This is a genomic window from Kribbella amoyensis, from assembly GCF_007828865.1.
Taxonomy (GTDB): domain Bacteria; phylum Actinomycetota; class Actinomycetes; order Propionibacteriales; family Kribbellaceae; genus Kribbella; species Kribbella amoyensis.
The window spans coordinates 230687-458080 of the sequence record NZ_VIVK01000002.1 but is presented as its reverse complement, the minus strand read 5'-3'; the positions used below and the strand labels follow the sequence as shown (position 1 = coordinate 458080).

Below are 227394 nucleotides of genomic sequence, written 5' to 3'. Positions count from 1 at the left end.
ACCACAGGGTTGCTCCGCCGGCTGGAGCCCGACGAGTTGGAAGGCGTCCTGGCCCACGAGTTGTCGCACGTGGCGCACCGGGACGTGGCCGTGATGACGATCGCCTCGTTCCTCGGGGTGCTGGCCGGCCTGATGACCCGGATCGGCCTGTACGGCGGACTGGGCCGCAACCGCGACCAGAACGCGGCCGTGGTCACGCTGATCGTGGTGCTCGCGTCCGTCGTCGTCTACGCCGTCTCGTTCCTGCTCACCAGACTGCTGTCGCGGTACCGGGAGCTGGCCGCGGACCGGGCGTCCGCGGTGCTCACCGGGCGGCCGTCGTCGCTGGCGTCCGCGCTGACCAAGGTGAGCGGCGACATCGCCCAGATCCCGACCCGCGACCTGCGCCAGGCGCAGGCGTTCAACGCGTTCTTCTTCGCGCCCGCGCTGAAGCCGGGAGCGAGCTTCGGCAAGCTCTTCGCCACCCACCCGCCGCTCGAACAACGACTGGACCAGCTGGCCGGCATCGCCCGCGAGCTCGGCCGGCCCGGGTGATGCGGATGCGCTTCCTGGACGCACTCCTCGGCCGTACCAAACCAGTCCCCCCGAATCTCGACCAGCTGTTCGCCCTCCCGGCCGCCGCGCTCAACCTGCAGGCGGCCACCGGGTACGCCCCGACCGGCGTCGGCGCGGTCTGCTTCAAGGCGGCCGAGGGCGGTGGCTTCTCCGCGCTGCAGGGCGAGGTCGACCAACTACTTGCCCTGGACAACGGCAAGTACAGCAGCCAGGTCGACTCGTACGGCTTCACCTGGCTGGTCCGGCAGACGACCGCGGAGGACACGGCCGGGCTGGTCACGGATCTCCACTCGGTCAACAGCGCGCTGGTCGACGACGGTTTCGGCTCGGCCCTGCTCTGCACCCTGGTCGCCTTCAGCAACGGCACCAAGTCCCTCGGCCTCGTCTACCTGTACAAGCAAGGCACCTGGTACCCGTTCGCCCCGACCGGCCCGGATCGCCGCGACAACACCGTCGAACTGCAGATCCGCTCCGTGGTCACGGACGACCTCCGCATCGAGCCCGACCTGGCCCGCTGGTTCCCCGTCTACGGCGCTCCCGGCCTCTGACCGACGCCTCCGGTGAAGCGGGCCGCCTCGGTACCGGTGAGGCGGCCGGCGGGGAGGGTTCGTCCGCAGACGGCGAGCAGAAGGTCCTGCGCGCGGCCGGTGACGGGTTCGCCGGTGCCGTAGGTCCAGTCGAGGTCGGTGGCTCGCAGCTGGATGCCGGCCAGGTCGACGCCGAAGTACTTGACGCTCCGGCGGTCGGTGCCGTCGAGGACGAGGCGGAGCCGGTCGAGCGGTACGACGCGGTCGAGGCCCAGGCCGACGGTGATGTCGAGGCCGTGGACGACGTCATGGGACAGCGCTGCTTCGGGTCCGCTTCCAGGTGGTTTCCACGGGTGGTTCACGTTGTCACGCAGTGAGGTGACCAGGTCCCCTGCGGACAACGTGGCCGCGTCCTTGCGGGCGGCGCGGTCGGCGAAGCGGTTGAAGTTGCCCCGGGCCCGTAAGACGCCTCGGAGCACGGCGGCCCCGGAGTACCGGTAGGGCATGGTGAGGTGGGCCACCACCTCACGGACGCGCCATCCCGCGCACAGGGTGGGGCGGTCCCAGTCGTCGGCGGGCAGGGTGGCGAGCAGGCCGGCGAGGTCGGTGCGTTCGCCGGCGATGGCCGCTCTGATGTCTGTCATCGCAGTCTCCTCTCACCCCACCGACGAACGGCGACCGCGGCGACGGACAGGTTCAGGTCACCTCGGCCAGCCGCCGGCGCAGGTACCGGCGTTCCGCGTCGGTGCCGGCCAGGTCGATCGCCGCCCGGTACGCGTCCGCGGCCTCGGTCGTCCGGCCGAGGCGGCGGAGGAAGTCGGCCCGGGTCGCGGGCAGCAGGTGGTACCCGGCGAGCGGGCCGGCGGCGAGGTCGTCCAGCAGGCGCAGGCCGATCGCGGGCCCGTCGGCCAGGCCGATCGCGACCGCGCGGTTCAGCGCGACCACCGGCGTCTGGTCCAGCTGGGCGTACAGCGCGGCGATCTGCGGCCAGTCGGTGTCGGCCGCCGTCCGCGCGGTGGCGTGACAGGCGGCGATCGCGGCCTGCACCTGGTACGGCCCGGGCCGGCCTCGCCGGAGTGTTGCCGTGAGCAAGGATTCGGCGGCGGCGATCTCGTCCAGGTGCCAGCGGGTGCGGTCCTGCTCGTCGAGCGGGACGAGTTCGCCGTCGGGCGTGGTCCGGGTGTCGCGGCGGGCCGTGTGCAGGAGCATCAGGGCGAGCAGACCGGCGGCTTCGGGCTCGTCAGGCATGAGGTCGGTGAGCAACCTGGTCAGGCGAATCGCCTCGTCGGCCAGGCTCCGCCGGACCAGGTCGGCCCCGGCACTCGCGGAGTACCCCTCGTTGAACAACAGATACAGCACAGCCAGTACTGCGGGGGTCCGCTCGGGCAGCAGGTGATCGGGCGGCACCCGGTACGGGATACCGGCGTGCTGGATCTTCCGCTTGGCTCGGGTGAGCCGTTTCGACATCGCCTCCTCCCCCACCAGGAAGGCGCGCGCGATCTCCGCCGTGCTGAGACCGGCCAGGGTCCGCAACGTCAGCGCGACGCGGGCCTCCATCGCCAGCGCCGGGTGGCAACAGGTGAACATCAGCCGCAGCCGGTCGTCCCGGACAGCACTGTCGTCGGTCGGGGCGCGCAGGGTACCGCCGTCGGCCGCGGCGAGTTCGTCGTCCGGGTCGGTCATCGCAGCTACCTCCCGTAGCTTCGCCGCGCCGACCGCCTCCCGGCGCAGTACGTCCATCGCCTTGTTCCGCGCCGTCGTGGTCAGCCAGGCACCGGGGCGGTCCGGGATCCCGTCCTCCGGCCAGCGGCGCAACGCGGTGGCGAACGCCTCCTGCGCGCACTCCTCGGCCAGCTCCCAGTCCCCCGTCAGCCCGATCAGCGTGGCGACCACCTGGCCCCACTCGTCCCGGAACACGTGGTCGAGCCGGTCACCGACCGACGGCCCACTCACGGGTGTCCTCGCACGTCCGCTCCGCCGCCTCGCTCAGACCGGCGGCCCGGCGAGCAGCGGGCGGATCTCGATCGTCCCGTACCCCGCGGCCGGGTGCTTCGCCGCGATCTCGATCGCCTCGTCCAGGTCGGCGCAGTCGATCAGTACGAAGCCGCCGATCTGCTCCTTCGTCTCCGCGAACGGCCCGTCCGTCAGCAGCAACTCGCCGGAGCGCACCCGGACCGTGGTCGCCTCCGACGGCGGCCGCAGCCCGGCGCCACCCTCGACGACACCACGGCTCTCCATCTCCTCCGACCAGTCACCGCAGCCGTCCTGGGCGTGTGCCTCGGCCGACTCGTCCCCGCAGATCAACAGCAGGTACTTCACGCGATCTCCTCTCCTCACCCCACCGACGAACAACCGGACACCGATCGGACACCTTCCACAGTAGAAGTTTCCGGGTTGTCCACAGCCCCGAGTTGCCGCCGGGTTCCCGGTTGGCCGGCGGCGTACAGTTTCGGGTGAGCGGCCGCCGCGGGCGCGGATCGTCGGAGGAAGGATCGTCGGATGCCGGACAGTACCCAGACCATCGCGTACCCGGCGCCGGGATCGCGGCCTGCCCGGCGTGACCCGGACCCGCTCGCCCCGCACGTGATCGTGTTGTTCGGCGCCACCGGTGACCTGGCCAAGCGGAAACTGCTGCCGGGCCTGGCGTACCTGCAGCAGTCCCGGTTCGCGCCCGACGTGCGGATCATCGGGACGGCGACCGAGCCGCTCAGCACCGAGGAGTTCCGGGCCCGCGCCCGGGTCGCGGTGGAGACCTACGGGATGCACAAGCTGACCGAGGAGCAGTTCGCCCAGTTCGCCGAGCGGCTCGAGTACGTCTGCCGCGACGAAGGGCCGGACGCGCTGGCGATGGCGGTGAAGAAGGCGGAGGCGCTGCTCGGCCCGGACACCTGCCGGCTGCACTACCTGTCCGTCCCGCCGAAGGCCGCGCGCTCGGTGATCGAGATGCTCCGCGACGCCGACCTGGTGGACCGGGCCCGGGTGGTGATGGAGAAGCCGTTCGGCGACGACCTGGCCACCGCGGTCGAGCTGAACTCGTTCGTGCACGAGACGTTCGCCGAGGAGCAGATCTTCCGGATCGACCACTTCCTCGGCAAGGAGGCGGCGCAGAACATCCTCGCCTTCCGGTTCGCCAACGGCCTGTTCGAGCCGATCTGGAACCGCAACTTCATCGACCACGTGCAGATCGACATCCCCGAGTCGCTCGGTCTGGACCAGCGGGCCACCTTCTACGAGCCGACCGGCGCGTTCAAGGACATGGTGGTCACGCATGTCCTGCAGGTGCTCGCTTTCGTCGCGATGGAGCCGCCGACCGCGCTGGAGCCGCGGGCGATCTCGGAGGAGAAGAACAAGGTCTTCAGGTCGATGCTGCCGATCCACCCGGCCGACGTGGTCCGCGGCCAGTACGCCGGGTACCGGACCGAGGAGGGGGTCGCGCCGGACTCGGACACCGAGACGTTCATCGCGATGAAGGTCGGCATCGACAACTGGCGCTGGGCCGGCGTGCCGTTCTACCTGCGCACCGGCAAGCGGCTGGCCGAGGGGATGCGGATCATCTCGATCGCGTTCAAGGAGGCGCCGAAGACGATGTTCCCGGCCGGCTCCGGGGTCGGCTCGCAGGGCCCGGACCACCTGACCTTCGACCTGGCCGACTCGTCCCGCGTCTCGCTGTCGTTCTACGGCAAGCGGCCCGGCCCGGGGATGCGGCTGGAGAAGCTGTCGATGCAGTTCTCCACCCAGGAGACCGAGTCGGCGGCCGACGTGCTGGAGGCGTACGAGCGGCTGATCCTGGACGCGATGCGCGGCGACCACACCCTCTTCACCACGGCCGAGGGCATCGAGTCGCTGTGGGAGCGGTCCACCCCGCTGCTGGAGGACCCGCCGCCGGTCAAGCCGTACCCGCAGGGCACCTGGGGACCGAACGCGATCCACCAGCTGATCGCCCCGCACGCCTGGCGCCTCCCGTTCGAACGTGAATGGCGCGAGGGCAAACGCTGACGCCGGGGTCTCAGGAAGACGGGTGGCGAGGGCAACCTGCTGATGGCGGTGGTCAGGAGCGGGGACGGCGGAGGTTGTCGAGCGCCTCGGTGAGGGCGGTGTCGAGGTAGTCGATCCGCTGGGTCGCGACCAGCATCGTCGCACCACCGGTGACCGCGGTGAGGATCGTGACCGCCGACTTCCGTACGTCCACGTCGGTACCGATCTCGCCGCTGTCCTTGAGCGCCTGCACACCCTTCATCAGGTAGTCCAGCCAGCGATCCAGCAGGTCCCCCACGATCTGCTGCCGTTCCTCAGTGGGCAACCCGAGCTGCGCGGTCAGCGTCGACAGCGAGCACCCGTCACGCTGCGCGGCGTACCGCTGGATCACCCGGCGCCGCCACGCCTGCCACTTGCGCCAGGTAGTGAGGTCGCCGAGGTGCGGCAACTGCTCCTCGATCACCTGGTCCGCCTCGTATCGCGCGACCGCCAGCAGAAGATCGGCCTTGCCGTCCGGGAAGTAGTGGAAGAGCTGGCTCTTGCTCGTCGAGGTCACCGCGCGGATGTCGTCCAGCCCGACGGCCGCGACCCCGTCCCGCCGGACCAGCCCGGCGGCGCCTTCGACGATCCGCTGCCGGGTCGCCTGCCCCTTGGCCGTCAGCACGCGTTCCATCCAGCCACCCTACTTTGGACCCACCGGTCCAACCAGCCACGCGACCCGGTCCTTGGCCCAGCCACTGCCGCCCCCGGGGTGGCTCGCCGGGTGCTTGACAGATCGCCCACCCCGGCGAAACACTATGCGAGCAGATGCACGCATAGTGAGCAGGAGTTCCATGGAGCCCACAGCGCTGGACGAGCTGGCCGAGCTGTACCGGTCGATGCTGCTGATCCGTTCGGTCGAGCTCGCGATCGAGAAGTCCCATCGGGCCGGGAAGATCGCGGGTTCCTTCCACTCGTCGCTGGGGCAGGAGTCCTGCGCGGCCGGCGTGTGCGCGAATCTGCGGCGATCCGACGTGGTGACCAGCACCCACCGCGGCCACGGCCACGCCCTGGCGAAGGGGGTCAGCGCGGAGGCCGTGCTGGCCGAACTCTTCAAGAAGACGCACGGCACCAGCGGGGGCCGCGGCGCCTCGATGCACCTGCACGACCGCAGCGTCGGCTTCTTCGGTGAGACAGCGATCGTCGCCGGCGGCGTGCCCTGGGCGGCCGGGGCAGCCTGGGCCTTCAAGCGGCAGGGCCGCGACGACATCGCCGTCTCCTTCGGTGGCGACGGGGCGTTCGCGAACGGGGTGTTCACGGAGACGCTGCGGCTGGCGAGGTTCTGGTCCGCGCCGTGCTTGTTCGTCTGCGAGAACAACGGCTGGGCGCATTCGATGCCGGTCGAGCGGCTCTTCGGGCCGCCCGGCAGCATCGCGGCCCAGGTCGCGGCGATGGGACTGCGCGCGGAGGTTGTCGACGGCAAGGATGTGCGGGCCGTGAGCGAGATCAGCAAGGAACTGGTCGAGTACACCCGGTCCGGCCGGCCGGCCTTCCTGGAGTGCGTCGTCTACCGGGTCCGGGCGCACAGCATCAACGATGCCGACTACCGCTATCGCCCGAAGACCGACGGCACCGACTGGCTGAGCGCCAACGACCCGCTCGCGGCGGCTCGCCGGCTCGTCGAACAGCACCACCCCGGTCGCGCGGCCGGCATCGACGAAGAGGTCGCGGGCCTCGTCGCGCTCGCTCTGCAAAGCGCCGAGGCCGGCCAGTCACCGCACCCGAGGACGGCGTTCGAGACCGTCTATGCCACGAAGGGACTGGAGTGGAATGGACACCTTGAAGTTCGCTGAGGCGATCAGAGCGGCGATCGACGCCGAGCTGTCCGCGGACCAGTCGGTCGTCGTGCTCGGCGAGGAGGTCGGCGCGCTCGGTGGCGTGTTCACGGTGACGAAGGGCCTGGTGGACAAGTACGGCGAGGACCGGGTGCTGGACTCGCCGATCTCCGAGGGGGCGCTGGCCGGCTTCGCGGCCGGCGCCGCCACCGCGGGGATGCGCCCGATCGTCGAGATCATGTTCTCCGATTTCGTGATGCTGGCGATGGACCAGCTGGTCAACTTCGCCGCGAAGATCCATTACATGAGCAACGGCCAGTTCTCGGTTCCGCTGGTGGTCCGGCTGCCCGGTGGGGCCGGCACCAATCACGGGCCGCAGCACAGCCAGGCGCTCGAAAGCTGGTTCGCCCAGACGCCCGGCCTGATCGTCGCGATGCCCAGCACCCCGTCGGACGCGTACTGGATGCTGCGCGAAGCCGTCCGGCTGGACGACCCGGTGATGTTCTTCGAGAACAAGAACCTGTACTTCCGGCTGGCCGAGGAGATCGATCCGGCCGAGGGACCGCGGGGCCTGCGCGCCGCCGTCCGCCGGCCCGGTGACGACGTCACGATCGTGTCGGCCGGCCGGATGGTCGGCGCCAGCCTCGAGGCCGCCGACCTGCTGGCCGAGGCCGGCTTCTCCATCGAGGTCGTCGACATGCGGTACCTGTGGCCGCTGGACTACGGCACGGTCGCGGCCTCGGTCCGCAAGACGTCCAAGCTGGCCGTGGTCTACGAAGCGGTCGAGTACGGCGGCTGGGGCTCGGAGATCGCGAGCTGGGCCGCGCGCGACCTGTTCACCGACCTGGACGGGCCGATCCACCGGATCGGTACGCACCGGGTGCCGATCCCGGTCGGCGTTCCGCTCGAGGAGGCCATCGTGCCGACCCCGGCCACCATCTTCGAGTCCGTCCTCGAACTCGCCAAGTACTGACCATCCCCGGCCGCCCCGACCGCTGACTCGCTCCTGGAGGGAAAGACCGTGACCCAGCAAGACCAGTCCGGGCGGACCGACCTGTCCGACGCCGAGCACCTGACCTTCGACTCCGACGGCCACCGTCTGTCCGCCTTGTTCTTCCGCCCGGACGGCGAGGGGCCGTTCCCGGTCGTCGTCCTGGCCGGCGGCTGGTGCTACGTCAAGGAGCTCGCCCAGCCGACGTACGCGCGGGCGCTGGCCCGGGCCGGCATCGCCGCGCTGGTCTTCGACTACCGCTCCTTCGGCGGTAGCGAGGGCGAGCCGCGGCAGCACATCGACCCGCACGAGCAACTGGCCGACTACCGCAACGCCATCGACTACGTCGAGCAGCGGCCGGAGGTCGACCCGGACCGGCTCGGCGTCTGGGGGATCTCCTACAGCGGCGGCCACGTCCTCGTCCTCGGCGCGATCGATCCCCGGGTCCGGGCCTTGTGCGGCATCGTGCCGGTCACCGACGGCTACCAGAACATGCGGCTCGCGCACGGCACGCTGGGGTTCCGCCGGTTCCAGGCCGCGCTGCTGGCGGCCCGGCGACTCCGGGCCCGCACCGGCGAGGTCACCTACCTCCCCCATCAGCCGAGCGAGGAGGGCGGGCCGGCGACCTGGCCGTTCCCGAAGAGCAAGCAGACCTTCGCCGCGCTGAAGGAACGCGAGGCGCCGGCGTACCGCGGCGAGGCCACCGCGGAGTCGTCCGACCTGCTGCTCGGCTACAGCGTCTTTCCCTACCTCCGCCGGCTGCTCGGCAAGCCCACCATGCTGGTGGTTGCCGAAGGCGACGATCACACCCACTGGGACCTGGCGCTGGCCGCCTACGACCAGATCCCGGGCGACACCAAGCTGCTGCTGCGGATCTCCAACGCCGACCATCTGACCTTGTACGCCGACCGGGACCGGCAGAGCGTGGTGGCCGACCGGGTCGCCGCCTTCTTCACCGAGCACCTGACGGCCTGAGCCAGTCGCCTCTTCCGCAGGCCGGCTCCGAACACGTTGAGAGGAAGTACTCGTTGTGACTGACGTGAAGATCGGACTCTGCGGTCTCGGCAGCATCGGCAAGGCCGCTGCCCGGCTGCTGATCGATCACCGCTCCGGGATCGACGTGGTGGCCGCGATCACCAAGGATCCCGCCGACATCGGCCGGCCGCTCGGCGAGGTCGCCGCCAGTTCGGCGCCGCACGACCTGGTCGTCGGGGAGGATCTCGACGCGCTGCTGGCGACCCGGCCCGACCTGGTCCTGTTCGCCACCGGCTCCTTCCTGGCCCGGACCACCGACGACATCGTGAAGGTCGCCGCGGCCGGGGCCGACCTGATCTCGCCGTGCGAGGAACTGGCCTTCCCTTTCACCCGGGACGCCGAGGCGGCCCGGCGCATCGACCAGGCCGCCCGAACGGCCGGCGCCACCGTCCTGGGCACCGGGGTCAATCCGGGATTCATGTTCGACTCCTTCCTGGCCGCGGCGTCCGGCTGCAGCTGGGACGTCGCCGGGGTGACCGGTCGCCGCGTCGTCGATGTGGCCGGTTTCGGGCAGAACATCCACCGACGGCTGGGGATCGGCTATACCGCCGAGGAGTTCGAGGCCGGTCACGCCGACGGCACGATCGCCGGCCACGTCGGCTTTCCCGAGTCGGTGGCCCTCATCGCCGAACGGTTCGGCTGGACCCTGGACGGGCCGGTCGTGGAGACCTTCGAGCCGATGGTCGCGCGGACCGACGCGCCCTCGAACTACGGCGGCGTACCGGCCGGGCGGACCGAAGGCTTCGTCCAACGGGCGGTCGGCACGGTCGAGGGCCGGCCGATGGTGCGGCTGGAGCTGATCCTGCACCTGCGACCGGCCGCCGAAGGCCTGGCGGCCGAGGACACGTTCTCGATCGGCGGGGTGCACCCTGTTCAGGTGACGATCTCGCCGGGAATGGACGCGATTCCGGCGACGGCGGCCCAACTGGTGAACAGCATCCCGGCGGTGCTCGGCGCCGCGCCCGGCCTGAGGACCGTCAACGACCTCCCGGCCGCGGCGGCCTGGACCCAGCTGGAAGCGGTGGTGCGGCGATGAGGTTCGCAGTGGACACCGGCGGCACCTTCACCGACCTCGTGATCGAGGACGCCGAAGGGCTGGCCCTGTACAAGAGCCCGACCGTGCCGTCCGATCCGGTCCGGGGAATCCTGGACGCGTTCGAGGTGGCCGCGAGCCAGCGCGGGACGACGACGGACGAACTGCTGAACGCCGGGTCGATGCTGTTCCACGGCACGACCCGCGGCCTGAACGCGGTCCTCACCGGTCAGGTCGCCCGGACCGCGTTGCTGACCACGGCCGGGCATCCCGACGTGTTGCTGCTGCGCGAGGGGGGCCGGGTCGGCATCTTCGACCAGCGGCGCGCCTACCCCGAGCCCTACGTGCCGAGGTCCCTGACCTTCGAGCTGGACGAGCGGATCGATGCCCAGGGCCGGATCGTCCGGTCCCTGGACGAGGATCACCTGGTCGCCGTCGCGGACCGGCTCCGCGCGGCCGAGGTGGAGGCGGTCGCGGTCTGCCTGCTCTGGTCGATCGTGAATCCTCAGCACGAGGAACTCGCCGGGAAGGTGCTGGCCCGCGAGCTGCCGGACGTCGCCCTCACCTTGTCCCATCAGCTGAACCCTTGTCTGCGGGAGTACCGGCGGGCGTCATCGGCCGCGATCGACGCGTCGCTGAAACCGTTGATGACGAGCTACATCGCCGGACTCCGGTCCCGCCTGACCGCGGCGGGCTTCGCCGGCCGGCTGCTGATGATGACCTCGTCGGGTGGCGCTCTGGACGCCGCCGACGTCGCCGGCGCCCCGATCCACTCGCTGAATTCCGGGCCGTCGATGGCGCCGGTGGCCGGCCGGTTCTTCACCGCGCACGACGCCGAGTCCGAGGTGGCGATCGTGGCCGACACCGGCGGTACCAGCTACGACGTCAGCCTGGTCCGCGACGGCCGGATCCCGTGGACCCGCGAGTCGTGGATCGGGCCGCCGTTCCAGGGCCACATGACCGGGTTCCCGTCCGTCGACGTCCGGAGCGTGGGCGCCGGCGGGGGAAGTATCGCCCACGTCGACGCCGGTGGACTGCTGCACGTCGGGCCGGAAAGCGCCGGCGCGGTGCCGGGACCGGCGTGTTACGGCCGCGGCGGAACCCGGCCGACGGTCACCGACGCCTGCCTCGTCCTCGGCTATCTCGATCCGGACTTCTTCCTCGGCGGCCGGTCCGGCCTGGACCCGGAGGCCGCGCGGCAGGCGATCGCCGAGCATGTCGCCACCCCACTCGGCCTGCCGGTCGTGGAGGCAGCCGCCGCGATCTACGAGCTCGCCACCGAGCACATGGTCGGCGCCATCGAAGAGATCACCAGCCACCAGGGGGTCGACCCGTCCCGGGCGGTGCTGGTCGGCGGCGGCGGCGCGGCCGGGTTCAACGCTGTGGCTATTGGCAACCGATTGCGCTGCCCCGAGGTGATCGTGCCGCTGATGGGACCGGCGCTGTCGGCGGCCGGCGCGCTGATCTCCGAGCTGTCGCGCGGCTTCGAGATCAACGCCAAGACCCGCAGCGACGACTTCGACCGGTCCCGCGTCGGCGCGGCGCTGAGCGGGCTGGCCGACCTGGCCGCCGAGTTCGTCGCCGGGGCCGGCGACCAGATCCTGGCCGGCGAGGTCGAGTACGCGATGGAGGCCCGCTACCCGAACCAGGTGTGGACCCTGCAGGTCCCGATCAGGCCGGAGCAGGCCCAGGACGACGCTGGGGTGCGGGCACTGGTCGAGGCGTTCCACACCGCGCACGAGGAGACCTTCGCGGTGGCCGACCGCGGCTCGCCGATCGAGATCGAGAGCTGGCACGTCCGGGCCCGGTGCCGGTTGAGCGAACCCCGGTTGCCGGCCCTGCCCGCTCCTCCGGCCGACGGTGAGCAGCTCCGCCACCGCGACATCTACCTGATCGGCCACGGCTGGGTACCGGCCGAAGTCTGGCGGCTGACCGATCTGCCGCCCGGCGAGCCCCGGCAGGGACCAGCGGTGGTCGAGACCAGCAGCACCGCCATCGTCGTGGACGCCGGCGCCCGCTTCACCCGCCGGCCGTCCGGCACCCTGCACGTCGTACCCCGCACCGCGCGGGACCGAGCCGGGTCACCGGTCAGCTCGACCTGGGAAGGAGCGTGACCCCGATGGACGGAGTCCGGATGGCGGTGCTCAGCAGCCGCCTGAACGTGGTCGTCGAAGCGATGATGAACACCATCTTCCGCTCCAGCCGGTCCGGCGTGCTGAACAGCGCGCACGACTTCTCCTGCTGCATCGTCAGCGCCGGCCACGAGCTCGTGATGGGCGCGGAGAGCCTGCCGATTCACATGATGAGCGGCCCCGACCTGATCTCCCGGGCCATCGCCGAGGCGTACCCCCGGCAGCAGCGCGGCGACGCCTTCCTGCACAACTCGCCGTACAACGGCAACTCCCATGCGGCCGACCATTGCCTGGTCGTGCCGGTGGTCGACGAGCAGGGCGTGCATCGGTTCACCGTGCTGGCCAAGGCCCACCAGGCCGACTGCGGCAACTCGCAGCCGACCACCTACATGGCCGACGCCCGCGACGTGTACGAGGAGGGGGCGCTGCTCTTCGACGCCTGTCGCGTCCAGTCCGGGTACCAGGACAACGAGGACGTCCTCCGGATGCTCAAACTGCGGGTCCGGGTCCCGGACCAGTGGTGGGGTGACTACCTGGCCCTGCTCGGCGCGGTCCGGCTCGGCGAACGGCGGATGCTCGAACTCGGCGCCGAGCTCGGCTGGGACGTCCTGGACGATTTCGTCGGCCAGTGGCTGGACTACAGCGAGTCGCTGATGGCCGAGGCGATCTCCGGCCTGCCGGCCGGCCACTTCGACGAGACGACCGAGCACGACCCGTACCCCGGAGCGCCGGACGGCGTCCCGATCAGCATCGGCATCGACGTCGACCCCCGGCAGGGCCGGATCCGGGTCGATCTGCGGGACAACGTCGACTGCCTGCCGAACGGGCTCAACCTGACCGAGTCGACGGCTCGGACCGCTGCCATGCTCGGCGTGTTCAACTCGATCGGCCAGGGCGTTCCGCCGAACGCGGGCAGCCTGCGCCGGATCGAGGTCCAGCTACGCGACAACTGCGCGGTCGGTGTTCCGGCCCATCCGCACAGTTGCTCGGCCGCGACCACCAATCTCGCCGACCGGGTCTCCAACGCGACGCAACGAGCCTTCGCGAACTTCGCCGAAGCGATCGGGATGGCCGAGTGCGGCGCCGTGATCCCGGCTGCGGCGGCGGTCATCTCCGGCCGTGATCCGCGCACCGACCACGACTTTGTGAACCAGATCTTCCTGGCCGTCACCGGTGGTGCCGGGACGCCGTGGACGGACGCCTGGCTGACGATCTTCCACGTCGGCTGCGGCGGCATGCTCCGGCGCGACAGTGTCGAAGGAGCCGAGATGGCGCACCCGATCCTGGTCCGCAGTCAACGCCTGGTCCCCGACACGGAAGGTGCGGGACGGTTCCGTGGCGCGCCCTCGGCCGAGGTCGAGTACGGCCCGGTCGGCACCACCCTGTCGGTGGCCTACGGCACCGATGGCTCGGTCCGGCCCGCCATGGGAGTACGGGGCGGCACCGCGGGTGGGCTGTCACGGCACTGTCGGCGGCTGCTCGACGGCACGCTCGAACCGCTGGCGGCGCAGGGCATCATCCAGTTGGCCGACGGCGAAACGATCGTGTCCGTCACCGCCGGCGGAGGCGGGTACGGGAACCCGCACGACCGGCCTCGGGAGCAGGTGGCTCACGACGTCGCCGAGCGATGGATCAGCGCCGAACGCGCCCGCGAGGTCTACGGCTGGCAGGACCTGACCGACTGATCGCGCCGAGGTCGGACGTGCGCTACGCTTCAGCCGTGGCTCGCGATACGAACAATGGCACGCAGAGTGAACCGGGTGGCATCCAGTCGGTGGCCCGGGCGCTGTCGATCCTGGAACTGTTCGACGACAAGCGGTCGATGCTGACGACCAACGAGATCGCCACCTTGACCGGCTTGAACCGCGGCACCACCTACCGGTTCTGCCAGACCCTGAAGAAGCTCGGCTACCTGGACGAGATCGGCCAGTCGACCTTCCGGCCGGGGCTGAAGGTGCTCTCGCTGGCCCAGGCCGCCCTGGGTGGACGCGAACTGGTCGACATGGCGATGCCGACCCTGCAGGCGCTGCGGCACGACACCGGCGAGACCGTCAATCTCGCCGTGCCGGACGACCTGGAGGTCGTCTACGTCGCCCGCCTGCTCAACGACGACCTGCTCGCGCTCCGGCTGGTCGTCGGCAGCCGGCTGCCGATGGTCTTCTCCTCGCTCGGCCGGTCGATGCTCGCCTTCCTGCCGGCGGCTGAGATCGACCGCATCATCAGCAGCACCGAGATGCGGCAACTGACACCGCACACGATCACCGACCGGCGCGAGCTGGATCGGCGGCTGGAACAGGTCCGGCAGCGGGGATTCGCCCTCAACGACCAGGAAGTGGCCACCGGCGTCCGCGGGATCGCGGCGCCGGTGATGGCCGCCGACGGCCGGCCAATCGCCGCGGTCAACCTTTCGATCGCGCGGCCGCTGGACACCGCCAAACTCGAGGACGACCTCGCGCCGCGGCTACTGGCCGCCGCCGACGACATCGCGCGCCGTACGTCCCATCTCGAGAACTTCTGAGCCGATGGGCCGGCGCCCGTGACGTCCGGCCCGCCACCACGCCCCCGGCCGGCAGCACCGTCGACAACACCGGCCCGGGGCGTCCCCCTGACGCTCAGCACAGCAGTCGTGCACGCTATGCGAGCGAACGCTCGAAAGACGAGCGAATCTTGCGCGTTCCCCTTGACCCCACCACGACGCCGGTCCTACCGTGGCTTTCACTTAGCGAGCATTCGCTCGCTATACGAACGGCAGGAGGAACGGTGAATCTCCCCCTTCACAAGTCGATCGTGGCGGTCGGGTCGGCTGGACTCCTGGCGCTGACCCTCGCCGGCTGCGGCGCGTCCGAGAAGTCCGGTGCGGGCTCGGCGAAGGCCGGCGCCGGCGCACTGGAATGCCGCGACGGCCGGATCCTGGTCGGGGTCGCGAAGGCCGAGAGCGGCTTCGCGTCGTTCTTCGACATCGCCGGCCGGCGCGGCCTCGAGGTCGCGGTCGACGAGATCAACGACAGCGGTGGCGTCAAAGGGTGCCGCCTCGAACTCCAGGCCCGCGACACGAAATCCGATCCGGCCGTCGGCGCGCAGGTCGCCAAGGCCCTCGTCGACGCCGGTGCCCAGATCCTCGTGGTCGCCGACGACTTCGACACCGGGGTCGCCGCGGCCAAGGTCGGCCAGAGCGCCGGTGTGCTGACGCTCTCGCTGGCGGCGTCCTCGACCGTGTTCGGCAAGGCCGTCGGAGACCTGTTCTTCAGCGGCGGCATCACCACCACCGAACTCGGCCGCGCCCAGGCCCGGTACGCCCTCGACCAGGACTGGAAGTCCACCTTCCAGGTCATCGACACCGGCCTGGCCTACTTCACCGAACAGGACGAGCAGTTCCGCGCCCTCTACGAACCTACCGGCGGCAAGATCGGCAAGGTCGAGAAGGTCGACTCGCTGGGCGGTCAGGCCGATTTCAGCGCCGTCATCTCCTCGATCAAGGCGGCCAAGCCCGACGTCGTCCAGGCGCTCGCGGTCTACCCGGCCGTCGGCACGTTCGTCAAACAGCTGCGTGCGGCCGGCGTCGACACCCCGGTCGTCGGCAACATCACCCTGCAGACCAAGGAGTTGCCGGGCCTCGTCGGCAAGAGCGCCGCCGACCGCATCTACTACGCCGCGCAGATCTACTTCGAGGGCACCGGCACCGACCCGGCCATCGACAAGTTCGTCCAGGCCTACCAGGCGAAGTTCGGCCAGTTCCCCGAGCAGGCCAACGCGCCGGGCGCCTACCAGACGTTCATGGCGATCAACCAGGCGCTGCAGCAGGACAAGGTGGTCGACGCCCGGACGGCCGCCGACACGATCCGCGGCCAGACCGCGCTGCCGGTTCCCGGCGGGACGCTGAGCCAGTGGAAGGACGGGTACGCCATCTGGGACCCGGCCGTGATCGGCCTCGAAGCCGGCGCCTGGAGCGTCAAGAAGACCTACCAGGCCAAGAACCTCCTGGGTGAATGACCGGCGACCGATGACCCGAGAAGGGCAGCGCATGTCACCAGCAGCGTCCGAGGCGACGATCGCGAGCAAAGCCGGCCAGACCGGCCCCGCACTTCCAGAGGGCTCCCCGCCGCTGGAGGTGCGGGGCCTCGTCAAGCGGTTCGCCGGCGTGACGGCCCTCGCCGGGGTCGACCTGCGGGCCGGGCGACGGGAGATCCTGGGCCTGGTCGGACCCAACGGGTCGGGCAAGACGACCTTGATGAACTGCATCTCCGGGGTCCACCGGCTCGACGAGGGCCAGGTGTTGCTGCAGGGCGAGGAGATCTCCGGCCGGCCGAGCCGGGCCCGGGCCCGCCAAGGCATCTGCCGGACGTTCCAGAACCTGAAGCTGTTCGGGGAACTGACGGTGTGGGAGAACGTCCAGGTCGGCGCCAACGCCGTCGGCGGCCGCGGGGCCCGGCCGGTCCCGGACTGGCTGGACCTGCTGCGCCTCGGCCCAGTGGCCGACGCGGTCGTGCGGTCCCTTCCGTACGGCTACCAGCGCCGGGTCGAACTGGCCCGGGCGCTGGCCGGTGCGCCGGAGGTGCTGCTGCTGGACGAACCGGCCGCCGGCCTCAACGACGAGGAGACCGCCGAACTGCGTGAGCTGGTCCTGACCGTCCGCGCCGAGGTGGGCTGCGCGATCGTGATCATCGACCACGACATGGACCTGGTCACCGGGGTCAGCGACCGTGTCCAGGTACTCGACGAGGGGCGCACCCTCTTCGAAGGCGACCCGCGGGCCGCGTTCACCGAGCAGGCCGTCGTGGACGCCTACCTGGGGGAATCATGACCGCCCCGCTGCTCAGCCTGGACGGCATCACCGCCGGCTACCGGACCACTCCGGTCATCCGCGACTTCCGGCTGTCGCTCGCCGAAGGCGAATCGCTGGCCCTGCTCGGCGCGAACGGCGCGGGCAAGACCACGCTGATGAAGGTCATGGTCGGGCTGCTGCGCCCCTGGTCGGGCCGGGTGCTCCTCCGCGGCAGCGACATCACCGAGGTCGCGGCCGAGGAACGTCCGCTGCTCGGCGTGGCGCTCGCACCCGAGGGCCGTGGCATCTTCGGCACCCTGAGCATCGAGGAGAACCTGCTGATGGGCGCGCTCGCCGTGCGGCGCAAAGAGGGCCGGCGCGCGTCGCGGGCCCTGGTGGCCGAAGGCCTGGAGCAGGTCTACGAGACGTTTCCCGTGTTGGGCAAGCGCCGCGATGACAAAGGCTGCCACTTGTCCGGTGGTCAGCAGCAGATGCTCGCGATCGGGCGCGCGCTGATGGCCCGCCCGGCGCTGCTCCTGCTCGACGAGCCCTGTCTCGGCCTGGCGCCGAAGGTGGCCGGTGAGCTGTACGAGGCACTCGGCCGGCTGAGCACCGCCGAGCGCGGCGTCGTCGTGGTCGAGGAGTCGTCCCGCCGAGCTCTCGGCTTCGCCGACCGGGCCTGTGTGGTCAAGCTCGGCCGCAAGGTTCTCGACTGTCCCGCGGCCGAAGCCGGGGACGACGAGGCGATCATGAGCGCCTACTTCGGCGTGGAGACGGAGGTGCGCTCATGACCGGTGTGCTGCAAAGCGTTCTGGACGCCCTCAGCGTCGGTTCGATGTACGCCCTGCTGGCGCTCGGGCTGACGCTCGTGTTCAGCGTGATGAACCTGATCAACTTCGCCTACGGCCTGCTGCTGGTGTGGACCGCCTACGGCGTCGTCCTGCTCGGCGGGGCCGGCTTGTCGTTCTGGCTGGTCGTTCCGCTGACCATTCTGCTCGCGACAGCGCTGTCGCTGCTGATGGGCTTCGTCGCGTTCCGGCCCTTCATCGGCGCGCCGCAGACGACGTTGCTGATCACCTCGTTCGGCGTCCTGCTGGTCACCCAGTACGTCGCGGTCGTGATCTTCGGCGAGGCGCCCAGAGTCCTGCAGGTGCCAGAGGGGTTCAACAAGGTGCTGCAGGCCGGCGACCTGCGGATGCCGGTCCTGCAACTGCTCACCATCGGCGCCGCGGCGCTGACCGTGCTCGCCTTCTACCTACTGCTCAACCGCACCCCTTACGGCGCCCAGCTGCGCGCCGCGGCCGAGCTGCCGGACGTGGCCCGGCTGATGGGGATCCGGCCGAACCGGGTGCTGATGATCGCGTTCGCGATCAGTGGCGTGATCGCCGGAATCGTCGGCGTGCTGTGGTTCGCCAAGGTCGGCGCCGTCACGCCGCGGTCGGATCTGGAACCGACCCTGAAGGCCTTCATCGCCCTGGTCCTCGGTGGCCTGGGCCGTCCGGCCGGCGCGATCTACGGCGGGCTGCTGCTCGGCGCGATCGAGGTGACCATGAGCGCGGTACTACCGGGTTCCGCGATCCGGTACACCTCGGCGCTCGTCTTCGCGCTGGTGATCGCGATGCTGCTGGCAAGGCCGCAGGGCGTCGCCGGTGGAAAGGCGGTCGAGGTATGACCAACACCTGGCTCTCGCTGCGCACCAACCACCCGGCCGGCCGCTCGGGACTCGCCCGCGCACTGGGCGGCGCCGTGCTGGCGAGCCTGATCGTGCTGGTGATCTCCGCCGCCGTCTCGGGACTGCCCGGGATGGCGCAGGTGGTGCTGGTCTTCGGTATCAACGCCGTGCTGGTGGTCGGCTACCAGACCTTCGCCGGCAACACCGGCATCGTCTCGTTCGGCCACGTCGGCTTCATGGGCCTGGGCGCGTACGCCGGGGGAATCGCGGCGGTGCCCGTCGCGGACAAGGAGCTGTACTTCCCCGACATGCCGGCCTTCCTCGCGTCCTGGGACGCCGGCGGCGTACTGCCGTTGCTGATCGGCGGTCTGGTGGCCGCGGTCGCTGCCCTGGTCACCGGGCCGGCGCTGATGCGGTTGTCCGGCGCGGCGGCGTCCATCGCGACCCTGGGGCTCCTGGTCGTGATCAACAACGTCCTGTCCCAGGCGACCCCGATCACCCGCGGCCCGCAGTCGTTCTTCGGGGTGCCGGAGAACACCACGTTCGCGATGGTCTTCCTCTCGTTGTGCGCGACGGTGCTGCTCAGCGCGGCGTACAAGTGGTCGCGCGAGGGACGCAACGCGCGGGCGGTCCGCGACCAGCCTGCCGCGGCCGCCGCGGCCGGTGTCTCGATCGTTCGGTCCCGCACCGTCGCGTTCGTCATCTCGGCGTTCGTCACCGGCATCGCCGGCGCCCTGTACGCGCAGCTGCTGACCGCGTTCTCACCCGGCTCGTTCTATCTCGGCCAGATGGTCCTGATCGTCGCGATGGCGATCGTCGGCGGGGTCAACAGCGTCACCGGAGCGCTGGTCGGTGCCGCCGTCATCACCGTCCTGAACGAGGTGATGCGGCGGCTGGAAGGCGGGGTGAGCGTGGCCGGCCTGACCATCGACCTGCCGGCCGGGGTGGCCGCCGCGGTGCTCGGCGCCGCCCTGATCGTGACCTTGAAGTGGCGGCCGGAGGGATTCCTCGGTCATCGCGAGCTGATCCTGGCCGGCCCGGTCGGCCGCGGCCCCGACATCGCCGCCGCGCGGCCCGGTCAGACCGAGGAGGAGTCCGATGCCGTCCCCGTCGTCCCCGCCAAACCTTGATCCGGCCGCCGGCCGTCCCGCCGGGCCGGGGACCACTCGGATCGAGCGTTCGCTGTTCGGCGAACTGACGCTGCGCGGCGGGGTCACGCTGGCGAACCGGATCGTGATGGCGCCGATGACCCGCTCGCGCGCGACCGAGCCGGGCGACCTGCCCTCCGAGGCCGCCGCGGAGTACTACGCGCAGCGGGCCGGCGCCGGCCTGATCGTCAGCGAAGGCACCGTCATCAGCCGCCAGGGCAAGGGGTACTCGCTGACCCCGGGCATCTACGACGACGCCCAGCTGGCGGCCTGGCGGGGAATCGCCGACGCGGTGCACCGGCGGCCCGGGGCCAGGATCTTCCTCCAGCTCTGGCATGTCGGCCGCATCTCCCACGAACTGATCGCCGGCGAGCAGCCGGTCGGTCCGTCGCCGGTCGGGTCGCCGACCGCCCGGTTGTGGTACCTCGATCCGGCCACCGGTCTGCCCAGCTTGTTGCCAGCGGCGGTCCCCCGGGAGCTGGGCGCCCGTGACATCGACCAGGTGCTCGGCGACTACGCCTCGGCCGCCCGCCGGGCCGTCCAGGCCGGCCTGGACGGTGTCGAGGTGCACGGTGCCAACGGCTATCTGCTGGACCAGTTCATGCGATCCACCACGAACCGGCGCACCGACACCTACGGCGGCTCGCCCGCCGCGCGGGCCAGGTTCGCCGGCGAGGTCGTGGCCGCGGTGGCCGCTGAGATCGGCCCCTCCCGGGTCGGTCTGCGGGTCTCCCCCGACGTCGACTACGGCGACACCGACGACCCCGAGATCTGTGCGACCACCCTGCTCGTCGCCCAGGCCGCCGATCGGGCCGGCATCGCCTACCTGCATCTCGTCGAGTCGAACAACGCCAACTACCTGGCCGACGGGCGGGCCGCGGGCGTGGTCGACGACGCCTTCCGCGAGGCGCTGAGGGACAGCTTCGGCGGGAGCATCGTCGCCGCCAGCGACTACGACCTCACCAGGGCCCAGGACGCGTTGGCCTCCGGATGGGTGGACGCCGTGGCGTTCGGGCGGCCGTTCATCGGCAATCCCGACCTCGTCGACCGCCTCCGGCACGGATGGCCGCTGGTCGAGAGCGACCGGGACACGTGGTACGGAGGAGATCGGCGGGGATACACCGACTACCCGGTCTACCGTGCCCAGCAGCTTCCGGCGACTGGAGACGGCGGTGGGTGAGCTGTCCGGCCCGGCCGAGTCCCCGGTCGTGGTCTCCGCGCTGACCTGGGAAGCCGAAGGAGTGGTCGCCGTCACCCTGCGCGGCACGGACGCCGCTGTCCTGCCGTCCTGGTCGCCCGGGGCCCACGTCGACCTGATCCTGCCCAACGGTGCAAGGCGTCAGTACTCGTTGTGCGGGGATCCGGCCGACGACCGGACCTATCGCGTCGCGGTGGATCGTGTCGTGGACACCCGCGGCGGCTCGGAGTACGTGCACCTGTTCCTCCGGCCGGGCCAGCGGCTGCGTGTCGGCGTACCCCGGAACCACTTCGCTCTCGATCCGTCCGAGCGATCGTGGCTCTTCCTGGCCGGCGGGATCGGCATCACGCCCTTCCTGCCGATCCTCGGCCAGGCCGAGGCCGCCGGCATCCCCTGGCAGTTGCACTATGCCGGCCGGACCCGCTCGCGGATGGCGTTCGCCGACCTGATCGCCGCCAAGCCCGGCCGGGCGACCGTGTACGAGACCTCGACCGGGAGCCGGCCCGATCTCCCTGCCCTCGTCGCTGCCTGCCCACCCGGATCCGGGGTGTACGTGTGCGGACCGGAGCGCCTCCTGGACGCGAGTGAGCAGCTGGTATCGGCTCGTCCGGACCTGACCTTGCACGCCGAGCGATTCCGCCCGCGAACCAAAGAACTCCCGGCTCCCCGGCCGTTCACGCTGACGACGCGGCGCAGCGGGCTGACGATCTCGGTCCCGGCCGAGCGAAGCCCGCTCCAGGTGCTCGAGAGCCACGGTGTCAGGATTCCCTCGGGTTGTCGTACCGGTCTGTGCGGCGCGTGCGAGATCGCCGTGCTGGCCGGCGAGGTCGAGCACCGCGACGACGTCCTGACCGGTGCACAGCGGGCGACCGGCCGGATCATGCTTCCTTGCGTCAGCCGCGCCCAGGGAGAAACGCTGGTGGTCGATGTCTGAGCGACCGCGCTACCGACGGCTCGGCCTGACCGAGCTCGCCGCGGTGATCGGCGAACCGGAGCAGGCCGCCCGGACGAAGAAGCGGGCGGACCTCGGGCTGGCGGCTCGCCGCTACATCGCTCACTCGCCGTTCGTGTGCCTGGCCACCACGTCGGCCGAAGGCGCCGACTGCAGCCCGCGCGGTGACGAGCCGGGCTTCGTCCGGGTGCTGTCGTCCTCGATGCTCGCGTTGCCGGACCGGACCGGCAACAACCTTGCCGACTCGTTCCGGAATCTCGCCGCGGACCCCCGGATCGGACTGCTGTTCTTCGTCCCTGGTCTCACCGAAACCTTGCGGGTCAACGGTCACGGCTACGTGACCGACGACCCGGCGGTGCTGTGCCGATTCGAGGAGGGGCCGCGGCCGGTCGAGCTGGCCTTGATCGTCGAGGTCGCGGAGGCGTACTTCCACTGCGGGAAGGCCGTCATCCGCTCGGAGCTGTGGTCCCCGGACCTGGACGCCGCGGCCGCCGTGGCACCCGGTACCAACGTCTTCGCGCTGGACAACGCCGAACGTCCACATACTTCCCTGTCCTCGGCGGAGATCCACACCTTGCTGGCCGAGGGCTATCAACAGGAGCTGTGACGGTCGATCCCAACACCGAGCCCACGAAGCTCCTGTCGTCAGAGCCGGCCGCGCTGGCTGAGCGCGGTGCTGATCTGAGCGGCAGCCTGCTGGAGGAGCGGGAGGACTGTGGCGCGGAGGGAGTCCGGGGTGGAGCGGGAGGCGTGGGCCGAGACGTTGAGGGCGGCCACGGCCTGGCCCCGCGGGTTGTGGATCGGGGCGGCGATGGAGCGGAGGCCGAGCTCGAGTTCTTCGTCGACCAGGGCGTAGCCGTCGGCGCGAGCGGCGAGGACGGCGTCGTACAGGGCTGAGGTGGTCGTCAGGGTGTGCGGCGTCAGCGGCTCGGGAGTGAGGGCGGCGAGGTAGGACGCGAGGTCCTCGTCGGGCAGGTCGGCGAGCAGGACCCGCCCCATCGAGGTCGCGTACGCGGGGAGGCGGGCGCCGACGCCGAGGGCGACGGTCATGATGCGGCTGGTGGGAACCCGGGCGACGTACACGATGTCGGGGAGGTCGAGGGTCGCGATCGAGCAGGACTCGCGGGTCTCAGCACTGAGCTCCTCCAGGAACGGGCCCGCGAGCTCGGCGAAGTCCAGCGACGACAGATAGGCCCAGCCGAGCGCGAGGACCCTAGGTGTCAGGGAGAACCGGCGGCCGTCGCTGCGGACGTACCCGAGCTCCGCCAGCGTCAGCAGGATTCGCCGGGCCGTCGCCGGCGTGATACCGACCTCGCGGGCCACCTCGCTGAGGGTCAGCGCCGGCGCGTCCGCGGAGAACGCGCGGATCACCGCCAGCCCCCGCTCCAAGCCCTGCAGGAAGGTCCCCGTGGACGCGGCATCGGCCATCAGTTACCATCACTTCGTTGAAAGAAGATTATTTCGCTCAGCGAAATACTAGCGGAGCTGCTGATGCCACGTCCAGTCCCTCTCGGCGAAGCGATCGCCACCCATGTCCACGACGGCGACCTGGTGGCGCTCGAAGGCTTCACCCACCTCATCCCGTTCGCTGCCGCGCACGAACTCGCCCGGCAGGGACGCCGGCACCTGAAGCTGGTCCGGATGACGCCCGACCTCGTGTACGACCAGCTGATCGGCCTCGGCATCGTGGACGAGCTCGTGTTCTCCTACGGCGGCAATCCGGGCGTCGGGTCGCTGCACCGGTTGCGGGACGCTGTCGAACACCATTGGCCGCACCGGCTGGCCGTCCACGAGCACAGCCACGCAGGCCTGGCCAACGCGTACGTGGCGGGCGCCGCGCGACTGCCTTTCGCGGTACTGCGTGGCTACCGCGGCACCGACCTCGAAGATCAGCGGGACATCGTCGACCGGGTCACCTGCCCGTTCACCGGTGAGGAGCTGGCGGCGGTTCGCGCCGTGAACCCGGATGTCACCGTGATCCACGCCCAGCTGGCCGATCGCGACGGGAACGTCATGTTCTGGGGCATCACCGGGGTCCAGCGGGAGGCGGTCCTCGCCGCCGAGCGGGCGATCGTCACGGTGGAGGAGGTCGTCGACGTGTTCCCCGAGCGGACCGGCGCCGTGGTCCTGCCGAGCTGGGTCCTGTCCGCCGTCTGCGTCGTACCAGGCGGCGCGTGGCCGTCGTACGCGGCCGGCTACTCCGTGCGGGACAACAGCTTCTACCAGCAGTGGGACGAGATCGCCCGGGATCGCGCGAAGTTCCTCGCCTGGGCCGAGGAGAACGACCTTGTCTGAGCCCTGGACCAGCGCGGACCTGATGACCATCGCGGCCGCCCGCGAACTCACCGACGGCGACGTGTGTCTGGTCGGGGTCGGCCCGCCCAATCTCGCCGCCAACCTGGCCCGCCGGACCCACGCGCCGAACGTCCGGCTCGTCTACGAGTCCGGCGCGATCGACGCCCGGCCGCAGCGGCTCCCACTGTCGATCGGCGACGACGACCTGGCCGCGACCGCGACCGCGATGGTGTCGGTACCGGAGATGTTCAACTACTGGGTCGGCGCCGGCCGGATCGACGTCGGGTTCCTGGGCGCCGCCCAGCTGGACCGCTACGGGAACCTCAACACCACCGTCATCGGTCCGCACGACCAGCCGATGATCCGGCTCCCCGGTGCCGGCGGAGCACCGGAGATCGCAGCATCGGCCCGGCGGGTGATCGTGATCGTCCGCCAGTCGGCCCGGACGTTCGTCGAGCAGCTCGACTTCGTCAGCTCGGTCGGGTACGGCCCGACCGGCCGCGAACGCCGGGCCACCGGAGCCGGTCCCACCCTCGTCATCACCGATCACGGCGTCCTCGAGCCGGACCCGGGCAGCAACGAGCTGACCCTGACCCGGCTGCATCCCGGCGTCAGCACCGACCAGGCCCGCCGGGCCACCGGCTGGGACCTGAAAGTTGCCGACAGCATCAAGCTCGTCGAGCCGCCCACCGAGCTGGAACTGACCGCCCTGCGGCGATTGCGGGATCGGGAGGACCTCGATGTCTGACCGAGTCGCCCGCCTGGAAGGAGCACGCCGATGAGATCCGCCCTCATCCTGGACGCGGTGCGTACGCCCGTCGGCAAGTTCGGTGGCGCCCTCGCGAACGCTCGCCCCGACGACCTCGCGGCCGCCACCGTCAAGGAGCTCGTCGACCGGACGGACACGGACCCGGCCGAGCTCGACGACGTGATCCTCGGCAACGCGAACGGGGCCGGTGAGGAGAATCGCGACGTCGCCCGGATGGCCGTGCTGCTCGCCGGCTTCCCCACCAGCGTTCCCGGTACCACCGTCAACCGGCTCTGCGGATCCGGCCTCGAAGCCGCGATCCAGGCCGCCCGGGCGATCGAGACGGGCGACGCGGAGCTGGTCGTCGCCGGTGGGGTGGAGTCGATGAGCCGCGCACCCTGGGTCCTGCCGAAACCCGGCAAGGCCTACCCGGCCGGCAGTCTCACCGCGGAGTCCACCGCACTCGGCTGGCGCCTGGTCAATCCGAAGATGCCGCCGCGATGGACGGTCTCTCTCGGCGAGGCGACCGAGCTCCTCGCCGAGAAGTACGGCATCACCCGCGCGGCCCAGGACCTGTTCGCCCTGGCAAGCCACCAGAAGGCGGCCAGTGCCTGGTCCGCCGGGACCTTCGACGCCGAGCTCGTACCGTGGGAACGCCTCGGCGTCGACGGCCCCCGACTCACCCGCGACGAGTCCGTCCGCGACGGCGGTACCCCCGAGAAGATGGCCGGACTCGAACCGGCCTTCCGATCCTCCGGCGGTACTGTCACCGCCGGCAATGCCGCCCCGCTCAACGACGGCGCATCGGCTGTCCTGATCGCTTCGGAAGCCACCGCGCGGCGGCTGGGCCGCGAGCCGATGGCCCGGATCGTGAGCCGCGCGGTCCACGCCGTCGACCCGCGGTACTTCGGGATCGGGCCGGTCGAGGCATCGAACAAGGCGCTCCATCGGGCCGGGATCGGCTGGCCGGACCTGACCCTGGTCGAGCTCAACGAGGCGTTCGCCGCCCAGAGCCTTGCTTGCCTTGGGCAATGGCCGGCGCTGGCCCCGGACAAGGTGAACGTGAACGGTGGAGCGATCGCCCTCGGCCATCCCCTCGGCAGTTCCGGGACCCGCATCCTCACCACGCTCGCGCACGAACTCCGCCGACGCGGCGGTGGGTACGGCCTGGCGACGTTGTGCATCGGTGTCGGCCAGGGCCTGGCGATGGTCATCCGGGCGTGAGCTGGTTCGGAGCGTCGCCCGCCACCGCACACGGTGTTTCCAGTGGCCGGGTCACGGCCGTTCCGCTGACGATCAGGGGGCGACCACTCCGGCGATGTGCGGATCGGGCGGGGTCGGGATCGTCATCGGTCCTCCTCCAGGGCCAGGGTGAACACGGCGCGACCGAACGGGCGGCCGTTGATCTGCAGTTCGAGGGCGTGCTCGCCGGCGTGGTACCGGCGGGTCGAGATCGGCTTGAACGAGTGCCGTTTCGCGATCGACGTGGACTCGCCCGGACCGAGCGTGCGGGTGGTCAGCTTGAAGACCTTCGGCGCGAGCGTCCCGTTCGCCTTGACGTGGTGCACCACGTAGTCGATCGCCAGCCGTACCTCGTCCGGCCCGTCGTTGCGGGCGTCGAACGAGAAGGCGAGGGTCTCCCCGACCACGACAGCCGTTGCCCCGAGCACCGGCCCGTCCACCACCAGCGCGGTCGGCGGGCGATAGCCGAGCAACTCCAGGGCAGCAGGGTCACCCGCCTTGATCAGCGTGCGCAAGGCGTGCCGGACGAGCTGGGCCGTGGTGTCGACCGGGTCAGCCAGCCAGTCGCCCGCGATCTCCACCGCGAGGGCGGGATCGGTCCGGCTCAGGTCGTTCAGGTGATTGGCGACCGACCGGCGCACGTACTCCGAGTCGTCGGCGCGCAGCGCTTCCAGGATCGGCCGGGTCACGTCGGTCCGCTCGAACAACTGCGGCACCTGCTTCGCCCACGGCAGCCGCTGCCGGGTCCCCTCGCTCGCCAACCGGCGGACGTGCTCGTCCGGGTGGTCGGCCCACTTCGTCACCACCGCGAGGGTCCGGTCCAGGTCCGCGGTGAGGAAGATGCGCAGCGCGAACTCCGCGGTCAGCCGCGGCGTCAGCTCGGCCAGCAGGACGAGCCCAGCCTCGAACTCGTCCCGCGCGACCGCCCGGACCGCGACCGCCTCGGTGACCGGCCAGATCATCCAGCCGGTGAACGCCGGGTCCGGCAACGCGGCCCGGATGACCCGGTCCAGCGACGCGAAGTCCTCGGGCAGGTCGGCGAGCAACGCCTCGCGCACCAGCCGGCCGCGTTCGCTGAACGACGCGGCTGCCAGCTCCGGCGGGACCGTGCGCACGCGGGCGAAGCGGTTCGCCGGGTCGGCCCGGCGCAGGCAGGCGCCCAGGGCAACGACCGACGCGGTACTGAGCATCTCCTCGGCAGTCGGCACGTGGCCCCTCCAGCTCTCGCCCCGGCCGGTCGGCGGGCACTGACTGCTAAATTAGCAGCCACTACCCGGCCCGACAAACCCCCGGCCGGACGTGCCCGGCCGGGTCCGGCATAGGCTCACCGGCATGGAGATCAAGGTGATCGGGATCGGGGCCGGGGATCCGGACCACCTGACCCTGCAGGCCGCCCGGGCGATCGCGGCGACGGACGTGTTCTTCGTGCTCGACAAGGGCGAGGTCAAACAGGAGCTCGTCGACCTGCGGACGGAGATCCTGCGCCGGCACGCGGGCGAGCACCGGGTCGTCGTCGGCCGGGACCCGGACCGCGACCGCAGCAGCGACGCGTACGTGGAGTCGGTGGACGACTGGCGCCGGCGTCGCGCGGAGGTGTGCGCGGCGCTGATCGCGCGGGAGCTGACCGAGGAAGGGACCGGCGCCTTCCTGGTCTGGGGCGACCCTTCCCTCTACGACAGCACGCTGGCGATTCTCGAGGACATTCTCGGCCGCGGGGAGCTGCGATTCGACGTCGAGGTGATTCCGGGGATCAGCAGCGTTTCGGCGCTCGCGGCGAAACACCGGATCGGGCTGAACCAGGTCGGCAAGCCGATCCAGGTCACCACCGGCCGCCGGCTCGCGCAGGCCTGGCCGGACGGTGTCGACGACGTGGTGGTGATGCTGGACGCGCAGACCGCGCTCACCGAGCACACCGACCAGGACGCCGACATCTACTGGGGCGCCTACCTGGGCACTCCGGACGAGCTGCTGATCGCGGGCAAGGTCGCCGAGGTGGCCGACGAGATCGAGCGGGTCCGGGCCGAGGCACGCGAGCGCAAGGGCTGGATCATGGACACGTACCTTCTGCGCCGAAATCACCGGTAGCCCCAACGACAACCTGTGCTGCTGGCTTAGTGGTCAGTGCCGTAAGTTCGTCGGGAGTTACTGGGGCTTCCGGGCTGTGGGGTCGTTCAGGTAGAGGCCGCAGGCGCAGTCGAGTGCTTCCTTGGCGGTGCCGGCGGGGTAGCCGCAGGCGGATGCCCAAGCGACCGCCGGTGGTTGACGTCGTCTCGCCGCGAGCCCGCCTTACCACGACCAACTGGCGAGTAGCGATCGTCCCCTTAGTGTTCTCCGCATGCTCGCGTCCATTTTGCCAGGCCTTCGAGATCTCCGTACGCCGCTTACGACAGGCTACCTGTATTTCCTGACGATCTGGCTTGCCTTCGGCAAGGATCGACTGCTCCCTGCAGAGACCGACAGTCGTCTACTGAACAGGATCCACGACCTCGCCGAACTGCTCGGCCCGCCCGCGGTCCTGGCCGCTGTCTCCTTTGCGGCGTACCTGCTCGGGTCGATCGTGACGATCCGAACGATCAAAATGCCCGAGGGGTTGCTGAAGGTGCTGAAGGCTGGTCGGGACTCTGCCCGCGATCAGTTGACCGTCTGGGTAGCCGAGCAAGCAGCGACGCTCGAGGCCAACGATCGCGGAGCGAGGGCCCTGATCGGCCGCCGAGACCTCCCTCAGCTGTTCAGGGACCAACTGCAGGAGATCCTCGATCACGTCGACGTCGATCCGACCGATGAGCAACGGGCACTGAACGCCGGCCTGTCCGAGCAGGAATTGGATCGGTCTCGTCAGCGCCGCGCTCTTACGTCTGCCTTGACCCTGTCAGCAACCGACGATCATGACGCGTTGGTGACCCGATTGCAGATCGAGAGGGAGACGCTCTACAACGACTACGACCGCCTTCGATCCGAAGCTGAGCTGAGGTTCAGCATCTTCATCCCGCTGATCGCCCTGGCGGTCGTTGCATCCGCACTCTGGAGCGTGTGGTGCCTGTTCACTCTACTTCTCCCGTGCATCCTGCTGGGCCAGGCAGTGCGTCTGCAAGCAAGGGCCGATGAACGCGTACGCCAGGCACTCGTCCGAGGCGTGGTCAAGTCCCCGACCATCGAAGCGCTCACTCAGATCCAGACCCCAAGCGCGGTCGTCGGCTGAAGCTGGCCGCTCAGCGCCCGGAGTTGGCGATCGCCTCCAGCCAATAGTCGACGACCTCGTTGAACCGGCCCCTCAGTCCCCGTCGGAAGTGCTGCCACGAGCCGTCCCGCCGCAGATCGGTACGCGCATCCCCCACGGCGATCTGGCTTTCGGTCGGGCAGTACGGCTGCGTTTGGTGAGGGAGGTGCTCGAGGTGGTGCAGCGCGAGGCTGAAGCGCAGAGCACTCGGCACACCGAGTCCGGCCGGATGGGCGACCAGGCTGACGAACTGCTCCAACTGGCTGCCGCTGACGGCTGCGCACAGAGCCGCCACGTTGGGCCGGCCGGACACCGAGTCTCGACCGGCCCTGCGGATGTACTCAGGGTCGTCCAGATCGCCGCTCATCTCGAGCGCGACCTCGGTCATGTCGACCTGCCCCGTGCATGCGAGGCAGGGCATTTCAGGTGTTGCGGTTTGCGCTCGTCTCGTGGCGCCACGCATTCCGCCGGACTCGAAGACGTCGATGGCGATCCCACCGTCGATGACCGGGATCAGGTCGGCGTACGCGACGGTGTTGAGCACTGCCCGGGGCCATGGCCTGTCGACGCAGCTGAAGATGACGTCGTAATCGAGGGCATCTGCCAGGCCAGTGGGTGAGCAGACACTGTCGTGGTGGCGGGTGACGGTGAACGTCTTCGCCGTGGAGGCCTGTCGGGCGAGGCGTGCGGCGACGTCGACCTTGGGGCGACGAAGTCGGGCATCGCGGCGCGTCGCTCCGATCATGCGGTCCCGGTTTAGCGTCTCAATGCGATCGAAGTCCATGACTCCGATCTCGAGGATGCCCGTGGCGGCGAGACGTTGGACGACATCGAGTCCGACGCTTCCGACACCGACGACCAGGACTCGCAGGCGGGTGATGTCGCGATGCAGCGCCTCTCCCCAGGCGGAGATCGTCCGGGCCTGGGTCGTGGTGTCGGCAATGGACGGGATCAACTCGTCGTTCCACGAAGTGACCAGCGTCCGTCCGACACGCCGCACCGATGCCGCCCACTCGGCACGGCCTTCCGTCCAGACGCGGGCCGACCACGACTCGTTGCCTGCCAGCGTCATGCCGACCAGCGGCATCCCCGTGAGCTGTTGAACGAGGTCGGCGTACGACGACTCGGCGTCGGCGTCCTGTGTACTCATCCGCTGCCAGCCCCGACCACCAGGATGGCTGTGGAGCATCACGACACCGCTGCCCCGACGAGTTGCCTGGGCAGCGACCCGAAGTACGTAGCCGCCGGTGATGGACGCGTTGCCGTGGACCTCGCGCTCGCCGGCGCGGGGCAGCTCGACACTCGTGATCAACCGGCTGGTGCGGTGGGCGCCCGTGGAGACCGAGTACGTGGCCAGGCAGATGTCCTCCTGGCCATCGGGGCGGAGAAGGTGACGGGTCAGGTCCTGGTGGTCGGTCGCGGTCATCGCCACCGAGTGAGTGTGCATGTCAGACCGCCTGTCCTAGCATTCCCCGGACGTGTGAGATCCAGGTCAGGATCGGTTTGCGGTTCATCGTCCACGGACCCGTATCGCGGGAGTGACGGCGCCACCCAGGCTCGCAGTCCTGGCTGTCGGTGTTGGTCTGGGGGAAGTTCACCTCGTCGCGCAGGTGGATCCAGTGCGGCGGGACGCTCGGCCATCCTTGGAGTTCGCTGATGCTGACGCCGGTCTCGACCTCCTGACCTGCGTACCGGCCCGCTACGCAGGTGACCGTGTAGCGGACGGTCTCGGCGTAGCGGGACGGGTTGTGGCCTTCCTCGTCGAGGTCGGCGATGAACCGGGTGACCCCGTCGGTGGGGGAAGGCCGGCCGGTCATCAGGCGACTGGGGCGCTGTGGCGCACGGTGACGAACGCGTCGCCGTCCTTCAGGTCGATGACCTTCTCGTCGCGGTACACCTTGGGCTCGCCGTGACGGTTGATCTTGGCGAGGTCATACTGCGCCGGGTCGACGCCGGCCAGACGCAGCAGCGACGCCGCCTCCTGGTCGTCGTCGCGCGTGACGAAGGACTGGCCGTCGATGGTGATAGTGACCTTCTTACGCTTCTCGTGCTCTTGCTCGTCGTTCATGGTGCTCCCGAATCTCGATGTCATGGTGCTGCTGTGAGCTGGTGATCCGTGCTCCAGCTACTGGTCCGCGTCGGACGCGTCCAGGTCCCGCGAGAACCGCTGGGACTGCCAGCGTCCTCTCACCATGTAGTCGAGACAGGCGGCCGGGGTGTTAGCGGCACTCCTCGCAGCGACCGGTCGCATCTAGGAGATTCGGTCGGTAGGACAAGAAGCAGCCGCCACTGCACATGACGAGGGCGGCGTTCTGGCGGTCGCAGCGGCACTTACCGCAGTCGGGGCAATGCACTTCCTCGCAGGTCTGACACGGGAAGCTCCGCACGCGGCGGGTCTGGCCGCAGCAGGTCACCTCACGCTCCGGCCGCTGGTCGTAGTCGCGCTGGGTCTGCGGGTGGAACTTCTCAGCTCCCCAGAGGTCGATATCGGACAGGATCGCGATGGAGCGCTTCTCGTCAAGCGCGATCGCGTCCATGTAGAAGTCGGCTCGTTCGCCCCACGGCATCGCCCAGAAGGCCTGCCGCTGCATATCGGCGCCGGCCTTGAGGAAGCTCAGAGGGTGCTCAGCCGGCACCGGCTGCTTCGGCCAGGGGTAGACCTTCGGCCAGCCGCGGTCCGGGTCTGGGCGAACGCTGGCGTAACTCACGATCATGGCTCCGGTGGCGTACTCGCGGTCGACCAAGATGACGGCTCCGACTCCAGGCAGGTGGGCCGCGAGGGCGATCGCGCAGGCAGGCATGCTCGCCATACTCGACTCGTACAGCTCCTTGACATGACGGGCGGCGAAGCGGACCGACGCCTACGACCAACAGCGTTGATTCTTCACTCAGCAGAAGACGTTGGGCGATCCGATCGCACAGGGTCTCCAGCATCTGCTCGGGCTTATGCTGCTCGACGAGCCAGTCGAAGATCTCCTCGACGTTGTTGACAAGCCAGTGACCGACCTCGTGCGCCAGGGTGAAGTTCTGCCTGCGGCTATTGGGCGTCGGCGCGTAGAGGATGACCCCGTCCTTCAAGAACGACAGTCCATCGCACGCGCCACCATCGTCTCGCCGTTCACTGAGATGTGCGGCCTCCTGCACCTGCAGTCCCAGATCGCCGCGCATCGTCTGCAGCGGGTCAGTCGAAAACCGCGCGATCACCTGAGCAGACAAGGTGGCCGTCGCGGCCTCTACGCAGTCGTCAAGAGTCTGCACGGTCAACTTGTTTCGAGTGCTCGGACAAGTGCTTCCAGCGAATCGAGCATCTGCTCGGCTTCGGGCTCGCGTCCACGTTGGGCCGACGACAGCATCCTCGTGCGCAACACCGTCTGCGCCATGGCCGGGGAGATCCGCTGGGCGAGGGCGAACCTCTGGACAAGGTCGCTGAAACGCTTGGTGACTGCTACGAGGTCCGCCACGGTGTCCAGCGCGCTCTGCTTCACTGCTGGGGCTGCCACCAGATTGTCCGGGCTGGTTCCGATCTCTTCAGCGATCGCGCGAATCAGTGCCGGAGAGACGTCGGAGGCGACGCTGGTCCGCCAGCGGAAGATGTCGGAGGTCTCGACCTCCCAACCTCGCCTTCGGAGTCGCTCCGCAAGCTTCGTCGGCTTCAGCTTGTTGCGAGAGCACCACTGAGTGAATGCGGCGGCGTCGAGCCGGAACGACTGATCCGGCACAAGCCCCAGCATTGCCGCAACAGGGTCGGCCTGAAGAGGTGGGGCGCCGTGGGCCGACTCCCACACTAGATTGTCGAGCTTCTCAAGGCGCTCGAACGCCGAACGTTCTTGGTCATCGAGCTCCGCAAGCTGCCGGTCGCGTTCTGGGCCAGGCGGTGTCTCGAGCAGTTGCTCCAACAGTTCGTCCCTCTCGTCGAACTCGTTCCCGCTCACAGAGCACCTCCTCTCGCTTCGATGATTTCTGCCAGCTTCTTCCGCGCCCTCATAATGTGCTGCCGGACCCTGGAGGCGGAGACGCCCATCTCGGTTGCCACTTCGCCCGAGGTGCGCTCCAGCGCCTTCACCTCCCAGAGGATGCGGGCGCCCTCCGGATCCGTTCGCGCGAGCTCCGCCAGACTCGCCCGAACCAAAACCGCGCGAGCTTCGCGCTCGTCGATCTCCGCGACGACAACCGCGGGGTCTAGATCCTGATGATCGCCGTCCGGCTCGTCCTCGAGTGGAGTCGCGTCGTCGATGACAAGGCGCTCGTGCGTCCGCGCGGACGACTTCCACAGGTCGAAGATCTTCCGCTTCACCGTCTGAACGAAGAGCCCTCCCCAGCTCTCGACACTACTCGGCGGATTTCTCACGAGCGAGAGCACCGCTTCCTGGACGATGTCCTCGGCAAGGTGCCGGTCATCCTGCCGCAGCAGGGAGTGAGCAACCCGGAACATCGCGTCCTTGTGCTTCAGGTACTGCGCAGCAATGTCCGTGACGTCAGCGTCACATCTCGGTACCGCGTCGCGATGCCGATCCATGTCTACCTCCCGCGGGCCCGCGGACTCGACTTGCATTGTGTCAGGTAGTCGATCCGGGACGCGAAGGTGTTAGCAGCGACCGTCCGCAGGCCGAGATCCCCACAATCCACGCGATACCTCTCATCACAACCGCCTGACTGACGGTTAACAGTTTCCCCCGGCAGGTCAGGTCGGGACCGGGCCCGTGGACGACCGCACACGGAGTTCGGGGTCGATGAAGATCTCGTCCGTGTCGACGGGGGTGTTACTCATCATCGCGACGATGGCGCGGGCGGTGTTGTCGGCGATGCGGTCGACCGGCTGGCGGACGGTCGTCAGGGGTGGGTGGTGAAGTCGAGCATCGGAGAGTCGTCGTAGCCGACGACCGAGATGTCGGCGGGGACGCACCGGCCTGCGCGCTGGACGGCACGGATGGCGCCGAGGGCCATTTCCTCGCTGCCGGCGATGATCGCGGTGACGCCGGCGGCGAGGAGCTCCTCGGAGCCGGCGAGGTCGCGGCGGTCCATGGCCTGGACGAAACCCTCGACGCGGCGGTCGGCGGGGATGTTGCTGACCGGGCCGGCGCAGATGCCGATCCGCCGGCGACCGAGATCGTACAGGTGCCCGACCGCCAGTTCGGCCGCGCGCGGTCGTCGGTCGAGTAGACCGGAGCCTTGGAGTCCGGGAAGCCGCCGTTGACGCTGACGAACGGATGCCTCGCGACTCCAGTAGCGTGCGCGCGACCGTGTCGGGATTGCGGGTGGTGTTGCAGGAGGGGAAGACCGCGGACGTAGTCGTGGTTGACCCGCATCATCCGGGCTTTCCCTGGTGGCAGGGTGGGGTGGCAGCGGAAGCGGGCCTGGATCGAGGTCTTCTCATCGGAGGAGATCACGTACTCGTCGTCGCCGAGCGGCCGTGCGGACACGCCGATCCGGCAGCATGGACGACATGGCGACGCCCCCACAATCCACCAAGACCTCGCTCGGCCAACGGCTACGGGCCCGCGCCCGCGAACGCTGGCCGGCCCTGACCGGTGTCAACGTTCGCTACCGCGGCCCTTTCGCCTACGTCGACGGACAACTGGCAGACGGCACCACGCTGCCGCTGTGCCGGCTCCTACCTGAACGACCCCACAGCCCGGAAGCCCCAGTAACCCCCGACGAACTTACGGCGCTGACCACTTAGACCAAAGGTGTAGGCACAGTGGCCGCCAGGCCGAAGCGAGTGCGTCCCGCTTCGGCCGAGGCTGCTGTGCATGACAAGGACCACTAGCAAGAAGCTGCGACTCGCCCTGGCGCTCGCGCTGGTACCGCTTGCGCTGTTGACCAATCGAGCCACCGCCGCCCCCGACCAGGCCGACACGAGCACCGACGTACGTACCGACGCGGGCGTTGTCCGCGGAAAGGTGTCAGGTGCTGCCCGGGTGTTCAACGGCATCCCGTACGCCGCTCCCCCGGTGCGGGAGCTTCGCTGGAAGGCGCCGCAGCCGGTCAAGCCGTGGCAGGGCGTCCGCGATGCGACGAAGCTCTCCGCGGCCTGTCCGCAGTTGGACAACCCCGAGGCGCCCGGTGGTTCGACCACCGAGGACTGCCTCTATCTCAACGTCACCACAGCCACGCAGCAGGCCACGAAACCACGGGCCGTGGTGGTGTGGATCCCCGGCGGCGGCTTCTTCTCCGGAGCGGGCAACAGCTACGGGGCCGCGAAGATGGCGACCCGCGGCGACGTGGTCGTGGTCACGGTGAACTACCGCCTCGGCATCTTCGGATTCTTCGGTTACCCGGGTCTGCCGGGCTCCGGGACGTACGGCGTGCAGGACCAGCAGGCCGCGCTCCGCTGGGTCCAGCGCAACGCCCGCGCGTTCGGCGGTGACCCGCGCAACGTCACCGTGGCGGGTGAGTCGGCCGGGGGGATGAGCGTGTGTACGCAGCTCACCTCTCCCACGGCGACCGGGTTGTTCGACCGCGCCGTCATGCAGAGCGGCTCGTGCGCGTTCGACTGGGCCGACAACAGCCAGTACCCGGGCCAGGCGGCCGACTCGCCGTGGATCCCCGTGCGCCGAGTGCAGGAGAACGGTGCCGAGTGGACCAAGGAGGCGAAGGACAAGCTGAAGTGCCGACCTGGTCAGTCCACCATCGACTGCCTGCGCGCCGCTGATCCCGCCGTCCTGGTGGAGGACACGCAGCAGTTCACGCAGGTCGCGTACGGCGGGACCGCGGTGCTTCCGGTGAGCCCGGCGAAGGCGATGGACGCCGGGTGGTTCCACCGGGTGCCCGTGTTGTCCGGCAACAACCACGACGAGGCGACCGGGTGGCTGGCCGCGTTCAACGGCGGCGTCATCACCGCTGCCGACTACCCGCGCCTCGTGACCGACATGGTGGGCGCGAAGAAGGCGGCCGCGGTACTGCGGGAGTACCCGCTCTCGCAGTACGAGTCGGCGGCCGCTGCTTGGGCCACCGTCACCACCGATCGCGTGTGGTCCTGCAACCAGGTCGCTACGGACCAGGACGCAGCCCGGAAGGTCCCGGTGTACGCGTACGAGTTCGCGGACAAGAAGTCGCCGTTGTCCCAGCCGGGCCAGGGCGCCGCGCACGCGACCGAGCTGCCGTACCTGTTCAGCCTCGGCGGCTACGACTTCCCGCTGAGCCCGACCCAGGAGCGGTTGTCGGAGCAGATGCTCGACTACTGGACCGCCTTCGCCCGCACCGGCAACCCGAACGGACCGGACCGCCCGTACTGGTCACCGGTTGACCGTGGTGACGTGAAGGGCCTCTCGCTCGCCCCGTCCGACCAGAGCGGCGTCCACCAGGTCAACCTGACCGACGAACACCACTGCAGCTTCTGGAACCGGCTGAAGTAGTTCGGACGCCTCCGGTGCCGTCGACGGTGACGGCACCGGAGGTGAGCGATCAGGCCTTCGGCTTGAGCTGCGTGGCGGTCAGGGCGATGGCCGCGAGGACGAACGCGGCAGCGACGAGGAAGGCGAGGCTGTAGCCGTCGCGGAGGGCGGCGACCTCAGGGGCGCCGGCGCCGAGGCGTTCCGTGGTCCGGGAGGCCGCGAGGGTGGCCAGGACCGCGGTACCCACCGCCGCTCCTGCCTGCTGGGCGGTGTTGTTCAGGCCGGAGGCGAGACCGGCGTCGGTGGCTTCGGCGCCGGACATCGCGAGCATGATCGCGGACGGGATCGCGACGCCCATGCCCGCACCCATCAAGGTCAGCACCGGCGCGACATGCAGCCAGTACTGGCCGTCGACCGGCGCCTGGCCGAGCAGGACGAGGGCGGCGAAGAAGGCGGTCAGGCCGGCCAGCAGGACCTTCCGGCTGCCGAAGCGGACCGTGAGCCGCCCGGCGACGAACAGCGACATCAGCCCGATCGTCACCGGGCCCGGCAGGAAGGCGAGACCGGTGGCGAGGGAGTCGAAGCCGAGCACCCGCTGGAGGTACAGCGCGGTCATGAACTGGAAGCCGAAGCCGGCCGCGAACATCAGCACGACCACCACGTTCGCCACCGACACCTGGCGGTCGCGGAAGATGCGCAGCGCGAGCAACGGCTGCGCGGCGCGGGCCTGCCGGAGGACGAAGCCGGCCAGCAGGACCAGCGCGATCCCGGCCAGCAGCAGCGTGCGCCCGGTCTCGGCGTGCGGTTCGGCGGTCTGGACGATCGTGTAGACCGCGAGCGACAGACCGGCCGTGACCAGGACGGCGCCAAGCAGATCGGCCCCCTGGGCCAGACCGAGGCCACGGCCGGTAGTGATCAACCGTGCCGCGAGCAGCAGGGCGACGAGTCCGATCGGCACGTTGACGAGGAAGGCCCAGTGCCAGCCGACGGTCTGCGTGATCACGCCGCCGACGACCAGGCCGACCGACGCGCCGCCGGCCGAGGTGAAGCTGTAAACACCCATCGCCCGGGCCTGCTCGCCCGGCGCGGGGTACAGCCCGACGATCATGCCGAGGATCACCGCCGACGCCAGCGCGCCACCGACGCCCTGGGCGAACCGGCCCGCGATCAGGGTCTCCGCGTTCGTCGCGATCCCGCAGACCAGCGAGGCGGCGGTGAACAGCGCGAGCCCGGCCAGGAACACCCGCTTGCTGCCGAGCAGGTCACCCAGCCGTCCGGCCAGCAGGAGCAACCCGGCGAACGCGATCAGGTAGCTGTTCATCACCCAGGCGAGCCCGGCCTGACTGAACCCGAGGTCGGCCTGGATCGTCGGCAGCGCGACCGTCACCACGGTGCCGTCGAGGATGATCATCAGCTGCATCGCGCACAGCACCGCCAGCACGCGCGCCCGCCGTCGCAGCTCGGCCGGCCCGGCCGGCCCGGCCGGCCCGGCCGGCCCGGCCGGCCCGGTGGCCGCTTCTCCACTATCGCGGCCAGGTGCCGCGTTCACCTCTGAGGTCACCGTTCGTCTCCTTGTCAGCAGGGCAGGACAAGAGAGACGTTAGCAGATAGTTCCGTAGTAGACGATCTATTTATTGACTACTTTGCCCGCTGCCTGGCCCGCCGGACCGGCTGCGCCTCGACCGGCGTCGCGAGGTGGTGGCCGACCAGTTCGGCCAGGGCGTCGGCGAACGGCCCGCGCTGCGACGCGGCGAGGGCGGCCAGCGCCTCGCCGTGCACCCGGTCCACGATCCGCTGGCCCTCCTCGGCAGCCCGGGCACCGGCCTCGCTGACCGCGACGATGCGCGCCCGCCGGTCGGTCTCCGAGGGCTTGCGCTCGGCGAGACCTGCCTTTTCCAAGGCATCCACCGTGACGACCATCGTGGTCTTGTCCAGGTACGCGAGCTCGGCCAGCTGGACCTGGGTCCGCTCCTCCTCGAGGGCGTAGAGCAGCACACACTGCATCCGGGGCGTGAGCCCGACCTCGGCCAACGCGGCCGTCAGCTGGGTCTCGAGCACGTGCCCGGCATGCTTGAGCAAGCCGGTCAGATCGGGAACGGTCCGCACAGGGGTGGTGGCCATCCAGTCATTCTACTGACAAACCATCTACTACCGAACGATCTCCGTCGACGGCAGCGATCGGCGGGAATGCGACAACGTCATCGCCGTGGAACCGCACTGTCGCGAAACCGCCGGTGTCGACGGCTCGGCCAGGCTGGACTGGCCGACATGGCTCTTTCGGAATCCACCGCCCCTCCGCTTCCCCGGACGCCGCTGCGCGCGTGGGCGGCCGTCTGCTCGGTGACGCTCGGCATCTTCACGATCGTGACCGCCGAGATCCTGCCGATCGGCCTGCTGCCCCTGATCGGGGACGACTTCGCGCTGACGCCGGGCCGGACCGGGTGGCTGATGACGATCCCGGGGCTGGTCGCGGCCGTCGCGGCGCCGATCGTCACGGTGACGACCCGCCGGCTGGATCGACGATCGATGCTGGCCGCCCTCCTCGCCGTGCTGGCGTTGTCCGACGCGCTGGCCGCGGCCGCCGAGGCGTACTGGCTGGAGCTGGCCGCTCGGGTCCTGGTCGGGCTGGTGATCGGTGGCTTCTGGTCGATCGGCGCCGGGCTGGCGGTCCGGCTCGTCCCGCCGCACGCGGTGGCCCGGGCGACCGCGATGATCTTCGCCGCCGTTCCGCTCGGCTCGGTGCTCGGCGTCCCGGCCGGAACACTGCTCGGCGAAGCGGCCGGGTGGCGGACGGCCTTCGCCACTCTCGGCCTGCTCACGCTGGTGTCCTTCGGCGCGCTCCTGGTACTCGCCCCGCCGCTGCCGCCCGTGGACGTGACCCGGCTAGGTGTACTCCGTGACGTGCTGAGGAAGCGGCAGACCAAGCAGGCGATGGTGGTCACCGCGATGATTGTGCTCGCCCACTTCGGCACCTATACGTACGTCACCCCGCTCCTGCTGGACGTCACCGGCGTGGCCTCCGAGCAGGTGGGCGTGCTGCTGCTGGTGTACGGCGTCGCCGGGTTCGCGGGGAACGCATTGGCCGGGGCGGGGATCTCCCGGGATCTGCGGGCGACCTTCGTGGCGGCCTGCGGGCTGTTGGCCGTTGCGACTGTGCTGCTGCCGATCGTCGGGCGCAGTACGCCCTTGGCGGTGGGGTTGCTGGTGGTGTGGGGGCTCGCGTACGGGGCTGTGCCGGCGTGCTCGATGAGCTTGTTCGCCCGGGTCGCGCCGCAGGCTCGCGAGGCGATGACGGTGGTGTTCACCTCGACCTTCCAGGCGATGCTGTCGACCGGAGCGTTGCTGGGCGGGCTGGTGGTGGACCTGGTCTCGGTACCGGCGGTGATGATCTGCGGCGGGCTGCTTGCGGCCGCGGCGCTCACGGCGCTGCTCCGGTGGGAGCGGTGACGCAGACCACAGGCGAAACCGAGCACGTAGCATCTCGGCTGTGCTCAGCTCTGGAAGGACTCAACCGGACCGTTGTCCGGGCGTTCTGGCTGTGCACGAAGCGGCCGACGGCGGGCTCGCCCGAGTACGGCTGCCCGGCGGCCTGCTCACCGCGGACCAACTGCGCGTCCTCCTGGAAGCGTCCACCGACCTGGGCGACGGCCGGCTCGAGCTGACGTCGCGGGGGAATCTGCAGATCCGCGCACTCCGGCCCGGCGCACCCCAGGAGCTGTCCGACCGCCTGTACGCCGCGGGCCTGCTCCCGTCGATCGCACACGAGCGCGTCCGCAACATCCTGGCCTCTCCCCTGTCCGGACTCGACCAGCACAGCCGGTACGACGTCCTGCCGGCCGTAGCCGAGCTGGATCGGCTGCTCTGCGCCGACCCTCGGTACGTCGAGCTGCCCGGGCGCTTCCTGTTCGCGCTGGACGACGGGCGAGGTGACCTGGCCACGGCCGGCGCTGACGTCGGCGTACGGATGGTCGATGCGGATCTGGCGGCCCTCCTGCTGGCCGGTGAGGACACGGGAGTCCGGGTGACGCCGGAGCGGCTGGCGACCGTTCTCGCAGAGGCGGCCGTGGCGTTCCTCGATGAGCGGTCGGCGCAGGGCTCGTCGGCATGGCGGCTGGCCGAGTTGGCCCAGGGACCCAAGGCAGTGCTCGCTCGGATGAGTACCGAGAACAGCACGGCCGAGCAGTTCGCGCCCGGCGAGCCGGTACGAGCGGGGCGCGTCGCGGACGCGTTGGTCGCCGTGGTCCCGCTCGGGAGCCTGGAGCGCCCGCAGGCCGAGGTCCTCGCCCAGTACGCCGTGCGCGGACTGCGGGTGACGCCGTGGCGATCCGTGGTCCTCCCTGGTCTCGCCGACGACGAGGTGGTTGAGCGGATCGCGGCAGCGGGGCTCGTGGTGGACAGTGAGTCGCCGTGGAACAAGGTGACCGCGTGCGCCGGGCGGCCGGGGTGTGCGAAGGCGCTGGCCGACGTCCGTGCCGAGGCCCGGCGGGTGACGCCCAGGTTGCCGGCCCGCCATCGGGCGGTGCACTGGTCGGGGTGTGAACGCAGATGTGGCCAGCCGGGCGGCGACTTCGTCGACGTGCTCGCGCTGGCCGACGGGTACTCGGTCGACGGCGGTCCCGCCGCGACCGCCGAACAGAGCGTGATGAGGATGCGGTGAGCAAGTACGAGTACGTGACCGACGGGGCGGAGATCTACCGGCGGTCGTTCGCGACGATCCGGGCCGAGGCCGCGCTGGCCGGGCTGCCGGCGGACGTGGCCCAGGTCGCGGTCCGGATGATCCACGCGTGCGGCATGACCGATCTGGTCGCCGACCTGGCCTGGTCGCCGGACGTGGTCGCCGCGGCGCGGAAGGCGATGCGCGCCGGAGCACCGATCCTCTGCGACGCCGCGATGGTGGCGGCCGGAGTGACCCGGCGCCGGCTGCCCGCGGACAACGAGGTCGTCTGCACGTTGAGGGACCCGTCCGTGCCCGCGCTCGCCGAGCAGTACGCGACCACCCGCAGTGCCGCCGCGCTCGACCTGTGGCTGGACCGGCTGGAGGGCTCGGTGGTTGCGATCGGCAACGCCCCGACCGCGCTCTTCCGGCTGCTAGAGCTGATCGAGGCGGGCGCGCCGAAGCCGGCCGCGGTCCTCGGCATCCCGGTCGGGTTCATCGGCGCGGCCGAGTCGAAGGAGGCGCTGGCGGCGAACGACCTCGGCCTGGAGTACCTGGTGGTCCGGGGCCGCCGGGGTGGCAGCGCGATCACCGCGGCCGCCCTCAACGCGATCGCGAGCGAGGACGAATGACTGGACGACTGTGGGGCGTTGGGCTCGGCCCGGGTGACCCCGAACTGGTGACGGTGAAGGCCGCGCGGCTGATCGGCGCGGCCGACGTGATCGCGTTCCACAGCGCGCGGCACGGCCGGAGCATCGCCCGCTCGGTCGCGGCGCCGTACCTGCGGGAGGGTCAGCTCGAGGAGCACCTGATGTACCCGCTGACTACCGAGACGACGGACCACCCCGGCGGCTACCAGGGCGCTATGGACGACTTCTACGCCGACTGCGCCGCACGGCTCGCCGCACACCTCGACGCGGGCCGCGACGTCGTCGTCCTGGCCGAGGGCGACCCGTTGTTCTACGGGTCCTACATGCACATGCACAAACGGCTCGTCGACCGGTACGACTGCGAGGTCGTGCCCGGCGTGACCTCGGTGAGCGGGGCGGCCGCGGTCCTCGGCCGGCCGTTGTGCGAGCGCGACGAGATCCTGACCGTCCTCCCCGGGACGCTGCCGCCCGACGTCCTCGCCGAGCGGCTGCGCGGTACCGACGCGGCGGCCGTGATGAAGCTCGGGCGCACGTTCGGCAACGTCCGGGAGGCGTTCGAGTTGGCCGGTCGCGCGGACGAGGCGTGGTACGTCGAACGCGCGACCACCGAGGCGCAGCGGACCGCGAAGCTGGCCGACGTGGATCCCGACTCGGTCCCGTACTTCTCCCTCGCGCTGCTGCCGAGCCCGATCAACAACACGTTCACCGCACCGCGGACCACGGTCCCGCCGGAGGGCTCGGTGACCGTGGTCGGTCTCGGCCCGGCCGGTCCGGAGTGGATGACGCCCGAGGTCCGCGCCGCACTGGCCACCGCCGACGACGTGATCGGGTACGGCCCGTACGTCGACCGGCTGCCCGACCGGGCCCGGCAGCGCAAGCACGGGTCGGACAACAAGGTGGAGTCCGAGCGGGCCGCGTTCGCGCTCGACCTGGCCCGCAAAGGGTCCCGGGTGGTCGTGGTGTCGTCGGGCGATCCGGGCGTGTTCGCGATGGCCAGCGCGGTCACCGAGGTCGCCGCGGAACCGGAGTACGCCGACATCGCCGTCCACGTGCTGCCCGGGATGACGGCCGCGCAGGCGGTCGCGAGCCGGGCCGGCGCGCCGCTCGGCCACGACTACTGCGTGCTGTCCCTGTCGGACCGGCTCAAGCCGTGGGACGTGATCGCGGCCCGCCTCTCCGCCGCGGCGGCCGCCGACCTGGCGATCGCGATCTACAACCCGGCCTCGAGGTCGCGGACCTGGCAGGTCGCCGCGACCCGGGACCTCCTGCTCGAGCACCGCTCCCCCGAGACACCGGTCGTGATCGGCCGCGACGTCGGCGGGCCGAGCGAGTCGGTCACCGTCACCACCCTGGCAGGTCTCGATCCCGAGACCGTGGACATGCGCTGCCTGCTGCTGATCGGTTCGTCGCAGACCCGGGCCGTGGACCGCCCGGCGGGGCAACTGGTGTTCACGCCACGCCGGTATCCGGACAGCACCCAAAGGGCCGGTTAAATCTCCGGTCAGTCCGCATGAGGGAGCGCCGGCCGGGGTAGGCGCACCTCCGCAACAGGCTGACCGGTGAGGAGAACAGAAGTGGTCCAGCAGCAGTACGGCGAGACCGACACCATGCCCGTCCCGGAATCCACGGCGTCGACCCAGCGGTACGAGGAGGCGCGCGCGGCCGCTCATCGGGCGATGACCAGCGTGAACGTGATCCCCGACCGGCCGCTGCCCGGCGACCCGGAGGAGCCGCAGAGCCTGTCGTACCGCGGGTTCAAGTTCGGCGCCGCGTTCTTCGGCTGGCTGGTCTCGCTGCCGATGGCCGTCCTGCTGATCGGTGGGACCGGAGCCGCGATCCTCGGGGGGAGCTACGTGCTCGACTACACCCGGTCGGACGCGGAGGCACAGGCCGGGACGGTCGCCCTGGTGCTCACCGTGACGCTCGGGGTCCTGGTCGCGCTCGCGTTCTTCACCGGCGGGTACGTCGCGGGCCGGCTGGCCCGGTTCGACGGGTCCCGGCAGGGGTTCGGGGTCTGGATGATCGCGTTCCTGCTGTCCATCGTCGCGGCGGCAGGTGGCGCGTACCTGGACAACGAGTACGACCTGCTCGGACGGGTCGACCGGCCCGACGTCCCGCTGGCGGCCGACACGCTGACCAGCGGCGCCATGATCGCCGGGGCCGCGCTGGTGATCGTCACCCTGCTCGCCGCGCTGCTCGGCGGGCGGTCGGGCCAGCGGTACCACGAGAAGATCGACAGCCTGCTGCCATGAGCGTCTCGACCGACCGGTGCGCGCCGGCCACCGTCCGCTGCCGGTACGCAGCGCACCGTCACGTCCAGCTCGCGCACTGTGACGCTCGCCGCCGGCACCGCTGCCGTCTCCGGGTGTGCTCACGTCCGGTCGCCGGACGCTGACGCATAGGGCACGGACCGGCGGGTACCGGATCTCCAGACGGGGCTGACTCGTGAGGAGAACCGACATGGTCCAGCACTACCGGGAAGACAGCGACGCCACCCAGCTCACTTCGCCGCCACGCCGGTTCAGCTCGGACGACACCGAGATCGACGACCACCAGCCGACCCACCGGGCCGACGTCCGGCCGTCGCCCGCCGCCGAGGTGGACCCGGTGTACCGCGGGTTCAAGGCCGGCTCCGCGTTCTTCGGCTGGCTGATCGCCGTCGGCCTGACCGTCCTGCTCACCGGCATCGTCGGTGCGATCGCGGCCGCCGTCGACTACGCGGTCAGCATCGACCAGGGAATGATCGACGCCCAGGCCGGCACCATCGGCATCGTCTCCGCGGCGGTCCTCCTGCTCGTCCTGGCGATCGCGTACTACAACGGCGGGTACGTCGCCGGCCGGCTCGCGCGGTTCGACGGCGCGCGCCAAGGCTTCGGCGTCTGGGGTATCGGCGTCCTGGTCACCGCGGTCGTCGCCGGAATCGGCGCGCTCGCGGGATCGCAGTACGACGTGCTGGACCGGGTGAACCTGCCCTCGATCCCGGTCGCCGACGACACCCTGACCACCGGCGGGCTGATCCTGGCCGGTGCCGTCCTCGTCGTCACGCTGCTCGCCGCGATCGTCGGCGGCAAGTCCGGCCAGCGGTACCACCGCCGGATCGACAGCAGCTGGGACTGACCCTTTCGGCTGCTGACACGCAAGCTCCTGACAGGCCCGGAAGCCGGATCACCGCGATCCGCCTTCCGGGTCTTCGTCGTTCCCGGCTGGTGGGGAAGAGTCCAGGTGGTTGGCGGTGTTGTGGTGGACGTGGAGACCCAGGTGGCGGTGATCGGAGCGGGCCAGGCCGGCCTGTCGGCGGTGTACCACCTGGTGCGGCTCGGGTTCGCGCCGTACGACGGGGTCGTGGTACTGGATCGCAACGCGCGGCCGGGTGGAGCGTGGCAACACCGGTGGGACTCGCTGACGATGCACGACGTGCACGGGATCGCGAATCTGCCGGGCGCCGACGTGCCGGCGAGTGCGGGTGACGAGCGGGCGAACGAGTTCGTGCCGGCGTACTACGCGGAGTACGAGACCAGGTTCGACCTCCCGGTCATCCGGCCGGTGACGGTCGAGAGTGTGCGTGCCGTGGACGGGCGGTTCCTGCTGACCACCGATCGCGAGCCTGTCACCGCCGACGCGATCGTCAACGCGACCGGGACGTGGAACCGGCCCTTCATTCCTTGGTACCCGGGCATCGAGACGTTCCGCGGTCGGCAACTGCACACCGCGGACTACGCCGGTGCCGCCGAGTTCGCGGGCCGGCACGTCCTGGTGGTCGGTGGCGGCGCTTCGGCGGTCCAGTTGCTCGCGGAGATCTCCGAGGTCGCGCGGACCACCTGGGTCACGCGCCGGCCGCCCGAGTGGCGGACCGACGGGGAGTTCGGGCCCGAGCTCGGGCGCAAGGTGGTCGCCAAGGTCGAGGAGCGGGTCCGGGCCGGACTGCCGCCGCGCAGCGTGGTGAGCGTGACCGGGTTGATGCTTCGCCCGCAGGAGCAGGCCGCGTACGACCGGGGCGTCTACACCCGGCTGCCGATGTTCGAGCGGATCACCCCGGACGGCGTGGCCTGGGCCGACGGGCGGACCGAATCCGTGGACGCGATCCTCTGGGCGACCGGCTTCCGCGCGGACCTCGCCCACCTCGCGCCGCTGCACCTGCGCGAGCCGTCCGGCGGGATCCGGATGGACGGCACCCGGACCGTACTGGATCCGCGCGTCCACCTGGTCGGGTACGGGCCCTCGGCCAGCACGATCGGCGGGAACCGGGCCGGCTTCACCGCGGCCCGCGACCTCCGCGCTCTGCTCCGCCCGGCCGCGGCCTGACGCACCCCCACCCCCTCGCCACGCCGCCATCTTTGGTGGGTCAACCCCGCAAGTAGTGCCTTGGCCCACCAAATTTCCGCGGGCCAACCCACCAAGTGCGAGGTCAACCCACGAAACGCATCCAGCTGCGTCAGGTGAGCGGGTCATGCGCTCGGAGCTGAGCAGGTACGGGGCGGGTGCGGCTTGGGGGTGAGTCCTTCAGGCGGAAGAGCAGCTCGGTCTCCCACTCGTTCAGGTCCGGGACCTCGATCGGGTCGGACTTGTAGATCTCCAGACGCGCACCCCAGTTGTTGCCGTCGGCATCCCACTCCAGGCCCTCGGCGTCCGCCCAGGCGAGCAGGTCGGCGGTCGCCTGCAGCAACCCGTCCGGATGCCCGAGGTGGGTGGAGCTGACGTACCGTCCGGCCGGCAGCGTCCCGGCCACGATCTCGCCCTCGCCGTACTGCGGCTCCTCCACCGGCACGCCGTTCTCCATCACCAGGCCGTGCTCCATGTCGACCACGTCGTACTTGAGGAACACCGGCCCGACGGGCAGGACGTTGCGGGCCGCGATCCAGCCGAACACCTCCTCGGTCCGCCGTGCGAAGGCGGCGATCCCGTCCATCGGCACCTTCGCCTTCAGCGCGACGTACGGCTGCTCGGCCCGCTCCACGATCTCCGGCATGACGCCTCCTCGGCCTCGGTGTGCTGCCTCATCCTGCCCGACGAGACCAGCACGCGGCGAGCACCTGGATCACGGATCGGTAGCGCCGGTTCGAGGGGCATTGCCTGCGCGTTCCTTCGGGCGTGTACTGCTGGTGAGGTTCAGCAGGGGGGATGTGGTCGCGGTGAAGCGATGGAAGTACCTGATGGCGGCCGGCACCCTGCTGGCCGGGGGGCTGGTGGCCGGCTCGGCCGGACCCGCCGTGGCCGAGCCGGCGACCGGCGTCGCGTATTCGGCCGGGTCGACGGCGACGCGGTACGTGGGGTGGGCGTTCGACACCTGCACGGCGCCGACGGTCGCGCAGATGACGGCGTGGAAGGCCTCGCCGTACAAGGCGGTCGGGATCTACATCGGTGGTGGGAACCGCGGTTGCCAGCAGCCACAGCTGACCGCGAGCTGGGTGAGCAGCGTGACCCGGATGGGCTGGCGGCTGATCCCGATCTACATGGGCTGGCAGGCGCCCTGCACGTTCAGCTCGAAGCCGTTCAAGATGTCGTCCTCGCCGACGACAGCGGGAACGCAGGCAACGGGCGCCGCCGCGGACGCGGTCGCCAAGGCGAAGGCGCTGGGCATCATCGGCGGCAGCGCGATCTACGGCGACATGGAGCACTACGACGTCAACGACACCACCTGTCGCGCGGCCGTTCTGCGCTACCTGTCGTCGTGGACGAAGGAGCTGCACCGGCAGGGATACCTCTCGGCCGTCTACGCGCACCAGAACTCCGGCGCCGTCCATCTCTCCGAGATCTACAACTCGACCTCGTACGCCCGGCCCGACGCCTTGTGGATCGCCCGCTGGGACAAGAACACAGGGTTGTTCAACTGGCCGACCGTACCCAACTCGTACTGGGCGGTGGGGCAGCGAGCCAAGCAGTACTGGGGTGACCACGCCGAGACGTACGGCAGTGTGACCCTCACCATCGACAGCGACCGGTTCGACGCTCCGGTCGCGTCCGTCGGCTTCGGCTATACGGTGACCGGCAACGTGTACTCGCGCACCGGGCCGGCGTTCTCGTATCCCGCCTCGACGGGCTACCCGGCCGGCTCGACCGTACGGATCCTCTGCCAGACCTACGGCCAGCAGGTGGGAACCACGACCGTGTGGAACAAGCTGACCACCGGAGCCTACGTCACCGACTACTACGTCAACACCCCGTCGAACACGACGTACAGCGCCCCGATCCCGGGTTGCAGCAACGCGTACCAGACGACCACCTCGTCGCTGAGTCGCCGCAGCGGCCCCGGTACGTCGTACTCGGTGCTCGGCACGATGCCCGCTGGATCGCTCGCGTGGGTGACCTGTCAGCGCAGCGGCTCGGCGGCCGGCACCACCAGCGTGTGGGACCGGCTGACCGACGGCAGCTACGTCACGGACTACTACGTGGCCACGCCGAGCAAAACGACGTACTCCGCTCCGATCAGACGCTGCTGATCACTCCGGCTCGTCCACCACGGACGCGTACGAGATGACGCCGCGGCGGATCTGGTCGGTCACCGCGCGGGCGGTCGCGCGCAGCGGCGTCGCCCCGGCCGCGTCGGCCACCTGCTCGGTCAGGTCGATCAGCTGCTTCACCCAGCGGACGAAGTCGCCGGCGGCCAGGTCGGACTCGTACAGCACCTCGCTCAGCGACGCACCGGACGCCCAGCGGAACGCGGCCCAGCAGAAGCCGAGGTCCATCGAGCGGAGGAAGTCGACCCGCATGTCCCGCTCCAGCGCGGACAGGTCGCGCCAGATCGCGCCCATCCGCTCCAGCCGGCTGCGCACCTCCCCGCGCGGCAACCGGGGCGAGGTCGGCTCGTCCTTGGACCGCGACTCGTAGACCAGCGCCGCCAGACAGGCCGCCAGCTCGGGCACGTCGAGGTCGTCGAACACTCCTTGCCGCAGGCACTCGGCCGCGACCAGGTCGAGCTCGGTGTAGATCCGGGCCAGCCGGTCACCGGCCTCGGTGGTCTTGTCGCCGTCGAGGTAGTGCAGCGCGTCCAGCACCTGGCAGACCCGGTCGAACTGGCGGGCGATCGTGTTCGTCCGCTGCTCGATCTTGCGCTGCACGTCGCGGTTCTCGCGGTCGAGCCGGAAGTACCGCTCGGCCCAGCGGGCGTGGTCCTCACGGTCCGAGCAGCCGTGGCACGGGTGCGCTCGCAGCTGGGCGCGCATCTCCTGCAGCTCCGGGTCGTCGGCGTGCGTGATCACGTCCCGGCCCTTGCTGCGCGACGGCGGCCCGTCCTCGCCGAGCTCGTCGCTGCGGACCCGCAGGACCTGGGCCAGCTCGCGGCGCTGTTGCGGGTTGCGCGGGTTGAACTTCTTCGGGATCCGCAGCGAGCCGATCGCCTCGACCGGGGTCGGGAAGTCGATCATCGACAGTTTGCGGACCTGCCGGTCCAGCGTCAGCACGGTCGGCCGCGGACCCTCCCGCTCCGACCGGAACCCCGGGTCGAGCACGAGCGCCCAGCCGGCACTACGGCCCGCCGGGATCCGGATGATGTCGCCGATCCGGAGCTTCTCGATCGACTCCTGCGCCTCGATCCGGCGATCCAGCTTGCGCCGCTTCGAGCCGGACGCCTCCCGGTCCCCGATCCGGCGACGCAGCGCGGCGTACTCGAGGAAGTCGCCGAGGTGGCAGTCGATGGACTCCTTGTACCCCTCCAGGGCCTCGGTGTTGCGCTGCACCTGCCGGGCCAGTCCGACCACGGCCTGGTCGGACTGGAACTGCGCGAACGACAGCTCCAGCATGTCCCGCGAACGCGCCCGCCCGACCTGGCGGACCAGGTTGACGGCCATGTTGTACGACGGGGAGAACGACGAGCGGAGCGGGTACGTCCGGGTGGAGGCGAGACCGGCGACGGCGCGCGGGTCGAACCCGGGCTGCCAGAGCACGACGGCGTGCCCCTCCACGTCGATCCCGCGGCGGCCGGCCCGGCCGGTGAGCTGGGTGTACTCCCCGGGAGTGATGTCGACGTGGGCCTCGCCGTTCCACTTGCTCAGCTTCTCCAGCACGACCGTCCGGGCCGGCATGTTGATGCCGAGGGCAAGCGTCTCGGTGGCGAAGACGACCTTGATCAGGCCGCGGGCGAACAGCTCCTCGACCACCTCCTTGAAGGCGGCCAGCATGCCCGCGTGGTGCGCCGCGATCCCCCGGCTCAGCGCCTCGGCGAAGTCGTGGTACCCGAGCACGCCGAGGTCCTCGTCCGGCAGGTCGGCGGTGCGCTCGGCGAGTACCCGCTTGATCTCGTCGCGCTCACTCGGCTTGGTCAGCCGCAGCCCGGACCGCAGGCATTGCAGCATCGCGTCCTCGCAGCCCTTGCGGGAGAAGATGAAGTAGATCGCCGGCAGCAGCGCGCCGGCGTCCAGCTCCTCGACCACGTCGGACCGGAACGGGGTGAAGTGGCTCCGGCTCGGCCGGTTCTTCGGCAGGTCGCGGCGGCGCCGTGGTTTGCGCGAGTCGTCCCGGAAGATCCGGTTGTCGTCCCGGGCGATCCGGACCAGTTGCGGGTTCACCAGGTCGCGGAGATCGGCCTGGCCCGACTGCGCCTTCGCCTTCGCCGGGTTGCCGGACTTGCCTGGCTTCTGCTTGTCCGGCGCCCCGACCCGGGCGGTCGGCGCCTCCCCCGCGAACAGGTCGTGCAGCCGCTTCCCGACCATGACGTGCTGGAACAACGGCACCGGCCGCTTCTCCTCCAGCACGACCACGGTGTTCCCCCGGACGGTCTCGAGCCAGTCGCCGAACTCCTCCGCGTTGCTCACCGTCGCCGACAACGACACCACGGCCACCGAGTCCGGCAGGTGGATCAGCACCTCTTCCCAGACCGCGCCCCGGGACCGGTCGGCCAGGTAGTGCACCTCGTCCATCACCACGTACGACAGCCCGAGCAGCGTGTTCGAGGCGGCGTACAGCATGTTCCGCAGCACCTCGGTGGTCATCACCACGATCGGCGCCTCGGAGTTGAGCGAGTTGTCCCCGGTCAACAGCCCGACGTTCTCCGCGCCGTACCGGTCGACCAGATCGCCGTACTTCTGGTTGCTGAGGGCCTTGATCGGTGTGGTGTAGAAACACTTCTGCCCCCGCTGCAGGGCCAGGTGCACCGCGAACTCGCCGACCAGCGTCTTCCCCGACCCGGTCGGCGCCGCGACCAGCACCTGATGCCCGTCCTCGAGCGCGGCACAGGCCCGCAACTGGAACTCGTCCAGCTCGAAGTCGTAGAGCGCCCGGAACTCCTTCACAGCGGGGTGCTCCTGGTCCGAGCGGAAAAGGGCGTACTTCTCGGACGGGCTACTCATACCCCCAATCTATGCGACCCCACCCCCAGAACCACGCGCCACCCGGCTGTCCGGCCGGCTCCGCTCAAGCGAAGACGGTCAGGCAAAGACCGTCAGCGCGCCCGGAGCGATCCCGATGTCGACGGGGAGCGGGCCGAGGATCTCACCGTCGGCGTAGGCCGTGACGCCGGGCGACTCCAGCCGGACCGACTTGCCGCGGTACGCCTGCACCATCGGGTGGCCGACGTGGGTTCCCTTGGAGAGCTTGGGGAACATCTGCAGCAACGTGAGCCGGGAGACCGGCTTGATCACGGTGATGTCGAGCAGGCCGTCGTCGATCTCGGCGCCGGCGCAGATCTGCAGGCCGCCGCCGTACGTCGGGCCGGTGCCGACCGCGACCAGCATCGCGTCGGTCTCGATCACCTCGTCGTCGATGGTGAGCACGTACGACAGCGGCTTGAACGTCCGCAGCTCGGCCAGCGTGGCCACGGTGTACCGGGCGTTGCCCTTGGGCCAGCTCATCGCGTTGGCGCGCTTGTTCACCAGGGAGTCGAAGCCGCCGGCGACGACCGTGGTGATGAACTCGTCCTTCGCCACCGCGAGGTCGACGGACCTGGTCCGGCCCGCCACGATCCGGTCGGCGGCCGCGCCCGGGTCGTCCAGTGGGATGCCGACACCGCGGGCGAAGTCGTTGCCGGTCCCGGCCGGGATCACGCCGAACGGCATCCCCGAGCGAGCCAGGACCTGGGCGCCGAGGTGGACCGTACCGTCGCCGCCGATCAGCGCGACCGCGTCGGCGCCGGACGCGATCACCTCGGCGGAGATCCGGCCGACGTCCTCGGCGCACGTCGTGGCGTACTCCGAGACGGTCAGGCCGGCCGCCTCGAACCGGGCCCGGACCACCGGGGCGACGCGGGCACCGAGGCCCCGGCCGCTGGTGGGATTCACCACCAGCGCGACGTGCCGGGTCATCAGTCGGCCAGCAGTTCTTCGGTCTTGCGGGCGCGGCGTTTGTCGTTGAACCGCGAGATCACCTCGGCGACCACGAACAGCAGGCACATCGGGATCGCCAGCAGGCACATCGTGAACGGGTCGCCGGACGGGGTCGCGACGGCCGCGAACAAGAAGATGGCCAGGATGATGTACGGCCGGAACTTGCCCATCGCCGCCGCGGAGACCACGCCGAGCATGTTCAGCAGGACCACGACCAGCGGGATCAGGAAGGCGACGCCGAACACCAGCATCGTCCGGATCACGAAGTCCAGGTAGTCCGGCAGCTCGACCAGGTTCTGGATGTCCAGCGGGGTGAAGCCGAGCAGGATCTCGATGCCCTTCGGCAGCGTCCAGTACGCGACCACGACGCCACCCAGGAACAACGGGGTGGCGATCGCCGAGAACAGCATCGCCCACCGGCGCTCGCTGCGGTGCAGGCCGGGCGCGATGAACGCCCAGAGCTGGAACAACCAGATCGGCGCGGCCGCGACCAGCCCGGCGAGCGCCGAGATCTTGATCTTGAAGGTCAGCGCGTTCCCGACGCCGGGAAAGGTGAGCTCCGGGATCTTCGTACTGCCCTGCTCCTTGGCCAGCTCGCGAACCGACGTCACGAACGGGCGGGTCAGGAAGTCGAACAGCTGGTCGTAGAAGATCCAGCCCACCACCGTGCCGATCACGATCGCCACGATGCATACGAACAACCGGTTGCGCAGCTCAGTGATGTGCTCGCGCAGGGTCATCCGACCCTCTTCGTCCTTCGGGCGGCGCTCTTTCCGCCGTCCGAGCTTCACAACTGTCACTGCCTCACCATCGTCACAGGTGGTGAGCCCGGCTCAGTTGGCGGTGTGCGTGGGCGGCTGACCGTCGCCGGGCGCCTGGCCGTTGGCCTGGTTCGGCTGCGCGGCCGGCTGGGCGGCCTGCTGGGTCGGCTGCTGCTGGACCTGCTGCTGGGCGGAGGGCTGGCTGGTGCCTTCGGTCAGCTCGGCGTCCTTCTTCTTGTTGCCAGGGCCGACCTCCTCCTCCCAGATCTTCTTCGAGCGACCCAGCTGCTTCACCAGGGTGGGCAGCTTGGCCGAACCGAACAGCAGGACGACGATCGCCAGGATGACGAGCCACTCTGCGCCCTGAGGCATACCGATGAGCGGGGCCATGAGGTTCTCCCTTTCACAACTGATGGTGGCTCTACGTTGAGACTGGCCGAATACTACGCCCGGGACCGCACAGTCGGGCCGGTCCGTCCGGATCCGGTCGTCGACTGGGCCGTCTCGAGCTTCGTCTGGGCAGCGGCCAGCTCACGCGTCAGTGCCTTGGTCTGGCCCCACAACTTCTTCGCGAGCAGGGCGAGCACGAGCAGCCACACCGCCACGACGCCGAGGAAGAGCAGGAACCAATACATACCCGGAGCCTATCCGGTCCGCGGCCCCGGCCCACGCCCCAAGTGTGTTCCGGCCGCCAACGCTGTCGGAACGTGATGGTAAGAATTGGTTTCCGGCGGGACGAGTGAGGGGTACGGATGCTGCGGATCGAGGTCGCCGAACGGCGTACCAGGCTGGGGCGGCGGCACAGACTGGCGCCGTCGAGCCGGGCCGCCGACGCGGTGCAGGCGACCGAGTCGCTGGTGGTGCTGCACGCGACGGATCCGGCCACCGTGCACCTGTCGGTCGCAGCGCGCGTGCCAGGCAGTGATGTGACGACCACGGAGAGTGCGCTCTACGACGATCGCGCGCTGATCCGCATGCTCGGGATGCGGCGGACGGTGTTCGTCGCGCCGACACCGTTCGCCCCGGTCATCCAGGCGGCCTGTACCGACGACATCGCGGTCAAGCAACGCAAGCTGCTGGTCAAGCACCTCACCGAGGCCGGTGTCTCCCCGGACGCCGACGGCGCCGGCCGCTGGTTGCGCGCGGTCGAGGAGTCCACCGCGACCGCGCTCACCCTGCGCGGATCGGCCACCGCCCAGGAGCTCTCCCAGGACGAGCCGCGGCTGCGGACCAGGCTCGCGATGGCGACCGGCAAGTCGTACGCCGCACAGCCGTACGTGACCAGCCGGGTGCTCTTCCAGCTCGCTGCCGAGGGCCGCATCGTCCGCGGCCGGCCGTTGGGGACGTGGCTCAGCGGCCAGCACCAGTGGTCCCCCGCGGAGAAGTGGCTGCCCGGCGGCCTCGGTGACAAGCCGCCCGCGGACGAGGCGCGGGCGCGGCTCGCGCGGGCCTGGCTGGACTCGTTCGGCCCGGGCACACTCGCGGATCTGCAGTGGTGGAGCGGCTGGACCCTGGGCCAGACCAGGAAGGCGCTGAAGGAGGTCGAGGCGGTCGAGGTCGACCTGGACGGCACGGTCGGCTACGTGCTGCCCGGAGACGAGGCGCCGGAGGTCGAGGTGGAGCCGTGGGTCGCGTTCCTGCCGTCGCTCGACCCGACCCCGATGGGCTGGAAGGACCGCGGCTGGTATCTCGGCGAGCACAAGAGCCGGCTGTTCGATCAGACCGGCAACATCGGCCCGACCGTGTGGGCCGACGGCCGCATCGTCGGCGGCTGGGGGCAGCCCGAGTCCGGCGAGGTGCGGTTCCAGTTGCTGGAGGACGTCGGCGCCGAGACCGCGGACCAGATCGAGGCGGAGGCCGGCCGCTGGACCAGCTGGCTGGCCGGGGTCCGGGTCACCCCGCGGTTCCGCTCGCCGCTGGAGAAGATCCTCAGCCAGGGCTGAGGATCCGGCTCAGAGCGTGTCGTCGTACGCGGAGAGCGCCTCGCGGGCCGTTGTCGCGATCTGGTCTCCGAGGTCGGCCGGTTCCAGGACGGTCGCGGTGCCACCGAGGCGCAGCACGAGCCGCTGCAGCCAAGCCGTGTCGGCCACCCGGAGCCGGATGACGAGCGAGCCGTCCGGGCCCTCCTCGACCGACTCGGTCGGGTAGTACTCCGCGACCCAGCGGGCCGGCGGAGCGAGCTGGACGGTCGCCAGCAGGTCGCACTCGGACGGCTGGAACATCCCGTTCGACAGGTCCCGCGGGGTCGCCTCGGGCGGCGGCTCGCTCGGCAGGTCGAGCAGCTTCACGGCGGCGATCCGGTCCAGCCGGAACAGCCGCACGTCCTCGGCCAGCCGGCACCACGCCTCGAGGTACGACCGGCCCTCGGACACGACCAGCCGCATCGGGTCCACGTCGCGCTCGGTGGTCTCGTCGCGCGACGGCACGTCGTACGTCAGGTGCAGCCGTTGCCGCCCGGCCAGTGCGCGGTTCACCGTCTCGGCGATCGCGGGGTCCGCCGGCTCGACGTGGACGTGCGCGGCCGCGCCCTCCCCCGCCGCGGCCGCCTCACCGGCGGCGCTCTCCAGCTTGGCGATCGCGCGGTCGACGGCATCGCGGTCCGGGCCGCCGGTGACCTCGCGCAACGTGCGCAGCGCGGTCAGCAGGGCGAGCGCCTCGTCCGCGGCCAGCCGGAGCGGGCGGGCCAGGTAGTCGGCGTTGTTGAGGTGGATGACGCCTTCGCCCTCGGCCGCGTCGATGTCGATCTCGATCAGGTCGCCCATCTGGGCCCCGGGCAGGCCGCAGAACCAGAGCACCTTGAGGTCGGCGATGATCTGCTTCGGCCGGACCCCGAACTCGGCGGCGACGTCGTCGACCCGGGCGCCGTCGTTCTCCCGCAGGTACGGCACCAGGGCGAGCAGCCGCTGGACCTGGTCACGCGCGTTGCTCATGCGGGCACCCCCGCCACCGACCGGAGCCGGCGCAGTACCCCGTCGAGCACGTCGCCGGGTCCTTCGACCACGGCCCCCGGACCGTACGACGCGATCTCCTCGGCGAGCACCTCGGCATCGGCGTACGGGACGTGCAGCAGGTCCCAGCCGTCCTCGTACGGCTCGATCGCGTTGGCCCGCCGGCGCAGGCTGACGCACGATCCGGTCCGGGCCCGGACCTTCGCCTCGGACGTCGGCCGCGGCGGCGCCAGCTCGGACACCAGCGAGCGCAGGTCGGTACCCTCCGGCACGGTGAACGCGCCCGGGCCGCCGACGGTGCGGACGTTGCCGCCGATCCGGGACAGCCGGAACATCCGGGTCGCCTCCCGGTCGCGGTCGCGGCCCACCACGTACCAGCGGCCGTGCCAGGACACGATGCCCCACGGCTCCAGGGTCCGCTTGGTCGCCTCGGCCGCACCGCTGCGGCGATGGTCGAACCGGACGGCGGTCCGGCTCACCACCGCGGACCACAGCGGGTCGAAGGCCGGCTCGGACGCGCCGACGTGCGGCTCGATCGCGCTCAGCGCCGACTGGTCGGTCTGGATCCCGGCCGCCTTCAGCTTGAGCACCGCCGACGTGGTCGCCTCGGCCAGGCTGGCGTGCTGCCAGACCCGGGCGGCGACACCGAGCACGGCGGCCTCGTCCGGTTCCAGGTGCACCTCGGGCAGTTCGAACACGTCGCGCCGGATCCGGTACCCGACGTCGTCGGAGAAGAACTTGTCGATGGTGCCCATCTCGATCGGGATGCCGAGGTCGCGCAGCTCGTCCTTGTCGCGCTCGAACATCTTCTCGAAGGCGTCGTCGGTCTGGCCGGCGTAGCCCTCGACCACCTCGCGGATCCGCTCCTTGGTCACGTAGGTGCGCGCGACCAGCAGGCAGATCACCAGGTTGAGCAACCGCTCACTCTTCCGCGCCGACACCCGACCACCTTACGGGGTGAGCAGTGCAAAACGCGTGCTGCGCGCCGAACATACATTCGGATGCTTCGGCGGGGCCGCTAAGGTCTGCGTGTGATCCGCTGGCGCGAAGGAATCGTGGCCGACCTGGGCAAGACCTGGGCGGGTGCGCAGGAACTGAGAGTGACCGTTGGCGAGCAGCTGGTCCGCGCGCTCGCCTACCCCGGCCTGGTCGGTACGCCGGTCGCCGGGGACCGCGTCCTGCTCAACGTGGGCGCCCTCGACCGCGGCCTCGGCACCGGTGGGTACGCGCTGGTCGTGGCGATCCCGGACCGGCTACCCGCGGATCCGCCCGAGACGGGCCACCTGGTGAAGGCGCGGTACACGCCGTTGCAGGCGATGGTGCTCGGCGCCGACGAGCAGGACTCCCCCGACCACGACGTACTGCGCGACGCGGACGACCTCCTCGGGACGCCGGTCGTGGTGGCCGACCTGCATTCGGCGTTGCCTGCTGTGCTCGCTGGGGTGTTCGCCAAGCGCCCGGGCACGCGGGTGGTGTACGTGATGACCGACGGTGGTGCGCTGCCGCTCGCGTTCTCACGGACCGTGGCGTCGCTGCGGGACAGCGGCTGGCTGGGTGGGACGGTGACGGTCGGGCAGGCGTTCGGCGGTGACCGGGAGGCCGTGACGGTCCACACCGGCCTGCTGACCGCGGTTCACGTCCTCGCGGCCGAGGTCGTCGTCATCACGCAGGGCCCGGGCAACCTGGGGACCGGGACGCGCTGGGGTTTCTCCGGTGTCCAGTCCGGCGAGGCGGTCAACGCGATCGGTACGCTCGGCGGCCGGCCGGTGGCGTCGTTGCGGATCTCCGAGGCGGATCCGCGGCCACGGCATCGTGGGATCTCGCACCACAGCCTCACGGCGTACGGGCGGGTCGCGCTGCAGCCGGCGGACATCGTCGTCCCGGACCTGCCCGGGGAGTTCGGGGACGCGGTGCGCGATGCGGCCGAGCCGTTGAAGGCCCGGCACAAGGTGGTCCGCGTCGGGGTGGACGGGCTGTACGACGCGCTGCGGGAGACGCCGGTCAAGCTGTCCACGATGGGCCGCGACCTCGACGGCGACCGCGCGTACTTCGAGGCCGCCGCGGCCGCGGGCCGGTACGCCGCCGGCCTGGTGGACGTACCACCACCCGGATCGGGGTCCCAGTACTCCTGAATTCTCCGGCGCCCGGGCCGAGGCTTGGAGTATGGCTACCACCGATCGCACTCCCACCCTGCCCGACGTCCCCGGTGGACCGCCTGTCTCGGTCCGCGCCGCGACGACGGCGTGGTTCCTCGCGGTCGGTGCCGGGGTGGCTGAATCCGTCCTCGGCGCCGCCGGCTGGATCGCCGACGGGCGGCCAATCCTCGCCCTGGTCGCGCAGATCGCGCTGCGCACCATCGTGTACGGCGGACTCTTCCTGATCATCGACCGGTACTTCCGGCACGGCGTCCCCTGGTCGCGCTGGCTGCTGGCCGGGCTGCTCGGCGTCGTCGGGATGGCCAGTTTGCTGATCGGCCCGATCAGTTGGCTGACCAGCAACGGCGACTTCGGCAGGCTGGACCTGGACGCGTCGTTCCTCACCCTCGCCGCGCTCCGGGTCGTGCATGTGCTCGCTGTCGCCGGTGGAGTGGTGCTGATGTTCCTGCCCGACTCGAACCGGTGGTTCCGCCGGAAAGCTTGACCCTGCGGGCAGACGAAAGCGGCCGCGGCCCGGGAGGAGTACCTCGCCGGGGCCGCGGCCGCTTCGGTGCTGCTGCTCTTACTGGCCCGTCTGCTTCGGGGCCGGGAAGGCGTTCAGGATGTCGATCACGGCGAACGCGTTGACCGTCTTGCCCGCCTGGTCCTTCGACGCGGGCAGCTCGATCAGGACCCGGCTGCCGATCGGGACCCCGACCAGGCCGTCGAGCGCGCCGGCCTCACCCTTCGGACCCGGGCCGACCTGGAGCTGGTCGGTCGGGGCGCCCGGCTGACCCTGCTGGCCGTCCCAGGTGCTCGCCTGCTTCTTGCCGGTGTAGTCGAACACGACGTAGCGGCCGATCAGCTGGCTCTTCGGCTCGAGCGGCTTGCCCTTGCCGGTGGCGATCACGACCGGCTTGCCCGGCTTCGCCGGCGGCTTGGTCCCGGCCGGCACCGTCACCTTCGGCTCGGCGTTCAGCTCGCCGGTGACCTTGAACTTCGTCGGCGCCGAAGCGGCCGGGGTGGCGTCCAGCGGCGTGTTGTTCGCGGCCGCGCCCACCAGGTCGACGACGAAGATCAGGGTGTCGTCACCCTTGATCCCGGCCTCCTCGTTGCCCTTCTCCTTGTAGCCCTTGTCGGACGGGATGCTCAGCAGCACCCGGCTGCCGATCTTCTTCCCGACCAGGCCCTCGTCCCAGCCGTCGATGACCCCGCCGACCCCGATCGGGAACGACGCCGGCGCACCCCGGTCGTAGGAGTTGTCGAACACCTTGCCGTCGCGCCAGATCTGGCCCAGGTAGTTCGCGGTGAGCAGGTCGCCCTTCTTCACCTCGGCGCCGTCGCCCTCCTTGAGGACCTCGGTCACCAGCGTCTTGTCGGGGTCACCCTCACGGTGGCTGACGGTCGGCTTCTGGCCGAACTCCGACTCGACCTTGACCCCGGCCTGACCGAAGTCGCCATCTCCGGAGCCGCAGGCGGCCAGGGAAGACCCCAGCACCAGCATTGCGACCACACTCAACAGCTTGCGCACGAACGAGCACCTCGAAATATCCCGGCGCGGACGGCCCGCGCCTTGCTGGACGGCCAGATGAACGCCGCCCACCCTATCGGGCACGACCAAGCCCCGGATCGGCCACCGGCGTCACCGTTCGGTCACGTCACGCAACGTCGACAGCCGCGGTCCGGCCGCCGGTACCGGCGTCACGATGGCCGTTCTGCGAACAATCGTGTCCGTTTCGCGAACACCATACTTTCCCCATCCTCTTTACTAAATCGCTCTACCTCGACAAGATCAGGACCGGACGCCCCGCCAAGGTCGAGAGGATCGACAATGATGTTGCCGCGAGTGATCTGTCGCGCCGGAAAGCGCTTGCTAGCCCTGGTCTCGGCCTGCCTGGTGGTCACGTTGGTGGCTGCCTGTACCGCAGGCACGGCGGGCGGAGGAAACTCCGCCGGGAACGCCGGCGGCACCGACGCCGCGGCGGGCGACTCCAGCAAGTTCCTCACGTTCTTCCCCTGCTGCAGCTGGGGTACGACGTGGTCCTACAACCCGTACAACGTGAACCAGCTCGGCATCCAGAACGACTTCATCTCGATGCGGCTGGCCCTGGTGAAGTCGCCGAGCCTGACCGAGTTCGTCCCGCAGCTGGCCGACAAGTGGGCGGTCGAGAACGGCAAGCTCAACGTCCACCTGCGCGACGACGCGAAGTGGCAGGACGGCACTCCGGTGACGAGCAAGGACCTGCACGACACCGCCATCCTGAACGGGCTGCGCGGCGACGGCTTCTGGAACGACATCACCGGCGTCGACATCGTGGACGAGAAGACGGTCGCCTTCACCCTCAAGGAAGGCCAGCCGGAGTCGCTGGCGAAACTGGACATCCTGAACTCGATCCGCCCGTACCCGTCCAGCGTGTACGGCCGGATCGTCACCGACGCGCTGAAGCAGGACGTGATCAAGTACTTCCGCACACTGCAGCAGAATCCGGAGCAGGCCGCGAAGCTGCCCGAGTCCAAGCGGATGGGCGACGCGTTCAAGGACCTGGCCGCGATGAAGGTCGACAAGTTGATCGGCAACGGGCCGTTCAAGCTGGAGAACATCACCACCAAGGAAGCCAAGCTGGTCAAGTGGGCCGACTTCTGGGACGCGGCCAAGATCAAGTTCGCCGGCATCCGGTACCTGAACGGGTCCACGCAGACCGTCTACCCGCAGTTGTTCAGCGGCAACGTGCACCTGTCCAACGTGTACATGCCGCCGCCGATCCTCAACCGCTGGAAGACGACCCCCGAGTCCAACACGGCTCTCCCGCTCGGGTTCGGGTTCGCCATGGTCTTCAACAGCAACCAGAAGCCGCTCGACTCCAAAGCGGTCCGTCAGGCCCTCGCGTCCGTGATTCCGAGGCAGCAGATCAGCGAGGCGGCCTACGGCACCGACGACGCGGCCGGTGGGACCTGGAAGGAAGTCAACACGGGCATCTCACCGACGCTCGAGGAGATCTACCTCAAGCCGGATCAGCTCGGGAAGCTGAACAAGTACCCGGTCGACCTGGCCAAGGCGACCGCACTGCTGCAGGGCGAGGGCTTCACCAAGAAGGGCGATCAGTGGATCAAGCCGGACGGCAAACCGTTCACGATCACCTTCACGGCCAACGCCGAGACCACCGACATCGTCACCTCGTTCAACTCCGCGGCCAAGGCACTGACCGCGTTCGGGATCAAGTCCGAGGTGAACGCGACCTCTGGGGCGCAGCAGGACGCCGATCAGCACAACGGCGACTTCCAGGTCGGCATGGCGTTCGTCGGTGGCAGCAACCCGCTCGCGATGTACAACTTCCTGCTCGGCCCGGGCTACAACTTCACGCGTCAGGGCAACTACGCCGGCAAGCGCGGGATCGGGTTCGGCCCGAAGAAGAACGTTCCTGGTCTCGGTGAGGTCGACCTGGCCAGCACCATCGACCAGCAGGTCCGCACGGTCGAACCGGGCGACGAGATGAACAAGCAGGTGTGGAACTGGGCGCAGCTGATCAACGAAGAGGTGCCCTACATCTGGTACGCGACCAAGGTCTACCAGTTCCCCTTCTCCACCAAGGAGTTCACGAACTGGCCGCCCCTGGGCGAGAACAAGAGCAGTGAACTCTGGGACATCATCAGCGCGGACATGAACGGTGGCCTCTCGCTGGCGATGCAGCAGGGCTACATCACGCCCAAGTAGTCCTTCACTGTCCGGACGGCACCCGCACGCGGGTGCCGTCCGGAACTGCCCCGACCCCGGAAGGCGCTGATGGTTTCCTACATCCTGAAACGACTGGCGATGTCGTTGCTGATCATCTACATCGTCGTTTCCCTGTCGTTCTTCATGATCCGGCTGATGCCCGGCAACCCGATGGCGGCTCTGGAGGCCCAGCTGCGGATGCAGGGCGGCCTGAGCGAGGTCGAGATCCAGCAACGGATCAACGCCGTCTACAGCGTGACGCCGGACGCGCCGGTCTGGGAGCAGTACCTGCGGTACGTGTGGGGCGCGGTCCGTGGCGACCTCGGCCGCCCGATCACCAACCCGGGCACCACCGTGGTGGCGGTGATCGCCGAGGCCTTGCCCTGGACGATCATGGTGGTGGCGGTGTCGCTGATCATCAGCTTCGTCATCGGGATCGCGGTCGGGGCGATGATGGCCGCCTTCCAGAACAGCCGGTTCTCCCAGGCGGTCACGTTCGTCGTCTCCTTCCTGAGCGCCGTTCCGAGCTATCTGGTGGCGATCGCGCTGCTCTACGTCCTGACCAGCGTCTATCAGGTGTTTCCGTCCGGTGGTGCCTACGGAGTCGATGTCACGCCGGGCTTCAACGGCCCGTACCTGGTGAGCGTGCTCTACCACTCCGTGCTGCCGATCGCCGCGTCGGTGATCACGTCGTTCGGCGGATGGGCGCTGGGCATGAAGGGCAGCGCGGTCTCGGTGCTCGGCGCGGAGTACGTCCGGGCGGCCGAGGCGCGCGGACTGAGCGATCGCCGGATCACCCAGTCCTACGTCGGACGCAACTCGATGCTGCCGATGGTGACCCAACTGGCCCTGTCGGTGGGCTTCATGTTCGGCGGGTCGGTGTTCATCGAGACCTACTTTCAGTACCCGGGCATCGGGTTCTACATGATCCAGTCGGTCGGCCAGCGCGACTACTCGCTGATGATGGGCTGCTTCGTGCTGATCACGGTGTCGGTGATCATCACCAATCTCCTGGTCGACCTGCTCTACCCGCTGGTCGACCCGCGGATCGCCAATCCGGCCGCCCGCGCCCGCGCGGCCGACCAGCCCGCCGACCCCGATCAGGAAGTACTGCCGGCAGGAGGTTCGATGGCATGAGATTCCTCAGCGACCTGTGGCGGATTCTGCGCCACGACAAGGGGGCCCTGATCGGCGGCGCGATCGTGCTGATCTACTGCCTGGCGGCGATCTTCGGCCCGATGTTCGTCGAGGTGGGCAACGAGCAGGACGCGAGCCAGGCCTACCTGGCTCCGTCATGGCAGCACCCGCTCGGCACCGACTCCCTCGGTCAGGGGGTGCTGTCCCAGATCATCGTGGGCACCCGGCCGATCATGATCGTCGGCGTGCTGTCCGCGGTCATCACAGTGTTCGTCGGCGTGGCGATCGGCCTGCTGACCGGGTACGTCGGCGGAGTGGCCGACACGGTCATCATGCGCATCACCGACATCTTCCTCACGATCCCCGGCCTGCCGCTGATCATCGTGCTCGCCAGCGTGATCAACACGACCAACCCGGTCGTGCTGGCCTTCATCCTGTCGATCACCGCCTGGGCAGGCCTGGCCCGGGCGATCAGGTCCCAGGCCATGAGCCTGCGGAGCAGGGAGTTCGTCGAAGCCGCCAAGCTGCAGGGCGTCTCGCTCGGCAACATGGTCGGCCGGCAACTGCTGCCGAACGTCGGGCCGTACGTCGCGATCCACTTCCTGCTGGCCATCACCGGGGCCATCTACGCCTCCGTGGGCCTGTTCCTGCTCGGCATCGCGCCGATCAGCGGCAACAACTGGGGCATCATGATCAACCTGGCGATGGCCCAAGGAGCGTTGTACACCACCGACAGCGCGTTCTACCTGTTCTCCCCGATGGCCGCGATCGTCATCCTGCAGGTGGCGTTCGTGTTCTTCTCCCGCGCGCTCGACAGCGTGTTCAACCCGAGGCTGCGTGTCCAGTGAACAACGTGCACAGCGAAGCGCAGACCCTGCTCGAGATCGACGACCTGACGGTCGCCTTCGGCGACGGCGCCGGCTCGGTGCGCGCCGTCGAGAACGTCACCCTCTCGGTCGCCGCCGGTGAGATCTACGCCCTGGTCGGTGAGTCGGGCTGTGGCAAGTCCACCCTGGCGTACTCGATGTTGCAGATCGTGCCGCAGCCCGGCCGGGTGATCGGCGGCGAGGTCAGGTTCCGCGGACGTGGCATGGTCGCGATGTCGAAGCGCGAGCTCAACGCCCTGCGCGGTGCCGAACTGGCGATGGTCTTCCAGGGCGCGATGAACGCGTTCAACCCGGTCGTGACCATCGGCGCTCAGGTGGACCACATCCTGCAGGCCCATCCCGAGGTGTTCCCCGATCCGAAGGAGGGCCGCAAACACTTCGAGCACCTGCTCGAACTCGTCCAGCTCCCACCGAAACGGATCTGGAAGGCGTTCGAGAGCCAGCTGTCCGGCGGGATGAAGCAGCGGGTGGCGATTGCCGTCGCCTTGCTGCTGAAGCCGTCCGTGGTGATTCTCGACGAGCCGACCACGGCCCTGGACGTGCTCAACCAGCGTCTGGTGATCGACATCCTCAAGGATCTTCATCGCGACCTCGGGGTGACGATCGTCTTCGTCACGCACGATCTTGCGGTCGTCGCCGAGGTGGCCACCCGAGTCGCGGTGATGTACGCCGGGCGTCTGGTGGAGACCGGGACGGTCGAGGAGATCTTCAAGGCCGAACGCCGTCATCCGTACGTCGAGGCGCTGATCAACGCGATCCCGAGCGTGCTGGACGCCGGCCTCACGGTCCGGCCGATCGGCGGCGCGGTGCCGAATCTCGCCGATCTGCCGGCCGGGTGCCGGTTCGCTCCGAGGTGCCGGTCGGCGGAGGACCTCTGCCGGCACACCGAACCCCCACTGCTCGGCGACGGTGGTGGCCACCTCGTGGCCTGCCACGTCGCGAATCGCGACGTCGTACCGATGGAGGTGTCGAAGGCATGAGCCTGCTCGACGTGCGGAACGTGACGCACACCTACGACACCGGCACCGGCAAGCCGGTCCTGCACAACGTCGACCTGTCCACCGACGAGGGCGAGATCGTGGCCCTGGTGGGCGAGTCCGGCTGTGGCAAGACCACGTTGGGCCGGCTGATCGCCGGATTGCACGAACCCAGCAGCGGCAGCATTTCCTTCGAGGGCAGCGATATCGCGAGTCTCAAGGGCAAGCAGCGCACGGACTGGCGGCGCCGTGTCCAGATGGTGCACCAGGATCCGTACGGTTCGCTGAACCCGGGACTGACCATCGGCAGTACGCTGGCGCCGGGCCTCCTGCGGCACAAGCTGGCGAATCGCCGTACCGTCCAGGCGGAGATGATCAAGCTGTTGCAGCAGGTCGGGCTGGACGCCACGCCGGCGTTCCTGCAGCGGTACCCGCACCAGTTGTCCGGTGGCCAGCGGCAGCGGGTGTCGATCGCCCGGGCGATCAGTCTGCAGCCGAAGCTGATCGTCGCCGACGAGGTGACCAGCATGCTGGACGTGTCGATGCGGGTCGCGATCCTCGACCTGTTGCTCTCGTTCCAGCGCGACCGTGGCATCGGGTTCGTGTTCATCAGCCACGACTTCGGGGTGGTCCGGTACTTCGCGCAGGGCGGGCGCATCGCGGTCATGTTCTACGGCCATATCGTCGAAGAGGGCCCGGTCGAGGAGCTGATCAAGACCCCCAGCCACCCGTACACGCACATGCTGCTCCAGGCGATCCCCGTCCCGGACCCGGTGCTGGTGCGCAAACGGGACGCGGAGGGCGGCGGCTCCGAGCGTCTGGCCGGCGAGCCCGCGACGAAGGGCTGCGTCTTCTCCAACCGGTGTCCGCTGGTTCAGGACGTCTGCCGCAAGGAGGCTCCGCCGCTGGTGGACATCGGCGCGGGGCACCGGACCGCCTGCTTCTTCCACGACGAGATCCCGCCGCTGAAGCACCTCGCCGCCGACGAGGCGAGCCCGCAACCGGCGCGATCGTAGGGTACGACCATGACAAGGACGGCGGCCAGGGTGCTGCTGCGGATCGGCATCGGTCTGCTGATCATGTCGCTGCTGATCCGGCCGGCGATCCAGACCCCGCACGGGATGATGGGTGACAACCTCGCCATCATCGCCTGCCTGGCGCTGATCCTCACCGCGGCGCTCGGGATGAAGTTCGCACCCGACGAACAGCCCGGCAGGAAGCGCCACGGCGACGAGTGACGTCTGCCCACGCCGTCCCCGGGGCCACAGCGAGCAGGCACAACCCGACCCCGCGCCTGTCCCCGGTGCGTTCCGTGGGTTAACCCACAAGGTCGATGGTTGGCCCACGGAAATTCCGTTGGCCAACCAGCAACTTGCCGGGTTAACCCACCAAACGCGGCGGCGGGCGGCGGCGGGAGGGGGGTTGGCGGAGCGGCAGCGCGGAGCGGGGGCGCCGGGCGGGGGCGCTGGGGGTTGGGGCGGGGGTCACATGCTCGCGATCAGCTTCTCCACGCGCTCGTCGTGCGACTTGAACGGGTCCTTGCACAGCACCGTGCGCTGCGCCTGGTCGTTCAGCTTCAGGTGCACCCAGTCGACCGTGAAGTCGCGGCGCCGCTCCTGGGCCCGCTTGATGAACTCGCCGCGCAGCCGCGCCCGGGTCGTCTGCGGTGGCACCGACTTCGCCTCGAAGATGCGGACGTCGTCCACCACCCGCGTGACGGCGCCCTTGCGCTCGAGCAGGTAGTACAGACCTCGCGGCCGGTGGATGTCGTGGTACGCCAGGTCGAGCTGGGCGACCCGGGGGCTGGCCAGGCCGAGGTTGTTCTGGGCCCGGTAGCGCTCGATCAGGCGGTACTTGATCACCCAGTCGATCTCGCGCTCGATGCCGGACAGGTCGCCGGACTCGATCGCCTTCAGCGTCCGCTCCCACAGCGACAGAGCGCGCTCCACCGCGGGGGTACCGAGCTCGCGGCGGTCGACGAAGTCGCGGGCCTTGGACAGGTACTCGCCCTGGATGTCGAGGGCGCTCGCCTCCCGGCCGTTGGCCAGCCGGACCTCGCGGCGGCCGGTCATGTCGTGGCTGATCTCGCGGATGGCGCGGATCGGGTTGTCCAGGGTGAGGTCGCGCATCACGATGCCGGCCTCGATCATCCGCAGCACCAGGTCGGTACTGGCGACCTTGAGCAGCATCGTGGTCTCGGACATGTTCGAGTCGCCGACGATCACGTGCAGCCGGCGGAACCGCTCGGCGTCCGCGTGCGGCTCGTCGCGGGTGTTGATGATCGGGCGGGACCTGGTGGTCGCGCTGGAAACGCCTTCCCAGATGTGCTCGGCGCGCTGGGACACCGAGTACACCGCGCCCCGCGGCGTCTGCAGCACCTTGCCGGCGCCACAGATCAGCTGGCGGGTGACCAGGAACGGGATCAGCACGTCGGCCAGCTTGGCGAAGTCGCCGTGCCGGCTGACCAGGTAGTTCTCGTGGCAGCCGTAGCTGTTGCCGGCCGAGTCGGTGTTGTTCTTGAACAGGTAGACGTCGCCGAAGATGCCCTCGTCGTGCAGCCGCTTCTGGGCGTCCACGAGCAGCCCTTCGAGGATCCGCTCGCCGGCCTTGTCGTGCGCGATCAGGTCGGTGACCGAGTCGCACTCGCCGGTCGCGTACTCCGGATGGGAGCCCACGTCGAGATAGAGCCGGGCCCCGTTGCGGAGGAAGACGTTACTGCTCCGCCCCCAGGACACGACGCGCCGAAACAGGTACCGCGCCACCTCGTCGGGGGTCAGTCGGCGCTGGCCCCGGAAGGTACACGTGACGCCGTACTCGTTCTCCAGACCGAAGATTCGCCGGTTCACATCCACCACAGTACGGCCCCGCTCCGACATTTTGAGCCGGTCTCAGGCGCGCCGTTCGTCAGCGTTACCCCTTCGATGTCATCCGGACACCGTCCGGGACCGGCACCGTGGTGAGGCTGTCGCGGACCGCGGCCGCTTCGGGAGAGCCGAACTCCTCGAACATCGAGAGCGCTTTCCGCAGGTGCGCCTCGTCCGCGCGGGCCTCCCCGAGGACGTGGTGAGCCCGGGCCGTCCCGAGGAAGAACTCGGTCTCCCGCTGGATCGCCAGGGCCTGCTCACCGGCCTCGATCGCGGCCTCCGGCCGGCCGAGTTCCAGCAGCACGCGGGCGAGAACGACGAGCGCCTCACCCTCGTGCATCCGGTCCACGCCGTCGGCCAGCTCGATCGCCGTCCGCGCGTTCGCCTCGGCCGCGTCCAGCCGGCCCTCGGCCAGGTCGACGTGCGCCAGCCCGCGGATCGCGTGGGTGCGGTACTCCTGCAGCAGTTCCGACCCGGCCAGCTCGGCTGCCAGCTCGAACTCGGCCCGCGCCCGGGCGTGGTCCCCGGCGGCCAGGTGACAGAAGCCGAGTTCGTTGTGGGTGTGACTCTGCAACCGCGGCAGCGAGAGTTCGTCGGACCGGCGGCCGGACCGGGTCAGCAGGTCGAGCGCTTCGGCCAGCCGGCCGGTGTCGCGGTACCAGCTCCCGCGAACGTAGCCGAACGCGCACCGTCTGGCATCGTCGTGCAGTTGCTCGACCAGCTGCTCGCCGCGCGCCAGCAACTCGTCCAGGCCGTCCAGCCGGCCGAGCGTGATCCGCCCGTGCGACACGTTCATCAGGCCGGCCAGGGCCAGCGACGGCAGGTCGTCGGCGAGCTCGACCATCCGCTCGTACGCCCGCACCGCGGCGCTGAGCTGGCCCTGGAGGAAGAGGGCGTTGCCGAGGTGCAGCAGGGTGAGCGCCTGACCCGTGGTGTCGCCGGCGCGTTCCTGGGTCGCCAACGCCTTGGTCAGGGAGTCGAACCCGGCGGCCGAGTCGCCGTTCCGATGCTGCACGACCCCGGCGACGTAGAGCGCGTAGCCCTCGATCGCGGCGGCTCCGGAGCCTTCGCCGGCCGCGATCATCTCGGCGATCCGCTCAGGGGAGATCGGCCGGCCCGCCGAGGTGTCCAACTGCTGGAGCTCACCGAGCGACAGCGCGATCGCCTGCTGGTCACCGGCGGCGCGGGCCGCGTCCACCACCACCTCCAACACCGACAGGACGTCGTTCAGATGGCCGCGGCGCTCCATGTCCGACACCACGCCCACCGCGAGATGCCAGCACCAGTGCACCGGGCCGTCGACAGCACACGCCCGGATCGCCGCGACGATGTTGTCGAACTCGGCGTGCAGCCACGCGACCGCCTCGCCCGCACCGTCGAAGCCGACCGCCGGTACCTCCGGCAGCGGCGGGCACGGTGGTTCGAGACGCCACGAGATGAGCAGGTCGGCAGCGGCGCCCCGGCCCCGGTAGTACCAGGTGTAGAGCCGGTTCAGCGCGTCGGCCCGCTCGGCCTCCGGCTCCTCGGTCAGGGCGCGCTGCTTGGCGTAGTCCTTCAGCAGGTCGTGGAACCGATAACGCCCCGCCGACAGGTCCTCCAGCAGATGCGCGTTGACCAGTACCCGGAGACCAGCTCGCGCTTCCTCGACCGTTGTCCCGGTCAAGGCGGCGATCGCGTCGATGGTGAAGTCCGGACCCGGGATCAGCCCGGCCAGCCGGAACAGCCGACGGGCACCGGGGACCAGGTGCCGGTACGAGAGGTCGAACGCGGTCCCGACCGCGGACTGTTCGTCGTCCTCCAACGCGAGAACGGTGAGCCGCTGGTCCCGGAGCTCGGCCAGGTAGTCGGCGACCGTGCGATGCGGTTCGTCCGCCAACTGCGCGGCCGCGATCCGCAGCGCGAGTGGGAGTCCCGCACACACCTCGATCAGCTCCGCGACGCTGTCCGGCTCGGCGGTGATCCGCTGCTCCCCGACAAGGCGTATCAGCAGCGCACGGGCGGTGTCGGCGTCAAGGGTGCCGAGGCTGATCCGCTCCGCGCCTTCCCGGGCGACGAGGCCGGACAACCTGTTCCGGCTGGTGACCAGCGTCAGGCAACCCGCGGCGGCCGGGAGCAGCGGACGTACCTGTTCGTTCGTGCCCGCGTTGTCCAGCAGGACCAGGAACTTCCGGCCGGCAAGCTGCGACCGGTACGCCGCGGTCGCGTCGGTGACCGTCTCGGGCACCCGTTCCGTACCGAGCCCGCGGAGCAGCTGACCCAACGCCTCCAACGGGTCCAGCGCCGGACCAGACGCGTGACCGCGGAGATCCACGTACAGCTGGCCGTCGCCGTACCGGTCGGCGACCTGGTGTGCGTAGTGGAGAGCGAGACCGGTCTTGCCGACACCGGCCATCCCGGTCAGCACCACCAGGCTGCCGGGACCGTCGGCCAGGACGGCCTCGTCCAGGTCGGACTGCTCCTGCTCACGGCCGAAGAACGCGCCCGGTGGTGGCGGCAACTGGGCCGGCTTCGGCGGTGCGGCGGACACCACGCGCACCGGTTCGGGTGCTGGGGCGTCGAGGCTCGGGTCCTCCGCACGGATCGCCTCGAAGAGTTCGCGCAGTTCGCGGCCGGGCTCGGTCCGCAACTCACGGGCCAGCCGCTGCCGCACGGCCCGGTACGTGACCTCGGCCCGGGACTGCCGGCCGGATCGGTACAGTGCCAGCATCAGCCGGCCGACGATCCGCTCCCGCAACGGATAGGCCGACACCAGTTCGGTCAGCTCGGGCACGATCTCGCGGGCCCGGCCCAGCGCGAGCTCGGCGTCGTAAAGCTCCTCGTACGCGACCATCCTTGCCTCGGACAACCTTCTCGCCTCCGGCCCGACCAGCTGCGCCTCGTCCACATCGGCGTACGGCGCCCCCCGCCACAACGCGAGCGCGTCCCGGAACCCGGTCACCGCACCCCGTAGGTCGCCGGCCTCGACCGCCGACCGGGCCGCGGCCTGCCGATCGGCGAAGGTGAACGCGTCGAACTCGGCCGGACCGACCGCCAGCTGATAACCACCGGGGACACCGCGCAGCCGATCCGGGCGGTCGAGCACCTGCCGGAGCCGGGACACGTGCACCTGGAGGCTGTTGGCCGGTCGCTGCGGACGGCCTGTCGCCCAGAGCGCCTCGGCCAGACTGTCGATGCCGACGGACCGATTCGCCCTGACCAGCAAGCAGGCCAGCAACGTCCGGCGCAGGTCCGAGACCGGCCCGGCGACCTCTTCCCCCTTGACCACCTGGACAGGCCCCAGTACCTGGAAACGCACATCCACCTCCCCGGTCGAGTCCCCATCATCGACGATCCACGGGGGCACGACCGGGGCATCACCCGAAAGGTGAGACCGTCAACGGCTGCCGAGTACCGCGGGACTGTCCGGGTAGAGGGTTGCGAGTCCGGCGCTGACACAGCTGGAGGCGGCTTCTTCCCCAGCAGCGGCGACGAAGCCGGCCAGGCCAGTCACCTTGGCCGGCACCGCGACCTGCCGACCAGCCAGGCAGACCCGTACGTAGGCCCGGAGGTCCTCGGCCATCACCGCCGTGGCCTGGTCGGCGTACGCCATGCTCACCGGAGTGAGGTGCTTCTCCTCGCACGCCAGGCCCTGCTGACTCGGCTCCCCGTTCTCGGCGGCGTAGGAGAACGACACCGAGAGCCGGTTGACCGGATCCCAGCCGTGGTTGATCACCTGGACGTCATGGTCGGCCAGGCAGTCGGTGAACTCATCGACAGCCTCCAGATAGTCGGCCTCGCTCACTCTCCCACCGTCGCCGCAGCCGGTACTACCGAGCAGCAGACCGGCTACGGCGCCGAGGCGCAGCAGGCGCATCACGGATAGAGGCTCTTCTGCACACAGTCGGCGCAGCCCCGGTGGATACTCTGCTTCAAGCTGCTGAAGAACGCGCCGTCCTCGTTGGAGGCGAAACGCGCCTTCTGCGGGTCGTGTTTCCAGCCACTGACGTACCACTGGCCGTCCTTGCGGCTCTTGTAGACGATCTTCACCCAGGCGTGTCCGGCGCAGGTGTTGTACTTGCGCTTGGCCGTCTCGGCGAAGTACTTCGAGTTGCTGATGCCGTAGTCGCCACAGCTCCGCTCGATCGTGTCGCTCGCGGCGGCGGCCGATCCGGTCGTCGCGACCAGGCTGGCCGCCGCGATCCCCAGCGTCACGGCGACCGAGGTGACTGTTCGTTTCAGGTGCATGTGTTTCTCCTTCTACTTGAGAATCAGGGTGGCCGCGTAGCCGGCGTCCCGGGAGCTCGGCCGGACGCGGTACAGGGCGAGATGGCCGTCGTGCCAGTCGACGGCCTCGGGTTGGTGCAGCAGCGAGCTGCCGCCGGGGCGGTACGAGCCTCTCGGTGCTTCGGGCAACGTCGCGATCGCGGTCATGGCACCGTTCGCGCGATCCACCTTGACCACCGCGGCCGGGTCGTCCTTGGTCGGCAGCAGGTAGACGAGCGGTTGACCGCCGGCGTCGAGCCCGAGCGGCCCGGACACCTTGTGCTTGGTGTCCCACTCGGATCGCCACAGCGCCTCGCCGGTCCCGACGTCGTACGCCTCGATGCCGTTGCGCTGCTGGAGAAACAGCACGCCGTCGGACAACGCGTGACCGGAACAGTCGTAGAGACCGTCGCTGCCGGCCCGTTCGCAGGGATCGGAGGCGGACCGGTTCGCCAGGTCCACGACGACCTGGTGCTTGCCGGTCCTGGGGTCGACCCGCCAGACCTCCTTCTTGCCCGTACCGTCCAGGACCCGGACGAGCAGCGGGTCCACCGACAACACGCCCACCACCGAGGTCGGCCGCCTGCCGTCCACCGGCAGGTTGTACTCCCACAAGGTCTTGCCCGAGGCATCGAATCCGAGCAGCTGCCGCCCCTTCCGCCCGGACCGCGAGCAGTCCCGGTACGCCAGCCCAGTCGCCCCGAGCGCGTCGTACTGGGTGCTGACGCAGCCCGCCTTCGGATTCGGCTGCTGGATCACCGACCCGGTGGCCAGGTCGAGGATGTGGCCGCCCTTGTCGGTGGGGACGTAGAGCCGGTCGCCGAGGATCGCGGGCCGATGATCGTACTGCGGGAAGTCCGTGAGCACCGGCTCCGAACGGGCCGGACCGGCCGGGGCGACCTCCTTCGACCACACCACCTTGCCGTTGGCCAGGTCGACCACGGTGATGCGCCGGCACCCCTCCTTCCGGGTTCCTTGCAGCACAGCCACGTACCCCTGACCGGACTGTTGCCGGGAGGCCTGGCAGAAGTGGTTGTCCGGCAGCTTCACCGTGTACGCGGTCCGGCCGGCGGCGAGGTCGTACCCGACGAGCGCGTTCGGCATCGCCCGGACCAGGTACTTCTCGGTCCACCAGCGGGCCGGGAAGCCGTCGCCCTCCTTCGGGAGGTAGTTCGCCGCGAACTTGTCCTGGACGACGTAACCGAGCTCGCGGTCGACGTCGAGCCGCGACCCGGCGAAGAGCCCGAGCGGGATCCGGTAGTAGTACAACGCGCCGCCCGCCCCGCCGATCAGGATCACCACCAGCGCCAGCACGACCGCGACGATCGGGCCCTTCTTCCGCGGGGGTTTCCGGTGCACGGGAGGTCCGGGGAACTGCTGCTGGTACGGCGGAAACTGCGGGGCCCCGTACTGCCCGGGCGGCGGGCCGTAAGGGCCGGGACGGCCGGGATGAGGACCGTACGGTCCGGGTGGAGGAGGTGGTTGCACTGAGGACACCGCGGGACCGTAACAACCAGGCAGCAGCGTCCGACACCAGCGGAAAGCGAACAGAAAGCAGTCAGAAAGCCGGTCCGGAGATCAACCAGGCCGTCGGTATCGTCGCACCATGCCTCGTGCCCTGGACAGAACACTGGCCGCCGTGGGTCGCTACAACGACGCACACCCCTGGTCCCACAACGACGGCTATGCGCGGCTGATTCTCCACCACGCGCGGCGCGTCCGCGCAACCGGCGGTACGGACGCCCTGGACGTGGGCTGCGGAACAGGCAACCTCGTCCGCCGATTGGCCAGTGTCTTTCCCTCAGTCACCGGCATCGAGCCCGACGGTCCCACCGCGGAGCACGCTCGGCGTAACACCGCGGACCTCGCCAACGTCCGCATCCTGGCGCAACCGTTCGACGACCTCGACGAGAACAGCTACGACCTGATCACCTTCGTGGCAGTCCTGCACCACTTACCGTTGGAAGCCACCCTCGCCGAGGCCCGCGACCTGCTCCGCCCGGGTGGCCGACTCGTTGTCGTAGGCATCAGCCAGGAATCACCAGGCGACCTCCCCTGGTCGATCGCCTCGCTCGTCCTGAATCCGATCATCGGCACGATCATGCATCCACGACGGTCAACCAAGACCCCGACGCAGATGACCGCTCCGACCGCGATGGCCACCGAAACGTTCGAGGAGATCACCCAGACAGCTGAACGCGTCCTGCCCGGCGCACACCTGAGACGCGCCCTCTTCTGGCGCTACACCCTGACCTGGACCGCCCGCTAGTCAACCAACCGCGGCATGGCCGCATCCTCCGCCGCAGGGTGGAATCCGGGTGGATCTACACCCAGTACTACGGACGCGGGCCGCTCGCCGCTGGCACGGTGATCGCCATGAGACGACGGATCACCGCGGTGCTCGCACTACTACTGACCTTCGCGACGGTGTACCCGGCACAAGCGACCGCGATGACCGTGAGCCTGCCGGCGCCGACCGGTGCGCATCCGGTCGGCACGACGACGCTGCACCTCGTCGATCACAGCCGCCGTGATCCGTGGAACGACGCGCCGACCCGCGAACTCATGACGACCGTCTTCTATCCAGCGGCCACCACCCGCGGGTACCCGCTCGCGCCTCAGCTGGCCCCGGCCGCCGCTCAGGGCTTCGGTCATCCGGGCGAGACGAGCAAGGTGGAGTTCCCCGGCGGCCGGCTGCGGACGATCGAGACGCCTCCTCGCGGCCACTCCCCCGCGGCCTCGACCGTGCGCTGGACCTCAGCCGGGTCGGCGCCTACGGGCACTCTGCCGGTGGTGCCACGGCCGCCGCGTCGATGGACCAGGACCAGCGCATCGATGCCGCCGTCAACCTCGAGGGTTACCTGGACTACTACGGCGGCGAACTCTTCCCGATCGCGCGGCGAGGGACCGACCGACCGCTCCTGCTGGTCGGTACCGACGGCTTCCGCGACGCCCGCTTCGACCGGACCTGGTCAGCCGTGCTCTCCCACGGCGGCCCGGTACGCCGGGTCGAGCTCCGCCGAGCACGGCACTGGATCTTCACCGACTACGCGGCCTTCGCACCCCAACTGGTGCAGGCGAGCCTGATGACCGCCGACGAGCGAGCGCAGTTGGTCGGCGACAACGCGCGCGCCGTTCCCGCCGTACGGACTCTGGTGCGGGCGTTCTTCGATCGGACGGTCAGAGGTCGACCAGGTCCAGGAGCTGGCCGAGCTCCTTGGGGTTGAGCTCGCGGAGTTCGCCGGTGTGCAGGTTGCCACGGCGGACCGGGCCGATGGCGGTGCGGGTGAGGCGCTTGACCGGGTGGCCGACGGCGTCGAACATCCGTCGGACGATCCGGTTGCGGCCCTCGTGCAGGCTCAGCTGGATCAGGGTCCGGCCCTTGATCGTCGAGATCACCTTGACCGTGTCGGCCTGCGCGGACCCGTCGTCCAGCTCGACCCCGGCGAGCAACTGCCGCAGCACGCCCGGCTTCACGTTGCCCTCGACCTCGGCGACGTAGGTCTTGCTGACCTCGTACGAGGGGTGCGCGAGCCGGTGCGCGAACTCACCGTGGTTCGTGAGCAGCAGCAGGCCCTCGGTGTCGGTGTCGAGGCGGCCGATGTGGAAGAGCCGCTCGTCCCGGTCCTGCACGTAGTCGGCGATACACGGCCGGCCTTGCGGATCGGACATCGTGGTGACGACACCGCGGGGCTTGTTGAGGACCAGGTACGCGTGCGCGGTGGTCGGGGGGATGCGTTCGCCGTCGACGCGGATCACCGACACGGCCGGATCGACCCTGGTCCCGAACTCGGTCACCACGGCCCCGTCGACCTCGACCCGGCCCTGCTCGATCAGCAGCTCCGCGTTCCGCCGGCTCGCCACGCCCGCCTGCGCGAGCGCCTTCTGCAGCCGGATCCCGCTCTCTTCACTCATCACTGCCGACACGGTACTGCCCGGCCGCCCCCTCGAGCTCCTCAGCCGGCGCCAATCGCTCGCCCTCGTCCCGCTCGGTGGCCCGATCCGGACCGTCGGTGCCGCTGCCTTCACGGAGCAGCGTCCCCGTACCGTCAGGGCCGTCCACCGCGTCCCGGCCGAAGTCGAGGTCCGCACCCCCGCCGACGCCGTCGCCTTCCTCGAAGTCCGCGGCGTCGCCCGAATCGTCACCGTCATCAGGCGACTCGCCACCGTCGTCGGTGGCGTCGAACTCGTCGTTGTCCCGCAGGCCGGCGCCGAAGCCGTGATCCGACTCGTCGAGGCCGCTCCCGGAGCCTTCCTCGAAGCCGTCGCCCGAGTCGTCCCCCGCGTCCTCCGACTCACCGTCGGCGTCCCCGTCCCCGGCGTCGTCCCCGGCGTCGTCCCCGGCGTCGTCCCCGGCGTCGTCATCGGTGTCGTCATCGTCGGCCGAGTCGTCGTCCGCCGCACCCTCGCTGTCGCCGTCGGTGCCCGGGTCGCGTTCGGTGGTCTCGGGGATCTCGGCCGGATCGCGTTCCTCCTGCTCGAGCTCGGTGGCGCCGCCGGCCTCCAGCTCCTCGGCCGGCTCCAGCTCGCCCTCCTCGTGTTCGACCTCCAGCTCCGGCCCCGGCTCGTCGCCAGGGGTCAGGTCGCCGTCGATCCCGACTCCGCTCGCGGCCGGCGGTGCATCCACCGGCGTGCTGGCGTCCACCGCGGCACCGACGTCCGAGGTGACCGCCTCGTCGGCGTCCGCGGTCGCGTCGCTCCCGGCGGTCGCGGTCGCGTCGGCCGGGTCCGCGGTGCCGTCGGCGACGGAGCTCTCGGTGGTGTTCTGGGCGGCGAGTTCTTCTTCCACGTCGTCCATCTCCGGAAGGTAGGGGGCGAGTTCGGGCAGGTCGTCCAGACTCTGCATACCCATCCGCTCCAGAAAATAAGAGGTCGTCCGGTACAACAACGCCTGCGACTCGGTGTCCGAACCGGCTTCTTCGATCAGCCCGCGGCCGATCAGGGTCCGCATCACGCCGTCCACGTTCACGCCGCGGATCGCGGAGACCCGCGCCCGGCTCACCGGCTGCTTGTACGCGACCACGGCGAGCGTCTCCAACGCGGCCTGGGTGAGCCGCGCCTGCTGCCCGTCGAGCACGAACCGCTCGACGTACCGCGCCTCCTCCGGCCGCGTGTAGTACCGCCAGCCGCCACCGACCTCCCGCAGGTCGAACCCGCGTCGCTGCTCGGTGTACTCCGCGGCCAACTCCGCCAGGGCCCCGGCGACATCACCCGTCGACCGCCCGATCGCCCGAGCCAGCACCAGGACCGGCAAAGGCTCGTCGGTCACCATCAGGATCGCCTCGAGCGCCCGCCGCATACTGACATCGTCGATCAGCCCCTCAGGAGCCAACGGAAGCTCCGCCTGCCCAGCTTCCCCCTCGAAGCCGGCCCCCTCCCCACCACCAGAAGCACTCTCACCGGCGGCGCTGTCGTCAGAGGCGCCCTCGCCGAACGTGGTCTCCTCGGAGTCGCCCTCGCCGGAGGTGCTCTCGGCAGACGTGGTCTCGTCGGAGGCGCTCTCGCCGAACGTGGTCTCCTCGGAGTCGCCCTCGCCGGAGGTGCTCTCGGCAGACGTGGTCTCGTCGGAGGCGCTCTCGCCGGACGTGGTCTCGCCGGAGGCGTCATCCACCGCAACGCCTTCGCCGGAAAGGCTTTCGTCCGGAGCGCTGTCGTCTGTCGCGCCGTCGACCTGGGTGCTGTCGTTGGACGTGGCGTCGGAGGTGTCCGACGGGTCCGGGGGCGTCTGGTCGACGGCTTGTTCGGTGGTCGTGACCGACTCCAGGGCGTCGGCTGTGGTGGCCTCGGCTGGGTGGTCGGTCGGGGTTCGGTCTTCGGTCACTGGTCCACCGTCTCGTTCGGATCGGCCGGGGTGGGGTCCGGGTCGGGGTCGTCGGCCGCGGTCGCGCTGTCGCCGTCCTCGAGGAAGCCGGCGTAGTCCTCCGACACCTCGGGCGCCTCGCCGTCGGTCGACTCGGGCTTCGCGACCTCGTCGAACTCGTCGCTCACGGCGATGTCGCCTTCGTCGGAACCGGTCCACCGGATCGTCAGTTCGCCGAGCGGCGTCACCTGGTCGAACGTGACCGCCGCCTCGCGGAACAGCTCCAGCAACGCCAGGAAGCGGCACACCGTCGTCACCGTGTCCGGCGAGTCCGACACCAGCGTGCGGAACGTCGTACTGCGCTGCCGCCGCAACCGGTCGACGATCAGCGTCGCCTGCTCGCGGACCGTCACGGCCGGCGCATGCAGGTGCTCCAGCGAGACGCCTTCGGGCAGCTTGTCCTTCGGCGCCATCGCGGCCGCCGCGAGCGCCGCGAACTCGGCCGGGTTCACCCCGATCAGCACCTCGGGCAGCAGTTCCGCGAACCGCGGCTCCACCCCCACCGCCCGCGGGAAGCGCCGGCCCTCCTCGGCCATCCGGTCCTGGATCAGCGTCGCGATCTGCTTGAACGCCCGGTACTGCAACAGCCGCGCGAACAGCAGGTCGCGCGCCTCCAGCAGCGCCAGGTCCTCGGCGTCCTCGACGTCGCCCTTCGGCAGCAGCCGGGCCGCCTTCAGGTCGAGCAGCGTCGACGCGATCAGCAGGAACTCCGACGTCTGGTCCAGGTCCCACTCCGACCCCAGCGCCTTGATGTGCGCGATGAAGTCGTCGGTGACCTGGGACAGCGCGATCTCGGTGATGTCCAGCTTGTGCTTGCTGATCAGCTGCAACAGCAGGTCGAACGGACCCTCGAAGTTGACCAGGTGGACGCTGAACCCCTTGCCCGACGACGCCGGCGCATCGGCATCCCCGGTCGCCGGCCGCTCCACCGGTGCCTCCGAAGCTGCCGACTCCGCAGCCGGTACCTCCGACTCCGACGCCGGCAGCTCGGACGTCGAGGCGTCGGTCATGACCGGCTCACTCCGTCGCGGCGCGGAGCCGCTGCACCAGCACCGAGTCGGGACCGTGGTCGACGAAGTCGGCCAGCAGTACGTCGATCGCCTCGCGCACGATCCGGCCGCGATCGGCCGTCAGGCCGTGTTCGGCCCGCAGCGCGAGTCTGGTCTGTTCTAGTCCGAGCAGCTCTTCCTCGGTCACGTACACGGTGATCTTCGTGTCGTGCCGAATCCGGCCGCTCGACTTCCGCTCGTCGACCACCGTCGTCCGGGACCGGCCTGGGCCGGACCGGTCGGCGAGAGCCGGTCGATCGGGAGTGGTGCGTGATTCCGGACGCTTCTCGGGTCTGGTCTGCTTCGGTGCCGTTCCCCCGAACAGTTCACTGGCACCTGGCAGGCTCACCCGGCGGGACAACGCGCGAGCACCTCCTTGGCAAGGTCGCGGTACTGGGTAGCCGCAGATGAGGACGGGGCGTACGTCGTGATCGGTTCGCCGACGACCGTGGTCTCGGGGAACTTGACGGTACGCCGGATGACGGTGTGGAACACGCGTTCGTCGAACGCCTGCACGACCCGGTCGAGGACCTCGCGGGCGTGCGTGGTGCGGCCGTCGAACATGGTGCCGAGGATCCCGACGATCTCCAGCTTCGGGTTCAGCCGGTCCTGCACCTTGCCGATCGTGTCGGTCAGCATCGCCAGCCCGCGCAGCGCGAAGAACTCGCACTCCAGCGGGACGACGATGCCGTTGGACGCGGTCAGCGCGTTCACGGTGAGCAGGCCGAGGCTCGGCGCGCAGTCGATCAGCACGATGTCGTAGTACGGCAGGATCGGCTCGAGCACCCGCTGCAGGGTGTACTCACGAGCCACCTCCTGGACCAGCTGGACCTCGGCCGCGGACAGGTCGATGTTGGCCGGCAGCAGGTCGAGGTTGTCCACCTTGGTCGGCCGGATCACCTCGTCGGGCCGGATGTCGCGCTGCATCAGCAGGTTGTAGACCGACAGCTCCAGGTCGTGCGGCTGCACGCCCAGGCCGATCGAGGCTGAGCCCTGCGGGTCGAAGTCGATCAGCAGGACCTTGCGACCGGTCTCGGCGATCGCGGCGCCGAGGTTGATCGTCGTGGTGGTCTTGCCGACGCCACCTTTCTGGTTGCACATCGCGATCACCTGCGCGGGGCCCCGCCGGGTCGGCGGCTGCACCTCGGGCAGATCCGGGAGTGGCCGTCCGGTCGGCCCGATCTTGATCGCGCCGTGCGGGTCGTTCACAGGTTGGACATCCTCCGCTGTCAGCTTGGCCGTCGGCCGCGGCATCTCGGCGTAGCTGTGCGGTACGACGGTCCGGTGCGACGTGGGCGTGGTCTCCGCGTCGGGCTCCGCGGTGGCGGAGTCCGGTGTGGAGCTGGCTTCGGCGCCAGGTGCGGCGTCGAAGGGGTGGCCGGGGGCGGACGGCTCGGGAGTCGGCGACGACATCGGTTCGATCGACGACGGCAGGTGCTGGGTGCCCGGGAATGTCGACTCGTTCATGACTCGTCAAACCTTTCAACCGATACGGGCGATCCCAGCGACTGTAAGCGTGCATTCAAGCACTCTCAACCAGCCACTCCGCACCGGGGTCGGGTGGTTTGTCGACATAGCTCTCGACCCGGCCGATCACCCCGAGCGAATGACCAACCGTGACGGAATGATCGCACACCGTCTCCATGGCCGGTGCACCGGGGTCAGCATCTCACCGTTGCTCCCCCCACCGGTTGTACGACGCGAACCAGGCGGGCACCAAGTACGCCAGCACCGCCAGCGACCAGGCCGGGAACGGGTGACCGAACAGGGCCAGCAGCAGCGCGGCCAGCAGACTCGGCCCGGCCCAGCCCAGGTACCACTTGAGCGGCGCGCGACCGGCCAGACCGGCGAGCAGGCTGGTCAGCAGGTAGAGCGCGATCCCGCCGAACAGGTACCAGCGGTCCTTGGTGTGCAGGTGTTCGCCGGCCACCGGGATCAGGCCGCCGAGACCGGCCGCGATCGTGACGATCGACGCGGTGACGCCGAGGTGCGCGGGCAACGCCTGCCAGGGCTCGAGCGGCGCCGTACTGCGAGGTGCCGGGGTGAAGCCGTAGAGCGTGGTCAGCCGCCACAGCTGGACCAGCAGCAGGAACCCGACCAGCCCGGCCGCGATCACCGGCCAGGTCCAGATCTCCTCCGAGTTCGTGTCGACGAGCTGGGCCAGCGCCTCACCGAGCACGATGATGACGAACAGGCCGAGCCGCTCGTCCAGGTGGCCGCGTTCCACCTGGGCCACCGACAGCAGCGTGCTCGGCGGCGTCTCCAGCCGGTCCGGGGTCACCCCGCGCCGGAGCAGCTCGGCGAGCCTGCGTTCGTGGCGGACCCGGCGCTCCTGCTGCCGGCGCCGGTACCGATCGGTCATCTGCTGGACCGCTCGCGGGCTCCGCGCGCCCAGCATCGAGGACGCGATGTCGGCCGCGATCGCGATCCCCCACAGCCAGTACGCGGTCGTCGGCGGCACGAACAACGAGATCAGCCAGGGCGCGGACACGACGCTCTGGGTGGCCGGCCAGAACGCGATCACCTGGCCGTCGCGGGCCGCGGACCGGGACGCGATCACCCGGCAGAGCAGGAACGCGACCACGAACACCGCGGTCCGTCCCTCCGGCGCGTCCCCGTGGTCCCCCGGCAGCAACTGCGGCCACACCCCGGGCACCGCCGCGGCCATGATCGCGATCCCGAGCATCGTCCGCAGGACCGCCCGCTGGCGAGTCCGTTCACCGGCCACGTTCGCGTACACGCTGGTGGTGGTCCAGACACTCCAGATCGCGTAGAACATCGCGGCGCAGGCGGCCACCTGCCCGATCGACTCCGCGCCGTGCAGCCGATGCGCGATCTGCGCCGCGGCAGCGACCACGGTCAGGTCGAAGAACAGTTCCAGCCAGCTGGCGTGCCGCTCCTCCGTCGTCTTCTCGGCCACGGCCTCACATTAGGAGGAGGACAGGGCTCGGGGGTGGGAGGTCGCGTAGATCTCGCGGAGCTTGTCGACGGTGACGAGCGTGTAGACCTGGGTGGTGGTGACCGAGGCGTGGCCGAGCAGCTCCTGGACGACACGGACGTCGGCGCCGCCGTCGAGGAGGTGGGTCGCGAAGGAGTGCCGCAACGTGTGCGGTGAGATCTCCTTGTCGATCCCGGCCCGCTGCGCCGCGCGACGCAGTACGGTCCAGGCGCTCTGCCGGGACAACCTTCCGCCCCGTGCGTTGAGGAACAGGGCCGGCGTCCCGCGTCCCCGCAGGACCAGATCGGGACGGCCGCGGACCTGGTATGCCGAGAGCGCGTCGCGGGCGTAGGAGCCCATCGGGACGATCCGTTCCTTGCTGCCCTTGCCGCGGAGCAGGACCGCGCCGGACTCGAGGTCGATGTCGTCCACGTCCAGCCCGACGGCCTCCGAGATCCGGGCACCGGTCCCGTAGAGGAACTCCAGCAACGCCGCGTCGCGGGTCGCCAGCACCGCGGGCTCCGCCTCCGCACCGGCCGCGGCCTGCAGGATCCTGGTCACCTCGTCGACGGTGAGGGCCTTGGGCAACCGTTGCGGCGGCGCCGGCGGTTTGACCGCGGCCGCCGGGTCGACCGCGGTCAGTCCCTCACGCAGGCAGAACTTGTGGAACCCGCGGACCGCGACCACGGTCCGGCCCGCACTCGACGCGGTCAGCGGTGGGTGGTTCTCGTCGCCCTCGCGCAACCGCATCAGGAAGTCGCTGACGACGGCCTCCGAGATCCGGCCGAGCGCCGTGATCCCGGCCCCGGCCAGGTACTCCTCGTACCGGCGCAGGTCCCGCCGGTAGGAGGCGAGGGTGTTGGCGGCCAGCCCGCGCTCGACCGTCAGATGGTCGAGGTACGCGCCGGCCGCCCGGCTGATGTCCCCGCTCAGACCAGCACCTCGTCGAGCTTCAGCTGGTCGGAGTCGTGCGCCTCGGCCACCGGGCCGTAGGTGATGTGGCCGTCGTGTGTGTTCAGCCCGAGCGCGAGGCTGTGGTCCTGCTTCATCGCCTCCCGCCAGCCGAGGTTCGCCAGCTCCACCGCGTACGGCAGGGTGACGTTGGTGAGCGCGTAGGTCGAGGTGTTCGGAACCGCGCCGGGCATGTTCGCGACGCAGTAGAACAGCGAGTCGTGCACCTGGTACACCGGGTCCGCGTGCGTGGTCGGCCGGGAGTCCTCGAAGCAGCCGCCCTGGTCGATCGCGATGTCGACCAGCACGCTGCCCGGCTTCATCCGCGACACCAGCTCGTTGCTGATCAGCTTCGGCGCCTTCGCGCCCGGGATCAGCACCGCGCCGATCACCAGGTCGGCCTGCAGGACGGCGCGCTCGATCTCGTACGCGTTCGACGCGACCGTGCGCAGGTGGCCCTGGTAGATCTTGTCGGCCTCACGGAGCCGGGCGATGTTGCGGTCGAGCAACTGCACCTCGGCCTGCATGCCGAGCGCGATCGCGGCCGCGTTCATCCCGGAGACGCCGGCGCCGATGACGACGACCCGCGCCGCGTGCACGCCGGACACCCCGCCCATCAGCACGCCGCGGCCACCACCGCTGCGCATCAGGTGGTACGCCCCGGCCTGCGGCGCCAGCCGGCCCGCGACCTCGCTCATCGGGGCCAGCAGCGGCAGCGACATGTCGGGCTGCTGGACCGTCTCGTAGGCGATCCCGGTGATGCCGGACTTCAGCAGCGCGTCGGTGCAGTCCCGGCTCGCGGCCAGGTGCAGGTACGTGAACAGGACCTGGTCGCGGCGCATCCGGTGGTACTCCTCGGCGACCGGTTCCTTCACCTTCAGAACCAGTTCGGCGTCCGCCCAGACGTCGTCGGCCGTCGGCACGATCCGTGCCCCCGCGGCGACGAACTCGTCGTCGGTGAGCAACGAGCCCACGCCCGCGCCCTGCTCGATCAGAACCTCGTGCCCGTTGCGCACGAACTCGAGAACACCGGACGGCGTGATCGCCACCCGGTACTCGTGGTTCTTGACTTCCTTGGGAACTCCGACCTTCACTGCTCGCCCTTCTTCCGTCGTCCAGGGGTACGGCCCACATCGTTGTGTCCGCGCGGCCCGGCGGTGAGGGGTCGAATTGCCAGGTCGCTGCCGAGTGTAAGCCCGCGAGGCTCATACCACCTGATCCGATGGTCTTGTCCGGGACCGACGCGCGGGGCGGCTGTCCTGCGGAACGGTTACACTCCTTCGAAGACGTCGTCGCGCCCCGTGAGGTTGACTCCGGAGCGGCCGCTCAGGCCCTGGTGGCGCAATCTTGACGCAATCTTGTCCTCCCCGTTTCCCCAAGCCCTGTTGGGTCCTCGGCTCCGCGCGCGGTCCGGGTGATCCGGTTCAGGGGCTGTCCGCGATCACGTCGTCACAGGAAGGTACTGGCATGGAAGAAGTCGCGTTGACCGGTGGCAACGTCGGCGGCGCGGTCCGGGTCGGCGACACCGTTCGCCGGCCCACCGGACCGTGGACGCCGGCCGTGCACGGCCTGCTGAACCACCTCGCCGCGGCGGGCCTGCCCGGTGTTCCGCGGGTGCTCGGGGTCGACGAGAAGGGCCGCGAGATCCTCGACCACCTACCGGGTGAGGCGTACGGAGAGCGCGTTCCCGACGACGTGCTCGCCGCCGCGATGCGCTGGCTCGCGGAGTACCACCTGGTGGTCGCGTCGTACCGGCCGGCCGGCGTGGTGGTGTGGCGGGCCGGCCAGGGGGTGCTGGCCGACGACGAGATCATCTGCATGCACGACTTCGGGTACTACAACTGGATCGGCGGCGAGGACGGGTTCAGTGGCGTGATCGACTGGGACCTGGCGGGACCGGGGACGCCGCTCGACGACCTCGCGTTCACCGCGTGGAACACGGTTCCGCTCGCGGCGCTGGACGCACCGGAGTACCAGGCCGCGCGGCTTCGGTTGATGGCGGACGCGTACGGCGGGCCGTACACGCCGCTGCAGATCCTCGAAGGCGCCCCGACTCGGGCGGAGCGGTCGGCGCAGGTGATCCGGGCCGGTCAGCGGGCGGGCGACGCGGGCATGCTCAACCTGGCCAAGGTCGGCGAGCCCGACCGGACCGAACGCCGCCTGGTCGAACTGCGCCGCCGCGTCCCCGGGATCGCCGCTCACCTCTAACGGGTCCGCCGCGGAGTCAGCCCGGCTGGAGTTCGTATCGCAGGATCGCGGTGCCGTCGGCCAGCAACCGGTGCTCGCTCGGCCGCAGCCCGGTCGGTGCGAAGCCGGTGCCGAACATCGGGATGCCGCCGCCGGCCACCACCGGGTACACCTTGACCACCAGCTCGTCGATCTCGGGCAGCAACTGCCCGGCCAGGTTGCCGCCGCCGGCCAGGTAGATCCCGTCGCCGTCCTCCTGCTTGAGCGCGCGGATCGCGCCGACCGGGTCCGCCGGAATCACCGTGACGTCCGGGTCGACATCGGCCGGCAACGTCGACGACACCACGTACTGCTTCAGGTGCGGGTACGGGCTGCCGACCCCGGCGTCGAGGGCGAGCGCGTAGCTGTACCGTCCCTGGACGATCGTGTCGAAGCGCTTGCCCGCAGTGGTGAGGCCGAGCTGGTCGCGGGCCTGGCCGGGCAGCGTCTCGGGGTACTCGGTGGCGATGAAGTCGACCAGGTCGGGACTGATCGCGAACATCCCGAGTCCGCCTTCGGGGTCGGCGATGAAGCCGTCCAGCGACGAGCCGACGTAGTACGTGAGAGTGCGCATCCGATCACCCTGGCAGCTCGCGGGCTCATCGACGGTGGTTGCCCGCGCAACCATCGTTGAGTACGGCCGGGGGTGTCGGCGACACTTGCCGCTGGTGCCGAATGGCTGCTCCCCGCCCGGAGTCGCCCCAAGGGAAGCAACGGACGAGAGGAGCACACCGTGGCGGTCGATCTGGGACGGTTCGGGGTCTGGCACACGGCGCACAACTGGGGGCCGGAACTGGCCGCCGGACTGGAGCGGGCCGGCTACGGAACGCTCTGGCTCGGGGGTTCACCGGCGGCGGACCTGCGCGACGCGGAGGTGCTGCTCGCCTCGACCGCGTCGGTGGCGGTCGGCACCAGCATCGTGAACATGTGGCACGCGGACCCGGCCGTGGTGGCCGCGTCGTACCACCGGCTCGAGGAGGAGCACCCGGAGCGGTTCGTCCTCGGGGTCGGGATCGGGCACCGCGAGCGCACGGGTGAGTACAAGGCGCCGTACGAGACGATCGTCGAGTACCTGGACGCGCTCGACGAAGGCAAGGTCCCCGTCGAGCGCCGGGTGCTGGCGGCCCTCGGTCCGCGGGTGCTCAGGCTCGCCGCCCAGCGGACGGCGGGCGCGGTGCCGTACCTGACCACGCCGGAGCACACCAGGCAGGCGCGGACGGCGCTCGGCCTGGGCAAGCTACTCGCGCCCGAGCAGAAGGTGGTGCTGGAGACCGACGAGGGCATCGCCCGGACGGTCGCTCGCGACTACCTCGCCGGGTACCTGAAGCTGACGAACTACACGAGCAGCCTGCAGCGGCTCGGGTTCGGAGAGGACGACTTCGCGGACGGCGGCAGCGACCGGCTGGTCGACGCGCTCGTCCTGCACGGCACCGCCGTCGAGATCGCCGCGGGGCTGAACGCTCACCTGGAGGCCGGCGCCGACCAGGTCGTCGTCCAGCAGCTCGGCAAGGAAGGCCCCGACCTGCTCCCCGGTTACGAGGCGCTGGCCGATGTCCTCTGACGCAGCGCTTCCCTAGCAGGGCTTCTAGCGCAGGGTGAAGTCGGCGAAGTCGAAGCCGGGCGACACCACGCAGGAGACCAGGACGGCTTCGTCCCGCACCGGACGCGCCGCCTGCCACGCACCCGCCGGGACGACGGCCTGCGGGTGCTGGCCCGCGGTGACGTCCGGGCCGAGCACGATCGTCTCGGCCAACTCGGGGTCGTCGCCGGTACCGCCGAGCTCGAGCGTCAGCGGGCCGCCCGAGTGCCACATCCAGATCTCGGCGGAACGCACCTGGTGCCAGCGCGACTCCTCACCGGGAGCCAGCAGGAAGTAGATCGCCGTCGCGCTGGCCCGCGGCCCGTCGTACCCGGCGGGCTCGAACTCGACCTCCGAACGCCAGGTCTCGCGGAACCAGCCGCCCTCCGGATGCCGGGCCAGGTCCAACGCCTCGGCCAACGCGGGCCGCTCCTCGGTCGCCATGCGCGCCACCGTACAACCGGGTGGCGAACCCGGCCGCCGTTGGGCAGAGTGCGGCCATGACCTCGCCCTTCCACAGCAGACTCCCGTACGGCGAACGGGTACCGGCCGATCCCCTGCTCGGCCGGCCGTTCTTCCCCTTCGACGGCGACGTGCAGGTCGTCCCGCTGGCCGAGCCCGTGATCCCGGAACCCCCGCGTGCCGGCGAACCGGGCGGCCAGGACTGCCCGACCTGCGTCGCGCCGGAACAGCAGGCGATCTGGGGCGACGAGCAGTGGTTGCTCAAAGCGTTCGAACCGACCGGGCTGCCGATCGTGACGCTGCTGGTCCCGCGCGAGCACTACCGGCTCGACAACCTGCCGCCCGCGCTGACCGCGACTCTCGGCCCGATGATCCAGCGGGTGGCGGGCGCCGTCCGGGAGATCGAGGGCGTCGGCCGGACCCACTTCAACCGCTGGGGCGACGGCAGCGAGCACTTCCACGTCTGGTTCCTCGCCCGGCCGCTCGGCATGATGCAGTTGCGCGGCGCCATGATCGCCGCCTGGGACGACCTGCTCCCCCGCATCCCCACCGAGGAGTTCGCCGCCAACGCCCGGACCGTCGCCCGCTCGCTCGCGACGATCAGCGGTGAGCCGCTCGGGATCGCGTCAGCTTCCTGAGCGAGGAGCCGAGTGGGCGTCGACGGAGACGGCGTGCTTCTCGGCGAGCAGACGACGGGCCATCGCCAGGTCCGGCCCGTCGTCGTCGGTGCGCAGGTGGAACGGCGGCGGGTAGTAGCAGTCGCCGACCAGCAGCACGCTCGATCCGGGGTCCAGGGCAACGATCGAGTCCGGGGCATGGCTGCCGCCGACATGGCGCAGCTCGACTCCGGTCGGCAGGGTGAGGGCGTCGTCGAAGGTCCGGTGCGGGAGGACGATCGCCAGCTCGCCGAAATCCGGGACGGCGAGCGCACGGGCCCGGAAGCTCGGGCCCAGCTTGGGATCGAGCGCGACCTGATCCCGGAGGTACTGGTGACTCCACGGGCGCTCGGCCTCGGCGGTCAGCAGGTCCACCGCGGACGAGTGCGCGACCACCTCGACGTCCGGCCAGGCCGCGGCACCCCAGGTGTGGTCCCAGTGGTGATGCGTGTAGACGAGCCACCGTGGCGCCGGCAGCCCTTCGGCCGCGATCGCCTGCTGGACCTCACGGGCGTGGGCCGGGCTGTTGCCGGCGTCGATCAGGACGCTGCCGCGGTCGTCGGCGATCACGCCCACGCAGGCGCCGATCGCCTCCGGGTCGGGATCGTGCGGATACAGCCAGACGCGGCCGGCCACGTGCTGCAACTTCTCGCGCATCTGCCCGACGATAGTCGGCATGCAGAAGAGAGTGCGCGAGCTGGGCGTCGTTCCCGGCCACTTGCCGACCGGTCCGCTGAACGCGATCACCGACGTCCCCGGGGTACGGGTCGGCCACACCACCCTCGACGACGGCGCCGACCTGCACACCGGAGTGACCGCGATCGTGCCCGACGCGCTGGCCGGAGACCGCTCCGAGCTACCCGCGGCTGTTGCTGTTGGCAACGGGTACGGCAAGCTGGTCGGGTCGACGCAGGTGGACGAGCTCGGCGTCCTGGAGACGCCGATCGTGCTCACGGCCACGCTGTCGGTCTTCCGCGCGGCCGATGCGCTGCTCACCTGGTTGCTCGATCGCGATCCCGCCGCGGTCAGCCTCAACCCGGTCGTCGGCGAGACCAACGACAGCTTCCTCTCCGACATCCGCCGCCGCCCCATCACCGAACAGCACGTCCTGGCCGCCCTCGGCAACGCGACCGCCGGCCTGCCGGACGAGGGCTGCGTGGGCGCCGGGACCGGGACTTCGGCGCTCGGCTTCAAAGCGGGCATCGGTACGTCGTCCCGCGTGATGGCGACCGGGGTGGTCGGGGTCCTGGTGCAGGCGAACTTCTCCGGCGTGCTGCGGGTCCTGGGTACTCCGGTCGAGGCGCCGCCTTCGGACCGCGAACCGGCCGGGAACTCCTGCATGATCGTCGTCGGCACCGATCTCCCGCTGGAATCCCGGCAACTCTCCCGGGTCGCTCGGCGCGCGATCTTCGCGATGGGGTCGGTCGGTTCGGACTACGCACCAGGCAGCGGCGACTACGCGATCGCGTTCAGTACCTCTCCTGGGGGCCGCCTTCCCGACAAGCAGCTCAAGCCGGTGTTCCAGGCGACCATGGAGTCCGTCGAGGAGGCGCTGCTCAACTCGTTGACGATGGCCCGCACCGTCACCGGGTACCGCGGCAACACCCGGCACGCCGTACCGCACGACCTGGTCAGAGCGGCTGCTCGTAGAGGCTGACCACGGACCGGGCGAGGCGCTGCAGTTCGTCGCGGAGTTCGGGTGGTTCGAGGACCTCGAGCTGGTCGCCGAAGCGGATGAGTTGCGTCGCCGCGTTGCCCACCGACTCGATCGGAACGACGGCGGTCACGGTCCCGTCGTCGTCCGGTACGGCCGCCTCCACCGCCTTCAACAGCACCGGGAACGACAGGTCCTTCAACCGACGCGCGAGCCCCGCCGACACCCGGACCACGCATTCCCCGGTGAACCGCCGCTGCTCGAAATCGTCCAGGTGCTCCTGCCAGTACGTCGCCAGCTCGAACCGCCGGGGCCGGGCGAACTCCTCCTCGGTCGGCGTCAGCTCCAGGATGTTCGACACCCGGTACGTCCGCGCGGTCCCCGACGAGGACTTACCGGCCGAGGACGCGGCGACGACGTACCAGCTGCCGTTCTTCAGCACGAGCCCGTACGGATCGAGGACGCGCTCGACCTCCCGCGGCGCCTCCCAGCGGCGGTACAGCACGGTGATCCGCCGATCGTGCAGCACCGCCTCGGCGACGGCGGCGAGATGCGGTGCGTCCTCGGCCTCGCGGTACCAGGCCGGCAGGTCGAGGTGGAACCGGTTCTTCAGCCGACCGGCCCGATCGCGTTGGTCCGGTGCCAATGCGGCCAGCAACTTCAGCTCTGCGGCACTGGTCTCCGCGGTGAGCCCGAGCGCGGCCGCGGCCCCCGGCATCCCGACCAGGAAGAGCGCGGCGGCCTCCTGCTCGTTCAGCCCGGTCAGCCGGGTCCGGTACCCGTCGATCAGCCGGTATCCCCCGGCCCGCCCCTGGTCGGCGTACACCGGCACGCCTGCCGCCGCGAGCGCCTCGACGTCGCGGTAGATCGTCCGCAGCGACACCTCGAGCTCGCCGGCCAGCTCACGCGCGGTCAACTGCTGACGGGTCTGCAGCAGCAACAGGATCGACAGCAGCCGGCTCGAACGCATGCTTCGAGAGTACTCACAAACGCTGCCACGAACTGTCAGGTTTCGTCGTCAGGCTGGCTCCATGACCGAATGGACGAAAGAGACCGGCGACTTCGACTTCCTCACCGGGGACTTCGACGTCGTGCACCGCCAGCTGGTGAAGAGCGGCGGTGACGAGTGGGAGGAACACGTCGGCACCTGCAGTGCGCGGACCCACTTCGACGGCGCGATCAGCATCGACGAGGTGCGCTTCCCGGCGAAGGGCTCGTACGGGTTGTCGCTGCGACTGTTCGACCCGGTGGAGCAGGAGTGGTCGATCTACTGGATCAACAGCCGGACGTACGAGCTGGGCCCGCCGGTCCGCGGCCGGTGGGAGAACGGTGCGTGCCGGCTCGTCGGCGAGGACGAGCACGAGGGACAACCGATCCTCGTCAGCTACTCCTGGTCGGACGTCACCGCGACCACGGCGCACTGGGAGCAGTCCTTCTCCTTCGACGGCGGCGAGACCTGGGAACTCAACTGGACGATGGACTTCACCCGCCGCGACACCCCGGCCCCCGCGCTCGACATCCCGAAGGTGACGGGCGACTTCGACTTCCTGGTCGGCGAGTGGGACATGCACAACCGCCGCCGCCGGCCCGCGCTGGGCGAGCCCGCCGAGTGGTACGAGCTGGAGTCGAAGATGAAGGTGTGGAGCCACTTCGACGGCGCGATCAGCTTCGACGAAGGCTGGTTCCCGTCACTGGGCTTCCGCGGCGCGACCTTCCGGTACTTCAACCCGTCGACCGGCCAGTGGTCGATCCATTGGATCAACAGCCAGCGCGGCCGGCTCGAGACTCCCGTGATCGGCTCCTTCGACGAGCACGGGAACGGGATCTTCGAAGGCCCGGACGAGTGGGAAGGCCAGCCGATCGACGTCCGCTTCCGGTGGACAGCGGGCCAGGACAAGGCCGCCTGGGAGCAGTTCTTCTCCACCGACAAAGGCGAAACCTGGATCTCGAACTGGCAGATGCAACACACCCGCACGAGCGGCGCGACGACGGTGTGACCCGCGCGGCCGGCCGGCTCTCACTCGGAGGACCCCTGAAACTCAGCTGGCCGGGTTGGCAGGACGGCTACGAGGACAACATCAGCTCGCTGCGAGTGGACCTCTGCTGAACCAGGTGGGCGGGCGGCATGGGGGGCTCGCCGCCTGCCCACCCAGGGTTCAGAGTTGCTTGATCGCGGCCAGGGTCGACAGTGCTGCCTGGGCCGATTCGTAGCCCTTGTCCTCGCGGGAGTCCGGTAGGCCGGCGCGGTCCAGGGCTTGCGGGTCGTTGTCGCAGGTGAGGAGGCCGAAGCCGACCGGGACGCCGGTGGTGACGCCGACCTGCATCAGGCCCTCGGTGGCGGCCTGGCAGACGTACTCGAAGTGCGGGGTGTCACCGCGGATGACGACTCCGAGCGCCACCACCGCGTCGTACCCGCCCTTGGCCGCATGCAACGTGGCCACCGGGAGCTCGAAGGACCCCGGCACCCGGATCACGGTGTAGTCGGTGACGCCGGACTCGTCGAGCGCCCGCAGCGCTCCGGCGACCAGCGCGTCGGTGACCTTCGGGTGCCACTGGGCCGCGACCACCGCGACCTTCGCGCCCTCGGCCCTCGGGGTCTCGATCGTGGGTGCTCCGCTGCCCGACATCAGGTGGCTCCGTTCTCGTCGGTCCCGGTGGGCAGGTGGTGGCCCATCCGGTCGCGTTTGGTGCGCAGGTAGCGCAGGTTGTGTTCGGTCGGGTCGATCGACAGGCCGCGCCGCTCGACCACGTCGAGGCCGTAGCCCTGGATACCGGCCAGCTTGTCCGGGTTGTTCGTGAGCAGCCGGACCGAGCTGACGCCGAGGTCGGCCAGGATCTGCGCGCCGGTGCCGTAGTCCCGGGCGTCGGCGGGCAGGCCGAGATCGAGGTTCGCGTCGACCGTGTCCCGGCCGAGGTCCTGCAGCTCGTACGCCTGCAGCTTGTGCAGCAGCCCGATCCCGCGACCCTCGTGCCCGCGCAGGTACACGACGACGCCGCCCTCGGTCGCGACCTGGCGCATCGCCTCGTCCAGCTGCGGACCGCAGTCGCACCGCAGTGACCCGAACACGTCACCGGTGAGGCACTCGGAATGCAGCCGGACCAGCGTCGGCCCGTCACCGAGCTCACCGCGGACCAGGGCCAGCTGCTCCGACCCGTCCACGGTGTTCCGGTAGCCGTGGGCCACGAAATCGCCGTACCGGGTCGGCAGGGTCGTGGTCGCGACCCGCTCGATCTGGCTCTCGGTCCGTTGCCGGTAGCTGATCAGGTCGGCGATCGACACCATCACCAGGCCGTGCTCGTCGGCGAACGCGCGCAGGTCGTGCCCACGCTGCATCGTGCCGTCGTCGTTGACCAGCTCCGAGATCACCGCCGACGGACGCAGCCCCGCGAGCCGGGCCAGGTCGACCGCGGCCTCGGTGTGCCCGGGCCGGACCAGGACGCCGCCGTCGCGGGCCCGCAACGGGAACACGTGCCCCGGCTGGACCAGGTCGTACGGCTCGGACGCCGAATCGGCCAGCACCCGGATCGTCCGGGCCCGGTCGGCCGCCGAGATCCCGGTGGCGATGCCGTCCCGGGCGTCCACCGAGACCGTGTACGCGGTGCGCATCTTCTCCCGGTTGTTCGGCGTCATCAGCGGGATGCCGAGCCGGTCCAGCTCGTCCGGTTCCATCGGGACGCAGACCACGCCCGAGCTGTACCGGATCAGGAACGCGAGCAGTTCGGGCGTCGCCTTGGACGCCGCGAAGATCAGGTCGCCCTCGTTCTCCCGGTCCTCGTCGTCGACCACGATGACCGCACGTCCGGCCCGGATCTCGTCGATCGCGTGCTCGATCGTGTCGAGCTTCAGTACCTCGCCCATCGGTTATCCCACCACCACTGGTTCCGGCGTCACGGCGACGCTCTCGCGTTTGTTGATCCGCCACCACTCGGCGAATCCGAGGACACAGAACAACCCGTAGACGACGTACATCGCGGCCGACGGGTAGAAGTGCGACTGGAGCAGCAGCGGCACGCCGACGACGTCCACCGCGATCCAGATCAGCCAGAACTCGACGAACCCGCGGGCCATCCCGTAGGTCGCGAGGATCGAGCCGGTGAGGATCCACGCGTCCCACTGCGGACCCCACGAACCCAGCTCGCGGAGCACGAAGTACGAGATCGCGTAGAGCGCGACCGCGGCGCCGAGCAGCTGGAGCCGCTCCCGCGTGGACGCCCACCGCGGCCGGACCCCGGTCGCGGCGCCACCGTGCCGGGTCTGGTACCAGCGGTACCACCCGTACAGGCTGACCAGCGCGAAGAAGACCTGCCGGCCGGCCTGGCCCCACAGGTCCTTGTCCTGCGGGGTGTCGAACAGCCCGCCGACGAAGACCGTGAACAGCAGCACGTTGCCGACGATCCCGACCGGCCAGGCGGCCACCAGCCGGCGCATCCCGAACAGCGCGCTGGCCAGGCCGAAGACGTTGCCGACGATCTCCCGGACCAGGACCTCCGAGCCGGCGATCGTCACCCGCTCGTGCAGCAACCAGTCGAAGACGTTCACTCCTTGCCTCCGGCCACCACATCGGTCCCGGCGGTGAGCAGCCGCTCGACGTACTTGGCGATCACGTCGACCTCGAGGTTGACGGTGTCACCGACCGAGTTGCGGCCGAGCACGGTCAGCTCCAGCGTGGTCGGGATCAGGCTGATCCCGAACGTGCCGGTCGCGTCGTCCACGTCGGTCACGGTCAGCGAGACGCCGTCGACCGCGATCGAACCCTTCTCGGCGACGTAGCGCAGGATCTCCGCCGGGGCGGCGATCCGGACGACCTCCCAGTGCTCCGCGGGCTCGCGGGCGGCGATCGTGCCGACGCCGTCGACGTGACCCTGGACGATGTGGCCGCCGAGCCGGGCGTGCGCCGCGACGGCGCGTTCCAGGTTGACCGGCGACCCCTTGCCGACGCCGCCCAGGCTGGTCCGCTGCAGGGTCTCCCGCATCACGTCCGCGGTGAAGGTGCCGGCGCCGGTCTCGATCACGGTCAGGCAGCAGCCGTTGACCGCGATCGAGTCGCCGTGCCCGGCGTCCTCGGTGACCTTGGGGCCGCGGATGGTGAGCCGGGCCGCGTCCTGTTCGAGCAGTTCGAGCGACTCGACGGTGCCGAGTTCCTCGACGATTCCGGTGAACATTCAGTGGGTCCTTTGGTCGAACGGCGTGAGAGTCAGCCGGACGTCCTCGCCGAGGCGGGTGACGTCCGCACAATGGAACCGCCGGAGGTGGTCGATCGATTCCGCGCCGAGATCCCCGACGGCGGAGTACCCCGAACCGAGTACGGCCGGCGCGACGTACGCGACGATCTGGTCCACCAGCCCGGCGCGCAGGAAGGCGGCGGCCAGCGTCGGCCCGCCCTCCAGCCAGAGATGGCGAATGTGGTGGTCGTCCAGCTGCCGGAGCACCTCGGCCGGGTCGTGGGTCGGCAGCATCAGGGTCCGGGCGTCGTCGTTGCGGACCCGGGCCGTCGACGGGATCTCCCGGTCGCCGACCACGACCCGCAGCGGCTGGCGTCCGGTCGGCCGGCCGTGCTCGTCGCGGACGGTCAGCACCGGGTCGTCGTCGAGCACGGTCTGCGTCCCGACCGCGATCGCGTCGCACTCGGCCCGCTTGCGGTGCACGTCGGCGCGGGCGAGCTCACCGGTGATCCACCGGCTGCTCCGATCCGGGGCGGCGCTGCGTCCGTCGAGCGTGGTGGCGAACTTCCAGGTGACGAACGGCCGCCCGATCCGGACGCTGTGCAGCCAGACGTGGTTGACCTCCTCCGCCTCCCGCTGGAGCACGCCCGCCTCGACAGCGACGTTCTTGGTCCGCAGCTTCTCGGCGCCGCCGGCGGCCTGCGCGTTCGGGTCCGGCACGGCGTACACGACCCGCGCGACCCCGGCCTCGATCAGCGCGTCCGCACAAGGCCCCGTCCGCCCGGTGTGGTTGCACGGCTCGAGCGTCACGTACGCCGTGCCGCCCCGTGCGTTCGGACCGGCCATCCGGAGCGCCTCGACCTCGGCATGCGGGCCGCCGGCCACCGCGTGGAATCCCTCCCCCACCGGATGACCGTCCGGGCCGGTGATCACACAGCCGACGACCGGGTTCGGATGCGTACTCCCGATCCCGCGCGCGGCCAGCTCGACCGCGCGCCGCATCCAGGCGACGTCGATCGGCGAAGTGTTTGTCACTGACGATCCCTCGTTGTCACGGACGCACACCGGGGCCATGACAACCGGCCGATCCGCACCGGCGGGACCGAACCACCCACACCGCGGCTTCACCGCGGGCAGCCGTCGCGACCTGATCGGTCACGCGACACGACCCACAGGCCGCGCCGTCCGGACGCCGGAGCGCACCCGCCGATCGCGTGCGCCTCCCATCCGGACTTTCACCGTCGGTCCTGGAATTCCACCAGGTCAACCGGCCGACCAACCACATCGACCGGGTCGCGGACTATCACCGCCGGCTCGGAATTACACCGACCCCGGAGCACGCGAGTGGGTTCACTCGTAGTTGAAGTGTACGACGCCCAAGAACCCCACTCCGTGTTCCTTCCATCACTTGGTACACCCACCCGCCCCCGGACGTCTCTCCAAGCCGCACCACCTGACGCCTTCCTTCACCACCACCGCGTAGTTTCACCACCCGCCGTGCTGCAACCCGTCAGCGGTCACACAGGCGCCGTCCACAGCTGCGGCAGCCGACCGCTGCTCCTACGGGCGCCCCGCCCGAGCCCTCCACCACCACCCACCCGTGGACCCGCTGCGCCCGTACCTCCCGAGCCCGCGCCCGGGAGGTACGCAGGTTGCGGTCGCCGCGACGAACCGCGCCGCTGGCGGCTTGTTTCATGACTAACGCGTAGTTTCGCCACCCCGCCCCGCTACAACCCGTCAGCGGTGAAACAACCCGTCATTGGGCGGGCGTACGACGGGCGCGGGCCGGCTGGGGGTGCCTGCTACTGGGGTCTGTCAAAAGAACGGTGTAACTCGGGTTGAAGAAGGTTAGTTACGGCCAGTGGTGAGCCGGCCCTCGAAGGCGATATCGAAGGCGTTGAGTGCGGGTTTCCAGCGCATGGTCCAGCGTTTGCGGCCGTTGCCGGTCGGGTCCAGGCTCATGATCGCGAGGTAGACGCACTTGAGTGCGGCTTGCTCGTTGGGGAAGTGGCCGCGGGCCTTGACCGCGCGTCGGATCCGGGCGTTCACGGACTCGATCGCGTTGGTCGAGCAGATCACCCGGCGGATCTCGGGATCGAAGGCCAGGAATGGAACGAACTCGGCCCAGGCGTTGTCCCACAACCTGACGATCGCCGGGTAGCGCCCGCCCCAGGCCTCGGTGAACTCGGCGAACCGTTCCTTGGCGCCGGCCTCGGTCGGTGCTGTGTAGACCGGCTTGAGCGCCTTTGCGATCGCGGCCCAGTGCTGCCGGCCGGCGTAGCGGAAACTGTTGCGGAGCAGGTGCACGATGCAGGTCTGGGTGATCGCCCGCGGCCACACGGTGCCGATCGCGTCCGGCAACCCGGCCAGCCCGTCACACACCACCATCAAAACATCCGCGACGCCGCGGTTCTTGAGCTCGGTCAGCACATGCAGCCAGTACTTCGCGCCCTCGCCGCCGTCACCTGCCCACAACCCGAGAATGTCGCGGTGACCCTCACAAGTCACCGCCAACGCCACATAGATCGGCCGGTTCGACACCTGCCCATCGCGGACCTTGACGTGGATCGCGTCGATGAACACCACCGGATACACCGGGTCCAGGGGCCGGTTCTGCCACTCGACCATGCCCTCGACCACCTTGTCGGTGATCGTGGAGATCGTCTGCCGCGACACCCGCGCCCCATACACCTCGCCCAGATGCGCCGAGATCTCACCGGTAGTCAGACCTTTGGCCGACAACGAGATCACCATCTCGTCCACCCCCGACAACCGCTTCTGCCGCTTCGCCACGATCCTCGGCTCGAACGACGCCTCACGATCACGCGGCACATCGATCTCGACCTCGCCAACATCGGTCAGCACCGTCTTCGAACGCACACCATTGCGCGAATTGCCCGTCCCGCGGCCGGCCGGATCGTGCTTGTCATAGCCCAGGTGATCGGTGATCTCGCCCTCGAGCGCGGATTCCAGCACCCGCTTGGTCAGCTGCTGCAACAGCCCGCCCTCACCGGTCAACTGCAGCCCGCCGGCCCGGGCCTGTCCCACCAACTGCTCGACCAGTTGCTCATCCAGACCATCCAGCCCCGACCCAGGCCCCGGCTCCTCAGCATGCTCCACGTCAGCCATCATCTCGGTCATCAGATCTACTCCCACGATTGGGAGTTACACCGAACTTTTTACAGTCCCTGCTACTGTGGGTGGTGACTTGTTGTCGAGGCAGGGTGTGGATTGTGGCTGGAGTTGACGACGACATCTCCGGGTGAGTCCCGGGGTGACAGGCCATTGGCCGGCGTGTGACGCGCCAGGGCCGTGGCCTTTTCGACGTCCTCTCACATCCTTGGCCGGTGCGCCTTTCCTGGTGCCCGGCTGCTCAGCTCATTCGAGGTCTCCAGCATGTCCGATGCCTTCATCGTCTGTACCCAGCTCTCCTTCTCCTGGCCCGACGACACCCCCGTCTTCCAGGACCTCTCCTTCACCGTCGGGACCGGGCGTACCGGCCTGGTCGCGCCCAACGGAGCCGGCAAGAGCACGCTGCTCAAACTGATCGCCGGTGAGCTCAAGCCAACGGCCGGGACCGTCTCGGTCGACGGGGTGCTCGGGTATCTCCCGCAGTCGCTCCCGCTCGTCGGAGACCTGACGGTGGCCGAGGTGCTCGGGGTGCGGCCGATCATCGAAGCGATCGACGCCATCGAGGCCGGCGACGTCGACGAGCGGCATTTCGCTGCCGTGGGCAACGACTGGGACATCGAGGAACGCACCCGCGCCCAGCTCGACCGGCTCGGGCTGGACGTGGAGCTCGATCGGCGGTTGCACACCCTCAGCGGTGGCCAGGTCATCTCGCTGGGACTCGTCGCGCAACTCCTCAAGCAACCGGACGTCCTGCTCCTCGACGAGCCGACCAACAACCTCGACCTGGACGCGCGCCACAAGCTGTACGACGTGCTCGCGAACTGGAACGGCGCCCTCCTGCTCGTCAGTCACGATCGCGAGTTGCTCGACCGGATGGACCGGATCGCCGAGCTGGACCAGGGCGAGCTCCGGTCGTACGGCGGCACCTTCACCGAGTACGAGGCCGCGGTCGAGGCGGAGCGCGAGGTGGTCGAGCGGAACATCCGCAGCGCCGAGCAGGACCTGAAGCGGGAGAAGCGGGAGCTGCAGCAGGCGCGGGAGCGGGCGCAACGCCGGGCCAGCAACGCGCAGCGCAATCTCAAGGACGCCGGGCTCGCGCGGATCGTCGCCGGCAACCTCAAACGCAGCGCGGAGAACTCGGCCGCCAAGTCGAACCAGACCCACGCCAACCGGGTCAGCGACGCGAAGGCGAAGCTGGACGAGGCCGGCCGGAATCGCCGCGACGACACCAGGATCGCGCTCGAACTCCCCGGGACCAACGTGCCGGCCGGGCGGACCGTGTTCCTCGGCGAGCACCTCCGGGCCGGGTACGGCGAGCAGCAGATCTTCGCGGGCGACGGGGTCGACCTGACGATCCGTGGTCCCGAGCGGATCGCGTTGACCGGGCCGAACGGCGTCGGCAAGTCCACGTTGCTCCGGTTGATCCACGGCGACCTCACCCCGGACAACGGCGAGATCAAGCGGGCGGACGGGCGGGTCGCGTACCTGTCGCAGCGCCTGGACCTGCTCGACCTGGACCGCACGGTCGCGGAGAACTTCGCCGCCTTCGCCCCGAGCCTGCCGGAAGCGCAACGGATGAACCTGCTCGCCCGGTTCCTGTTCCGCGGCCAGCGCATCCACCTTCCGGCCGGCGTGCTCTCCGGCGGCGAGCGGCTCCGCGCGACCCTCGCCTGCGTGCTGTACTCCGAGCCCGCGCCGCAGCTCCTCCTCCTCGACGAGCCGACGAACAACCTCGACCTGGTCAGCGTCGGTCAGCTGGAGAGCGCGCTGACCGCGTACGAGGGCGCCTTCGTGGTGGTCAGCCACGACGAACGGTTCCTCGCCGAGATCGGGGTGAACCGGTGGCTGCGGCTCGCCGACGGACAACTCGTGGAGACCGGGGCCCCCGAGGCCGCGCACTGAGTGGGGCCGGTCCGATGCCTGCCGCTCCCCTCGTCGCCAACGACCTCGTCCGCACCCTCGGTACTCGCCGGGTGCTGGACGGGGTCTGTCTCGTCGCCGCGCCCGGTCAACGGATCGGGCTGATCGGCGAGAACGGCGCCGGCAAGTCCACCCTGCTCCGGTTACTCGCCGGAGTGGACCAGCCCGACGCCGGTACCGTCGTCCGCCCGCCCGACCTCGGGTACCTGCCGCAGGAGTTGCCGTTCGACCCGGATGCCACGCTCGCAGACGTCATCGCCAACGCCCTGCGCGACGATCGCGAGCTGCTCGCCATGCTCGACCAGGTCAGCGCCGAGCTCGCCGTCGAGGAGACACCCGCCCGGCTCACCCAGTACGCCGAACTGCTCGCGCGGGCCGAGGACCGGGCGGCGTGGGACGCGGATCGGCGGGCCGAGCTGGTTCTCGCCGGTCTCGGGCTCGGCGAGATCCCGCCCGATCGTCGGCTCGGTGGGATGTCCGGTGGTCAGCGGGCCCGGCTCCTGCTGGGTGCGCTGCTGGTCCGCCGGCCGACCGCGTTGCTCCTGGACGAGCCGACCAACCACCTCGACGACGCCGCGGCCGAGTTCCTGGAGGAGCAGCTCCGCGGGACCCGGGGCGTGGTGGTTGCCGCGAGCCACGATCGCGCGTTCCTCGACGCCGTCTGTACCGACGTGGTCGACCTGGATCCGGCGATCGACGGCCCGACCCGGTACGGCGGCAACTACACGGCGTACCACGGCGAGAAGCTGGCCGAACGGGACCGCTGGCGCCGCCGGTACGCCGAGGAGCAGGCCGAGCTGACCGAGCTCCGCGAGGCGGCCGAGACCAAGGCGCACCACGTCGCACTCGGCCGCGAGCCCAGGGACAACGAGAAGATGGGCTACGGCCATCGCAAGGGCCGGGTCCAGAGCCAGGAGTCCCGGCGGACCCGCAACGCCGCTCGCCGGGTCGCCGACCTCGAACGCACCCAGGTCCCGCGCCCGCCCGAGCCGCTGCGTTTCCACCCGAAGTCCCTGGCCACCCTGGAATCGATCGACGGCGGCCCGTTGGTGGCGGTGCGCGGGATCGAGGTACCGGGCCGGCTGGTCCTGGATCGCCTCGACGTCAGCCCCACCGACCGGCTGCTCGTCACCGGCCCGAACGGTGCCGGCAAGTCCACCTTGCTGGCCGTCCTCGCGGGCCGCCTCCAACCCCGTGGCGAGGTCCGTCGCGAGCCCGGCGTCACCGTGCGCCGGCTGGCCCAGGAGACCAGGTTCGGCCGGCCAGAACGGACCGCCGTCCGCACCTACGAGCTTGCCGTCGGCATCGAACAGGCCGCGGCGGTCCCGCTCAGGTCACTCGGTCTGCTGGCGCCGGAGGATCTCCGCAAGCGCGTCGGCGAACTTTCCATCGGCCAACGCCGCCGGCTCGCGCTCGCGCTGTTGCTCGCCGATCCGCCACACCTGCTCGTCCTCGACGAACCGACCAACCACCTCTCCCCCGCCCTTGCCGACGACCTCGAAGCCGCCTTCGGTACCACCCCGGGCGCCCTGGTCCTCGCCAGCCACGACCGCCGCCTCCGATCAACCTGGACCGGCCGCGAACTCCACCTCGAACCGTGAACACGGCGGAGCTCGGGTTGTTGTTCACGGCGGAGCTCGAACCGGTAGTTTCTGGGCGGTGGAGGCGTTTGCTGGGCGGTATCGGCTGATCGACCTGATCGGGACCGGCGGGATGGGGTCGGTCTGGCGGGCCTGGGACCTGCGCCGGGAGGGGTACGTCGCGGCGAAGGTGCTCGGCCAGCACGACGCGGCCACGTTGCTGCGGTTCGTCCGCGAGCAGTCGGTCCGGATCCAGCATCCGCACGTGGTCGCGCCGCACGGCTGGGCCGCGGACGACGACAAGGTCGTGTTCGCGATGGACCTGGTCGCCGGTGGTTCGGTGGACACGCTGCTCGGCGACCACGGCCCGCTGCCCCCGGCGTACGTGGCGGTGCTGCTCGACCAACTGCTGCACGGGTTGTCCGCGATCCACGCGGCCGGGATCGTGCATCGCGACCTGAAGCCGGCCAACCTCCTGCTCGAGGTCACGGGAACCGGACGACCGCACCTCAGAGTGTCCGACTTCGGCATCGCCGGCCTGGTCGACGAACCACGGATGACCCGGCACAGCACGATCCTCGGCACCCCCGGCTACCTCGCCCCGGAGCAACTGGCCGGCGCCGATCCGCACCCCGGCCAGGACCTGTACACCGCGGGCGCCGTCGCCGCCGAGCTCCTGACCGGCGATCGCCCGTCCCCGGCCGGCGGCATCCCCATCGTCGACGGCCCGCTCGGCGACCTGATCCGCCGGCTCACTGCCGAGGACCCGGTCGACCGGCCCACCTCGGCCGCACAAGCCGGCCGCCTGCTCGCCGAGTCCGGCGCGCTCGCCGCCCCTGGTACGACCCCGTGGGCCAACCAGCCCGACCCACCCGAGGTCTTCGACCAACTCCCGCCCTTCCCCAGTCCCTGGACACCAACTGGCCCGGCGACCGCGCCGCCAACAGGCCCGCCGGCCGCGCCCGTGATCGAGGAATCCGAGCCCGGCACCGACGGCTTCGGACGAATGACGCCCTCGAACTCCACGGGTCAGGTACTGCGGATCGACACCGAAGCACCCACGCGGCAGCCCAAGAACCGCAAGCTCCTGATCACCTTCGCCGCCGGCTGTTTCACCCTCGCGGCCGGCCTGCTCGCGACCACGACCTGGCTGCTCCTGCGCTGACACCCGTGAGCCCCGGACGGCAACCGTCCGGGGCTCACGGGTCTCAACTCACCGCTGCGGCGGCCTCTGATCCGGGGACCGCGGCCCTGGGTGCTGCTGCCCCGGGTTCGGCTGACCTTGGTACTGCTGGCCCGGGTACTGCTGCCCCGGGTACTGCGGTCCCGCGGCGATCGGCTTCTTCCGCAGCCGGAACACCGCCCAGCCGCCGAGCAGCATCAGGACCACCGCGGCTCCACCCAGTCCGCCGATCAACCCGTACGGCGTCCCGCTGTCGTCGGTCGACCCGTTGTCCTTCACCGGTCCACCCGCCTCGGTCTTGTCCCCCGACGGCTCCTCCGAAGACTGCTCGGTCGGCTGCTCCTCGGACGGCGTCGCCGACGGAGTGACCGAGTCGCCCGCCACCGGGGTCGCGCCGTCGACGTACTCCGGCTTGCCCGTGCCCGCCGTCCCGACGGTGCCGACCGTGAGCGTCATCGGGACCGTGAACGCCTTGTCGTTGGGCTTGCGGGTCAGCGAGACGGCGACGTAGTAGTCCCCCGGGGTGGACGTGCCGGTGTCCTGGTTGTTCGCGCCGTCCCGGTTCTGGTACCGGATCTCCTTGGTCGTGATCGCCTGGATCACGCCCTCCTTCGTCAGCACGCCGCGCTTGCCGGAACCACCCGGCATCTCCTTCGCGAACACCGCGTACACGTCCTCGCCGATCGGCGAGATCACCGCTGTGTCGAGGTACCGGATGCCGTCCACCGCCTTGCCGGTCGCGGCGCCGAGCTTCGGGACCGTGACCTGCGCCTGGATCCGCTGGCCCCAGTCCAGCCTGACCTTGTACAGCTGCAGCTCACCCGGCATCAGCGTGGTCTTGTAGCTCCCGGGCGCCAGCAGCGGCGCGTCCGGGAAGCTCGACCCGGGCACGATGTCCGTCGGCGTGGCGCCCGGCATCGAGGTCCAGGTCGGGTCGTCGGCCGCTTCCGGCAGGGTGGTGGTGTCGGCGACCGGCGGCTCCTCGTTGATCCGCAGCTCGAACGGGACGCCGCGAATCTCCTTGTAGTCCTTGCCCGGCGAGATCGTCAGCACCATCTGCTCCGACTCCGAGCAGGACTCCTGCCAGTCCGACCAGCTCGACGCCGTCCCGGTCGCCAGGCCCTGGTCACCTTCGAACGCCCGCGGGTAGCTCCAGCCGCACTGGTCGCCCCCGAGCGTCTTCAGCTTCACCTCGGCCTGGACGACGAAGCTGCCGCCGGACGGCCGCCGGAAGCTCACCCCGGCGCGCAGCGTCGACTTCGGGATCGTCCGCTTGATCGTGTAGTACTTCGCGGTCTGGTCGTCACCGAACGTGTCCGAGTAGTGGCCGGGGGCAAGCACCGGCGATCCCTCCTGCTGCGGCCCGCCCTCGACCGGCTTCCCGGACAGCCGGAACGGCCGGAACGCCCGCGTGGACAGCCGATCCAGCCCGGCCTCCAGATCCTCGGTGGAGTCGGCGTCGTAGTAGTCGCCGCGGCCCTCCCGAGCGACGCACTGCAACTGGCTGCGCGCCTTCGCGCCGACCCGGAAGCCGACCACGTCGATCTTCAGGTCGATGCCCTGCTTGGCGATCGAGCGCGCCACCTCGCACGGCTCCGGCGCGCAGGTCGCCTCGCCGTCCGAGACGAGCACGATGGTTCGCTTGCCGTCCGGGCCGAGGTCCTTCGCGGCCTGCTGCAGCGAGTAGCCGATCGGCGTCTCACCGTACGGCTTGTACTGCGCGATCGCGGTCCGCAACTGCGGGCGGTTCCCGGTACCGATCGGCACGGTCAGCTGGGTGTCGGTGCACGCGCCGGGCTGGCTCCGCTTGAACACGGTGGCGCCGTACACCCGGAGGCCGACCTCGGCCTTCTCCGGCAGCTTGCCGACCACCCGGGTGAGGGCGGTCCGGGCGGCCACGATCTTGGTCTGCCCGTCGCCGGCCGGCTCCTTCATCGAGCCGGACGAGTCGAGCACCAGGACCAGCTTGCCGCTGTCCGGCTCCGGGTCCGCGAAGGCCGGCGGGGCCGACAGCGCGGCCGGGAGCACGGCGGACAGCACGGCCGTGAGGACCGCGGCGGCCGGCCACAGGGCCCATCGGTTCATGGTGGTTCCTCCTGAGGTGAATTCGCTATCGCAACCTTTGCAGTTTGCAATAGCGAATGTCAACTGGCTTCCGCGCTTGGCTTTGCGATTCGCAGCTGCGAAGATGAGGCCAGCTTCGAGGCAAGGGGACCTGATGGACCAGACCGCGCAGAACCGGCAGCAACAGACCGAGCTGTACGGCGAACCACTGGGCGACCTGATCCGCCGGGTCGGGTACACGCTAGGCCTCACCCAGGCCAAACTCGCCGAGGTCGTCGGGCTGTCCGCGCCGATGCTGTCCCAGCTGATCAGCGCCCAGCGGGTGAAGATCGGCAACCCCGCCGTGGTGACCCGGCTGCACGCGCTGGACGAGTTCGCCCAGCGCGCCGCCGCCGAGAGTCTCGACCCGGCCGAGATCGCCGCCGGGCTGACCGAGATCCGGGCCACCACCGGCGCGTTCACCCGGGCCGCTCCGGCGACGACCAGCGGCCCGCGCCCCGGTGGCCGGGTCGTCGTCCGCGAGATCCAGGACCTGCTCCGCTCGGTCGCGTCCGCCACCGAGATCCAGCAGGTGGCCGAGAAGATCGTTGCCGACTACCCCGATCTCGCCGAGTTCCTGACCACCTACGGCGCCGGCCGCACCGACGACGCGCTCGCGCACTACGAACGCCATCACGGCTGAGCCCGGCCGAGGCCGCCCGGCCACGGGCCGAAATACCACACGCGGACTGGACATTGAGCCACGTCTCAGTCAGTGGCATCCGGGAATTTCACTCCTGATCAGGCGGTTACGGTCTGGCGGGCGGGTCACCCCTGCCCAGGACACTTTTCCCTTGTGACGAAGGAGACACTCGTGCGCGCCATCAGCGCCTTCCGCCGGCTCGCGGCCCTCGGTACGGCCATCACCCTGGCCGTCGCGCTCGCGGCGTGCGGGAGCAACGACAGCCCGGACAGCGCCGGCCCCGACCTCGGGCTGCTGCAGCCGGGCACGCTGCGCATCGGCACCCTCACCGACGCGCCGCCGAACGTGTACGTCAAGGACGGCAAGTTCACCGGCTTCGACAACGACCTGATCACCGCGGTCGCGGCCAAGCTCAACCTCAAGCCGGAGTTCGTCGGCACCGACTTCTCCGCGCTGCTGGCGCAGGTGAACGGCGGTCAGTACGACCTCGGCAGCTCGTCCATCACGATCACCGAGGCGCGCAAGAAGACCGTTGCCTTCAGCAATGGGTACGACTTCGGCTACCTCGGCCTGAACACCACCAAGGACTCCGGCATCACCGCGTTCGACCAGCTGGCCGGCAAGCGCGTCGTCGTGGTCCAGGGCACCGTCCAGGACGACTACGCCACCCAGAAGGAGCTCGACCCGGTCCGGGTCCCGAACTACAACGCCGCGCTCGGCCAGCTCAAGGCCGGTACCGCGGACGCGTGGGTGTCGCCCGCCGAGATCGGCGAGAAGATGGCCAAGGAGCAGGGCGGCGGCACCGTGATCCTGGCCGCCAAGGAGCTGAGCGACGCGCCGATGGCGTACGCGGTGGCGAAGAGCAACGACAAGCTGCGCGAGGCGGTCGACAAGGCCCTCGACGAGGTGATCGCCGACGGCACCTGGACCAAGCTGGTCGAGCAGTACTACCCGGGCCGCGCGGTCCCGGCGAACTTCAAGCCCGGGAGCGGTGAGGCGAAGTTCACCGCCCCGAAGGCGAGCGGTACCCCGGCCGGCTGATGGACATCTGGACCACCCTGAAGGACACCTTCCTCGACGGGGAGTCGATGCGGGCCGTCCTGCCCGAGATGCTGCGCGTCGGCCTCGTCAACACCCTGGTGCTGGCGGCCGCCTCGGTCGTGCTGGGCACCGTGCTCGGCATGATCGTGGCGGTGATGGGGCTGTCCCGGCGGCGCTGGCTGCGCTGGCCGGCGAAGATCTACACCGACATCTTCCGCGGCCTGCCGGCCATCCTGACGATCCTGCTGATCGGCCAGGGGCTGTCCCCGATCACCCGGCACTGGTGGGGCCCGAACCCGTACCCGCTGGGCATCCTCGCGCTGTCGCTGATCGCGGCCGCGTACATCGGCGAGATCTTCCGGTCCGGCATCCAGAGCGTGGAGAAGGGCCAGCTCGAGGCAGCCCGGGCGCTCGGCTTCGGCTACTCGTCCGGGATGTGGCTGGTGGTGATCCCGCAGGGCGTCCGGCGGGTACTGCCGGCGTTGGTCAACCAGTTCATCGCGCTGGTGAAGGAGTCCAGCCTGGTGTACTTCCTCGGCCTGCTGGCCAGTCAGCGGGAGCTGTTCCGGATCGGCCAGGACGCGGCGGCGACCAACGGCAACCTGTCGCCGCTGCTGCTCGCCGGGATCTTCTACCTGCTGATCACGGTGCCGCTGACCCACCTGGTCAACTGGTTCGACAAGCGGCTGCGCGAGGGCCGGCCCGAGGACCAGACCCCTGCCGACGTGGAGGAGCTCGTTCATGCCGACCACCGTTGAGACCCGCCCGGCGGGCACGGAGTACAAGGCCGCGAGCCTGGAGGTGTCCGGGATCGAGCTCGCCTTCGGGACGAACAAGGTCCTGCGCGGCGTCGACCTGACCGTCCCGGCCGGCCGGACCGCCTGCGTGATCGGGCCGTCCGGATCCGGCAAGTCGACCCTGTTGCGTGCGGTGAACCGGCTGCTGGAGCCGGACGCCGGAGACATCCGGCTCGGCGGCGACTCGGTGCTGCGGACGAATCCGGACGAGCTGCGCCGGCGGATCGGGATGGTCTTCCAGCACTTCAACCTGTTCCCGCACAAGTCGGTGCTCGACAACATCACCCTGCCGTTGCGCAAGATCAGCAAGCTCGGCAAGGACGAGGCGGCCGAAGCGGCGCTCGCCCAGCTGGACCTGGTCGGGCTGCGGGAGAAGGCGTCGGCCCGGCCCGGCAACCTGTCCGGCGGCCAGCAGCAGCGAGTCGCGATCGCCCGGGCGCTGGCGATGAAGCCCGAGGTGATGCTGTTCGACGAGGCCACCTCGGCGCTCGACCCGGAGCTGGTCAAGGGCGTGCTTTCGCTGATGGCCGACCTCGCCGCGGCCGGGATGACGATGGTCGTGGTCACCCACGAGATGGGCTTCGCCCGGCAGGTCGCGGACCAGGTCGCGTTCATGGACCAGGGCGTCGTGGTCGAGCAGGGCGCCCCGGAGCAGGTCTTCACGGCGGCCGAGTCACCGCGGCTGCGGCAGTTCCTCTCCCAGGTGCTCTGAGCTCCGCTCCGCCCCGACCGGCGTGTCTGCCTGACTTCTCAGGCATTCCATCCGAGGGTGGGGAGGAGCACAGTGAGGTCACCGACGTCTGGGGGGACGTGTGATTGCTCGAGTACGGACCGAACACCTGCGCAGCTTGGCGGCCCCGGCCGCCCTGCTGCTCTCGGTGCTGATCATCGTGCTCATTTCTTTCGCCAATTCCCCCGGGCGGCACAACAAGGCAGGCGGTTCACCGGCCGCGGCCGCTCCCCCCGCGAAGGCCGGCACCACCCCGGCGCCGCCGGCGAAACCGGTCTATCTCACCTTCGACGACGGCCCGGAGCCGAAGTACACGCCGCAGATCCTGGCGATCCTGCGGACCTTCGAGGCGAAGGCGACGTTCTTCGAGGTCGGCCGGAACGTGGAGAAGCACCCGGACCTGACCAAGCGGATCCACGCCGACGGGCACAGCGTGCAGAACCACACCTGGACGCACGCGGATCTGCGGCTGCTGTCGTGGCCGAAGTTCGAGGAGCAGGTCAGTGACACGGACCGCGCGATCCAGGCCCAGACCGCCGTCACCCCGCGCTGCGTCCGGCCGCCGTACGGGGCGGTGAACAAGCTGGTCCAGACCAGGGCGACCGGCCTCGGCAAGAAGCTCACCCTCTGGGACGTCGACTCCCGCGACTGGACCCGGCCCGGCGCGGCCGCGATCACGAAGCGGGTCCTCGCCGGGGTGAAGCCGGGCACCGTGATCCTGTTCCACGACGGCGGCGGTGACCGGACTCAGACCATCGCGGCGCTGCCCACGATCCTCAAGACATTGCGGGCCCGCGGGTACTCCTTCGTCGCGGTCTGCTGACCGTCAAGCCAGTGCGGTGACCAGCGGGACCACGTCGGCGATCGACTCCACGATGCGCGTCGGCCGGTACGGGAACCGGTCCACCTCGTGTTCGCCGGTGGACCCGGACAGGACGAGGACGCTGCGTAGCCCGGCTTCGAGGCCGCTGATGATGTCGGTGTCCATCCGGTCACCGATCATCACCGTGGTCTCCGAGTGCGCCTCGATCCGGTTCAGCGCGCTGCGCATCATCAACGGGTTCGGCTTGCCCACGAAGTACGGCGCGACGCCGGTGGCGCGGGTGATCAGTGCGGCCACGGAGCCGGTGGCGGGCAGCGGGCCCTCGGTCGACGGGCCGGTGGGATCCGGGTTCGTGGCCAGGAACCGGGCGCCGTCCCGGATCAGCCGGATCGCCTTGGTGATCGCCTCGAACGAGTACGTCCGGGTCTCCCCCAGTACGACGTAGTCGGGGTCCCGCTCGGTCAGGACGTAGCCGATCTCGTGCAGCGCCGTCGTCAGCCCGGCCTCGCCGATCACGTACGCCGTGCCGCCGGGCCGCTGGTCGTCCAGGAACTGCGCGGTCGCCAGCGCACTCGTCCAGATCGACCACTCCGGCACATCGATGCCCCCGGCAAGCAACCGGGCGCGCAGGTCCCGCGGGGTGAAGATCGAGTTGTTCGTCAGGACCAGGAACTTCCGCCCCGACTCCTGCAGGGCCTGGATGAACTCGGCCGCCCCGGGAATCGCGCGCTCCTCATGAACCAGCACCCCGTCCATGTCGGTCAACCAGCTCTCGACCGGCTTGTGCTCAGTCACGGCACACTCCAACCTCCCGGAAACCTTCTCCCCATCCTCGCAGACGGAGTTTCCGGTCACCGGGCTCAGTGGGACGGAGTGGCTTTCTGGGCGAGGGTGCGGAGGTTCTCGACCATGGCGTTGGGGTCGTCGGCGGCGTAGACCGCGGAGCCGGCCACGAAGACGTCGGCACCGGCCTCGGCGCAGCGTTCGATGGTCTCCGCCGAGACGCCGCCGTCGATCTGGATCCAGAGGTCGAGGCCGTGGCGGTCCAGCAACTGCCGGGTACGGCGGATCTTCGGCAGGCAGACGTCGAGGAACTTCTGGCCGCCGAAGCCGGGCTCGACGGTCATGATCAGGATCATGTCCAGCTCGGGCAGCAGGTCCTCGTACGGCTCGATCGGGGTGGCCGGGCGGAGCGCCATCGAGGCCCGGGCGCCCTTGGCCCGGATCTCCCGCGCGGTCCGGATCGGCGCGCGGCACGCCTCGACGTGGAAGGTCACGCTGGACGCGCCCGCCTCGACGTACCCGGGCGCCCAGCGGTCCGGGTCCTCGATCATCAGGTGGCAGTCCAGCGGTTGCGCGGCGGCCTTGGCCAGCGACTCGACCACCGGCATCCCGAGGGTGAGGTTCGGGACGAAGTGGTTGTCCATCACGTCGACGTGCAGCCAGTCGGCGTTCGACACGGCGGCGGCCTCGTCGGCGAGCCGGGCGAAGTCGGCGGACAGGATGCTAGGCGCGATCTGAATTCCCATGGGATCGCGAGTCTACCGACGCCCCCGGACCCACTCGACGGCCTGGTCCACCGTCGGCACCGCGACCACCCCGGCGGGCAACGGCGGCCGCCGGATCACCACCACCGGTACGCCGAGCTGCCGCGCCGCCACCAGCTTCGCGACCGTCTGCGGTCCCCCGCTGTCCTTCGTCACCAGCACGTCGAACCGGTGCTCGCGGAACAACGCCAGCTCACCGTCCAGGTCGTACGGCCCGCGGTCGAGGATCAGCGTGCACCAGTCCGGCCGTGGTTCCGGCGGATCGACGCACCGCGCGACCATCCACAGCCCGGTCCCCGCGAACGCCGACAACCCCTGCTGCCCGATCGTCAGGAACGCACGGGACCCGACCGCCGGAAGCACCTTCGCGGCCGCCTCCGCGGACGACACCCAGTGCCACTCGTCTCCGCGCGACTCGGTCCACCCGGGGCGCCGCAGTACGAGTAACGGCACCCCGGACGTACGGGCAGCCTCCGCGGCGTGATCCGTCATCACCGCGGCGAACGGATGCGTCGCGTCGACCACGGCATCGACCGCGTGCTCCTGGATCCACCGGACCAGGCCGTCGACCCCACCGAAGCCGCCCTGCCGTACTGCGCCCGGGGGCAACCGTGCGTCCGACGTACGGCCGGCCAGCGACGACACGACCTCAACGCCCGGCTCGTCGGTCAGCGCCTGGGCGAGCTCGCGGGCTTCGCCGGTTCCGCCCAGGAGCAGGACCCTCATGTCAGTGCCGGTCGCGGGTGGTGGAGTACAGGTGGCTGTCCGGGAAGTTGGCGGCCGCCAGGGTGCGGCCGACGATGACGACCGCGGTGCGCAGTACTCCGGCTCCGCGGACCTGCTTGGCGATGTCGGCCAGCGTTCCGCGCAGGACCAGCTCGTCCGGCCGGCTGGCGCGGGCCACGACGGCGACCGGGCAGTCCTCGCCGTAGTTCGGGACCAGCTCGTCGACCAGGCGCTCGATGTGCTGGACGGCGAGGTGCAGGACGATCGTGCCGCGGCTGGCCCCGAGCGTCGCCAGGTCCTCCCGCGGCGGCATCGCGGTCGCGCGGGCGGCGATCCGGGTCAGGATGACCGTCTGGCCGACCTCGGGCACGGTCAGTTCACGACCGAGCGACGCCGCGGCCGCCGCGAACGCGGGCACGCCGGGCGTCACGTCGTACGGGATGCCGAGCGCGTCCAGGCGGCGCATCTGCTCGGCCATCGCGCTGAACACCGCGGGATCGCCGGAGTGCAACCGGGCCACGTCGTCACCGCGTTCGTGCGCGGCCGCGAGCTCGGCGAGGATCTGGTCGAGGTCCAGGTTCGCGGTGTCGACCTTGCGGGCTCCCGGCGGACAGTGGCCGAGGAGCTCGACCGGGACCAGGGCACCCGCGTACAGACAGACGGGCGAGGCGGCGATCAGGTCCCGGCCGCGAACGGTGATCAGGTCCGCGGCCCCCGGTCCGGCCCCGATGAAGTGCACGGTCATTTGGTCACGCTCCAGATCGTCACCGGCATCGCGGGCCGCCAGCCGGTCATCCCGCCGACCGGGGCCGCGCGTTCCACCGACAACCGGACCAGGTCGCCGCCCAGTTCGGCGTACCAGCGGGCGATCAGGACCTCGGTCTCCAGCGTGACCCCGTTGACCACGAGCCGGCCACCCGGAGCCAGGGCCGCCCAGCACGCCTCGATCATGCCGCCGGCCGTGGCGCCACCGCCGACGAACACCGCGTCAGGCGCCTCCAACCCGGCCAGCGCTTCGGGGGCCGCGCCGACCACGGTCCGTACCGCGACGCCGAGGGTGGCCGCGTTCCGTTCGAGCCGCTTCGCCCGGTCCGGGTCCTTCTCGATCGCGACCGCCTTGCAGGTCGGGTGGTGCCGCGACCACTCGATCGCGATACTCCCCGCGCCACCCCCGACGTCCCACAGCAGCTGCCCTGGTATCGGGGCCAGCCGCGACAACGTCACCGCCCGGACCTCGCGCTTCGTCAGTTGCCCGTCACTCTCGTACGCCGAGTCGGGCAGCCCTGGTGTCGTCGGCAACAACGGCGCGTCCTGGTCGGCCCGGCAGAGCACGCCGATCACGTTGAGCGCGTCGACCTCGTGGTCCCAGGTCGCGGCCGTCGTCGTCCGGACCAGCTCGCCGGGCGCCGCCAGTTGTTCGAGCACGGTGAACTCGCTGGCCCCGAAACCCCTTGCCGTCAGCAACTGAGCCACCTCGGCCGGGGTCTGCGCGCCCCAGCTCAGGACGACCAGCCGGCGCCCGGGTTGAACGTGCGGCTGGACCAGGTCGGTGGGCCGGCCGACCAGGCTGACCACCTGCACCTGGTCCTGCGGCCAGCCGAGCCGGGCACAGGCCAGCGAGACGCTCGACGGATGCGGGATCACCCGGACCGCACCGGCCCCGAGCAACCGCGTCAACGTCGTCCCGATCCCGTGGAAGGTCGGATCCCCGCTGGCCAGGACGCAGATCCGGCGCTCGCCGTACTCCGCGAGCAAGCCGGGCAGCGCTTCGGACAACGGCGACGGCCACGCCACCTTCGCGGCGGACCCGTCCGGTACCAGGCCGAGCTGCCGCCCGCTGCCCATCACCACCTCGGCCGCCTCGACCGCGTGCCGCCCGGACGGCGCGAGCCCGTCCCAGCCGTCGGCCCCGATCCCGACCACGGTCAGCTCAGGCATTGCCGAACACCTTCGTCACGGTGATCTCGAGGACGACCCGCTCGGGATTCACCCGCGGCGCCCGGTACCGCTCGGTGTACCGCCGAACGCCCTCCGCGACGCGCTCCGGATCCGCGCTCACCACGGCCCGCCCTTCGAGCGTGGACCACTTCCCCGCCTCGGTCTGGCTCACCGCGACCGCGGCACCGGCCGCCCCGGCGTCCCGGATCTGCCGAGCCTTGTGCGAACCTCCCGAACAGATCACCCGCACGATCCCGGCATCCCAGTCCACGGTCGCCCCGACCATCACCACGTGCACGGTCCCGTTCTTGCGCACGGTACTGAGCATGCACAACCGCCGCGCCGTCCAGAACTCGACGAACTCCCCCGACCGCCCACTCAACACCGATTCCACCCGCCGATCGTAGATGCCCGACCCGAGCCGGTCCGTGGCAACGCCCACACTGTGACGCGTGGCTCAGGCACCCCAGTCGAGCTGGTGTTCCGGCGTCCCCGCGGCCCGCCCATACGCAACCGCCTCAGCCCGGCCCGCCTCGTCACCCCGGCGATACCGGAACACCTTGCCGGTGAAGACGACGACATGGTCCTCGCCGACGGTGAAATCGGCGTACCACCCGTCCTCGGGCCGCAGGCTCCCGGCGAGGGCCTGCGCCAGCTCGTCGGCGAGCTCGTCCGCTGCCTCGAAGTGGAGCAGGGTCCACAGCGTCGGCTGAGTGGCGACCACCGAGCCGCTGACGTCGGTACGCGTGAGCCGGGCGAGACGGAGCCCCGGGACGGCGAGGTCGGTTCCGGGGCGGAGGCTTTCGGCGATCAGGATCCCTTTGATCATGCGGCGATGCTCGCAGCAGCCGCCGACAGAGCCCGGTCCGCCCGCGGGCGTTGGGCGGGCGGACCGGTGGCCTGGGGTCAGCCGATGTCGCGGCGGCGGAAGGTGGTGAAGCCGGTGGCCAGGAGGAGGGCTGCCAGCGCGGTCAGCCAGATCACCGGGGACGCGGTGAAGTCGCTGCCGGGGAGGCGGGGCGTGTGGGCGTACGGGCTGATGTCCATCACCGCTTGCGGCAGGTCGAAGATCGCGCCGAACTGGCCGACCAGCAGGAAGAAGCCGTAGAGGAGCCAGCCGGCCGTGACCAGCTTCGGCGCCAGCCCGAACAGCAGGACGACGAGCGCCGTGACGACCCAGATCGCGGGCAACTGGACCGCGGCGGCCGCGATCATCCGTGGGACCTGGCGGCCCATGTTCCCGAGGGCCGCGCCGGAAGAGATCCCCGAACCGAGGCCGCCGACCAGGACCAGGACCGCGGTACCGAACAACGCCATCACCACGTGGCTCGCCAGCCAACGCGCCCGGGTGACTCCGGTCGCGAGCAGCGGTTCGGCGCGGAGCGCGGTCTCCTCGGACCGCAGCCGGAGCGCGGCCTGGATCCCGAACGCGGACGCGAGCAGGCCGAGCATGCCCATCTCGGTGGACAGGAACGCGTCCGTGATCCCCTCGACGCCGCCGAGCTTCTGCACCAGCTCCTTCGCGCTCGCCGAACTGACGAACCCGTCCACGTTGCTGGCGATGTTCCCGACGATGAACCCGAGCAGCAGGAACGCGAAACCCCAGCCATACAAGGCGCCTCGGTGCAACCGCCAGGCCAGCGCGAGCGGCGACCGCAACGAAGGCGCCGCCGTCGCCGGGCCCGGCCGCGGACGGACCAGACCGGCCCCGATGTCGCGTCGCCGGATCAGCGCGAACGCCGCGGCGACCAGCAGAACCAGGAACGCCAACGGCGCCAGCGCCACCACGAACCGGTCTCCGGCGAACGGCCGGATCTGCTGGGCCCACCCGATCGGCGACAACCACGACACCCACCGGCTCCCGCCGTCGGCCGACGAGTCACCGATCGCGCGCAGCACGTACGAGACGCCGAGCACGATCGCGGTCAGCCCGTTCGCGGCCCGGGCGCCTTCGGTGAGCTGCGCGGTCAACGCGCCCACCCCGGCGAAGGCGAGACCGGCCGACGCCCAGGTGAGCCCGAACCCGAACGACCCGGCCGCGGGCAGTCCGATGCCGATCAGGCTCACCGCGGTCACCAGGCCGAGCAGGATCGCGGTGAGAGCCGCCACGATCAACCCCGCCGTGACCGCGGCGTACCGGCCGAGAACGCCGGCGCTGAGCAGTTCGAGCCGGCCGCTCTCCTCCTCGCTCCGGGTGTGCCGGACGACGAGGATCGCGCAGAGCAACGCGACCAGCAGCGCGCCGAACGAGGTCAGCTTGAACAGTGACAGCTCACCCAGCGAGGTGGTGTCGTAGATCCGCCCGTACAACGAGACCAACGCGGGCGACGAGTTCGTCGTCATGGCCGCCTCGACGCGGGACTTCACGTCCGGGTACAGCTCGATCGACGCCTGCGCCGATCCGGCCGCGGTCCCCGCGAAGACGACGATCCACAACGGGATCTGGATCCGGTCCCGGCGCAGCGCCAGCCGGACCAGGGTTCCGGTGCCGACGAAGTCCTTCATCGCAGTGCCGCCTCCGGTTCCGCCGCGACGGTGTCGTCCTCGTAGTGCCGCAGGAACAACTCCTCCAGCGTCGGCGGCTGCGCGACCAGGCTCTTGATCCCGGCCGCCGACAACTGCCGCATGATCGCGTCCAGCTGGGCGGTGTCGACCTCACAACGCACCCGGTGGCCGTCGACCTCGAGGCTGTGCACACCGGGCAGGTTCGCCAGCCCGTTCGGCGCGGTCGCCAGCTCGGCCTGGACCGAGGTCCGGGTCAGGTGCCGCAGGTCGGACAGCGTGCCGGTCTCGACCACCTTGCCCTTGCGGATGATGCTGACCCGGTCGCAGAGCGCCTCGACCTCGGAGAGGATGTGGCTCGACAGCAGCACGGTGCGATCGCGGTGCCGCTCCTCCTCGATGCACTGCCGGAACACCTCCTCCATCAGCGGGTCCAGGCCGGAGGTGGGTTCGTCCAGGATCAGCAGCTCGACGTCCGAGGCCAGCGCAGCGACCAGGGCCACCTTCTGCCGGTTGCCCTTCGAGTACGTCCGGCCCTTCTTGGTCGGGTCCAGGTCGAACCGGCGGAGCAGGCCGGCGCGCTTCTTCGGGTCCAGCCCGCCGCGCAACCGGCCGAGCAGGTCGATCACCTCGCCACCGGTCAGGTTCGGCCAGAGGTTGACGTCACCCGGGACGTAGGCCAGCCGGCGGTGCAGCTCGGCCGCGTCCCGCCACGGGTCGCCGCCGAGCAGAGACACGTCGCCCTGGTCGCCCTTCAGCAGGCCGAGCAGGACCCGGATGGTGGTGGACTTCCCGGCACCGTTCGGGCCGAGGAAGCCGTGCACCTCACCGGTCGCGACCTCCAGGTCGAGACCGTCGAGGGCGTGCGTACTGCCGTACGACTTGTGCAGTCCGGAGACCACGATGGCTGATGTCATGCTTCACAACGTACGCTTTGTTCAGAAGATTGTGAATATTACTAACGTGTCTCTCACACGTCAGGTTTTTCGATCCCGGAAGGAGATGATGGACCGGTGAGCGCACAACGAGACGACGAGGCGGTCCAGCAGCAGGCCGAGCAGTTCGGCAACCTGCTGGCCGACACCGGGTGGCCGCGGATGTCGGCCCGGGTCTTCGCCGCCATCCTGGCCAGCGAGAAGGGCCGGCTGACCGCGGCCGAGCTGTCCGAGCAGTTGCAGGCCAGTCCCGCGGCGGTGTCCGGCGCGGTCCGGTACCTGCTGCAGATGCGGCTGGCCAGCCGGGAGCGGGAGCCCGGCAGCCGCCGCGACGTCTATGTCGTCCAGGACGACTTCTGGTACGAGAGCATGATGCGCCAGGACCGCTACCTGATCCGCTGGGAGGAGATTCTCGGCCGGCTCGCGGAGTCCACCGGCACCGGCACCGAGGCGAACCGCCGGGTGCTGGGCACGCTGGGCTTCCTCGAGTTCATCCAGGAGGAGGTCGAGGGCCTGAGCGAGCGCTGGATCAAGCGTAAGGCCGAGATCGACGCCAAGCTGGACGCCGATTTCGGCCGCTGACAGCAGCGGACCTCCACCACTCACCAACCGCCGCGACGGACGGTCCCCTTCGCCGGCCGAGCGGTGCTCGCCCGGCCGGCGTGAGGTTGGTGAGTGATGGAGGTCCGGGTCCTCCTACCGCAGCGAACCGGCGGCGACCGTGTCCAGCGCCTGCTGGAGCAGCGGGCTCACCTTGCCCGGGTTCGCCTTCGTCTTCGGCAGCTTGACCGCGTTGCCGTCCACCGGCCCGTCGACCGGGTAGACCGACAGCTCGGCCGGCAACGGACTGGTCCCGCACACCGCGTCCTTGCCGGGCAGCTCACCCGTGAACACGAACCGGTCCCCGATCTCCTCGGCACAGGCCGACGCGGACCCGACGTACTGACCGTGCTGGCCCTCGTCGTCGATGGCAACGAACCGGGTCGCCCGCAAGGTGTCGTTGTGCGTCCGCAGAGCACCCTCGTACGCCGTGGCCGGGTCCAGCTCACCCTGCACCATCAGCATCCGCGGCGACCCCTTCAGGTCGAGGTTGCGGTCCTGCGGCTCGTACGGCCAGAAGGCGCACATCGGCACCCCGTTCATGTAACCGAAGAAGTCGTACTTCCTGGCCATCTTGTCGGCCTCGCGCAGGTAGAACTTCGGGTCCGGGTTCCACGCGGTGTCGTTGCACCGCACCGTGGTCCCGATCGCGCCGAGGTTCACCGGCTGGTCGCCCGAGGTCGCCTTCGCCGCGGTCGCCCGGGCGTCGGCCAGCACGTCCTTGAGCGAGTCCACCTGGGTCGCGGCCACGGTGCTCGCGGCGGCCGCGGTCACGCCGTACCGGGCGCGGATCGCGGCGAGGGTGTCGAAGGCCTGCAGTTCCGGGGCGAGCCGGGCCCAGGCGCGGTCGACGTGCCGCAGCTCGATCTCGCCGGCCGTGCCCGGGTCCTTGGTGTACTCGTCGTGCACCAGGATGTCGAGGGTGGCCCGGATGAACCGGACGTTGCCGTAGATCGTGCTGTAGATGGTGCCGTCCAGGTTGTCACCGCGGACCGAGCTCTCGCCCTCCTTGACCAAGGTCACCAGCGACGCGCGGATCCCGTTGTACCGGGCCTTCACCTGGGCCGGGGTACCGCCGAGGCCCTGGATCTGGTCGGCGTGCCGGGCGATCCACGGGAACAGCTGGGTGTCGCGGCGGCGCTGGCCGGAGAACGGGTCGAAGTTCACGTTGTCCCACTGGGTGTGGGTCCAGTCCATGTTCGAGTCGATCACGAACCGGCCGACCCTCGACGGGTAGGTGTCGGCGTACCAGCCGCCGAGCCAGGTGCCGTAGCTGTACCCGATGAAGTTCAGCTGACGGGCCTTGAACAGCGCGCGCAGGAAGTCCATGTCGTACACGGTCTGCTGGCTGCTGACGAACTGGCCGAACTCCTTGGCCGAGCAGGCGTCGGAGTACAGCTTGGCCTCGGCCACCTCGACCTGGTGGGTGAGCTTGGTGCGCTCCTTGTAGTCGGGCGTCACCGGCAGCGCGTTCAGCGCCTCGGCCGTGGTGACGCACTGCAGCGGCGTGCTCTGGCCGAAGCCGCGCGGGTCGAAGCCGAGCAGGTCGAAGTCGGAGAACAGCTGCGGCTTGTCCGTCCCGAGCGCGGCCGACAGGGTCAGGCCGGCGCCACCGGGGCCGCCGGGGTTGGTGGTCATCAGGCCCTTGGAGGTGCCGGTGGCCTTGCTGTACGAGATGGCCACCTCCACGTCCGGGTGCGCGTCCGGGTGGGCCCAGTCCATCGGGACCTTCACCTTCGCGCAGTTCGTGGTCGGGGCCTGCGGGTACAGCGCCTTGACCGCGGCGTCGAACGAACAGACCGACCAGGTGATCGGCTGGTCGAGGTAACGCTGCGGGATGGACGGGGTCGGCGGGTCCGACGGTTTCGGCGCCGCCGTGGCAGTGGTGGCGGTGAGCAACGGCGCGACCAAAAGCGCCGCCAGCGCCACCGCGATCTTCTGAGGTCTGAGCACTACGCACTCCTGATGCCGGGCGGACAGGTTGCAGCAACTTATGCGGTTTCCTACCCCGGAGTGAAGGGGTTTGCCGCTGTACAAGGGCAAACCCGCGAACTACAGCTCGTAAACGGTGAAGATCGTGCAGTACACCGGCGGTGATTCCAGGCCCGGGTAATACAACCGGCCGGCCTCGTCGGTGACCTTGAAATAGGCCGTCGACGCGCCCACCTGGGACGGCGCCTGCAGCGTCATCCGGACCGTGACCACCTCACCCGGATCGGCGTTCGGCAACCGGGCGCGTTGCGGCGAGCGCAGCCAGCCCGGCGTCGCCGCAGCGCCCTGGCGGGTCAGCCAGCGGCCCGACCACGGGCGCTCGCCGCTGTTCCGGATCTGCCAGGTCTTCTCGAACTCCTCGTCCCGGCAGACCCTGGTCCCGTCCGGCACGGTCTCGCCGACCAGCTCGGCGCGGTCCTCGGGATGGTGGTCCACCGGGACCGAACCACCGAGCAGCATCGGCTGGACGTGCCGGCGCAGATCCCGTTGCGACATGTCCTTTCCGGCCCGGACCGCGGCGTCCAGCTCGACCAGCTGGTTGACCAGCGCGTCCTCGGCGCCGAACGACACGTCGTACCACTCGATCAGCTCGCGGCTCGGTTTGGTGTGCCCGCGTTCGACCCGGGACAGGTGACCCTTGTCCCAGCCGGACAAGGTCGCCGCGCGGGTCAGCGGCACACCGGCGGCCTCCCGGAGCTCACGCATCCGGGAGCCGATCACATAGCGAGCCTGAGCTGGCCGCACGGCGCACTCCCCGCTCTCGCGGTTACTTATCTACACAATCTACCAAGTGATAGTAATTCGGTTTCTAGTTGCCTACTGCGACAATCCGATCACGCTCTGATTGTCTGCGGGGAGTACCGATTCGCCAAGTGAAACAGGCCCCTTCCAGCGCATTCCCAGAGCGAAAGGCAACCACCATGAGGACACTGCTGTCCCGCACCTTCGCGCGCTTCACGGTCACCGTCCTGCTCGGCGGCCTCGCCGTCTCCGGCGTCACCCTGCCGGCCACGGCCGGCCCGGAACCGACGGCCGCCACCACCGCGGTCAGTACGTACGGGCCGCAGTCCCGGGCCGACGACGCGATCGCCTGGTTCGCCGCCCGCAACGGCTCCACCTCGTACCAGGGGTACTGCGAGAAGGCGGTCGAGAACGCGTACGGCAAGACCGGGATCTACGCGTCGGCGATCGCGAACTGGAACGACGCCGTCCGCCGCGGCGCCGCCCACAAGGGTGATCTGAACCCGCCGAAGGGCGCGCTGGTGTTCTGGAACATCAGCTCCTACGGCCATGTCGGCCTGGCCACCGGCGACGGCTCGTTCTGGGCCACCAGCGTGAACGGCAGGATCGGCAAGGCGAAGCTGCCGTACTTCGCCAACTACCTCGGCTGGGCCCAGCCCAACTTCTGAGTAGTGGCGTGACCTCGTTGCCCACTGCGACAACGAGGTCACGCTCTGGTTCCCTGCGGGTAGGCAAACTCCCAGAAGGGACACCACCATGCGTACCGCCCTCATACGCATCACGGCCCGACTCACCGCCGTCACCTTGATCGGCGGCGCCGCCGTCCTCGGCGCCGGCACCCTCCCCGCCCACGCCGCCACCGGCACCGTGGTCACCGACAGCGGGACCGGTGTGACCATCCGGTCCGGCAACGCCACCACCTTCGGCGCGGTCGGCACCCAGCCCAACGGCCCGGTCGAGATCGACTGCCAGCTCTACGGCGAGCCGGTCACCGGCAAGTACGGCCGCAGCCTGATCTGGGACCACGTTCCCGGCAAGGGCTACATCTCCGACGCCTACGTCAACACCGGCAGCTCCGGCCTGGTCGCCCCGCTCTGCACCAGCAACCCACGCGCCGACAAGGCGATCGCGTGGTACTCCGCCCGCAACGGTTCCACGGCGTTCCAGGGGTACTGCGAGATGGCCGCCGAGAACTCCTACGGCAAGACCGGGATCTACGCGTCGGCCAAGGCGAACTGGAACGACGCCGTCGCCCGCGGCGCCGCCCATCGCGGCGACCTGAACCCACCGAAGGGCGCCCTGGTCTTCTGGGACCTCGCCGCCCCCTACGGCCATGTCGGCGTCGCCCGCGGTGACGGGTACTTCTGGGCCACCAGCGTCGGCGGCAAGATCGGCCTCGCCAAACTCCCGTACTTCAACAGCTACCTCGGCTGGGCCTGGCCGAACTTCTGACCTCGCTGAACCGGCGCCCGGTCGTCTCCGCCCCTCCGACCGGGCGCTTCAGCCTGCGGTCGCCATCCTGGTCCGACGGTACCGACGTCGCTATCAGAGCGGACGCTGGTTCTCCTCTCAGCGGAACGGTGGGCGTTCGCCGGAACCGCGGGTGATCAGGGCGCACGGCAACACGATGCGCTGCGGCGGCCGGGTGTCCGCGTTGGCCGCGCGATCGAGCAACAGCCGGGCCGCGGTCCGGCCGAGCTCGGCGGTGTCGGAGGCAACGACCGTGACCGGGATCGGCAGCATGTCCGCCATCCGGAAGTCGTCGAAGCCGACCACGGCCGGCTGCCGGTCGGTCTCGCGCAGTGCCCGAAGCACGCCCTCGGCAACGAAGTTGGTGGAGGCGAACACCGCGGTCGGCGGATCCGGCCGGTGCATCAGTTCGCTGGTCGCCTTCTCGGCCGCCTCCGCGGTGCCCTCGGGCAGCTGGACGACGAGCGACTCGTCCACGTCCAGCCCGGCGGAGCGATGCGCCCGCCGGTACCCACGCAACCTGCGGCCGGTGGTGTAGTACGACGGCGCGAGCAGGATCGCGATCCGCCGATGACCCTGGCCCAGCAGGTGTTCGGTGGCGAGCCGGCCGCCGCCCTCGTTGTCGACCATCACGATGTCGGCCTCGATCCCGTGCGCCGGCCGGTCGACGAACACCACCGGCACCCCGGCCCCGGTCAGGAACGAGTGGTCGCCCTGGTCCGGCACGATCATCAGCCCGGCGACCTGCCGGCCGACCAGTTCCTGGATCGCCCGCTTCTCCCCCTCGGGATCCTCGTCGACCGAGCCGAGCACGACCGCGAACCCGGACTGCCCGGCCACCTCGAGCGACGCCTTCGCGATCGAGGCGTAGAAGGGGTTGGTCAGGTCACCGAGCACCAGGGCCAGGCTGGACGACTTCTTGCCCGGCCGCAGCGCCCGGGCCACCTCGTTGCGCTGGAAGCCCAGTTCGTCGATCGCGACCCGGACCCGGCTGGCGGTCTCCGCCCGGACGCCGGCGCCGCCGTTGACCACCCGCGACACCGTGCCGAGCCCGACGCCGGCCCGCTTGGCGACGTCGATCATCGTCGGGCGGCTGGACTCCGGTGGCTTTGGAAACGTTTCGGACACAGGGTTGACTTCCCTCTCACGACACGGCATCGTCACACAACACTAAGCCGTTGGAAACGTTACCGTCCAGGAGGCAGGATGCATCGTTGCTCATTCGCCGCACCAGCGGGACGGAGGACCGGGCGATGGCAGTGACTGCCTCGGCGCCGCCTCGCGGACGGCGGAAGAAGGCACCCGGCCGGGGCGGAATGAGCCGGAACGCCGGCTCGGACACCCGAGCGGCGTACCTGTTCATCGCGCCGGCGATCATCGGGTTCACCGTGTTCGTGGTGTATCCGCTGATCCGCTCGTTCTACCTGTCGTTGACCAAGTACAACGGCCTGACCGATCCGGTCTTCGTCGGTTTCGACAACTTCCGCCGGCTGTTCACCGTGGACCCGGCGTTCTGGCCGTCGTTGCGGGCGACCGGCTACCTGGTGGTGCTGTACGTCCCGCTCTCGCTGGCGATCGGGCTGGCGCTGGCGATGTTCTGCAACCAGCGGTTCGCCGGGGTCCGGATCGTCCGCACGCTGGCATACCTGCCGGTGGTGCTGCCCGCGGTCGCCACGATCACGCTGTGGAAGTTCATGCTCAACCCCCAGGTCGGGCTGGTGAACACGATCCTGGAGAAGCTGCACCTGCCGACGAGTTCCTGGCTCGGCAGTTCGACGATGTCGATGCCGTCGATCGTGCTGGTGATGCTGTGGGGCGTCGGCGGCACGATGATCATCTTCCTGGCCGCGCTGCAGGCGGTACCGACCGAGCTGTACGAGGCGGCCAAGGTGGACGGGGCCGGGTCGGCGTCGGTGTTCTTCCGGATCACCCTGCCGATGATCAGCCCGATCATGTTGCTGCAGGTGATCCTGCAGACCACAGCCGCGCTGCAGACGTTCAACCAGCCGAAGATCCTCACCGGCGGCGGACCCGGCTTCAGTACCAACGTGCTGATGCTGTCGATCTACAACAACGGCTTCTCCAACCTGGGCCGGATTCCCCAACTGGGGTACGCGTCCGCGCAGGTGTGGGTGCTGTTCGTGATCATCATCGCCGTCATCGCCCTGACCGCGAAGTTCTCCTCGCTCTGGACCTACAGTGACAACACTCCCGACTGACGCCGCCGAGGCGAATGCCCTCGCCGACTCCCCCGACCGCGCCGAGGCGAACCGGCGGACGCCGGACTCCCGGCCACCGCGCCGGCGCCGCCCGGTCCGGACCGCGTCCTGGTACGTGACCGCGCTGTTCATCTGTTCCGTCATGGTGGTCCCGCTGCTGTGGATGATCACCATCGGGCTGAAGAGCAGGACGGCCGTCTTCGAGGTCCCGCCGCGGCTGCTGCCGCACGAGTTCAACTGGAGCAACTTCATCGACGGGCCGAAGGCGATCAACTTCGGCCAGTTGTTGCTCAACTCAACGATCATCACGGTGCTCTGCGTCCTCGGCGGGGTGCTGACCGCGATGATGGCCGGGTACGCGCTGGCCCGGTTGCGGTTCCCGGGCCGCAAGCTGTGGTTCTACCTGTTCGTCGGCAGCATGTTGCTGCCCGGGGTGGTCGGCCTGATCCCGCTGTTCCAGCTGTACAAGAGCATCGGCTGGTACGACACCTGGCTGCCGCTGATCGTGCCGGCCTTCCTCGGCGGCAACCCGTTGTTCATCTTCCTGGCCCGGCAGTACTTCCTGGCCATCCCGTACTCGATCGACGAGGCGGCCAAGATCGACGGCGCCGGGCACTTCCGGATCTTCACCCAGGTGATGCTGCCGCTGACCCGGCCGGCCTGGATCACGATGGCGATCCTGGCGTTCCAGGCGTCCTGGAACGACTTCCTCAACCCGCTGGTCTACCTGTACTCCTCGGAGAAGTGGCCGCTCGCGGTCGGGATGGCGTCGTTCATCTCCGCCTTCGCCGGCCAAACGCCGGACTGGAGCTACTACATGGCCACCAACCTGCTCTACATGCTGCCGCCGCTGATCATCTTCTTCGCCGCGCAGCGCTACTTCATCCAGGGCCTCGGCTCGCTCGGCAGCACGACCCAGAAATAAGGCGCAGAAATGAGGAACACGAGAGTGAAGACGAAGATCATCGGTACCGCGCTGGCGTGCGCGGGATTGCTGACGGCCACGGCCTGCGGCGGGTCCGACTCCGGCGGCAGCGCCGACGGCCCGGTCACCGTCACCGTGATGACCTGGGAGTCCGCCGAGACCAACGCCGCGATCAAGAAGGCGCTGGAGGGGTTCAAGGACGACAACATCACCGTGACCATGGTCGACACCCCGAGCGGCGGGTACGGCGACAAGCTCGCGTCGCTGACCCAGGCGAAGAAGCTGCCGGACCTGTTCTGGTGCGGCAACGACACCGAGCAGCAGTACACCTCGCAGGGTCTGCTGGTCGACTGGTCGAAGCGCATCACCGACGGCGAGGGCGACTTCAAGGCCGACAAGTTCGTCGGCTCCGCGATCGAGAACTGGAAGACCGCGGACGGCCAGATGGGCGGTCTGCCGTCGCTGATGAACACCTACGGCGTCTGGTACAACGCGGACGCGTTCAAGGCGGCCGGCCTGGCCGAGCCGAAGACCGGCTGGACCTGGGACGACATGTACTCGGCGGCCGGCCAACTGGCGAACAAGGGTGGCGCGAAGTACGGCCTGGTGGCGGACCAGCTCACCTCCCTGGACGGCCCGTTCACGATGAGCATGTACTCGGTGTCCGCGGGCGGCGCGCCGTTCACCGACAACGTGAACCACCCGACCAAGGCCGAGGCGGACGACAAGTTCACCGAGGGCGTCACCAAGCTGGTCGACTCGATCAAGTCCGGCGCCGTCGCCCCGCCCGGCTATGACGCCTCCAACGTGCAGGCGCTGTTCTCGGCCGGCAAGGTGCCGATGATGTTCGGTGGCCAGTGGCTCGCGGCCGGCTTCCAGACCGACAAGCCGAAGATCAAGTACGGCTTCGTCCCGTTCCCGCAGGTGACCACGCCGGCCACCCTGTTCGACTCGGTCGGCATCTGCACCCCGCAGTACACGGCCAACGAGGACGCGACGTACAAGGTGCTCGAGTACATCAACACCAAGGTGTGGGACGCGGTGCTGCCGGCCTCGCCGGTCGCGCCCCCGGCGTACACGCCGGCCCAGGAGAGCTACTACAACGCGCTGACCAAGGCCGGTCAGACCACGGTCGTCGACACGGTGAAGGCCGACCTGGCCGCGGAGAAGACGGTGGGCGTCCGGTTCACCACGCAATGGGCGTCGCAGGTCGGTGACCTCACCACCGCGATGTACCAGCCGATCCTGACCGGGAAGAAGCCGGTCTCGGACCTGCCCGCCTACGTCGGCAAGATCAACGACCTGATCAAGCAAGCCGGCTGATCGAGCCGGCGAGCTGACCAGAACCACGAGGGCTCGGCCGGAGCGCCACTCCGGCCGAGCCCTCGCGCGTGCTGTCCCGGGTGCTCAGACGGCTTGCCAGAGCGACAGCGCGTACCGCTCCGCTTCGTCGGTCCACCAGGCACCCGGGGTGAACCCGGCCTTGCCCAGCTCGGCCTCCACGCCGTACCGGTGGAACTTGGCGGAGATCTCGGTACTCAGTTCCTCGCCCTCGGCGAACTCCACCTCGAGCCGGATCTCCGGGATCAGCACCCGCATCGCCTTGTCGGCCCGCAGGTGCATCTCGATCCACTCGTTGTCCGGGTCCCAGACGGCGACGTGGCTGAACGCCTCCACGTCGAAGTCGGCGCCGAGCTGCCGGTTCAGCACCCGCAGTACGTTCCGGTTGAACTCGGCCGTCACGCCCGCGCTGTCGTCGTACGCCGCGACCAGGGTGGCCGGGTCCTTCACCAGGTCGGTCCCGAGCAGCAGCCACTCGCCGGGCTCGAGCACCTCGCGGATCGAGGCGTAGAAGGTCTCCCGTTCGGCCGGGATCAGGTTGCCGATGGTGCCGCCGAGGAACGCGACCACGCGGGGCGCCTCCCCGGGCAGCTTGTCCAGGTGCGCGGTGAAGTCGCCGACCACCCCGTGCACGGTGAGCGCCGGGTAGTCCGTGTTGATCGCCGCGGCCGCCTCGCGCAACGCGGACTCGGACACGTCCAGCGGGACGAACGTGGTCAGCGTGCCGTGGTCCCGCAGTCCGTCGAGCAGCAACCGGGTCTTCTCCGAGGACCCGGATCCCAGCTCGACCAGGGTGTGCGCGCCGGTGAGCTGGGCGATCTCGGCCGACCGGGCCCGCAGGATCTCCCGCTCGGCCCGGCTCGGGTAGTACTCCGGGAGCCTCGTGATCTCCTCGAAGAGCTCGCTCCCCCGGGCGTCGTAGAACCATTTCGGGGCCAGCCACTTCGGATCCGCGGTGAGGCCGGCCCGGGCGTCCGCCCGCAACGCGCGGGCGGCGTAGTCCGGGGTGAGCTGAACGTCGATCAGGGTCACTGTCGTCCTTCCCTCTGCAGAGGCTTGATGGCGTACGAGGTGCTGGTTGCGGTGAGCAATGATTTGTCCGGGATCTCCAGCCAGTCGGGATCGTCGCGGATCCACGGCTCGGAGCTGACGGTGACCGAGTCCGCGGTCCGGCGGACCCACAGGGAGTGGATCCAGGTGGTGGCGACGAGGTGTTCGCCGTCGGTCAGCAGGACGTTGAGCCGCGACTCGGGCGCCGCGGCGGCGACCTCACCGACGACGGTCGCGACCACTTCGGCCGCGCTGTCGGCGCCGTCAGAGAGGCGGGCCTGGATGAGGGCCCAGAGCAGGGCCGAGTCCATCGGGGCGTCCAGGGTGAGCAGGTCGGTCACCGGAAGCCGCTCGGCCAGCTTCTCGACCGAGGCGGGCCAGCCGGAGATCAGGCCGTTGTGGCTGAAGGCCCAGCGGCCGTGCGTGAACGGTGCGACCGCCGACTCCCCCAGCGGCATCCCGACGGTCCCGTTCCGGATGGCCGCGAGGACCGCGCCGGAGCGTACCGATCGGGCCACCGCGGGCAGCGACTCGTCCGCCCAGATCGGCACGCTGCGTCTGTACCTGACCGGCTGGGCGTCGGCCCCGTCGTACCAGGCGAGGCCGAAGCCGTCGGCGTTGACGCTGCCGCCGCCGCGCATGTCCCACGGCGCCCAGCTCTGCTCGTAGAGCGAGTGCGGTGGATCGAGGACCAGCGACGCCAGGGTGACCGGCGGGCCGAGGTACGCGAGGTGACGGCACACTAGGCGAGCTCCGCGGGGCGGGGGTCACGGGCACAGCGGAAACCGGCGAAGATCTGCCGCCGGATCGGGTAGTCCCAGTTCCGGAAGGTGCTCCGGGCCACCACCTCGTCGGTACCGAACGAGCCGCCGCGGAGGATCTTGTAGTCGGGACCGAAGAAGACCAGCGAGTACTCGTCGTACGGGAACGCGCGGAAGCCCGGGTACGGCCGGAAGTCGCTGCTGGTCCACTCCCAGACGTCACCGATCAGCTGCTCGACGCCGAGCGGCGAGGCACCGGCCGGGTACGCGCCGGTCGGGGCCGGACCGAGGTGGCGCTGGCCCAGGTTCGCGTGCTGTGGGCCCGGACTGTCGTCGCCCCAGGGGAACCGCCTGGTCCGCCCGGTCGACGGGTCGAACCGGGCCGCGAACTCCCACTCCTCCTCGGTCGGCAGCCGCTTGCCGGCCCACTTCGCGTACGCCTCGGCCTCGTAGAAGCAGACGTGCATGACCGGTTCGTCCAGCGGGAGCAGCTCCTGGTGCCCGAAGCGGGTGCGCATCCAGTGGCCGTCCACCTGGTCCCAGAACCGCGGGCCGGTGAGCGACGCCTTCTGGACGTGCGCCCAGCCCGCGTCGGACCACCACTGCTGGTCCTGGTACCCACCGCCGAGCACGAACTTCAGGTAGTCGCCGTTACTCACCGGCGCGGTGTCGATGAAGTACGGCGCGACGCGGACCGAGTGCGCGGGGCGCTCGTTGTCCAGCGCCCACGGCTCGACCGACGTCCCCAGCTCGAACACGCCCCCTGGGACGAGGACCTCGGGGGCCGCGAGCCGCCGGCCGGGCGGTGGCGGCGGGGCGTCGAGGACGGGCAGGCCGGCCCGCAACTGGTGAGTGGCCAGCATCGTCTCGTCGTGCTGCTGCTCGTGCTGGACGATCATGCCGAAGGCGAACCCGTTGTCGACCAGCTCGCGCCCCTGGTCGAACCGGACGTGGTCGAGCACGTCGAGCACCTTGTCCCGCACCTCGCCGACGTACGTCCGGGTCTCGGCCGGACCGAGCAACGGCAGCGCCGGACGGTCGGCCCGGGCGTGCATGAACGCGTCGTACAGCTCGTCGATGTCCTGGCGGACCGGTTCGCGGCCACCCACGTCGCGGACCAGCCAGAGCTCCTCCTGGTTGCCGATGTGGGCGTAGTCCCAGACCAGCGGTGACATCAGCCGGGAGTGCTGCCGGACCAGGTCGTCGGTGTCGACCGCGTCGGTCAGCTGGACGGTCCGGCTCCGGGACCGTTCGAGCTGCTCGGCGACGAAGACGCGCAGCCCCTCGGTGGAGAGATCGGACAGTTGGTGGGTCATGATGCTCGCCTTCTGTGGGTGTCGTCGACGATGCGGTGCAGTCGGGTGGCGACCTGGTCGATCAGCTCAGGGGCGGCACCGGTGCGATCGAGCACGCTGGTCCCCAGCTCGACGACGTCCCGCGCGGCCTGCCGGACCAGCTCGTCGCCGAGCCCTTCGCGCGCCGCCGGGAACCAGCGCCCGGCGGCCGGACCGGCGGCAGCGAGCGCCCGGTCGACCACGGTGCGCTCGGACATCAACGCGGTGAGCAGCAGCACCGGGGGGATCCAGCCCTCACCGCTCTGGGCATCGAGGTATCGCACTTCGAGGTACCCACGCGGACGGACCGGTGGGAACAAGGTGGACAGGTGGTACTCGAGGTCGTCGTACGTCGGCCGGTCACCGGGCAACGCACCGTCGGCCCAGGCGCCGAAGCTGAGACCGGCCGGGGCGTCCCAGCTGTCGCCGCGGCGCAGGCAGAGGACGGGTGCTTCCATCGCCATCCGGGCCCACGCGGCGGCCGGGTCGGCGTCGAGCGGCGGCGGCTCGGTGAACGGGGCACAGGTGCCGAAGGTGGCCTCGGTCCGGGCGGAGGCCCACCCGGTGTCGGACCCGGCCCGCCGCCGGGAGTTGGCGAACAGCGCGACCATCACCGGGCCGAGGTCGTGCAGGGCCCGCCAGCGCAACGCGGTGTCACCGATCTCACCGGCGTCGAGGCAGATCTGCAGGCCGGCCGTGCTGCACATCATCCGGGGACCGTGCGGGCCGAGCCGCTGGAAGGCCCGCTCCATCGCGGCGTACCGGGGCACGGTCAGGATGCGGCGGGGAGTGCGGAACGGGTCCAGGCCGTGGGCGCCCGGGATCAGGTCCGCGTCGAGAAGAAGGGAAGTCAGCTGCGCCGCGTCGGCGGCGGTGTCGTCGATCAGTGCGGCCACGGAGGCCGAGGCGGGGCCGGAGATCTCCACCTGGCCACCCGGCTCCACGGTGACCAGTGCACCCCGGCCGAGCGGACGCTGCGGGCTGTCCGGAACCAGGGTGGTGGGCGCGTGATCGCCCAGGGCCTTGCTGAGATGACCGGCGTCGAGGGGCCGGTGCGGGTCGTCCGCGTGGTGCACGGTCCACTCCAGCTCGACGCCGTGCAACCGCGGTGGGCCGTGTTTGAAACAAACCATCGCGACGTATCCCTCCGCCTCGGCCCGGGAGCCGATCGGAGTCGTCGCCGGGGTCGAACCTGGCTCCGTCACGTCTGCGAACCTAACCCCGGCCCGCGCGACGGACAACCGGCGGCGGGTTACCCGTCGATGACGGCCTGACTTCCGGACAGTGTGGCTGGAAACTGCTCGGCTGGGACATGCGCGGCATGCTGCCCGACGGCACCGACAGTTTTCGTTCCCGCGTCAGGAAACGACGACGCGCGGGCAGCCGGTACAGGCCCGCACGTTCGGCAACGCGTAGAAGTAGCAGCACGACGTCCGCAGTTTCTGGTCCAGGTCGATGCCGAACTCCTCGGCCGCGCGGGCCGCGTGCACCGCTTCCGCCGGCATCCGCAACGCTGCCCGGAGCTCGTCGTCCACCGCGCCGAACCGCTGCCGTGAGCCGAGTTTCACACCCGGTAGGTAGCTGTCCGTGAACGCTCGCGTGTGGCTCTCGACCTGGCCGGCCGCTTCCTTCACCGACACCACGTCGGACGACAGCAACGCCACCTCGACCGGGTAGTGCGCGGTCGGGTGCCGCCGGAAGGCCAGCGACTCGGGCGACACGTCCGGTGACATCCCGGTGGCCGCCGCGGCCACGCCCGCAACGATGGAGGGCACCGAGACGTACCACATCAGCACGAACATCGCGGCCACCTGCACCGGCGTCTCCACGGCGTACTCGCGGCCGTAGTCGTCCAGCAGCGCCTGCCGCCAGGCGTACGTCGGGTCGCCGCCCGCCTGCTGGTCCCGCAGTAGCTTGGCGCAGGAGATCCACTCCGGCCCTGGTACGCCGTCGGCGGTGCGCACGGACATCCACGAGACCTCACCGTCGATGAGGTCCGCGAGGCGGTCCGCGGTGTAGGTCATGCCGACAGCGTACGGTCGGGAACGACGACCGGTGCGCCGCCCACCTCGACCACGGTGGCCCGCAGACCGAACACGTCGGCCAGCAGCCGCTCGCTGAGGATCTCCACCGGACGCCCCTGGGCAGCGATCCGGCCACCGCCCATCACGACCAGGTGGTCCGCGTACTGCGCGGCCAGGGTGAGGTCGTGCAGGACGGTGACCACGGTGCGTCCCGAGGTGTGCGCGGCCGCGTGGACGACGGACATCACGTCCACCGCGTGGGCCAGGTCGAGGTACGTGGTCGGCTCGTCCAGGAGCAGGTGTTCGGTCCCTTGCGCGAGCACCATCGCGATCCACACCCGCTGTCGTTGTCCGCCGGACAGCTGATCCACCGGCCGGTCCCGCAACTCCGCGAGCTCCACGGCGGACAGCGCGTCGTCGATCGCCTGCTGGTCCTCCGGGGTCAGCCGGGCGAACATCCCGCGATGCGGATGCCGGCCCCGCGCGACCAACTCGGCCGCGGTGATCCCCTCGGGCGTCACCGGTCCCTGCGGCAGGACACCGAGCTGCCGGGCCAGCTCACGCGCAGGGAGTACGTGGATGTCCTTGCCGTCGAGCAGGACGCGGCCGCTCTGCGGTTTGAGCAACCGGCTCATCCCCCGCAGCAGCGTGGACTTGCCGGAACCGTTCGGCCCGACCACGGCGGTCATCCGGCCCTTCGGTACCTCCAGGTCGAGTCCGGACACGACCGGCTCGTCGGTGCCGTACGCGAGGGTGAGGTTCTCGACGTGCACGGTTCAGCGTCCCTTCTGCTGACGGCCGATGAGGTGGAGCAGGTACGGCGCCCCGCAGGCGGCCGTCACGATGCCGACGGGCAACTCGTACGGACCGACCTGGAGCAGTTCCAGACCGTTGCGCGCGACCAGATCGGCCGCGGTGACGAAGAGCGCGCCCAGCATCGCGGTGGTCATCAGCGGCGGCCGGTCGGACTTCGCCAGCCGCTGCGCGATCTGCGGTGCCACCAACGCGACGAACGCGATCGGCCCCGCCCCCGCGGTCGCCATCGCGGCCAGCACGGTCGCGATGACGAGCAACACGATCCGGACCCGGGAGACCCGTACGCCCAGCGAGGACGCCACGTCGTCGCCGAGGACCAGGGCCTCCAGGCTCCGGTTGAACATCAGCGCGACCGGGAGCAGGACGAGTACGGCCAGCCCGACCGGTACGGCGTCGCTCCACGTCCGGGCGTTGAGCGAACCCGCGAGCCACGCCGCGGCGCGCCCCGCGTCGGTCACGTCGCCGATGACGAGCAGCCAGGCGACCAGCGAGTTCGCGGCCGCCGCGACGCCGACCCCGATCAGGACGACCCGGCCCGCGTCGACCACGCCCCGCTGGATCGACAACAGGCCGACCACCAACGTCGCGAGCAGTCCGCCGACGACCGCGGCGGTCGGGATCCCCACCTTCGCGGCGAACCCGGAGATGTTGCCGCCGCCGGTCCCCGCGAGCACGATCACCGCGACGGCGGCCGCGGCGGCACCCGAGTTCACGCCGACGATGTCCGGGCTGGCCAGCGGGTTCCGGGACAGGGTCTGCAGCAACGCGCCCGACACCGCGAACGCGATCCCGACCAGCAACCCGGTCGCCACCCGCGGCAGCCGCAACTCCAGCACGATCAACCTGGTCCCGGACCGGCCACCGCCGAGCAGGACGTCGACCACGTCCGCCACCGGGAGTTTCGTCGTACCGATGCTCAGTGACACCACCGCGATCGCGACGGCGGCCAGCGCGAACACGACGCTCAGCACGATCGGGCGCGGCTTGACCGTCGTCACCTGGTCCGCGGCCGTCACCTGCTCTGTCGCCGTCACAGGGCCACCGCCCGCCGCCGGACCACGAGCACGAACAACGGCGCGCCGACCAGCCCGAGTACGACGCCCGCCTGGACCTCACCGGCACCGCCGACCAACCGGCCGACCAGATCCGCCAGGATCAGCGCGGCCGCCCCGGTCAGGCCGGCGGCCGGAATCAGCCAGCTGTTCCGCGCGCCGAAGATCCGCCGGGCCACGTGGCCGGCGAGCAGCCCGAGGAAGCCGATCGGCCCGCAGGCGGCGACCCCGGCCGCGGTGAGCAGCCCGATCGCCAGCAACCCGACCAGCCGGGCCCGCCGGATCGACAAGCCGAGCCCGGCCGCGACGTCGTCGCCGAGCGCCAGCAGGTCCAGGTCCCGCGCGTTGATTGCCGCAAGCAACAACCCGATCAGCGCGAACGGCAGGACCTGCGCCGCGACGTCGAGACCCCGGCCCGCCACCGAACCGACGGCCCAGAACCGATACCCGTCCAGCGTGTTCGCGTCGAACAGCACGATCGAGGTCGTCAACGCACCGAGCAACGCGGCCACGGCGGCCCCCGTCAAGGCCAGCCCGACCGGCGTCGCCCCACTCCCCCGGGACGCCAGCCGCTGCACGCCGAACGTCGCCACCAGCGCCCCGATCAACGCGCACCACACGGTCGAACCCACCGAATCGGCGATCCCCAGCTGCAGCCCGAGCACGACGGCCAACGCGGCACCCGCACTCACCCCGAAGATGCCCGGCTCGGCCAGCGCGTTCCGGGTATGCCCCTGCATCAGCGCGCCCGCGACTCCCAGGCAGGCGCCGATCAGGACCGCGACGACGGTCCGCGGCAACCGCAGACTCCGGACGATCACGTCCGCGTCGGACCCGTTCGGATCGGCCAGCGCGTGCAGGACCGCGCCGATCCCGAGCCACCGTGATCCCAACGCCAGACTCGCCGCGAACGCGAGGACGACGACGAGTACCAACGCCGCCAGCGCGCCCGCGCGAAACCCTCGAATCCTCACCGGCCAGATCCTAGAGGAAGCGGTTAGGTAAGCCTTAGCTAGGTGCAGTAGGGTGCCGACGAATCGTCGTCGATCTTGGGAGTGCCCCGTGAGTGTCCGCCGGCTCGCTGCTGTGGTTGTCGTGGCTTCGCTCGCCCTGGTCGGGTGCGGCTCCGGTCCCGAGGAGGACGCCGCCGCGGCCGGATCCGACGCCGGCGCCGGTTACCCGCGGACCGTCGAGCACGCGATGGGCACCACCGAGATCCCGGCCAAGCCGAAGCGGGTGGTCGCGCTGGACGCCAGCTTCGTCGACGCCACGCTGATCCTGGACACCCCCGTCGTCGGGTACACCGACTACCGCACCATCAACGGCCAGCTGCCCGACTACCTGGGCGAGGACCGGACCGAGTACGGCAGCGACGCGAAGGCGGTCGGCACCCTGGCCGAGCCGAACCTCGAGGCGATCGCGGCGCAGGACCCGGACCTGATCATCTCCGCCAAGGTCCGGCACGAGAAGCTCTACGAGCAGCTGTCCAAGATCGCGCCGACGGTGATGTCGGAGACCACCGGGCCGACCTGGAAGGACAACATCCGGCTGGCCGCGAAGGCGCTCGGGCAGGAGGAGCTCGCCGAGCAGGAGCTGACGTCGTACGAGGCCGCGGCCAAGACCGTCGGTACAGCGATCAACGCGAAGGCGAACAACCCGACCATCTCGGTGGTCCGGTTCGTCGACGGCCCGACCCGGCTGTACCAGAACGGCAGCTTCTCCGGAATCGTGCTCAAGGACGCCGGGCTGAAGCGGCCGAAGTCGCAGGACGCGCCCGGGTTCTCCGCCGAGATCAGCGCGGAGCGGATCAAGGACGCGGACGCCGACGCGATCTTCGTCACCGTCTACGCCGACGAGAAGGGGCTGAGCGCGAAGACGGCCGAGCAGTTCAAGGCGAACCCGCTCTGGAAGCCGCTCGCGCCGAAGGTGCACGAGGTGCCCGACCTGACCTGGATGACCGCGGTCGGTCTGCAGGGCGCCTGGGTGATCCTCACCGACCTGGCCAAGACCTTCGACGTCCCCGCGCCCGCGAAGAGCTGACCCGCTCGGCCCGGTCGGTAGGGTCGGGTCTCATGACCGCGTTCGAGAGGTGGCACGTCGGGCCGTGGACCGGCCGCGGCACGACGCCCGGTGAGCCGTTCGCGCCGGGACTGCGCCGGACGCCCGACGAGCTGAACTTCGACGTGGTCGGGCTGTCCCGCCTGCTCGGCCGCCGGTTGCCGGCCGAGGAGGAGATGCTGGTCCGCCGCTGGCAGGGCGAACTGCGGCCGACCGATCCGCGCGTCTGCGGGGTCCAGACCCTGCCGACCCCCGAGGGCTCGCAGGCCCTGGCCGACGCGGCCCGCCGGGCGTTCGAGTGGATCGCGGAGCGGGCGCCGGCCGGGTACGAGTTCGTCTTCACCGACGCCGTCCACCTGCGGCCGCGGACCGACCTCGACGCCGAGGTGGTCGCGGTCGAGGCCGTGGTCGCAGCGGCGGACGGTGAGCTGCCGGCCGCGCGCCTCGCGTCCTCGGGGGTTCGTCGGTCCCCCGACGGTTGGTACGCCGGGGACGCCGTCTGCAACTGGTCCGGCCCCTACGACTCGCAGGCCGAAGCCGTCGCCGCCGTCACCACAGCGCGGGCTGCTCTTGTCGAGCAACTGCGCGAAGCCGGCTACCCGGAGCTCGCGGCGACGTCATCCCGCTGGGCCCAGGTCGCCACGAAGTAGCCGACCCCGTACGGCGCCGCGTCGTACAGCAACCGACCCTGCCACCGGCGGCCCGCCGTCGCGGCAGCCAGTACCTGCCAAGGCGCGCGCCCGGCAGCCTGGAGGACACCGGCCAGCTCGGGATCCAGAGCAGCGAGGACGTCCCGGTCGGCAGTCGCGAGTGCGGTCGCCGTGGTGTTGTCGAACAGCTCGGCCCGCGGATGGAGATGCACCGGCGAGTGCTCACTGCGTCGCGCGGACCCGTCCCCCATCACCAACAAACCCAGCCGCCGTTCGTCCGCGGCCAGTTCCTCGCCCAACGCACGGCACTCGGCCGGGGACGCGTCAGCGGGTACGGCGATCGCCTCCCGCGGCAGCGCGACCGCACTGGTCAACCACGCACCCACCAACAGCGACAACGGCAACGCGGCGGCGACCGGGGCGCCACCCAGATCGACACGGACCTGCGGTGCGCCGTACGGACCGAACGAGCCGGCCGCGTCCGCGCCGTACCGAGCGGAGGGACCACTACCGACGATCAGCAGCACGTCCGCAGCTCGGAGTGAGTCGACGGCAGTCGCACAAGCAATGCGCAGATCGTCGAGCTCGTGGGCCGCACCGGAGGCGAGCTCGGGCACGATGATCGGCGGATGAGGACAGACGGCAGCGGCGACGATCGGCACTATGCCCGCCCGTACCGCGTGAAGAGGAAGCCGTCGTCGGACAGCAGATAGTGCAGCGGCTTCAGCTGCCGAACCGCGGTCGACGCCGCACCGTTGGTGATCCGCGCGGCACCCGGACCGGCGAGCAGCGGGGACACGGTCAGGCACAGCTCGTCCACGAGGTCGTCGCCGGTCAGCGAGCCCAGCAGGCGTGGTCCGCCCTCACAGAGCAGTTGCAGCAGGCCCCTGTCGTTCAACGCCTTCACCACCTCGGTCACCTGGACCTCGGCGTCACCACAAATCAGTACGTCCGCCACTTCCTCGAGCCGGGCCCGCCGGTCGGCCGGGGCGACCGCGGAGGTGAGCACGATCGGACGAACCGGCGACTTCACGAACGGAGCGCTGGCGGGATCCAGGTCCAACCGGCCGGAGACGATCGCGAGGACACCGTTGTCCGACAGCCCGTTCTCCCGCCGCCAGTCCCGGCGGGCCGGGCGTAACCGGAGCGCGTCGTACCCCTCGGCGCGGACGGTACCGGCGCCGACCAGGATCGCGTCCGCGAGCATCCGGAGCCGGCCGAGCATGTCCTGGTCGTCCTTGCTGGACAGGCCGCCCGACTTACCCTCCAGACTGACCGCGCCGTCCAGGCTGCTGACCATGTTCGCCCGCACCATCGGCACCGACCGATCGGGCACGGAGTACGCCGCGATCAGCTCGTCCTCGGTCAGCGGGTCCGGGTCGGACTTCCAGCGACGGATCAAGCCAGGCTCCTTCGGGTGTAGGCGGGCGGCTTGGCACGGTGCAGGACCGCGACCAGGTCGAGCGCCTGCCGGGCCGCGGCCACGTCGTGGACCCGGAACACCCGGGCTCCCAGCCAGCCCGCGATCGTCACCGCGGCCAGGGTCGCCGGACCACGGCGGCCGGACGGCAGGTCCAGGGTCTCGCCGAGGAAGTCCTTGTTCGACATCGCCACCAGCACCGGCCAGCCGGTCGCGACCAATTCGTCCACCCGCCGGGTCACCTCGAGCGAGTGCAGCGTGTTCTTGCCGAAGTCGTGGGTCGGGTCGATCACGATCCCGTCCGGCCGGACCCCGGCGGCGACGGCCCGCTCGGCCAGCGTGGTGGTCGTCCGGATCACGTCGGCGACCACGTCCTCGTACGCCATCCGATGCGGGTCCGTGCGCGGTTTCAGGCCGCCCACATGGCTGCAGACCAGGCCGGCTCCCACTTCCGCGGCGGCCGCGGCGAGGTCGGGATCGGCGCCGGACCAGGTGTCGTTGATGAGGTTCGCGCCCGCCTCGCCGACCCGCTTGGCGACCCCGCTGCGGTACGTGTCGACGCTGATCACCAGGTCGTGGTGGCGGTCCCGGACGGCGGCCACGAAGTCGAGGATGCGGCGCAGTTCCTCGGTCTCGCTGACCGGTTCGCCGTACCCCGCCTTGACGCCGCCCACGTCGACGATGTCGGCGCCGTCGGCCACCGCCTGGTCGATCGCGGCCAGCGCCGCCTCGTCGGCGTACGTCGCGCCGCCGTCGAAGAACGAGTCCGGCGTCCGGTTCACGATCGCCATCACGGCGAACTCCCCCGGCCCGAACGACCGCTCCCCCAGCCGTAGCACCCCGGATCCCTCGTCAGCCACGTCCCCGACTGTAGCGAGCTGGGTGACGGATCCGACCGGCGACCGGTGTGCGTGCTGGCACATATCCTATAGGATCTCGGTCAGACCGTCCCGCCGTCCGCACCAAGAACGGGTACCCATGCCGCGCTTCACCGAGTTCGAGACGTACGACGTCCGCTTCCCCACGTCCCTGCACCTCGACGGCTCCGACGCGATGAACGCGGACCCGGACTACTCCGCGGCCTACCTGATCCTGCGCACCGACGCCGGCGACGGGCTGGAGGGGCACGGGTTCGCCTTCACGATCGGCCGCGGCAACGACGTCCAGACCGCGGCCATCGAGGCCCTGCGCGACCACGTCCTCGGACTCGACGTCGACGCCACCCTGGCCGACCTCGGTGGCTTCTGGAAGTCCCTCGTGCACGACTCGCAACTGCGCTGGCTCGGCCCGGAGAAGGGCGTCATGCACATGGCGATCGGCGCCGTCGTGAACGCGGTCTGGGATCTCGCCGCCAAGCGCGCCGGGGTCCCGTTGTGGAAGCTGCTGGCCGGCCTCACCCCCGAGCAGATCGTCGACCTCGTCGACTTCCGCTACCTGACCGACGCCCTCACCCCGGAGGAGGCGCTGGAGATCCTGCGCAAGGCCGAACCGGGCCGCGCCGAACGGGAACGACAGCTCCGCGACCGCGGGTACCCGGCGTACACGACCACGCCCGGCTGGCTCGGGTACGACGACGCCAAGCTGGTCCGGCTCTGCCAAGAGGCCGTCGCCGAGGGATTCGGCCAGGTCAAGCTGAAGGTCGGCGCGGACCTCGACGACGACGTCCGCCGGATGCGGCTGGCCCGCGAGGCGGTCGGCCCGGACATCCGGATCGCGATCGACGCGAACCAGCGCTGGGACGTGGCCGAGGCGATCCGCTGGATCGAGGCGCTCGAGCCGTACGACGTGTGGTGGGTGGAGGAGCCGACCAGCCCGGACGACGTGCTCGGCCACGCCGCGATCGCGCGAGCGGTCGCCCCGACCAAGGTGGCGACCGGTGAGCACGTGCAGAACCGGGTGGTCTTCAAACAGATGCTGCAAGCCGGTTCGCTGGCGTTCCTGCAGCTCGACTCGGCCCGGGTGGCCGGGGTGAACGAGAACATCGCGATCCTGCTGCTGGCCGCGAAGTTCGGCATCCCGGTCTGTCCGCATGCCGGCGGCGTCGGGTTGTGCGAGCTGGTGCAGCACCTGTCGATGTTCGACCTGGTGGCCGTGAGTGGTAGTACGGAGGACCGGGTGATCGAGTACGTCGACCACCTGCACGAGCAGTTCCTCGACCCGGTGGTGATCGAGGACGGGCACTACGTCGCGCCGACGCGGCCCGGGTTCAGCGCCGAGCTGACCGCCCGGACCCTCGACGAGTACCGGTTCCCGGGTGGCAGGATCTGGACCGAGCAGACGAAGGGGAGCACGAAGTGACGGACTTTGCCGGCCTGCGGGCCGTGGTGACCGGCGGTGCCTCGGGGATCGGGCTGGCGGCGGCCACCCAGCTCGCGGCCCGCGGCGCCCAGGTGGTGGTCTTCGACCTGAAGCCGGACGTGCCGGAGCCGCTCACCGGGATCGCCGCGGACGTCACCGACGACGCCTCGGTCCGGGCGGCCGTCGCCGCGGCCGCGTTGCAACTCGGTGGGATCGACATCCTGGTCAACAACGCCGGGATCGGCGCCCAGGGCAACGTCGCCGCCAACGCCGACGAGGAGTGGCACCGCGTCCTCGACGTCAACGTCGTCGGTATCGCCCGGGTCACCCGCGCCGTCCTGCCGTCACTGCGGAAGTCGGAATCCGCCGCGATCGTCAACACCTGCTCGATCGCCGCCACCGCCGGCCTGCCGAACCGCGCGGTGTACAGCGCGAGCAAGGGCGCCGTGCTGGCCCTGACGATGGCGATGGCCGCGGACCACGTGCGCGAGGGCATCCGGGTCAACTGCGTGAACCCCGGTACCGCCGACACCCCGTGGGTCGGCCGCCTGCTCGACGCCGCCACCGACCCGGTCGCCGAACGCGGCGCCCTCGAAGCCCGCCAACCGATGGGCCGGCTCGTCTCGGCCGACGAGGTCGCGAACGCGATCGTGTACCTGGCCAGCCCGCTGTCCGGCTCGACCACCGGGACCGCGCTGGCCGTCGACGGCGGTATGCAGAACCTGCGTCTCCCGGCGGCGCGCTGATGACTTCGTCCGGCTCGCTCCGTACGGTGGTGCGGTGATGAAGATCTTCCCGACCGACCTCCGCATCGGCCTCGGCGGCGCCCCGCTCGGCGGCCTGCTCAGCGAGATCACCGAGGACGACGCGCTCGCGACCGTCGACGCCGCCTGGGACGAGGGCTGGCGCTACTTCGACACCGCTCCGCACTACGGTCTCGGCCTCGCCGAAGAACGTCTCGGCGCCGCTCTCGCGAGCAGGCCGCGCGACGATTACGTGCTGTCCAGCAAGGTCGGCCGGATCATCTACGAGGCCGACACCTCGGCCACCGACGACGAAGGCTTCGACATCACGTCCCGACGGCGCCGCCGCTGGGACTTCAGCCGTGACGGCGTCCTCCGCAGCATCGAGGACTCGCTCCGCCGGATCGGTACGGACCGCCTGGACGTCGTCTTCGTGCACGACCCGGACGACCACTACGAGGAAGCGGTCGCGACGGCCTTCCCGACGTTGATCGAGTTGCGCGAGCAGGGCGTGATCGGCGCGATCGGGTCCGGGATGAACCAGACCGCGATGCTGACCCGGTTCGTCGAGGAGATCGACCTCGACGTGATCATGCTGGCCGGCCGGTACACGCTGATCGACCCCGACGGGCTGGACGACGTCCTCCCCGCCTGCGTGGCGAACGACGTGCAGGTACTCGCGGTGGGCGTGTTCAACTCGGGGCTGATGGCGCAACCGCGGCCCGCCTCCGACGCGACCTTCAACTACGAACCAGCGGCCGCTGCCTTGATCGAGAAGGCGAACAAGCTGGCCGACGTCTGCGAGTCGCACGGCGTCACCCTGCCGTCCGCGGCGCTGGCGTTTCCGCAGTTCCACCCGGCGGTCGCGGGAATCGCGGTCGGCTGCCGATCCGCGGCCGAGGCGCATGCGAACGCGGCTCTGTCGAAGGTGGAGATCCCTGTCGGCTTGTGGTCCGACCTGAAGTCCGCCGGTCTGCTGCGGGAGGACGCTCCTACTTCCTGAGTGGTCGGGCTTTCCGGACGGATTGCTTCCGGAATGTGTGGTCTGATGGTGGCCGTGTACGACGCGAGTCCGACCGCGCGGGCGTTGCTGGTGCTCGAGTTCATCCAGAACAGCCCCGGCATCTCCGCCGAACGCCTGGCCGACCGGCTGGGCGTGACCGAGCGCGCCGTCCGGCGGTACGTCGGGATCCTGCGGGAGGCAGAGATCCCGATCGAGTCCAGCCGCGGCCGGTACGGCGGGTACCGGATCGGCCGTGGTCTGCGGGTGCCGCCGTTGATGTTCAGTACGCCCGAGGCGCTCGGCTTGGTGATGGCGATGCTGGAGGCCGAGCACGGCGGCAGCAGTACGTCCGACCCGGTGGAGAACGCGATCGGGAAGATCGTGCGCGTACTGCCCGAACCTCTGGCGCAGGCCGTCGACGCTATCCGTAGTGTGGCGACTCGTGGGCCGGCTCCGAAGGCTGTTCCCGATCCGGAGTTGACGGCCTCGCTGGTGCGGGCTTCGACCTCCCGGAGGCGGGTGCGGATCGGGTACCGGTTGGGCGAGGACGTTGTTCGGGCGATGGACGTGGATCCTTGGTCGGTGGTCGTGCGGCACGGGCGGTGGTACCTGCTGTGCTGGTCGCATGCCCGGGAGGCTCGGCGGGTGCTTCGGGTCGACCGGATCGCTTCGGTGGAGGTGCTTGCCGAGGGCTTCGAGTTACCGGCGGGGCTCGATGCGTTCCGGACGCTCGAGGAGCATCTCGCGGAGGGGTGGAAGTACCAGGTCGAGGTCGTGATCGAGGCGCCGGTGGATCAGGTTTCTCGGTGGATTCCTCGGAACTTGGGTCGGTTGGAGGCTTTGGAGGGAGATCGGACGCGGCTGGTGGCCAGTACGGACGAGCCGTATTGGTATGCGCGGCAGCTGACTGCTCTGCATGCGCCGTTTCGGATCGTGGGGTCTGATGAGCTTCGCTCGGCGGCGCTTTCCTTGGCGCGTGGGCTTAGCGAGGCTGCTTCCTGAAGATTTCCTTATGTGTAAGGGCGTTTGGGGGTTGTGGGTTGGTTTGCTTGGTTGCCTTTGATTTATAGTCGCACGTATGTTCGATGACGATGTTGCGGAGCTGGATGCGGCTGGGGTGTTGGCCTCGGCTGCGGCGCATCGTGCTGAGATTGATCGGCTTGAGGCTCGGTTGTTGGTGCATGCGCAGGTGTTTGCTGATTTGCACTGTGCTGATGGGTTGCCTGCTCGGGGTGGGGAGGGACGGCGGCCGGGGCGGGAGCGGGGTGTGGTTTATGGGGGTGTGGGGTGTCCGGCGATTGCGGAGTTCGCGCCGGCGGAGTTCGGGGCGATGGTCGGGACGTCGGCGGGCAGTGCTGCGGCCTACATCGGGCAGGCGTTGGCGTTGCGGCATCGGCTGCCGCGGATCTGGGCGACGGTGTTGAACGGTGAGGCGACGCCGTGGAAGGCGTGCAAGGTCGCCACCGCCTGCCTGGACCTGTCCGAGGAGGCGGCAGCGATCGTCGACGAGCAGGTCGCCGGACTCGTCGACACGGTCACCCCGATCCGGCTCGGCAAGATCGTCACGGCTGCTCGTTATCGCGCTGATCAGGATGCTGCCCGGTCTGCCGCGGAGCGGAAGGCGCGTGAGCGTGGTGTGTATGTCGGGCGGGCCGATGATCACGGCACGAAGTCGGTGTGGATCCTGGCCGCGACCGGTGACGTGCTGCGGTTCGACGCCACGATTGATGCGTTGGCGGAGGCGTTGAAGACGCTGGGTGATCCGGATCCTGTGCGGCTGCGGCGGGCGCGGGCACTGGGCATCCTGGCCGACCCGGCCCACGCCCAAGCCATCCTCACCGCCGGCCGCACGGGCACCTTGCCCACCCCGACACCGACCGAAGCAGCCCAGCCTTCAGCGACTGCGGTGGCGCCGCCGGCCGACGCCACGACTGGTGAGGTCGCGTGCAGTCAAGGTGAGCGCGTCGAACCGTGGGACGTCACGCCCAGCGCCGACGCCGACCACGCCCCCGATGCCACCTCCGGCGCCGGTCAGATAGTCACGGGTGTCGAGACGCCGACCCGTCAGATGGTCAACGCCGACCTGGCCCAACTCGACGGCATCACCGGCTCCCGCACCAGCCGCACCACCATCTACGTCCACCTCACCGACCACACCCTCGTCACCGGCCACGGCGTCGCCCGGGTCGAAGGCTGTGGCCCGCTGCTCGCTGCCCAGCTCACCGAACTCATCGGCCACCGCCCCTACTCGATCCGGCCGGTAATCGACCTGAACGACACCATCAGCGTCGACGCCTACGAAATCCCCCGCCGACTCCGCGAACAACTCAAACTCATCCACCCCATCGAACAATTCCCCTACGGCACCACCGAAACCACACTCGCCACCGACCTCGACCACATCCAGCCCTACGACCCCCACGGACCACCCGGGCAGACCGGCACCACCAAACTCATCCCGCTACGGCGCTACAGCCACCGGGTCAAAACCCACGGCCACTGGAACGTCAACCGCACCACCGACGGCACCCTGGAATGGACCAGCCCCCACGGCTTCACCTTCCACGTCGACCACACCGGCACCCACCGTGCAGACTTCAAGCGCGCCGACACCCAGGGCGGCGGCGTCATCCCGATGCGCCCGCCCGACTCTCCCAACGACGGCGACCCGCGCCCAGGATGAGAAGCGCGACAACCGAGCAGTGGGACTTGGGCAGCGGTACTGAGCGCGTCCTACAGCGGATCCACCTCGACCAGCTGATCGTCCTCGATCGCCAACCACCGCGTGATCCCCAACTCCCGCAGGAACGGCACATCGTGGCTCACGACCAGCAACGCGCCCTCGTAGGACGTCAACGCCTGCTGGAGCTGGGCGACGCTGGCCAGGTCGAGGTTGTTGGTCGGCTCATCCAGCATGAGCAACTGCGGCGGCGGCTCCGCGAGCAGCAATGCCGCCAAAGTCGCCCGGAACCGCTCGCCGCCCGACAACGTCTGCACCGGCTGGTCCGCAGCCCGGCCCCGGAACAGGAACCGCGCCAACCGAGCCCGCCGATCGTTGTTGTCCGTACTCGGTGCCAACAGCGCGAGGTTCTCCGCGATCGACAGGTCGTCCCGCAGCAGATCCAGCCGCTGAGGCAGTAGCCGATACGGGACCAACGGCAACGACTCCCCCGCGATCGCGTGCAGCAGCGTCGACTTCCCGGCACCGTTCGGACCGGTCAAGGCAATGCGCTCCGGCCCACGGATCTCCAACGTGACCGGCAACCCGGTCCGCAGTACGTGGTCCTCCAGTCGCAGAACCACACGCCCAGCAGGCACAGCCGTCCGCGGCAGGTCGACCCGGATCGCGTCATCGTCGTGCACCCGTTCCTCGGCATCGGCGAGCGCTTCCTGCGCTGCGTCGAGGCGCTCGGACTGCATGCCGAGATGCTTCCCCGCAGAGACCTGCGCCGACCGCTTGAGACCGCCGGCGACGATCTTCGGGATCCCGCCCTGCTCGAACGCCCGCTGGCCCCGAGCCCGACGCTGATCCATCTTCATCCGCGCCTCGATCAGGTCCCGCCGCTGCTTACGCACATCCGCCTCGGCGCTGCGAACCATCCGCTCGGCGGCCTCCTGCTCGACCGCGACGGCCTCCTCGTACGCCGTGAGGTTGCCGCCGTACCACGTGAGATCGCCCTTCCGGAGGTCACCGATCTGGTCGACTCGATCCAGAAGCTCGCGATCATGGCTGACCACCAGCAACGCGCCCCGGAACAGGTCGACCGCGTCGTACAAATGCCGCCGAGCCCGGAGATCGAGGTTGTTCGTCGGCTCGTCGAGCAACAGCACGTCAGGGCGGCGCAGCAACTCGGCGGCCAGGCCGAGCAGGATCGTCTCGCCGCCCGACAGCTCGCCGACGCTGCGATCCAGGTCGATCGGCAGGCCAAGCTTGCCGAGCATCGCGTCGGCGCGTTCCTCGACGTCCCAGTCGTCGCCGACGGCGGTGAAGTTCGCCTCCGAAGCATCACCGCGTTCGATCGCGTCGATCGCGCGCCGGACCCCGGCGATCCCGAGTGCCTCGTCGACGCGCAGCGTGATGTCGAGCGTGAGGTCCTGCGGCAGGTACCCGAGCTCACCGCTGACCCGGATCGAACCGCGCTGCGGCGTCAAACGGCCGGCGATCAGCCGTAGCAACGTGGACTTGCCGGTGCCGTTGCGCCCGACCAGCCCCGACCGCACCGGGCCCGCGACGAAGCTCAGCCCGTCGAACAGCACATCGCCGTCCGGCCAGGCGAAGGAGAGGTCGTGACAGCGGAGGGAATGACTCATGTGGGGTGCTCCAAGAGGTCTCGAACGAGATCGCGGCACCGGACGGTGGCGATCGATCGCTGGAAGAAAGACCTCGGAGTTACAACCCGCACCCCTGACGTCGGCAATGGGACAGCCCCAAGACTAGAGCCGGACCCGGCCGGCCTTCAAGAGGATTACCTGAAACCAGTTGCCCCCAGCAACCGCTCCCCCAACTACCGGGAGACGAGAACGAACCCTCAGCGCGCCTTGCGGAGCCAGTTCTCCACGCCGGCGATGTGAGCCGTCATCCAGGCCCGGGCGGCTTCGGCGTCACCGGCCTCGATCGCGTCGAGGATGGCGGTGTGTTCGGCGAGAGTCCGCTCGACCGCGCCCGCCTCGGTGACGCCGCGCCAGATACGGGCCCGCTGGGTCGCTCCCGAGATGCCGTCGAGCAGCGAGCAGACGACACCGTTCCCCGTGGCTTCGGCGATGCCGCGGTGGAAGCGCAGATCGTTCGCAACCAGCTCGTCGACAGAGGCGCCGGCCGCGAGATCGCTGGTCAGCAGGCGGAGATCGGCCAGCTTCTCCCGGCTGATCCGCCCGGCGGCCAGCGCGGCGACGCCCGGCTCGAGCAGCCGGCGTACCTCGAAGAACTGCAGCACCGAGTCGTCGCGATGCAGGTCGACCATGAAGCTCAGCGCATCCAGCAGATGCGCCGAATCGAGGCTGGTCACGTACGTCCCGTCGCCGTGCCGCACGTCGAGAACGTTCACCAGCGTGAGCGCCTTGACTGCCTCCCGCAGCGAATTCCGCGACAGCCCCAGCCGCGCGGCGAGGTCCGCCTCCTTCGGCAACCGGTCCCCCGGGCCGAGCTCCCCCGAGGTGATCATCTCCTTGATCTTGACGATCGCCTCATCCGTCAAAGCCATCCGCTCAGTATGCCGCCCCACCAGGGCCTAGGAGCGACGGATGGCGATGGCGTCCACCTCGAAGCGCATCTCCGGCAGCGCCAACGCGGCCACGCCGAGCATGGTCTGCACCGGCGGCCTGCCACCCCACAGCCGACCCAGGACCCCACCGACGATCTCCAGCTTCTCCCCGGAGTGGTCGACGATGTACGTCCGCAGCTGAAACACGTCCGCGTAGTCCAGCCCGGCCGACTTCAGCGCGGTTCCGAGGTTGGCGAAGGCGAGCTCCACCTGCTCCTCGAAGGTCTCCACGGTGACCAGCCCGTCCGGCCCGGAGGCGTACTGGCCGGCGACGAAGACGAGGTCCCCGACCTCGGCGACGTGGCTGTAGCCGAAGGGGACGGGGTCGTGCAGGGTTTCGGGGTTGGTGATCATCCGGCGGCCTTCCTCACGAATTCTGGATAGCTAATATCCAGAACATACCATCGGCCCCATGGCCGCACCAACGCCCGGCTATTCGGGCAAGCCGCTGGCCGCGAAGCTCGGGATCAAGACCGAGCACGCGGTACTGGTCGACAACGCGCCGGCCGACTTCGCGATCGAGGGACTGCCGCCCGAGCTCCGGCCCGATACCCGCGCCAAGCCGAGGACCAGCTACGACGTCGTCCTGGCCTTCTGCCCCGATCGCGCCCACCTCGCCAGAACGCTGCCAACCTTGCTGGAGCGGACGGCGACCGCGGGGATGATCTGGATCGCCTGGCCGAAGAAGTCGTCGGGCGTGCCGACCGACCTGGACGAGAACGGCGTCCGCGAACTCGCGCTCCCGCTCGGCGTGGTGGACGTCAAGGTCGCCGCCGTCGACGCCACCTGGTCAGGGCTGAAGCTGGTCCGGCGGCTGGCCAATCGATGACAACTGGACTGATCCGCAGCGTGAGGTTCACCACAGTAACGCCCGAGACTGATCATCACGGCCAGCAAGCGCGCAGCTGCATACAGTGGCCAGTCACGCTCAGGGCGCACATCGCAACAGCCCGCGAACAACGCCGGAACCCCATTTCTGCAACGGGTCCCGCAGTTCCGAGCGGGCCGAACCGGCCCGTCCCGAGTGGGGCCGGAGGCAACAACGCTGAAACATCGGAAACCTGGGTGTTTCAGGGCCGGATCGATCCGGTCCGCGCGGCGGAACCACTCGACACACTGGTCCGGTGATCCCGGGCTGTCAGTGACTTGCCGGTGCTATTAGCCTTGCCCTCGGGGACCACCCCCATAACTTCAGCGTTCATCACAGTGGTATCTGACCCGCAGAAATCGGAAGAGGCGAACTGCCAAGTGGCCACCGAGCCATCAGACACGAATCCCCTTGCAGCCTTCGGCGCGAACGAATGGCTGGTCGACGAGCTGTACGAGAAGTACCTCCAGGATCCGAAGTCGGTCGAGCCGGCGTGGCGGACCTACTTCGAGGGAAACAATCTCCAGGGGGACAGCCCGGGTGACGCGAAGGCGAAGGCCGACGCTCCCCGTCCCGATGCGGTGTCCGACAACAAGACGCCCGAGGCACCGAGTCGCGGCACCGCGGCCACCGCGCCCGCCGCGAGCCGGCCCGCCGCCCGCGCCGCCGCCAACGCCCCGGCCCCGGCAGCACCGGCCCCGGCAGCGCCGGCTCCCGCCGCGGCGGCCACCCCGGCCAAGCAGACCCAGCCCGCCGCGCCGGCCGACAAGGCCGCCGCCGGCGCCCCGACCGGAGGAACGGTGAACCAACCGCCCAGCGCGAAGCCGAAGCCGGCGCCCGCGACCAGCGCCGACTCCGAGCGGCAGATCCTCCGCGGCGCGCCCGCGCGGACCGCGCAGAACATGGAGACCAGCCTCACGGTCCCCACGGCGACGAGCGTCCGCCAGGTCCCGGTCAAGTTGCTGATCGACAACCGGATCGTCATCAACAACCACCTCAAGCGCGCCCGCGGCGGCAAGGTCTCCTTCACCCACCTGATCGGCTGGGCGCTGGTGAAGGCGCTGAAGACGCTGCCGGAGATGAACGCGTCGTACGACGAGACCGAGGGCAAGCCGACCCTGGTCCAGCCGCAGCACATCAACCTCGGCCTGGCCATCGACATGCAGAAGCCGGACGGTACCCGGCAGCTGCTGGTGCCGTCGATCAAGGCCGCCGAGACGATGAATTTCGCCGAGTTCTGGATGGCCTACGAGGACATCGTCCGCCGGGCCCGGGACAACAAGCTCGCGCTGCCCGACTTCCAGGGCACCACGATCAGCCTGACCAACCCCGGCACGATCGGTACCCAGCACTCGGTGCCGCGGCTGATGACCGGCCAGGGCTGCATCATCGGCGTCGGCGCGATGGAGTACCCGCCGGCGTACCAGGGCGCGGCCGAGGAGACGATGGCCAAGCTCGCGGTCAGCAAGGTGATGACGCTGACCTCGACCTACGACCACCGGATCATCCAGGGCGCCCAGTCGGGCGAGTTCCTGCGCCGGCTGCACAAGCTGCTGCTCGGCGAGGAGGGCTTCTACGACGAGATCTTCCAGTCGCTGCGGATCCCGTACGAGCCGATCCGCTGGGCCGCCGACCTCCCGCACAGCCACGAGGAGGACATCAGCAAGCAGGCCCGGATCCTCGAGCTGATCCACGCGTACCGGGTCCGCGGCCACATCATGGCCGACACCGACCCGCTGGAGTACAAGCAGCGCAGCCACCCGGACCTGGACGTGGCCACCCACGGGCTGACCCTGTGGGACCTGGACCGCGAGTTCGCGACCGGCTCGTTCGGCGCAGCGACTGACCGCCGGTTCATGAAGCTGCGCGAGATCCTCGGCATCCTGCGCGACTCGTACTGCCGCACCACCGGTATCGAGTACATGCACATCCAGGACCCCGAGCAGCGCAAGTGGCTGCAGGAGCGGATCGAGCGGCCGCACACGAAGCCGCCGCGCGAGGAGCAGCTGCGGATCCTGGCCAAGCTGAACGAGGCCGAGGCGTTCGAGACCTTCCTGCAGACCAAGTACGTCGGCCAGAAGCGGTTCTCGCTGGAAGGCGGCGAGACCACGATCCCGCTGCTCGACGAGATCTGCGAGGAGGCCGCCGGCGCCGGGCTGGACGAGGTCGTCATCGGCATGGCGCACCGCGGCCGGCTGAACGTGCTGGCCAACATCGTCGGCAAGTCGTACGGCCAGATCTTCCGCGAGTTCGACGGCAACATCGACCCGCGGACGGTGCAGGGCTCCGGCGACGTGAAGTACCACCTGGGCGCGGAGGGCGAGTTCGTCTCCGAGTTCGGTGACCGGATCAAGGTGTCGGTGGCGGCGAACCCGTCGCACCTCGAGACCGTCGACCCGGTCCTCGAGGGCATCGCCCGGGCCAAGCAGGACATCCTCGACCAGGGCGTCGTGTTCCCGGTGCTGCCGGTCCTCGTCCACGGTGACGCGGCCTTCGCGGGCCAGGGCGTCGTGGCCGAGACGCTGAACCTGTCCCAGCTGCGCGGCTACCGCACCGGCGGCACGATCCACGTGATCGTCAACAACCAGGTCGGGTTCACCACCTCGCCGGCCTCGTCCCGCTCGTCGATGTACTGCACCGACGTCGCGCGGATGGTGCAGGCGCCGATCTTCCACGTGAACGGCGACGACCCCGAGGCCTGTGTCCGGGTCGCCGACCTGGCCTTCGAGTACCGCCAGGCGTTCAACAAGGACGTCGTCATCGACCTGGTCTGCTACCGCCGCCGCGGTCACAACGAGGGCGACGACCCGAGCTTCACCCAGCCGCTGATGTACGACCTGATCGAGCAGAAGCGGTCCGTCCGCAAGCTGTACACCGAGGCCCTGATCGGCCGCGGCGACATCACCGTCGACGAGGCCGAGCAGGCGATGCGGGACTTCCAGCAGCGGCTGGAGCGCGTCTTCACCGAGGTCCGCGAGGCGAAGAACCTGCCCGAGGACCCGGCGCCGTACGTGACCGTGCCGGTCTACCCGGAGAAGCCGGAGGGCCCGGACGCCACGGCGACCACGCCCGAGGTGCTGAAGAAGATCGCCGACGCGTACACCACGCTGCCGGAGGGCTTCACCGCGCACCCGAAGGTGCTGCCGCAGCTGCAGCGCCGGGCGGCCGCGATCACCCAGGGCCCGATCGACTGGGCCAGCGCGGAGATGACCGCGTTCGGTTCGCTGCTGCTGGCCGGGCGGCCGGTCCGGCTCGCCGGTCAGGACAGCCGCCGCGGCACGTTCGTCCAGAGGTTCGCCGCGGTCATCGACCGGGTCAACGGCGCGGACCACGTCCCGCTGCAGCACCTGGACGAGGACCAGGCGAACTTCCACGTCTACGACTCGCTGCTCAGCGAGTACGCCGCGCTCGGCTTCGAGTACGGGTACTCCGTGGCCCGGCCGGACGCGCTGGTGCTGTGGGAGGCGCAGTTCGGCGACTTCGTCAACGGCGCCCAGTCGATCATCGACGAGTACATCTCGTCCGGTGAGGCGAAGTGGGGCCAGAAGTCGGGCGTCGTGCTGCTGCTGCCGCACGGGTACGAGGGCCAGGGCCCGGACCACTCCTCGGCCCGGATCGAGCGGTTCCTCTCGCTCTGCGCGGAGAACGCGATGACGGTGGCTCAGCCGTCGACGCCGGCGTCGTACTTCCACCTGCTCCGGCGGCACACGCTGCAGGAGGAGCACAACCCGATGATCGTCTTCACGCCGAAGCAGCTGCTCCGGCGCAAGGAGGCGGTGTCGCAGCCGGAGGAGCTCACCCACGGCACGTTCCGGCCGATCCTGAGCGACCCCGAGGCCGAGGCGAACCCCGGTGCGGTCGAGCGGCTCCTGCTCGCGTCCGGCCGGGTCTCGTACGACCTGCTGGCCGAGCGGAAGAAGGTGGAGCCGGACAAGATCAGCTCCGCGATCATCCGGGTCGAGCAGCTGTACCCGCTGCCGGCCGAGGAGATCAAGGCCGAGCTGGCGAAGTACCCGAACGCCACCGAGGTCCGCTGGGTCCAGGACGAGCCGGCGAACCAGGGTCCGTGGCCGTTCATGGCGCTGAACCTGACCGAGCACCTCGGCGGCAAGCCGTTCTACCGGGTGTCCCGGCCGGCCATGTCGGCGCCGTCGGTCGGTTCGATGGGCGTGCACACGGCCGAGCAGCAGACGCTGCTGAAGCAGGCGTTCAGCTGACGTGTACTTCACCGACCGAGGGATCGAGGAACTCGAGGGCCGGCGAGGCGAGGAGGAGGTCTCGCTGGCCTGGGTGGCCGAACGGCTGCGCGAGTTCGTCGACCTGAACCCCGAGTTCGAGACCCCGATCGAGCGCTTCGCGACCTGGCTCGCGAGACTCGACGACGAGGACGACTGATCCAGGCTGTCCGAGGCTGACCGAATGCCCTTCGCCGACCACCCCGTACGACGGGTCACCGCGGCGGAGGGCATTCGTCCGTCCACCTACTGGCCACACACCATCCCAGCGGTCCGCCAGGTCCTCACCGACGGCCTGGACCTGGCCCCCGGCGTCACCTTCCTCGTCGGCGAGAACGGCAGCGGCAAATCCACCCTGGTCGAGGGCATCGCGGTCGCGTACGGCATGTCGCCCGAGGGCGGATCCACCGGAGCCCGGCTCACCACCCGGGCAACCGAGTCACCTCTCGCCGGCGAACTGCAGCTGACTCGTGGGGTCGGGGCCAAGCGGGCCGGGTTCTTCCTGCGGGCCGAGACGATGCACGGGTTCTACACGTACCTCGAGGAGAACCCCAAGGAGTACGGGCCGCCCGACCCCGTGTTCCACGAGATGAGCCATGGTGAGAGCTTCCTGACGTTGATCAGCAGCAGGTTCGACCGGCGCGGCTTCTACTGTCTGGACGAACCCGAGTCCGCGCTGTCGTTCTCGTCCAGCCTCGCCGTGGTCGGCGTGCTCAACCAGCTGGCAGAGTCCGGGTCACAGGTGTTGTGCGCGACCCACTCCCCCGTGATCGCGGCGCTCCCGGGCGCGCGCATCCTCGAGGTCGGTGACTGGGGCCTTCGCGAATCGGCCTGGGACGACCTGGAACTCGTGCAGAACTGGCGCGCCTACCTGCGGCAGCCCGAGCAGTACCTGCGGCACGTGCTTTAGTCGGTGTGGGGCGGTCTGGTCCGGCGCGGGGGGTCGGGGGCCAGGGAGCCGTCGGGGGCGATGTGCTCGAAGATCTGGTCGACCAGGTTGAGCACGTGCGGGTCGTCGACGGTGTAGATGTGCCGGCGGCCTTCGCGGCGGGCGGTGATGATGCCGGCCAGCCGGAGTTTGCCGAGGTGCTGGCTCGCGGTGGCGATGCTGACCCCGACGCGGTCGGCCAGCGTGCCCACGTCGTACTCGCCTTGGGCCGCCAGGGAGACCAGATGCAGCCGCACCGGTGCGGACAGCATCGCGAAGGTGCCGGCGGCGGATTCCAGCTGGGCCTTCGTCGGTTCGGGCATCGGTGTCGTCATCGCGCAGTCATTGTGACCGCTGGACCGGGCCTTCGGCACGCGGCAGGCCGGTGGTGATGACGGTCTCACACTTTCGCAATTGCGAAAGTATCGAAACGATGGCACGCTGGACGCATGCCCCGAGCACTCCGCCCCGTGCTGTTCTGCCTGGCCGTGGCGATCCCAGCGGTCGCCCTCCGGCTCACCGGAACGCACCCGGCCGCCCCTCTGGCGATCGTGATCTTCGGGCTCGGCGTCGTCGCCGCGTCCTTCGTCCTCGCCTGGGCCGCCGAGGCCGCCGAGATGGACATCTCCGGTGGGCTGGCCATCGCCCTGCTGGCCGTCATCGCCGTCCTGCCCGAGTACGCGGTCGACCTGTACTTCGCGCACACCGCCGGCAGCCAGCCCGAGTACGTGCAGTACGCCGCCGCCAACATGACCGGCTCCAACCGGCTCCTGCTCGGCCTCGGCTGGTCCAGCGTCGTTCTGCTCAGCCTGTTCGTCGCCAGCCGCCGGTCCGGCCGGACCGTCCGCGCCCTTGTGCTCGACTCGGGGTACCGGCGGGAGCTGGGCTTCCTCGCGATCGCCAGCGTGGTCGCGTTCATCATCCCCGTCACCGGCGAGATCCACCTGGTCCTGGGGATCGCGCTGCTCGCCTTCTTCGCGTACTACCTGTGGCGCGCGGCCGTGTCCGGGCACGACGACGAGCCGGACCTGATCGGGCCCGCCGCCCGGATCGGCGCGCTGCCGACCACCACGCGCCGGATCACCGTGACCACGATGTTCCTGGTCGCGGCCGGCATCATCCTGCTCTCCGCCGAACCGTTCGCCGACTCGCTGGTCGAGGGCGGCCAGGCCCTCGGCATCGACCAGTTCCTGCTGGTCCAGTGGCTCGCCCCACTCGCGTCGGAGGCGCCGGAGTTCATCGTGGCGCTGCTGTTCGCCTGGCGTGGCAAGGGCGCCGCGGCGCTCGGACTGCTGATCTCCGCCAAGGTGAACCAGTGGACGCTGCTCATCGGCAGCCTCCCGATCGCGTACGGCCTCGGCGGCGGCCCGGCCGCGCTGCACCTGGACGGCCGGCAGATCGAGGAGTTCCTGCTCACCGCGACCCAGACGCTGCTCGGTATCGCGGTCCTGCTCGCGCTGCGCTTCCCCCGCTGGGCCGCGTGGACCCTGCTCGGCCTGTTCGCGGTGCAGTTCGCCGTACCGGGCCAGACCGGGCGGTACGTGCTCTGCGGGATCTACGCCGCGCTGGCGGTGGCCGCGTTCGTGCACAACCGGCGGGAGATCCTGCCGACCTTCGCGGAGCCGTTCCGCCGGACCAAGGACGCCGACGAGGAACGCGCTAGCGAACTCGCCGGCGTCTGACCATCAGGCGACCACCTGCGTACGGCGTCGCTCGGAGGGACCCGGGCGACCACGGCGGCGTCCGTACAGGAACTTCTCCCCGGCAGCCGTCCCGGTGAACTTGGTGCGACGCGCCCACTCCCGGCACTCCTCGAGCACCGGACAGGACGTCAGGCAGACCGCTTGCGCCCGGCGCTGCTCCCACTGGCTCGCGCTCTCGTCGTACGCCGGCGCCTGGCCGACGCAGGCCGCCTTCGTCATCCAACGGTCGGCGGGGTCGGCGATCACCGTCAAGGTCGGCCTCATGGGCACTCCTGCTCCCTCATTCGATCGGGCGGATCGAAGCCCCGGGGGTTTCCCGCGGTACGTCCAGCCTGAACCCCGCGCGTTGCCCGGCCGAGACGGCAATGTTTCAGGGAGGAAACGTCACCGCGGAAACCTGTCACAACAGTGCCGCTGACACCTCAGGTCCACCGGCGAGCGCCCCGGTCGAGGCGTTCAGGAGCGTCCGGACCGTCTCCTCGGCACACGCCTTGTTGGCCCCGATCCCGCCTCGGGCGCCGCGCTTGATCCACCCGGTCACGTACTGCCCCGGCCGACCGAGCACCGCTCCCCCGACGTTCGGCACGATCCCGCGTTCCTCGTCGAAGGGCAGACCGTGAACAGGGCTACCCGCGAAACCGATCGCGGTGAACAGGTTCCCGGCCTCGATGACCCCGCTCGACGTGGCCAGCCCAACCGCCGGATCCCAGGCCGTCGGCGTGGTACCGAAGCGGAGGACGACCCGTCGACCAGGACGAGGCGGAGTGGCGAGGTCGAGCCGTTCCCGGCGCAGCGACTCCGGCAGCGGATCGTGCCGGCCGTCGGCATCCACGACCACCTCGACGCCCTCCAGGCCCAGCAGATCGCGCAATGCCGACACCGTGTACGCCGCGGCGTCCGGGCCCCGTCGTCCGACCAGCACGATCTCGCGGATCGTGCTCTCCGCCAGCGTCTCGCGCACCGCGGCCGGCAGCTCGATCCCGGCCAGCCGGCGTTCGTCGCTGACCAGGAGACGGGCCAGATCCAGGGCCACGTTGCCGTTCCCGACGATCACCGCGCGCGGCCCGGCCAGCGGTACCGGCAGTCGCTCGCCCCCCGGCCGACCGTTGTACCAGGCAACCACCTCGGCCGCCGTGCAACTCCGCTCGCCGTCCTCCCCCGGGATCCCGAGCAGCCGGCTCCGGTACGACCCGACAGCGTGCACCACCGCGTCGTACGACGTCCCCAGCTCGGTCACCTCGACCCCCGGCCGCCAGCGGACCCGGGGATGCGCGATCACCCGCTCGAACGTCGCCACGATCCGCTTGGTCGACGGATGATCCGGCGCGACCCCGTACCGCGCGAGCCCGCCCACCAACGGCAGCCGGTCGTACACGGTCACCTCGGCGGTACTCCGCAGCAGCAGCTCGCGGGTCGCGTACATTCCGGCGGGCCCGGCGCCGACCACGGCGACCCGGCGAGGTCCACCCGTCCACGGGTCGAAGCGCGGCGGCTCCCAGCTGTCCAGGTCCAACCCGTCCAGCAACGGCCGGTCCGCGAAGTACTCCGCGTTGGCCGCGAGCTCGGCCGGCGTGACCTGGTCGGCGGGCTTGGCGGCGTCGACCGGGCAGACCTCGGCACAGGCGCCGCAGTCGATACAGGTCCGCGGGTCGATGAACAGCCCGTCCGTGGTCCCGAAGCCCGGCTCCCCCGGCGACGGGTGGATGCAGTTCATCGGGCAGGCGGACACGCAACTCGCGTCGGAGCAGCAGTCCCCGGTGATCGCGTAGGTCATTGCTCAGAGCATCCCGGTCCGGCGGTAGATCCGCGCCGCCGGAGCGGTCAGCAGGCCCACCTCGCCGAGGAAGTCCATCAGGTTGGCACAGCTCGATCGCAGCAACGACCTGTGGTGCTCGTTACCCCGGGCGGCCCGGACAGCGCGCTCGACGTCGAGCCCGACGTTGGCGTACACCTCCCGGCTCACCATGCTGCTGACGATCATGTCGGCGGCCAGCGCGATCACCAGCGCGCTCGTCCAGCGCCGGACCCGTCCCGCACCCGCGAGCCGCTGCCGGGTCTCGTCCCGCGCGAACACCATGTGCCGGGACTCCTCGACGACGTGGATGTGGTTCACCGTGCGGACCAGCGGTTCGACCCGGCGGTCCCGCATCCAGTCCCGCTGCATCACGTCGAGCACCTCTTCGGCGACCAGGATCGCGGCGTACGCCGACTCCCCGGTGGCGACGGCCTTGAACATCCGGCCGAGCTCGCGAGCCGGCAGCCGCGGCCGGTACTCCGCGTCGACCAGCCGGCCGGACGCGCGGGCGAACATGATCGAGTGCCGGCACTCGTCCGCGATCTCGGTCAGCGCCCACTGGAACTCCGGGCTCGCCGGGCTCACGGCGTACACGTCCCGCAGGATCAACTGCTGCAGGATCAGCTCGAACCAGATCCCGGTCGCCGCGATCGACGCGGACTCGTGCCGGGTCAGCTCACGCTGCTCCGCCTCGGTCAGCTCGTCCCAGTACTCGGTGGCGTAGAGCGTGCTCCACTCGGGGCTCAGCCCGTACCCGTCGCCGACCGGCGCGTCCCAGTCGATCTCCGTCTCGGGATCCCGGGACAGCCGGGCCGCCGAGGTGAGCAGTCGTTGCGCGGTCACATCCGTGTCCTGCATCAGCAGCACCTCCCGACGAGATACACCATCCTCTATGTAACATAGGTGATGTATCAAAGCGTCGCAAGCTCAGCCGCCCGGACGCACCATCCGGATCTCCGGCACGTCGAAGAACGGCTCGTCCACCGTGGACCCGTCCTCCACGAAGCCCAGCCGCCGGTAGAACGCCCGCGCCCGCGCGTTCCCCTCCAGCACCCAAAGGCTGGCCGGCTCGTCTCCTACAGCGGCCTCGAACAGCCGAGCACCCAGCCCCGTCCCCCACCAGGCCGCTCGGGTGTAGATGGCGTACAGCTCAAGCTCTGTCGGCGCATCCTCGTCCCGCGACGTCCCGGCCGACGCGAACCCGACGACCCGATCGCGCACCGAAACGTCATCCCCGGAGTCGACCGCGATCCACCGGACCACGCCGGCCGCGAGCGCGCTCGTCCAGCGCTCCACGCGCCGCTCGATGTCGCTCGTCCGCTCGGCCAGCAACCCTGGCTCCACCAGCCCGGCGTACGCCTCCCGCCAGCACAGCAGGTGGCACCAGGCGCCCGCTTCGGCGTCGGCCGGCTCAGCTCGGCGGATCACCGGTCCCATCGGCCTCATCGATCAGACCGTGAAGACGATCTTGCCGAAGACGTCGCCGTCGTTCATCTTGGCGAAGCCGGTCCGCGCTTCGGCCAGCGGCAGCACCGAGTCGATGTGCGGCGAGATCCCCGCGTTCGCCATGAACTGGACCAGCTCGGCGAGCTCCTGCCGGGTGCCCATCGTCGAGCCCTGGACCCGCAGCTGCAGGAAGAAGATCCGGTTCAGCTCGGCCGACTTCGGCGCCTGGCCGCTGGTCGCGCCGGAGATCACCAGCGTCCCGCCCTGCTTCAGCGACTTCAGCGAGTGCGACCAGGTCGCCTGGCCGACGGTCTCCATCACCGCGTCGACCCGCTCCGGCAGCCGCGCCCCGGACTCGAACGCCTCGTGCGCGCCGATCTCGACCGCCTTGGCCCGCTTCGCCTCGTCCCGGCTGGTCGCCCAGACCCGGATCCCGGCCGCCCGCGCCAACGTGATCAGCGAGGTCGCGACCCCACCTCCCGCGCCCTGGACCAGCACGGTGTCGCCCGGCTTCAGCCCCGACTGCGTGAACAGCATCCGGTACGCGGTCAGCCACGCCGTCGGCAGACAGGCGGCCTCCTCGAAGCTCAGCCCGGCCGGCTTCGGGACGACGTTGCGCGCCGGCACCGCGACCTTCCCGGCCAGCGTGCCCTGGTACCGCTCGCTCAGCAGCGACCGCTTCGGGTCGAGGGTCTCGTCGCCCTTCCACGCCGGGTCCGAGATCACCGCGTGCACGACGACCTCGTTGCCGTCCGGGTCGAGGCCGGCCGCGTCGCAGCCGAGGATCATCGGCAGGCTCTGCTCGGCCAGTCCGACGCCCTTCAACGACCACAGATCGTGGTGGTTCAGCGCCGACGCCTTGACGTCGATCGTCACCCACCCGTCCCGCGCCTCGGGCTCGGGCCGCTCTCCCACCTCGAGCGCGGACACCGGATCTTCCGGACTGAACTTCGCGGCATAGGCAGCAAGCATGCAGACCACCCTAGGCGGTGGTCCTCGAACAGGCAGTTAGCAACGTCACCGCGGTCAGTCGAGGTGCAGCGAGTCGTCGGGCGCCGCCACCGCGAACGACGTGAAGCGCACCGTGAGACCGGACCGCGTCGGCGCACAGGTGAACGGCCCGGCCGCCGCGACCGCGTCCGGAGCCAGTGTTGCGAGCCGGAACATCTGCCACGGACCGTCCTCGCACCGAGCTCGCAGCGTGAGCGCGTCCCCCGAACGGCTGGCCCGGATCGTCACCGCACGCCCGGCCCATTCGGGGATCGGCGCCATCGACCAGTCGGACACCCCGTGCGTCACCACGGCCCCCAGCTGCGGAACGCCGTCGGTGAACTCGATCCCGGCCTTGATCCAGGTCTGCTCGTCGACCCGGATCAGCAACCCGGCCTGGTCGTACAGCTGCTCGAAGGCGGCGACGAACCCGACCTCGACAGCGGTGTCCACCGGCAGGTCGGTGAGCAGCGCGTGCCCGTCGTCGTGCACGAAGCCGTAGCTCGTGGTCCGCCAGAAGTCGCTGCCCTCCCGCGCGGTCACCAGCAGGTCGTTGCCATCAGCAAGTACAGCCGCCGGCGGGTTCAGCCAGGCCGCCTCGGACCACTCGATCGCTCGTCTTTCCACCCGACAAAGCCTAGTGCCCGGACGAACCTCGGGCCCGCCCCTCGACACATCCGACGGTGTCGTGGAACGGGCCCGAGGAGCTTGCCCGGCGTCGGTCCAGGGTCAGTCCCGGGCGACGCCCTCCCGGCGGGCCGCGGCGGAGACGGCGTCGGCCACCGCGGGCGCGACGCGCTCGTCGAACGGCGACGGGATGATGTAATCCGGGCGCAGGTCGGCGGCCGAGATCAGTCCGGCCAGCGCGTCGGCGGCGGCCAGCTTCATCCCCTCGGTGATCCGGGACGCGTTCGCGTCGAAGGCGCCGCGGAAGATCCCCGGGAACGCGAGCACGTTGTTGATCTGGTTCGGGAAGTCGGACCGGCCGGTCGCGACCACGGCGGCGTGCCGGTGCGCGAGGTCCGGGTGCACCTCCGGGTTCGGGTTCGCCAGCGCGAAGATCATCGCCCCGGGCGCCATCCGCGCGATCGCTTCCTCCGGCACCGTGCCACCGGACACCCCGACGAAGACGTCCGCGCCGTCCAGCGCGTCCACCAACCGGCCGGACAACTGCGCGCTGTTCGTGTCGCGGGCCAGCGACAGCTTCACCGGGGTCAGGTCGCCGCGGTCCTCGTGCAGCACACCCTTGCTGTCGACGACGGCCAGGTCGCCGACGCCGGCCTGCAGCAGGATCCGCGCACACGCGACCCCGGCCGCGCCGGCGCCCGAGATCACCACCCGGATGTCCTCGATCGACTTCTCGGTGACCCGCAGCGCGTTCCGGAGCGCGGCGAGCACCACGACCGCCGTACCGTGCTGGTCGTCGTGGAAGACCGGGATGTCGAGCCGCTCCTTCAGCCGCCGCTCGATCTCGAAGCAGCGCGGTGCGGAGATGTCCTCCAGGTTGATCCCGCCGAACGACGGCGCCATCCGCGCGACGGTGTCGACGAACTCGTCCACGTCGGTGCAGTCGAGCGCGATCGGGACCGAGTCGACGCCACCGAACTCCTTGAACAGCAGGGCTTTGCCCTCCATCACCGGCAGCGACGCGGCCGGGCCGATGTCGCCGAGACCGAGGACGGCGGTGCCGTCGGTCACCACGGCGACGACGTTCGACTTCCAGGTGTAGGTACGGACCAGCGCGGGGTCCTCGGCGATCGCGGTACAGACCCGGGCGACACCGGGCGTGTAGGCCTTGGACAGATCATCGGCGTCGCGGACCTGGACCGAGGACGTCACCTCGATCTTGCCGCCGCGGTGCAGTTCGAACACGGCGTCACCGGCGTAGGTGTCGGGAACTTCGGACGGGAAAGCTTCGGCAACCATGGGGACCCTTCATCAGCCCGGCGTCCTGCGGGCAACGCTTACAGACAGTCAACGTGGAGTGACGATCCGGCCAGGGTGCGCGGGATCGGGAGAGATCGGGGGTCACCCGGGGCTATGAGTAAACCACAGGCCGCACTGGTCTGGTCTGTGAGGGTCCCCACAGGGACTCAACCGGGTGACGATCGAGTCTCGTCCGCCATCAGTGGCCGACACGTGGCTGCCTGCTGTGTCAGGATGCCACCCCGGCAGGTAGCGTCCTGGCGGGTAACAAAGGACCACAGTCGAGGAGAGTCCCCACGATGAGCATCGTCTCCACCCTCCGCCGGAGCCGCCGCCAGGCCGCCGTCGCCTCGGTCGCCGTGCTCGCGCTCGCACTGACCGCGTGCGGCAGCGGCGACGACTCGGGCAGCGGAGGAAGCGAGGACAAGGCCGCAGCCGCCGGGATCACACTGGTGAAGCCGGGCAAGCTGACCGTCTGCACGCACCTGCCGTACAAGCCGTTCCAGTACAAGGACGGCACCAAGGTCGTCGGCTTCGACGTCGACCTGCTGGACCTGGTCGCCCAGGACCTCGGGGTCGAGCAGGAAGTGGTCAACATCGAGTGGGCCCAGGTCACCTCCGGCGCCGCCTTCCAGGCCAAGAAGTGCGACATGGGCATGGGCGCGATGACGATCACCCCGGAGCGGCAGGCGGCGATCAGCATCACCTCGCCGTACATGGACGCGACCCAGGTCCTGATGACCAAGAAGGACGCGCCGATCAAGGGGCTCGCCGACCTCAAGGGCAAGAAGATCGGCGTCCAGGCCGACACCACCGGCAAGAAGTACGCCGACGACAACGCCAAGCAGTACGGCTACGAGGTGGTCGTGTTCAACGACCTCGCGCTGCAGGAGAACAACGTCAAGTCCGGCCGGGTCGATGCCGCGATCAACGACAACGGCGTGCTCTACGACTTCGTCAAGGCGAACCCGGACACCGCGGTGGTGGCCGAGTTCAACACCGGTGAGCAGTACGGGTTCGGCGCGCTCAAGGACGGCAGCGGCCCGAAGCTGGTGGAGAAGTTCAACACCCTGTTGGCCACCGCCAAGACCGACGGCAAGTACAACGAGATCTACAAGAAGTGGTTCGGGGTTGAGCCGAAGAAGTGACCACCACGACCCCGCAGTCCGTTGAGCGGAAGGGGCTGAGCCCGCGCAAGCGGGCCCAGCGCTCCCGCTGGATCCAGTACGCGATCCTGATCGTGCTGGTCGTGGTCGCCGCGGCCAGCGCGAACTGGAAACAGATCGCGAGCGTCTTCTTCAAACCCGAGTACATCAAGGCGTCCTTCCAGGACGGCATGATCCAGGCCCTGGTGAAGACGCTGGAGTACACCGCGGGCGCGTTCGTGATCGGCCTGATCGGCGGCACGATCCTGGCCCTGATGCGGCTCAGCAGCGTCGGCCCGTACCGGTGGATCTCGACCGCCTACATCGAGTTCTTCCGCGGCCTGCCGGCGATCGTGGTGTTCATCGCGTTCAGCCTGCTGCCGCTGGCGTTCCCGGGCATGACCATCCCGTTCGACCCGTACGGCGTGGTCTGGCTGGCGCTCGGCATCGTCGCGGCGGCGTACATGGCCGAGGTGATCCGGGCCGGCATCCAGGCGGTCCCGAAGGGCCAGGTCGAGGCGGCCCGGTCGCTCGGCATGCCACCGGGGCTGGCGACCCGCAAGATCGTCCTGCCGCAGGCGTTCCGGATCGTGCTGCCGCCGCTGACCAACGACCTGATCCTGCTGGTCAAGGACTCGTCGCTGGTCTTCATCATCGGCACCAGCGCGTCGGCGTACGAGCTGACCGGCTTCGGCCGCGACCTGGCCAACACGTACGCGAACCTGACGCCGCTGGTCACCGCCGGGTTCTGCTACCTGCTGATCACCCTGCCGCTGGGCATCCTGGTCCGCCGGCTCGAGGCGAAGGCCAGGAGGAGCAACTGATGCCCGTCGTCGAGATCAAGAACCTGAACAAGTCCTTCGGCAGCACCCACGTCCTGCGCGGTATCGACTTCACCGTCGAGCAGGGCGAGGTGGTCTGCGTCATCGGCCCGTCCGGGTCCGGCAAGTCCACCCTGCTGCGCTGCGTCAACCTGCTCGAGGTCCCGCAGGAGGGACAGGTGTTCGTCCGCGGTGAGGAGATCACCGACCCGGACTGCCACCTGGACGCGGCCCGTTCGCAGATCGGCATGGTGTTCCAGCAGTTCAACCTGTTCCCGCACCTCAACGTGCTGGCGAACTGCACGGTCGCGCAGACCACGGTGCTGAAGCGCAAGGCCGACGAGGCCGAGAAGATCGCCCGGTCGAACCTGGAGCGGGTCGGCCTGCACGACAAGATCACCGCGTACCCCGCGCAGTTGTCCGGTGGTCAGCAGCAGCGGGTCGCGATCGCCCGGGCGCTGTCGATGGACCCGACGCTGATGCTGTTCGACGAGCCCACCTCGGCGCTCGACCCCGAACTGGTCGGCGAGGTGCTCACGGTGATGCGCAAGCTGGCCCTGGACGGGATGACGATGCTCGTCGTCACGCACGAGATGGCGTTCGCCCGCGAGGTGGCCGACCGGGTCGTGTTCATGGACGCCGGCGTGATCGTCGAGCAGGGTACGCCGGACGAGGTGATCGGCAACCCGCAGCAGGAGCGCACCAAGACCTTCCTGCGCCGCGTGCTCGACCCGACCCACGTGGAAACCACCGGCTAGCAAGGCGTTACGGACCGCATCCGACGCGCGTACCCGCTGCCGCTTCACGCAGCGTGTGCGCGCGTCGTACGTTCGGGAACCATCCCCTGGCCGCCTGGCTACGATCAGGCCTCGGCGTTGCTCCGGACCCGCGCGGCTGTGTCAAGCTACGAAGGAGGAGCCGGGCCAACCGGTCCGACCCCATCATCGAGGGGGCCACCGCGGCGTCCGTGGTGGGCCGGTCATGGGGGAACAGAATGTCTGTCCTGCGTACGACACTCGCTCTGTGCGGAGCCGCCGTTCTCGCGGCCGGGGGATGTGGTTCCGACTCGCTGTCCGGCGGCTCGACGACGAGCGCTCCGCCCAGTGGCAGCCCGTCCAGCGCACCCGCCGCGGCCGGTTCCGCCGATCCGGCCCTGGCCGCCGCCCTGCCGCCGAAGCTCAAGTCGGCCGGCAAGATCGTCGTCGGGGTGGACTCGACCTATCCGCCGAACGAGTTCCTGCAGGGCGGCAAGACGGTCGCCGGCATGGACGTCGACCTGTTCAACGCGGTCGCGGCGAAGTTCGGGCTCACCGTCGACTGGCAGTCGGCCGGCTTCGACACCATCATCACCGGCGTCCAGGGCGGCAAGTACGACGTCGGCGTCTCGTCGTTCACGATCAACCCGCAGCGCAAGCAGCAGGTCAACATGGTCAGCTACTTCAACGCCGGGACCCAGTGGGCGGCGCAGAAGGGCAACCCGAAGGGGGTCAACCCCGACGACGCGTGCGGCAAGACGGTCGCGGTGCAGAAGGGCACCACCCAGCTCGAGGACGACATCCCGAAGCGGCAGGCCAAGTGCAAGGCCCAGGGCAAGCCGGAGATCAAGCTGATCGTCCGGGAGAAGCAGGACCAGGCCACCGCCGACGTCGCCAGCGGCAAGGCCGACGCGATGCTCGCCGACTCCCCGGTCGTGCTGTACGCCGCCAAGCAGTCGCAGGGCCAGCTCGAACCGCTCGGCACCATCTACGACGCGGCGCCGTACGGCTACGTGGTCCCGAAGGGGCAGACCGCGTTCGCGGCGGCCATGGTCAAGGCGCTCCAGGAGATCAGGGCCGACGGCACCTACAAGAACGTGCTGACGAACTGGGGCAACGAGTCCGGTGCCATCAGCAACTTCGCCGTGAACCCATGACCAGCCACACCGACACCCCGAAGACCGAGGTCGCGGTCCCGGACCGGCCCGGCGCCATCAACGCCGTCCCGGTCCGGCATCCCGGCCGCTGGGTCGCGATCGCGCTGATCGCGATCCTGGTCGCGATGTTCGTGCACCTGGTGGTGACCAACGACCAGTTCGACTGGCATTTCGTCTTCCAGTCGATGAACCAGAACGCCGTACTCGAAGGACTCGTCAAGGGCACCCTGCTGGTCACCGCGCTGAGCATGGTCGTCGGGATCGGCGGCGGCGTGATCCTTGCGGTGATGCGGCTGTCCGACAACCCGATCCTGTCCGGCGCCGCCTGGGTGTTCACCTGGTTCTTCCGCAGCGTGCCGCGATACATCCTGCTGTTCACGATGGCGACGCTGGGCATCCTGTTCCAGGACGGGCTGGCGTTCGGGGTGCCGTTCGACTGGAAGATCATCGACTGGCTCGGCCTGTCCGGGGACTGGCGGCTGTTCACCCTGGACGCGAACCAGGTGTTCACCGGCATCGTCGCCGGCGTGCTCGGCCTGGGCCTGTCCGAGGCGGCGTACATGGCCGAGATCGCCCGGGCCGGCATCCTCAGCGTCGACAAGGGCCAGATGGAGGCCGCCGAGGCGCTCGGGATGAGCCGTGGCAAGGCGATGCGGCGGGTGGTGCTGCCGCAGGCGATGCGGGTGATCGTGCCGCCGACCGGCAACGAGACGATCGCGATGCTGAAGGACACCTCGCTGCTGATCGCGGTCCCGGTCACGACCGAGCTGTTCTACCAGTTGCAGTCGATCGGCAGCCTGTACTTCAAGACGTTCCCGGTGGCGGTCGCGGCGACGCTGTTCTACCTCGCGATGACGAGTGTGCTGATGGTCGGCCAGTACTTCCTGGAGCGGCACTTCGGTCGCGGCTTCGGGACCAAGGCGCCACGGACCGCCCGGCCGGCCGGTGCCGGAGGTGCGTGATGACCGAGGCGCCGGAGCTGGAGATGCCGTTGGTACACGCGCTGAACGTGTCCAAGTCCTTCCACCACAACGAGGTCCTGAAGGGCATCGACCTGGACGTGGAACGCGGTCAGGTGGTCTGCCTGCTCGGCCCGTCCGGCTCCGGCAAGACCACGTTCCTGCGCTGTATCAACCAGCTGGAGACGATCGACGGCGGCCGGATCTGGGTCGACGGCGACCTGATGGGGTACGCCGACCGGGACGGCAAGCTGTACCGGCTGAAGGACAAGCAGATCGCGGCCCAGCGCCGGGAGATCGGCATGGTCTTCCAGCGGTTCAACCTGTTCCCGCACAAGACCGCGCTGGAGAACGTCACCGAGTCACCGATCCAGGTCAAGGGCGAGTCCCGTAAGGCCGCGCGGGACCGGGCCACCAAGCTGCTCGAGCGGGTCGGTCTGGCCGATCGGTCCGCGATGTACCCGGCCCAGTTGTCGGGTGGTCAGCAGCAGCGGGTCGCGATCGCGCGCGCCCTGGCGATGCAGCCGAAGCTGATGCTCTTCGACGAACCCACCTCGGCGCTCGACCCGGAACTGGTCGGCGAGGTGCTGTCGGTGATGCGCGAGCTCGCGTCCGACGGGATGACGATGATCGTGGTCACGCACGAGATGGCGTTCGCCCGGGACGTCGCCGACACCGTGGTCTTCATGGACGGCGGCGTCGTGGTCGAGGCGGGACCACCGCGCGAGGTGATCAGCAATCCACAGCACCAGCGCACCCGGACGTTCCTGGCCCGCCTCCGTTCGGAACACGAGCACCCCTGATCCGCACAGCAGCGGCGACCCCGGGGTACGGGCCGCCGCTGCAGGTTGCGAGGGATCAGGCGAGCGCGACGCCGAACACGTGCAGCCCACCGTTCGCGGGCAACGTGATCAGCTCGACCGTCTTCGCGGGGTCCAGCGGGATCGAGTGCGCGAAGAACCGGTACTGGTACTCCGCGTTCGCGTAGCCCGCCGGGGTGTTGCGGCCCTGGGTCGAGATGGCCAGCGTGGCCCCGTGCGCGCCCGCGTCCTGGAACGACCAGTTCGGGAACCCGACCGAGCCGGACGCCGTGGTGCCGTCGGAATACCAGACCTTGACCGTCCCGACCGCCGACTGCCCGGCCGCGGAACCGAGCAGGACCAGCTTCGAACCCTGCCCGGAGTACGCGAACGTCTGGCCGGCCGCGATCACGTTGTCCTTCGTACCGGCCGGGACGTCCGGCCAGGTGAAGTTCGCGCCCAACGCGGTGACGGTGGAGCCCGGTGCCACCCCGGCCCCGGCCAGCTTCTCGGCGGAGAAGCTGTTCCCGTCGCCGTCGAAGTCACCCTTGGCCGGATCCGCCTCACTGGTCACGCCGACGTTGTTGTACGCGGCCGCGAGGTTCGGCAACGGCGTCCCCGAGCGCTGCACCCGGGTCCCGACGGCCTCTCCCCCGGCGTACGTCGCGGTCGCGGTGAAGGTACGGATCGTGAAGCCCTCGCGTTGTTCCGGCACCCGGATCTGGAACGCGACCGTCACGGACCGGCCGGGCCTGACCGTCTCCTTCACGGCCTGCGTCTCCGGGGAGACGGTCCACCCGACCGGACCGCGGAACGCCACGGACAGCTTGCCGAGGTTGGCGGTGGACTTGTTCGTGACCGTCACCCGGACGGTCGAGATCGCCGGGCCGGCCAGGTCGACCTCGGAGACGGACACCTCGGCGGACGGGGTGGCCGCGGTGGCGGGCAGTTGCGGGATCATCAGGGCGGCGGCGGCCGCGATCACCAGGACGAATCTGCGCATCTCACACCACCGGAGGCATCGAGGTCTCGCGGGAATCCAGGCCGAGCCGGAGCTCACGCCAGGCGCCGCGGGTGAAGTCGGGTACCTCGACCGGCTTGCCGTCCTTGCGCAGCGATTCCACGCTGAGCGGGACCGGCGAGCACCAGGCCGCGGAGTCGTACACGTCGATGTCGGGGACCAGCCCGGCCCGCATCTGCTGGACGATGCGCCACTGCAGGACGTAGTCCATGCCGCCGTGACCGCCGTTGTTCGCCGCGTCGTCGCCGATCTTCTTCCACAGCCAGTGGTCGTGCTCCTGCCGGTACGGCGCGAAGTCCCGCCAGGAGTGGCCGCCGTGGTCCGGCTCGAGGTACACCCGGCCACCGGTACTGCCGACCGGCACGTAGTCCTCGAAGATGCCGCGGCTGCCGGCCAGGCTGTTGATCCGGCTGTACGGCCGCGGCGAGCTGACGTCGTGCTCCGCCCGGATCACCCGGCCCTTGTCGGTCTCGATCAGACAGGTGACCAGGTCGCCGTTCACGTACGTCTCGTTCCACGCCGGGTGGTCCCGCGGGATGTGCCGCTCGCGGTAGTCGGCCAGCCCGCGCGGCGCCGTACTGGTCGCGCGCAGCGTGGTGAACCGGTCGCCGCGGTTGATGTCCATCGCGGCCGCGATCGGCGCGAGGCCGTGCATCGCGTAGAAGCTCGCCGTACTGCGCGTGTGCCACTGCCGGCGCCACGTGTCCGTGTAGTACGTGTCGCTGAACAACAGCTCACGCAGGTCGTGCAGGTAGCCGCCGTGGCCGTTGGTGATCTCGCCGAACAGCCCCTCGTGCGCCATCTTGAGCATGGCGAGCTCGTTGCGCCCGTAGCTGCAGTTCTCCATCAGCCACAGGTGCCGGCGGGTCCGCTCGGACGTGTCGACCAGGTCCCACAGCTCGTCGAGCTCGGTCGCGATCGGCAGCTCGACCCCGACATGCTTGCCGGCGAGCAGCGCGGCCTTGCCCTGCTCGTAGTGGAACTCCCACGGGGTGGCGATGTAGACGAGGTCCACGTCGCCGCTGCGGACGAGGTCCTGGTACGCGCCCGCCGAGCCGCCGTACTCGGTGGGGCGGGGCTTGCCGAGGGAGACCAGCCTGTCGGCGGCCGACTTGGCCCGGTCGGCGCGGATGTCGCAGACCGCGGTGACGACCGCACCGGGGACGGCGGCCCAGCCGGTGAGCATGCCGGCGCCGCGGTTGCCCAGACCGATCAGGCCGATCCGGACCCGGTCGTGGGCGGCGAACGGTACGTCGATCATCGAGCGCTGGTTCGCCCGGCGCGGTGGTGCGGTCTGGGCCGCGGACGCCTCGGCGTCGGCCGGCGAACCCGCGGCCGCGGCGGTACCGGTGACACCGGTCGCGGCGAGGGCGCCGGCGAGGCCGGCACCGAGCACGGTCCGGCGGGAGGAAGTGGGGGGCACGGTGAACTCCTGTCGTCGGGCGGGGCGACTGGACCGCCGGGACGCGGTCCAACCAGAAGTGCGTGATTGTGCTCGGTATCCGATCATGAGAGACATGTACGCGCAATAGCTGGTGGCGAACTAGCCACGATCGACGGCCGCCGTGCATACCTGCGGTGTCAGCGTGGAAGATGTACGCGGTGGGCGCGCGCCCAAGACATTCAGCCCGCCTGGGGAGGCAAGCAGTGAGCAGCACCGATGGTCCCGACGAGGTCCGGCTCAGCATTCCGGCGAACGGCGCCTATGTCGCCGTGCCGCGGTCGGTGGTCGGTAACCTCGCCGCCCGCAACGACTTCACCGTGGACGCGATCGACGACCTGCGGATCGTCGTGGACGAGGCCTGCGCGATGCTGCTGCCGCACGCCACCGACGGAGCGCTGGAGTGTGTGTTCGAGATCGAGCCGCCGCACCTGACCGCGCGGGTGTCGGCGACGGTGCCGGACGGCTGGCACCCGGACACCGAGTCGATCGGCTGGGTCATGCTGACCGCGCTGGTCGAGTCGGCCACCGCCGAGACGGAGAACGGCCGGCTCACCATCAGCGTGACGGCGACCGCCTCCGCCGCGGAGAAGGCGTGACCGACGACAGCTCCCTGGGCGACGCCCAGGAATCCACCGACCTGCGCACCCGCACCGCCGAACTGTTCGCGGCGATGAGGGCGGCGCGCCCTGGCGAGCCGGAGCACATCCTGGCCCGCGACGGGCTGGTCACCCTGCACATGCCGCTGGTCGAGCACCTGGCCCGCCGGTTCCGCAACCGCGGCGAGCCGTACGACGACCTGGTCCAGGTGGCCACGATCGGCCTGATCAAGGCGATCGACCGGTTCGACGCCGACCGCGGGGTGGAGTTCTCCACCTACGCGACGCCGACGATCCTCGGCGAGATCAAGCGGTACTTCCGGGACAAGGGCTGGGCGATCCGGGTCCCCCGCCGGCTGCAGGAGCTCCGGCTCTCGCTCACCTCGGCGACCGCGGAGCTGACCCAGGAGCTCGGCCGGGCGCCGACCGTCGCCGAACTGTCCGACCGGCTCGGCCTGGCCCAGGACCTGGTGATCGAGGGACTGGAGTCCGCGAACGCGTACAACACCCTCTCGCTGGACGCCCCGGACCAGAACGAGCAGGACACCACCACGGTGCTGGACGGGCTCGGCGGTGAGGACGAAGCGCTGGAGAGCGTGGAGTACCGGGAGTCCCTGAAGCCGTTGCTGGCCCAGCTGGAGACCCGGGAGAAGCGGATCCTGACGCTGCGGTTCTTCCGCGGGATGACGCAGTCCCAGATCGCCGAGGAGATCGGGATCTCGCAGATGCACGTCTCCCGGCTGCTGGCCCGCACCCTGACCGAGTTGCGCGCGGGCCTGCTGAAGGAGTGAGTCAGAGCACGGGGTGGTCGTTGCCCGGGTCGTCCTTGAGCGCGTCCATCGAGGCCTTCTGGAAGATCGCGATCAGCACGGCCGCCGCGGTGACGGCGAGCACGACCGACACCGCGCTGGTCGAGCCACCCCAGAAGCTGTAGGCCAGCAGGAGCTGGATCAGCTGGGTGAACACGGCCGGGCCGCGGCTCCACGTCGAGGCGCGGGACAGCCCCCGGGCGACCAGGACCAGACCGGCACCGTACGCCAGCAGGAAGATCGTCGTAGTGACGCCGAGCAGCAGCCGGGCGCCGTTGATCGTAAATGCCTCGGCAATTCCGAGAACGGCGAGCACGAGCCCTTCCGCTGCGACCACCGCTGCAGCTAGCTTGAGCGGGCGCGGTACGACTGCGGATGAGGAATCGGTCGGCACGCGTCAAGAGTAGTGCGTCTTGTGGGGTGACCTCCGGGGTCGGTGCAACGACCCGGGGCTTACCCGACAGGGGGCGCCGATCCCTTGTGGCTAGGGCCGGCCGGCCATCCGCTATGAGGACGCCAAGCCCCGGCGGACAGCAGTGAGGAGCTGTCCGGCGCTGGGCGCGGACCACCTGGGTCCAACCCCCTGCCCCAGGTGCTCCGGAGGGTCGTCAGAACCTTTGCCCCACAGGGATTCGAGGTTGCGCGTAACCCCGAGGCGGTTGGATCGGTTACTTGCTGTGAACGGGTGATCGCAACCTTGAGGCCTCGTACGATAATCGGACGAGGTGCACGGCTGCGCACCGGTTCGGAGTGTTAAGGAAGTGTTGTGATCCGATCGACAAGTCCATAACCCTTGTATCGCCAGTCGGACATTGGGAACATGGACTCGTTCGTGAATGCGTTCACAACGCCTCGCGAGACCCCCGAGCGAGTACAGATCCGCTGAGATGGGCACAGACCCAGCCGTCAGCGAAACGACTACTAACGAGAGAGATGGGATCCGCCATGGATTGGCGCCACCGGGCCGTTTGCCTCGATGAGGACCCGGAACTGTTCTTCCCCATCGGCAACACCGGGCCCGCGATCATGCAGATCGAGGAGGCCAAGCAGGTGTGCCGCCGTTGTGACGTGCGTGAGCAGTGCCTTGCCTGGGCACTGGAGGCCGGCCAGGACCACGGTGTCTGGGGTGGCCTGAGCGAGGACGAGCGTCGTGCGCTGAAGCGCCGCAACGCCCGGGCCCGGATCCGCACCGCCTGACCGCAGAGCAACGCGATGGGGCCCCGCGGGATCCGCGGGGCCTTTTGATTTCGGTACTTCTCCCGGTTGCCCAAGGCATCCAGCCGTTGCGTCCGATCAACTGTTGGTGACCACCCACGGTGGACCTCACCCACGGTTGTTCCGACGCAACGAACAAGGACCGTTCTTGGTCAGTCCTTCACCGGGAGGTCGAGCACCACCGTCGTCCCCGGTCCGTCGTGGCGGGGCTGGAACTCCAGCACCCCGTCCAGTTCGCCGATCACCAGCGTGCGCACGATCGACAGGCCGAGGTTGCCGGAGGTCTCCGAGTCGAAGCCGGCCGGCAGTCCCAGACCGTCATCGGTGACGACCACCCGGAGCCGGCCGACGGATCGCTGGGCGTTCAGCTCGATCAGCCCGGCGGCGTCGTCGCCGGACCTGGTACCGAAGGCGTGCTCCACCGAGTTCTGCATGAGTTCCGTCAGCACCATCGCCAGCGGGGTCGCGACCTCGCTGTCCAGGACGCCGAAGCTGCCCGTCCGCCGCGTCTCCACCTGGGTCGCGACGGTCGACACGTCGGCCACCATCGCCGCCACCCGGTCGGCCACGTCGTCGAAGTCCACGTGCTCGTCGAACGACTCCGACAACGTCTCGTGCACGATCGCGATCGAGCCGACCCGGCGGACCGCCTCGGCGAGCGCGGCCTGGCCTTCCGGCACGGTGATCCGGCGGGCCTGCATCCGCAGTAACGCGGCGACGGTCTGCAAGTTGTTCTTGACGCGATGGTGAATCTCCCGGATGGTGGCCTCCTTGGTGACCAGCTCCCGCTCCCGGCTCCGCAGCTCCGTCACGTCGCGGAGCAGGATCAGCGCACCCACGTGCTCGCCGTCGGCCCGCAGCGGGATCGCCCGCAGGAACAAGGTCGCGTCCGGGTTCTCGATCTCGAGCTCCTGGGCGGCGCGGCCGGTCAGCACCGAGGCGAGCACGTCGTCGACCTTGTGGCCGACATGGAGCAGTTCGCCGGTGACGTCCTTCAGCCGGCTGCCGACCAGATCGGTGACCAGACCCATTCGGCGATAGGCGGACAACGCATTGGGGCTGGCGAACGTCACCATTCCGTGGCGATCGATCCGGATGCACCCGTCCCCCACCCGCGGACTGGTGGACAGCAACCGCTCGCCGCCGTACGGGAAGATGCCGTCGGTGATCATCCGGGCCAGGTCGGTCGCACTCTGCAGGTAGGCGATCTCCAGCCTGGACGGCGTCCGGACGCCGAGCAGGTTCGTGTTCCGCGCGATCACCGCGATCACCCGGGACCCGCGCCGGACCGGGATCGTCTCGACCCGGACCGGGACGTCGTCGCGCCACTCCGGATCGCCCTCCCGGCAGATCCGGCCGCCGTCGTAGGCCTGGTCCAGCAGCGGCCGGCGATCGCGGGGGATGAAGCTGCCGACGATGTCGTCGAGGTACGCGGTCGGCCCGGTGGTCGGCCGCATCTGCGCACCGGCCCAGAAACCCAGGCCTTCGGTGTCGGGCAGCCAGAGCACCAGGTCGGCGAACGACAGGTCCGCCAGCATCTGCCAGTCGGACACCAGCAGCTGCAGGCGGTCCAGATCGGCCTGGTCGAGGGTGGTGTGGTTCCGCGCCACATCAGTCAGGGACGGCACGGTGCCGAGCCTATCCGGCCGCCGGACCGGACCGGGCTCGACAAGTCCGGCGGATGGGTGTTGATTGATCTGTGCCCGATCGCGGGCCTAGTGAAAGGATGCATCGGTGGAGTCGACGTCGTACTGGCAGGACGTGATGGCCGCGGACTACGCGGTACCAGGCGACCGTGCGCTGAGCGACCTCACCGAGGAGCTGGTCCGCGGTCTCGCCAGTACCAACCCGCAGATCCGGGACGCCCTCGCGTACCCGACCCTGGCCACCTGGCTGGAGCGCGGCGTGTACGACGACCTGCTGCCCGGATTCGGTGACGGTCTCTGTGCCGGTCTTTCCTACGGGCTCGGGGAGGACGGGACGGACACGGTGTTCCGCCGGTCCTTCACCGCGCTCACCCTGGCCGAGGTGATCCACCGGGACAACGCGGAGTTCCTGGTGCACGACGAGGTGGTGATGCGCTGGGGCGACCGGCTCGCCACCTGGCTGCTGCGCGAGCGCGACCTGCGGGGCTACGTGACGGACTGCGGCTGGGCCCACGCGGTCGCCCACGGCGCGGACGCGATCGGCGCGCTGGCCCGGTCCCGGCACTGCGACGCCGGCGTCCTGCGGGCGCTGCTGGACGTGCTCGCCGACCGGATCGTCAAGGAGACGAAGTACCGCTGGGTGCACGAGGAGCACGACCGGGTCGCGCACGCGGTGATGACGATCCTGCACCGCAACATGCTCACCAGCGACGAGCTCGAGCGCTGGCTCAAGCCGATCGCGGCGACCGCGGCCCAGCAGCCGCTGATGCACGAGACCCTGCCGGAGTGGCCGACGCCGAACGTCTTCAACGCCCGCGGTGTCCTGCACGTCCTGCTGAGCCAGCTCGCGATCGGCGTGAAGGGCTTCCCGATTCCCGGCGACGACGAGTTGTTCGGCCGGCCGATCGAGGCCCGCGCGGACCTGCTGCTGATGGTGACCGAGGCCGTCCGCGTCTCCCAGCCGTACATCTACCGGCCGGCCCCGGGGACGTCCTAGGACTCCTTCGGTACGACCACCGTCGCCACCACGGCGAGGTGGTCGGTGCCGCCGATCTCGTACGTCCGGAACTTGCCCGGCGCGACCCCGTCGCTGACCACCACGTGGTCGATCTGGGTCCGCAGCACGGCCGGACGGCTCGACGGCCAGGTGCCCCGCAGACCGGCGCCGACGGCCGGCGCGACGCTGCGGCAGCGTGATCCCAGCGCGTCCCGGAAGTCGGCGTGGTCGGTGGTGGCGTTGAAGTCGCCGGCCACGATCGTCGGCCGGTCCTCCGCGCACCACTTCCGCAGAACGTGCAGGTCCTGCTTCCAGCTGGGCACGGCGTCCGGCAGCGGCGGGTACCCGTGGTACGCGATCAGCCGGAGCTTGCCGAGCGATCCACCGGTGATGATGACGTGCCCGAACCGCGTGGTGGTCTGCTGGACCGGGCCGATCGTCTCGGCGCCCGGTTCACCGGCACCCGGCTTGGTCGACGGCTGCGACAACCGGCTCGGGTCCAGCTTCTCGGAGTCGAACCGCACACCCCCCAGGGTCGAGGACACCAGCACGCTCGTCGCGCTCTCCACGGCCGTGTTCGCCTGCTGGGTGTAGCCGTTGTACCCGAGGCCGCGCAGCTCGGCCTCGATCTGCTGCCGGACGTCGACCTGTGCCTCCGGCAACGAAACCACGTCGGGCCGGCGGTCCCGGATCAGTTTCGCCACCTCACCGGGTTCGGCACCGCCGCCGAGGACGTTCGCGACCATCACGGTGAGTTCGCGGGTCCCTGCCGGCGGCGGCTCCGGATCGGACAACGCCCGTGGCGCGGTCAACCCGGCCCCGGTCACGGCCAGCAACAGGACCAGACCGGCCGCGATCCGCCAGCCCTCGCGCAGCAGCATCACCAACGCGACCACGAGCACGACCACCAGGCCCTGCGGCCGGAACGCGACCAGCTGCGGGAACGGCGTGACCTCGTCCAGCCCGAACAGCTCCGGGTAGAGCGGAACCGCGACGACGAGCAGGAACAGCACGGACAGAACGACCCGCCGTACCCGCCAGGCAGTCGCGTCGTCCATGTCCGTCCCTCACACCTAGTCGCTGTCCCTGCGCGAACGGTACCGTGCACCGTTGCGCCTGCTTTGTCCCGAGGAGGAGCTGTGTCCAAGTTGTCCGCGGTCAGACCCGCGTACTGGATCGCCGGGGTGTTGCTGACACTCTCGGTCGTCGTACCGCTTCTGGTATCCACCTACGCCAAGGACGAACCCCGGCTGTGGGGATTCCCGTTCTTCTACTGGTACCAGCTGTTGTGGGTGTTCATCTCCGCGATCACCGTGAGCATCTGCTACCAGCTGGTGATCCGGGAGGAACGCCGGCGGCGCGCCGAGCAGGGTCTCGGTCAGGTCCGGGAGGGCGACCGATGAACCACAGCGTCGACTGGGTCCAGCTGGTCATCGTCGTCCTGATCTTCGCCGCGGTGACCGTGATGGGCTTCATGGCCGCGCGCTGGCGGCGGACCGGCGACCTCGACAACCTGGACGAGTGGGGTCTCGGCGGCCGCGGCTTCGGGACCTTCATCACCTGGTTCCTGCTCGGCGGCGACCTCTACACGGCGTACACCTTCATCGCGGTCCCGGCGGCGATGTATGCGACCGGGGCGATCAGCGGCTTCTTCGCGGTGCCGTACACGATCGTGGTGTACCCACTGATCTTCGTCTTCATGGCCCGGCTCTGGTCGGTGTCGCACCGGCAGGGGTACGTCACCCCGGCGGACTTCGTCGGCGGCCGGTACGGCAGTCGCGGGCTGTCCCTGGCGGTGGCGGTGACCGGCATCCTGGCCACGATGCCGTACATCGCGCTCCAGTTGGTCGGCATGCAGGCCGTGTTCGAGACGATGGGGCTCGGCGGCGACAACCTGCTCGCCAAGGACCTGCCGCTGCTGATCGCGTTCGCGGTGCTCGCGGCGTACACGTACTCGTCCGGGTTGCGCGCGCCGGCGATGATCGCGTTCGTCAAGGACGGCCTGATCTACCTGGTGATCGGCGCCGCGATCCTCTACCTGCCCGGCCAGCTGGGCGGCTGGGACTCGATCTTCGACGCCGCCAAGACCAAGATGGAGACGCCGAACCCGACCACCGGCAAGCCCACCGGCGCGTTCATCCCCGGCGAGGCGGGCTACTCGGCGTACTGGACGCTGGCGCTCGGCTCGGCGATGGCGCTGTTCATGTACCCGCACTCGGTCACCGCGGTGCTGTCGACGAAGAACCGCAACGTGGTCCGTCGGAACGCCGCCATCCTGCCGGCGTACTCGCTGCTGCTCGGCCTGCTCGCGCTGCTCGGGTTCATGGCGATCAAGGCGAACGTGGACATCAAGGGCCTGGACGGGCTGGCGAACCCGCAGCTGGCGATCCCGCGGCTGTTCGACCAGGAGTTCCCGGCCTGGTTCGCCGGCATCGCGTTCGCGGCGATCGCGGTCGGCGCCCTGGTCCCGGCGGCGATCATGTCGATCGCGGCCGCGAACCTGTTCACCCGCAACATCTACCGCGACTTCCTCAAGCCGGACGCCACTCCGGCCCAGGAAGCCAAGGTGTCGAAGCTCTCGTCGCTGCTGGTGAAGTTCGGCGCGCTGATCTTCGTGGTCGGGATGGACAAGACGATCTCGCTCAACCTGCAACTGCTCGGCGGGATCTGGATCCTGCAGACGTTCCCGGCGATCGTGGGCGGGCTGTTCACCCGGTGGTTCCACCGCTGGGCGTTGCTGGCCGGCTGGGCGGTCGCGATGGTGTGGGGCACCGTCTCGGCGTACAACGTGGTGAACCCGGCGACGAAGAAGCACTTCGGTGGCTCGCTGGCGAACATCCCGTTCACCGAGAAGCAGGCCTACATCGGGCTCACCGCGTTCGTGCTGAACCTGGTGATCGTGGTGGTCCTGACCGTACTGTTCCGGGCTCTCAAGCTGCCCGAGGGCAAGGACTCGACCCACCCGACCGACTACACGGCCGACGCCGGCGACCCGGGCGTGAAGGACCTGGACGAGCTGCTCGACGAGGGTGGACCGGCCGGACCTGCGACCGCCAAGTCCTGACCCGAGTCGATGGGTGGTTCCCCATGGTGGGGAGCCACCCATCACTCTTTGCGGTTATGTCGACACGCTGCGGGATCAGCCTGCCCGGATTCGGACAGCTGACCGGGCAGAATCGCCAGGGTGTTGCTGGTTCTCCTGGTCATGGCGCTCGCCGCGGGGGCGGCGCTGCTCACCGGCGGCCGCTTCACCGCGTTGGCGAACAACGGCCTGACCGGGCTGCACTGGCTGGTGGCCGCCGCGACCGGCCAGCTGCTCGGGACGGTCACCGGCGGCATCGCGTACCCGGTCGGCCTGATCGGGTCCGCGGTCTGCATCAGCGTCTTCCTCCGCCAGAACCTCCGCCGCCCCGGCGTCGCCCTGCTGGCCCTCGGCTTCTGCGCGAACGCCCTGGTCGTCGTCCTCAACGGCGCCATGCCCGTCTCCCGGACCGCGCTCGCCCGGGCCGGCCTCCCGCCGTCGGTCGTCGACGATCCCCGGCACGAGCTCTCCGGCGCCGACACCCTGCTCCCCTGGCTCGGCGACGTCGTCCCCGTCACCCTGCCCGGTCTGGGTCAGGCGGTCAGCCCTGGGGACCTGCTGATCGCCGCGGGCGCGGGCCTGCTGCTGTACGCGGGCATGGGCGGTACGGGCCGGATCCCGACCGAACCGGCGCCCTCATGGCACCAGCTAGAAACGAAAGCCCCGCCCGATCACCCGGCGCAGTGACTCGACGACGACCGGGTCGTACTCGGCCCCGATCCCGAGCCCGATCGACTCCATCGCCTTGTCCGGACTCTGCCCGCCGCTCTCCCCCACCAACTGCTCGTACGCGAGCGCGACGTTGACGATCCCGCTCTCCACCGGGATGTCCGAGTTGTTCGCCCGCCCCTGCCGGTACGGATCGTTCGAGTGCCGCACGATCTCCGCGACATGGTCCAGCACCCCGGACCGCTCGATGATCGAAGCCCCGATCTCGGCAGCCTGCTGCCGCTCCCCCCGGCTCCGCAGAAGTGAAGCCCCACCCGGCGAAGGATCAGCCAGAGCGAGCTGGCCCACCCCAGAAAGCAAAGCCGCGTACTCCAACGCCTCCAACCGATCCGGCCGCAACCCCAGGTCGTAGCCAAGGGCCACCGCCAGCGACGCGGTCCGCGCGTTCTGACCGGCGGAGCTGAAACCCGCGATCTCCGTACTGCGCGCCATCGACCGAACCGTCGTCCGGTACGTGCGTTGCGCGGAGGCGAACCGGCGGAACGCGAACTGGGTGAGGAACAGCGGCACCACCACGAGCGGCGGTCCCCACAGACCGAGCAACGACGTTCCGGAGGCCAGCAGGACGCCGCTGATCGCCATCGCCATCCCGATGCGCGCGGCAACGACCACTTCGTCGCGCAGCGCCGCGGGGAACGGCTGGTTGTACTTCTCGGTCGCCTGGCCCGCACCGATCAGGGCGTCCATGGTGGCGGCGCCGAGCACCGCGAGCAGCATGGCGCCCGTCAGCGGCCACGCGTCCTTCCACGACCCGCTCCAGGACAGGTCGGCCGGCGTCACCGCGGCGAAGACAGCGGACGCACAAGCGACGGACAGGACCCGTCGGCAGGACACGACGATGTCCCATCGCATCCCGGCGATCACCCGGGGCAGGACCCCGCCCAACGTGGCCATGGCCGTCACCGCGATGACCTGGGCGACGTCCGGTGGAATGGCCAGCTCGGGGCCCCGCAGCACGGCGTAGCCGAGCGCCGCGCTGGTCGCGATGGGTGCCCGGTTGCGGCTCCGATCGACCCGGAACTGGACCATCTCGCCGATCGCGATCAACAGCCCGAACGTCAACGCGTACGGCCATTCGGAGATGCCGCGGCGAGCTGTGATCGCGAGGGCGGCCAGGCCGAGCACTGATCCGGCCAAGATGATCACCGCACCGCTCCCGAGCCTGCGTACCTCCAGCCCTTCGGAGTCGGCCATCTACACCCCCGGCCCGGCTGCCGAGCCCGAGGCGCCACCGCCACTGCCCAGACTGAGGTCGTCGTGGTCGATACTCGCCTCCACGGAGCTGTCGGGCTGCGGCTGCTCGGCCGCGGCCGCCTTCCAGCCCTGGGTCCGGATGACGTCGACGAACGCGTCCACCAGGTCCGGATCGAAATGGGTGTAGCGATCCTGCAGCAGGATCTGCAGCGTCTCCTCGACGCCGCGGGCCGGCCGGTACGAGCGGGTCGAGGTCAGGCAGTCGAAGGCGTCGACGATGCCGATGATCCGGGCGAAGTACGGGATGTTCTGGCCGCTGAGGCCGGCCGGGTACCCGGTTCCGTCGTACTTCTCGTGGTGGTGCAGCACCGCCGACTTGACCTCTTCGAGAAAGGGGATGTTGCCGATCAGCTCGACACCGCGGGCGGGATGCAGCCGGATGGCGTCCATCTCCGAGTCGTCCAGCCGGCCAGGTTTGCGGATGATGCTGGTCGGCACGCCGACCTTGCCCACGTCGTGCAGGAGCCCGGCGTGCTCGAGTGCCGACTGCCGGTCCTCGGTGAGATCGAGATGCCGGCCGAGCATGCCGACACCCTCGCTCACCCGCTCGGAGTGGCCGCGGGTGTACAGGTCCTTGGTCTCGATCACCTGGATGAACGCGCGCATCGTCGCGGCCTGCGCGTTCCGCTCGGCCTCGTAGAGCGACAGCGTCCACCGGGCCACCAGCAACGGAACCACGACCAGGAAGACCGCCCCGATGCCGAGGCCGCCGAGCCAGACGACGGCCAGCAGGACGCCGAGCAGGCCGTAGCCCATCATCGGGACGACGGTCGGTGCGGCGACCTTGCGGAGAAAGTCGAGCGGCGAGGTGGCGCCACGGTCCAGCCAGAGCACCAGGCACATCAGTACCGCGCTGACCGCGAGCCAGGTCGTGATGGCCGCCGTCGCGGAGAACATGGCGCGGCCGGGATGGTCCAGCACCTCGGTGCCCTGGACGCCGCCGGTCTGCAGGAAGACCAGGCCCGCGGCGGTCGCACACAACACGGCCTGGGCACCGTTGAAAACCCGCCTCATCAACGGCAGACGGCGATCCTGCGTCAGGGGCAGGAGAACGGAAACGACTACGGCAGCAGCCACACCCGACAGAAGGAAGAGCGCGATGCCGACCACATAGTCGAGCGAAGCTCGAACCGGCCCTACCTTGGATCGGAGCAAGGCACCGACCAGCAGCAGGGAACCAAGTGTCAGGGTCGGGGCGTCAAGCCTGGTATGGAACAGTGCAACGCAAAGCGCCACGAGTGCGATACCAGCGCTGAACGCCACCGTCAGACGGAGCGGCCAGCGGCTGTTCACCCGTGAACTCTAACCTTCACCACTCCCACGCGTCACTACCAAGCACGGCTGGTCACCTCCGATCAGCGGTCGCAGTCTTGTGGCCCACGTTCGCGGGGCACACAGGGGGGCAGACAGCACCTCGCTGACTCGTCATAAGTTTGCTCATCGAGCGCGCCGCGAAACACTGTAGGCCAGAGCATGACTCGCCGCACTGCGGTGAACACACCGTCGTGATATGAGAGACTGTGACTCTTTGCAGTTGTTACAAGGAGGCTTTCTCATGGGCAAGACCGGCCGCAAGCGTCGCGCGCGGAAGAAGAAGGGCGCGAACCACGGCAAGCGTCCGAACGCCTGAGTTCGGCGGCTACGCACAGCGAGGACCCCGGTGAAAACCGGGGTCCTTGCAATTTGGTCACAGGTGCGAGCAAGACCACCTTTGCCACAGGTCTTGAACTCGGAGTGTTTATGAACGACCACTGAGCGCTATTGTTCAAACAATTGTTCGGAGCAATCGGGTGATCGACTCGACGGACCGGACGGCGCCCGGCACCTGTGGACAAGCACCGTCGGCGCACTGCCGAACCTCCTAGAGTTGGGGCCCGACGAGACGGCGACCGACCGCCTCGCGGACTGGGCGAGAGGGGAGGCCGGGCTGTGGCGGCGGAATCGTTCGCGGAGATGCTTCGCCGGTTCCGGACCCGGGCCGGCTACAGCCAAGGGGCGCTGGCGGAGCGAGCCGAGCTCAGCGAGCAGGCGATCGGCATGCTCGAGCGAGGAGCCCGCCGCCGGCCGCGACTGCACACCCTCGATGCCCTGGTCACCGCCCTCGAGCTGACGCCCGCCGACGCGGACCGGTTGCGTGCCGCCGCCCGCGGGACGCGCAGACCGGCCCCCCAGCCGGTACCAGCTGTCGCGCGAGCGGTTGACGCGCAACCGGCCGAGGTGGACGTCCCCCGGCAGCTCCCGCCGACTCTCGCCGACTTCACCGGCCGGCGGACCGAGCTGGAGGCGATCCTGCGCGTCCTGGTTCCGAGCGATCCGGTGACCGCCGTGAGTCTGGTGGCGGTGACCGGCATGGGCGGTGTGGGGAAGACTTCACTGGCGATCCACGCCGCGCATCTGGCCACCGACGCCTATCCAGACGGCCATCTGTACGTGGATCTGCGCGGGTACGGACCCGGCGAGCCGATCCAGCCGGTCGATGCCTTGCGTCAGCTCCTGCGATCCCTGGGCGTCGAGGGCGCCGCCATCCCGGAGCGGGCCGACGAGGCCGCCGCCTTGTACCGTTCGCGGCTGGCCGGACTGCGGGTGCTCATCCTGCTGGACAACGCGAACGGAGCGGCCCAGGTCCGTCCGCTGCTCCCGGGGGTGCCCGGATCGTCGGTGATCATGACCAGCCGGCGCGGTCTCACCGCGCTGCCCGGAGTTCGGCACATCAGCCTCACGCCGTTGCCGGAGCTGGACACGGTCGAGCTGCTGGGGCGGATCGTCGGCGACGCCCGGGTCTCCGCCGAGAACGACGCGGCCCGCTCGGTCGCGAAGCTGATCGGCCATCTCCCGTTGGCGGTCCGGCTCGTCGGCGCCCGGCTGGCCGCCCGTCCCAGCTGGCCGATCGAGTACATGGTCGGTCAGCTGGAGAACGAACGGCGCCGGCTCGACGAGCTCGGGACCGGCGACTCCGGCGTCCGGGCCAACATCGCCGGGTCCGTGCAGTTCCTTGCCGCCGGCGACCATCAGCTCGATCGCCGGGCCGCCGCGATGCTGGCCTTCCTGGGTCTGCCGGAGGGATCCGACCTGAACACAACGACCGTCGCCCGGCTGGTGGACCGGTCCGAGCTCGACACCGGTGAGCTGCTCGAACGGCTGGTCGACCTCAATCTGCTGGAGTCGACCGCGCCCGGCCGGTACCGACTGCACGACCTGATCCGTGCCTATGCCCGGGAACGCGCCGACGAGGAGCTCGCGCCGCAGGCCCGCACAGCCGCACTGCGGCGAGTCCTCCGGATGTATACCGCGGTCGGCTGGCGATCCCAGCAACTGACCCACATCCAGAGCCGGCGACTGGCCCTGGCCACGCCCAACGACTCCCCCGGTCCGGTCCTCGACGACGTCGCCTCGGCGTTGCAGTGGCTCGACGCCGAGCGGTCCAACATCTCCCGCGCGGTCCAGCAGGCCGACCGCGACCCCGAGCTGCGGCAGCTCGTACCGGAGCTGGTGCTGTCGCTGTTCGGCTACCACGAGTCCCGATCGCGGTGGATCGAGATGCGCAGCCTGAACACGATCGCCCGATCGATCGCCGGACAGCTCGAGGCCGACCGGCTCGCGGCCTGGCTGGAGCACGACCTGGCGATTCCCGATGCCGAGCAGGACCTGTTCGAGGCGGCCGGTCCGCATCTCCTCCGCAGTCTGGAGCTGTTCCGGGCGATCGGTGACGAGGCCGGGCAGGCCCGGTGCTGTTCGTCGCTCAGCTACGTCTGCCAGCGGTTGAGCCGGATCGACGAAGCCCTGGCCTGGGCCGAACAAGCGCTTGAGCTCAGCCGCCGGATCAACGACGAGACCGTCGAGGGGATCAGCTATCTGGCGCTGGGTGGCCTGCACGTCCGGCGCGGCGAGCAGGCCGAGGCCGAGCAGTACTTCGCGTTGAGCATCAGCATGGCGGAGAAGGCCGGGAACGCCCGCTCACTGGCGAAACGCTACGAGAACATCGGCCGGGCGTACCTGGACTCCGGTCTGCTCGACGCCGCGGCGGCCGCGCTCTCGACCGGCATCGAGACCTTCGAGCGGATGGGCGATCCGAGCACCTTGCCCGAGGCCCGGCTCGACCTGGCGACCGTCTACCTCCGGCAAGGGGACCTCACGGCCGCACGGCTGCACGCTGAGCGCGGCCTGAAGGACGCACGCAACAGCAGTGACACTCGGAGAGAAGGGCAGCTGCTGACGTTGCTGGGGCGGGTCAGTGCCGCGGGCAAGGATTTTGCTTCGGCGCGGTCGCAGTGGGAGCGGGCGGCCGCGCTGTTGCATCGGTTGGCGCCTCGGGACGAGGCGATCGTGCTCGAGTTGCTCGCGGAGGCCGAACGGACCGACTGACGGTCAGTCCTGGGTGGTGGTTTCCACTCGGATCTCGGTGAGGCTCAGGAGGATCTTCTGGCGGAGGGCGGCGGGAGCCTGGTCGTCGCCGCAGGAGCGGTGGACCAGCTTCTTGATGCAGCGTTCCAGGTCGTACTGGTCGAGGCAGGGGGCGCACTCTTCCAGGTGCTGGCGGATCTCTTCGGTACTGGCGTCTTCCAGTTCGTTGTCGATGAAGACGTACACACGCTGCAGGATCTCGCTGCAGTCCACGTCGTGGTGCTCGCCGCAGCTCACGACTCCTCCTCGGTCTCTCCGTCGGCGGCCGGAATCAGGCCCCGGTCGCGGGCGTAGTCGCCCAGCAGCTCCCGCAGCTGGCGCCGGCCGCGGTGCAGGCGGGACATCACCGTACCGACCGGTGTTCCCATGATCTCGGCGATCTCCTTGTACGCAAACCCCTCCACGTCGGCCAGGTAGACGGCCAGCCGGAAGTCCTCCGGGATCGCCTGCAGCGCCGACTTGATGTCGGAGTCGGGCAGGTGCTCCAGCGCGACCGCCTCGGCCGACTTGAGCCCGCCCGGGGTGTGCGACTCGGCGGCGGTCAGCTGCCAGTCCTCGATCTCTTCGGTCGGGGACTGCGTGGGCTGACGCTGCCGCTTGCGGTATCCGTTGATGAACGTGTTCGTCAGGATCCGGTACAGCCACGCCTTCAGGTTGGTGCCCGGCGTGAACTGGTGGAAGGAGCTGTATGCCTTCGCGAAGGTGTCCTGGACCAGGTCCTCGGCGTCGGCCGGATTCCGGGTCATCCGCATCGCCGCGGCGTACATCTGGTCGAGGAAAGGCAGTGCCTCCCGCTCGAAGCGCTCGGTGCGCTGCTCGGGAGTTTCGGTGGTGGTGGGAGTCGGCATCGGGATCGAGAATACCGGGCTCTTCACGGAACCCCGCTCGGTGCCCAAGATCGTCGCCATCATGTCCGCTTCAACGCGACCGGGCGGCGCGGACATTCCCGGGCCCCGGAATCCGCCGAAATCAGCTCGGATCAGCCGGAAACCTCCCGGCTGACCCACTCGAACACGGCCTCGACCAGGAGCTCGAACGACTCCTCCTGGCTGAGCTCGGCGCGCTTCGGCACCTTGAAGGAATGGTCCGCGTCCGGGACCACGGTCATCTCGGTGAGCGGCGGGAACTCCTCCGGCGTCCCGAACGGGTCCCGCTCCCCCTGCACGACGAGGGTGGGCAGGCCGGCGGCCTGGAGTTCGTCGACGCGGGTCTTGTCCGGCTTGCCCGGTGGGTGCAGCGGGAAGGACAGGGCGAGCACACCGGACGCGCCCAGCCCTGCCGCGGTCCGGCAGGCGACCCGGGCGCCGGCGCTGCGGCCACCGACGACCAGCGGCGTACGGATCCGGAGCTGGCCGATGATCGCCACCCAGGACGCGTCCAGGATCTTCGGCGCGGGCGCCAGCTTCTTCCCGGCGCGGCGCCACGGCTGCTCGATCAGGAACACGTTGATGTCCTGCTTCGGCAACCGCGCGGCCAGGGCGGTCAGGTCACCGGCCTCGATGCCGGCGCCGGCGCCGTGACCGAGGGCGATGGTCGCCACCGGTCTCCGGGCGCGGTGGGCCACGATCCGCGCCTCGCCGTGCGGCGTCGCCACAATCCGTTCGTCTGTCACGGTGGTCATCCTGTCACTCCCGGACACTCCGAACGGCCGACCTCGCCCGGCGTGGCCCGGCGGGGTCAGAAGAGGGTCTTCTCCTCCGGCTCGTCGGGGCGGTCGGCCGGATCGGCGCCGTCGGGCGGCAGCGGGTCGACGAGGTGGGGGCCGTTGTTCTTGACCGAGCTGACCGCCTTCGACACCGCGTACGCCTCGAGCCGGCCGGGCGCCGCGGGGATCAGCAGGTCGACCAGCTCGTCCGGGTCGGACGACAGCGGATCCAGCCAGGCGTCGTACCGGTCGGGCTCGACCAGCAGCGGCATCCGGTCGTGGATCCGGCCGAGGTCGTCGGTCGCGGACGTGGTCAGCACGGTGCAGGTCCACAGCCAGGCAGCGTCGGACTCCGGGTCCTCGACCGTCTTGTCACGCCAGATCTCGTACAGCCCGGCCATCGCGAGCACGCCGCCGTCGGCCGGACGGATGAAGTACGGCTGTTTGACGGGTTTGCCGCTCTTGTTCTTCTGCTCGCTCTCGTACCACTCGTAGTAGCCGTCGGCGGGCAGGATGCAGCGGCGGACCGCGAAAGCCTTCTTGAAGGCGGGCTTCTCGGCGACCGTCTCCATCCGCGCGTTGATCAGCCGGCTCCCGATCGAGGGATCCTTCGCCCAGGACGGCACCAGCCCCCACTTCACCGTGGTCAGCTTGCGCACGACCTCGTCGGGCTGCTCCCGGTTCTTCCGCTCGACCACCGCGACCACCTGGTCGGTGGGCGCGACGTTGTAGTTGTCCGGCAGCTCCTGCACAGACTCCTTCACGTTCCCGGCGTCGATCTCGAACTCGACGACAAGATCAGCAGGATCCCGGCTGGACGCATATCTGCCACACATGAAAGCCACCCTAACCACGACCACCGACAGTTCTCGTCGCAGTCGACCGGCGGTCGCCCTGCACAGCAGTTCGTACCGTGAGGCGGGGTGCCGGGTGAGGGGGCCTGCACCTACCCGCCGCAGCTGGCTGGGTACGCCAGCAAGCTCGCGGGGGTGTGCTGGGCGGGGTTGGAGATGTGCTGAAGCGGTGGAGCAGCCGGTCGAAGCACCCACAGAGGTCGTCCGTCTGAGCAACCAATTGCCCGGCCCGTACACCGCAGAAGACAACCAACAGCACCGGCCCGTCCGCTGGCAGCCAGCTGCGGGAGTCGGTCGGGGCGGATGACAACTAACCGCCCAAGCCGTCTGCCCGCGACCACCACCTCGGCTGTCTGTTGCGGGCGACAAGTACCTGCCTCAACCCACCCCGCCAGTCGCGTACCCAGCCACGCGCGGGCGGTTGCGGTTGAACGGCTTCTGGGCAGGTTGCGGCGGCGGATCGCCTACCCCGTGATAGGCGATCCGCCGCCTGCTGATGCGGCCGGGCGCCCCCCTGTTGGCGCCCGGGCGCAGTTCAGGTGCCTCGGGAGAGTTCGTCCAGGAGGCGGGTGGCCATCGGGTCGGTGCCGGGGAGGCCTTCGATCCAGAGGCGGGCCAGTTGGGGCTCCTCGGTGTCGAGGCGCCACTGGGTGATCAGGGCTCGGACCGTCTCGACCTGGTCCGGCAGGTTCGGCTCGCGGCGGACGAGCGCCGCCGCGCGGTGTGTGCCGAGGCGGCCCAGTACGTCACCGCCCGCGAACACGATCCGCAGGCACTCCGCGACGTCGATGAGCCGGAGTTCGCGGTCGAACGGTGCGGTCCCGGCCGGGTGGAGCGGCTCGACCACCACCAGCGCGTGGGTCGCGGGGACGGAGGTTCCACGGTGATCGGCCTCCCGGTAGAGCTCGCCGAGGCGGGACCGCAGGTGCTTCAGGCTGGACAGCCCGGTCAGCGGGTCCTCGCAGGACAGTGAGTGCAGGTAGATGAGGGACGTCTCGGCCCAGCTGGAACTGAGTGCGCGTACCGCGGCGAAAGCCGGCTCGCCCCCGGCGATCGAGCGGTACAGCGCACTCAGCCCATCAAGTGCCTCGAGCAACGAGACTCCGTCTTCCGCCAGTTGGCGGCCGACCTCGTCACTCGCAGGCACGACATCGGCTCCGTCCCGTAGCGCCTCGGCGATCGCGAGGTAGGCGCTGTGGTCGGTGCCAGCTGTGCCGTGCGGCTCCCTCCGCCCGCACGGTGATCCGGACGACGCTCCCGGCCGCTCCCGGGCGGGCGACCCCGCCAGGTTCGGGGACCGCAGCGAGTCGAACCGCCGACGAATGTCCGCGTACAGCGACATGACCCTCCTTCGTGGTCCCTTCGTCTCCCGACCGGGCGGCCAGGAGCGTCGTTCTGGGGGTGAGACAGGCGGGCCGCGGTTTCATGACGCGGATTCCGGAGAAATTTTTCGCGTAACCCCGAACCGGTCCGCCTCGTCAGAAAAGTGCCGTCATGAAACGTGCGGTCGCCCGTCACCTCGTGGGAGTCTTGACCGAGGCAACGAAGTGACAGACGGTGACGAAGTGGTGACGACAGCGGAGGAACAACGCATGGAGGACGTCCCCAGCGACGCGGAACTCATCGCGCGCGTGCGGTCGGGCGACCTCGAGGCGTACGGCGAACTCTTCGCCCGCCATCACCACGCCGCCGAGCGGATGGCCCGCCAGCTGGTCCCGGCCAACGACGCCGACGACCTGGCCGGTGACGCGTTCGCGAAGGTGCTGGACGCGCTCCGCAACGGCGGCGGCCCGGACGTGTCGTTCCGGGCGTACCTGCTGACCACGGTCCGCCGGGTGCACGTGGACCGGATCAGGTCCGGCCGCCGGATCACCACCACCGACGACATCGCGGCCTACGAGCGGGAGCCCGAGACGTTCGACGACCCGACGGTGACCGGGTTCGAGAGCGGCGCCGCGGCGAAGGCGTTCGCGTCGTTGCCCGAGCGCTGGCAGGCCGTGCTCTGGCATACCGAGGTCGAGGGCGAGAAGCCGGCCGCGGTCGCCCCGCTGCTCGGCCTGACCGCGAACGGCGTCTCCGCACTCGCGTACCGGGCCCGCGAAGGTCTGCGCCAGGCGTACCTGCAGCAGCACCTCACCGACGTCGGCGGCGACCGGTGCCGCTGGACCACGGAGCGGCTCGGCGCGTACGTCCGCGGCGGCCTAACCAAGCGGGAGAACCGCAACGTCCGCGAGCACATGGACGAGTGCGCGCACTGCACCGCGGTGTACCTCGAGCTCGTCGAGGTCAACAGCGCGCTGCCGGCGCTGCTCGCCCCGGCGCTGCTCGGTACGGCCGGCCTCGGGTACCTGGCCGCCGCGTCCGGCGCGAAGGCCGGGTTCGTCGGCTTCCTGGTCACCGGCTGGAAGAAGGCCACCGAGAACAGCACGCGGACCGCGGTCGGTGCCGGCACGGTCGTCGTGATCGCGGTCGCCGCCGTCCTCGCCGCGCTCGCGCTGACCGGCAACGAGACGCCCCCGGCGGCGATCAACACCCCGCCGTCGCAGCAGCCGACCCAGCCGCCGCCGAACCCGCCGACGGTGAAACCCCCGACGGTGAAGCCGCCGACGGTCAAGCCGCCGACCACGAGGCCGACGCAGCCCGAGCCCACCCAGCCGTCACCCGAGCCGGAGCCGACCGCGGCGCCCACCTCGCGGCCGACGACGCCCCCGACCACGCCGCCGACGCCCCGGCCGACGCCGCCGGAGCCGACCACGCCGGTCCTCGACGAGGGCCTGCTGACGATCACCGCACCGCGCAGTGGCGGCGGGGTACCGATCGGCTGGGCCCCGATCGTCGACCGCGCCGCCGCCGACGAGGGCGAGGAGTGGTTGATCACCCTCAAGGTCCCGGCGAACAACACCAAGCCGGTGACCATCGGCCTCACGTACGGCGCGGCGCTGCGCTGGCCGCTGGCCGGGAACCCGCCGGGCTGGACGTGTGAGAAGGGCGCCGACGGACGCAGCGGCCGCTGTACGGCGACGAACCCGGCCAAGCCGCAGCAGTTGCCGTTCACGTTCGCCACCCCGACCGGTGGTTCGGCGGCGGACCGGACGTTCACCGTCTCGGCGAAGTCGGGCCGGCTGTACGACAGCGACTCGGCGACCCTGACCGCGCCGGAGCGCACCGACGAGAACCTGCTGAAGATCACCACCCGGCCCGACCCGGACCGGCACCTGCGCACCCTCACCGTTGCCCCTGGCACCGACCGTTCCAGCGTCACCCTGCAGCTCTCTTACGGCGGGTCGCTGGACTGGCCGATCGCGGCGAAACCGGCCGGCTGGAAGTGCACGGAGAGCACCCGCACCTGTACGGCCGACGACCCCGCCGAGCCGGCTCCGCTGCCCGCCGACTTCGCCGTACCGGAAGGTGGTTCGGCGGCGGAGAGGTCGTACCAGGTGACCGCCAAGGCGGGCGTGGTCACCGACACCGACACCGAGACCCTGGCCCCGGTCCAGGAGGACGAGTCGTTGCTGCGGATCGTCACCCCGACGCCCGGCGAGGACCCGAACCCGTTCCTCTACAACCGGTTCCTCACCCTGTCCGGGGTGTCCGGGCCGGTGACGCTGGAGATCTCCTGGGGCAAGCACCTCGCTTTCGTCTCCACGTTGGACAACGGCTGGATCTGCTCGCGCTCGACCGACATCCGCCGGGCCACCTGCACGACCCAGAACTACCGCAAGCCGTTCAACTCGGAGTGGACGGTGTGGAGCCCGGGGTCGGGTCCGGCGAACACGGCCACCGTCAAGGCGATCACGCCCGGCCGGTTCGACACCGACCAGGTGGTCATCCCGCCGGCCGAGAAGCGCCGCTGAGCCGAGGCCGGGGTATTCGCTTTGCCCGGCTGACGCGCGCGCCCTACCCTGGTCCCGTTCGCGGTGACGGAACCGAGTAGCGCCGATCACCTGTGCCAGAGAGAGTCGCCGGTAGCTGGGAAGGCGACGCACAGACCGGTGTGAAGACACTCCCGAGCGGATGCGGCAACAAGAGGCCGGGCTGGTCGCCAGTCCGGTGAAGGTGTGGTGGCACCGCGAGATTCCCCTTCGCCCACACCTCCGGGGTTCGAGTAATCCGACGGAGGTGACAACAGCGATGCGAATTCTCAACCAGGAGATCCCCTCAGCAGTGGGCCAGACCGTGACGGTGGCCGGCTGGGTCCATCGAAGACGACGACTGGCCGCGGTCAGTTTCCTCGTTCTGCGGGACCGTTCCGGCCTGAGCCAGGTCGTGGTGAAGGCGCCCGGGACCCTGGCCCAGCTGGACGGACTCGGCGAGGAGACCGTCGTCCAGGTGACCGGTACGGTCGCCGCCAACCCGCAGGCTCCCGGCGGTGCCGAGCTGGTCGACCCGGTGATCGAGGCGTTGACCGAACCGGCCCACACGCCGCCGATCGAGCTGTGGCGGCCGACCGTGAACTCCGGGCTGCCGGTGCTGCTCGACAACGCGCCGGTGACGTTGCGGCATCCCGTGGTCCGGGCCGGCTGGGAGGTCGGCGCGGCCGCACTGCACGGGTTCCGCGCGACGCTCGACGGGCTGGACTTCACCGAGATCCAGACCCCGAAGATCGTCGGTACCGCGACCGAGTCCGGCGCCAATGTGTTCGCGCTGGACTACTTCGGCGGCCCGGCCTACCTGGCCCAGTCGCCGCAGTTCTACAAGCAGACGATGGTCGGCGTGTTCGAACGCGTCTACGAGGTCGGGCCGGTGTTCCGGGCGGAGCCGCACGACACGGTCCGGCACCTCGCCGAGTACGTCTCGCTGGACGCGGAATTCGGGTTCGTCCAGGACCACCGGGACGTCCTGGCGGTCCTGCGGGACGTCATCGCCGGCATGCTCGAGGCGGTCGGGACGAGGGCGGCCGGGGCGTTGGAGCGGCTCGGCGTGGAGCTGCCCGGGATCCCCGAACAGGTCCCGGTGCTGCACTTCAGCGAGGCGCTCAAGCTGGCCGGGGCGGACCCGGACGAGCCCGACCTCTCCCCCGCCGACGAACGCGCGATCGGCGAGTGGGCCCTGCGCGAACACGGCAGCGAGTTCGTCGCGGTCGAGGGGTACCCGATGGTGAAGCGGCCGTTCTACACGCACCCGCAGCCGTCGGACCCGCGCTGGTCGAACTCGTTCGACCTGCTCTTCCGTGGGGTCGAGCTGGTCACCGGCGGCCAGCGGCTGCACCGGTACGGCGACTACGTGGCCGCGTTGCGGGCCCGGGGGGAGTCCGCGGAGGACCCGGCGTACAGCTCGTACCTGCAGGCGTTCCGGCACGGGATGCCACCGCACGGCGGGTTCGCGATCGGGCTGGAACGCTTCGTGGCCAGGCTGACCGGAGCCGAGAACGTCCGCGAGGTCGCGCTGTTCCCCCGGGACCTGCACCGGCTCACCCCGTAAGGCCGATCGCCGCCCTGGCATCGCGTGGTCCGACCGGCTGGATGATGATGTGCCCATGGCCGGTGAAGTGGAGCGCGCGGTGCTGGCGGCGATCGACGAGCCGTGGATCGTCGAGCGGTTGCGGGAGCTGGTCCGGATCCCGAGCGTGGACGGAACGGACGGCGAGACCGAGGTCCAGGCCTGGTGTGCGGACCGGCTGCGGTCGCTCGGGCTCGCCGTCGACCACTGGGAGATCGACCTGGCCCGGACCACGGCCGATCCGGACTTCCCCGGGATGGAGGTCGAGCGGACCGCGGCGTGGGGCTGTGTCGGCACGCTCGGTCCGGCCGGGACACCGGGGCTGATCCTCAACGGGCACGTCGACGTCGTCCCGCCCGGTGACCTGGCGTTGTGGCCCGACGGCGATCCGTTCGCGGCCCGGGTCAGCGACGGGATCATGTGGGGCCGCGGCAGCTGCGACATGAAGGGCGGGGTGGCCGCGATCCTCGGCGCGACCGCCGCGATCGTTGCCGCCGGCATCACTCTGCGCCGGCCGCTCGCGGTGCACACCGTGGTCGGCGAGGAGGACGGCGGACTCGGTACGTTCGCGACGCTGCGACGCGGACACACCGGCGCGGCCTGCGTGATCGCGGAACCGACCGCGGGCGGCGTGATCCCGGCGAACGCGGGCTCGCTCACCTTCCGGCTGGAGCTGAGCGGGCTGGCCACCCACGGGTCGACCCGGACCCGGGGTGTCAGCGCGATCGAGAAGTTCGAGCCGGTCCACGCCGCCCTGCGCGCGTTGGAGGCCGACCGGAACCGCGATCCGCATCCGCTGCTCCAGCACCTCGACCTGGCGAACCCGTTGTCCATCGGCACGATCCGCGCGGGCGACTGGGCCAGTACCGTGCCCGACCTGCTGGTTGCCGAGGGCCGGTACGGCGTCCGGCTGGGCGAGCCGGTCGAGGAGGCGCGCGAGGTGTTCGAGCAGACGGTCGCCGAGGCGTGCGCCAAGGACGACTGGCTGCGCGATCACCCGGTGCAGGTCACCTGGCCCGGTGGGGTGTTCGCGTCCGGGCTGCTCCCGGAAGGCGACCCGTTGCTCGGCGACACGTTGCGGGCGGCCACCGATGCGGGGACGACCGTCGTCCCCGAGGTGAAGGGCGGGCCGTACGGGTCGGACCTGCGGCAGTACGCCGCGGCCGGGGTACCGACGCTGCAGTACGGTCCGGGCGACGTGCGGTACGCGCACGCCACCGACGAGCACGTGGCGTTGAGTGAGGTACTGCACTGCGCCCGGGCGTACGCGCTGCTCGCTGTCCGCCGTTGTAGTTGAGCGCGGGAATACCTCTGCCGGCCTAGCGGTTGCCGATGAGCATGCGCATCGATATCTGGTCCGACGTCGTCTGCCCCTGGTGCTACATCGGCAAGCGCCGGCTCGAACAGGCCCTGGCCGAGTCCGGTGACAACGCCGGTGAGAAGGCCGAGATCGTCTGGCACAGCTTCCAGCTCGACCCGTCGGCGACCAACGACGACCCGCGCGACCTGGCCACCCGGCTCGGCGAGAAGTTCGGTGGCGGTCGCGAGTTCGGGCTGCAGGCGAACGAGCGGGTCACCGCCGTCGCCGCCGAGGACGGCCTGGACTTCCGGCTCGAGGACGCGAAGGCGGCCAATACCGTCGACGCGCACCGACTGCTCCACCTGGCCCGCGAGCTCGGCGCGTCCGGTGACCTTCCGGCCGACACCCAGGGCCGGTTGAAGGAGCGCCTCCTGAAGGCGTACTTCACCGAGGGCCTCCCGGTCGGCGACCACGCCACCCTGACCCGGCTCGCGACCGAGACCGGTCTCCCCGAGGACCGCGTCACCGCGGTACTGGCGGGCACGCAGTACGCGGACGAGGTGGCGACCGACCAGGCCCAGGCCCTCGCGTACGGCGCGAACGGGGTGCCGTTCTTCGTGATCGACGACAAGTACGGGGTGAGCGGCGCGCAGCCGGTCGAGGTGTTCGCCGAGGCGCTCCGCCGGGCGAACGCGGACCGCAAGCCGGTCACCCTGATCAGCCCGGACGGCGCAGGCGACGGTGACGCCTGCGGCCCGGACGGCTGCCCGATCTGAGCCGTCCACTCACCCGGAGTGACTGCCGGGTTGGGCGGTGGGTACAAGACACACGGGCACACGGTGCCCCCGTGGGTTTGCCGAACGAGGTATGAAGGAGCCATGACTGTCGTGCGCGCACTGGCCAGGCCGCTGCTGTCCACCATTTTCATCGTTCAGGGCGCCAACGCGATCCGGAACCCGGAGCCGCTGGTGCCGAAGGCGCAGCCTGTCGCGGACCGGCTGGTGCCGCTGGCGAAGCGGGTCGCGCCGCCCCAGGTCGGCGACCGGATCCCGGAGACCACGGCGAACCTGGTCCGGCTGAACGGCGCCGCCCAGGTCCTCGGTGGGGTCGCGCTGGCGTCCGGCAAGGGCCGCCGCCTCGGCGCGCTCGTGCTCGCCGCGACGCTGGTCCCGACCACCGCCGCCGGGCACCCGTTCTGGCAGGAGAAGGACAAGGAAGCGCGGGCGATGCACAAGGTCCAGTTCATGAAGAACCTGGGCCTGTTCGGCGGGCTGCTGCTGGCCGCGGTCGACACCGAGGGGCAGCCGGGCCTGGCCTGGCGTGCCCAGCACGGTGCCCGGGCCGCGAAGCGGGAGGCCAAGCGCACCACCAAGCTGGCCAAGCGCGAGGCCAAGCAGTTCACCAAGACGGCCCGCCGCGAGGCCAAGCTGGCGGCGCGCGCGGCCCGGGCCGAACTCCCGATCGGCTGACGCTGCGTCCCTGCCCGATAGGCTCAGGCTGAGATCGTCCGAGCTGAGGGAGTGAGATGGGGACGTCAGAGGGCTGGCCGGCACCGCGTCCGGAGGGTGCCGTCACCGGGCGGGTCACCGTGCCCGGGTCCAAGTCGATCAGCAACCGCGCGCTGATCCTGGCCGCCATCGCCGACGGTCCATCCACGCTGTCCGGCCTGCTGGCCGCCCGGGACACCGCGCTGATGCGGTCCGCGCTCGTCTCGCTCGGCGTCGGCATCACCGAGCGGGACGGCCTGGTGACGGTCACCCCTGGTTCGCTCAAGGGCCCGGCCGCCGTCGACTGCGGACTGGCCGGCACCGTGATGCGGTTCGTCCCGCCGGTCGCCGCGCTGGCCGACGGCGTGGTCGCGTTCGACGGCGACCCGTACGCGCGGGAGCGGCCGATGGACGTCATCCTCGGCGCGTTGCGCACCCTCGGCGTCGACATCGACGACCAGGGCACCGGCCGGATGCCGTACTCCGTGAACGGCGCGGGCTCGGTCCGTGGTGGCAAGGTCACCCTGGACGCGTCCGGGTCGAGCCAGTTCGTCTCCGCGTTGCTGCTGGCCGGCGCCCGGTACGACGAGGGCGTGGACCTGCGGCACGACGGCAAGCCGGTCCCGTCCCAGCCGCACCTGGACATGTCGGTCGCGATGCTGCGCGAACGCGGCGTCCACGTCGACGACAGCGAGCCGAACCGGTGGGTCGTTGCTCCTGGCCCCATTCAGGCCCGGGACACCGCGATCGAGCCGGATCTGTCCAACGCGGCACCGTTCCTGGCCGCGGCGGTCGTCACCGGTGGCGAGGTCACGGTGACCGGGTGGCCGACGGCAACGACCCAGCCGGGTGGGCAACTGCCCGAGATCTTCACCCGGTTCGGCGCGGACGTGACGCTCACCGACGACGGGCTGACCGTTCGCGGCAAGGGCCGGATCGCCGCGGTCGACCTGGACCTGAGCGAGGTGGGCGAGCTGACCCCGGTGATCACCGCGATCGCAGTGCTCGCCGACGGCCCGTCGTACCTGCGTGGCATCGCCCATCTGCGCAACCACGAGACCGACCGGCTGGCCGCGCTGGAGCAGGAGTTGACCGCGCTCGGCGGAGACGTGAACCAGACCCCGGACGGCCTGGAGATCCGGCCGAAGCCCTTGCACGGTGGGCTGTTCGGCACGTACCACGACCACCGGATGGCGCACGCCGCCGCGGTCGTCGGGCTCGCCGTCGACGGGGTCGCGATCGAGAACATCGGCACCACCGCGAAGACCCTGCCGGAGTTCCCCGAGCTGTGGACCGGCCTGGTCGGCTGATGTCGCGGTACGACGAGGACGCCAAGTACGAGCGCCCGAAGCGCCGGACCCGGCCGCGGACCAAGGACCGGCCGTCGTACGACGACGCGGTGACCGGGTTCGTGATCACCCGGGACCGCGGCCGGTACACCACCTGGGTGGACGACGACGCCGAGGACGGCCGGCTGGTCACCGCGATGAAGGCTCGGCAGCTCGGGCGCAAGGGCGTCATCGTCGGCGACCTGGTCAAGCTGGACGGCGACGCCAGCGGGGACGAGGGCACGCTCGCGCGGATCGTCGAGGTGCTGCCCCGGGAGACATTGCTGCGCCGCTCGGCCGACGACGACGACCCGGTCGAGCGCCCGTTGGTGGCGAACGCGGAGCAGCTCGTCATCGTGGTCGCAGTGGCCAACCCGGAGCCGCGGACCCGGCTGATCGACCGGTTCCTGGTCGCGGCGTACGACGCGGGGATGCGGCCGTTGCTCTGTCTGACCAAGACCGATCTGGCCGACCCGGAGCCGCTGCTGTCGACGTACCGGCCGTTGGGCGTGGAGTCGGTCGCGACCCACCAAGGCGGGGACCTGAGCGCGCTGCGGGAGCAGTTGCAGGATCGGACGAGCGTGCTGGTCGGTCACTCCGGCGTCGGCAAGTCCACGTTGGTGAACGCGCTCGTCCCCGGCGCCGACCGCGCGATCGGGGTCGTCAACGATGTCACCGGACGCGGCCGGCACACGTCGACCAGCGCCCTGGTCCTTCGGATGCCTGACGGCGGATGGATCGTCGACACCCCGGGGATCCGGTCGTTCGGGCTCGCGCACGTGCAGCCGGACCAGCTGATCAACGCGTTCCCCGACCTGGCCGCCGAGGTGATCGACTGCCCGCGCGGCTGCACGCACGCCGAGACGGAACCGGACTGCGCGCTCGACGACGCGGTCGAGTCCGGCCGGGTGGAGGCGGAGCGGGTCGCCTCGTTCCGCCGGCTGCTGGCCAGCCGCGAGGGCCGCGCCGAGCAGAACTGGTCGCCCGAGCAGGCCTAGTTGGGTGGCAGCCGGCCGTCCCAGACCGCCTTCGCGCCGGAGTCGCCGGTACGGATGGTCTGGTAGACCACCAGCACGCCGATCACGACGACCGCGGCGCTGACCACCCACTCGAGCGGCTTGCTCCGGGCCGCCCGGGCGCCTTGGCCGGTCGCGAGCGCGGACGGTCCGCTGAGGACGAAGACGGCCACCACGACCAGGACGGCGAACGCGAGCACGAACCAGAACAGCAGGTTGCCGCGCTTCTGGTGCTCGGCGACGAGCTGCTGGAGTTCCGGGATCGCGGCAACGAAGGCCTTGCCGCTCTGCCGCGCCACGAAGCCCACCACCAGCGCGCCCAGCCCGAGCAGCAGGACCGGCCAGCGCAGCAGCCAGCGCCACTTCGGGACGAGCGCGAACACGATCGCGGTGAGCGCCGCCACCGGCAGCAGCACCACCGCGGCGTGGATCACCAGCACGTGAAGGGGAAGATCACCGAACCGCTCGAACATCACGCCTCCTGCAGCCCGTCTGTGGGGTACTGCCTGACACTAACTGCACGTTCAATCACCACGGATGGTTCAATTCGAGCCGCAACCGACCCGCAACCTTGGCCGGCGCGGCGCGACTTGGGTGGACCGGGCGGACGCGGCACCCTTTGCGCGGGTAGCCTTCCGGCATGCCTTCGCACACCGACGACCTCCGGCTCGCGCACATCCTGGCCGACGACGCGGACTCCATCGCGATGGACCGGTACAAGGCGCAGGACCTGCATGTGGCGACCAAGCCGGACATGACGCCGGTGAGCGAGTCCGACAAGAAGGTCGAGGACGTGATGCGCCGGACGCTGTCCCGGGCCCGGCCGCGGGACGCGTTCGTCGGCGAGGAGGAGGGCACCACCGGCTGGAGCGCGCGCCGCTGGGTGGTCGACCCGATCGACGGCACCAAGAACTACATCCGCGGCGTCCCGGTCTGGGCGACGCTGATCAGCCTGATGATCGAGGACCAGGTCGTCGTCGGCGTCGTCAGCGCACCTGCCCTCGGCCGCCGCTGGTGGGCGTCGTACGGCGACGGCGCGTGGACCGGCCGCGCGTTGATGTCGGCCCAGCCGTGCCGGGTCAGCGACGTCGCGAAGCTGGACGACGCGTCCCTGTCGTACTCCTCGCTGACCGGCTGGGAGAAGCTCGGCAAGAAGGACCAGTGGGCCGGCCTGATGGACGCCTGCTGGCGGACCAGGGCGTACGGCGACTTCTGGTCGTACATGCTGGTCGCCGAGGGCGCCGTCGACATCGCCGCCGAGCCCGAGCTCAACCTGTACGACATGGCCGCGCTGGCCGTCATCGTCGAGGAGGCCGGCGGCCGCTTCACCTCGGTCGACGGTGAGCCGGGCCCGAACGGCCCGAACGCGGTCGCCACCAACGGCCGGCTGCACGACGAGGTCCTGGCCCGCCTCGCCGACAGCTGACCTACCAGGTCGTCTACCAGGCGATCCGGAAGCCCTGGTTCCCCGAGCTGCTGGTCGGTTCGTTGCTGGAGCGTGCGGCCACCCGGTAGCGGTTGCAGTACGAGTGGTGGCACAGGTACGAGCCGCCGCGCATCACCCGGTTCTCGCCGCGGCGGGGACCGGTCGGGTTGTGCCGGGGGCCGGTGTGGTCGGTGGACCACCAGTCCGCGGTCCACTCCCACACGTTGCCGACCACCTCGTACAGGCCGAAGGCGTTCGGCGGGTACGTGCGGACCGGCGCCGTCCCGCGGTGGCCGTCGTCGAGCGTGTTCTTGGTGGGGAACGTGCCCTGCCAGATGTTGCACCGGTGGTCGCCGTCCGGGGTGAGCTCGTCGCCCCACGGGAAGCGGGCCTGGTCGAGTCCGCCGCGGGCCGCTCGCTCCCACTCGGCCTCGGTCGGGAGGCGGCCACCGGCCCAGGTACAGAAGGCCACCGCGTCCGCCCACGAGACGTGCACGACCGGGTGGTCCTCCCGCCCGCTCAGGTCGGACTGCGGACCCTCCGGGTGGTTCCACAGCGCGCCCTCGACACCGCACCACCACGGCGTCGACTCGGGTCGTTGGCTGACCTTGCGGATCGCGGCGGGCAGGAAGCCGGCGAAGACGAAGCTCCAGCCGAACCGCTCCGCCTCTGTCACGTACTGCGTGTCCTCGACGAACGCGGCGTACTGCGCGTTGGTGACCGAGGTGACCCCGAGCTCGAAGGCGTCGAGGCTGATCTCGCGGACGGGTCCCTCCCCGTCGGCCGGGAACCCGTCCGCGTCGTCCGTGCCCATCCGGAAGGTGCCGGCCTCGATCCGTACCCGCGGGATCTCGACGCCACCCGTCGAGGCGGCGATGGTCACCGGCTCCGGGGTGGTCCCGGCGCCGGCGCGTGCGGGAGCGCAGCAGCCCTCCATGGACGAACCTCCTACAGGTCGAACGACAACAACGTGATGCTGTGCGGCGGGAACTCGTACGCCGCCTCCGCCAACTCGACCACACCACGATCCCGCAGCGCCACCCGGTCCGGGGCACTGAGGCTGTTCGAGGCGAGCACGTCGTCCACGTCGGCGCCGAGATCCCGGACCGCGGCCCGCGTCGGCAGGGCTTCCGCACGCCCGTCGAGGGACAGCTCCGCACGAACCGCGTCCGTACGGTGCCGGTTGATCACCGCGAGCCGCAGGGACTTGCCGTCCTCGGTCTGCGTCGCGGACACGTCCAGGTCGGGCACAGTCGCATTGCGTACCTGGAAGCCGCCCTGGTGGTCCCGGTCGTCGCCCTGGCGTACCGAGGCCAGCCGCGCCGAGGACCGTACGTCCGCGGTCAACGCCACCGGGCCGAGGTGGTTCTGGTACAGGTCCCACACGTGGTACGTCACCGCCCGCACCGCTCCATCCGGACGGGCGACCACGACACCGTTGGCGTTCAGCAGGTTCACCGTGTTCGCCATGGTGACCGGGACGTCGTTCCCACTCGCCCGGTGCATCGCGTGGAACACCCCGGCGTAGAACAGCGCGTCCGCGAGGGTCCGCGGGTCCCACCGGTTCACCCGGTGACACTTGTCGGTCGGGAGGCCGTCCACGTCCCGCTCGATCGTGCCGCCGTCGTTGGACGCCTCGGGAGCCGGCCAGCTGTTCGGTTCGACGTGCCGGATGTTCCACTCGTCCAGGGCCAGGCCGAGCGGCCGCTTGACCCCGTGCTTCGCGGCCAGCTCCGCCACGTATGCGGAGTACTGGGCGATTTCCTGCTCGAAGTACAGCGACTGCGCAACGATCGCCTCGTACTCCGCGTCGCCGTCCACGGACTGCGTGGTCGCGCCGTAGAGGTGGAACGACAAGTACTCCAGCTGGTCGCCGACCGCCTTCAGCACCTCCTCGGTCCAGCCCTGCCGGTCGTCGGTCAGCCCGACCCCGATGAACTTCAGCGACGGGTCCACGGACCGCATGAACCGCGCGTGCTCGGTCGCGTCGGCGGCGTACGCGGCGGCGCTGCGATAGCCCATCTGCCAGCGCCCGTACACCTCGTTGCCCAGGCCCCAGTACTTCACCCCGTACGGGTCGGGGTGCCCGTTGGCGGCGCGCTGCCGGGTGTACTCGGTGTCGCCGCCGTAGTTCGTGTACTCGACCCAGCGCACCGCCTCGTCCACGTCCCGGCAGCTGTGCGCGAGGTACGGCTCGGTGCCGACCTCGGCGCACCAGGCGAGGAACTCGTCGGTGCCGAAGTGGTTGCTCTCCTCCTCGCCCCAGGCCAGCTCGAGCCGGCGCGGGCGGCGCTCCCGCGGACCGACGCCGTCCTCCCAGTGGTACGGCGAGGTGAAGTTGCCGCCCGGCCAGCGGACGATCGGCAGCCCGAGTTCGCGGCAGAGCTTGGCGACGTCGCGGCGCAGCCCGTTGCGCGCGCCGGGATCGTCGAAGGACAGGGCGGACCCCTCGTCGAAGACGCCGCCGTCGATGTTGCCGAAGAAGGCGGACTCCAGGAAGTGCCCGTAGATCATCGGGTCGATGCTGCTGCGGTGGTTCCGGCGGATGTCGATGGTGGCGGTCACGGGTGCGAACTCTCCTTGTCCAGCGCGCTCAGCGTGGTGTCGTAGGTCTTCGCGCCGACTTCGAACATCGACGTCATCCAGTGGTAGAAGTTGTCGCCGCGGTCCCGCAGGATCGCGTACAACCGGCCCATCAGCTCCCGGCGGACCTCGGCCAGCTCGGGGTGCTCGTACCGGTTCTGCAGCTCGTGCGGATCCAGCCGCAGGTCGTACAGCTCGTTCCGGTCGGCGGGGTTGACGACCAGCTTGTACCGGTCGGTGCGGATCATCCGTTGCGGGTACGGGAAGTGGTGCCCGTGGAACTCCGCGGTCACCTCGGCCGGCCAGTCCCCCGGCCGCTCCCCCGCGACCAGCGGCAGCAACGACCGGCCCTGGTAGTACTCCGGGACGTCCAGCCCGGCGAGTTCCAGGAAGGTCGGGGTGAGGTCGGTCAGAGTCACGAACCCGTCCTCGACCACACCGGCCGGCGACCCCGGAACCTTGGCCAGGAAGGGGATCCGGTAGATGTCGTCGTACATCGCCGGGCCCTTGTCGTGCAGCCGGTGCGACCCGGTGAACTCCCCGTGGTCGGCGGTGAAGAACACCGCGGTGTCGTCGGCCAGGCCGAGCTCGTCGACGACTGCGAGGACCCGGCCGATCTGCTCGTCGATCAGGGTCACGTAGCCCCAGTACGCCGCGATCAGCTCGCGCCAGCGGTCCGGGCCGACGCTGTCGAAGGTCCAGTGCGACGAGTAGTGCTGCTGGACCTTCGGCTTGTCCGCGAACGTCTCCGCGACCGACACCGGCAGCTCGATCTCGTCCGGGTCGTACATCCGGTAGTACGACTCGGGCAGCAGGTACGGCAGGTGCGGCCCGAACCAGTTGCAGGTCAGGTAGAACGGCCGGCCGTCCTCGGCGTACGCGCGCAGCCGCTCGATCGTCCGCTCGGCCAGGAAGTACTCGAACGTCGCCTCCACCGGCTGGTCCAGGATGCCGCCGAGAAGGTTGCCGGGTTCCCCGTTCGCGAACGTGCCGCGGACCGGCGAGCGTACCTCGAAGGGCGGGTACCCGTGCTCCGCGAGGTACTGCAGGTAGTCCGGGTGGTCGACCGCGTTGCCCCAGCCGGCGTAGTGCTCGCCGTCGTACCCGAAGTCCCGCGGCCCCTTCACCTTGCCGACGTGCCACTTCCCGACATGGCCGAGCTGGTACCCGGCCGCGCCGAGGTACCGGGAGAACGGCGGGTACTCGTCCTCGTCCAGCTCCTCGCGGTACCCGACGTTGCGCTCGTAGTTGGCCAGCAGCGTGTGCTGGTACGGCAGGACCCCGGTCTGGAGCGTCGCCCGGGACGGCGTGCAGATGGCGGTCGGGGTGAAACCGTGGGTGAATCGGGTGCCGCCGGCGGCGAGGGCGTCCAGGTTCGGCGTCCGGCACACCTGGTTGCCGTAGCAGCCCAGGGTGTCCAGCCGGTGCTGGTCCGTCATCAACAGCAGGATGTTCGAGGGCACCACGTCTCCAGTCGTAGGGGTCATTGCTTCACCGCGCCGGCCAGGCTCTCGACGAACTGCCGCTGCAGCACGACGAACACCGCGACCACCGGCGCCAGCGACAGCACCGCGGCCGCCGCCATCCCGGCCCAGTCGGTGTCGTTCTCGCCGACGAACGCGGACATGCCGACCGCGAGCGTGCGCAGGTCCGGGTGGCTGAGGGTGAACACCAGCGGCAGCAGGTACGCGTTCCAGGCGGCCAGGAACTGCAGGATGAACACGCTCACCGTGATCGGCTTGGCCAGCGGCAGCATGATCCGGAAGAAGATCGTCAGCGGCCCGGCGCCGTCCATCCGGGCCGACTCCTCCAGGTCCTTCGGGATGGTCCGGAAGAACCCGGCGTACAGCAGCGTCGCCGCCGCGTGACCGCCGGCGCCGAGACCGAGGATCACGCCGAGATGCGAGTTCAGCAGGCCGAACATGTCGGTCAGCTGGGTGACCGGGATGATCGTGTACCCCTCGGGCAGGAAGAAGGTGACCAGGAAGATCCCGATCAGCACCTTCTTGCCGACGAAGTCGTACCGGCCGAGCACGTACCCGGCGAGCGCGCTGCGCAGGATCACCAGCGCCACCGTGCCGAAGGTGATCAGCACCGTGTTCAGCATGTAGGAGGAGAACCCGACCTCGGACCAGGCCCGGCTGTAGTTCTCCCAGACCGGTGCCTCGGGCAACAGGTCGAGCCCCTTGCCGAAGATCTCCGGGTTGGTCTTCAGCGAGCCGGAGACCAGCCACAGGAACGGGTAGATCCACACCGCGCAGAGCAGCGCGAGCCCGGTACCGATCAGCCAGCGGGAACTTCTGGTCGCGGTCATGGCATCGCCTTCCGGGCCGCCCGGATGCCGACCGCCTGGCCGACCGCGAGCACCATCGTGAGCAGGCCGAACAGCACGGCGGCCGCGGACGCGTAGCCCAGCTGCGGCACGGTCGCACCGAACGCGGTCCGGTAGATGTACACCTCGACCACCTCGGACGAGAACGCGGGCCCACCGCCGGTCAGCGTCACCACCAGGTCGAACACGTTCAGCGCCCCGACCATGTCGATCAGCGTGATCACCACCAGGAACGGCAGCAGCAGCGGCAACGTCACATACCGGAACTCCTTCCAGTTCCCGGCCCCGTCCATCCGGGCGGCCTCGTAGAGCTCGTTCGGGATCGTCTGCAGCGCGGCCAGCCAGTAGATCAGCGTGATCCCCAGCCACTTCCACACCCAGACGCCGATCACGCTGTACAGCGACAACCCGGACGAGCCGAGGAAGTCCACCGGGCTGTCCACCAGCGACGACTTCACCAGCGCCAGGTTGACCGGGCCGCCGGCGTCCAGGATCAACGTGAACACGATCCCGACGATCGCCCCGGTCGTCACCACCGGCAGGAACAGCAGGGTCCGGAACAGTCCGCGGAACGGCGTGGACCTCCGGTTCAGCACGATCGCGAGCAGCAGCGCCAGGCCGACCCGGAGCGGCACCGCGAGGGCCAGGAACACCATCGAGTTCACGAAGGAGTTCCAGAACAGGTCGTCGGCCCAGAGCAGCTCGAAGTTCGCCAGCCCGATGAACGTGCCCCGGTCCGAGAAGCCGGGCCAGTCCAGGAACGCGTACCACCAGCTCGCCACCAGCGGGTACACGGTGTAGAGCCCGTACCCGACCACGGTCGGCAACAGGAACAGGTAGATCCACCAGTCGTCCCGCATCCGCTTCCAGACCGGGCGTTTCGGCGGTCCGGACGAACGGGCGGGCGGCTTCCGCGGCCGGGGTGGCGCGGTCGTCGTCGCGGTCACTTGGCTTCCCCCGTCACTTGTACGAGGACTGGGTATAGTCCTGGCCGGGCTGCCAGTTGTCGAACACCCAGTCGGCGTCGCTCACCTCGGCGCCCTTCTTCTTGGCCGCGTCGATCGCGCGCTTCCGCTCGGCGGTCGCCTTGTCGGCGTACTGCTTCAGGGCCGCCTTGTAGTCCTTCGTCGACCCGGTGAGCACGGCCTGGACGATCTCGCCCGGGCTCGGGTGCACGTCCCGCATCTCGGCCAGCACCTTGGCGACCCCGGCGTTGCGGACCTCCGGAACCGGGGCGATCCGCACGTCCTGCTGGAAGAACTCGACGTTCTTCCGGTACGCCGGGTGCACCTCGGCCTTGGCCACCGCGTCGGTCAGGATCGGCGGCTGGTCCATCCGGGTGGCCAGCTGGGCGGCGAACTCGGGCGTCGTCATCCGTGCCATCACGTCGGCCGCGACCTTCGGGTTCTTGGCCTGGTCGGACACGAAGAACGAGCCCGGCGACGGGGACACGTACACGATGCCGCGCTGCGCGGTCGGGGCCGGGATCTGCCAGGCCGAGATCCCGCGCTTGACCGCGGGCGACTCCTCGACCATCAGCCCACCGATGAACCACGGACCCCATGCGAACAAGGCGGCCTCTCCGGCGGCCCACCGCGCCCGGGCGTCCCGCGGTCCGAGGGAGGACGACGCGGGGTGCAGTACGCCGTCCTTCTGCAGGGCGAGCAGGAACTCCATCGCCTCGAAGAAGGGGTCGGTGGCAACGATCGTCTCGCCGGTCTTCCAGTCCGTCTGCCCGGGAGCACCGGCCATCTGGGCGAACGCGTTGAGCTTGCCGGCCAGGTAGTCGGTGTCCTTCATCGGCAGCAGCAGGCCGTGCACCGAGTCGGGTGTCTTCTGGTCGATGGTGCGGATCGCGGCCCGGTACTCGTCCCAGGTCTTCGGCGACTGCTCCGGGTCCAGGCCGGCCCGCTTGACCAGCGCGGTGTTCACCCAGGTGGTCGAGTCGTGCCAGTTCCCGCTGAACACCGGGAACGTGTACACCTTGCCGTCGAACCGGTGGATCCCGTCGTACAGATAGTCCTTGAGCGGGTTGTTCGCCAGGTCGATCAGGTCGTCGAGCGGCTGGAACCAGCCGTTGGTGACCAGGGCCGCGGCGCTGCCGCCGAGTCCGGCGGTCGAGTGCACGTCGGGCAACTGGTTGCTCCGTCGCGCCAGTTGCAGGGCCTGGCCGAGGTCGGCCGGATCGAGCTGGCGGCGTTGCAGGGTGACGTTGCCGTGGTCCTTCTTGTACTCGACGAACAGCTTCTTCTCGAACAGCTCGGTCAGCGGCCGGTAGTGGTCCCACCAGGTGACCGTCACCGGACCGGCGGCCGAGTCGCTCGGGTCGGCGCCGGCGCTCTGGCTGCTCTCGCCGCTACCGGTGCAGGCGCTCAGCAACGGGATGCCGAGGGCGACGCCGCCCGCGGTCCGCAGGAAGGCGCGACGGGACGTCGGGGATGTGTTGCTCATGGCGAGTGCCTCCTCAGGGCAGGGCTCAGCCGAGGTCGTGGAACCGCGCCCCGGAAGCGGGGTCGGCGGGAGCGGCCGGGTAACCGGCCAGCAGGGCGGAGCGGCGCAGGACGAGGGCGATACCGCCGCGCGCCGCGTCGTCGTGGCCAAGCGTGGCGGGGGTGATCTCCAGCCCGCGCCGGACCTGGCTGTGGGTGTGCTTGCGGACGGTGTCGCGGACCGGGTCGAGCAGTACGTCGCCTGCCGCCGCGAGCTCCCCGCCGATCACCACCATCTCGGGGTTGACGGTGTTGCAGGCGGCGGCGAGCACGGTACCGATCCGCTCGCCCGCCCGCGCGATGACCGAGCGGACCGCCTCGTCACCGTCCTCGAGCCGGCGCAGGACCTCGTCGAACTGGCGGAAACCGCACTCCTCGAGCACGGCACCGAGCGAGACGTACCGCTCCAGACAGCCGCGACCGCCGCAGGGGCACGGCGGCCATTCGGGATCGACGCTGACGTGGCCGAGCTCGCCGGCCGCGCCACCCGCCCCGGAGAACAGGTGGCCGCCGAGCACCAGCCCACTGCCGACGCCGTACGACAGCCGCAGGTAGAGCACGTTCTGCAGGCCCGCGGCGGCACCCCAGATGGCCTCGCCGAGCGCGGCCAGCCGGGTGTTGTTGTCCACGTAGACCGGCACGTCGAACCGCTCGGCCAGCCCGTCGTGGACCAGCCGGCTCCGTGCCGCTCTGCTGTGGGTCTTGCTCTGCTTGCCCTGGGCCCGTGTTGGCGAGTCCTCGGGAGTGGCCGGGTGGCCGCCGGTCTCGGGGACCGGGCCGACGACCCCGACGCCCACACCCGCCAACGCCTTCAGGGACAGGGAGTTGGCGGCGGCGAGCGACTCGACCAGCTCGCTCGCCAGCTCGATCCTGCGCGCCCACGGGGTGCGCTCGGAACAGGCGATCCCGGTCGACGCGACGATCTCGTGCGCGACGTTGGCGACGGTGACCTGGACGGCCCGGTGCTGCAGGTCCATCCCGACGGCCAGGCCGCCGCCCGGGTTCAGGGTCAGCACCGTGACCGGACGGCCGCGGCCGCGACTCGCCCCCTCCTCGGCGCCGGTCTCGGTCAGCGCCTGACCGGCCAGCAGGTGCTGGACGATCGACGACAACGTGGCCCGGGACAACCCGGTCTGCTCGGCGAGCTGGGCGCGGGTCATCGCACCCTGGGTCCGCAGCACGGCCAGCACCCGCTCCTCGTGGGTTTCACGGAGCAGACGCAGGGGTCCGGCGGTGTCCTTGGCCATGGCAGGACTCTCGGCGTCCGGCCGGGTTTCTGTCAAGACCCCGGAATTAATCCACGCCGATTATTTCCGGGCTCTTGACGTAAAACCCCGCCACCACCCAGACTGGCCGCTCACCACGGCATTCTCCGGCGGGATCAGTCGGTCTGGCGTTGCAGCTTCCACACGGACGGGACGGCCAGCGCGGCCAGGACGACGACGATGTGCAGCGTGGCTCCGTAGAGCTCGACGGCCTTGGCGGAGATCACGGCGGCCACGTAGCCGACCGCGAGCTGGCCGACGGGGTTGGCGATGAACGAGCCGAGCATGTCGTAGGAGGCGACCCGGGAGAGCTTGTCCAGCGGGATCTGCTGGCCGAGCGCGGTCTCCCAGGTGATACCGAACATCTCGAAGCCGATCCCGACCACGAACGCCGCGGCGGCGACCACGACCACGTTCGGAACCAGGGCCAGACAGAAGAAGATAGGTGCCGTGAGCAACACCCCGAGCATGCCGACGCGCAGCGGGTACCGGGGCTTCACCCGGATCATCAGCACGCCGCCGAGGATCAGGCCGGCGCCGAAGCAGGCCGACACCGCGCCCCAGCCGGCCCGGCCGAAGGTGTCGTCGGCGATCACCGGGCCGAGTGTGTTGTAGCAGGCGGTGAAGATCATGTTCAGCACCGCGAAGGCCAGCACGATCACCCAGACCCACTGCCGGGACACGAACTCGCCCCAGCCGACCCGCAGGTCGTGCAGGACCGACGTCCGCACCCGCTCGATCCGGGGCAGCGCCAATCGGGCCAGCAGGAACGCCGCGAGCAGGAAGGTGAGGGCGTCGACCACCAGGACCAGGTGCCGCGGCAACCGGTCGGCGATCACCCCGCCGATCAGCAGGAAGATCACGTTCGGGATGCTCCGGGCCGCCAGCACGATGCCGACGGCGCTCGCCGAGTCCGCTACGTCGAGGACGGCGAACACCAGCGCGATCGGTGCGATGGACGATCCCAGCAGGGACACGAAGCGGGCCGAGACGAACACCCGGACGTCCCGCCGGCGAAGCACGGCCAGGTCGTCGCGCCAGGTCACCTCGTCACCGTCAGTGACGGAAACCGGCCACTGAATGGCCCCTCGGAGCGGAAGATGGTCACGATCCGCATTCTGCCAGACCTGTCAGACCTGCCGCTCTGAGCCAGTTTTCGCTACCTTGGGGTATTGGGCTCTCGAACCAGCAGGAGGCTCCGTGAAGATCAACGACGTACTGCGCGGCAAAGGCAATCAGGTCGTCACCATCTCCCCCGAAGCCACTGTCACCGAACTGCTCGCCCTGCTAGCCGAACACAACGTCGGCGCCCTGGTGGTCAGTGCGGACGGCAGCAGCGTGGCCGGCATCGTCTCCGAGCGGGACGTGGTCCGGCTGCTGCACAGGACTCCCGACGCCGGCCATGTCCTGGTCAGCGCGATCATGACGGCCGAGGTGCACACCTGCGGTCCCGACGACCTGATCGACAACCTGATGCGGCTGATGACCGACCGCCGGATCCGGCACGTGCCGGTCGTCGTGGACGACCGGCTGACCGGCATCGTCAGCATCGGCGACGTGGTCAAGTCCCGCATCGGCGAGCTGGAGTTCGAGCGCGAGCAGCTCTCGAACTACATCGCCGGCTGAGCCGCGGACCCGGGCCCGGTCGCTGCAGGGAGCGACCAGGCCCGGGCGTGCTTGCGGACCGGAGCCGGAGCGTGTCCTAGTTCCGCCTGGTCACCGCCGCGTACGCGTCGACGATGCCGTGGCCGTAGAACCCGTTGAACTGCCGGCCGCCCTCACACAGTGCGTCGAACTCCGGGTCGCGCCCTTCGTTCGTGTAGGTCTGCAGCGGCGGGTTCGGGCAGGCCCGGGCCTGCGCGGTGTCCATCAGCACCTTGCCGACCTTGTCCGGGTTCATCCCGAACGAGTTGCCCTTGCCCTTCTTGCCGTACTCGCTGACGATCAGCGCCGCGACACCGGTCGCGTGCGGCGAGGCCATCGAGGTGCCCTGCAGCCAGTTGTAGTACCCACAGCGGGTGTAGTCGGTGACGCCGGGCGGGCACTGCTTCTGGACGCCGCCGGCGACCCCCGCCTCGGTGATGTTGCCGGCCGCGTCGACCAGCCCGTCCACCTGCAGGGTGTTCACCGGGTACGTCGACAGGATCAGGTTCTCGTTGGTCCGGTACTGCGGGGTGCCGAAGTAGTCGCGGAACCAGCCACCCGGGGCCGACACCTCGATCTGCTCCAGCCCGTAGTTGGAGTAGTCCGCCTTCTTCGCCGACGGGCCGAGCGCGGACACGCCGATCACGTGCGGGCCCTCGACCGGCAGGTCCAGGCAGCTCGCGTTGTCGATCGGGCGCGGGTACGGCGGGACGTCGCCGAAGTCCGGGCTGCTGATGTCGGTCCGCGGCTTGCCGAGGTCCTCGTGGTTGTTGCCGAGCGAACCGACCAGCGTGACGCCGTGGTCGTGCGCGTAGTTCAGCGCCCGCCGCATCACCTGGATCGTGGCACGCTGCTCGGCCTGCGCCTCCGGGCTGTCCGCCGGGTTGTTCCGGCAGTTGTACAGCCACGGGTCGACGTAGAAGGACATGTTCACCACGTCCAGCCCGACGTCACCGGCGTACGTGAGCGCGTCCACCACCGGGCCGAGGAACACGTACCCGCTGTCCTGGCCGCCGCGGATCTCGACCAGCGTGACGTTCGGGGCGACCCCGGAGACGCCGATCCCGTTGGCCGCGGCCGCGATCGTGCCGGCCACGTGGGTACCGTGCCCGCTGTCGTCCCAGCCGACCGGGTCGACACAGCCGCGGAACTCGCAGACGCCGTCCACCTCGGGCAGGTCGGGCGCGAAGTTGCGGGACAGCTTCCAGTCGAAGTTCGGCGCGATGTCCGGGTTGCGCGCGTCGATCCCGGAGTCGAGGATGCCGACCTTGACCGCGCGCTTGCCCGGCTGGACCTGCCGGGCCAGGTCGGACCGGACCATCCGCAGCCCCCACAGCTGGCTGTCGAGCGGGTCCATCCCGGTGCTCTTGGCAACCTTCTTGCCGATACTCCGGGCGGCGCCGAGGTTCTCCTTCTCCACCACGTTGCGCTTCGCCCGCGGCAGCTGGCCGATCGGGCGGCTGCGGGCGGCGCCCTCGATCGCTGACGAGGCCGACACCCGGCCGGTGAACCCGGTCTCGGCCGCGCGCACGGTCAGCGTGCCCAGGTTCGTGTTCTCCTTGACCACCTCGCCGCCGGCCGCTTCGACCGCGGCGACCGCCTGAGCACGGTTCGCGCCGGCCTCGAGCAGGACCAGGTACTCGGTGTCTCCCCCGGACACCCCGGCGCCGGCGGTGACCGGCACCGCGAGTGTCGCGGTCACCAGTGCGATCGCACCGGATGCCGCGTACAACGTTCTCCGGACGTCTCTCACGAGCGGATCCCCTCCCTGAAGTGAGTGTGACGCCGGACACGCTAGGTCAGCCGGTCCTGGTCCAGAAGAGGGCGCACGTTGTCAGGTTTTCCCAGCAAACGACTGTCCGTCAGAAAGGTCAGGCGGCGATGAAAAAGATCAGCAGAACGGCGAAGAACAGCACCACCAGGCCGAGCAGGACGGTGCCGATGATGCCGCAGATCTGGCCGCCGACCGCCATCCCGCGGTTGTTGTAGACCCCCGGCGCCGCGTCGATCTCGGCCAGCGCCTGGCTGCCCTTCCACCACGCGAACGGCGACAGGATCAGCAGCGCGGTGACGAACGCGAGCAGGCCGAGGACGAGCGCGATCGTGGCGTTGCTGTTGTCCCTGAGCACGCCGAACGCGGGCTGGTCCGGGAACCCCGGCTGCACCGGGTACGCCCCGTACTGCTGCTGGTGCCCGTACTGCTGGACCGGCTGCTGTGGCCCGTACTGCTGCTGGTCCGCGGGCCGGTCGGTGTACCGCGGGTAGTCCTGGGGTCGCTCGCCGAACGACATCTGCGGGTTCTCCTCTGCTCAGGCCCGGTCCTGAGCAGAGGATGTCACCCCGTCAGCTCAGTTCGGTGACGTCGCCCAACTCGGCGAGTTGACCGCGGACGTCCTTGGCCTCCCCTACGACGACGACCAGCAGCCCGTCGGTTCCGACGTAGCGGCGGTACGCCTCGGTGGCGGTGGCCGCGGTCGTCGCCGCAATCTGGGCCAGGTACGTGTCGGCGAAGTCGAGCGGGACGCCGGCGGCGATGTTGCTGCCGACCTGCTGGGCGATCGAGTCAGCCTGCTCGTACCGCAGCGGGGCGGTCCGGATCAGGTTGTCCTTCGACTCGCCCACCTCGCGCTCGGTCAGCCCGTCCCGCGCCGCCAGCAGGATCCGCAGCGCCTCCGAGACCGCGGCCCCGGTCACCTCGGTCCGGACCGAACCGCCGAGGGTGAAGATGCCGCCCTTGCGCGGTGCGGTGAAGCTCGACCGGGTGCCGTAGGTGTACCCCTTCTCCTCGCGCAGCACGGTGTCCACGCGGGAGGTGATGGTGCCGCCGACGACGTGGTTCGCGACCGCGGCCGAGCCCCACACGGGCTCCCGCCGATCCGGGCCTGGGCAGCCGATCAGCAGCTGGCTCTGCACCGAGCCGGGCCGGTCCACGAGCACGATCCGGTCGCCGAGCAGGTACAGCGGCTCCGGTGCCTCCAGCACCGGTCCGGCCTCGGCGGTCCAGTCGCCGAACGCCTCGTCGATGATCCCGGCGGCGTCGACCCCGGTCGCGTCCCCCGCGAACAGGATCTGCGCCCGGGCGGGACCGATGTTCTCCCGGTAGAATCGGGCCACCTCCGCGTTGGTGAGCGCGCGGATCGTGTCCGGCGTCCCCGCGGTCGGCCGGGACCGCCGGGTCGAGGCGTCGAACAGGTGCCCCGCGAACGCCTCCCGCGCCCGGTACCCCGCGTTCGCCCGCTCCTGGTTGATCTCCCCGAGCCGGATCGTCACGTGCCGGCCGACGTCGGCCTGGTTGAAGGCAGGCCGGGTGACCGCCTCGGCGAGCAGGTTCACCGCCGGGGCCAGCTGCGAGGTGGGGACCGAGATCTCCACGTGCAACGCGTCCGAGCTCACGTCCACGCCGTACGCCGCGCCGTGCCGCTCCAGGGCGGCGGCGAACTCGTTGGCCGACCGCAGCTCGGTGCCCTCGTCGAGGGTGCGGGACATGATCGTCGCGACCCCCTCGAGCTCGCGCGGTTCGGCGATCAGCGGCATCGCGATCGTGACCCGCACGGTGGCGACGTACTGGCCGGGCCGGTCGAACACGTGCACGGGCGTCCCGGCCCGGGTCGCCGTACTGGTCGCCTCCGGGAACGTCCACGGCCGCGGCGGCGCGACGGCGGGCGGCGTCGTCAGGATCTGGCTGCTCATGCCTGCTCCTCTCCCTCGGTGCCGGCCGGTCGCCGGTAGGTGATCTGCGCCCGCCGCTCGGCCCGGATCCACTCGGCCGCGGCCTGCCGCACCTGCGCCGGGGTGACGGCGCGGATCTCGTCGATCCGGGTGTTGATCTTGTGCGGGTCGCCGAACAGCAGCGCGTGGTGGGAGATCTCGTCCGCCCGGCCCGCGCAGGTGGCGAGCTGCTCGAGCCAGTCCCGCTCGGCCTGCGCCTGCGCGGTGGCCAGCTCGTCCTCGGTGACGCCGTCGGCGGCGAGCTTCTCGACCTCCTCGAGCAGGGCGTCCTCGACCTTCTGCAGGTCCACGCCCTCCGAGGCGATCCCGGTCAGCGTGCCGAACGACACCCCGCCGATCAGCGGCAACGCGCCACCCGACACCGACTGCGCGATCTGCTCGTCCCGCACCAGCCGCCGGTTGAGCCGGCCGCTCTGCCCGCCCGCGAGCACGTCGAGCGCCAACGCGGCCGCGTCCAGCTCGGCCGTCCCGTCCACCGGCAGCCGGAACATCATCGTGATGAGGTCCGACGGCACGTCGTCGACGACGTCGTCACGGAACACCCCGTCCAGCGGCCCGATCGTCCCGTCCGGCGCGGCCGGCGGCTGCGGGATTGCGGGCAGGTGCCCGAAGTACTTCTTCGCCGCGTCGAACGCGTCGTCCTCGCTGACGTCCCCGACGATCGTGAGGACCGCGTTGTTCGGCCCGTAGTACTTGCGGAAGAACGCGTGCACGTCCTCCACCGAAGCGGCGTCCAGATCCGCCATCGACCCGATCGTCATGTGCGCGTACGGGTGCCCCTCGGGGAACATCAGCCGCACCAGCCGCTCGTAGGAGTCACCGTACGGCCGGTTGTCGTAGCTCTGCCGCTTCTCCTCCTTGACCACGTCGCGCTGGTTGTCCAGGTTCTCCTGGTTCACCGCGTCGAGCAGGAAGCCCATCCGGTCCGCCTCGAGCCACAACGCCAGATCCAGGCCGCCACTCGGCAACGACTCGAAGTAGTTCGTCCGGTCGAAGAACGTGCTCGCGTTCAGACTCGCCCCCGCCGACTCCAGCAAGGAGAAGTGCTGTCCCGACTCGACGTTCCGCGAGCCCTGGAACATCAGGTGCTCGAACAGGTGCGCGAACCCGGTCAGCCCCGGCGGCTCGTGCCGCGATCCCACGTCGTACCAGAGGTTCACAGCCACGATCGGCACCGCGCGGTCCGAGCTCACCACCACGCGAAGCCCGTTGTCCAAAGTCTGCTCCACCAGCGGATAAGTCAACGGCATGCGGCCACCCTACGCGGTCACCGCAGCACCAGGCCGGGCGAGCGTCAGCCGCCGAAGACCCGCCGGCGGATCTGCGCGGCTCCGTCCACCGGCAGACCCTCCAGGTGGACCAGCATCGTCGTGCCCGCCTCACCCAACTGCTCCGCGAAGTCAGCCGCGGCGCGCACCACCCGGACGGCGACCTCGACGGTTCGCTCGTTCAGCCGCACCCCGATCCGCCCGTCGGGCATCCTGACCTGATCCTCCGCGGCGTACGCGGCCCAGGCGTAGCTCAACGATTCGCCCAGATAGCCGTCGTCCTGCGCCAGGAAGTACAGCAGGTGCGGAACTCTCGCGAAGAAGGCCCGCAGACAAGCCTGGACGCCGGCGTCGGCAAGGTCGGCGTCCACGAACTCCACGAACACCATCCCCCGGTTGCTCCGCGCGGACTCCGGGGAGGCGCTCAGCCGCTCCAGCACAGCACACCACGCCGCCACTTCCGTCTCCGAGCGCAGGTCGTTCCCGGTGAGGCGCAGCAGCGAGACCCTGGGCTCCACGATCGGCCGGGCTGCGACAGCCTGCGCCTCGGGCGTGGGCACCGGTTCGGTGAAGGCGAGGTCCGGCAGGTTCTGCTGAAGGATCACGCTCACCGCGAGGTAGTAGCGGAACAGTGACATGCTCCGGCCGTCCTGCTCGATCCGCTGGTCCGCGGGCGAGGAGATCATCGGCGTCTGTCCTGTTTCGGTGGGCGGGAACGCCATCGTCGGCTGGATCACGCCGAGCAGCTCCTCGCTGAGCGGCGCCGAGTAGACCTCCGCGTAGGCTCCGACCTGCCGGCGGGCATGGCTCGACAACGTCATCACATGGTGATCCAAGGTCGGATGCCTGTGCCCGGCCATGGTCAGGCTTTCCGCGGTGCCGAGCACGAGCCCGGCGTACCGGCGGCCGAGCAGGTCCGTCCCGATCCGGTGGTTCGACTGCAGACTCGTCCGCGACGCCTTCGCCGCGAACTCCGCCAGCAAGGGGATGAAAACCGTCTCCGGCTCGGCTGTGTACAGGGCCAGGTTCGCCGCCTGGACGAACAGCCTCGGCGCGCTGTCACCGAGGTACTCGACCGCGACGTCGAACGCGGATCGGTAGGAGTGCTCGGCCGCGCCGTCGTCGACCAGGGACATCAGCTCAGCCAGGGTCAACCCCCGGTAGGCGTGCAACTTCTGCTGGATGAAGGCGAGACTTTCCAGGATCGCGCGCGGGGTGAGTCCGCGGTCCCCCGGCCGGTCGAGGACAGTCAGGCCCGACGCCATCCGCGGCGTGAACTCGTCCCGGTGCTCGAAGACGCTGCCCAGATCGCCGTACTGTTCGACGGCGGACTCGACCACCGTGAAGAGGTTCTGCGAGACGGTGAAGGCGAAGCCGGTCGAGGCCATCTGCAGGACATGCGTGACCTCGTGCACGTTCGCTTCGACCAGCTCCCAGTCACTCTCGCTGACCGTGCTGGGATCGGACGCTCGCTGCTGGATCGCGAGGATCTCCTCCTGCCGCTCGAACCAGCGGATGCAGCCGGTCGCCCAGTCCGTCTGGGCGATCAGCCCGTGATCGGACCAGCCGTCCGGGTACAGCACGTGGCGCGCGGGAATCGACATGGCCCTACCACCGCAGCGCGAGGACGATCACGTCGAAGCCGACCGCGATCACGCCCAGCGCCTCCAGCGCGATCGCCACCAGCAGCACCCGCGCCTTGATCGTGTTCCGCCGGTGCCAGTCCGACGCCTGCAGGATGCGCGCAAGGGCCAGTTCCCGGCGCGCCTCCGTACCGTCCTCTTCCCACACGTCGGGGGACGCCATCGTCCGCAGACTCTCCGTCTCGATCTCGTGGTACAGGCCGGGCAGGCTGCAGAGAATGCCGAGCAGGCACGCCGCCGCGAGCAGCACGACACCGGCACTGACCAGGGCCAGTACCAGGCCCGACCGCTCGACGCCCTCCCGGACTCCGACGAAAGTCGCGAAGCCGAAGAGGAAGGTGAGGAACGCCCCGCAGGTCGTCACCACCGACAACCCCTTGGCCTCGATCGAGGACTTCCTGGCCCGCTCGGTGGCCATCGTCTCGCGCAGTTCCGCGGCCAGTACCTCGCCGACGGTGTCGCTCATGCGTCCCCGGTCCTGTCGCCGCCGGCCTTCTCGCCGGACTCCTCGTCCGCCCCGGTCGATCGGTTCCGCTTCGCCGAGCGGCGCGATTGCAGCCCGCCGACGAGCTTGATCTGGAACCGGCCCGGGATGACGATGCCGTCCTTCTCGGTCCCACCGGGTGGGTCGGCCGGTCCGGGATCCGGCGGCTGCTCGGCCTGCGGGTCCTGGTCAGCCAAGGGAACCACTCCTTCGTAGGTAGTACCTCTTCGCGACAACCGCCGACGGATCGCTCTGCCAGGCGTCGAGCGTGTCCCACCGATCGGTGTCCTCCCGAAGCCGGTCCGCGGTTGCGGTGAATTCGCTGCTGCCGGGCCAGGCCTCCGCCAGGGCGAGCAGAGCCCACCGCGGGGAGGTCAAGGTACGGTCGAGCCCGACGGCCGCGATCAGCGTCTTGAACGCCTCCGCGGCGACCTCCTCACTCCTTCTGGCGTCTGCCTCGATCAGCAGGTGCAGGCCGGTCAGGGATTGAACCGCCGCCGGCGCGTGGGCGGGATCCACTGATCCGGAGGCTTCGATCAGCAGCCGCCTCGACGCCTCGAGATCGTCAGCGCGACGCAGACTGTCGTACCGCAGCAACAGGAAGGACGCGCGCAGGATCGTGAGGTCGACCGGCGGGAGAACGGTCCCCGCCGCCGGGACCTTCGCCAGGACGTCGAGCGCCAGGTCCAGGTCGTTCGTCCCACCGGTCAGCAGACACCGGTTCAGCAACGCGTTCGCCAGGGCGGTTCGCCGGATGGCGTCCGCCGGATGTCCGTCGGGGGACCGCTCGACCGCCAGCCGATGCTGCTCGATCTTGGCTTCCAGCAGCGCGGGATCCTTCTCCCGTTGATACTTCACCCGCAGCAGATCCGCGTAGTTGTGGTGCTCGGCACCGATCTCCGGGTGATGGGGCACCAACCTGAAGACGTCCTGGTACAGCGCTTCCGCCTCCACCAGGGAGACGTTCTCCAGCTGGTGCTCGGCCGAGATCACCAGCGCGATCGCCAACTGGGTGGCCGCGGCCGTCCACAGCACGTGCAGAGTGGTGAGCTCGTTGAAGACGTCACGCAGCACGGTGACGGACTCGAACAGACTGCCGAGGTCGTACTGGTGGTGGAAGTTCGTCTGCAGGATCGACCCGAGCTGGATCCGATTGAGCAACGCGACGTTGGGATCGGGGCCCTCGGCCAACACTGCGAGCTGACCGAGCACGACGGCGCACCGGAGCAACTCCGTCCGGTGGCTGCGAAGGAAGGCACTGTGCGCCGAAGCCGCCGTCGTGGACAGCTCCCGGGCGGCTTCGTGGACGTTCAGCCCGACGAACACGTCGGCGAGGTACCGCAGGTCTGGCGACAACCCGGCCCGGTCGGCGGCGGTCATCGCCTTCGCCGCCGAAATCGCGGCGCCGGCATCCGGCCGGCTGCGGGTGCGCAGAAACGTCTCGACAGCGTGAGCCATCAGCTCACCGACTGACTGCACGGTCGCGATCACCCCCAGCTGTCACGACGACACTGTGCGTCCCCGGACAGTACTACGACCGGAGCCGTCGAAACAGCGGAAGAGGAGCCATGTGGCGCACGGCTCCTCTTCCGTCAACCTGGGCACCACCCACCCGGCACCACCCAGGAACTCGCTGTGGGGAAAGAAAGAAGTACCTATCCCTTGATCGCGCCGCCCAACGCGAACGCCCCGCCCAGCTTCCGGCTGAGCAAGAGATAGAGCATCAGGACCGGGAACGTGTAGATCAGCGAGTACGCCGCCAGCTGCCCGTAGTTCGGCTCACCGTACTGACCGAAGAAGGTGAAGATGCTCACCGACGCCGGCAACCGCTCGGGCGAGAGCAGCAGCATGAAGGGAACGAAGAAGTTCCCCCACATCCCGATGAAGGTGAAGATCAGCACGACCGCGATCCCCGGCCACATCAGCGGCAGCACGATCCGCCGCAGCGCCTGCATGTTGCCGGCCCCGTCGACCCAGGCCGCTTCCTCGAGCGAGATCGGCACGCCGTCCATGAACGTCTTGGTCAGCCAGATCGCGAACGGCAACGACGAGGTCGCCATGAACATGATGGTGCCGCCGATCGTGTCGACCAGGTTGAGCTGGACGAACAGCCCGTACACCGGCACCATCACCGCGGTGATCGGCAGGCCCGTGCAAAACAGCACGGTGAGCAGGAACGGCCGGTTGAACTTCGACTTGAACCGCGACAGCGGGTACGCCGCGAGCACCGCGCAGACCATCGTCAGCAGCGCGGATCCGCCGCACAGCACGATCCCGTTGAACACCGGCCGGTACGTCGTGTCGGTGTTCAGCACCGCCTTGAAGTTGCCGAGCGTCGGCTCGGTCGGGAACTCGACCCGCAGCCCGGCGGTCCGGTTGATCGAGGCGAACAGCACCCACAGCAACGGCAGTACGAAGAGGATGCCGATGGCGAGCAGGACCAGGTTCGCGGTGAGCTTGCTGATCCGGTCCCGGGCGATCATGCGGCCTCCGAGTTCAGTCCACGCAGGTAGATCAGCGAGAACACCGCACCGATCGCCAGCATCACCAGCGCGATCGCGGTGCCGTAGCCGATCTGGGAGAAGCTGAACGCCTGCTCGTACATGTACAGCGGCAAGGTCTGGCTCTTGGTGCCAGGACCGCCGCGGGTCATCGCGTAGATCAGGCCGAACACGCTCAGCGTCTGCAGCGTGATCAGCATCAGGTTGGTCATCACGGCACGGCTGATCATCGGCAGCGTGACGAACAACAGCCGGCGGATCCCGGCGGCGCCGTCCATCTCGGCCGACTCCTCGATCTCCTTGGGCACCTCGCTGAGCGCCGCGGAGTACACCAGCATCGAGAACGCCGTGCCGCGCCAGATGTTGGCCAGCGACACCGCGATGATCGGTGCCGCGTACAACCAGTCCTGGCCGGGCAGGCCGACCTTGTGCAGCATCACGTTGAGGGTGCCCTCTTCGTTGAAGAACGCGCTCAGCAGGTACGCCGCGACCACCTCGGGCAGAACCCAGGCGCCGATCACGGCGGTCCCGACGAAGTTGCGGACGATCTTGGTGGAGCGGCGCATCAGCAACGCCAGGCCGAGGCCGAGGGTGTTCTGGCCGATGATCGCGGAGATCAGCGTGAACACCAGGGTGAGCCAGATCGCGTTGGTGAACGCCCCGCTGCCGAAGGCCTTGCGGAAGTTCTCCAGGCCGACGAACTTCACCTCGTTCGCGCCGGTCCCGGTGAGCGCCATGTTGGTGAAGGCGGCGTACAAGCAGTAGATGATCGGCCCGGCCAGGAACACCAGCATCAGCGCGATCGCCGGGGTCAGCGGCGTCATCCGGACCAGCTTGGCGGCGCGGGGACGCCCGCCCCGCCCGGCCTCACGGCTGGACGGAGCGGGCACCGCGGAAGCGGACGATGTCACAGAGAAATCCCTTCAGCGGTTGACGCTTACTGGCCTTCGCTCTGGTTGGTCGTCTTGTCCTTGCCGACGATGCCCTCGACCGCCTCGTCGTAGTTCTTGGCGGCCTCTTCGGGTGAGGACTGGCCGGTCATCACGGCTTCCATCGCGGTGATGATCTCGTTGGAGACCTTCGGGTACTCCGGCAGCGCCGGCCGGTACACGGTCACCGACACCAGGTCGGTGAAGAACTGGGTGCTCTTGGCCGACGACTTGTACCCGGCGTCGGCGGCGACGTCCTTGCGGACCGCGATCTGGGCCCCGTCGGTGGCGTACTTGGTCGCGTTCTTCTGCGTCTGCAGGGTCTTGATGAAGTTCCAGGCGGCGTCCGGGGACTTCGACTTGGCCGGGATCGCCCAGGTCCAGCCGCCGGACAGGCTGACCTTGCCCTTGCCCTCGCCGCCCTGGGTCGGCATCGCCGTCTGGCCGAGGACCTCGGTCCACTGCGGCCACGGCTTCGCGCCGGTCTTCTGCCAGTTGTTGTAGAGCCAGGAGCCGTCCAGCGCGATCGCCAGCTTGCCGTTCGGGAGCAGGTCGCTGCCGACCTTGTTGCCCCAGTTCGGGTCGAGCGACTGCTTCGGCTGCGGCGCGATGCCCTCGTCGAAGATGGTCTTGATGAAGCCGAGCGAGTCCTTGAACCCCTGGCTGCCGACGACCCACTTGGACTGGTCGAAGTTGTACAGCGTGTCCTTGGTGCCGTAGAGCAGCATCTCCAGGCCCTGCATGGCGGAGGCCTCACCCATCGGCTTGCCGGAGTACACGTTCAGCGGGATGACGCCGGGCACCTTCTGCTTGATCGTGCGAGCCGCGGTGAGCACCTCGTCCCAGGTCTTCGGCTGCCAGTCGGCGGGCAGTCCGGCCTTCGCGAAGATCTGCTTGTTGTACCAGAGCGCGCGCGTGTCGGTCCCGTCCGGGATGCCGTACGTCTTGCCGTCCTGGCCCTTCGCGGCGCCCTTGGCGGTGTCCTCGAACTGGGACCAGTCGGACCAGTCCTTGATGTAGTCGTCGAGCGGCTTCAGGTACCCCGCGGTGATGTCGGAGTTGATCAGGAAGGTGTCCTCGTAGACGATGTCGGGCGCCGTGTTCGGCGAGCGCATCATCAGCTGCAGCTTGGTGTAGTAGTCGTTCTCGCTGGCCACGATCGGCACGATCTCGACCTTCGAGCCCGGGTTGGCCGCCTCGAACTCGGCCTTGGCGCCGGTGAGGAAGCTCTTCATCACCGTTCCGGGGCCCCACTGCTGGTAGGCGATCTTGATGTTCGCCGGGCCGGCGCTCTGCGAGCTGCCCGGGTCCGCCTCCTTGGTCGTCGACCCCTGACTACAGGCCGAGACCCCCAGCAGGAGCGCGCCCACGGCCAGCGCACCGGCCGCCTTGAAACTCTTCCTCATGACCATCACGTCCACCTTCGGGCAATCGTTGTCATCCCGGTTCCACGGCGCAAACCCAGCGGTTTGCCCCGCGACCGTAGAAGTCTGCGGCCGAGGAAGTCAATGGTTGGCAGACAACGTTGTCCGTGCCGCGTCCGATGACAGGACGCGCAGGCGGTAACCGGGCCGTAACGATCCGGTTACCGCTCTGATCGAGGCTCAAACGGTCACGGGCGAAGCCTCCGGACGGGCTGGTACCGCGCGCCGCGTGCGGTCGCGGCCGGCTCCGGCCGCGCACAGCAGCAATCCGAGAACCAGCCAGCAACCGAGGACCAGGAGGGGACGTCCGGCCCCGGCTCCGTCGAAGAAGCCGACCGAGCGCAACGCGGTACCACCGGCGCCGGGCGGGAGCAGTTGGCCGAGAGCGCCCCAGCCGCCCGGCAGCATCTCGGGCGCGCTTGTCATCCCGGACAGCGGGTTCCCGAGCAGCATCATCGTCGCCGCACCGAGCGCGAGCCCCGCGGTACCGATCAGCCACTCCAGGCCGAGCAGGGTCAGGCTGATGGCCGCGATCGACAACGCGATCACCCCGGAGTTCGCCCAGTAGCTGCCCTCGAACGAACCGAGCCAGAACTGCAGCACCGCCGCCAGCGCCAGCCCGCCGGTCACCGCGAACGCAAGCGCCCCGGCCATCCGGCGGCCACCACCGCGCACCAACTGGGTCAGCATGCCCGCGGCCGCGATCCCTCCGATGACGAGCGGCAACGCGCCCGCCGCAAGACCGGTACCGCGCGGGTCGTCGGCCGGCAGCGGCACGACGTCGGTGACCTTCGGCGCGACCCCCTGCTGCGCGCCGATGCGGCCCGCCAGCTGGGTGAGGATCTGCGCCACCGCGGGACCGCCGGCCGAAGCGGTCAGCACCTCGGGCGTCTGCGGGTCCGCCACGATCGCGCCGTACACGTCCCGGTTCTCGATGGCGCGGACCGCGGCGGCCCGATCGGCGTACGCCTTGATCTCGAAGCCGCCGGGCATCGCCTGGTCGAGCGAGGAGGTCAGTTGCGTGACGGCCTGCGGCGGACCCGCGATTCCCAGCGGGAGGTCGCGGGGTTGCGACCGGGCGGCCGGCCAGGCGAACGCGATCAGCAGCACCGTCAGCAACGCGGTGAGCAGCAGGACGACCACCGCCACGGGCGGACGGCGGCGGTCCTCGGCGACGGTTTGCTCGGACATCGTGACCCCTTCTCCAAAAAACCGAATGATCGTTCTTTATTGGTTCGAGGGTGCCGCCCGGTCCGCGTGTTGTCAAGAACGGATATTCGTTTTATGTTCCGGACATGCCCAAGGTCACCGATGAACACCGGCTCGCCCGCCGCCAGCAGATCGTCAGGGCCGCGCGCGCCTGCGTGACCGAGCAGGGCTTCCACAAGACGACGATGGCGGACGTGATCCGCGCGTCCGGGCTGTCGGCGGGCGCGGTCTACGGCTACTTCAAGAGCAAGGAGGAGCTGATCGCCGCGATCGCCGACGACGGGTTGAGCACGGTCGACCAGCTGTTCGACGGGATCCTGGCCGAGCCTGGGCCGCTGTCCTTGACGGAGACGATGCGCAAGATCCTCGAGTACGTCGTCGGGATCGCGGACGCGCCGAACGAGGACGTCACCCGGGTCGCACTGCAGGCCTGGGCGGAGGCGCTCCACAATCCGACCATCGCGGCGACCGCGCGCGAGAAGTACACGATGCTGCGCAACCACTACGTCGACGTGGTCCGCCGCGCGCAGACCGACGGCACGCTGGACCCGGACGCCGACCCGGAGTACGTCGCCCAGGCTCTGTTCAGTCTGCTGCCGGGGTTCATCCTGCAGCGGCTGCTGCTCGGCGACGTCACGCCGGATTCGTACCTGGCCGGCCTTGCCGCGCTGCTGCCCGGGCCCGCTTCCCGGACCGCCGGGAAGTAAGCAGAACGCCCCTGCTCCTGGTGGACCTAGCCCCACCCTGATCGGCGGCTCAGCTCCCTGGGGCGGCCGGTCCGCTCTCCGTAGCGTCAGTGGCGTCATCCGAGACGCCCGCGACGCACCTGAGAGGCCGGCCCATGAGGCGCAAGCAGGACCCCATCCAGAGCAGCCCGAACTCCGTGCTGCTGCAGGACGTTCGCCGCGTGTACGGGCGCGGTGGCAACGCCGTGGTCGCGCTCGACGGGATCAGTATCGCGTTCGAACGCGGCTCCTTCACCGCGGTGATGGGTCCGTCCGGTTCGGGCAAGAGCACCTTCCTGCACTGCGCGGCCGGGCTCGACCGGCCGACGTCCGGCGCCATGTTCATCGACGACCAGCCACTGGCCGGGCTCAAGGAGAAGCAGCTCACCGAGTTGCGCCGCGAACGCATCGGCTTCGTGTTCCAGTCGTTCAACTTGTTGCCGGCGCTGACGGTCTGGCAGAACGTCACCCTGCCGCAGGAGCTCGACGGCCGCCGCCCGAACCGCGCCGCGGTACGCACCGTCCTGGATCGCGTCGGCCTCGGCGATCGGCACAAGCACCGGCCCGGCGAGCTCTCCGGCGGACAGCAGCAACGCGTCGCCATCGCCCGCGCCCTCGTCACTCGCCCCGCCGTCATCTTCGCCGACGAACCGACCGGCGCCCTCGACACGCAGACCGCGGCCGACGTGCTCGAACTGCTCCGCGAGCCGGTTCGCAGCCAAGGGGAGACGGTCGTGATGGTCACCCACGATCCGGTCGCCGCGTCGTACGCCGACCAGGTCGTCTTCCTCGCCGACGGCCGGCTGGCCGGGCAGCTGGTGGCACCGACGGCCGAGGAGGTCGCCGACCGGATGACCCACCTCGGCGCACGGTCCGGATCCGGTACGCCCGGGTCGGCTGGGACCTCGGTGCTGAGCCGGGCGGGAGTGGGTCGATGATGCGGCTCGCCGTCCGCACCTTGCGCTTCCGCAAGGGCGGCTTCGTCGCCACGTTCGTCGCGGTCGTCTTCGGCACCGCGATCGTGCTCGCCTGCGGCGGCCTGATGGAGACCGGCATCCGCTCCAACGTCCCACCTGAACGCCTCGCCGCCGCTCCCCTGGTGGTCACCGCCAAGCAGTCCCACCTCAAGCCGGGCGCCGAGGACGGGACTCCGCTGGTCGAACGGGCCGGCATTCCGTCGTCCGCCGTCGCCGCCCTCCGCGGAGTCGAAGGCGTCACCGCGGTCGTTCCCGACCTCACCTTCACCGCCCGCCCGCTCGTCGGTGACGGCGGGTCGAGTGTTGCTCCGACGGGTGAGGGACACGCCTGGACCTCCGCGCGTCTCGCCCCGTACAAGCTGACGTCCGGCCACCCGCCGACCGCTCCCGGCGACGTCGTCGTGGACGCGACCACGGCCCGCACCGCGCACCTCGGTACCGGCGATCGCGTCACCCTGCTCATCGGCGGCGAGCCGAAATCGTTCACCGTCTCGGGCGTCGCCGACGGTCCGGCCGGGCACAGCTTCTTCTCGCCCGCCGAGGCCGCCAAGCTCTCGCCGCATCCCGGCACGTACTCAGCGCTCGGCCTCATGGTTGCTCCTGGCAAGGACCTTGAAACGGTCCGGAAGGCGGTCGAGCGTACCGTCCGTGCCGCCGGCGCCTCCGAGCTCGGCGACCTCACCGTGCTCGCCGGGATCGATCGCGGCCTGGCCGAACACCTCGAGGCCTCGACCCAGCGGGAGGCGCTGATCGCGATCGCCGGTTCGTTCGGCGGGATCGCGACCCTGACGATGATGTTCGTCGTCGCCTCCACGCTCGCGCTGTCCGCCCAGCACCGCGAACGCGAGTTCGCCCTGCTCCGCGGTATCGGCACCACGCCCGGCCAGGTCCGCCGGATGATCCTCGGCGAATCCCTGCTCGTCTCCTTGCCCGCGGTCCTGATCGGCCTGATGCCCGGGTGGTTGCTCGGCCGCTTCCTGTTCGACCAACTCGCCGCGCACGGCGTCGCGTCGGACGTGATCGAGTTCCGCCAGGGCTGGATCCCGTTCGCGGCCGGTGCGGGCGCCGCTGTCCTGGCCGCGATCGGCGCCGCCCTCATCGCCGCGCGGAGATCCGCCAAGATCAAGCCGGTCCAGGCCCTGCTCGAAGCCGGACTGCAGCGCAGGTGGTTCGGCTGGATCCGCCTGTTCTTCGGCCTGATCGCGCTGGGCGGCGGCACCGCGCTCGTCATCGTCACCGGCACCGTGATGACCGGCCCGCTCGCCGGCGCCACCGCGGGACCCGCTGTCCTCTGCTGGGCGATCGGGATCGCGTTGCTCGGACCGTTCTGGACCAAGCTCACCCTCGGCCTGATCCGCTGGCCGCTGTACGCGGTGAGCCGGGTCAACGGCCGCCTCGCGATCCGCAACGTCACGGCGCGATCGGTGGCGATGTCGGCCGCCGTCATGCCGGTCATGCTCGCCGTCGGCATCTCCACGGCGAACCTCTACATGCAAACCACCCAGCTACAGGCCTCCGAGCGCGCGTTCACCGAGGGCCTCCGCGCCGACGCGGTCCTGGTCTCCTCCGCCGACGGCCTCGCCCCCTCGGTGCTGGACGAGGTCCGCCGTACTCCGCGGGTGGCGAGCGCGTCCGCCTTCGTCACCAGCGTGGGCGTCATCGACGAACCACGGAACGCACCCTTCGACGAAGAAGGCGCCCCGCTCCAAGGCGTCTCCGCGCAGGACTCGTCCGGCACCGCGCCCGTCCGGCTGACCGCCGGTTCGCTGGAGCACCTCACCGGGTCCACGGTGGCGCTACCGGATCGCGTCGCCGCGAAGATCGATCGCGGGGTCGGCTCGACCATCACGATGACGCTGGGCGACGGCTCCTCGGTCGACCTGCGCGTGGTCGCAACGTATGCGGCGACTCCCGGGTACGAGAGCATCGTGCTCCCCGCCGAACTGCTCGCCGCCCACACGACGAGCGGGCTGGCTCCGCAGATCCTGGTCCGGTTCGCGTCGGGAGCCGACCCGGTGCCCACGCTCGCCAAGCTGGCCGCGACGCATCCCGGTGTACAACTGGCCGACCGGGACACGCTGGTCGCCGCGAACAGCGCGGACCTGAAGACGCAGGCGTGGGTGAACTACCTGCTCGTCGGCCTGCTGATCGGGTACACCGGCGTCTCGGTGGTCAACACGTTGGTGTCGGCAACCATCCGGCGGCGGCGCGAGTTCGCCCTGCAGCGACTCACCGGCGCCACCCGGACCCAGATCCTCCGGATGCTCAGCTCCGAGGGCGTGCTGATCACGTTCGCCGGCATCCTGCTCGGCACCCTGACCGCGCTGGCGACGCTCATCCCGTTCAGCAACGCGGTCGCCGGCACCGCCATGCCGTCCGGTCCCTGGTGGATCTACCTGGTGATCATCGGAGCAGCAGCACTCCTGGTCTTCTTCTCCACCCTGGTCCCGGCCACCACAGTCCTCCGCCGAGCCCCCGCCGAATCCACCAACCGCCCCGACTGACGCGCTGTGACATCACTCCCGCCCCGAGGCACAACAACACGTCCCGGGGCACAGCACGATCGATCGTCCGCGCGAACCGGCCGCGTCGGCCCCGCGCGGACGGCCGCGTCTGTCCCGCGCGGACCGGCCTCGTCTGTCCGCGCGGACCGGGCGCCTCGGCTCAGGCGGGACCGCCGCTTTACCCCGCGGGGGTCGGTTCCGCGACGGGCTGCAGGGCGATCGTCGTCGCCTGCACGATGCCCGCGTTCTGCCGCAGCCAGTCGGACACCACGACCTGCAGGTCCTCGAGATCACGCTCCTCGAGCGCCACGCCGGGCACCGGAACCGTCGCTCCCAACTCCGCGAGCACCGGCCGCAGATGCTGATCCGCGAGCAGCCTGTGCGAGGGCGCCGCCGACACCGTCACCGGCACCACCACGGCACCCTCCAGCGCCTGCGGCCGCAGCACATCGAGGAAGCTCTTCAGCAGCCCGGTGTAACTGCCCTTGTAGACCGGTGTGGCCACGACGATCACCGACGCGGACGAGACCAGGTCGACCGCGCTCTCCAACGCGGCCCGCTGCTCCTCCCCCGCCTCGTCGCCGAGGAAGATCGCCGGCGCGAACGTGACCAGGTCCAGCAACTCGTCGATCCGGTACGGCGCACCGAGCTCGGACGCCAGCAGTTCGGCGACCGACGCGGCGGCGGCCGCGGTCCGGGATCCGGCGCGCGGATTCCCCACGACGGTGACGACGGATTGTGGCCAGGCCGGTGGATCCGGCACGATGCGCGGCTCGAAGGCGGCTGAGGGCATCGGAACCCCTCTTTCAGCAGTGATCGGCAGTGAGGTCCCGAGCGTAACCAAAGTCCAGTCCGCTAGTTGACTTTCTCACCATTCGAACGGCGGGCCCGGACCTTGACCACCACGAACCAGGTCACCAACGCGATCGCGGCCGCCAGCACGGCGTACTGGAAGTAGCCGACCGACGACTCCACCACGTGCCACTTCTCGCCGAGTGCGTAACCCGCGGTGATCAGCGCGGAGTTCCAGATCAGGCTGCCGATCGCCGTGAGGGCGAGGAACAGTGGTACCGACATCCGCTCGACCCCGGCGGGCACCGAGATCAGGCTGCGGACGATCGGCACCACCCGGCCGATCAGCACCGCCTTCGGGCCGTGCTTGACGAACCAGGCCTCCGCCTTGTCCACGTCCTCGAGCTTCATCAGCGGCAGGCGCGCGGCGAGCGCCCTGGTCCGGTCCCGGCCGAGCACACCGCCAACGCCGTACAGCGCGAGCGCGCCGACGACCGAGCCCAGGGTGGTGAAGACGATCGCGCTGACCAGACCGAGGTCGCCCCGGTTCGCCGCGAACCCGGCCAGCGGCAGGATCACCTCACTGGGCAGCGGTGGGAACAGGTTCTCCAACGCGACCGCCAGGCCGGCGCCGGGAGCGCCCAGTTTCTCCATCAGGTCGATGGCCCATCCGGCCACTCCCCCGGTCGGCTCCTGCGTGCTCTGCGCCAGTGCGGACATCATCACCTGATTCATCGGATTCATGACGTCGACGCTAGGTTCGCGCACCACCTCCGCACCCTGTGGTCGACCGTCGATTTCGCTGGGTCTTTCCACACTACAGAACTGAGGAAAACCTCAGTCCGTAGCGATCCGGACCCCACTAACCTGGCCTCCATGCGGAACCACGACGGCCTGCTCCGGCGCAGCGCGACGACCCTGACGGGCGTCCTGCTGGGCTCGCTGCTGGCCTGGCTGGAGTTCGCCTTCCTGCTCGTCGGCAGCCTCGGGCTGATCCCGATCGTGGCCGCCCCGCGGTCGCGCGAACGCGTCGTCCGGTTCGCGCACCGTTGCGCACGGCAACTCGCCGTCCTGGAGCAGCGCCGGCTCCACCGGTTCCACCGCGTCGACGACCTCGGGCCGTACTCGGACCGCCAGGCGTTCCAGTACGTGTCCCGCCGCTGGCCGATCGGCGCGCTCGGCGGGCTGGTGCTGCTGGTGCTGACATTCGGGCTGCTGGTCGCCGCCTCGATGATCAGCGCCTGGATCGCCGGCGGCACCTGGAGCCTCATCGAGGAGGACGGCGGGCAGGTGACGACCGCGACGGTGGTGGTGATCGCGCTCCCAGGCCTGCTCCTGCTGTATCTGAACGTGATGGGCATCGTCGGCGTCGCCGATCTCGACGCGGCCATCGCCCGGCGGTACCTTGCGCCGTCCGCCGAGGACGTGCTCGCGCGCCGCGTCTCCGAGCTCACCCTCAGCCGGGCCGAGGTCGTGCAGGTGGTCAACGACGAGCGCCGCCGGATCGAGCGCGACCTGCACGACGGTGTCCAGCAACGCCTGGTCGCGCTCGGCCTGCTGCTCAGCCGGGCCCGGCGGGCGAAGGATCCGGTCCTCGCCGCCGACCTGGTCCGCCAGGCGCACGAGGCGTCCGAGCGGGCCGTCGCCGATCTGCGCGACGTCGCCTGGCGGGTGTATCCGACCGTGCTCGACCACCTCGGCCTGCGCGACGTGATCGCCGACGTGGCCGAGCGCTCGAGCATCCCGGTCAACCTGCGGTACGACCTGACCGAGCGCCCACCGACTTCGGTCGAGACCGTCGCGTACTTCGTCATCGCCGAGGCGGTGACGAACGCCGCGAAACACTCCGGCGCCCACACGATCGAGATCGAGGTCGGCCGCTCCTCCCCCGACGGCGACCGCATCCTGGTCGTGGTGACCGACGACGGCCGCG

Annotated in this window: 218 protein-coding genes, 1 pseudogene and 1 riboswitch (2 of these 220 only partly in view); of the genes and pseudogenes, 102 read left to right on the top strand and 117 right to left on the bottom strand. The window is 70.0% G+C overall.

Annotated elements, in window-relative coordinates; translation table 11 throughout:
* Together htpX and pspAB are read left to right on the top strand one after the other, a co-directional pair.
* Positions 1-534, top strand: partial view of a zinc metalloprotease HtpX gene (gene htpX / locus FB561_RS32445; RefSeq protein WP_145813851.1) — the 3' portion only. It extends 363 nt beyond the left edge of the window; only the last 534 of its 897 coding nucleotides appear in the window; the start codon falls outside the window, past its left edge; its stop codon occupies positions 532-534.
* A gap of 5 nt (positions 535-539) precedes the next feature.
* Positions 540-1103: a PspA-associated protein PspAB gene (pspAB, locus tag FB561_RS32440; RefSeq protein WP_145813850.1), complete on the top strand. Its 564-nt coding sequence runs from the start codon at positions 540-542 to the stop codon at positions 1101-1103.
* On the opposite strand, the gene FB561_RS32435 is transcribed toward pspAB, so the two are convergent.
* The 3 genes from FB561_RS32435 to FB561_RS32425 are packed head-to-tail and all read right to left on the bottom strand — an operon-like array spanning position 1082 to position 3401.
* Complete coding sequence (locus tag FB561_RS32435) at positions 1082-1726, bottom strand: maleylpyruvate isomerase family mycothiol-dependent enzyme (protein WP_145813849.1); 645 nt, start codon at positions 1724-1726, stop codon at positions 1082-1084. The two genes, pspAB and FB561_RS32435, sit on opposite strands and share 22 nt — an antisense overlap.
* A gap of 52 nt (positions 1727-1778) precedes the next feature.
* Positions 1779-3035: an RNA polymerase sigma factor gene (locus FB561_RS32430; RefSeq protein ID WP_145813848.1), complete on the bottom strand. Its 1257-nt coding sequence runs from the start codon at positions 3033-3035 to the stop codon at positions 1779-1781.
* 33 nt (positions 3036-3068) lie between these two features.
* Entirely contained in the window at positions 3069-3401 is a 333-nt protein-coding gene (locus FB561_RS32425) for a YciI family protein (protein ID WP_145813847.1), read from the bottom strand.
* A 180-nt stretch (positions 3402-3581) separates the two neighbouring features.
* Between FB561_RS32425 and zwf the strand changes: the two genes are divergently transcribed.
* Complete coding sequence (zwf, locus tag FB561_RS32420; protein ID WP_145813846.1) at positions 3582-5078, top strand: glucose-6-phosphate dehydrogenase; 1497 nt, start codon at positions 3582-3584, stop codon at positions 5076-5078.
* A 52-nt stretch (positions 5079-5130) separates the two neighbouring features.
* Here zwf and FB561_RS32415 read toward each other — a convergent pair whose 3' ends face one another.
* Complete coding sequence (locus tag FB561_RS32415) at positions 5131-5730, bottom strand: TetR/AcrR family transcriptional regulator (RefSeq protein ID WP_145813845.1); 600 nt, start codon at positions 5728-5730, stop codon at positions 5131-5133.
* 160 nt (positions 5731-5890) lie between these two features.
* Between FB561_RS32415 and FB561_RS32410 the strand changes: the two genes are divergently transcribed.
* From FB561_RS32410 to FB561_RS32340, 15 genes are all read left to right on the top strand, one after another.
* Entirely contained in the window at positions 5891-6889 is a 999-nt protein-coding gene (locus FB561_RS32410; RefSeq protein WP_170284914.1) for a thiamine pyrophosphate-dependent dehydrogenase E1 component subunit alpha, read from the top strand.
* Entirely contained in the window at positions 6876-7844 is a 969-nt protein-coding gene (locus tag FB561_RS32405; protein ID WP_202880968.1) for an alpha-ketoacid dehydrogenase subunit beta, read from the top strand. The genes FB561_RS32410 and FB561_RS32405 overlap by 14 nt, the downstream gene beginning before the upstream one ends.
* Positions 7845-7892: 48 nt before the next feature.
* Positions 7893-8837 carry an alpha/beta hydrolase gene (locus FB561_RS32400; RefSeq protein ID WP_170284913.1) on the top strand — a complete coding sequence of 315 codons (945 nt, stop codon included), beginning with the start codon at positions 7893-7895 and terminating at the stop codon, positions 8835-8837.
* Between the two features lie 55 nt (positions 8838-8892).
* Positions 8893-9933 (top strand): NAD(P)H-dependent amine dehydrogenase family protein, encoded by a 1041-nt coding sequence (locus FB561_RS32395; protein ID WP_145813841.1) that lies wholly within the window; start codon positions 8893-8895, stop codon positions 9931-9933.
* Positions 9930-12044: a hydantoinase/oxoprolinase family protein gene (locus tag FB561_RS32390; protein WP_145813840.1), complete on the top strand. Its 2115-nt coding sequence runs from the start codon at positions 9930-9932 to the stop codon at positions 12042-12044. Before FB561_RS32395 ends, FB561_RS32390 begins: the two co-directional genes overlap by 4 nt.
* A gap of 5 nt (positions 12045-12049) precedes the next feature.
* A complete protein-coding gene (locus FB561_RS32385) occupies positions 12050-13747 on the top strand; it encodes a hydantoinase B/oxoprolinase family protein (RefSeq protein WP_145813839.1) in 1698 nt (565 codons plus the stop codon).
* Positions 13748-13782: 35 nt separating this feature from the next.
* Positions 13783-14580 carry an IclR family transcriptional regulator gene (locus FB561_RS32380; protein WP_170284912.1) on the top strand — a complete coding sequence of 266 codons (798 nt, stop codon included), beginning with the start codon at positions 13783-13785 and terminating at the stop codon, positions 14578-14580.
* Between the two features lie 242 nt (positions 14581-14822).
* Positions 14823-16052: an ABC transporter substrate-binding protein gene (locus tag FB561_RS32375; protein WP_170284911.1), complete on the top strand. Its 1230-nt coding sequence runs from the start codon at positions 14823-14825 to the stop codon at positions 16050-16052.
* A gap of 31 nt (positions 16053-16083) precedes the next feature.
* Positions 16084-16863: an ABC transporter ATP-binding protein gene (locus FB561_RS32370; RefSeq protein ID WP_170284910.1), complete on the top strand. Its 780-nt coding sequence runs from the start codon at positions 16084-16086 to the stop codon at positions 16861-16863.
* Complete coding sequence (locus tag FB561_RS32365) at positions 16860-17615, top strand: ABC transporter ATP-binding protein (RefSeq protein WP_145813835.1); 756 nt, start codon at positions 16860-16862, stop codon at positions 17613-17615. The genes FB561_RS32370 and FB561_RS32365 overlap by 4 nt, the downstream gene beginning before the upstream one ends.
* Complete coding sequence (locus tag FB561_RS32360) at positions 17612-18496, top strand: branched-chain amino acid ABC transporter permease (RefSeq protein WP_145813834.1); 885 nt, start codon at positions 17612-17614, stop codon at positions 18494-18496. The genes FB561_RS32365 and FB561_RS32360 overlap by 4 nt, the downstream gene beginning before the upstream one ends.
* Positions 18493-19626 (top strand): branched-chain amino acid ABC transporter permease, encoded by a 1134-nt coding sequence (locus FB561_RS32355; protein ID WP_145813833.1) that lies wholly within the window; start codon positions 18493-18495, stop codon positions 19624-19626. The genes FB561_RS32360 and FB561_RS32355 overlap by 4 nt, the downstream gene beginning before the upstream one ends.
* On the top strand, positions 19595-20824 hold the full coding sequence (locus FB561_RS32350) for an alkene reductase (RefSeq protein WP_145813832.1): 1230 nt from the start codon (positions 19595-19597) through the stop codon (positions 20822-20824). Before FB561_RS32355 ends, FB561_RS32350 begins: the two co-directional genes overlap by 32 nt.
* On the top strand, positions 20784-21776 hold the full coding sequence (locus tag FB561_RS32345) for a PDR/VanB family oxidoreductase (protein WP_202880967.1): 993 nt from the start codon (positions 20784-20786) through the stop codon (positions 21774-21776). Before FB561_RS32350 ends, FB561_RS32345 begins: the two co-directional genes overlap by 41 nt.
* A complete protein-coding gene (locus FB561_RS32340; protein WP_145813831.1) occupies positions 21769-22401 on the top strand; it encodes an MSMEG_1061 family FMN-dependent PPOX-type flavoprotein in 633 nt (210 codons plus the stop codon). Before FB561_RS32345 ends, FB561_RS32340 begins: the two co-directional genes overlap by 8 nt.
* Positions 22402-22439: 38 nt before the next feature.
* Here the strand turns inward: FB561_RS32340 and FB561_RS32335 are convergent, their stop codons facing one another.
* On the bottom strand, positions 22440-23222 hold the full coding sequence (locus FB561_RS32335; RefSeq protein WP_145813830.1) for an IclR family transcriptional regulator domain-containing protein: 783 nt from the start codon (positions 23220-23222) through the stop codon (positions 22440-22442).
* A gap of 63 nt (positions 23223-23285) precedes the next feature.
* On the opposite strand from FB561_RS32335, the gene FB561_RS32330 reads away from it, so the two are divergent.
* From FB561_RS32330 to FB561_RS32320, 3 genes are read left to right on the top strand one after another with little or no spacing between them, the layout of a single operon-like run.
* Positions 23286-24089 carry a CoA transferase subunit A gene (locus tag FB561_RS32330; protein WP_145813829.1) on the top strand — a complete coding sequence of 268 codons (804 nt, stop codon included), beginning with the start codon at positions 23286-23288 and terminating at the stop codon, positions 24087-24089.
* Positions 24082-24837: a CoA-transferase subunit beta gene (locus tag FB561_RS32325; protein WP_202880966.1), complete on the top strand. Its 756-nt coding sequence runs from the start codon at positions 24082-24084 to the stop codon at positions 24835-24837. The genes FB561_RS32330 and FB561_RS32325 overlap by 8 nt, the downstream gene beginning before the upstream one ends.
* A 30-nt stretch (positions 24838-24867) precedes the next feature.
* Positions 24868-26061: a thiolase family protein gene (locus tag FB561_RS32320; protein WP_145813828.1), complete on the top strand. Its 1194-nt coding sequence runs from the start codon at positions 24868-24870 to the stop codon at positions 26059-26061.
* A 122-nt stretch (positions 26062-26183) separates the two neighbouring features.
* On the opposite strand, the gene FB561_RS32315 is transcribed toward FB561_RS32320, so the two are convergent.
* Complete coding sequence (locus FB561_RS32315; protein WP_170284909.1) at positions 26184-27287, bottom strand: DNA alkylation repair protein; 1104 nt, start codon at positions 27285-27287, stop codon at positions 26184-26186.
* A gap of 124 nt (positions 27288-27411) precedes the next feature.
* Here FB561_RS32315 and cobF point away from each other — a divergent pair, with 124 nt between their 5' ends.
* Together cobF and FB561_RS32305 are read left to right on the top strand one after the other, a co-directional pair.
* Positions 27412-28164, top strand: coding sequence for a precorrin-6A synthase (deacetylating) (gene cobF / locus FB561_RS32310; RefSeq protein ID WP_145813827.1), 753 nt, complete (start codon positions 27412-27414; stop codon positions 28162-28164).
* A 250-nt stretch (positions 28165-28414) separates the two neighbouring features.
* Complete coding sequence (locus FB561_RS32305; protein ID WP_145813826.1) at positions 28415-29278, top strand: hypothetical protein; 864 nt, start codon at positions 28415-28417, stop codon at positions 29276-29278.
* A gap of 10 nt (positions 29279-29288) precedes the next feature.
* On the opposite strand, the gene FB561_RS32300 is transcribed toward FB561_RS32305, so the two are convergent.
* The 7 genes and pseudogenes from FB561_RS32300 to FB561_RS38860 all read right to left on the bottom strand — a co-directional run bounded on the left by FB561_RS32300 (position 29289) and on the right by FB561_RS38860 (position 34381).
* Entirely contained in the window at positions 29289-30722 is a 1434-nt protein-coding gene (locus tag FB561_RS32300) for a ThiF family adenylyltransferase (RefSeq protein WP_238335296.1), read from the bottom strand.
* A 22-nt stretch (positions 30723-30744) separates the two neighbouring features.
* The gene (locus tag FB561_RS32295) at positions 30745-31113 is read right to left on the bottom strand and encodes a hypothetical protein (protein ID WP_145813824.1); all 369 of its coding nucleotides are present in this window, start codon (positions 31111-31113) and stop codon (positions 30745-30747) included.
* A complete protein-coding gene (locus FB561_RS32290; RefSeq protein WP_145813823.1) occupies positions 31113-31364 on the bottom strand; it encodes a multiubiquitin domain-containing protein in 252 nt (83 codons plus the stop codon). The genes FB561_RS32295 and FB561_RS32290 overlap by 1 nt, the downstream gene beginning before the upstream one ends.
* A 151-nt stretch (positions 31365-31515) precedes the next feature.
* Positions 31516-32106, bottom strand: coding sequence for a hypothetical protein (locus FB561_RS32285; RefSeq protein WP_238335261.1), 591 nt, complete (start codon positions 32104-32106; stop codon positions 31516-31518).
* 450 nt (positions 32107-32556) lie between these two features.
* On the bottom strand, positions 32557-33228 hold the full coding sequence (locus FB561_RS32275; RefSeq protein WP_145813820.1) for a hypothetical protein: 672 nt from the start codon (positions 33226-33228) through the stop codon (positions 32557-32559).
* The gene (locus FB561_RS32270) at positions 33225-33812 is read right to left on the bottom strand and encodes an RNA polymerase sigma factor (RefSeq protein WP_170284907.1); all 588 of its coding nucleotides are present in this window, start codon (positions 33810-33812) and stop codon (positions 33225-33227) included. The genes FB561_RS32275 and FB561_RS32270 overlap by 4 nt, the downstream gene beginning before the upstream one ends.
* A 165-nt stretch (positions 33813-33977) precedes the next feature.
* Positions 33978-34381 (bottom strand): annotated as a pseudogene (locus tag FB561_RS38860) (substrate-binding domain-containing protein).
* 665 nt (positions 34382-35046) lie between these two features.
* Between FB561_RS38860 and FB561_RS32255 the strand changes: the two are divergent.
* Positions 35047-36651, top strand: a complete 1605-nt coding sequence (locus FB561_RS32255; RefSeq protein WP_145813816.1) for a carboxylesterase/lipase family protein — start codon at positions 35047-35049, stop codon at positions 36649-36651.
* A gap of 49 nt (positions 36652-36700) precedes the next feature.
* Here FB561_RS32255 and FB561_RS32250 read toward each other — a convergent pair whose 3' ends face one another.
* Entirely contained in the window at positions 36701-38071 is a 1371-nt protein-coding gene (locus FB561_RS32250; RefSeq protein ID WP_238335260.1) for a DHA2 family efflux MFS transporter permease subunit, read from the bottom strand.
* Between the two features lie 197 nt (positions 38072-38268).
* Positions 38269-38751, bottom strand: a complete 483-nt coding sequence (locus FB561_RS32240) for a MarR family winged helix-turn-helix transcriptional regulator (protein WP_145813815.1) — start codon at positions 38749-38751, stop codon at positions 38269-38271.
* Positions 38752-38898: 147 nt separating this feature from the next.
* On the opposite strand from FB561_RS32240, the gene FB561_RS32235 reads away from it, so the two are divergent.
* The 7 genes from FB561_RS32235 (at position 38899) to FB561_RS32205 (ending at position 46236) form a co-directional block, all read left to right on the top strand.
* Positions 38899-40077, top strand: coding sequence for an MFS transporter (locus FB561_RS32235; RefSeq protein WP_145813814.1), 1179 nt, complete (start codon positions 38899-38901; stop codon positions 40075-40077).
* Positions 40078-40168: 91 nt separating this feature from the next.
* Positions 40169-41287: a nitrite/sulfite reductase gene (locus FB561_RS32230; RefSeq protein ID WP_238335259.1), complete on the top strand. Its 1119-nt coding sequence runs from the start codon at positions 40169-40171 to the stop codon at positions 41285-41287.
* Entirely contained in the window at positions 41284-41916 is a 633-nt protein-coding gene (locus FB561_RS32225) for a precorrin-8X methylmutase (protein ID WP_145813812.1), read from the top strand. The genes FB561_RS32230 and FB561_RS32225 overlap by 4 nt, the downstream gene beginning before the upstream one ends.
* Positions 41913-43427 (top strand): precorrin-2 C(20)-methyltransferase, encoded by a 1515-nt coding sequence (locus FB561_RS32220; RefSeq protein ID WP_145813811.1) that lies wholly within the window; start codon positions 41913-41915, stop codon positions 43425-43427. The genes FB561_RS32225 and FB561_RS32220 overlap by 4 nt, the downstream gene beginning before the upstream one ends.
* Positions 43428-43493: 66 nt before the next feature.
* Positions 43494-44186, top strand: coding sequence for a hypothetical protein (locus FB561_RS32215; protein ID WP_238335258.1), 693 nt, complete (start codon positions 43494-43496; stop codon positions 44184-44186).
* A gap of 208 nt (positions 44187-44394) precedes the next feature.
* Positions 44395-45051, top strand: coding sequence for a hypothetical protein (locus FB561_RS32210; RefSeq protein WP_145813810.1), 657 nt, complete (start codon positions 44395-44397; stop codon positions 45049-45051).
* A 105-nt stretch (positions 45052-45156) separates the two neighbouring features.
* Entirely contained in the window at positions 45157-46236 is a 1080-nt protein-coding gene (locus tag FB561_RS32205) for an NAD(P)-binding domain-containing protein (protein WP_238335257.1), read from the top strand.
* A 130-nt stretch (positions 46237-46366) separates the two neighbouring features.
* On the opposite strand, the gene FB561_RS32200 is transcribed toward FB561_RS32205, so the two are convergent.
* Positions 46367-46900 (bottom strand): GyrI-like domain-containing protein, encoded by a 534-nt coding sequence (locus FB561_RS32200; RefSeq protein ID WP_145813809.1) that lies wholly within the window; start codon positions 46898-46900, stop codon positions 46367-46369.
* Positions 46901-47063: 163 nt separating this feature from the next.
* On the opposite strand from FB561_RS32200, the gene FB561_RS32195 reads away from it, so the two are divergent.
* On the top strand, positions 47064-48371 hold the full coding sequence (locus FB561_RS32195) for a glycoside hydrolase domain-containing protein (protein ID WP_145813808.1): 1308 nt from the start codon (positions 47064-47066) through the stop codon (positions 48369-48371).
* On the opposite strand, the gene FB561_RS32190 is transcribed toward FB561_RS32195, so the two are convergent.
* From FB561_RS32190 to FB561_RS32170, 5 genes are all read right to left on the bottom strand, one after another.
* Positions 48372-51215, bottom strand: a complete 2844-nt coding sequence (locus FB561_RS32190) for a DEAD/DEAH box helicase (protein WP_145813807.1) — start codon at positions 51213-51215, stop codon at positions 48372-48374.
* 78 nt (positions 51216-51293) lie between these two features.
* Positions 51294-52166, bottom strand: a complete 873-nt coding sequence (locus FB561_RS32185; protein WP_145813806.1) for a diacylglycerol/lipid kinase family protein — start codon at positions 52164-52166, stop codon at positions 51294-51296.
* Positions 52166-52927, bottom strand: coding sequence for a twin-arginine translocase subunit TatC (tatC, locus tag FB561_RS32180; RefSeq protein WP_145813805.1), 762 nt, complete (start codon positions 52925-52927; stop codon positions 52166-52168). Before tatC ends, FB561_RS32185 begins: the two co-directional genes overlap by 1 nt.
* A gap of 93 nt (positions 52928-53020) precedes the next feature.
* A complete protein-coding gene (locus tag FB561_RS32175; protein ID WP_145813804.1) occupies positions 53021-53338 on the bottom strand; it encodes a twin-arginine translocase TatA/TatE family subunit in 318 nt (105 codons plus the stop codon).
* 53 nt (positions 53339-53391) lie between these two features.
* Positions 53392-53583, bottom strand: coding sequence for a hypothetical protein (locus FB561_RS32170; RefSeq protein WP_145813803.1), 192 nt, complete (start codon positions 53581-53583; stop codon positions 53392-53394).
* Positions 53584-53700: 117 nt separating this feature from the next.
* Here FB561_RS32170 and FB561_RS32165 point away from each other — a divergent pair, with 117 nt between their 5' ends.
* Positions 53701-54891 (top strand): winged helix DNA-binding domain-containing protein, encoded by a 1191-nt coding sequence (locus FB561_RS32165; protein WP_145813802.1) that lies wholly within the window; start codon positions 53701-53703, stop codon positions 54889-54891.
* Positions 54892-54900: 9 nt separating this feature from the next.
* On the opposite strand, the gene FB561_RS32160 is transcribed toward FB561_RS32165, so the two are convergent.
* Together FB561_RS32160 and FB561_RS32155 are read right to left on the bottom strand one after the other, a co-directional pair.
* On the bottom strand, positions 54901-55878 hold the full coding sequence (locus FB561_RS32160) for a helix-turn-helix transcriptional regulator (RefSeq protein ID WP_145813801.1): 978 nt from the start codon (positions 55876-55878) through the stop codon (positions 54901-54903).
* The gene (locus FB561_RS32155) at positions 55875-56837 is read right to left on the bottom strand and encodes a helix-turn-helix transcriptional regulator (RefSeq protein ID WP_145813800.1); all 963 of its coding nucleotides are present in this window, start codon (positions 56835-56837) and stop codon (positions 55875-55877) included. Before FB561_RS32155 ends, FB561_RS32160 begins: the two co-directional genes overlap by 4 nt.
* A 90-nt stretch (positions 56838-56927) precedes the next feature.
* Between FB561_RS32155 and FB561_RS32150 the strand changes: the two genes are divergently transcribed.
* The gene (locus FB561_RS32150; RefSeq protein WP_145813799.1) at positions 56928-58028 is read left to right on the top strand and encodes a DUF3866 family protein; all 1101 of its coding nucleotides are present in this window, start codon (positions 56928-56930) and stop codon (positions 58026-58028) included.
* 31 nt (positions 58029-58059) lie between these two features.
* The gene (locus tag FB561_RS32145) at positions 58060-58536 is read left to right on the top strand and encodes a hypothetical protein (RefSeq protein WP_145813798.1); all 477 of its coding nucleotides are present in this window, start codon (positions 58060-58062) and stop codon (positions 58534-58536) included.
* Positions 58537-58614: 78 nt separating this feature from the next.
* Here FB561_RS32145 and FB561_RS32140 read toward each other — a convergent pair whose 3' ends face one another.
* Entirely contained in the window at positions 58615-59562 is a 948-nt protein-coding gene (locus tag FB561_RS32140; protein WP_145813797.1) for an FKBP-type peptidyl-prolyl cis-trans isomerase, read from the bottom strand.
* A gap of 300 nt (positions 59563-59862) precedes the next feature.
* On the opposite strand from FB561_RS32140, the gene FB561_RS32135 reads away from it, so the two are divergent.
* From FB561_RS32135 to FB561_RS32110, 6 genes are all read left to right on the top strand, one after another.
* Positions 59863-61743: an ABC transporter substrate-binding protein gene (locus FB561_RS32135; protein WP_170284906.1), complete on the top strand. Its 1881-nt coding sequence runs from the start codon at positions 59863-59865 to the stop codon at positions 61741-61743.
* Between the two features lie 69 nt (positions 61744-61812).
* Positions 61813-62880 (top strand): ABC transporter permease, encoded by a 1068-nt coding sequence (locus FB561_RS32130; RefSeq protein WP_145813795.1) that lies wholly within the window; start codon positions 61813-61815, stop codon positions 62878-62880.
* Positions 62877-63728 (top strand): ABC transporter permease, encoded by an 852-nt coding sequence (locus tag FB561_RS32125; protein WP_145813794.1) that lies wholly within the window; start codon positions 62877-62879, stop codon positions 63726-63728. Before FB561_RS32130 ends, FB561_RS32125 begins: the two co-directional genes overlap by 4 nt.
* A 5-nt stretch (positions 63729-63733) precedes the next feature.
* Positions 63734-64747, top strand: coding sequence for an ABC transporter ATP-binding protein (locus FB561_RS32120; RefSeq protein WP_170284905.1), 1014 nt, complete (start codon positions 63734-63736; stop codon positions 64745-64747).
* Positions 64744-65760 carry an ABC transporter ATP-binding protein gene (locus tag FB561_RS32115; protein ID WP_145813792.1) on the top strand — a complete coding sequence of 339 codons (1017 nt, stop codon included), beginning with the start codon at positions 64744-64746 and terminating at the stop codon, positions 65758-65760. The genes FB561_RS32120 and FB561_RS32115 overlap by 4 nt, the downstream gene beginning before the upstream one ends.
* Before the next feature lie 9 nt (positions 65761-65769).
* Complete coding sequence (locus FB561_RS32110; protein ID WP_145813791.1) at positions 65770-65982, top strand: hypothetical protein; 213 nt, start codon at positions 65770-65772, stop codon at positions 65980-65982.
* A 246-nt stretch (positions 65983-66228) separates the two neighbouring features.
* Here FB561_RS32110 and pafA read toward each other — a convergent pair whose 3' ends face one another.
* The 5 genes from pafA to FB561_RS32085 form a co-directional block, all read right to left on the bottom strand.
* Complete coding sequence (gene pafA, locus FB561_RS32105; protein ID WP_145813790.1) at positions 66229-67590, bottom strand: Pup--protein ligase; 1362 nt, start codon at positions 67588-67590, stop codon at positions 66229-66231.
* 64 nt (positions 67591-67654) lie between these two features.
* Complete coding sequence (locus FB561_RS32100) at positions 67655-70903, bottom strand: AfsR/SARP family transcriptional regulator (protein ID WP_145813789.1); 3249 nt, start codon at positions 70901-70903, stop codon at positions 67655-67657.
* Positions 70904-70981: 78 nt separating this feature from the next.
* Entirely contained in the window at positions 70982-71464 is a 483-nt protein-coding gene (locus FB561_RS32095) for a hypothetical protein (RefSeq protein ID WP_145813788.1), read from the bottom strand.
* Positions 71461-71832: a hypothetical protein gene (locus tag FB561_RS32090; protein WP_145813787.1), complete on the bottom strand. Its 372-nt coding sequence runs from the start codon at positions 71830-71832 to the stop codon at positions 71461-71463. Before FB561_RS32090 ends, FB561_RS32095 begins: the two co-directional genes overlap by 4 nt.
* A gap of 12 nt (positions 71833-71844) precedes the next feature.
* Positions 71845-73209 (bottom strand): outer membrane protein assembly factor BamB family protein, encoded by a 1365-nt coding sequence (locus tag FB561_RS32085; protein ID WP_145813786.1) that lies wholly within the window; start codon positions 73207-73209, stop codon positions 71845-71847.
* Positions 73210-73456: 247 nt separating this feature from the next.
* Between FB561_RS32085 and FB561_RS32080 the strand changes: the two genes are divergently transcribed.
* Together FB561_RS32080 and FB561_RS32075 are read left to right on the top strand one after the other, a co-directional pair.
* Positions 73457-74119, top strand: coding sequence for a class I SAM-dependent methyltransferase (locus tag FB561_RS32080; RefSeq protein ID WP_145813785.1), 663 nt, complete (start codon positions 73457-73459; stop codon positions 74117-74119).
* 268 nt (positions 74120-74387) lie between these two features.
* Positions 74388-75077 carry an alpha/beta hydrolase gene (locus FB561_RS32075; RefSeq protein ID WP_202880965.1) on the top strand — a complete coding sequence of 230 codons (690 nt, stop codon included), beginning with the start codon at positions 74388-74390 and terminating at the stop codon, positions 75075-75077.
* Here FB561_RS32075 and FB561_RS32070 read toward each other — a convergent pair.
* The 8 genes from FB561_RS32070 to ald form a co-directional block, all read right to left on the bottom strand.
* A complete protein-coding gene (locus tag FB561_RS32070) occupies positions 75031-75765 on the bottom strand; it encodes a pseudouridine synthase (RefSeq protein WP_145813784.1) in 735 nt (244 codons plus the stop codon). The genes FB561_RS32075 and FB561_RS32070 overlap by 47 nt on opposite strands.
* A complete protein-coding gene (gene scpB, locus FB561_RS39130; protein WP_337692335.1) occupies positions 75758-77671 on the bottom strand; it encodes an SMC-Scp complex subunit ScpB in 1914 nt (637 codons plus the stop codon). Before scpB ends, FB561_RS32070 begins: the two co-directional genes overlap by 8 nt.
* Positions 77668-78720 (bottom strand): segregation and condensation protein A, encoded by a 1053-nt coding sequence (locus FB561_RS32060; protein ID WP_145813783.1) that lies wholly within the window; start codon positions 78718-78720, stop codon positions 77668-77670. Before FB561_RS32060 ends, scpB begins: the two co-directional genes overlap by 4 nt.
* Positions 78721-78727: 7 nt before the next feature.
* Positions 78728-78967, bottom strand: a complete 240-nt coding sequence (locus FB561_RS39125; RefSeq protein ID WP_337692334.1) for a hypothetical protein — start codon at positions 78965-78967, stop codon at positions 78728-78730.
* Positions 78968-79104: 137 nt separating this feature from the next.
* Positions 79105-80226, bottom strand: a complete 1122-nt coding sequence (locus tag FB561_RS32050; protein WP_238335256.1) for a ParA family protein — start codon at positions 80224-80226, stop codon at positions 79105-79107.
* Between the two features lie 202 nt (positions 80227-80428).
* On the bottom strand, positions 80429-81679 hold the full coding sequence (locus tag FB561_RS32045; RefSeq protein WP_145813781.1) for a low temperature requirement protein A: 1251 nt from the start codon (positions 81677-81679) through the stop codon (positions 80429-80431).
* Between the two features lie 9 nt (positions 81680-81688).
* Positions 81689-82630: a site-specific tyrosine recombinase XerD gene (gene xerD / locus FB561_RS32040; RefSeq protein WP_145813780.1), complete on the bottom strand. Its 942-nt coding sequence runs from the start codon at positions 82628-82630 to the stop codon at positions 81689-81691.
* Positions 82627-83742, bottom strand: coding sequence for an alanine dehydrogenase (gene ald / locus FB561_RS32035; RefSeq protein WP_145813779.1), 1116 nt, complete (start codon positions 83740-83742; stop codon positions 82627-82629). The genes xerD and ald overlap by 4 nt, the downstream gene beginning before the upstream one ends.
* A gap of 373 nt (positions 83743-84115) precedes the next feature.
* Here ald and FB561_RS32030 point away from each other — a divergent pair, with 373 nt between their 5' ends.
* Entirely contained in the window at positions 84116-84856 is a 741-nt protein-coding gene (locus tag FB561_RS32030) for a phosphotransferase (protein WP_145813778.1), read from the top strand.
* Between the two features lie 16 nt (positions 84857-84872).
* Here FB561_RS32030 and FB561_RS32025 read toward each other — a convergent pair whose 3' ends face one another.
* Positions 84873-85448, bottom strand: a complete 576-nt coding sequence (locus FB561_RS32025; RefSeq protein WP_145813777.1) for a dihydrofolate reductase family protein — start codon at positions 85446-85448, stop codon at positions 84873-84875.
* Between the two features lie 159 nt (positions 85449-85607).
* Between FB561_RS32025 and FB561_RS32020 the strand changes: the two genes are divergently transcribed.
* On the top strand, positions 85608-86435 hold the full coding sequence (locus FB561_RS32020) for an LLM class F420-dependent oxidoreductase (RefSeq protein WP_145813776.1): 828 nt from the start codon (positions 85608-85610) through the stop codon (positions 86433-86435).
* Positions 86436-86459: 24 nt separating this feature from the next.
* On the opposite strand, the gene FB561_RS32015 is transcribed toward FB561_RS32020, so the two are convergent.
* Positions 86460-86897, bottom strand: coding sequence for a cupin domain-containing protein (locus FB561_RS32015; protein WP_145813775.1), 438 nt, complete (start codon positions 86895-86897; stop codon positions 86460-86462).
* Positions 86898-86953: 56 nt separating this feature from the next.
* Between FB561_RS32015 and FB561_RS32010 the strand changes: the two genes are divergently transcribed.
* Complete coding sequence (locus FB561_RS32010) at positions 86954-87553, top strand: HIT family protein (protein WP_145813774.1); 600 nt, start codon at positions 86954-86956, stop codon at positions 87551-87553.
* Here the strand turns inward: FB561_RS32010 and FB561_RS32005 are convergent.
* Positions 87542-88249: an MBL fold metallo-hydrolase gene (locus tag FB561_RS32005; RefSeq protein ID WP_238335255.1), complete on the bottom strand. Its 708-nt coding sequence runs from the start codon at positions 88247-88249 to the stop codon at positions 87542-87544. The two genes, FB561_RS32010 and FB561_RS32005, sit on opposite strands and share 12 nt — an antisense overlap.
* Here FB561_RS32005 and FB561_RS32000 point away from each other — a divergent pair.
* On the top strand, positions 88248-89228 hold the full coding sequence (locus FB561_RS32000) for a P1 family peptidase (protein WP_145813773.1): 981 nt from the start codon (positions 88248-88250) through the stop codon (positions 89226-89228). The two genes, FB561_RS32005 and FB561_RS32000, sit on opposite strands and share 2 nt — an antisense overlap.
* On the opposite strand, the gene FB561_RS31995 is transcribed toward FB561_RS32000, so the two are convergent.
* Positions 89203-90195 (bottom strand): helix-turn-helix transcriptional regulator, encoded by a 993-nt coding sequence (locus FB561_RS31995; RefSeq protein ID WP_145813772.1) that lies wholly within the window; start codon positions 90193-90195, stop codon positions 89203-89205. The two genes, FB561_RS32000 and FB561_RS31995, sit on opposite strands and share 26 nt — an antisense overlap.
* 61 nt (positions 90196-90256) lie before the next feature.
* On the opposite strand from FB561_RS31995, the gene FB561_RS38380 reads away from it, so the two are divergent.
* Positions 90257-91222: a hypothetical protein gene (locus tag FB561_RS38380; protein WP_202880964.1), complete on the top strand. Its 966-nt coding sequence runs from the start codon at positions 90257-90259 to the stop codon at positions 91220-91222.
* 159 nt (positions 91223-91381) lie between these two features.
* Here FB561_RS38380 and ribH read toward each other — a convergent pair whose 3' ends face one another.
* From ribH to FB561_RS31960, 6 genes are all read right to left on the bottom strand, one after another.
* Positions 91382-91852 carry a 6,7-dimethyl-8-ribityllumazine synthase gene (gene ribH, locus FB561_RS31985; RefSeq protein WP_145813771.1) on the bottom strand — a complete coding sequence of 157 codons (471 nt, stop codon included), beginning with the start codon at positions 91850-91852 and terminating at the stop codon, positions 91382-91384.
* A complete protein-coding gene (locus FB561_RS31980; RefSeq protein WP_145813770.1) occupies positions 91852-93084 on the bottom strand; it encodes a bifunctional 3,4-dihydroxy-2-butanone-4-phosphate synthase/GTP cyclohydrolase II in 1233 nt (410 codons plus the stop codon). The genes ribH and FB561_RS31980 overlap by 1 nt, the downstream gene beginning before the upstream one ends.
* Before the next feature lie 3 nt (positions 93085-93087).
* Positions 93088-93765 carry a nicotinamide riboside transporter PnuC gene (gene pnuC, locus FB561_RS31975; RefSeq protein ID WP_145813769.1) on the bottom strand — a complete coding sequence of 226 codons (678 nt, stop codon included), beginning with the start codon at positions 93763-93765 and terminating at the stop codon, positions 93088-93090.
* Complete coding sequence (locus tag FB561_RS31970; protein WP_145813768.1) at positions 93762-94388, bottom strand: riboflavin synthase; 627 nt, start codon at positions 94386-94388, stop codon at positions 93762-93764. Before FB561_RS31970 ends, pnuC begins: the two co-directional genes overlap by 4 nt.
* Positions 94389-95405 (bottom strand): bifunctional diaminohydroxyphosphoribosylaminopyrimidine deaminase/5-amino-6-(5-phosphoribosylamino)uracil reductase RibD, encoded by a 1017-nt coding sequence (ribD, locus tag FB561_RS31965; RefSeq protein WP_420371365.1) that lies wholly within the window; start codon positions 95403-95405, stop codon positions 94389-94391.
* Positions 95406-95599: 194 nt separating this feature from the next.
* Positions 95600-95731: riboswitch (FMN riboswitch) on the bottom strand.
* Between the two features lie 505 nt (positions 95732-96236).
* Positions 96237-97520 carry an IS256 family transposase gene (locus FB561_RS31960; protein WP_238335133.1) on the bottom strand — a complete coding sequence of 428 codons (1284 nt, stop codon included), beginning with the start codon at positions 97518-97520 and terminating at the stop codon, positions 96237-96239.
* 264 nt (positions 97521-97784) lie between these two features.
* Between FB561_RS31960 and abc-f the strand changes: the two genes are divergently transcribed.
* Genes abc-f through FB561_RS31945 form a run of 3 tightly spaced genes read left to right on the top strand, consistent with a single transcriptional unit; the run spans position 97785 to position 102185 of the window.
* Positions 97785-99422: a ribosomal protection-like ABC-F family protein gene (gene abc-f / locus FB561_RS31955; protein ID WP_145813766.1), complete on the top strand. Its 1638-nt coding sequence runs from the start codon at positions 97785-97787 to the stop codon at positions 99420-99422.
* 14 nt (positions 99423-99436) lie between these two features.
* Positions 99437-101041 (top strand): ABC-F family ATP-binding cassette domain-containing protein, encoded by a 1605-nt coding sequence (locus FB561_RS31950; protein ID WP_145813765.1) that lies wholly within the window; start codon positions 99437-99439, stop codon positions 101039-101041.
* Between the two features lie 58 nt (positions 101042-101099).
* Positions 101100-102185, top strand: coding sequence for a serine/threonine-protein kinase (locus FB561_RS31945; RefSeq protein ID WP_238335254.1), 1086 nt, complete (start codon positions 101100-101102; stop codon positions 102183-102185).
* 48 nt (positions 102186-102233) lie between these two features.
* Here FB561_RS31945 and FB561_RS31940 read toward each other — a convergent pair whose 3' ends face one another.
* On the bottom strand, positions 102234-104288 hold the full coding sequence (locus tag FB561_RS31940; protein WP_145813764.1) for a vWA domain-containing protein: 2055 nt from the start codon (positions 104286-104288) through the stop codon (positions 102234-102236).
* A 133-nt stretch (positions 104289-104421) separates the two neighbouring features.
* On the opposite strand from FB561_RS31940, the gene FB561_RS31935 reads away from it, so the two are divergent.
* The 5 genes from FB561_RS31935 to FB561_RS31915 all read left to right on the top strand — a co-directional run bounded on the left by FB561_RS31935 (position 104422) and on the right by FB561_RS31915 (position 108340).
* Positions 104422-104949 carry a helix-turn-helix domain-containing protein gene (locus FB561_RS31935; RefSeq protein ID WP_145813763.1) on the top strand — a complete coding sequence of 176 codons (528 nt, stop codon included), beginning with the start codon at positions 104422-104424 and terminating at the stop codon, positions 104947-104949.
* A gap of 171 nt (positions 104950-105120) precedes the next feature.
* A complete protein-coding gene (locus tag FB561_RS31930; protein ID WP_145813762.1) occupies positions 105121-105990 on the top strand; it encodes a substrate-binding periplasmic protein in 870 nt (289 codons plus the stop codon).
* Positions 105990-106748, top strand: a complete 759-nt coding sequence (locus FB561_RS31925; protein WP_145813761.1) for an amino acid ABC transporter permease — start codon at positions 105990-105992, stop codon at positions 106746-106748. Before FB561_RS31930 ends, FB561_RS31925 begins: the two co-directional genes overlap by 1 nt.
* A complete protein-coding gene (locus FB561_RS31920; protein WP_145813760.1) occupies positions 106732-107499 on the top strand; it encodes an amino acid ABC transporter ATP-binding protein in 768 nt (255 codons plus the stop codon). The genes FB561_RS31925 and FB561_RS31920 overlap by 17 nt, the downstream gene beginning before the upstream one ends.
* A 100-nt stretch (positions 107500-107599) precedes the next feature.
* Positions 107600-108340 (top strand): polysaccharide deacetylase family protein, encoded by a 741-nt coding sequence (locus FB561_RS31915; protein ID WP_238335253.1) that lies wholly within the window; start codon positions 107600-107602, stop codon positions 108338-108340.
* 3 nt (positions 108341-108343) lie between these two features.
* On the opposite strand, the gene FB561_RS31910 is transcribed toward FB561_RS31915, so the two are convergent.
* The 9 genes from FB561_RS31910 to FB561_RS31870 form a co-directional block, all read right to left on the bottom strand.
* On the bottom strand, positions 108344-109096 hold the full coding sequence (locus FB561_RS31910) for an HAD-IIA family hydrolase (RefSeq protein WP_145814169.1): 753 nt from the start codon (positions 109094-109096) through the stop codon (positions 108344-108346).
* A 104-nt stretch (positions 109097-109200) separates the two neighbouring features.
* Positions 109201-109869, bottom strand: coding sequence for a ribulose-phosphate 3-epimerase (gene rpe, locus FB561_RS31905; protein ID WP_145813759.1), 669 nt, complete (start codon positions 109867-109869; stop codon positions 109201-109203).
* Positions 109870-109881: 12 nt separating this feature from the next.
* Positions 109882-110613 carry a cobalt-precorrin-6A reductase gene (locus FB561_RS31900; RefSeq protein WP_145813758.1) on the bottom strand — a complete coding sequence of 244 codons (732 nt, stop codon included), beginning with the start codon at positions 110611-110613 and terminating at the stop codon, positions 109882-109884.
* Between the two features lies 1 nt (position 110614).
* Positions 110615-111358: a precorrin-4 C(11)-methyltransferase gene (gene cobM, locus FB561_RS31895; RefSeq protein ID WP_145813757.1), complete on the bottom strand. Its 744-nt coding sequence runs from the start codon at positions 111356-111358 to the stop codon at positions 110615-110617.
* Positions 111355-112551 carry a precorrin-6y C5,15-methyltransferase (decarboxylating) subunit CbiE gene (cbiE, locus tag FB561_RS31890; protein ID WP_145813756.1) on the bottom strand — a complete coding sequence of 399 codons (1197 nt, stop codon included), beginning with the start codon at positions 112549-112551 and terminating at the stop codon, positions 111355-111357. Before cbiE ends, cobM begins: the two co-directional genes overlap by 4 nt.
* The gene (locus FB561_RS31885; RefSeq protein ID WP_145813755.1) at positions 112544-112945 is read right to left on the bottom strand and encodes a pyridoxamine 5'-phosphate oxidase family protein; all 402 of its coding nucleotides are present in this window, start codon (positions 112943-112945) and stop codon (positions 112544-112546) included. The genes cbiE and FB561_RS31885 overlap by 8 nt, the downstream gene beginning before the upstream one ends.
* Positions 112946-113008: 63 nt before the next feature.
* Complete coding sequence (locus FB561_RS31880) at positions 113009-113380, bottom strand: hypothetical protein (protein ID WP_145813754.1); 372 nt, start codon at positions 113378-113380, stop codon at positions 113009-113011.
* Positions 113381-113457: 77 nt separating this feature from the next.
* Positions 113458-115056, bottom strand: coding sequence for an ABC transporter permease (locus FB561_RS31875; RefSeq protein ID WP_145813753.1), 1599 nt, complete (start codon positions 115054-115056; stop codon positions 113458-113460).
* On the bottom strand, positions 115053-115970 hold the full coding sequence (locus FB561_RS31870) for an ABC transporter ATP-binding protein (RefSeq protein ID WP_145813752.1): 918 nt from the start codon (positions 115968-115970) through the stop codon (positions 115053-115055). The genes FB561_RS31875 and FB561_RS31870 overlap by 4 nt, the downstream gene beginning before the upstream one ends.
* Positions 115971-116066: 96 nt before the next feature.
* Between FB561_RS31870 and FB561_RS31865 the strand changes: the two genes are divergently transcribed.
* A complete protein-coding gene (locus FB561_RS31865; RefSeq protein WP_238335252.1) occupies positions 116067-116570 on the top strand; it encodes a GbsR/MarR family transcriptional regulator in 504 nt (167 codons plus the stop codon).
* A 114-nt stretch (positions 116571-116684) separates the two neighbouring features.
* On the opposite strand, the gene FB561_RS31860 is transcribed toward FB561_RS31865, so the two are convergent.
* Both FB561_RS31860 and FB561_RS31855 read right to left on the bottom strand, forming a co-directional pair.
* Positions 116685-118541, bottom strand: a complete 1857-nt coding sequence (locus FB561_RS31860) for an alpha/beta hydrolase (protein ID WP_145813751.1) — start codon at positions 118539-118541, stop codon at positions 116685-116687.
* 99 nt (positions 118542-118640) lie between these two features.
* On the bottom strand, positions 118641-119324 hold the full coding sequence (locus FB561_RS31855) for an NBR1-Ig-like domain-containing protein (protein WP_145813750.1): 684 nt from the start codon (positions 119322-119324) through the stop codon (positions 118641-118643).
* Between the two features lie 176 nt (positions 119325-119500).
* Between FB561_RS31855 and FB561_RS31850 the strand changes: the two genes are divergently transcribed.
* A complete protein-coding gene (locus FB561_RS31850; RefSeq protein WP_145813749.1) occupies positions 119501-119989 on the top strand; it encodes a CHAP domain-containing protein in 489 nt (162 codons plus the stop codon).
* An 88-nt stretch (positions 119990-120077) separates the two neighbouring features.
* Positions 120078-120773 (top strand): CHAP domain-containing protein, encoded by a 696-nt coding sequence (locus tag FB561_RS31845; RefSeq protein WP_145813748.1) that lies wholly within the window; start codon positions 120078-120080, stop codon positions 120771-120773.
* Between the two features lie 117 nt (positions 120774-120890).
* Here the strand turns inward: FB561_RS31845 and FB561_RS31840 are convergent, their stop codons facing one another.
* Complete coding sequence (locus FB561_RS31840; RefSeq protein ID WP_145813747.1) at positions 120891-121874, bottom strand: LacI family DNA-binding transcriptional regulator; 984 nt, start codon at positions 121872-121874, stop codon at positions 120891-120893.
* 170 nt (positions 121875-122044) lie between these two features.
* On the opposite strand from FB561_RS31840, the gene FB561_RS31835 reads away from it, so the two are divergent.
* Genes FB561_RS31835 through FB561_RS31825 form a run of 3 tightly spaced genes read left to right on the top strand, consistent with a single transcriptional unit; the run spans position 122045 to position 125258 of the window.
* Positions 122045-123010 (top strand): carbohydrate ABC transporter permease, encoded by a 966-nt coding sequence (locus tag FB561_RS31835; RefSeq protein ID WP_202880961.1) that lies wholly within the window; start codon positions 122045-122047, stop codon positions 123008-123010.
* Complete coding sequence (locus FB561_RS31830; protein ID WP_238335251.1) at positions 122991-123935, top strand: carbohydrate ABC transporter permease; 945 nt, start codon at positions 122991-122993, stop codon at positions 123933-123935. The genes FB561_RS31835 and FB561_RS31830 overlap by 20 nt, the downstream gene beginning before the upstream one ends.
* A 9-nt stretch (positions 123936-123944) precedes the next feature.
* Complete coding sequence (locus FB561_RS31825; protein ID WP_145813746.1) at positions 123945-125258, top strand: ABC transporter substrate-binding protein; 1314 nt, start codon at positions 123945-123947, stop codon at positions 125256-125258.
* Positions 125259-125342: 84 nt separating this feature from the next.
* Here FB561_RS31825 and egtD read toward each other — a convergent pair whose 3' ends face one another.
* The 8 genes from egtD to FB561_RS31785 form a co-directional block, all read right to left on the bottom strand.
* Complete coding sequence (gene egtD / locus FB561_RS31820) at positions 125343-126308, bottom strand: L-histidine N(alpha)-methyltransferase (RefSeq protein ID WP_145813745.1); 966 nt, start codon at positions 126306-126308, stop codon at positions 125343-125345.
* Entirely contained in the window at positions 126305-127069 is a 765-nt protein-coding gene (egtC, locus tag FB561_RS31815) for an ergothioneine biosynthesis protein EgtC (protein ID WP_145813744.1), read from the bottom strand. Before egtC ends, egtD begins: the two co-directional genes overlap by 4 nt.
* Positions 127069-128403, bottom strand: coding sequence for an ergothioneine biosynthesis protein EgtB (gene egtB, locus FB561_RS31810; protein ID WP_145813743.1), 1335 nt, complete (start codon positions 128401-128403; stop codon positions 127069-127071). Before egtB ends, egtC begins: the two co-directional genes overlap by 1 nt.
* Entirely contained in the window at positions 128400-129626 is a 1227-nt protein-coding gene (locus FB561_RS31805; RefSeq protein ID WP_145813742.1) for a glutamate-cysteine ligase family protein, read from the bottom strand. Before FB561_RS31805 ends, egtB begins: the two co-directional genes overlap by 4 nt.
* A gap of 153 nt (positions 129627-129779) precedes the next feature.
* On the bottom strand, positions 129780-130445 hold the full coding sequence (locus FB561_RS31800; RefSeq protein WP_145813741.1) for a (2Fe-2S)-binding protein: 666 nt from the start codon (positions 130443-130445) through the stop codon (positions 129780-129782).
* Positions 130442-131218 (bottom strand): ABC transporter ATP-binding protein, encoded by a 777-nt coding sequence (locus FB561_RS31795; RefSeq protein WP_145813740.1) that lies wholly within the window; start codon positions 131216-131218, stop codon positions 130442-130444. Before FB561_RS31795 ends, FB561_RS31800 begins: the two co-directional genes overlap by 4 nt.
* A gap of 3 nt (positions 131219-131221) precedes the next feature.
* Positions 131222-132295, bottom strand: a complete 1074-nt coding sequence (locus tag FB561_RS31790; RefSeq protein ID WP_238335250.1) for a FecCD family ABC transporter permease — start codon at positions 132293-132295, stop codon at positions 131222-131224.
* Complete coding sequence (locus FB561_RS31785; protein WP_238335249.1) at positions 132292-133287, bottom strand: FecCD family ABC transporter permease; 996 nt, start codon at positions 133285-133287, stop codon at positions 132292-132294. Before FB561_RS31785 ends, FB561_RS31790 begins: the two co-directional genes overlap by 4 nt.
* Positions 133288-133375: 88 nt before the next feature.
* Between FB561_RS31785 and FB561_RS31780 the strand changes: the two genes are divergently transcribed.
* Together FB561_RS31780 and FB561_RS31775 are read left to right on the top strand one after the other, a co-directional pair.
* Entirely contained in the window at positions 133376-134353 is a 978-nt protein-coding gene (locus tag FB561_RS31780) for an ABC transporter substrate-binding protein (protein WP_145813739.1), read from the top strand.
* Positions 134354-134385: 32 nt separating this feature from the next.
* Complete coding sequence (locus tag FB561_RS31775) at positions 134386-135021, top strand: hypothetical protein (RefSeq protein WP_145813738.1); 636 nt, start codon at positions 134386-134388, stop codon at positions 135019-135021.
* On the opposite strand, the gene FB561_RS31770 is transcribed toward FB561_RS31775, so the two are convergent.
* From FB561_RS31770 to folP, 3 genes are read right to left on the bottom strand one after another with little or no spacing between them, the layout of a single operon-like run.
* A complete protein-coding gene (locus FB561_RS31770; protein ID WP_145813737.1) occupies positions 134967-135683 on the bottom strand; it encodes a class III extradiol dioxygenase subunit B-like domain-containing protein in 717 nt (238 codons plus the stop codon). The two genes, FB561_RS31775 and FB561_RS31770, sit on opposite strands and share 55 nt — an antisense overlap.
* A complete protein-coding gene (locus FB561_RS31765; protein ID WP_238335248.1) occupies positions 135683-136423 on the bottom strand; it encodes a pyrimidine reductase family protein in 741 nt (246 codons plus the stop codon). Before FB561_RS31765 ends, FB561_RS31770 begins: the two co-directional genes overlap by 1 nt.
* Positions 136420-137301 carry a dihydropteroate synthase gene (gene folP / locus FB561_RS31760; protein WP_238335247.1) on the bottom strand — a complete coding sequence of 294 codons (882 nt, stop codon included), beginning with the start codon at positions 137299-137301 and terminating at the stop codon, positions 136420-136422. The genes FB561_RS31765 and folP overlap by 4 nt, the downstream gene beginning before the upstream one ends.
* A 118-nt stretch (positions 137302-137419) precedes the next feature.
* Between folP and FB561_RS31755 the strand changes: the two genes are divergently transcribed.
* The 5 genes from FB561_RS31755 to FB561_RS31735 all read left to right on the top strand — a co-directional run bounded on the left by FB561_RS31755 (position 137420) and on the right by FB561_RS31735 (position 143168).
* Positions 137420-138739: an L-fuconate dehydratase gene (locus FB561_RS31755; RefSeq protein WP_145813735.1), complete on the top strand. Its 1320-nt coding sequence runs from the start codon at positions 137420-137422 to the stop codon at positions 138737-138739.
* On the top strand, positions 138736-139485 hold the full coding sequence (locus FB561_RS31750; protein ID WP_145813734.1) for an SDR family NAD(P)-dependent oxidoreductase: 750 nt from the start codon (positions 138736-138738) through the stop codon (positions 139483-139485). Before FB561_RS31755 ends, FB561_RS31750 begins: the two co-directional genes overlap by 4 nt.
* 37 nt (positions 139486-139522) lie before the next feature.
* Entirely contained in the window at positions 139523-140485 is a 963-nt protein-coding gene (locus FB561_RS31745) for an aldo/keto reductase (RefSeq protein ID WP_145814162.1), read from the top strand.
* Between the two features lie 45 nt (positions 140486-140530).
* Positions 140531-141487: a helix-turn-helix transcriptional regulator gene (locus FB561_RS31740; protein ID WP_145813733.1), complete on the top strand. Its 957-nt coding sequence runs from the start codon at positions 140531-140533 to the stop codon at positions 141485-141487.
* Between the two features lie 76 nt (positions 141488-141563).
* A complete protein-coding gene (locus FB561_RS31735) occupies positions 141564-143168 on the top strand; it encodes a 13E12 repeat family protein (RefSeq protein WP_145813732.1) in 1605 nt (534 codons plus the stop codon).
* A 50-nt stretch (positions 143169-143218) separates the two neighbouring features.
* On the opposite strand, the gene FB561_RS31730 is transcribed toward FB561_RS31735, so the two are convergent.
* The 3 genes from FB561_RS31730 to FB561_RS31720 all read right to left on the bottom strand — a co-directional run bounded on the left by FB561_RS31730 (position 143219) and on the right by FB561_RS31720 (position 146100).
* Positions 143219-144796: an ABC-F family ATP-binding cassette domain-containing protein gene (locus FB561_RS31730; RefSeq protein WP_145813731.1), complete on the bottom strand. Its 1578-nt coding sequence runs from the start codon at positions 144794-144796 to the stop codon at positions 143219-143221.
* A gap of 218 nt (positions 144797-145014) precedes the next feature.
* Positions 145015-145686: a FadR/GntR family transcriptional regulator gene (locus FB561_RS31725; protein WP_145813730.1), complete on the bottom strand. Its 672-nt coding sequence runs from the start codon at positions 145684-145686 to the stop codon at positions 145015-145017.
* A 27-nt stretch (positions 145687-145713) separates the two neighbouring features.
* Positions 145714-146100, bottom strand: a complete 387-nt coding sequence (locus FB561_RS31720; RefSeq protein WP_145813729.1) for a RidA family protein — start codon at positions 146098-146100, stop codon at positions 145714-145716.
* A 58-nt stretch (positions 146101-146158) separates the two neighbouring features.
* On the opposite strand from FB561_RS31720, the gene FB561_RS31715 reads away from it, so the two are divergent.
* From FB561_RS31715 to FB561_RS31705, 4 genes are all read left to right on the top strand, one after another.
* Complete coding sequence (locus FB561_RS31715) at positions 146159-146575, top strand: DUF3052 family protein (protein ID WP_145813728.1); 417 nt, start codon at positions 146159-146161, stop codon at positions 146573-146575.
* A gap of 419 nt (positions 146576-146994) precedes the next feature.
* Entirely contained in the window at positions 146995-150831 is a 3837-nt protein-coding gene (locus FB561_RS31710) for a multifunctional oxoglutarate decarboxylase/oxoglutarate dehydrogenase thiamine pyrophosphate-binding subunit/dihydrolipoyllysine-residue succinyltransferase subunit (RefSeq protein ID WP_145813727.1), read from the top strand.
* Between the two features lies 1 nt (position 150832).
* A complete protein-coding gene (locus FB561_RS38065) occupies positions 150833-151009 on the top strand; it encodes a DUF6104 family protein (protein WP_170284904.1) in 177 nt (58 codons plus the stop codon).
* Positions 151010-151033: 24 nt separating this feature from the next.
* Positions 151034-151759 (top strand): AAA family ATPase, encoded by a 726-nt coding sequence (locus FB561_RS31705; protein WP_145813726.1) that lies wholly within the window; start codon positions 151034-151036, stop codon positions 151757-151759.
* Here the strand turns inward: FB561_RS31705 and FB561_RS31700 are convergent.
* Positions 151756-152112 (bottom strand): ArsR/SmtB family transcription factor, encoded by a 357-nt coding sequence (locus FB561_RS31700; RefSeq protein WP_145813725.1) that lies wholly within the window; start codon positions 152110-152112, stop codon positions 151756-151758. The two genes, FB561_RS31705 and FB561_RS31700, sit on opposite strands and share 4 nt — an antisense overlap.
* 114 nt (positions 152113-152226) lie before the next feature.
* On the opposite strand from FB561_RS31700, the gene FB561_RS31695 reads away from it, so the two are divergent.
* Entirely contained in the window at positions 152227-153459 is a 1233-nt protein-coding gene (locus FB561_RS31695) for a sodium:proton exchanger (RefSeq protein WP_145813724.1), read from the top strand.
* A gap of 3 nt (positions 153460-153462) precedes the next feature.
* Here the strand turns inward: FB561_RS31695 and FB561_RS31690 are convergent, their stop codons facing one another.
* From FB561_RS31690 to FB561_RS31660, 7 genes are all read right to left on the bottom strand, one after another.
* Positions 153463-153744, bottom strand: coding sequence for a WhiB family transcriptional regulator (locus FB561_RS31690; protein WP_145813723.1), 282 nt, complete (start codon positions 153742-153744; stop codon positions 153463-153465).
* Positions 153745-153880: 136 nt separating this feature from the next.
* Positions 153881-155254 carry an FAD-dependent oxidoreductase gene (locus FB561_RS31685; RefSeq protein ID WP_145813722.1) on the bottom strand — a complete coding sequence of 458 codons (1374 nt, stop codon included), beginning with the start codon at positions 155252-155254 and terminating at the stop codon, positions 153881-153883.
* A gap of 3 nt (positions 155255-155257) precedes the next feature.
* Positions 155258-156133, bottom strand: a complete 876-nt coding sequence (locus FB561_RS31680; protein ID WP_145813721.1) for an AurF N-oxygenase family protein — start codon at positions 156131-156133, stop codon at positions 155258-155260.
* A gap of 69 nt (positions 156134-156202) precedes the next feature.
* Complete coding sequence (locus FB561_RS31675) at positions 156203-156721, bottom strand: GNAT family N-acetyltransferase (protein ID WP_238335246.1); 519 nt, start codon at positions 156719-156721, stop codon at positions 156203-156205.
* A gap of 3 nt (positions 156722-156724) precedes the next feature.
* A complete protein-coding gene (locus FB561_RS31670) occupies positions 156725-157693 on the bottom strand; it encodes a zinc-binding dehydrogenase (protein WP_145813720.1) in 969 nt (322 codons plus the stop codon).
* A 54-nt stretch (positions 157694-157747) separates the two neighbouring features.
* The gene (locus FB561_RS31665) at positions 157748-158338 is read right to left on the bottom strand and encodes a DUF1349 domain-containing protein (RefSeq protein ID WP_145813719.1); all 591 of its coding nucleotides are present in this window, start codon (positions 158336-158338) and stop codon (positions 157748-157750) included.
* A gap of 102 nt (positions 158339-158440) precedes the next feature.
* Positions 158441-159637: an NAD(P)-dependent malic enzyme gene (locus FB561_RS31660; RefSeq protein ID WP_145813718.1), complete on the bottom strand. Its 1197-nt coding sequence runs from the start codon at positions 159635-159637 to the stop codon at positions 158441-158443.
* Positions 159638-159936: 299 nt separating this feature from the next.
* On the opposite strand from FB561_RS31660, the gene FB561_RS31655 reads away from it, so the two are divergent.
* From FB561_RS31655 to FB561_RS31630, 6 genes are all read left to right on the top strand, one after another.
* Positions 159937-160785 carry an ABC transporter substrate-binding protein gene (locus FB561_RS31655; RefSeq protein ID WP_145813717.1) on the top strand — a complete coding sequence of 283 codons (849 nt, stop codon included), beginning with the start codon at positions 159937-159939 and terminating at the stop codon, positions 160783-160785.
* Positions 160782-161606: an amino acid ABC transporter permease gene (locus tag FB561_RS31650; protein ID WP_145813716.1), complete on the top strand. Its 825-nt coding sequence runs from the start codon at positions 160782-160784 to the stop codon at positions 161604-161606. Before FB561_RS31655 ends, FB561_RS31650 begins: the two co-directional genes overlap by 4 nt.
* Entirely contained in the window at positions 161606-162361 is a 756-nt protein-coding gene (locus FB561_RS31645) for an amino acid ABC transporter ATP-binding protein (RefSeq protein ID WP_145813715.1), read from the top strand. The genes FB561_RS31650 and FB561_RS31645 overlap by 1 nt, the downstream gene beginning before the upstream one ends.
* A gap of 236 nt (positions 162362-162597) precedes the next feature.
* Entirely contained in the window at positions 162598-163515 is a 918-nt protein-coding gene (locus tag FB561_RS31640) for an ABC transporter substrate-binding protein (RefSeq protein ID WP_145813714.1), read from the top strand.
* On the top strand, positions 163512-164477 hold the full coding sequence (locus tag FB561_RS31635; protein WP_145813713.1) for an amino acid ABC transporter permease: 966 nt from the start codon (positions 163512-163514) through the stop codon (positions 164475-164477). The genes FB561_RS31640 and FB561_RS31635 overlap by 4 nt, the downstream gene beginning before the upstream one ends.
* Complete coding sequence (locus tag FB561_RS31630; protein WP_145813712.1) at positions 164477-165277, top strand: amino acid ABC transporter ATP-binding protein; 801 nt, start codon at positions 164477-164479, stop codon at positions 165275-165277. Before FB561_RS31635 ends, FB561_RS31630 begins: the two co-directional genes overlap by 1 nt.
* 55 nt (positions 165278-165332) lie before the next feature.
* Here FB561_RS31630 and FB561_RS31625 read toward each other — a convergent pair whose 3' ends face one another.
* Together FB561_RS31625 and FB561_RS31620 are read right to left on the bottom strand one after the other, a co-directional pair.
* Complete coding sequence (locus FB561_RS31625; protein ID WP_145813711.1) at positions 165333-166277, bottom strand: NEW3 domain-containing protein; 945 nt, start codon at positions 166275-166277, stop codon at positions 165333-165335.
* Between the two features lies 1 nt (position 166278).
* On the bottom strand, positions 166279-167718 hold the full coding sequence (locus FB561_RS31620) for a Gfo/Idh/MocA family protein (protein WP_202880960.1): 1440 nt from the start codon (positions 167716-167718) through the stop codon (positions 166279-166281).
* Between the two features lie 224 nt (positions 167719-167942).
* Here FB561_RS31620 and FB561_RS31615 point away from each other — a divergent pair, with 224 nt between their 5' ends.
* The gene (locus FB561_RS31615) at positions 167943-168335 is read left to right on the top strand and encodes an ATP-binding protein (protein ID WP_145813710.1); all 393 of its coding nucleotides are present in this window, start codon (positions 167943-167945) and stop codon (positions 168333-168335) included.
* Positions 168332-169126, top strand: a complete 795-nt coding sequence (locus FB561_RS31610) for an RNA polymerase sigma factor SigF (protein ID WP_145813709.1) — start codon at positions 168332-168334, stop codon at positions 169124-169126. The genes FB561_RS31615 and FB561_RS31610 overlap by 4 nt, the downstream gene beginning before the upstream one ends.
* A 1-nt stretch (position 169127) precedes the next feature.
* Here the strand turns inward: FB561_RS31610 and FB561_RS31605 are convergent, their stop codons facing one another.
* Positions 169128-169481: a hypothetical protein gene (locus tag FB561_RS31605; RefSeq protein WP_145813708.1), complete on the bottom strand. Its 354-nt coding sequence runs from the start codon at positions 169479-169481 to the stop codon at positions 169128-169130.
* A gap of 608 nt (positions 169482-170089) precedes the next feature.
* Between FB561_RS31605 and FB561_RS31600 the strand changes: the two genes are divergently transcribed.
* On the top strand, positions 170090-170341 hold the full coding sequence (locus tag FB561_RS31600; protein ID WP_012922773.1) for a WhiB family transcriptional regulator: 252 nt from the start codon (positions 170090-170092) through the stop codon (positions 170339-170341).
* A 170-nt stretch (positions 170342-170511) separates the two neighbouring features.
* On the opposite strand, the gene FB561_RS31595 is transcribed toward FB561_RS31600, so the two are convergent.
* A complete protein-coding gene (locus tag FB561_RS31595) occupies positions 170512-171987 on the bottom strand; it encodes a sensor histidine kinase (protein ID WP_145813707.1) in 1476 nt (491 codons plus the stop codon).
* Between the two features lie 106 nt (positions 171988-172093).
* Between FB561_RS31595 and FB561_RS31590 the strand changes: the two genes are divergently transcribed.
* Entirely contained in the window at positions 172094-173002 is a 909-nt protein-coding gene (locus FB561_RS31590; RefSeq protein WP_145813706.1) for a DUF2785 domain-containing protein, read from the top strand.
* Here FB561_RS31590 and FB561_RS31585 read toward each other — a convergent pair.
* Positions 172999-174060, bottom strand: coding sequence for an endonuclease/exonuclease/phosphatase family protein (locus FB561_RS31585; RefSeq protein ID WP_145813705.1), 1062 nt, complete (start codon positions 174058-174060; stop codon positions 172999-173001). The two genes, FB561_RS31590 and FB561_RS31585, sit on opposite strands and share 4 nt — an antisense overlap.
* A gap of 81 nt (positions 174061-174141) precedes the next feature.
* Here FB561_RS31585 and FB561_RS31580 point away from each other — a divergent pair, with 81 nt between their 5' ends.
* The 3 genes from FB561_RS31580 to FB561_RS31570 all read left to right on the top strand — a co-directional run bounded on the left by FB561_RS31580 (position 174142) and on the right by FB561_RS31570 (position 176771).
* Positions 174142-174405: a DUF3311 domain-containing protein gene (locus FB561_RS31580; RefSeq protein WP_145813704.1), complete on the top strand. Its 264-nt coding sequence runs from the start codon at positions 174142-174144 to the stop codon at positions 174403-174405.
* Positions 174402-176066 carry a monocarboxylate uptake permease MctP gene (gene mctP, locus FB561_RS31575; RefSeq protein ID WP_145813703.1) on the top strand — a complete coding sequence of 555 codons (1665 nt, stop codon included), beginning with the start codon at positions 174402-174404 and terminating at the stop codon, positions 176064-176066. The genes FB561_RS31580 and mctP overlap by 4 nt, the downstream gene beginning before the upstream one ends.
* A 120-nt stretch (positions 176067-176186) precedes the next feature.
* Positions 176187-176771 carry a DUF5317 domain-containing protein gene (locus FB561_RS31570; protein WP_238335245.1) on the top strand — a complete coding sequence of 195 codons (585 nt, stop codon included), beginning with the start codon at positions 176187-176189 and terminating at the stop codon, positions 176769-176771.
* Here the strand turns inward: FB561_RS31570 and FB561_RS31565 are convergent.
* Complete coding sequence (locus FB561_RS31565) at positions 176733-178007, bottom strand: HD-GYP domain-containing protein (RefSeq protein WP_145813702.1); 1275 nt, start codon at positions 178005-178007, stop codon at positions 176733-176735. The genes FB561_RS31570 and FB561_RS31565 overlap by 39 nt on opposite strands.
* Positions 178008-179081 carry an HD-GYP domain-containing protein gene (locus FB561_RS31560; RefSeq protein ID WP_238335244.1) on the bottom strand — a complete coding sequence of 358 codons (1074 nt, stop codon included), beginning with the start codon at positions 179079-179081 and terminating at the stop codon, positions 178008-178010.
* A 541-nt stretch (positions 179082-179622) separates the two neighbouring features.
* Here FB561_RS31560 and FB561_RS39295 point away from each other — a divergent pair.
* Together FB561_RS39295 and FB561_RS31555 are read left to right on the top strand one after the other, a co-directional pair.
* Positions 179623-179697, top strand: coding sequence for a 50S ribosomal protein bL37 (locus FB561_RS39295; protein WP_369759046.1), 75 nt, complete (start codon positions 179623-179625; stop codon positions 179695-179697).
* Between the two features lie 299 nt (positions 179698-179996).
* Positions 179997-182429, top strand: coding sequence for a helix-turn-helix domain-containing protein (locus FB561_RS31555; RefSeq protein ID WP_145813700.1), 2433 nt, complete (start codon positions 179997-179999; stop codon positions 182427-182429).
* A gap of 3 nt (positions 182430-182432) precedes the next feature.
* On the opposite strand, the gene rsrA is transcribed toward FB561_RS31555, so the two are convergent.
* The 5 genes from rsrA to FB561_RS31530 all read right to left on the bottom strand — a co-directional run bounded on the left by rsrA (position 182433) and on the right by FB561_RS31530 (position 186309).
* Complete coding sequence (rsrA, locus tag FB561_RS31550; RefSeq protein ID WP_145813699.1) at positions 182433-182705, bottom strand: mycothiol system anti-sigma-R factor; 273 nt, start codon at positions 182703-182705, stop codon at positions 182433-182435.
* Positions 182702-183316: a sigma-70 family RNA polymerase sigma factor gene (locus tag FB561_RS31545; RefSeq protein ID WP_170284903.1), complete on the bottom strand. Its 615-nt coding sequence runs from the start codon at positions 183314-183316 to the stop codon at positions 182702-182704. Before FB561_RS31545 ends, rsrA begins: the two co-directional genes overlap by 4 nt.
* 131 nt (positions 183317-183447) lie before the next feature.
* On the bottom strand, positions 183448-184089 hold the full coding sequence (locus FB561_RS31540; RefSeq protein WP_145813698.1) for an alpha/beta hydrolase family protein: 642 nt from the start codon (positions 184087-184089) through the stop codon (positions 183448-183450).
* A gap of 56 nt (positions 184090-184145) precedes the next feature.
* Positions 184146-184949, bottom strand: a complete 804-nt coding sequence (locus FB561_RS31535; RefSeq protein ID WP_145813697.1) for an SOS response-associated peptidase — start codon at positions 184947-184949, stop codon at positions 184146-184148.
* 553 nt (positions 184950-185502) lie between these two features.
* Positions 185503-186309, bottom strand: coding sequence for a hypothetical protein (locus tag FB561_RS31530; protein WP_145813696.1), 807 nt, complete (start codon positions 186307-186309; stop codon positions 185503-185505).
* Between the two features lie 250 nt (positions 186310-186559).
* On the opposite strand from FB561_RS31530, the gene FB561_RS31525 reads away from it, so the two are divergent.
* The 7 genes from FB561_RS31525 (at position 186560) to rsgA (ending at position 195519) form a co-directional block, all read left to right on the top strand.
* On the top strand, positions 186560-188821 hold the full coding sequence (locus FB561_RS31525; RefSeq protein ID WP_170284902.1) for a sigma-70 family RNA polymerase sigma factor: 2262 nt from the start codon (positions 186560-186562) through the stop codon (positions 188819-188821).
* Between the two features lie 277 nt (positions 188822-189098).
* The gene (aspS, locus tag FB561_RS31520) at positions 189099-190388 is read left to right on the top strand and encodes an aspartate--tRNA(Asn) ligase (protein ID WP_145813694.1); all 1290 of its coding nucleotides are present in this window, start codon (positions 189099-189101) and stop codon (positions 190386-190388) included.
* A 55-nt stretch (positions 190389-190443) separates the two neighbouring features.
* The gene (locus FB561_RS31515; RefSeq protein WP_145813693.1) at positions 190444-191703 is read left to right on the top strand and encodes an ArgE/DapE family deacylase; all 1260 of its coding nucleotides are present in this window, start codon (positions 190444-190446) and stop codon (positions 191701-191703) included.
* Positions 191704-191738: 35 nt separating this feature from the next.
* Positions 191739-192482, top strand: a complete 744-nt coding sequence (locus tag FB561_RS31510) for a DsbA family oxidoreductase (protein WP_238335243.1) — start codon at positions 191739-191741, stop codon at positions 192480-192482.
* 102 nt (positions 192483-192584) lie between these two features.
* Entirely contained in the window at positions 192585-193175 is a 591-nt protein-coding gene (locus tag FB561_RS31505; RefSeq protein WP_145813692.1) for a DoxX family protein, read from the top strand.
* A gap of 56 nt (positions 193176-193231) precedes the next feature.
* Positions 193232-194503, top strand: coding sequence for a 3-phosphoshikimate 1-carboxyvinyltransferase (gene aroA / locus FB561_RS31500; RefSeq protein WP_145813691.1), 1272 nt, complete (start codon positions 193232-193234; stop codon positions 194501-194503).
* Positions 194503-195519 carry a ribosome small subunit-dependent GTPase A gene (rsgA, locus tag FB561_RS31495; protein WP_145813690.1) on the top strand — a complete coding sequence of 339 codons (1017 nt, stop codon included), beginning with the start codon at positions 194503-194505 and terminating at the stop codon, positions 195517-195519. Before aroA ends, rsgA begins: the two co-directional genes overlap by 1 nt.
* Here rsgA and FB561_RS31490 read toward each other — a convergent pair.
* Positions 195516-196010, bottom strand: a complete 495-nt coding sequence (locus tag FB561_RS31490; RefSeq protein WP_145813689.1) for a DUF2231 domain-containing protein — start codon at positions 196008-196010, stop codon at positions 195516-195518. The genes rsgA and FB561_RS31490 overlap by 4 nt on opposite strands.
* Before the next feature lie 167 nt (positions 196011-196177).
* Between FB561_RS31490 and hisN the strand changes: the two genes are divergently transcribed.
* Positions 196178-196963, top strand: coding sequence for a histidinol-phosphatase (gene hisN, locus FB561_RS31485; RefSeq protein ID WP_145813688.1), 786 nt, complete (start codon positions 196178-196180; stop codon positions 196961-196963).
* Positions 196964-196976: 13 nt separating this feature from the next.
* Here the strand turns inward: hisN and FB561_RS31480 are convergent, their stop codons facing one another.
* The 8 genes from FB561_RS31480 to FB561_RS31445 all read right to left on the bottom strand — a co-directional run bounded on the left by FB561_RS31480 (position 196977) and on the right by FB561_RS31445 (position 206678).
* On the bottom strand, positions 196977-197900 hold the full coding sequence (locus FB561_RS31480) for a formylglycine-generating enzyme family protein (protein ID WP_145813687.1): 924 nt from the start codon (positions 197898-197900) through the stop codon (positions 196977-196979).
* A gap of 11 nt (positions 197901-197911) precedes the next feature.
* Positions 197912-199528: an alpha-L-arabinofuranosidase C-terminal domain-containing protein gene (locus tag FB561_RS31475; RefSeq protein ID WP_238335242.1), complete on the bottom strand. Its 1617-nt coding sequence runs from the start codon at positions 199526-199528 to the stop codon at positions 197912-197914.
* Positions 199525-201033 (bottom strand): sulfatase family protein, encoded by a 1509-nt coding sequence (locus FB561_RS31470; protein ID WP_145813686.1) that lies wholly within the window; start codon positions 201031-201033, stop codon positions 199525-199527. The genes FB561_RS31475 and FB561_RS31470 overlap by 4 nt, the downstream gene beginning before the upstream one ends.
* Positions 201030-201860: a carbohydrate ABC transporter permease gene (locus tag FB561_RS31465; protein WP_145813685.1), complete on the bottom strand. Its 831-nt coding sequence runs from the start codon at positions 201858-201860 to the stop codon at positions 201030-201032. The genes FB561_RS31470 and FB561_RS31465 overlap by 4 nt, the downstream gene beginning before the upstream one ends.
* The gene (locus FB561_RS31460) at positions 201857-202825 is read right to left on the bottom strand and encodes a carbohydrate ABC transporter permease (RefSeq protein WP_145813684.1); all 969 of its coding nucleotides are present in this window, start codon (positions 202823-202825) and stop codon (positions 201857-201859) included. The genes FB561_RS31465 and FB561_RS31460 overlap by 4 nt, the downstream gene beginning before the upstream one ends.
* A gap of 13 nt (positions 202826-202838) precedes the next feature.
* On the bottom strand, positions 202839-204329 hold the full coding sequence (locus FB561_RS31455) for an ABC transporter substrate-binding protein (protein WP_145813683.1): 1491 nt from the start codon (positions 204327-204329) through the stop codon (positions 202839-202841).
* Positions 204330-204354: 25 nt separating this feature from the next.
* A complete protein-coding gene (locus tag FB561_RS31450) occupies positions 204355-205614 on the bottom strand; it encodes an ROK family transcriptional regulator (RefSeq protein WP_145813682.1) in 1260 nt (419 codons plus the stop codon).
* 134 nt (positions 205615-205748) lie between these two features.
* Positions 205749-206678: an MFS transporter gene (locus tag FB561_RS31445; RefSeq protein ID WP_145813681.1), complete on the bottom strand. Its 930-nt coding sequence runs from the start codon at positions 206676-206678 to the stop codon at positions 205749-205751.
* A 154-nt stretch (positions 206679-206832) separates the two neighbouring features.
* On the opposite strand from FB561_RS31445, the gene FB561_RS31440 reads away from it, so the two are divergent.
* Positions 206833-207258: a CBS domain-containing protein gene (locus FB561_RS31440; RefSeq protein ID WP_145813680.1), complete on the top strand. Its 426-nt coding sequence runs from the start codon at positions 206833-206835 to the stop codon at positions 207256-207258.
* Between the two features lie 76 nt (positions 207259-207334).
* Here the strand turns inward: FB561_RS31440 and FB561_RS31435 are convergent, their stop codons facing one another.
* The 12 genes from FB561_RS31435 to FB561_RS31380 all read right to left on the bottom strand — a co-directional run bounded on the left by FB561_RS31435 (position 207335) and on the right by FB561_RS31380 (position 220445).
* Positions 207335-208978, bottom strand: a complete 1644-nt coding sequence (locus FB561_RS31435) for a S8 family serine peptidase (RefSeq protein WP_238335241.1) — start codon at positions 208976-208978, stop codon at positions 207335-207337.
* A 169-nt stretch (positions 208979-209147) separates the two neighbouring features.
* A complete protein-coding gene (locus tag FB561_RS31430; protein WP_145813678.1) occupies positions 209148-209567 on the bottom strand; it encodes a DUF4190 domain-containing protein in 420 nt (139 codons plus the stop codon).
* A gap of 52 nt (positions 209568-209619) precedes the next feature.
* Positions 209620-210966 carry a M16 family metallopeptidase gene (locus FB561_RS31425; protein WP_145813677.1) on the bottom strand — a complete coding sequence of 449 codons (1347 nt, stop codon included), beginning with the start codon at positions 210964-210966 and terminating at the stop codon, positions 209620-209622.
* Positions 210963-212255, bottom strand: a complete 1293-nt coding sequence (locus FB561_RS31420) for a M16 family metallopeptidase (RefSeq protein WP_145813676.1) — start codon at positions 212253-212255, stop codon at positions 210963-210965. Before FB561_RS31420 ends, FB561_RS31425 begins: the two co-directional genes overlap by 4 nt.
* Positions 212256-212299: 44 nt before the next feature.
* A complete protein-coding gene (locus FB561_RS31415) occupies positions 212300-213877 on the bottom strand; it encodes a hypothetical protein (RefSeq protein ID WP_145813675.1) in 1578 nt (525 codons plus the stop codon).
* Between the two features lie 4 nt (positions 213878-213881).
* Positions 213882-214382 (bottom strand): hypothetical protein, encoded by a 501-nt coding sequence (locus FB561_RS31410; RefSeq protein WP_145813674.1) that lies wholly within the window; start codon positions 214380-214382, stop codon positions 213882-213884.
* Entirely contained in the window at positions 214379-214597 is a 219-nt protein-coding gene (locus tag FB561_RS31405) for a hypothetical protein (RefSeq protein WP_145813673.1), read from the bottom strand. Before FB561_RS31405 ends, FB561_RS31410 begins: the two co-directional genes overlap by 4 nt.
* Positions 214590-215858, bottom strand: a complete 1269-nt coding sequence (locus FB561_RS31400) for a hypothetical protein (protein WP_145813672.1) — start codon at positions 215856-215858, stop codon at positions 214590-214592. The genes FB561_RS31405 and FB561_RS31400 overlap by 8 nt, the downstream gene beginning before the upstream one ends.
* A 197-nt stretch (positions 215859-216055) precedes the next feature.
* Positions 216056-216883, bottom strand: coding sequence for a carbohydrate ABC transporter permease (locus tag FB561_RS31395; protein ID WP_145813671.1), 828 nt, complete (start codon positions 216881-216883; stop codon positions 216056-216058).
* Positions 216880-217812, bottom strand: coding sequence for a carbohydrate ABC transporter permease (locus tag FB561_RS31390; protein WP_238335240.1), 933 nt, complete (start codon positions 217810-217812; stop codon positions 216880-216882). The genes FB561_RS31395 and FB561_RS31390 overlap by 4 nt, the downstream gene beginning before the upstream one ends.
* Positions 217813-217838: 26 nt before the next feature.
* Positions 217839-219236: an extracellular solute-binding protein gene (locus FB561_RS31385; RefSeq protein WP_238335239.1), complete on the bottom strand. Its 1398-nt coding sequence runs from the start codon at positions 219234-219236 to the stop codon at positions 217839-217841.
* Positions 219237-219434: 198 nt separating this feature from the next.
* Complete coding sequence (locus tag FB561_RS31380; RefSeq protein WP_145813669.1) at positions 219435-220445, bottom strand: ABC transporter permease; 1011 nt, start codon at positions 220443-220445, stop codon at positions 219435-219437.
* 104 nt (positions 220446-220549) lie between these two features.
* On the opposite strand from FB561_RS31380, the gene FB561_RS31375 reads away from it, so the two are divergent.
* The 3 genes from FB561_RS31375 to FB561_RS31365 all read left to right on the top strand — a co-directional run bounded on the left by FB561_RS31375 (position 220550) and on the right by FB561_RS31365 (position 224669).
* On the top strand, positions 220550-221170 hold the full coding sequence (locus tag FB561_RS31375) for a TetR/AcrR family transcriptional regulator (protein WP_145813668.1): 621 nt from the start codon (positions 220550-220552) through the stop codon (positions 221168-221170).
* 134 nt (positions 221171-221304) lie between these two features.
* Positions 221305-222126, top strand: a complete 822-nt coding sequence (locus FB561_RS31370) for an ABC transporter ATP-binding protein (protein WP_145813667.1) — start codon at positions 221305-221307, stop codon at positions 222124-222126.
* Entirely contained in the window at positions 222123-224669 is a 2547-nt protein-coding gene (locus tag FB561_RS31365) for an FtsX-like permease family protein (protein ID WP_145813666.1), read from the top strand. Before FB561_RS31370 ends, FB561_RS31365 begins: the two co-directional genes overlap by 4 nt.
* Before the next feature lie 178 nt (positions 224670-224847).
* Here the strand turns inward: FB561_RS31365 and FB561_RS31360 are convergent, their stop codons facing one another.
* A complete protein-coding gene (locus FB561_RS31360) occupies positions 224848-225462 on the bottom strand; it encodes an NADPH-dependent FMN reductase (RefSeq protein WP_145813665.1) in 615 nt (204 codons plus the stop codon).
* A gap of 62 nt (positions 225463-225524) precedes the next feature.
* Entirely contained in the window at positions 225525-226205 is a 681-nt protein-coding gene (locus tag FB561_RS31355) for a DedA family protein (RefSeq protein WP_145813664.1), read from the bottom strand.
* A 132-nt stretch (positions 226206-226337) separates the two neighbouring features.
* Here FB561_RS31355 and FB561_RS31350 point away from each other — a divergent pair, with 132 nt between their 5' ends.
* Positions 226338-227394: the 5' portion of a sensor histidine kinase gene (locus tag FB561_RS31350; RefSeq protein WP_145813663.1), read on the top strand. 131 nt of this gene lie beyond the right edge of the window; only the first 1057 of its 1188 coding nucleotides appear in the window; its start codon is at positions 226338-226340; its stop codon lies off the right edge, out of view.

What these genes read in the sequence shown, in the direction of transcription:
- pspAB (WP_145813850.1), top strand. Translation starts at nt 540, where the DNA reads ATGCGCTTCCTGGACGCACTCCTCGGCCGTACCAAACCAGTCCCCCCG.
- FB561_RS32435 (WP_145813849.1), bottom strand. Translation starts at nt 1,726, where the DNA reads ATGACAGACATCAGAGCGGCCATCGCCGGCGAACGCACCGACCTCGCC.
- zwf (WP_145813846.1), top strand. Translation starts at nt 3,582, where the DNA reads ATGCCGGACAGTACCCAGACCATCGCGTACCCGGCGCCGGGATCGCGG.
- FB561_RS32415 (WP_145813845.1), bottom strand. Translation starts at nt 5,730, where the DNA reads ATGGAACGCGTGCTGACGGCCAAGGGGCAGGCGACCCGGCAGCGGATC.
- FB561_RS32410 (WP_170284914.1), top strand. Translation starts at nt 5,891, where the DNA reads ATGGAGCCCACAGCGCTGGACGAGCTGGCCGAGCTGTACCGGTCGATG.
- FB561_RS32390 (WP_145813840.1), top strand. Translation starts at nt 9,930, where the DNA reads ATGAGGTTCGCAGTGGACACCGGCGGCACCTTCACCGACCTCGTGATC.
- FB561_RS32385 (WP_145813839.1), top strand. Translation starts at nt 12,050, where the DNA reads ATGGACGGAGTCCGGATGGCGGTGCTCAGCAGCCGCCTGAACGTGGTC.
- FB561_RS32370 (WP_170284910.1), top strand. Translation starts at nt 16,084, where the DNA reads ATGTCACCAGCAGCGTCCGAGGCGACGATCGCGAGCAAAGCCGGCCAG.
- FB561_RS32365 (WP_145813835.1), top strand. Translation starts at nt 16,860, where the DNA reads ATGACCGCCCCGCTGCTCAGCCTGGACGGCATCACCGCCGGCTACCGG.
- FB561_RS32360 (WP_145813834.1), top strand. Translation starts at nt 17,612, where the DNA reads ATGACCGGTGTGCTGCAAAGCGTTCTGGACGCCCTCAGCGTCGGTTCG.
- FB561_RS32355 (WP_145813833.1), top strand. Translation starts at nt 18,493, where the DNA reads ATGACCAACACCTGGCTCTCGCTGCGCACCAACCACCCGGCCGGCCGC.
- FB561_RS32350 (WP_145813832.1), top strand. Translation starts at nt 19,595, where the DNA reads ATGCCGTCCCCGTCGTCCCCGCCAAACCTTGATCCGGCCGCCGGCCGT.
- FB561_RS32340 (WP_145813831.1), top strand. Translation starts at nt 21,769, where the DNA reads ATGTCTGAGCGACCGCGCTACCGACGGCTCGGCCTGACCGAGCTCGCC.
- FB561_RS32335 (WP_145813830.1), bottom strand. Translation starts at nt 23,222, where the DNA reads ATGGCCGATGCCGCGTCCACGGGGACCTTCCTGCAGGGCTTGGAGCGG.
- FB561_RS32330 (WP_145813829.1), top strand. Translation starts at nt 23,286, where the DNA reads ATGCCACGTCCAGTCCCTCTCGGCGAAGCGATCGCCACCCATGTCCAC.
- FB561_RS32320 (WP_145813828.1), top strand. Translation starts at nt 24,868, where the DNA reads ATGAGATCCGCCCTCATCCTGGACGCGGTGCGTACGCCCGTCGGCAAG.
- cobF (WP_145813827.1), top strand. Translation starts at nt 27,412, where the DNA reads ATGGAGATCAAGGTGATCGGGATCGGGGCCGGGGATCCGGACCACCTG.
- FB561_RS32305 (WP_145813826.1), top strand. Translation starts at nt 28,415, where the DNA reads ATGCTCGCGTCCATTTTGCCAGGCCTTCGAGATCTCCGTACGCCGCTT.
- FB561_RS32300 (WP_238335296.1), bottom strand. Translation starts at nt 30,722, where the DNA reads ATGACCGCGACCGACCACCAGGACCTGACCCGTCACCTTCTCCGCCCC.
- FB561_RS32295 (WP_145813824.1), bottom strand. Translation starts at nt 31,113, where the DNA reads ATGACCGGCCGGCCTTCCCCCACCGACGGGGTCACCCGGTTCATCGCC.
- FB561_RS32290 (WP_145813823.1), bottom strand. Translation starts at nt 31,364, where the DNA reads ATGAACGACGAGCAAGAGCACGAGAAGCGTAAGAAGGTCACTATCACC.
- FB561_RS32285 (WP_238335261.1), bottom strand. Translation starts at nt 32,106, where the DNA reads ATGGCGAGCATGCCTGCCTGCGCGATCGCCCTCGCGGCCCACCTGCCT.
- FB561_RS32270 (WP_170284907.1), bottom strand. Translation starts at nt 33,812, where the DNA reads ATGGATCGGCATCGCGACGCGGTACCGAGATGTGACGCTGACGTCACG.
- FB561_RS32255 (WP_145813816.1), top strand. Translation starts at nt 35,047, where the DNA reads ATGACAAGGACCACTAGCAAGAAGCTGCGACTCGCCCTGGCGCTCGCG.
- FB561_RS32240 (WP_145813815.1), bottom strand. Translation starts at nt 38,751, where the DNA reads ATGGCCACCACCCCTGTGCGGACCGTTCCCGATCTGACCGGCTTGCTC.
- FB561_RS32235 (WP_145813814.1), top strand. Translation starts at nt 38,899, where the DNA reads ATGGCTCTTTCGGAATCCACCGCCCCTCCGCTTCCCCGGACGCCGCTG.
- FB561_RS32220 (WP_145813811.1), top strand. Translation starts at nt 41,913, where the DNA reads ATGACTGGACGACTGTGGGGCGTTGGGCTCGGCCCGGGTGACCCCGAA.
- FB561_RS32210 (WP_145813810.1), top strand. Translation starts at nt 44,395, where the DNA reads ATGGTCCAGCACTACCGGGAAGACAGCGACGCCACCCAGCTCACTTCG.
- FB561_RS32200 (WP_145813809.1), bottom strand. Translation starts at nt 46,900, where the DNA reads ATGCCGGAGATCGTGGAGCGGGCCGAGCAGCCGTACGTCGCGCTGAAG.
- FB561_RS32190 (WP_145813807.1), bottom strand. Translation starts at nt 51,215, where the DNA reads ATGAGTAGCCCGTCCGAGAAGTACGCCCTTTTCCGCTCGGACCAGGAG.
- FB561_RS32185 (WP_145813806.1), bottom strand. Translation starts at nt 52,166, where the DNA reads ATGACCCGGCACGTCGCGCTGGTGGTGAATCCCACCAGCGGCCGGGGC.
- tatC (WP_145813805.1), bottom strand. Translation starts at nt 52,927, where the DNA reads ATGACCCTGCGCGAGCACATCACTGAGCTGCGCAACCGGTTGTTCGTA.
- FB561_RS32175 (WP_145813804.1), bottom strand. Translation starts at nt 53,338, where the DNA reads ATGGCCCCGCTCATCGGTATGCCTCAGGGCGCAGAGTGGCTCGTCATC.
- FB561_RS32170 (WP_145813803.1), bottom strand. Translation starts at nt 53,583, where the DNA reads ATGTATTGGTTCCTGCTCTTCCTCGGCGTCGTGGCGGTGTGGCTGCTC.
- FB561_RS32165 (WP_145813802.1), top strand. Translation starts at nt 53,701, where the DNA reads ATGCTGCGGATCGAGGTCGCCGAACGGCGTACCAGGCTGGGGCGGCGG.
- FB561_RS32160 (WP_145813801.1), bottom strand. Translation starts at nt 55,878, where the DNA reads ATGAGCAACGCGCGTGACCAGGTCCAGCGGCTGCTCGCCCTGGTGCCG.
- FB561_RS32145 (WP_145813798.1), top strand. Translation starts at nt 58,060, where the DNA reads ATGGCTACCACCGATCGCACTCCCACCCTGCCCGACGTCCCCGGTGGA.
- FB561_RS32135 (WP_170284906.1), top strand. Translation starts at nt 59,863, where the DNA reads ATGATGTTGCCGCGAGTGATCTGTCGCGCCGGAAAGCGCTTGCTAGCC.
- FB561_RS32130 (WP_145813795.1), top strand. Translation starts at nt 61,813, where the DNA reads ATGGTTTCCTACATCCTGAAACGACTGGCGATGTCGTTGCTGATCATC.
- FB561_RS32125 (WP_145813794.1), top strand. Translation starts at nt 62,877, where the DNA reads ATGAGATTCCTCAGCGACCTGTGGCGGATTCTGCGCCACGACAAGGGG.
- FB561_RS32115 (WP_145813792.1), top strand. Translation starts at nt 64,744, where the DNA reads ATGAGCCTGCTCGACGTGCGGAACGTGACGCACACCTACGACACCGGC.
- FB561_RS32110 (WP_145813791.1), top strand. Translation starts at nt 65,770, where the DNA reads ATGACAAGGACGGCGGCCAGGGTGCTGCTGCGGATCGGCATCGGTCTG.
- FB561_RS32090 (WP_145813787.1), bottom strand. Translation starts at nt 71,832, where the DNA reads ATGCACCTGAAACGAACAGTCACCTCGGTCGCCGTGACGCTGGGGATC.
- FB561_RS32080 (WP_145813785.1), top strand. Translation starts at nt 73,457, where the DNA reads ATGCCTCGTGCCCTGGACAGAACACTGGCCGCCGTGGGTCGCTACAAC.
- FB561_RS32070 (WP_145813784.1), bottom strand. Translation starts at nt 75,765, where the DNA reads ATGAGTGAAGAGAGCGGGATCCGGCTGCAGAAGGCGCTCGCGCAGGCG.
- FB561_RS32060 (WP_145813783.1), bottom strand. Translation starts at nt 78,720, where the DNA reads ATGACCGACGCCTCGACGTCCGAGCTGCCGGCGTCGGAGTCGGAGGTA.
- FB561_RS32050 (WP_238335256.1), bottom strand. Translation starts at nt 80,226, where the DNA reads ATGAACGAGTCGACATTCCCGGGCACCCAGCACCTGCCGTCGTCGATC.
- FB561_RS32030 (WP_145813778.1), top strand. Translation starts at nt 84,116, where the DNA reads ATGGAAGAAGTCGCGTTGACCGGTGGCAACGTCGGCGGCGCGGTCCGG.
- FB561_RS32025 (WP_145813777.1), bottom strand. Translation starts at nt 85,448, where the DNA reads ATGCGCACTCTCACGTACTACGTCGGCTCGTCGCTGGACGGCTTCATC.
- FB561_RS32015 (WP_145813775.1), bottom strand. Translation starts at nt 86,897, where the DNA reads ATGGCGACCGAGGAGCGGCCCGCGTTGGCCGAGGCGTTGGACCTGGCC.
- FB561_RS32010 (WP_145813774.1), top strand. Translation starts at nt 86,954, where the DNA reads ATGACCTCGCCCTTCCACAGCAGACTCCCGTACGGCGAACGGGTACCG.
- FB561_RS32000 (WP_145813773.1), top strand. Translation starts at nt 88,248, where the DNA reads ATGCAGAAGAGAGTGCGCGAGCTGGGCGTCGTTCCCGGCCACTTGCCG.
- FB561_RS32005 (WP_238335255.1), bottom strand. Translation starts at nt 88,249, where the DNA reads ATGCCGACTATCGTCGGGCAGATGCGCGAGAAGTTGCAGCACGTGGCC.
- FB561_RS31995 (WP_145813772.1), bottom strand. Translation starts at nt 90,195, where the DNA reads ATGCGTTCGAGCCGGCTGCTGTCGATCCTGTTGCTGCTGCAGACCCGT.
- FB561_RS38380 (WP_202880964.1), top strand. Translation starts at nt 90,257, where the DNA reads ATGACCGAATGGACGAAAGAGACCGGCGACTTCGACTTCCTCACCGGG.
- ribH (WP_145813771.1), bottom strand. Translation starts at nt 91,852, where the DNA reads ATGTCGGGCAGCGGAGCACCCACGATCGAGACCCCGAGGGCCGAGGGC.
- FB561_RS31980 (WP_145813770.1), bottom strand. Translation starts at nt 93,084, where the DNA reads ATGGGCGAGGTACTGAAGCTCGACACGATCGAGCACGCGATCGACGAG.
- FB561_RS31970 (WP_145813768.1), bottom strand. Translation starts at nt 94,388, where the DNA reads ATGTTCACCGGAATCGTCGAGGAACTCGGCACCGTCGAGTCGCTCGAA.
- FB561_RS31960 (WP_238335133.1), bottom strand. Translation starts at nt 97,520, where the DNA reads ATGATGGCTGACGTGGAGCATGCTGAGGAGCCGGGGCCTGGGTCGGGG.
- abc-f (WP_145813766.1), top strand. Translation starts at nt 97,785, where the DNA reads ATGTCCGATGCCTTCATCGTCTGTACCCAGCTCTCCTTCTCCTGGCCC.
- FB561_RS31950 (WP_145813765.1), top strand. Translation starts at nt 99,437, where the DNA reads ATGCCTGCCGCTCCCCTCGTCGCCAACGACCTCGTCCGCACCCTCGGT.
- FB561_RS31940 (WP_145813764.1), bottom strand. Translation starts at nt 104,288, where the DNA reads ATGAACCGATGGGCCCTGTGGCCGGCCGCCGCGGTCCTCACGGCCGTG.
- FB561_RS31935 (WP_145813763.1), top strand. Translation starts at nt 104,422, where the DNA reads ATGGACCAGACCGCGCAGAACCGGCAGCAACAGACCGAGCTGTACGGC.
- FB561_RS31925 (WP_145813761.1), top strand. Translation starts at nt 105,990, where the DNA reads ATGGACATCTGGACCACCCTGAAGGACACCTTCCTCGACGGGGAGTCG.
- FB561_RS31920 (WP_145813760.1), top strand. Translation starts at nt 106,732, where the DNA reads ATGCCGACCACCGTTGAGACCCGCCCGGCGGGCACGGAGTACAAGGCC.
- FB561_RS31910 (WP_145814169.1), bottom strand. Translation starts at nt 109,096, where the DNA reads ATGGACGGGGTGCTGGTTCATGAGGAGCGCGCGATTCCCGGGGCGGCC.
- rpe (WP_145813759.1), bottom strand. Translation starts at nt 109,869, where the DNA reads ATGGGAATTCAGATCGCGCCTAGCATCCTGTCCGCCGACTTCGCCCGG.
- FB561_RS31900 (WP_145813758.1), bottom strand. Translation starts at nt 110,613, where the DNA reads ATGAGGGTCCTGCTCCTGGGCGGAACCGGCGAAGCCCGCGAGCTCGCC.
- cobM (WP_145813757.1), bottom strand. Translation starts at nt 111,358, where the DNA reads ATGACCGTGCACTTCATCGGGGCCGGACCGGGGGCCGCGGACCTGATC.
- cbiE (WP_145813756.1), bottom strand. Translation starts at nt 112,551, where the DNA reads ATGCCTGAGCTGACCGTGGTCGGGATCGGGGCCGACGGCTGGGACGGG.
- FB561_RS31880 (WP_145813754.1), bottom strand. Translation starts at nt 113,380, where the DNA reads ATGATCAAAGGGATCCTGATCGCCGAAAGCCTCCGCCCCGGAACCGAC.
- FB561_RS31875 (WP_145813753.1), bottom strand. Translation starts at nt 115,056, where the DNA reads ATGAAGGACTTCGTCGGCACCGGAACCCTGGTCCGGCTGGCGCTGCGC.
- FB561_RS31870 (WP_145813752.1), bottom strand. Translation starts at nt 115,970, where the DNA reads ATGACATCAGCCATCGTGGTCTCCGGACTGCACAAGTCGTACGGCAGT.
- FB561_RS31850 (WP_145813749.1), top strand. Translation starts at nt 119,501, where the DNA reads ATGAGGACACTGCTGTCCCGCACCTTCGCGCGCTTCACGGTCACCGTC.
- FB561_RS31845 (WP_145813748.1), top strand. Translation starts at nt 120,078, where the DNA reads ATGCGTACCGCCCTCATACGCATCACGGCCCGACTCACCGCCGTCACC.
- FB561_RS31840 (WP_145813747.1), bottom strand. Translation starts at nt 121,874, where the DNA reads ATGATCGACGTCGCCAAGCGGGCCGGCGTCGGGCTCGGCACGGTGTCG.
- FB561_RS31835 (WP_202880961.1), top strand. Translation starts at nt 122,045, where the DNA reads ATGGCAGTGACTGCCTCGGCGCCGCCTCGCGGACGGCGGAAGAAGGCA.
- FB561_RS31825 (WP_145813746.1), top strand. Translation starts at nt 123,945, where the DNA reads ATGAGGAACACGAGAGTGAAGACGAAGATCATCGGTACCGCGCTGGCG.
- egtB (WP_145813743.1), bottom strand. Translation starts at nt 128,403, where the DNA reads ATGACCCACCAACTGTCCGATCTCTCCACCGAGGGGCTGCGCGTCTTC.
- FB561_RS31800 (WP_145813741.1), bottom strand. Translation starts at nt 130,445, where the DNA reads ATGACCTACACCGCGGACCGCCTCGCGGACCTCATCGACGGTGAGGTC.
- FB561_RS31775 (WP_145813738.1), top strand. Translation starts at nt 134,386, where the DNA reads ATGACCGCGTTCGAGAGGTGGCACGTCGGGCCGTGGACCGGCCGCGGC.
- FB561_RS31755 (WP_145813735.1), top strand. Translation starts at nt 137,420, where the DNA reads ATGCCGCGCTTCACCGAGTTCGAGACGTACGACGTCCGCTTCCCCACG.
- FB561_RS31745 (WP_145814162.1), top strand. Translation starts at nt 139,523, where the DNA reads ATGAAGATCTTCCCGACCGACCTCCGCATCGGCCTCGGCGGCGCCCCG.
- FB561_RS31740 (WP_145813733.1), top strand. Translation starts at nt 140,531, where the DNA reads ATGGTGGCCGTGTACGACGCGAGTCCGACCGCGCGGGCGTTGCTGGTG.
- FB561_RS31735 (WP_145813732.1), top strand. Translation starts at nt 141,564, where the DNA reads ATGTTCGATGACGATGTTGCGGAGCTGGATGCGGCTGGGGTGTTGGCC.
- FB561_RS31730 (WP_145813731.1), bottom strand. Translation starts at nt 144,796, where the DNA reads ATGAGTCATTCCCTCCGCTGTCACGACCTCTCCTTCGCCTGGCCGGAC.
- FB561_RS31725 (WP_145813730.1), bottom strand. Translation starts at nt 145,686, where the DNA reads ATGGCTTTGACGGATGAGGCGATCGTCAAGATCAAGGAGATGATCACC.
- FB561_RS31720 (WP_145813729.1), bottom strand. Translation starts at nt 146,100, where the DNA reads ATGATCACCAACCCCGAAACCCTGCACGACCCCGTCCCCTTCGGCTAC.
- FB561_RS31715 (WP_145813728.1), top strand. Translation starts at nt 146,159, where the DNA reads ATGGCCGCACCAACGCCCGGCTATTCGGGCAAGCCGCTGGCCGCGAAG.
- FB561_RS31705 (WP_145813726.1), top strand. Translation starts at nt 151,034, where the DNA reads ATGCCCTTCGCCGACCACCCCGTACGACGGGTCACCGCGGCGGAGGGC.
- FB561_RS31700 (WP_145813725.1), bottom strand. Translation starts at nt 152,112, where the DNA reads ATGACGACACCGATGCCCGAACCGACGAAGGCCCAGCTGGAATCCGCC.
- FB561_RS31695 (WP_145813724.1), top strand. Translation starts at nt 152,227, where the DNA reads ATGCCCCGAGCACTCCGCCCCGTGCTGTTCTGCCTGGCCGTGGCGATC.
- FB561_RS31690 (WP_145813723.1), bottom strand. Translation starts at nt 153,744, where the DNA reads ATGAGGCCGACCTTGACGGTGATCGCCGACCCCGCCGACCGTTGGATG.
- FB561_RS31685 (WP_145813722.1), bottom strand. Translation starts at nt 155,254, where the DNA reads ATGACCTACGCGATCACCGGGGACTGCTGCTCCGACGCGAGTTGCGTG.
- FB561_RS31680 (WP_145813721.1), bottom strand. Translation starts at nt 156,133, where the DNA reads ATGCAGGACACGGATGTGACCGCGCAACGACTGCTCACCTCGGCGGCC.
- FB561_RS31675 (WP_238335246.1), bottom strand. Translation starts at nt 156,721, where the DNA reads ATGAGGCCGATGGGACCGGTGATCCGCCGAGCTGAGCCGGCCGACGCC.
- FB561_RS31670 (WP_145813720.1), bottom strand. Translation starts at nt 157,693, where the DNA reads ATGCTTGCTGCCTATGCCGCGAAGTTCAGTCCGGAAGATCCGGTGTCC.
- FB561_RS31660 (WP_145813718.1), bottom strand. Translation starts at nt 159,637, where the DNA reads ATGGTTGCCGAAGCTTTCCCGTCCGAAGTTCCCGACACCTACGCCGGT.
- FB561_RS31655 (WP_145813717.1), top strand. Translation starts at nt 159,937, where the DNA reads ATGAGCATCGTCTCCACCCTCCGCCGGAGCCGCCGCCAGGCCGCCGTC.
- FB561_RS31645 (WP_145813715.1), top strand. Translation starts at nt 161,606, where the DNA reads ATGCCCGTCGTCGAGATCAAGAACCTGAACAAGTCCTTCGGCAGCACC.
- FB561_RS31640 (WP_145813714.1), top strand. Translation starts at nt 162,598, where the DNA reads ATGTCTGTCCTGCGTACGACACTCGCTCTGTGCGGAGCCGCCGTTCTC.
- FB561_RS31635 (WP_145813713.1), top strand. Translation starts at nt 163,512, where the DNA reads ATGACCAGCCACACCGACACCCCGAAGACCGAGGTCGCGGTCCCGGAC.
- FB561_RS31630 (WP_145813712.1), top strand. Translation starts at nt 164,477, where the DNA reads ATGACCGAGGCGCCGGAGCTGGAGATGCCGTTGGTACACGCGCTGAAC.
- FB561_RS31625 (WP_145813711.1), bottom strand. Translation starts at nt 166,277, where the DNA reads ATGCGCAGATTCGTCCTGGTGATCGCGGCCGCCGCCGCCCTGATGATC.
- FB561_RS31600 (WP_012922773.1), top strand. Translation starts at nt 170,090, where the DNA reads ATGGATTGGCGCCACCGGGCCGTTTGCCTCGATGAGGACCCGGAACTG.
- FB561_RS31585 (WP_145813705.1), bottom strand. Translation starts at nt 174,060, where the DNA reads ATGGACGACGCGACTGCCTGGCGGGTACGGCGGGTCGTTCTGTCCGTG.
- mctP (WP_145813703.1), top strand. Translation starts at nt 174,402, where the DNA reads ATGAACCACAGCGTCGACTGGGTCCAGCTGGTCATCGTCGTCCTGATC.
- FB561_RS31565 (WP_145813702.1), bottom strand. Translation starts at nt 178,007, where the DNA reads ATGGCCGACTCCGAAGGGCTGGAGGTACGCAGGCTCGGGAGCGGTGCG.
- FB561_RS31560 (WP_238335244.1), bottom strand. Translation starts at nt 179,081, where the DNA reads ATGAGGCGGGTTTTCAACGGTGCCCAGGCCGTGTTGTGTGCGACCGCC.
- FB561_RS31545 (WP_170284903.1), bottom strand. Translation starts at nt 183,316, where the DNA reads ATGCCGACTCCCACCACCACCGAAACTCCCGAGCAGCGCACCGAGCGC.
- FB561_RS31540 (WP_145813698.1), bottom strand. Translation starts at nt 184,089, where the DNA reads ATGACCACCGTGACAGACGAACGGATTGTGGCGACGCCGCACGGCGAG.
- FB561_RS31535 (WP_145813697.1), bottom strand. Translation starts at nt 184,949, where the DNA reads ATGTGTGGCAGATATGCGTCCAGCCGGGATCCTGCTGATCTTGTCGTC.
- FB561_RS31530 (WP_145813696.1), bottom strand. Translation starts at nt 186,309, where the DNA reads ATGTCGCTGTACGCGGACATTCGTCGGCGGTTCGACTCGCTGCGGTCC.
- FB561_RS31525 (WP_170284902.1), top strand. Translation starts at nt 186,560, where the DNA reads ATGGAGGACGTCCCCAGCGACGCGGAACTCATCGCGCGCGTGCGGTCG.
- aspS (WP_145813694.1), top strand. Translation starts at nt 189,099, where the DNA reads ATGCGAATTCTCAACCAGGAGATCCCCTCAGCAGTGGGCCAGACCGTG.
- FB561_RS31515 (WP_145813693.1), top strand. Translation starts at nt 190,444, where the DNA reads ATGGCCGGTGAAGTGGAGCGCGCGGTGCTGGCGGCGATCGACGAGCCG.
- FB561_RS31510 (WP_238335243.1), top strand. Translation starts at nt 191,739, where the DNA reads ATGAGCATGCGCATCGATATCTGGTCCGACGTCGTCTGCCCCTGGTGC.
- FB561_RS31505 (WP_145813692.1), top strand. Translation starts at nt 192,585, where the DNA reads ATGACTGTCGTGCGCGCACTGGCCAGGCCGCTGCTGTCCACCATTTTC.
- aroA (WP_145813691.1), top strand. Translation starts at nt 193,232, where the DNA reads ATGGGGACGTCAGAGGGCTGGCCGGCACCGCGTCCGGAGGGTGCCGTC.
- rsgA (WP_145813690.1), top strand. Translation starts at nt 194,503, where the DNA reads ATGTCGCGGTACGACGAGGACGCCAAGTACGAGCGCCCGAAGCGCCGG.
- FB561_RS31490 (WP_145813689.1), bottom strand. Translation starts at nt 196,010, where the DNA reads ATGTTCGAGCGGTTCGGTGATCTTCCCCTTCACGTGCTGGTGATCCAC.
- hisN (WP_145813688.1), top strand. Translation starts at nt 196,178, where the DNA reads ATGCCTTCGCACACCGACGACCTCCGGCTCGCGCACATCCTGGCCGAC.
- FB561_RS31480 (WP_145813687.1), bottom strand. Translation starts at nt 197,900, where the DNA reads ATGGAGGGCTGCTGCGCTCCCGCACGCGCCGGCGCCGGGACCACCCCG.
- FB561_RS31470 (WP_145813686.1), bottom strand. Translation starts at nt 201,033, where the DNA reads ATGACCCCTACGACTGGAGACGTGGTGCCCTCGAACATCCTGCTGTTG.
- FB561_RS31465 (WP_145813685.1), bottom strand. Translation starts at nt 201,860, where the DNA reads ATGACCGCGACCAGAAGTTCCCGCTGGCTGATCGGTACCGGGCTCGCG.
- FB561_RS31455 (WP_145813683.1), bottom strand. Translation starts at nt 204,329, where the DNA reads ATGAGCAACACATCCCCGACGTCCCGTCGCGCCTTCCTGCGGACCGCG.
- FB561_RS31450 (WP_145813682.1), bottom strand. Translation starts at nt 205,614, where the DNA reads ATGGCCAAGGACACCGCCGGACCCCTGCGTCTGCTCCGTGAAACCCAC.
- FB561_RS31430 (WP_145813678.1), bottom strand. Translation starts at nt 209,567, where the DNA reads ATGTCGTTCGGCGAGCGACCCCAGGACTACCCGCGGTACACCGACCGG.
- FB561_RS31425 (WP_145813677.1), bottom strand. Translation starts at nt 210,966, where the DNA reads ATGAGCAGCCAGATCCTGACGACGCCGCCCGCCGTCGCGCCGCCGCGG.
- FB561_RS31420 (WP_145813676.1), bottom strand. Translation starts at nt 212,255, where the DNA reads ATGCCGTTGACTTATCCGCTGGTGGAGCAGACTTTGGACAACGGGCTT.
- FB561_RS31415 (WP_145813675.1), bottom strand. Translation starts at nt 213,877, where the DNA reads ATGTCGATTCCCGCGCGCCACGTGCTGTACCCGGACGGCTGGTCCGAT.
- FB561_RS31410 (WP_145813674.1), bottom strand. Translation starts at nt 214,382, where the DNA reads ATGAGCGACACCGTCGGCGAGGTACTGGCCGCGGAACTGCGCGAGACG.
- FB561_RS31400 (WP_145813672.1), bottom strand. Translation starts at nt 215,858, where the DNA reads ATGGCTCACGCTGTCGAGACGTTTCTGCGCACCCGCAGCCGGCCGGAT.
- FB561_RS31395 (WP_145813671.1), bottom strand. Translation starts at nt 216,883, where the DNA reads ATGATCGCCCGGGACCGGATCAGCAAGCTCACCGCGAACCTGGTCCTG.
- FB561_RS31385 (WP_238335239.1), bottom strand. Translation starts at nt 219,236, where the DNA reads ATGAGGAAGAGTTTCAAGGCGGCCGGTGCGCTGGCCGTGGGCGCGCTC.
- FB561_RS31380 (WP_145813669.1), bottom strand. Translation starts at nt 220,445, where the DNA reads ATGTCCGAGCAAACCGTCGCCGAGGACCGCCGCCGTCCGCCCGTGGCG.
- FB561_RS31375 (WP_145813668.1), top strand. Translation starts at nt 220,550, where the DNA reads ATGCCCAAGGTCACCGATGAACACCGGCTCGCCCGCCGCCAGCAGATC.
- FB561_RS31370 (WP_145813667.1), top strand. Translation starts at nt 221,305, where the DNA reads ATGAGGCGCAAGCAGGACCCCATCCAGAGCAGCCCGAACTCCGTGCTG.
- FB561_RS31365 (WP_145813666.1), top strand. Translation starts at nt 222,123, where the DNA reads ATGATGCGGCTCGCCGTCCGCACCTTGCGCTTCCGCAAGGGCGGCTTC.
- FB561_RS31360 (WP_145813665.1), bottom strand. Translation starts at nt 225,462, where the DNA reads ATGCCCTCAGCCGCCTTCGAGCCGCGCATCGTGCCGGATCCACCGGCC.
- FB561_RS31355 (WP_145813664.1), bottom strand. Translation starts at nt 226,205, where the DNA reads ATGAATCCGATGAATCAGGTGATGATGTCCGCACTGGCGCAGAGCACG.